This is a genomic window from Methylocystis heyeri (assembly GCF_004802635.2).
In the GTDB taxonomy this organism is placed as follows: domain Bacteria; phylum Pseudomonadota; class Alphaproteobacteria; order Rhizobiales; family Beijerinckiaceae; genus Methylocystis; species Methylocystis heyeri.
Genome location: NZ_CP046052.1, coordinates 2,097,060 through 2,326,100, shown reverse-complemented (window position 1 = coordinate 2,326,100; position 229,041 = coordinate 2,097,060). Strand labels below are relative to the sequence as shown.

General features: G+C 61.9%; 207 protein-coding genes and 6 pseudogenes (2 of these 213 running past the window's edge). 133 read left to right on the top strand and 80 right to left on the bottom strand.

What is annotated here, in order from left to right; translation table 11 throughout:
• Positions 1–806, top strand: partial view of a terminase gene (locus tag H2LOC_RS10610; protein WP_136496363.1) — the 3' portion only. It extends 580 nt beyond the left edge of the window; 806 of the gene's 1,386 nt are visible here — the last part of the coding sequence; the start codon falls outside the window, past its left edge; its stop codon occupies positions 804–806.
• On the opposite strand, the gene H2LOC_RS22090 is transcribed toward H2LOC_RS10610, so the two are convergent.
• The 4 genes from H2LOC_RS22090 to H2LOC_RS10590 form a co-directional block, all read right to left on the bottom strand.
• Positions 733–1,260 carry a deoxycytidylate deaminase gene (locus H2LOC_RS22090; protein WP_136496362.1) on the bottom strand — a complete coding sequence of 176 codons (528 nt, stop codon included), beginning with the start codon at positions 1,258–1,260 and terminating at the stop codon, positions 733–735. The two genes, H2LOC_RS10610 and H2LOC_RS22090, sit on opposite strands and share 74 nt — an antisense overlap.
• Positions 1,260–1,508, bottom strand: a complete 249-nt coding sequence (locus tag H2LOC_RS10600; protein ID WP_136496361.1) for a hypothetical protein — start codon at positions 1,506–1,508, stop codon at positions 1,260–1,262. Before H2LOC_RS10600 ends, H2LOC_RS22090 begins: the two co-directional genes overlap by 1 nt.
• Positions 1,498–1,692, bottom strand: a complete 195-nt coding sequence (locus tag H2LOC_RS10595) for a hypothetical protein (protein WP_136496360.1) — start codon at positions 1,690–1,692, stop codon at positions 1,498–1,500. The genes H2LOC_RS10600 and H2LOC_RS10595 overlap by 11 nt, the downstream gene beginning before the upstream one ends.
• A 77-nt stretch (positions 1,693–1,769) precedes the next feature.
• On the bottom strand, positions 1,770–2,984 hold the full coding sequence (locus H2LOC_RS10590; protein WP_136496359.1) for a tyrosine-type recombinase/integrase: 1,215 nt from the start codon (positions 2,982–2,984) through the stop codon (positions 1,770–1,772).
• 634 nt (positions 2,985–3,618) lie between these two features.
• Here H2LOC_RS10590 and H2LOC_RS10585 point away from each other — a divergent pair.
• From H2LOC_RS10585 to H2LOC_RS10575, 3 genes are all read left to right on the top strand, one after another.
• Positions 3,619–3,801, top strand: a complete 183-nt coding sequence (locus tag H2LOC_RS10585) for a hypothetical protein (protein WP_246206789.1) — start codon at positions 3,619–3,621, stop codon at positions 3,799–3,801.
• Positions 3,798–6,254, top strand: coding sequence for an ATP-binding protein (locus tag H2LOC_RS10580; RefSeq protein ID WP_154331623.1), 2,457 nt, complete (start codon positions 3,798–3,800; stop codon positions 6,252–6,254). The genes H2LOC_RS10585 and H2LOC_RS10580 overlap by 4 nt, the downstream gene beginning before the upstream one ends.
• Positions 6,255–6,636: 382 nt before the next feature.
• On the top strand, positions 6,637–7,833 hold the full coding sequence (locus H2LOC_RS10575; protein WP_136496357.1) for a DUF932 domain-containing protein: 1,197 nt from the start codon (positions 6,637–6,639) through the stop codon (positions 7,831–7,833).
• Positions 7,834–8,010: 177 nt separating this feature from the next.
• Here H2LOC_RS10575 and H2LOC_RS10570 read toward each other — a convergent pair whose 3' ends face one another.
• On the bottom strand, positions 8,011–8,502 hold the full coding sequence (locus H2LOC_RS10570; protein ID WP_136496356.1) for a hypothetical protein: 492 nt from the start codon (positions 8,500–8,502) through the stop codon (positions 8,011–8,013).
• Between the two features lie 285 nt (positions 8,503–8,787).
• Between H2LOC_RS10570 and H2LOC_RS10565 the strand changes: the two genes are divergently transcribed.
• The 6 genes from H2LOC_RS10565 (at position 8,788) to H2LOC_RS10540 (ending at position 15,549) form a co-directional block, all read left to right on the top strand.
• A complete protein-coding gene (locus tag H2LOC_RS10565; protein ID WP_136496355.1) occupies positions 8,788–10,905 on the top strand; it encodes a ParB/RepB/Spo0J family partition protein in 2,118 nt (705 codons plus the stop codon).
• A 63-nt stretch (positions 10,906–10,968) separates the two neighbouring features.
• Positions 10,969–12,027, top strand: a complete 1,059-nt coding sequence (locus H2LOC_RS10560) for a DUF7146 domain-containing protein (protein WP_246206788.1) — start codon at positions 10,969–10,971, stop codon at positions 12,025–12,027.
• A gap of 325 nt (positions 12,028–12,352) precedes the next feature.
• Positions 12,353–13,288, top strand: coding sequence for a DUF2493 domain-containing protein (locus tag H2LOC_RS10555; RefSeq protein ID WP_136496354.1), 936 nt, complete (start codon positions 12,353–12,355; stop codon positions 13,286–13,288).
• A 191-nt stretch (positions 13,289–13,479) separates the two neighbouring features.
• Complete coding sequence (locus tag H2LOC_RS10550; protein ID WP_136496353.1) at positions 13,480–14,076, top strand: histidine phosphatase family protein; 597 nt, start codon at positions 13,480–13,482, stop codon at positions 14,074–14,076.
• 19 nt (positions 14,077–14,095) lie between these two features.
• A complete protein-coding gene (locus tag H2LOC_RS10545; protein ID WP_136496352.1) occupies positions 14,096–14,725 on the top strand; it encodes a histidine phosphatase family protein in 630 nt (209 codons plus the stop codon).
• A gap of 314 nt (positions 14,726–15,039) precedes the next feature.
• Entirely contained in the window at positions 15,040–15,549 is a 510-nt protein-coding gene (locus H2LOC_RS10540) for an NUDIX hydrolase (protein ID WP_162009746.1), read from the top strand.
• Positions 15,550–15,556: 7 nt separating this feature from the next.
• On the opposite strand, the gene H2LOC_RS10535 is transcribed toward H2LOC_RS10540, so the two are convergent.
• Positions 15,557–15,730 (bottom strand): hypothetical protein, encoded by a 174-nt coding sequence (locus H2LOC_RS10535; protein WP_154331622.1) that lies wholly within the window; start codon positions 15,728–15,730, stop codon positions 15,557–15,559.
• Between H2LOC_RS10535 and H2LOC_RS21765 the strand changes: the two are divergent.
• From H2LOC_RS21765 to H2LOC_RS10515, 5 genes and pseudogenes are all read left to right on the top strand, one after another.
• Positions 15,654–16,009, top strand: a pseudogene (locus tag H2LOC_RS21765) (PIN domain-containing protein); the annotation flags it as partial. The gene H2LOC_RS10535 and the pseudogene H2LOC_RS21765 sit on opposite strands and share 77 nt — an antisense overlap.
• A gap of 132 nt (positions 16,010–16,141) precedes the next feature.
• Entirely contained in the window at positions 16,142–16,582 is a 441-nt protein-coding gene (locus tag H2LOC_RS10530; protein WP_136496351.1) for a hypothetical protein, read from the top strand.
• 592 nt (positions 16,583–17,174) lie between these two features.
• On the top strand, positions 17,175–17,504 hold the full coding sequence (locus H2LOC_RS10525; protein WP_136496350.1) for a DUF736 domain-containing protein: 330 nt from the start codon (positions 17,175–17,177) through the stop codon (positions 17,502–17,504).
• Between the two features lie 410 nt (positions 17,505–17,914).
• Complete coding sequence (locus tag H2LOC_RS10520) at positions 17,915–19,375, top strand: metallophosphoesterase family protein (RefSeq protein ID WP_136496349.1); 1,461 nt, start codon at positions 17,915–17,917, stop codon at positions 19,373–19,375.
• A complete protein-coding gene (locus tag H2LOC_RS10515) occupies positions 19,372–21,687 on the top strand; it encodes an ATP-binding protein (protein ID WP_136496348.1) in 2,316 nt (771 codons plus the stop codon). The genes H2LOC_RS10520 and H2LOC_RS10515 overlap by 4 nt, the downstream gene beginning before the upstream one ends.
• 302 nt (positions 21,688–21,989) lie before the next feature.
• Here the strand turns inward: H2LOC_RS10515 and H2LOC_RS10510 are convergent, their stop codons facing one another.
• On the bottom strand, positions 21,990–22,217 hold the full coding sequence (locus H2LOC_RS10510; RefSeq protein WP_136496347.1) for a helix-turn-helix domain-containing protein: 228 nt from the start codon (positions 22,215–22,217) through the stop codon (positions 21,990–21,992).
• A gap of 225 nt (positions 22,218–22,442) precedes the next feature.
• Here H2LOC_RS10510 and H2LOC_RS10505 point away from each other — a divergent pair, with 225 nt between their 5' ends.
• From H2LOC_RS10505 to H2LOC_RS10470, 9 genes are all read left to right on the top strand, one after another.
• On the top strand, positions 22,443–22,706 hold the full coding sequence (locus H2LOC_RS10505; protein ID WP_136496346.1) for a DNA -binding domain-containing protein: 264 nt from the start codon (positions 22,443–22,445) through the stop codon (positions 22,704–22,706).
• 145 nt (positions 22,707–22,851) lie between these two features.
• A complete protein-coding gene (locus H2LOC_RS21760; RefSeq protein ID WP_136496345.1) occupies positions 22,852–23,067 on the top strand; it encodes a transcriptional regulator domain-containing protein in 216 nt (71 codons plus the stop codon).
• Between the two features lie 52 nt (positions 23,068–23,119).
• Positions 23,120–23,635, top strand: coding sequence for a DUF2285 domain-containing protein (locus tag H2LOC_RS10500; protein WP_246206787.1), 516 nt, complete (start codon positions 23,120–23,122; stop codon positions 23,633–23,635).
• Between the two features lie 279 nt (positions 23,636–23,914).
• On the top strand, positions 23,915–24,304 hold the full coding sequence (locus H2LOC_RS10495) for a transposase (RefSeq protein ID WP_136495378.1): 390 nt from the start codon (positions 23,915–23,917) through the stop codon (positions 24,302–24,304).
• The gene (gene tnpB, locus H2LOC_RS10490) at positions 24,301–24,645 is read left to right on the top strand and encodes an IS66 family insertion sequence element accessory protein TnpB (RefSeq protein ID WP_136495377.1); all 345 of its coding nucleotides are present in this window, start codon (positions 24,301–24,303) and stop codon (positions 24,643–24,645) included. Before H2LOC_RS10495 ends, tnpB (H2LOC_RS10490) begins: the two co-directional genes overlap by 4 nt.
• Before the next feature lie 78 nt (positions 24,646–24,723).
• Entirely contained in the window at positions 24,724–26,310 is a 1,587-nt protein-coding gene (gene tnpC / locus H2LOC_RS10485; RefSeq protein ID WP_246206786.1) for an IS66 family transposase, read from the top strand.
• A 201-nt stretch (positions 26,311–26,511) separates the two neighbouring features.
• Positions 26,512–28,449 carry an ATP-binding protein gene (locus tag H2LOC_RS10480; protein WP_202620452.1) on the top strand — a complete coding sequence of 646 codons (1,938 nt, stop codon included), beginning with the start codon at positions 26,512–26,514 and terminating at the stop codon, positions 28,447–28,449.
• Positions 28,380–29,533 (top strand): IS3 family transposase gene (locus H2LOC_RS10475; RefSeq protein WP_136495120.1). Its coding sequence is split into 2 segments (ribosomal slippage): positions 28,380–28,629 and positions 28,629–29,533, totalling 1,155 coding nucleotides; the frame shifts between segments, so codons are not numbered across the junction. Before H2LOC_RS10480 ends, H2LOC_RS10475 begins: the two co-directional genes overlap by 70 nt.
• An 83-nt stretch (positions 29,534–29,616) precedes the next feature.
• Complete coding sequence (locus tag H2LOC_RS10470) at positions 29,617–34,200, top strand: hypothetical protein (protein WP_202620451.1); 4,584 nt, start codon at positions 29,617–29,619, stop codon at positions 34,198–34,200.
• Positions 34,201–34,348: 148 nt separating this feature from the next.
• On the opposite strand, the gene H2LOC_RS21930 is transcribed toward H2LOC_RS10470, so the two are convergent.
• Positions 34,349–34,477: a hypothetical protein gene (locus H2LOC_RS21930; RefSeq protein ID WP_281350571.1), complete on the bottom strand. Its 129-nt coding sequence runs from the start codon at positions 34,475–34,477 to the stop codon at positions 34,349–34,351.
• 346 nt (positions 34,478–34,823) lie between these two features.
• Between H2LOC_RS21930 and H2LOC_RS10465 the strand changes: the two genes are divergently transcribed.
• The 7 genes from H2LOC_RS10465 to H2LOC_RS10435 are packed head-to-tail and all read left to right on the top strand — an operon-like array spanning position 34,824 to position 38,518.
• Complete coding sequence (locus H2LOC_RS10465; protein ID WP_136496343.1) at positions 34,824–35,075, top strand: helix-turn-helix transcriptional regulator; 252 nt, start codon at positions 34,824–34,826, stop codon at positions 35,073–35,075.
• 14 nt (positions 35,076–35,089) lie between these two features.
• Positions 35,090–36,205 carry a replication initiator protein A gene (locus tag H2LOC_RS10460; RefSeq protein ID WP_136496342.1) on the top strand — a complete coding sequence of 372 codons (1,116 nt, stop codon included), beginning with the start codon at positions 35,090–35,092 and terminating at the stop codon, positions 36,203–36,205.
• Positions 36,202–36,840 (top strand): ParA family partition ATPase, encoded by a 639-nt coding sequence (gene parA / locus H2LOC_RS10455; RefSeq protein ID WP_136496341.1) that lies wholly within the window; start codon positions 36,202–36,204, stop codon positions 36,838–36,840. Before H2LOC_RS10460 ends, parA begins: the two co-directional genes overlap by 4 nt.
• On the top strand, positions 36,837–37,091 hold the full coding sequence (locus H2LOC_RS10450) for a hypothetical protein (RefSeq protein ID WP_136496340.1): 255 nt from the start codon (positions 36,837–36,839) through the stop codon (positions 37,089–37,091). Before parA ends, H2LOC_RS10450 begins: the two co-directional genes overlap by 4 nt.
• On the top strand, positions 37,088–37,606 hold the full coding sequence (locus tag H2LOC_RS10445) for a DUF2840 domain-containing protein (protein WP_136496339.1): 519 nt from the start codon (positions 37,088–37,090) through the stop codon (positions 37,604–37,606). Before H2LOC_RS10450 ends, H2LOC_RS10445 begins: the two co-directional genes overlap by 4 nt.
• On the top strand, positions 37,603–38,148 hold the full coding sequence (locus H2LOC_RS10440) for a S26 family signal peptidase (RefSeq protein ID WP_136496338.1): 546 nt from the start codon (positions 37,603–37,605) through the stop codon (positions 38,146–38,148). Before H2LOC_RS10445 ends, H2LOC_RS10440 begins: the two co-directional genes overlap by 4 nt.
• Positions 38,149–38,182: 34 nt before the next feature.
• Positions 38,183–38,518, top strand: coding sequence for a DUF736 domain-containing protein (locus H2LOC_RS10435; protein ID WP_136496337.1), 336 nt, complete (start codon positions 38,183–38,185; stop codon positions 38,516–38,518).
• A gap of 117 nt (positions 38,519–38,635) precedes the next feature.
• Here the strand turns inward: H2LOC_RS10435 and H2LOC_RS21925 are convergent, their stop codons facing one another.
• Positions 38,636–38,770 carry a hypothetical protein gene (locus H2LOC_RS21925; protein ID WP_281350497.1) on the bottom strand — a complete coding sequence of 45 codons (135 nt, stop codon included), beginning with the start codon at positions 38,768–38,770 and terminating at the stop codon, positions 38,636–38,638.
• Here H2LOC_RS21925 and H2LOC_RS10430 point away from each other — a divergent pair.
• The 20 genes and pseudogenes from H2LOC_RS10430 to H2LOC_RS10335 all read left to right on the top strand — a co-directional run.
• Positions 38,769–39,443, top strand: a complete 675-nt coding sequence (locus H2LOC_RS10430) for a lytic transglycosylase domain-containing protein (protein ID WP_246206785.1) — start codon at positions 38,769–38,771, stop codon at positions 39,441–39,443. The two genes, H2LOC_RS21925 and H2LOC_RS10430, sit on opposite strands and share 2 nt — an antisense overlap.
• A 288-nt stretch (positions 39,444–39,731) precedes the next feature.
• A complete protein-coding gene (locus H2LOC_RS10425; RefSeq protein WP_136496335.1) occupies positions 39,732–41,471 on the top strand; it encodes a relaxase/mobilization nuclease domain-containing protein in 1,740 nt (579 codons plus the stop codon).
• 270 nt (positions 41,472–41,741) lie between these two features.
• The gene (locus H2LOC_RS10420) at positions 41,742–43,175 is read left to right on the top strand and encodes a DUF1254 domain-containing protein (RefSeq protein ID WP_136496334.1); all 1,434 of its coding nucleotides are present in this window, start codon (positions 41,742–41,744) and stop codon (positions 43,173–43,175) included.
• Positions 43,176–43,650: 475 nt separating this feature from the next.
• Entirely contained in the window at positions 43,651–45,633 is a 1,983-nt protein-coding gene (locus H2LOC_RS10415) for a conjugal transfer protein TraG (RefSeq protein WP_136496333.1), read from the top strand.
• Between the two features lie 7 nt (positions 45,634–45,640).
• A complete protein-coding gene (locus H2LOC_RS10410) occupies positions 45,641–46,075 on the top strand; it encodes a CopG family transcriptional regulator (RefSeq protein ID WP_136497073.1) in 435 nt (144 codons plus the stop codon).
• Positions 46,076–46,202: 127 nt separating this feature from the next.
• Complete coding sequence (gene kaiC / locus H2LOC_RS10405; RefSeq protein WP_202620450.1) at positions 46,203–47,618, top strand: circadian clock protein KaiC; 1,416 nt, start codon at positions 46,203–46,205, stop codon at positions 47,616–47,618.
• Positions 47,619–47,632: 14 nt separating this feature from the next.
• Positions 47,633–47,956 carry a circadian clock KaiB family protein gene (locus tag H2LOC_RS10400; RefSeq protein WP_136496331.1) on the top strand — a complete coding sequence of 108 codons (324 nt, stop codon included), beginning with the start codon at positions 47,633–47,635 and terminating at the stop codon, positions 47,954–47,956.
• Between the two features lie 11 nt (positions 47,957–47,967).
• Positions 47,968–48,237 carry a circadian clock KaiB family protein gene (locus tag H2LOC_RS10395; protein WP_136496330.1) on the top strand — a complete coding sequence of 90 codons (270 nt, stop codon included), beginning with the start codon at positions 47,968–47,970 and terminating at the stop codon, positions 48,235–48,237.
• Between the two features lie 3 nt (positions 48,238–48,240).
• Positions 48,241–50,211: a PAS domain S-box protein gene (locus tag H2LOC_RS10390; RefSeq protein WP_136496329.1), complete on the top strand. Its 1,971-nt coding sequence runs from the start codon at positions 48,241–48,243 to the stop codon at positions 50,209–50,211.
• Positions 50,212–50,598: 387 nt separating this feature from the next.
• Positions 50,599–51,549, top strand: a complete 951-nt coding sequence (trbB, locus tag H2LOC_RS10385; RefSeq protein WP_136496328.1) for a P-type conjugative transfer ATPase TrbB — start codon at positions 50,599–50,601, stop codon at positions 51,547–51,549.
• Positions 51,546–51,887 (top strand): TrbC/VirB2 family type IV secretion system protein, encoded by a 342-nt coding sequence (locus H2LOC_RS10380; RefSeq protein WP_136496327.1) that lies wholly within the window; start codon positions 51,546–51,548, stop codon positions 51,885–51,887. The genes trbB and H2LOC_RS10380 overlap by 4 nt, the downstream gene beginning before the upstream one ends.
• Positions 51,887–52,162, top strand: a complete 276-nt coding sequence (locus H2LOC_RS10375; protein ID WP_162009745.1) for a VirB3 family type IV secretion system protein — start codon at positions 51,887–51,889, stop codon at positions 52,160–52,162. The genes H2LOC_RS10380 and H2LOC_RS10375 overlap by 1 nt, the downstream gene beginning before the upstream one ends.
• Before the next feature lie 7 nt (positions 52,163–52,169).
• Positions 52,170–54,608, top strand: coding sequence for a conjugal transfer protein TrbE (gene trbE, locus H2LOC_RS10370; RefSeq protein WP_136496326.1), 2,439 nt, complete (start codon positions 52,170–52,172; stop codon positions 54,606–54,608).
• Positions 54,605–55,342, top strand: coding sequence for a P-type conjugative transfer protein TrbJ (gene trbJ / locus H2LOC_RS10365; RefSeq protein WP_136496325.1), 738 nt, complete (start codon positions 54,605–54,607; stop codon positions 55,340–55,342). The genes trbE and trbJ overlap by 4 nt, the downstream gene beginning before the upstream one ends.
• An 11-nt stretch (positions 55,343–55,353) precedes the next feature.
• The gene (gene trbK-alt, locus H2LOC_RS10360) at positions 55,354–55,689 is read left to right on the top strand and encodes a putative entry exclusion protein TrbK-alt (RefSeq protein WP_136496324.1); all 336 of its coding nucleotides are present in this window, start codon (positions 55,354–55,356) and stop codon (positions 55,687–55,689) included.
• Positions 55,686–57,038 (top strand): P-type conjugative transfer protein TrbL, encoded by a 1,353-nt coding sequence (gene trbL / locus H2LOC_RS10355; protein WP_136496323.1) that lies wholly within the window; start codon positions 55,686–55,688, stop codon positions 57,036–57,038. The genes trbK-alt and trbL overlap by 4 nt, the downstream gene beginning before the upstream one ends.
• 3 nt (positions 57,039–57,041) lie before the next feature.
• Positions 57,042–57,731, top strand: a complete 690-nt coding sequence (gene trbF / locus H2LOC_RS10350) for a conjugal transfer protein TrbF (protein ID WP_136496322.1) — start codon at positions 57,042–57,044, stop codon at positions 57,729–57,731.
• Positions 57,728–58,777, top strand: a complete 1,050-nt coding sequence (gene trbG / locus H2LOC_RS10345; protein ID WP_154331621.1) for a P-type conjugative transfer protein TrbG — start codon at positions 57,728–57,730, stop codon at positions 58,775–58,777. Before trbF ends, trbG begins: the two co-directional genes overlap by 4 nt.
• Positions 58,774–59,970 (top strand): TraB/TrbI/VirB10 family type IV secretion system protein, encoded by a 1,197-nt coding sequence (locus H2LOC_RS10340; RefSeq protein WP_136496321.1) that lies wholly within the window; start codon positions 58,774–58,776, stop codon positions 59,968–59,970. Before trbG ends, H2LOC_RS10340 begins: the two co-directional genes overlap by 4 nt.
• Positions 59,967–60,176 (top strand): annotated as a pseudogene (locus H2LOC_RS10335) (DUF2274 domain-containing protein); the annotation flags it as partial. The gene H2LOC_RS10340 and the pseudogene H2LOC_RS10335, both read left to right, overlap by 4 nt.
• 517 nt (positions 60,177–60,693) lie before the next feature.
• On the opposite strand, the gene H2LOC_RS10330 reads toward H2LOC_RS10335, so the two are convergent.
• Entirely contained in the window at positions 60,694–61,611 is a 918-nt protein-coding gene (locus H2LOC_RS10330) for a LysR family transcriptional regulator (RefSeq protein ID WP_136496320.1), read from the bottom strand.
• 692 nt (positions 61,612–62,303) lie between these two features.
• Between H2LOC_RS10330 and H2LOC_RS22085 the strand changes: the two are divergent.
• Positions 62,304–62,534, top strand: a pseudogene (locus tag H2LOC_RS22085) (hypothetical protein); the annotation flags it as partial.
• Here the strand turns inward: H2LOC_RS22085 and H2LOC_RS10325 are convergent.
• The gene (locus tag H2LOC_RS10325; RefSeq protein WP_136496319.1) at positions 62,475–66,509 is read right to left on the bottom strand and encodes a chemotaxis protein CheB; all 4,035 of its coding nucleotides are present in this window, start codon (positions 66,507–66,509) and stop codon (positions 62,475–62,477) included. The pseudogene H2LOC_RS22085 and the gene H2LOC_RS10325 overlap by 60 nt on opposite strands.
• A 215-nt stretch (positions 66,510–66,724) precedes the next feature.
• Here H2LOC_RS10325 and H2LOC_RS10320 point away from each other — a divergent pair.
• The 3 genes and pseudogenes from H2LOC_RS10320 to H2LOC_RS10310 all read left to right on the top strand — a co-directional run.
• A pseudogene (locus tag H2LOC_RS10320) lies at positions 66,725–66,976 on the top strand (IS110 family transposase); the annotation flags it as partial.
• A gap of 380 nt (positions 66,977–67,356) precedes the next feature.
• Complete coding sequence (gene tnpB, locus H2LOC_RS22080) at positions 67,357–67,638, top strand: IS66 family insertion sequence element accessory protein TnpB (protein ID WP_136496318.1); 282 nt, start codon at positions 67,357–67,359, stop codon at positions 67,636–67,638.
• A gap of 417 nt (positions 67,639–68,055) precedes the next feature.
• The gene (locus tag H2LOC_RS10310; protein ID WP_343040090.1) at positions 68,056–69,177 is read left to right on the top strand and encodes an SbmA/BacA-like family transporter; all 1,122 of its coding nucleotides are present in this window, start codon (positions 68,056–68,058) and stop codon (positions 69,175–69,177) included.
• A 139-nt stretch (positions 69,178–69,316) separates the two neighbouring features.
• On the opposite strand, the gene H2LOC_RS10305 is transcribed toward H2LOC_RS10310, so the two are convergent.
• The 7 genes from H2LOC_RS10305 to H2LOC_RS10275 form a co-directional block, all read right to left on the bottom strand.
• The gene (locus tag H2LOC_RS10305; protein WP_202620567.1) at positions 69,317–69,874 is read right to left on the bottom strand and encodes a GNAT family acetyltransferase; all 558 of its coding nucleotides are present in this window, start codon (positions 69,872–69,874) and stop codon (positions 69,317–69,319) included.
• 929 nt (positions 69,875–70,803) lie between these two features.
• Positions 70,804–71,250, bottom strand: a complete 447-nt coding sequence (lysM, locus tag H2LOC_RS10300) for a peptidoglycan-binding protein LysM (RefSeq protein WP_136496316.1) — start codon at positions 71,248–71,250, stop codon at positions 70,804–70,806.
• Between the two features lie 267 nt (positions 71,251–71,517).
• Positions 71,518–72,480, bottom strand: a complete 963-nt coding sequence (locus H2LOC_RS10295) for an RNA polymerase factor sigma-32 (RefSeq protein WP_136496315.1) — start codon at positions 72,478–72,480, stop codon at positions 71,518–71,520.
• A 604-nt stretch (positions 72,481–73,084) separates the two neighbouring features.
• Positions 73,085–73,276, bottom strand: a complete 192-nt coding sequence (locus H2LOC_RS10290) for a CsbD family protein (protein WP_136496314.1) — start codon at positions 73,274–73,276, stop codon at positions 73,085–73,087.
• A 545-nt stretch (positions 73,277–73,821) separates the two neighbouring features.
• A complete protein-coding gene (locus H2LOC_RS10285) occupies positions 73,822–73,965 on the bottom strand; it encodes a DUF3096 domain-containing protein (RefSeq protein WP_136496313.1) in 144 nt (47 codons plus the stop codon).
• Positions 73,966–74,054: 89 nt separating this feature from the next.
• A complete protein-coding gene (locus H2LOC_RS10280; protein WP_136496312.1) occupies positions 74,055–74,210 on the bottom strand; it encodes a DUF3309 family protein in 156 nt (51 codons plus the stop codon).
• A gap of 235 nt (positions 74,211–74,445) precedes the next feature.
• A complete protein-coding gene (locus H2LOC_RS10275; RefSeq protein ID WP_246207118.1) occupies positions 74,446–74,769 on the bottom strand; it encodes a response regulator in 324 nt (107 codons plus the stop codon).
• An 809-nt stretch (positions 74,770–75,578) separates the two neighbouring features.
• Here H2LOC_RS10275 and H2LOC_RS10270 point away from each other — a divergent pair.
• Positions 75,579–79,967, top strand: coding sequence for a chemotaxis protein CheB (locus tag H2LOC_RS10270; protein WP_246207116.1), 4,389 nt, complete (start codon positions 75,579–75,581; stop codon positions 79,965–79,967).
• A 1,001-nt stretch (positions 79,968–80,968) separates the two neighbouring features.
• On the opposite strand, the gene mgtA is transcribed toward H2LOC_RS10270, so the two are convergent.
• Positions 80,969–83,680 (bottom strand): magnesium-translocating P-type ATPase, encoded by a 2,712-nt coding sequence (gene mgtA / locus H2LOC_RS10265; RefSeq protein ID WP_202620566.1) that lies wholly within the window; start codon positions 83,678–83,680, stop codon positions 80,969–80,971.
• A 440-nt stretch (positions 83,681–84,120) separates the two neighbouring features.
• Between mgtA and H2LOC_RS10260 the strand changes: the two genes are divergently transcribed.
• The gene (locus H2LOC_RS10260) at positions 84,121–84,519 is read left to right on the top strand and encodes a hypothetical protein (RefSeq protein WP_246207114.1); all 399 of its coding nucleotides are present in this window, start codon (positions 84,121–84,123) and stop codon (positions 84,517–84,519) included.
• 507 nt (positions 84,520–85,026) lie between these two features.
• Complete coding sequence (locus tag H2LOC_RS10255; RefSeq protein WP_136496309.1) at positions 85,027–86,229, top strand: NAD-dependent formate dehydrogenase; 1,203 nt, start codon at positions 85,027–85,029, stop codon at positions 86,227–86,229.
• Between the two features lie 376 nt (positions 86,230–86,605).
• Here the strand turns inward: H2LOC_RS10255 and H2LOC_RS21755 are convergent.
• The 7 genes and pseudogenes from H2LOC_RS21755 to H2LOC_RS10215 all read right to left on the bottom strand — a co-directional run.
• A pseudogene (locus H2LOC_RS21755) lies at positions 86,606–87,538 on the bottom strand (NADH-quinone oxidoreductase subunit N); the annotation flags it as partial.
• Positions 87,507–88,112 carry a proton-conducting transporter transmembrane domain-containing protein gene (locus H2LOC_RS10240; protein WP_136496307.1) on the bottom strand — a complete coding sequence of 202 codons (606 nt, stop codon included), beginning with the start codon at positions 88,110–88,112 and terminating at the stop codon, positions 87,507–87,509. The gene H2LOC_RS10240 and the pseudogene H2LOC_RS21755, both read right to left, overlap by 32 nt.
• Before the next feature lie 109 nt (positions 88,113–88,221).
• Complete coding sequence (locus tag H2LOC_RS10235; protein WP_136496306.1) at positions 88,222–88,683, bottom strand: hypothetical protein; 462 nt, start codon at positions 88,681–88,683, stop codon at positions 88,222–88,224.
• Positions 88,684–88,796: 113 nt separating this feature from the next.
• Entirely contained in the window at positions 88,797–90,383 is a 1,587-nt protein-coding gene (locus H2LOC_RS10230) for a cytochrome B6 (protein ID WP_136496305.1), read from the bottom strand.
• Positions 90,384–90,887: 504 nt separating this feature from the next.
• A complete protein-coding gene (locus H2LOC_RS10225) occupies positions 90,888–91,208 on the bottom strand; it encodes a hypothetical protein (protein WP_210251885.1) in 321 nt (106 codons plus the stop codon).
• A gap of 186 nt (positions 91,209–91,394) precedes the next feature.
• Complete coding sequence (locus tag H2LOC_RS10220; RefSeq protein WP_136496304.1) at positions 91,395–91,538, bottom strand: DUF3096 domain-containing protein; 144 nt, start codon at positions 91,536–91,538, stop codon at positions 91,395–91,397.
• A gap of 204 nt (positions 91,539–91,742) precedes the next feature.
• Positions 91,743–91,937 (bottom strand): CsbD family protein, encoded by a 195-nt coding sequence (locus H2LOC_RS10215; protein WP_136496303.1) that lies wholly within the window; start codon positions 91,935–91,937, stop codon positions 91,743–91,745.
• 256 nt (positions 91,938–92,193) lie between these two features.
• Here H2LOC_RS10215 and H2LOC_RS21570 point away from each other — a divergent pair, with 256 nt between their 5' ends.
• Entirely contained in the window at positions 92,194–92,595 is a 402-nt protein-coding gene (locus H2LOC_RS21570; protein ID WP_202620565.1) for a hypothetical protein, read from the top strand.
• A 42-nt stretch (positions 92,596–92,637) separates the two neighbouring features.
• Here H2LOC_RS21570 and H2LOC_RS10205 read toward each other — a convergent pair whose 3' ends face one another.
• Positions 92,638–96,972 carry a chemotaxis protein CheB gene (locus tag H2LOC_RS10205; RefSeq protein ID WP_136496302.1) on the bottom strand — a complete coding sequence of 1,445 codons (4,335 nt, stop codon included), beginning with the start codon at positions 96,970–96,972 and terminating at the stop codon, positions 92,638–92,640.
• 724 nt (positions 96,973–97,696) lie between these two features.
• On the opposite strand from H2LOC_RS10205, the gene H2LOC_RS10200 reads away from it, so the two are divergent.
• From H2LOC_RS10200 to H2LOC_RS10180, 5 genes are all read left to right on the top strand, one after another.
• A complete protein-coding gene (locus H2LOC_RS10200; RefSeq protein WP_136496301.1) occupies positions 97,697–97,855 on the top strand; it encodes a DUF3309 family protein in 159 nt (52 codons plus the stop codon).
• A gap of 137 nt (positions 97,856–97,992) precedes the next feature.
• Positions 97,993–98,223, top strand: coding sequence for a hypothetical protein (locus H2LOC_RS10195; RefSeq protein WP_136496300.1), 231 nt, complete (start codon positions 97,993–97,995; stop codon positions 98,221–98,223).
• Entirely contained in the window at positions 98,210–98,770 is a 561-nt protein-coding gene (locus H2LOC_RS10190; protein ID WP_136496299.1) for a general stress protein, read from the top strand. The genes H2LOC_RS10195 and H2LOC_RS10190 overlap by 14 nt, the downstream gene beginning before the upstream one ends.
• Before the next feature lie 86 nt (positions 98,771–98,856).
• Positions 98,857–99,336 carry a DNA starvation/stationary phase protection protein Dps gene (dps, locus tag H2LOC_RS10185; RefSeq protein ID WP_136496298.1) on the top strand — a complete coding sequence of 160 codons (480 nt, stop codon included), beginning with the start codon at positions 98,857–98,859 and terminating at the stop codon, positions 99,334–99,336.
• A gap of 180 nt (positions 99,337–99,516) precedes the next feature.
• A complete protein-coding gene (locus tag H2LOC_RS10180) occupies positions 99,517–100,041 on the top strand; it encodes a Spy/CpxP family protein refolding chaperone (protein ID WP_246207112.1) in 525 nt (174 codons plus the stop codon).
• 423 nt (positions 100,042–100,464) lie between these two features.
• Here H2LOC_RS10180 and trxC read toward each other — a convergent pair whose 3' ends face one another.
• From trxC to H2LOC_RS10165, 4 genes and pseudogenes are all read right to left on the bottom strand, one after another.
• Positions 100,465–100,968 carry a thioredoxin TrxC gene (trxC, locus tag H2LOC_RS10175; protein ID WP_425487331.1) on the bottom strand — a complete coding sequence of 168 codons (504 nt, stop codon included), beginning with the start codon at positions 100,966–100,968 and terminating at the stop codon, positions 100,465–100,467.
• Positions 100,969–101,250: 282 nt separating this feature from the next.
• A complete protein-coding gene (locus H2LOC_RS21750) occupies positions 101,251–101,886 on the bottom strand; it encodes a site-specific integrase (RefSeq protein ID WP_246207166.1) in 636 nt (211 codons plus the stop codon).
• 111 nt (positions 101,887–101,997) lie between these two features.
• A pseudogene (locus tag H2LOC_RS21745) lies at positions 101,998–102,453 on the bottom strand (Arm DNA-binding domain-containing protein); the annotation flags it as partial.
• A gap of 523 nt (positions 102,454–102,976) precedes the next feature.
• Positions 102,977–103,573, bottom strand: a complete 597-nt coding sequence (locus H2LOC_RS10165; RefSeq protein WP_136496296.1) for a helix-turn-helix domain-containing protein — start codon at positions 103,571–103,573, stop codon at positions 102,977–102,979.
• Between the two features lie 50 nt (positions 103,574–103,623).
• On the opposite strand from H2LOC_RS10165, the gene H2LOC_RS10160 reads away from it, so the two are divergent.
• Positions 103,624–104,190, top strand: coding sequence for a GNAT family N-acetyltransferase (locus H2LOC_RS10160; protein WP_136496295.1), 567 nt, complete (start codon positions 103,624–103,626; stop codon positions 104,188–104,190).
• A gap of 125 nt (positions 104,191–104,315) precedes the next feature.
• On the opposite strand, the gene H2LOC_RS10155 is transcribed toward H2LOC_RS10160, so the two are convergent.
• The gene (locus H2LOC_RS10155; protein ID WP_136496294.1) at positions 104,316–105,290 is read right to left on the bottom strand and encodes an alpha/beta fold hydrolase; all 975 of its coding nucleotides are present in this window, start codon (positions 105,288–105,290) and stop codon (positions 104,316–104,318) included.
• A 102-nt stretch (positions 105,291–105,392) separates the two neighbouring features.
• Here H2LOC_RS10155 and H2LOC_RS10150 point away from each other — a divergent pair, with 102 nt between their 5' ends.
• From H2LOC_RS10150 to H2LOC_RS10140, 3 genes are all read left to right on the top strand, one after another.
• On the top strand, positions 105,393–106,292 hold the full coding sequence (locus H2LOC_RS10150) for a LysR family transcriptional regulator (protein ID WP_136496293.1): 900 nt from the start codon (positions 105,393–105,395) through the stop codon (positions 106,290–106,292).
• A gap of 261 nt (positions 106,293–106,553) precedes the next feature.
• Positions 106,554–108,947, top strand: a complete 2,394-nt coding sequence (locus H2LOC_RS10145; protein WP_136496292.1) for a TonB-dependent receptor — start codon at positions 106,554–106,556, stop codon at positions 108,945–108,947.
• Between the two features lie 165 nt (positions 108,948–109,112).
• On the top strand, positions 109,113–109,646 hold the full coding sequence (locus H2LOC_RS10140) for an ABC transporter substrate-binding protein (RefSeq protein WP_136496291.1): 534 nt from the start codon (positions 109,113–109,115) through the stop codon (positions 109,644–109,646).
• A 13-nt stretch (positions 109,647–109,659) separates the two neighbouring features.
• Here the strand turns inward: H2LOC_RS10140 and H2LOC_RS10135 are convergent, their stop codons facing one another.
• Positions 109,660–110,001 (bottom strand): hypothetical protein, encoded by a 342-nt coding sequence (locus H2LOC_RS10135; RefSeq protein ID WP_136496290.1) that lies wholly within the window; start codon positions 109,999–110,001, stop codon positions 109,660–109,662.
• A gap of 114 nt (positions 110,002–110,115) precedes the next feature.
• Entirely contained in the window at positions 110,116–110,529 is a 414-nt protein-coding gene (gene lanM / locus H2LOC_RS10130; RefSeq protein WP_246207110.1) for a lanmodulin LanM, read from the bottom strand.
• Positions 110,530–110,716: 187 nt separating this feature from the next.
• Here lanM and H2LOC_RS10125 point away from each other — a divergent pair, with 187 nt between their 5' ends.
• The 13 genes from H2LOC_RS10125 (at position 110,717) to H2LOC_RS10065 (ending at position 122,870) form a co-directional block, all read left to right on the top strand.
• Entirely contained in the window at positions 110,717–111,622 is a 906-nt protein-coding gene (locus tag H2LOC_RS10125) for a cytochrome c (RefSeq protein WP_136496289.1), read from the top strand.
• 366 nt (positions 111,623–111,988) lie between these two features.
• The gene (locus H2LOC_RS10120) at positions 111,989–113,863 is read left to right on the top strand and encodes a methanol/ethanol family PQQ-dependent dehydrogenase (protein WP_136496288.1); all 1,875 of its coding nucleotides are present in this window, start codon (positions 111,989–111,991) and stop codon (positions 113,861–113,863) included.
• A gap of 140 nt (positions 113,864–114,003) precedes the next feature.
• Positions 114,004–114,915, top strand: a complete 912-nt coding sequence (gene moxJ / locus H2LOC_RS10115) for a methanol oxidation system protein MoxJ (protein ID WP_136496287.1) — start codon at positions 114,004–114,006, stop codon at positions 114,913–114,915.
• A gap of 51 nt (positions 114,916–114,966) precedes the next feature.
• Positions 114,967–115,533, top strand: coding sequence for a cytochrome c(L), periplasmic (gene moxG, locus H2LOC_RS10110; RefSeq protein ID WP_136496286.1), 567 nt, complete (start codon positions 114,967–114,969; stop codon positions 115,531–115,533).
• Positions 115,534–115,560: 27 nt separating this feature from the next.
• Positions 115,561–115,857, top strand: a complete 297-nt coding sequence (locus tag H2LOC_RS10105; RefSeq protein WP_136496285.1) for a methanol dehydrogenase [cytochrome c] subunit — start codon at positions 115,561–115,563, stop codon at positions 115,855–115,857.
• Positions 115,858–115,979: 122 nt separating this feature from the next.
• The gene (locus H2LOC_RS10100) at positions 115,980–117,011 is read left to right on the top strand and encodes an AAA family ATPase (protein ID WP_246207108.1); all 1,032 of its coding nucleotides are present in this window, start codon (positions 115,980–115,982) and stop codon (positions 117,009–117,011) included.
• Positions 117,008–117,853 (top strand): DUF58 domain-containing protein, encoded by an 846-nt coding sequence (locus tag H2LOC_RS10095; protein ID WP_136496284.1) that lies wholly within the window; start codon positions 117,008–117,010, stop codon positions 117,851–117,853. Before H2LOC_RS10100 ends, H2LOC_RS10095 begins: the two co-directional genes overlap by 4 nt.
• An 8-nt stretch (positions 117,854–117,861) precedes the next feature.
• A complete protein-coding gene (locus tag H2LOC_RS10090; protein WP_136496283.1) occupies positions 117,862–118,773 on the top strand; it encodes a nonribosomal peptide synthetase MxaA in 912 nt (303 codons plus the stop codon).
• Positions 118,770–119,765 (top strand): vWA domain-containing protein, encoded by a 996-nt coding sequence (locus H2LOC_RS10085; protein WP_136496282.1) that lies wholly within the window; start codon positions 118,770–118,772, stop codon positions 119,763–119,765. The genes H2LOC_RS10090 and H2LOC_RS10085 overlap by 4 nt, the downstream gene beginning before the upstream one ends.
• Complete coding sequence (locus H2LOC_RS10080) at positions 119,762–120,400, top strand: MxaK protein (protein WP_246207106.1); 639 nt, start codon at positions 119,762–119,764, stop codon at positions 120,398–120,400. Before H2LOC_RS10085 ends, H2LOC_RS10080 begins: the two co-directional genes overlap by 4 nt.
• Positions 120,400–121,389, top strand: coding sequence for a vWA domain-containing protein (locus tag H2LOC_RS10075; protein ID WP_425487341.1), 990 nt, complete (start codon positions 120,400–120,402; stop codon positions 121,387–121,389). Before H2LOC_RS10080 ends, H2LOC_RS10075 begins: the two co-directional genes overlap by 1 nt.
• A 3-nt stretch (positions 121,390–121,392) precedes the next feature.
• The gene (locus H2LOC_RS10070) at positions 121,393–121,917 is read left to right on the top strand and encodes an SRPBCC family protein (RefSeq protein WP_136496280.1); all 525 of its coding nucleotides are present in this window, start codon (positions 121,393–121,395) and stop codon (positions 121,915–121,917) included.
• A gap of 263 nt (positions 121,918–122,180) precedes the next feature.
• The gene (locus H2LOC_RS10065; RefSeq protein WP_162009743.1) at positions 122,181–122,870 is read left to right on the top strand and encodes a YncE family protein; all 690 of its coding nucleotides are present in this window, start codon (positions 122,181–122,183) and stop codon (positions 122,868–122,870) included.
• Positions 122,871–122,967: 97 nt separating this feature from the next.
• Here H2LOC_RS10065 and H2LOC_RS10060 read toward each other — a convergent pair whose 3' ends face one another.
• Entirely contained in the window at positions 122,968–123,600 is a 633-nt protein-coding gene (locus H2LOC_RS10060) for a response regulator transcription factor (protein WP_136496278.1), read from the bottom strand.
• 367 nt (positions 123,601–123,967) lie between these two features.
• Here H2LOC_RS10060 and H2LOC_RS10055 point away from each other — a divergent pair, with 367 nt between their 5' ends.
• From H2LOC_RS10055 to H2LOC_RS10030, 6 genes are all read left to right on the top strand, one after another.
• Positions 123,968–125,362: an ATP-binding protein gene (locus H2LOC_RS10055; RefSeq protein WP_136496277.1), complete on the top strand. Its 1,395-nt coding sequence runs from the start codon at positions 123,968–123,970 to the stop codon at positions 125,360–125,362.
• A 190-nt stretch (positions 125,363–125,552) separates the two neighbouring features.
• Positions 125,553–125,630, top strand: coding sequence for a pyrroloquinoline quinone precursor peptide PqqA (gene pqqA, locus H2LOC_RS22075; RefSeq protein ID WP_136497064.1), 78 nt, complete (start codon positions 125,553–125,555; stop codon positions 125,628–125,630).
• Positions 125,631–125,971: 341 nt separating this feature from the next.
• Positions 125,972–126,442 (top strand): DUF3617 domain-containing protein, encoded by a 471-nt coding sequence (locus H2LOC_RS10045; RefSeq protein WP_136496276.1) that lies wholly within the window; start codon positions 125,972–125,974, stop codon positions 126,440–126,442.
• A gap of 235 nt (positions 126,443–126,677) precedes the next feature.
• Positions 126,678–127,151 (top strand): hypothetical protein, encoded by a 474-nt coding sequence (locus H2LOC_RS10040; protein ID WP_136496275.1) that lies wholly within the window; start codon positions 126,678–126,680, stop codon positions 127,149–127,151.
• Positions 127,152–127,437: 286 nt separating this feature from the next.
• Positions 127,438–128,250: an amino acid kinase family protein gene (locus tag H2LOC_RS10035; protein WP_136496274.1), complete on the top strand. Its 813-nt coding sequence runs from the start codon at positions 127,438–127,440 to the stop codon at positions 128,248–128,250.
• Positions 128,251–128,342: 92 nt separating this feature from the next.
• Positions 128,343–129,176 (top strand): amino acid kinase family protein, encoded by an 834-nt coding sequence (locus H2LOC_RS10030; RefSeq protein WP_136496273.1) that lies wholly within the window; start codon positions 128,343–128,345, stop codon positions 129,174–129,176.
• 338 nt (positions 129,177–129,514) lie between these two features.
• Here the strand turns inward: H2LOC_RS10030 and H2LOC_RS10025 are convergent, their stop codons facing one another.
• Both H2LOC_RS10025 and H2LOC_RS10020 read right to left on the bottom strand, forming a co-directional pair.
• Positions 129,515–130,012 carry a DUF2892 domain-containing protein gene (locus H2LOC_RS10025; RefSeq protein WP_202620564.1) on the bottom strand — a complete coding sequence of 166 codons (498 nt, stop codon included), beginning with the start codon at positions 130,010–130,012 and terminating at the stop codon, positions 129,515–129,517.
• A 428-nt stretch (positions 130,013–130,440) separates the two neighbouring features.
• The gene (locus H2LOC_RS10020; protein ID WP_136497062.1) at positions 130,441–131,334 is read right to left on the bottom strand and encodes a LysR family transcriptional regulator; all 894 of its coding nucleotides are present in this window, start codon (positions 131,332–131,334) and stop codon (positions 130,441–130,443) included.
• Between the two features lie 237 nt (positions 131,335–131,571).
• On the opposite strand from H2LOC_RS10020, the gene H2LOC_RS10015 reads away from it, so the two are divergent.
• From H2LOC_RS10015 to H2LOC_RS09995, 5 genes are read left to right on the top strand one after another with little or no spacing between them, the layout of a single operon-like run.
• Entirely contained in the window at positions 131,572–134,793 is a 3,222-nt protein-coding gene (locus H2LOC_RS10015; protein WP_136496272.1) for an efflux RND transporter permease subunit, read from the top strand.
• Positions 134,780–135,979, top strand: a complete 1,200-nt coding sequence (locus tag H2LOC_RS10010) for an efflux RND transporter periplasmic adaptor subunit (RefSeq protein ID WP_136496271.1) — start codon at positions 134,780–134,782, stop codon at positions 135,977–135,979. The genes H2LOC_RS10015 and H2LOC_RS10010 overlap by 14 nt, the downstream gene beginning before the upstream one ends.
• Positions 135,976–137,583: an efflux transporter outer membrane subunit gene (locus tag H2LOC_RS10005; RefSeq protein ID WP_136496270.1), complete on the top strand. Its 1,608-nt coding sequence runs from the start codon at positions 135,976–135,978 to the stop codon at positions 137,581–137,583. The genes H2LOC_RS10010 and H2LOC_RS10005 overlap by 4 nt, the downstream gene beginning before the upstream one ends.
• Before the next feature lie 30 nt (positions 137,584–137,613).
• A complete protein-coding gene (locus H2LOC_RS10000) occupies positions 137,614–138,168 on the top strand; it encodes a DUF6980 family protein (RefSeq protein WP_136496269.1) in 555 nt (184 codons plus the stop codon).
• Between the two features lie 17 nt (positions 138,169–138,185).
• The gene (locus H2LOC_RS09995; RefSeq protein ID WP_136496268.1) at positions 138,186–138,620 is read left to right on the top strand and encodes a hypothetical protein; all 435 of its coding nucleotides are present in this window, start codon (positions 138,186–138,188) and stop codon (positions 138,618–138,620) included.
• A 24-nt stretch (positions 138,621–138,644) separates the two neighbouring features.
• Here the strand turns inward: H2LOC_RS09995 and H2LOC_RS09990 are convergent, their stop codons facing one another.
• Both H2LOC_RS09990 and H2LOC_RS09985 read right to left on the bottom strand, forming a co-directional pair.
• On the bottom strand, positions 138,645–141,110 hold the full coding sequence (locus H2LOC_RS09990) for an ATP-binding protein (RefSeq protein WP_136496267.1): 2,466 nt from the start codon (positions 141,108–141,110) through the stop codon (positions 138,645–138,647).
• A 389-nt stretch (positions 141,111–141,499) separates the two neighbouring features.
• The gene (locus H2LOC_RS09985) at positions 141,500–141,709 is read right to left on the bottom strand and encodes a hypothetical protein (RefSeq protein ID WP_136496266.1); all 210 of its coding nucleotides are present in this window, start codon (positions 141,707–141,709) and stop codon (positions 141,500–141,502) included.
• A 337-nt stretch (positions 141,710–142,046) separates the two neighbouring features.
• Here H2LOC_RS09985 and H2LOC_RS09980 point away from each other — a divergent pair, with 337 nt between their 5' ends.
• The gene (locus H2LOC_RS09980) at positions 142,047–143,102 is read left to right on the top strand and encodes a hypothetical protein (protein WP_136496265.1); all 1,056 of its coding nucleotides are present in this window, start codon (positions 142,047–142,049) and stop codon (positions 143,100–143,102) included.
• Positions 143,103–143,117: 15 nt separating this feature from the next.
• Here H2LOC_RS09980 and H2LOC_RS09975 read toward each other — a convergent pair whose 3' ends face one another.
• Entirely contained in the window at positions 143,118–143,387 is a 270-nt protein-coding gene (locus H2LOC_RS09975) for a hypothetical protein (protein WP_136496264.1), read from the bottom strand.
• A 156-nt stretch (positions 143,388–143,543) separates the two neighbouring features.
• Between H2LOC_RS09975 and H2LOC_RS09970 the strand changes: the two genes are divergently transcribed.
• The gene (locus H2LOC_RS09970; protein ID WP_136496263.1) at positions 143,544–143,885 is read left to right on the top strand and encodes a DUF5335 family protein; all 342 of its coding nucleotides are present in this window, start codon (positions 143,544–143,546) and stop codon (positions 143,883–143,885) included.
• A 97-nt stretch (positions 143,886–143,982) separates the two neighbouring features.
• Here H2LOC_RS09970 and H2LOC_RS09965 read toward each other — a convergent pair whose 3' ends face one another.
• Together H2LOC_RS09965 and H2LOC_RS09960 are read right to left on the bottom strand one after the other, a co-directional pair.
• Complete coding sequence (locus tag H2LOC_RS09965; RefSeq protein ID WP_202620563.1) at positions 143,983–144,546, bottom strand: hypothetical protein; 564 nt, start codon at positions 144,544–144,546, stop codon at positions 143,983–143,985.
• 403 nt (positions 144,547–144,949) lie between these two features.
• Positions 144,950–145,375: a hypothetical protein gene (locus H2LOC_RS09960; RefSeq protein WP_136496262.1), complete on the bottom strand. Its 426-nt coding sequence runs from the start codon at positions 145,373–145,375 to the stop codon at positions 144,950–144,952.
• Between the two features lie 358 nt (positions 145,376–145,733).
• On the opposite strand from H2LOC_RS09960, the gene H2LOC_RS09955 reads away from it, so the two are divergent.
• Positions 145,734–145,907 (top strand): hypothetical protein, encoded by a 174-nt coding sequence (locus H2LOC_RS09955; RefSeq protein ID WP_154331618.1) that lies wholly within the window; start codon positions 145,734–145,736, stop codon positions 145,905–145,907.
• Between the two features lie 194 nt (positions 145,908–146,101).
• Here the strand turns inward: H2LOC_RS09955 and dps (H2LOC_RS09950) are convergent, their stop codons facing one another.
• From dps (H2LOC_RS09950) to H2LOC_RS09930, 5 genes are all read right to left on the bottom strand, one after another.
• The gene (dps, locus tag H2LOC_RS09950; protein WP_136496261.1) at positions 146,102–146,611 is read right to left on the bottom strand and encodes a DNA starvation/stationary phase protection protein Dps; all 510 of its coding nucleotides are present in this window, start codon (positions 146,609–146,611) and stop codon (positions 146,102–146,104) included.
• 236 nt (positions 146,612–146,847) lie between these two features.
• Positions 146,848–147,141, bottom strand: a complete 294-nt coding sequence (locus H2LOC_RS09945; protein ID WP_136496260.1) for a phasin family protein — start codon at positions 147,139–147,141, stop codon at positions 146,848–146,850.
• Positions 147,142–147,210: 69 nt separating this feature from the next.
• A complete protein-coding gene (locus H2LOC_RS09940; protein ID WP_154331617.1) occupies positions 147,211–147,381 on the bottom strand; it encodes a hypothetical protein in 171 nt (56 codons plus the stop codon).
• A 92-nt stretch (positions 147,382–147,473) separates the two neighbouring features.
• Positions 147,474–149,675, bottom strand: a complete 2,202-nt coding sequence (locus tag H2LOC_RS09935; RefSeq protein WP_136496259.1) for an amylo-alpha-1,6-glucosidase — start codon at positions 149,673–149,675, stop codon at positions 147,474–147,476.
• A gap of 57 nt (positions 149,676–149,732) precedes the next feature.
• The gene (locus H2LOC_RS09930) at positions 149,733–150,851 is read right to left on the bottom strand and encodes a glycosyltransferase family 4 protein (RefSeq protein WP_136496258.1); all 1,119 of its coding nucleotides are present in this window, start codon (positions 150,849–150,851) and stop codon (positions 149,733–149,735) included.
• Between the two features lie 292 nt (positions 150,852–151,143).
• Between H2LOC_RS09930 and H2LOC_RS09925 the strand changes: the two genes are divergently transcribed.
• Positions 151,144–151,515 (top strand): VOC family protein, encoded by a 372-nt coding sequence (locus H2LOC_RS09925; RefSeq protein ID WP_246207104.1) that lies wholly within the window; start codon positions 151,144–151,146, stop codon positions 151,513–151,515.
• A gap of 48 nt (positions 151,516–151,563) precedes the next feature.
• The gene (locus tag H2LOC_RS09920) at positions 151,564–152,280 is read left to right on the top strand and encodes a glutathione S-transferase (RefSeq protein ID WP_136496257.1); all 717 of its coding nucleotides are present in this window, start codon (positions 151,564–151,566) and stop codon (positions 152,278–152,280) included.
• On the opposite strand, the gene H2LOC_RS09915 is transcribed toward H2LOC_RS09920, so the two are convergent.
• Complete coding sequence (locus H2LOC_RS09915) at positions 152,275–153,783, bottom strand: glycine betaine ABC transporter substrate-binding protein (protein WP_246207102.1); 1,509 nt, start codon at positions 153,781–153,783, stop codon at positions 152,275–152,277. The two genes, H2LOC_RS09920 and H2LOC_RS09915, sit on opposite strands and share 6 nt — an antisense overlap.
• Entirely contained in the window at positions 153,780–154,547 is a 768-nt protein-coding gene (locus tag H2LOC_RS09910) for an ATP-binding cassette domain-containing protein (protein ID WP_136496256.1), read from the bottom strand. The genes H2LOC_RS09915 and H2LOC_RS09910 overlap by 4 nt, the downstream gene beginning before the upstream one ends.
• Before the next feature lie 199 nt (positions 154,548–154,746).
• On the opposite strand from H2LOC_RS09910, the gene egtB reads away from it, so the two are divergent.
• The 3 genes from egtB to H2LOC_RS09895 all read left to right on the top strand — a co-directional run bounded on the left by egtB (position 154,747) and on the right by H2LOC_RS09895 (position 157,315).
• Positions 154,747–156,030 (top strand): ergothioneine biosynthesis protein EgtB, encoded by a 1,284-nt coding sequence (gene egtB / locus H2LOC_RS09905; protein WP_136496255.1) that lies wholly within the window; start codon positions 154,747–154,749, stop codon positions 156,028–156,030.
• Entirely contained in the window at positions 156,030–156,989 is a 960-nt protein-coding gene (gene egtD / locus H2LOC_RS09900) for an L-histidine N(alpha)-methyltransferase (RefSeq protein WP_136496254.1), read from the top strand. Before egtB ends, egtD begins: the two co-directional genes overlap by 1 nt.
• 131 nt (positions 156,990–157,120) lie before the next feature.
• Complete coding sequence (locus H2LOC_RS09895) at positions 157,121–157,315, top strand: DUF3008 family protein (RefSeq protein WP_136496253.1); 195 nt, start codon at positions 157,121–157,123, stop codon at positions 157,313–157,315.
• 36 nt (positions 157,316–157,351) lie between these two features.
• Here H2LOC_RS09895 and H2LOC_RS09890 read toward each other — a convergent pair whose 3' ends face one another.
• Together H2LOC_RS09890 and H2LOC_RS09885 are read right to left on the bottom strand one after the other, a co-directional pair.
• Positions 157,352–157,612 (bottom strand): hypothetical protein, encoded by a 261-nt coding sequence (locus H2LOC_RS09890; protein ID WP_136496252.1) that lies wholly within the window; start codon positions 157,610–157,612, stop codon positions 157,352–157,354.
• Between the two features lie 172 nt (positions 157,613–157,784).
• Entirely contained in the window at positions 157,785–158,090 is a 306-nt protein-coding gene (locus H2LOC_RS09885) for a hypothetical protein (RefSeq protein WP_136496251.1), read from the bottom strand.
• A gap of 204 nt (positions 158,091–158,294) precedes the next feature.
• Here H2LOC_RS09885 and H2LOC_RS09880 point away from each other — a divergent pair, with 204 nt between their 5' ends.
• Positions 158,295–158,741 carry a hypothetical protein gene (locus H2LOC_RS09880; RefSeq protein WP_136496250.1) on the top strand — a complete coding sequence of 149 codons (447 nt, stop codon included), beginning with the start codon at positions 158,295–158,297 and terminating at the stop codon, positions 158,739–158,741.
• Positions 158,742–158,842: 101 nt separating this feature from the next.
• Here H2LOC_RS09880 and H2LOC_RS09875 read toward each other — a convergent pair whose 3' ends face one another.
• The 8 genes from H2LOC_RS09875 to H2LOC_RS09840 form a co-directional block, all read right to left on the bottom strand.
• Positions 158,843–159,199, bottom strand: coding sequence for a hypothetical protein (locus tag H2LOC_RS09875; RefSeq protein WP_136496249.1), 357 nt, complete (start codon positions 159,197–159,199; stop codon positions 158,843–158,845).
• A 160-nt stretch (positions 159,200–159,359) separates the two neighbouring features.
• Entirely contained in the window at positions 159,360–159,803 is a 444-nt protein-coding gene (gene rnhA, locus H2LOC_RS09870; protein ID WP_136496248.1) for a ribonuclease HI, read from the bottom strand.
• The gene (thrB, locus tag H2LOC_RS09865) at positions 159,800–160,768 is read right to left on the bottom strand and encodes a homoserine kinase (protein WP_136496247.1); all 969 of its coding nucleotides are present in this window, start codon (positions 160,766–160,768) and stop codon (positions 159,800–159,802) included. Before thrB ends, rnhA begins: the two co-directional genes overlap by 4 nt.
• Before the next feature lie 179 nt (positions 160,769–160,947).
• Positions 160,948–161,910: a 4-hydroxy-3-methylbut-2-enyl diphosphate reductase gene (gene ispH / locus H2LOC_RS09860; RefSeq protein ID WP_136497060.1), complete on the bottom strand. Its 963-nt coding sequence runs from the start codon at positions 161,908–161,910 to the stop codon at positions 160,948–160,950.
• Between the two features lie 222 nt (positions 161,911–162,132).
• Positions 162,133–163,767 carry a DUF535 family protein gene (locus H2LOC_RS09855; RefSeq protein ID WP_154331615.1) on the bottom strand — a complete coding sequence of 545 codons (1,635 nt, stop codon included), beginning with the start codon at positions 163,765–163,767 and terminating at the stop codon, positions 162,133–162,135.
• 143 nt (positions 163,768–163,910) lie between these two features.
• Entirely contained in the window at positions 163,911–165,227 is a 1,317-nt protein-coding gene (locus H2LOC_RS09850; RefSeq protein WP_136496245.1) for a TadE/TadG family type IV pilus assembly protein, read from the bottom strand.
• 194 nt (positions 165,228–165,421) lie between these two features.
• Positions 165,422–166,378 carry an adenosylcobinamide-phosphate synthase CbiB gene (cbiB, locus tag H2LOC_RS09845; RefSeq protein WP_136496244.1) on the bottom strand — a complete coding sequence of 319 codons (957 nt, stop codon included), beginning with the start codon at positions 166,376–166,378 and terminating at the stop codon, positions 165,422–165,424.
• 16 nt (positions 166,379–166,394) lie between these two features.
• A complete protein-coding gene (locus H2LOC_RS09840; RefSeq protein WP_136496243.1) occupies positions 166,395–166,952 on the bottom strand; it encodes a YbhB/YbcL family Raf kinase inhibitor-like protein in 558 nt (185 codons plus the stop codon).
• A 615-nt stretch (positions 166,953–167,567) separates the two neighbouring features.
• Here H2LOC_RS09840 and H2LOC_RS09835 point away from each other — a divergent pair.
• Together H2LOC_RS09835 and cobU are read left to right on the top strand one after the other, a co-directional pair.
• A complete protein-coding gene (locus tag H2LOC_RS09835; protein WP_136496242.1) occupies positions 167,568–168,671 on the top strand; it encodes a cobalt-precorrin-5B (C(1))-methyltransferase in 1,104 nt (367 codons plus the stop codon).
• Positions 168,668–169,189: a bifunctional adenosylcobinamide kinase/adenosylcobinamide-phosphate guanylyltransferase gene (gene cobU, locus H2LOC_RS09830; protein ID WP_136496241.1), complete on the top strand. Its 522-nt coding sequence runs from the start codon at positions 168,668–168,670 to the stop codon at positions 169,187–169,189. The genes H2LOC_RS09835 and cobU overlap by 4 nt, the downstream gene beginning before the upstream one ends.
• Before the next feature lie 99 nt (positions 169,190–169,288).
• Here cobU and H2LOC_RS09825 read toward each other — a convergent pair.
• Both H2LOC_RS09825 and H2LOC_RS09820 read right to left on the bottom strand, forming a co-directional pair.
• Positions 169,289–170,046, bottom strand: a protein-coding gene (locus tag H2LOC_RS09825; protein ID WP_425487330.1) for an IS5 family transposase whose coding sequence is annotated in 2 segments (ribosomal slippage) — positions 169,289–169,701 and positions 169,701–170,046 — 759 coding nt in all. Because the reading frame shifts where the segments join, the coding sequence is not laid out codon by codon here.
• A gap of 203 nt (positions 170,047–170,249) precedes the next feature.
• A complete protein-coding gene (locus H2LOC_RS09820) occupies positions 170,250–170,714 on the bottom strand; it encodes a hypothetical protein (RefSeq protein WP_136496239.1) in 465 nt (154 codons plus the stop codon).
• Positions 170,715–171,087: 373 nt separating this feature from the next.
• Between H2LOC_RS09820 and H2LOC_RS09815 the strand changes: the two genes are divergently transcribed.
• On the top strand, positions 171,088–171,432 hold the full coding sequence (locus H2LOC_RS09815; protein ID WP_136496238.1) for a carboxymuconolactone decarboxylase family protein: 345 nt from the start codon (positions 171,088–171,090) through the stop codon (positions 171,430–171,432).
• 65 nt (positions 171,433–171,497) lie between these two features.
• On the opposite strand, the gene H2LOC_RS09810 is transcribed toward H2LOC_RS09815, so the two are convergent.
• Complete coding sequence (locus tag H2LOC_RS09810) at positions 171,498–172,025, bottom strand: DUF1993 domain-containing protein (RefSeq protein WP_136496237.1); 528 nt, start codon at positions 172,023–172,025, stop codon at positions 171,498–171,500.
• Positions 172,026–172,357: 332 nt separating this feature from the next.
• On the bottom strand, positions 172,358–173,107 hold the full coding sequence (locus H2LOC_RS09805; RefSeq protein ID WP_136496236.1) for a glucose 1-dehydrogenase: 750 nt from the start codon (positions 173,105–173,107) through the stop codon (positions 172,358–172,360).
• Positions 173,108–173,193: 86 nt separating this feature from the next.
• Here H2LOC_RS09805 and H2LOC_RS09800 point away from each other — a divergent pair, with 86 nt between their 5' ends.
• The 5 genes from H2LOC_RS09800 to H2LOC_RS09780 all read left to right on the top strand — a co-directional run bounded on the left by H2LOC_RS09800 (position 173,194) and on the right by H2LOC_RS09780 (position 177,645).
• Positions 173,194–173,553 (top strand): ArsR/SmtB family transcription factor, encoded by a 360-nt coding sequence (locus H2LOC_RS09800; RefSeq protein ID WP_136496235.1) that lies wholly within the window; start codon positions 173,194–173,196, stop codon positions 173,551–173,553.
• Between the two features lie 217 nt (positions 173,554–173,770).
• A complete protein-coding gene (gene pqqB / locus H2LOC_RS09795) occupies positions 173,771–174,700 on the top strand; it encodes a pyrroloquinoline quinone biosynthesis protein PqqB (protein WP_136496234.1) in 930 nt (309 codons plus the stop codon).
• On the top strand, positions 174,697–175,470 hold the full coding sequence (pqqC, locus tag H2LOC_RS09790; RefSeq protein WP_136496233.1) for a pyrroloquinoline-quinone synthase PqqC: 774 nt from the start codon (positions 174,697–174,699) through the stop codon (positions 175,468–175,470). Before pqqB ends, pqqC begins: the two co-directional genes overlap by 4 nt.
• 2 nt (positions 175,471–175,472) lie before the next feature.
• Entirely contained in the window at positions 175,473–176,915 is a 1,443-nt protein-coding gene (gene pqqE, locus H2LOC_RS09785; protein ID WP_136497059.1) for a pyrroloquinoline quinone biosynthesis protein PqqE, read from the top strand.
• A gap of 28 nt (positions 176,916–176,943) precedes the next feature.
• Positions 176,944–177,645 carry a hypothetical protein gene (locus H2LOC_RS09780; protein ID WP_136496232.1) on the top strand — a complete coding sequence of 234 codons (702 nt, stop codon included), beginning with the start codon at positions 176,944–176,946 and terminating at the stop codon, positions 177,643–177,645.
• A 4-nt stretch (positions 177,646–177,649) separates the two neighbouring features.
• Here the strand turns inward: H2LOC_RS09780 and H2LOC_RS09775 are convergent, their stop codons facing one another.
• From H2LOC_RS09775 to H2LOC_RS09765, 3 genes are all read right to left on the bottom strand, one after another.
• The gene (locus H2LOC_RS09775; RefSeq protein ID WP_136496231.1) at positions 177,650–178,219 is read right to left on the bottom strand and encodes a hypothetical protein; all 570 of its coding nucleotides are present in this window, start codon (positions 178,217–178,219) and stop codon (positions 177,650–177,652) included.
• A gap of 74 nt (positions 178,220–178,293) precedes the next feature.
• Complete coding sequence (locus H2LOC_RS09770; protein ID WP_136496230.1) at positions 178,294–178,896, bottom strand: hypothetical protein; 603 nt, start codon at positions 178,894–178,896, stop codon at positions 178,294–178,296.
• 434 nt (positions 178,897–179,330) lie between these two features.
• On the bottom strand, positions 179,331–180,122 hold the full coding sequence (locus H2LOC_RS09765; RefSeq protein ID WP_246207100.1) for an HAD-IIB family hydrolase: 792 nt from the start codon (positions 180,120–180,122) through the stop codon (positions 179,331–179,333).
• Positions 180,123–180,450: 328 nt separating this feature from the next.
• Between H2LOC_RS09765 and H2LOC_RS09760 the strand changes: the two genes are divergently transcribed.
• Positions 180,451–180,858, top strand: a complete 408-nt coding sequence (locus tag H2LOC_RS09760) for a flagellar export protein FliJ (RefSeq protein WP_136496229.1) — start codon at positions 180,451–180,453, stop codon at positions 180,856–180,858.
• A gap of 75 nt (positions 180,859–180,933) precedes the next feature.
• On the opposite strand, the gene H2LOC_RS09755 is transcribed toward H2LOC_RS09760, so the two are convergent.
• Together H2LOC_RS09755 and H2LOC_RS09750 are read right to left on the bottom strand one after the other, a co-directional pair.
• Complete coding sequence (locus H2LOC_RS09755; protein ID WP_136496228.1) at positions 180,934–181,536, bottom strand: GNAT family N-acetyltransferase; 603 nt, start codon at positions 181,534–181,536, stop codon at positions 180,934–180,936.
• Positions 181,537–181,637: 101 nt separating this feature from the next.
• Positions 181,638–182,780, bottom strand: a complete 1,143-nt coding sequence (locus tag H2LOC_RS09750; protein ID WP_136496227.1) for a type III PLP-dependent enzyme — start codon at positions 182,778–182,780, stop codon at positions 181,638–181,640.
• Positions 182,781–183,647: 867 nt separating this feature from the next.
• On the opposite strand from H2LOC_RS09750, the gene H2LOC_RS09745 reads away from it, so the two are divergent.
• On the top strand, positions 183,648–185,243 hold the full coding sequence (locus H2LOC_RS09745) for an OpgD/OpgG family glucan biosynthesis protein (protein WP_136496226.1): 1,596 nt from the start codon (positions 183,648–183,650) through the stop codon (positions 185,241–185,243).
• Positions 185,244–185,351: 108 nt separating this feature from the next.
• Here H2LOC_RS09745 and pgi read toward each other — a convergent pair whose 3' ends face one another.
• Both pgi and H2LOC_RS09735 read right to left on the bottom strand, forming a co-directional pair.
• Positions 185,352–186,995, bottom strand: coding sequence for a glucose-6-phosphate isomerase (pgi, locus tag H2LOC_RS09740; RefSeq protein WP_136496225.1), 1,644 nt, complete (start codon positions 186,993–186,995; stop codon positions 185,352–185,354).
• Between the two features lie 109 nt (positions 186,996–187,104).
• Positions 187,105–187,425 carry a DMT family transporter gene (locus H2LOC_RS09735; RefSeq protein WP_136496224.1) on the bottom strand — a complete coding sequence of 107 codons (321 nt, stop codon included), beginning with the start codon at positions 187,423–187,425 and terminating at the stop codon, positions 187,105–187,107.
• 215 nt (positions 187,426–187,640) lie between these two features.
• On the opposite strand from H2LOC_RS09735, the gene H2LOC_RS21565 reads away from it, so the two are divergent.
• The 11 genes from H2LOC_RS21565 (at position 187,641) to addA (ending at position 210,247) form a co-directional block, all read left to right on the top strand.
• Positions 187,641–191,450 carry an HAD-IC family P-type ATPase gene (locus H2LOC_RS21565; RefSeq protein ID WP_202620562.1) on the top strand — a complete coding sequence of 1,270 codons (3,810 nt, stop codon included), beginning with the start codon at positions 187,641–187,643 and terminating at the stop codon, positions 191,448–191,450.
• Positions 191,451–191,496: 46 nt separating this feature from the next.
• Positions 191,497–192,561, top strand: a complete 1,065-nt coding sequence (locus H2LOC_RS09725) for an AI-2E family transporter (RefSeq protein WP_136496223.1) — start codon at positions 191,497–191,499, stop codon at positions 192,559–192,561.
• Positions 192,558–192,992 carry a universal stress protein gene (locus tag H2LOC_RS09720; RefSeq protein ID WP_136496222.1) on the top strand — a complete coding sequence of 145 codons (435 nt, stop codon included), beginning with the start codon at positions 192,558–192,560 and terminating at the stop codon, positions 192,990–192,992. The genes H2LOC_RS09725 and H2LOC_RS09720 overlap by 4 nt, the downstream gene beginning before the upstream one ends.
• 321 nt (positions 192,993–193,313) lie before the next feature.
• Positions 193,314–195,116: a di-heme-cytochrome C peroxidase gene (locus tag H2LOC_RS09715; protein WP_202620561.1), complete on the top strand. Its 1,803-nt coding sequence runs from the start codon at positions 193,314–193,316 to the stop codon at positions 195,114–195,116.
• A gap of 189 nt (positions 195,117–195,305) precedes the next feature.
• Entirely contained in the window at positions 195,306–196,445 is a 1,140-nt protein-coding gene (locus tag H2LOC_RS09710) for a DUF3611 family protein (RefSeq protein ID WP_136496221.1), read from the top strand.
• A 218-nt stretch (positions 196,446–196,663) separates the two neighbouring features.
• Positions 196,664–198,070: an adenosylhomocysteinase gene (gene ahcY / locus H2LOC_RS09705; RefSeq protein WP_136496220.1), complete on the top strand. Its 1,407-nt coding sequence runs from the start codon at positions 196,664–196,666 to the stop codon at positions 198,068–198,070.
• A gap of 348 nt (positions 198,071–198,418) precedes the next feature.
• Positions 198,419–201,388: an ATP-binding protein gene (locus H2LOC_RS09700; protein WP_343040085.1), complete on the top strand. Its 2,970-nt coding sequence runs from the start codon at positions 198,419–198,421 to the stop codon at positions 201,386–201,388.
• Positions 201,389–201,393: 5 nt separating this feature from the next.
• On the top strand, positions 201,394–202,950 hold the full coding sequence (gene tsaE, locus H2LOC_RS09695) for a tRNA (adenosine(37)-N6)-threonylcarbamoyltransferase complex ATPase subunit type 1 TsaE (protein WP_136496219.1): 1,557 nt from the start codon (positions 201,394–201,396) through the stop codon (positions 202,948–202,950).
• A gap of 25 nt (positions 202,951–202,975) precedes the next feature.
• Positions 202,976–203,659 (top strand): nucleotidyltransferase family protein, encoded by a 684-nt coding sequence (locus H2LOC_RS09690; protein ID WP_136496218.1) that lies wholly within the window; start codon positions 202,976–202,978, stop codon positions 203,657–203,659.
• Positions 203,660–203,672: 13 nt separating this feature from the next.
• Complete coding sequence (addB, locus tag H2LOC_RS09685; RefSeq protein ID WP_136496217.1) at positions 203,673–206,795, top strand: double-strand break repair protein AddB; 3,123 nt, start codon at positions 203,673–203,675, stop codon at positions 206,793–206,795.
• Positions 206,792–210,247: a double-strand break repair helicase AddA gene (gene addA / locus H2LOC_RS09680; RefSeq protein WP_136496216.1), complete on the top strand. Its 3,456-nt coding sequence runs from the start codon at positions 206,792–206,794 to the stop codon at positions 210,245–210,247. The genes addB and addA overlap by 4 nt, the downstream gene beginning before the upstream one ends.
• A 173-nt stretch (positions 210,248–210,420) precedes the next feature.
• Here the strand turns inward: addA and H2LOC_RS09675 are convergent, their stop codons facing one another.
• On the bottom strand, positions 210,421–210,990 hold the full coding sequence (locus H2LOC_RS09675; protein ID WP_136496215.1) for a hypothetical protein: 570 nt from the start codon (positions 210,988–210,990) through the stop codon (positions 210,421–210,423).
• Between the two features lie 283 nt (positions 210,991–211,273).
• Here H2LOC_RS09675 and H2LOC_RS09670 point away from each other — a divergent pair, with 283 nt between their 5' ends.
• Both H2LOC_RS09670 and H2LOC_RS09665 read left to right on the top strand, forming a co-directional pair.
• Entirely contained in the window at positions 211,274–211,549 is a 276-nt protein-coding gene (locus tag H2LOC_RS09670; RefSeq protein WP_154331614.1) for a type II toxin-antitoxin system TacA family antitoxin, read from the top strand.
• Positions 211,546–212,070, top strand: a complete 525-nt coding sequence (locus H2LOC_RS09665; RefSeq protein ID WP_136496213.1) for a GNAT family N-acetyltransferase — start codon at positions 211,546–211,548, stop codon at positions 212,068–212,070. The genes H2LOC_RS09670 and H2LOC_RS09665 overlap by 4 nt, the downstream gene beginning before the upstream one ends.
• A 172-nt stretch (positions 212,071–212,242) precedes the next feature.
• Here H2LOC_RS09665 and pnp read toward each other — a convergent pair whose 3' ends face one another.
• The 3 genes from pnp to H2LOC_RS09650 form a co-directional block, all read right to left on the bottom strand.
• Positions 212,243–214,411 carry a polyribonucleotide nucleotidyltransferase gene (gene pnp, locus H2LOC_RS09660; RefSeq protein WP_136496212.1) on the bottom strand — a complete coding sequence of 723 codons (2,169 nt, stop codon included), beginning with the start codon at positions 214,409–214,411 and terminating at the stop codon, positions 212,243–212,245.
• A 263-nt stretch (positions 214,412–214,674) separates the two neighbouring features.
• Positions 214,675–214,944: a 30S ribosomal protein S15 gene (gene rpsO, locus H2LOC_RS09655; protein WP_136496211.1), complete on the bottom strand. Its 270-nt coding sequence runs from the start codon at positions 214,942–214,944 to the stop codon at positions 214,675–214,677.
• Between the two features lie 166 nt (positions 214,945–215,110).
• Entirely contained in the window at positions 215,111–216,880 is a 1,770-nt protein-coding gene (locus tag H2LOC_RS09650) for an SLC5/6 family protein (RefSeq protein WP_136496210.1), read from the bottom strand.
• A 92-nt stretch (positions 216,881–216,972) separates the two neighbouring features.
• Here H2LOC_RS09650 and cutA point away from each other — a divergent pair, with 92 nt between their 5' ends.
• The 7 genes from cutA to H2LOC_RS09615 all read left to right on the top strand — a co-directional run bounded on the left by cutA (position 216,973) and on the right by H2LOC_RS09615 (position 224,273).
• Positions 216,973–217,293 carry a divalent-cation tolerance protein CutA gene (gene cutA / locus H2LOC_RS09645; protein ID WP_202620560.1) on the top strand — a complete coding sequence of 107 codons (321 nt, stop codon included), beginning with the start codon at positions 216,973–216,975 and terminating at the stop codon, positions 217,291–217,293.
• A 139-nt stretch (positions 217,294–217,432) separates the two neighbouring features.
• Positions 217,433–218,119 carry a YggS family pyridoxal phosphate-dependent enzyme gene (locus H2LOC_RS09640; RefSeq protein ID WP_136496209.1) on the top strand — a complete coding sequence of 229 codons (687 nt, stop codon included), beginning with the start codon at positions 217,433–217,435 and terminating at the stop codon, positions 218,117–218,119.
• Positions 218,120–218,255: 136 nt separating this feature from the next.
• Positions 218,256–220,550, top strand: a complete 2,295-nt coding sequence (locus H2LOC_RS09635) for a Tad domain-containing protein (RefSeq protein WP_136496208.1) — start codon at positions 218,256–218,258, stop codon at positions 220,548–220,550.
• 37 nt (positions 220,551–220,587) lie between these two features.
• Complete coding sequence (locus H2LOC_RS09630) at positions 220,588–221,163, top strand: TadE/TadG family type IV pilus assembly protein (RefSeq protein WP_136496207.1); 576 nt, start codon at positions 220,588–220,590, stop codon at positions 221,161–221,163.
• Positions 221,160–221,618 (top strand): TadE/TadG family type IV pilus assembly protein, encoded by a 459-nt coding sequence (locus H2LOC_RS09625; RefSeq protein ID WP_136496206.1) that lies wholly within the window; start codon positions 221,160–221,162, stop codon positions 221,616–221,618. Before H2LOC_RS09630 ends, H2LOC_RS09625 begins: the two co-directional genes overlap by 4 nt.
• A gap of 530 nt (positions 221,619–222,148) precedes the next feature.
• Positions 222,149–223,975, top strand: a complete 1,827-nt coding sequence (locus H2LOC_RS09620) for a TadE/TadG family type IV pilus assembly protein (protein ID WP_136496205.1) — start codon at positions 222,149–222,151, stop codon at positions 223,973–223,975.
• A gap of 58 nt (positions 223,976–224,033) precedes the next feature.
• Positions 224,034–224,273 carry a hypothetical protein gene (locus H2LOC_RS09615; protein WP_136496204.1) on the top strand — a complete coding sequence of 80 codons (240 nt, stop codon included), beginning with the start codon at positions 224,034–224,036 and terminating at the stop codon, positions 224,271–224,273.
• A 3-nt stretch (positions 224,274–224,276) separates the two neighbouring features.
• On the opposite strand, the gene nth is transcribed toward H2LOC_RS09615, so the two are convergent.
• The gene (gene nth / locus H2LOC_RS09610) at positions 224,277–224,966 is read right to left on the bottom strand and encodes an endonuclease III (protein WP_136496203.1); all 690 of its coding nucleotides are present in this window, start codon (positions 224,964–224,966) and stop codon (positions 224,277–224,279) included.
• Positions 224,967–225,005: 39 nt separating this feature from the next.
• Between nth and H2LOC_RS09605 the strand changes: the two genes are divergently transcribed.
• Positions 225,006–225,515 (top strand): DUF2244 domain-containing protein, encoded by a 510-nt coding sequence (locus H2LOC_RS09605; RefSeq protein WP_136496202.1) that lies wholly within the window; start codon positions 225,006–225,008, stop codon positions 225,513–225,515.
• Positions 225,516–225,518: 3 nt separating this feature from the next.
• Here the strand turns inward: H2LOC_RS09605 and H2LOC_RS09600 are convergent, their stop codons facing one another.
• The 5 genes from H2LOC_RS09600 to H2LOC_RS09580 form a co-directional block, all read right to left on the bottom strand.
• Complete coding sequence (locus H2LOC_RS09600) at positions 225,519–226,175, bottom strand: DedA family protein (protein ID WP_136496201.1); 657 nt, start codon at positions 226,173–226,175, stop codon at positions 225,519–225,521.
• Between the two features lie 274 nt (positions 226,176–226,449).
• Positions 226,450–226,812 (bottom strand): hypothetical protein, encoded by a 363-nt coding sequence (locus tag H2LOC_RS09595; protein ID WP_136496200.1) that lies wholly within the window; start codon positions 226,810–226,812, stop codon positions 226,450–226,452.
• A 377-nt stretch (positions 226,813–227,189) separates the two neighbouring features.
• On the bottom strand, positions 227,190–227,630 hold the full coding sequence (locus H2LOC_RS09590; RefSeq protein ID WP_136496199.1) for a VOC family protein: 441 nt from the start codon (positions 227,628–227,630) through the stop codon (positions 227,190–227,192).
• A gap of 213 nt (positions 227,631–227,843) precedes the next feature.
• Positions 227,844–228,131, bottom strand: coding sequence for a hypothetical protein (locus tag H2LOC_RS21560; RefSeq protein WP_136496198.1), 288 nt, complete (start codon positions 228,129–228,131; stop codon positions 227,844–227,846).
• 219 nt (positions 228,132–228,350) lie between these two features.
• Positions 228,351–228,584 (bottom strand): FmdB family zinc ribbon protein, encoded by a 234-nt coding sequence (locus H2LOC_RS09580; RefSeq protein ID WP_136496197.1) that lies wholly within the window; start codon positions 228,582–228,584, stop codon positions 228,351–228,353.
• A gap of 321 nt (positions 228,585–228,905) precedes the next feature.
• On the opposite strand from H2LOC_RS09580, the gene H2LOC_RS09575 reads away from it, so the two are divergent.
• A protein-coding gene (locus tag H2LOC_RS09575) for a cation diffusion facilitator family transporter (RefSeq protein ID WP_246207097.1) crosses the window boundary here: on the top strand, positions 228,906–229,041 show its beginning. Its footprint extends 1,310 nt past the window's final position; 136 of the gene's 1,446 nt are visible here — the first part of the coding sequence; it begins with the start codon at positions 228,906–228,908; its stop codon lies beyond the right edge, outside the window.

The following is a 229,041-nucleotide window of genomic DNA, read 5'->3' as shown; positions in this document are numbered from 1 at the left end:
AAGAGAGCTTGAAGCTGCCAGAGGACGACGTAAAGCGACTCGCGCTAGGCCGCACCTACTACACCGATCTTATGGAGTCGGGTCGAAACCAAGACTGGCTCAACAGATACGTTCACGCGATCTACGGCAACGATCCGTCTGGAACCGCCGTATTCGCGCAGAGCTTCAACAAGGCGCTGCACGTCGTTCCGAAGATTGAAGTCCAGTCCGGCAGGCTAATCATTGTGGGGCAGGACTTCGGGCGCGACCCGTGGTCGATCATCATGCAAATGGACCATCTTGGAAATGTCAACATCCTCGAAGAAGTATCCGCGCTCGATATTGGTCTTGAACAGCATATCGCCCAGAGCTTGCGCCCGGCTATCTACAGCGCGCGCTATGCAGGATGCCCGGTTGCGGTTGTTGGCGATCCTGCGGGCGTCGCGAAAAACAACCTCTATGAATTGACCTCGTTCGACATGCTCACGAATATGGGGTTCGCGGCATTCGCTGCTCCAACAAATGACATTGCCCCAAGACTTGGCGCTGTGGAACATTTCCTGTTAAGCGCCAAATTCAGGGTGGACGCCTCGCGCTGCCCCATGCTCATACGAGGGCTCGCGGGCGAATATAAATTTGAACGCACAAAGGACGGCGTGAGAAAGCCCACACCGTCCAAGAAAGGCGACGCATCGCACCCGCAAGACGCCCTCCAGTATGGTTGCCTAGCCTACCACGGCGGCTTGCACGGCTTCATATCAGGGAAGCTAATGAGCAAGCGAAGTCATCCCAGACGCGAACGGATTTCTCCGAAGGCGTGGACATAGGCATTACCGCAGCGGGTAATCGGTGCATATACACGCCCGCGTGCCCGAACATGCTACGTGCTATCGTGAACTCGTCTCCCCATCGTTCTTCGACCTCCGGGCTCGGCTCGGGATATGCGACCTGTTCTATCCCTGCCTGTATTATCGTCCCTGCGCATCTGGCGCAGGGGCAGTGCGTGACGAACATCTTATACCCTCGCACCGGCTCATGTGACGAGAGTATGGCGTTTGCCTCGGCGTGTATTATGCGCGGGTATTTGTGCTCCCGCCGTTCGTAGTGGTCATAATAATCCGGCACGCCGCGCGGGAACCCGTTGAACCCGGTGCTTGCAATCGTCTTGTCGGGCCGCACGATCACAGCGCCGACTTGCGTTGACGGGTCTTTGCTCATGCGCGCCGTGCGCTGCGCAACGTCAAAGAAATACTCAATCCAGCGATCGGATAGCGCAAACATTAATGAGCGCTCCTGTTCTTCGTTACTCTATCGACCATTTCCAGTGCGTTCACTGCGATGTCGTGAAGTCCCAACGTGTTCTCCTTCACTACTTGAAATGTAGCAATCGCGTTCGCCAGCATGCTCTGTCCGGTCACGTCCGTCTCTGCGCTCAGTAGCGCAGTCAGCCTATACACGGCCTCGTCCATCATCTCGATATTTGCTTGCAGCTCTGCGGCCACTCGCGCTTTAAGAGCGTCACTCGCCATGATTGCCGCCTTGTAGCTGCGTCATAGCATCTACTATGTCTTCGACCGCAGCGAGCCCCTTCTTCGTTGCTTGCTTAGCCTCTCTGTCTTTCTCTGCATGCAGCCGATCGCGCAAAACGTCTTGTATCGTTGTCAAGATACCCATGGTCGCATCAAACGCCGCGTTGGGATCGTCACTCGCCATTGTTACCTCCTACGGTAAATCCAGTCTCATACTCGCGCGGGTCCACGGGCTTGTCCCGGCTCCAGCCCACTCCTGCGTTAGTTTTGGGCCTGCTCCAGACAGCTTTCTTTTGCTCCGGCGTTAACGGCTTGGCCCGTGGTTTCTTCCGTTTCACCATTACCTCCTCGGGTAAGTATCTCGTCCAACTTGTCGGCCACTCTCTGCAACGCCTCCCCTCGCTGCTTCCCATAGCGCGAACGGTTATACACGCTTGCCAGTGAGCTATGAGCGTCAACATGGTTGAGCATCAGCTCGATTATGTGGGGCTCAATCTCAAGCTCGCCTGCCATAGTGGCTGCTGTGCGCCTCAAATCGTGCCGCTGCCAGTCCTTCGTCCCAGACTTTTTGAAAATCTGTTTCTGCCACCGATCCCAATTGCTGCTCGTCCCTCCTATGCAGTTCCCATGGCTATTCTCGAACAGCGGCGCTCGCACGCTCTTACCCTCGCTCAGCCCCGCCACGATCATGCGAGCCTGCGTCGGCAGCGCCACTACATGCGCAACGCCATTTTTTGAGCGATCTGCGGGTATGGTCCACACCCCATCCTTGAAGTCACCCACGAGCGCGTTTGTGACTTCTTCGCGCCGCGCCATCGCATAGAACATGAGCCGGCACGCCAGCCCATACGCCCCGGTAAGGTGCGGCCATATCGCGCGAAGCTCCTCGTGAGTAATCACCCGGTCCCTGACGCGCTTGTGCCGCCCGCGGGGTATAGCCAGCTCGGCGACCTCGCGATGGCACTCTTTCCGTAGGATGGCGTCGTTTATTACCGCCAAGAGGTAACGCGTCGCGCTCGACGCCATGTGCGGCGCAGTCGCATATTTTTTGTCGATGCACTTTTGCAGCTTGGCGGATGTAAGCTCCGCGCTCCGCGTCCCCGTCTCAGAATTAAATACATTTTTTATAGCCCGCAGCGCGTCGTCCGACGAACGTAGACCGCGGGTTGCATAATACCGCTCGCACAACTGCAATAGCGTCTTCCCGAGCTTCGCACGAGACATCTTTTCCCCTGCGACCTCAGCCGCCAGCTTCCTACCCAATTCCCGCGCTTGTGCAAGCTCTACAAGCGGGTAATCGCCAAGGAAGCTACGGGGGTAGCCATCCCGTATAAACCACCACTTAGACCCGCCCGGATGCGAAATAAACGACAACCCCGGCAGAGACCCGTCCCGCGCTTCCACGCGCGAGGTCTTCCCAATCGCCGCAAGTTCCTTGCATCGTTTCACGGTCAAAGGGGGCGCTATGCGGGCCATATTTTTGAACTCCTGACAGACAAGTTACCGTGGCGGGTTTCAGAGAATTTTCAGAGAATTAGCGCTCCGGGCGTGTTTCGTAAGTGATTGATCCAGAGTCGCATTCGTCCGAGAAATCCCTTTCGTCACAACGATGTATGTGTTACCTTACACGGTAGTCAAACGTATGTCAACCATCTATGGTGTTCTTTGTAATCAGTAGGTCGGGGGTTCGAATCCCTCAACCGGCACCAATAAAATCAATGGGTTGTGGTGATCTTTCTAGCGCTTGAAGTGGCTCTCTTTTGAAATTAGAAGCCATTTAGAAGCCGAGAGCGGAGATCGCACTTACCCACAGATTTTTCGACAGCCAAAAAACATTTGTGGGGCCGATGGCAGCAATGAGACGCGGAGCTTAAAGGCGCAGCCCGTAAATCCCTCAACACCCCGGTCCGCGCCTAGCCGAAGTGCTGGCGCCTTGCGTCCGGCCTTGGGACTCGCCCGTCGCGAGGCCCTATGGCCGAGTCAGGGCGGTGAAGAACGAGCCATCGCCTCTCTTCGTCTAGCGGCGATTTGCTCCTGACGCAGGCAACGTCTCCTGTTATTTTTCTTGTAGCGGGGTAAGAACTTGGGCACCGCAGAAGATAAGGATAAGGTGGCCGAGCCGCCAGCGAAGGTGAAATCCGTCGCCGCCACCATCCTCGGCGAGTTCTTCGAAACCCTGGAAAAGGAAGAAGGCTTCGGCGAAATAGCGCCCAGGCTCCGCAAAGTCGTCCTTGAGGATGGCGTCTTCGCCGAATCCTCGGTCCGAGCCGCTCTGTTTCCGGACGCTTCATGATTCGGATCGACACGATACATATTAAGGAATTTCGCGGCATTCGCGAGTTGACCCTTGAGCTCAAGGGTCAGAATTTCGCCGCTTGCGGACCGAATGGGACCGGCAAGAGCGGTATCGTGGATGCGATCGAGTTCGCCCTGACGGGCAACATCTCGCGCCTGGCCGGCGCCGGGACCGGAGGTCTCTCGGTCAGGGCGCACGGTCCGCATGTCGACAGTCGTAACAAGCCCGAGGCGGCGTCGGTCACGATCGACGTCACCATCCCCTCCCTTGGCAGCAAGAAGGCCCGGATCCGCCGCACCGTGAAATCGACAAATGCGCCGGAGATCAAGCCCGCCGACAAGGACGTCATCGCCGCGTTCGAGAGCGTCAACCTTCACCCGGAGTTCGTCCTTTCGCGCCGCGAGCTGATCCGATACGTCCTCTCCGAGCCGGGCCAACGCTCAAAAGAGGTCCAATCGCTCCTGCGCCTCGACGACATCGAGAAGCTGCGGGGCGTACTGCAGAAGATCGCCAACGCCTGCACCAGGGACCTCCCGGGGTTGGAGCGCGCGGAGAAGGACGCCATCAACAACCTTCTCGCCGCGCTCGACGCCGCGCAGCTCAGCAAAAAATCAGTCCTCGACGCCGTCAATCCGCGCCGGACTTTGCTCGGCCTCACGCTGTTGACCGATCTCGATGCCAACACCTCAGTCAAGGACGGGCTGACCACCACGACAGCCAGCGTCCCCGGCCGCGTGCCAAAAGTGCAGGCTGCCGCCGATTTTGCGACATTACGAGAGGCGCTCCACGCGCTCAAGGCAGACTCATTCAAGCAAGCATGCTCAACCGCCGACACGAATGCCGCGGAGCTCGGTAAGGATGCCGAGAGCCTCAACGGACTATCGCGCGAGTCCCTCCTGAAGTCGGCGCTAGAACTGTATGACGGGGCCGCCTGCCCGGTGTGCGACACGCCTTTCGAGTCCGATGCCTTCACGGGGCACCTCGCCCGAAAGCTGGCGCACTTTGAAGACGTGAGCAAACGGCGCGCTGCGCTCGAAGCTGAACTGAAGCCGGTCCTCGACGCCCTCCACGCCGCCGGCACGGCCCTGAACACCGTGATCGATCACGCCGGCATGTTCTCCCCGAAGATCGACGCCAGCGCGCTCGCCGAGTTCAGGACTGTTCTTCGAGGGCGATACCAGCAGCTACAGAAGCTCCTGCCGCTCGACGACACGCGCGCGGTCCTATCCGCGGCTCACAGCGTCCCAGACATGGAGCCGCCGTTGGCCGCGCTCGCCGCTGCGATTGCCGCGATACCGGAGCCCACCAAGCAGGATGCGGCGCGCGACTTCCTCGTGCTCGCGCAGGAGCGACTGGAGACCTGCCGAGCCGCGCGGCTGAAGTTCACGGCCGGCAAGGTCCGCGCGGATCGCGCCACGAAGGTCTTCGCTACCTATGGCATCGTGACTACGACCGCGCTCGAAAAAATCTACAAAGACGTCGAGACCGCGTTCGCGAGCTACTATCGAAAGATCAATGAGGAGGACGAGAAGGCATTCACGGCGAAGCTGATGCCCTCGATTGGCAAACTCGGCTTCGACGTGGACTTCTATGGTCGCGGCCATTTTCCGCCGGGCGCGTATCACAGCGAGGGCCACCAGGACGGAATGGGTCTCTGCCTCTACCTCGCGCTCATGAACCATTTGCTCGGCGCTAATTTTACGTTCGCGGTCCTCGACGACGTCCTGATGTCCGTTGATGCCGGCCACCGTCGTCAGGTCTGCGCGCTCCTCAAGGAGATGTTCCCGAACACGCAATTCATCTTCACGACGCACGACGAGATCTGGCTGCGCCACATGAAATCGGAGGGCCTCATCAAAGGCCGTAACTTCGCCCATTTCCGGACATGGACCGTGGATTTTGGTCCGACCGAGTGGGACGATCGCGATGTCTGGGCCGAGCTGGAAGGCTATCTCATCAAAAACGACGTGCGCGCCGCAGCAGCTCTGCTTCGCCACTATCTGGAGCATTTCGCCAAGGAGGCCTGCGATCGCCTGCGCGCCAATGTTGAATTCCGGGGCGACGCCCAATTCATGCTCGGCGATCTGCTTCCGAACGCGACCAGCACGCTGGGCGATCTGCTGAAAAAGGCCAAGGTCGCCGCCAACTCCTGGAATCAAAAGGATGTCGTCGAGCGTATCGGCGCGATCGAGGTCGCCTTCGCGGAGGCCAAGGCCAAGACGGGCTACGAGAACTGGCAGATCAACACGGCCGTCCATTTCAACGAATGGGCGGACCTTAAGAAAGAAGACTTCACGCCCGTGGTGTCGGCGTTTCGGACGTTTACCGGTGCGTTCGGCTGCGGCACTTGCAATGAGATGTACTTCGTGGCCCCCGACCGCGGCAAGAAGGAGGCATTGCGCTGCGGGTGCGGAGATCTGAACCTAAATCTCCTGCAGAAGAAGGCCTAGCGGCGTGTGATAAAACGCCGACCCGATTCCTGTATCCCTTATCATTAATCACTGCGACGAACGCCACGGTGCCCGCTGGCGAACATAAGTCTCGTTTCAGCCGTCAGGAGTGATCTCTAAATCCAATGTCGCCGGATCCGTTGGTTGACAGCGTTATCCCTATATTCCGACAGTGGAGCAGAAGTTGTACAGCCTCTACGCATCCGAGGCTCTACGGGTTTGCGGGGAAAGCCTTCCCTGCGTCCGAGTTCTGCGGTTTCCGCTACTCCTTCTGGGGGATTGGCTGCCCCAAAAGGCCCCACCGAGTTAGAGGCGAGCAGGATTTCCGTGACGGGGTGAGGGCGAGAGGAGAGGCCTCCGCCGCCCGTCTTGGAGATGACCCATGACCCAGGAGCAAGTTCTGGACGCCGTTCACGATCGCGTCGGCGGCTACAAGGTGGATGTGAGCCGCGGGGAGCGAGTCGGCCGCGTGTCTTCGGAGTGGTTCTCGCGCCCGGCCGACGAGCGTTACTTATCCCTCTCGGATCTGTATGCCGCCGTGCGCGGCCGGTCCGAACGCAGCCGGACCCGCACGGTCGAGAGCGCGGCGATCCGGGTGGAAGCCAACCGTGACGACGCGGAGCGTCTCACCCTGATGCTGCCCGGCGCCGAGGCGCCGATTGCGCCGACTCATTGGAGTTTTGGACAGCTCGCCGGCCTGGTCGGCGCCCCGGCCGCCTATCTTCGCCAGCTTCCCGCGCCTCTGGCCGGCATCAATCTCCAATACGGATTGACCTCACACCGCGCCGAGCAGGTGAAGACGCTCGAGATCGAAGATGGCCGCATCGAACTGCGCGCGGTCACCGGACCCGATTATGGCCGCATCTTCGACCAGGAGCTGGTCGCTGCCGTCCGGCGTATCGCTGGCGACGGCACAGGGGATACGCGCTGGAAGGTGCCGGGCGTGCTCGATTGGTCCAGCGGCGTCTATAATCCGCACGTCGATATCACCCAGGACACTACGACCCTCTACGCCTCCGATCGCGACGTCTTCCTCTTCCTGGTCGACGACCTTAATCCGATTGAAGCCGGCCGGCTGCCAGACGGCTCTCCCGACCTATATTTTCGTGGCTTCTATTGCTGGAATTCCGAGGTTGGAGCGAAGACGCTCGGCATGGCCAGCTTCTATCTTCGCGCCGTCTGCCAGAACCGAAATCTTTGGGGCGTTGAGGATTTCGAAGAAATCACCATCCGCCACTCGAAATATGCCGCCTCGCGCTTCGCCCATGAGGCCGCGCCGGCGCTGACCCGCTTCGCTAATTCCTCACCCACGCCTTTCGTCAACGGCATCAAGGCTTCGCGGGAAAAGATCGTCGCCCGCACCGACGAGGACCGTAGCGAGTTCCTGCGCAAACGCGGCTTCTCAAAGACCGAGACGGCGAAGATCATCGAAACCGTGCTCGTCGAGGAAGGGCGCAAGCCTGAGAGCGTGTTCGACTTCGTCCAGGGGATCACCGCCGTTGCGCGCGAAAAGACCCAGCAGGACGCGCGGCTCGATCTCGAGGCGCGGGCTAAGAAGCTGCTCGATCGAGCGGCCTGAGTGGCGCTGGCCGCGGGGTTGGATCTATTCACTGCGCCGCCGCGGCCATCCATCGGGCAACGTGCGCCCAGCTTTCCGCTTTCCTAAACGGCAACTATCCGCCAGGAGCGGTCATCGGCCATCAATCAAAATGTCTCAGGGACGGGAAGCTGATTGAGGCAGTTCACGAGGCAACCTTTATTTCGCATCGGTCCAGCAAGCGGCATTTTTATCCAGTTTCGTATTGGCAATTTCGTCAAAGCGTTCGTTGCGCCACACGAATCGTTGTTCGGTGCATCCGTCGGTGAAGTCAGCGTTCCAGTGAGCGACTATGAGCGAACTCATCGAGGCGAATTTTAGCTCGAGGCGGCCGGTTTCTTCGCCGCCCAGAGGGAAAGTGTAAACCCTCCCGTTGGCGATATCGGTCATGTAAACCGCCGAGCACATGGTGCCGCATCCGAATTGGACGATTGCGTAGTGGCCGGCGAAATTGATGCCCTGTTGGGCTGCCTGCCGAATACGCGTCCGGAACATCGCGAATTTCCGTTCACGCCCGGCGAAATCCGGGTAATGGACCTTGCCGCTATAGATCCCGGATACCCGATAAAGATCGAAAGGGTATTCAATCGCCAGGGTTTGCCCTGCGCTCAATGTCAGGAGGGATAATGTCAGCCAAGTTCGCTTTGTCATTGTCGGAAACCCGCTAGAGAACGGCTTTTTGGTCTTAGCCCGATACTCGCTTCTTGTCGATGTTCTACAACGACGCAACGTGTGCATAGTCTCTGCTCGCGGGCATGGGGGCACAGTCGGCTCCTTCGCTGACGGTGCCGCAGAGGCGCAGGCGTTCGAGGCGCTACAGCTCTCCGATTTCGGTTCGGGAGCCTACGATCGAGAGGAAGAGGGCTGCGCCGGTTTTCGTGACGGCTTGGAGGTCGAGAGAAAGTCTTTCGGCCGGCCGTCGCGGAGTGAAGACCCATGGGGAAGACCGCTCAAAAAATCCAGTTGAGCGCCTCGCGCGACATTCCATTCAACAAACTCGTGTTATCCCAGGCGAATGTCCGACGCATCAAGGCTGGCGTCTCCATCGAGGAACTCGCCGAGGACATTGCACGCCGCACGTTGTTGCAGAGCATCACTGTGCGGCCCGTTCTCGACGAAAATGGCGCCGAAACGGGCATGTTCGAAATCCCGGCTGGCGGCAGACGTTATCGCGCGCTGGAACTGCTGGTGAAGCAGAAGCGTCTCGCGCGCAATGTGCCCATCCCTTGCGTAGTGCGCACCGAGGGGACAGCGGAGGAGGATAGCCTCGCCGAAAACGTCCAGCGCGCGCCGCTACACCCGCTCGACCAGTTCCGGGCGTTTCAGGCGCTTCGCGAGAAGGGGCAGAGCGAGGAGGAAATCGCGGCGGCCTTCTTTGTCAGCGTTGCGGTCGTCAAGCAGCGGCTGCGGCTCGCTTCCGTTTCATCGAAGCTTCTCGACGTCTATGCCGAGGACGGCATGACCTTGGACCAGTTGATGGCCTTCGCGGTAAGCCCCGATCATGAGCGCCAGGAGCAGATCTGGGAGGCGATCCAGCGCTCCTACAGCAAGGAGGCCTATCAAATCCGCCGTATGCTCACCGAGAGCGCGGTCCGCGCCTCCGACAAGCGTGCGCAATATGTAGGCGAGGACTACACTGCCGCCGGCGGCGCGGTCATGCGCGATCTCTTCCAGAACGATGATGGCGGCTGGTTGCAGGATGCAAGGCTGCTGGATCGACTCGTCGCCGAAAAGCTTGAACGCGACGCGCAAGACGTTCGCGCCGAGGGGTGGAAATGGGTCGAGATCGCGACCGATTTTCCTTACGGCCACACTTACGGGCTTCGCCATCTCCAGGGCGAACGCCAGCCTCTGAGCGAGGATGAAGTGGCGGCGCGCGAGTTGCTTCGCTGCGAAGCCGATGAGCTCGAGGCGGCCTATTCGGGAGCAGACGAGATCCCGGAGGAGGTCGACGCCCGGCTCGCTGAGATCGAGACGGCGTTGGAGGCTTTCGAGCAGCCCCCCGTCATCTATGCTCCCGAGGATGTCGCGCGGGCGGGCGCCTTCGTGAGCATCGATGGTTCGGGCCGCCTTCGCATCGAGCGCGGCTATGTCCGCCCTGAGGACGAGGCGCCGATCGAAGGCGCGGAGATCGTTTCGGACGAAGTTGTCGGCGAGGAGCCGTCGCAATTGGCGTCAGCTCCCAAGTCCGCTGCTCCCATCGACGCCGCAATTCATTCGTCGTTCGCCGAAGAGGAAGACGACGAAGGACTGCGGCCCTTGCCCGACAGGCTGGTGACCGAGTTAACCGCATACCGTACGCTGGCGCTGCGCGAGGCGCTCGGTAGAAATCCGAAGGTCGCCTTACTGGCGGCGCTGCACGTCCTCTGCCTGAAGCTGTTCTACCGCTACGGTTCCGACTCCTGTCTCGATGTCGAGCCAAAGACCGTGACCTTCGGCAGTCTCGCCCCCGGCCTCGGCGACACAAAGCTTGCCGCGACAGTCGACGCGCGGCATCGCGAATGGTCCGAGCGGCTTCCCAACGAGCCCGGCGATCTCTGGAATGCACTCGCAATGCTTGACGCGGAGCAGCAGCAGGCGCTGTTCGCACATTGCGTCTCGCTCACCGTCAACGCGGTCAACGAGGCCTATAATCGTCGCCCCAGGGCGGTCGCCCACGCCGATCGGCTTGCGGAGGCAATCTCGCTAGACATCGCCGCGACGGGCTGGGCGCCCAGCGTCGACAATTTCCTCGGCCGAGTGACCAAGGCTCGCATCCTTGACGCCGTTCGCGAAGCCCGCGGCGAGGATCATGCGCGACGCATCGAAATGTTCAAGAAAGGCGACATGGCCGCTCAGGCGGAACATCTGCTCGCAGGCTCGGGATGGCTGCCGGAGCCGCTGCGAATGCTGCGCCGCGCGCCGCATGCATCGGAGACGGGGACAGCGCCGGACAAAGCGCCTGTTGAAGAAGCGGCGACGATCGACAGCGAAACGCCGGCCGACGAAATCGCGGCCCGGAACGATACTGAGGATGCCTCTGCGGATGAACCTCAGGACGTCGCCGCCGAATAACCTCCCCGAACTTTTCCGCGGGACCCGTCAGCAATGGCGGGTCCCTTTGCTATGGAGGGCGCCGTGTCCGGTTCCGCATCCGAATTGGCGCATCGCCTTGCCAGCAATGCCGAGGCGGTGTGCCGCCATTACCTTTCGGCCGGGCGCCGCGAAGGCGCCTACTGGCGTGTGGGCGATGTCCGCAACACGCCGGGCCGGTCCATGTTCGTGCGGCTCAAGGAGACTGCCAGGGGGCCGGCCGGGAAATGGCTGGATGCAGCGACGGGCGAGCACGGGGATCTGCTTGATGTCATCCGCGAATGCCGGGGCCTCTCCGATTTCAAGGATGTCGCCGAAGAAGCACGCGCGTTTCTCAGCCTGCCGCGTGCGGCGCCAGAATCTCAAGAGCCGCGCCCTTCGTCGCGGAGGCCGGATGCTCCAACCGGTTCATCCGAAGCGGCGCGACGCCTGTTCGCCATGTCGCAGCCGATCGAGCGCACTCTCGTGGAAGCGTATCTGCGCCGACGCGGCATTACGGCTTTGCACGCAACCGGCAGTCTGCGTTTTCACCCGCGCTGCTACTACCGGCCCGACGAGCATAGCCCGACCGAGACCTGGCCGGCCATGATCGCCGCCGTCACCGATCTCTCGGGCCACATCACCGGAGCCCATCGCACCTGGCTTGATCCGGGCGGATTCAGCGAGGCGACGCTCGGCAAGGCGCCGATCGACACACCTAGACGGGCAATGGGCGATCTGCTCGGTCACGCCGTGCGCTTCGGCGTGGCAGGCGAGGCCATTGCGGCTGGCGAAGGCATCGAGACCATGCTCTCGCTTCGCTGCGTTCTGCCTGCCATGCCAATGATCGCAGCTCTTTCGGCGGCGCATCTCTTCGCCATCCTGTTCCCGGACACGCTGCGACGCCTCTACATCGCCCTCGACAACGATCCGGCCGGCTATGGCGCGATGGCGACACTCGTCGACCGGGCGCAATCGGTCGGGATCGAGGCGCTCGTGCTTTCGCCTCGGCTCGGTGACTTCAACGAGGACCTGAGACTGCTGGGCGTCGATGCGCTTCGAGCGGCAATCCGGGGGCAGATCGCGGCACAGGACGTCGCGCGATTCATGGGTCTCGCGGCATAGTCGGATCGGGGGCGGGGCGCCGCAGCTTCGTCGCGAAGAGGCCTGTGGCCATGCTTCCCCTCGGCGCCGGAGAGGACCGCGCCCACGGCCTTCTTAAAGGGCGATCGGGCGGCAAGCGGCGCGGACCGGCAATGGCTGCGGCCGACGATTTTCCGGCGCGGCCCAGAGGCCGCTTTCCATCGCGAAACAAAATCGCCGGCCTTCGCCATCCTCCGCCAAGGCTCCGGCCCTTCGCTTCGCTGCGGGTGCAGCTCCGCGCCGCCCGCCGCTTTCGTCGCCATGAAGGCCGCGATGGGCGCGGCCGATCCGGCGAAGGAAAGCCGCTATGACCACCGACTACAACGACGATTTCGAGCCCCCGCACAGCTCATCCCCGACCGGGCGGGTTCTCAACGAACTCCAGCTCTATGGCTACCGGCCTTTCCACGACGAGCCCGATCCTCGACCGCTTCCGGAAGCGCACGTGCTCGCCGGCAGCATTGCCGATATCTTCGACGCCCTCGTGGTCGCACTGTCCGACACGCGCCTCGAACCCGACCTCGAAAACCTGCTCTGGTCGTCGGTGAACGTCTTCCACCGCGCTGTCGAGCGGATCGAGCGCGAACTCGATGACAACGAGCTGGCGCAGCAGCGATTGCAGCGCGAACAGGATGGCAGCGAGGTCAAATCCGTCGAGCTGGAGCGCCTCACGGCACAAGGCCAGACGCTCATCGAGCGGCGCGACGCTTTCGAGCTGATGCGCGACCAGGCCGCCGACCAGTTCGAACGGCACACGCATTCAGCCTGGCGACCGCGCAGCGGATCGAAGGTCAACCATCGCCATCTCACCGCCGCGATGATCGACAGCCGCGACTTCCTCGCCGCGAAGAAGCGCGCGGACAAAGAGGTGCTTCTGCCCGCGGGGCCGAAAGTCGCCCTGACCGGCGGTCTCGACTTCAACGATCACCGGTTAATCTGGGCCAGGCTCGATCAGGTCCACGCCAAGCACCCCGACATGGTGTTGCTGCACGGCGGTTCGCCAAAAGGCGCCGAGCTGATCGCCGCCAAATGGGCCGAAAGCCGCAAGGTCCCGCAAATCGCCTTCAAGCCGGATTGGACCAAGCACGCCAAGGCGGCGCCCTTCAAGCGCAACGACGCGATGCTGGAAACGCTGCCGATCGGCGTCCTTCACTTCCCCGGCACCGGCATCCAGGACAACCTCGCCGACAAGGCCAGGAAGCTCGGCATTCCGGTTTGGAAATTCGGCACAGGCAGCGCGTGAGCGCCGCCGGCGGCCTTTTGCCATGGCGAACGCGGCTCGCGGGTGGCTTGCCTGAGCCGACCCTTTCGACAGCGCCGTAGGAAAACTGGATTCTCCTGGGGCTAGCCCATCTGCCTTTCGCCCAATTATAAGTTAGCGGGAAGGCCTTACGCCGGGAGACGGCACCCGGCTATTTGCTCGGACAAACTGGCATGTCTTTTCCAAGGTCACCTACAATTTATCTGGTGCGGCACGGGGAAACGATCTGGAACGCCGCTGGACGGTTTCAAGGACGGCTCGACTCTGAACTAACCGCGAAAGGGAGAGACCAGGCTCGGGCCTTGGGCATGGCGCTCGCCAATGAGCTCGGCGAGCGCCAAATGGAATACGTTCTGAAGGCCAGTCCGCTTGGGCGAGCGAAGACAACGGCAACGATTATCGCCGAGCAAATGCGAGACATTTTCATCGAAGAGGATCACCTTTTGGTCGAGGTATCCATTGGGTCTTGGGATGGGCTGACCCATTTCGAGATCGACATGGAGTGTCCCGACGCTCTCCGCGGAGCCTCGCCATTTAACTGGTTTTTTCGCGCGCCAGATGGAGAATGTCTTGATCGCGCTTATGGGCGGGCGCAGAAGTGGCTTGCCTGCGTCAACAGTCCGACGATCGCCGTGAGTCACGGACTCTTTGGACGTTTAGTCCGGGGCGCTTACCTCTCACTTTCGACCGCTGATATGCTTCAACTGCCGGTTCCGCAGGATGGTTTCTTCTGCCTTCAGAATGGCGAAGAACGGTTTCTACCTGCCTGACCGATCAACGAGCGCGGGTTTGGAAAGGACCGCCGCAAAATCGCGGTTATTTGAGCGGGACGAGTTAATGTTTCCGATTTTGATTTCACGTCATGGCCAGGTCGCGCTCGCGAAGCCAAAGTTTCCGACGCGGGCGGAATTCGAGACCTATGTCGAAGCCTACGAGCGCTCCGGTTTGAACATCAGTGTCCGTCCTTCAGCAGAACTCGTCCGGCACATTCGCGCGGCGACCAGCGTTTTCACGAGTCCTAGTTTACGGGCGCTAGAATCCTTGCGACTGTTGGACCCCGAGCGAACGCCAATTGTGGACGCCGTGTTTCGCGAAGAGCCCCAAATTATTCCCGAAATTGCAGGGCGACTGCCGCTACTCGCTTGGTTCTCGCTGACGCGAGGGATCGGCTCTTTCCACCCGAATGAATTCAATACTCGGTTAGCAATGCATCAGCGCGCCAAGGTTGCGGCGGAGCTTCTTACGGGAGGAGCGCGACAAGGGCCTGTGGCCCTCATCGGGCACGGATGGTTCAATCGTGCTATTGCTGGCGCGTTAGTTCAGAGTGGCTGGCGGCGCGCCAAAAATCACGGTGGTTCCGGCGTGTTCGGGCGAGTGTCCTCGGAGTGGGGATATTCTGTCTTCGAATCCGGTTCATAGAAGCATCAGGTAAAGCGTCATTTTAGCCCGTTCTATTTGCAAGCCTTTGCGAAGCCGCTTCGCTCATTTCGACAAAGCCAGAACCTCCAGGACCTTGCGTGATCCACGCAGGAGGCGCTGGAATTTCACAAGCCTCGGCAGCCTCGGCGAGAACTCGTAGCCGCCCAAGTCGCGGCATCCCGAACTGAGGTGTTAACCTCATTGTCGGAGTTTCATGCTCAGGCTACAGTTGGACGACAGCAAAAAGCCAGCAGGCCGTTATGCGGTTAGGCCCATGCTTCACAAACGAGCCGGGAAGGCGGGTTAATCCGGACATGTCGTCAAACGTCGGAAAAGGAACCGTTCCGCCGCGGAGCGCAAAGAAGCCCGCTGCTCGCACCGATAGAGCGATTCGAGTCCAATACGGCGTGTTGCCCTATAGGCTGACCGAGGCCGGCGAGGTGGAAATCCTCCTCGTCACGACGAGGCAGAGCAGGCGCTGGATCATCCCGAAGGGCTGGCCGATCAAGGGACTGAAGCCGTCGAAATCCGCGGCACGCGAAGGCTACGAAGAGGCAGGTATTCGAGGAAAGGTCGGAGGGAAATCCGTAGGCGCTTTTTGTTATGAGAAAAGGATCGAAGAGGACGGTGTCACCGTTCCATGCGAGGTGCGCGTGTTTCCTTTGCTTGTCATGCAGCAATTTGACTCCTGGCCGGAGGCCCACCAAAGGGAGGCTCGCTGGTTTGAGCCCAATAAGGCCGTATCCGCCATAAAAATTGCGGGGCTCCGCGAACTGGTCGAATCCTTCCTGCGAAAGAGGGCAGAGAGGAAATCACGGCGCTGATCCTTTCCTATCTATAGGTGGCGACGAAGACGACGTAGAGCAGCGCCGCGACCAGCATGGCGGCTATGCCAAGTAGAAGGACAATGCGATCTCCATGACTCTGCCCGGACCCGGCGGTCCGCCGATGGCTCGACGAACGGGCGGCGAGCGTTACGATCGCCGAGCTGGTGTTCAGCTTCAATTCGCCTCCCGAGGGCATGCGCAAGGAACGACTGGCCGCCGGGTGTGAGGGCGTGCTGGAGCTGTTCGCGGACCGTATCCTCTCCCTCGATACGAATGCGGCGCGCCGCTATTCCGATCTTGCTGTAAAGGCGCACGCTGCTGGAAGGGGGGCCCCACGCCCGACGGCTACATCGCCGCGCTCGCTGCGTCGCGTAATTTCTTCATCGCATCCCGCGACACGAGCGCATTCACAGCCGCCGGCCTCACTTTGATCGACCTCTGCACTGCTGGCGCCTGAGTGTCAGGGATAGCGGCGTTCCTTCGGGATTTCGGCTCCCGATCATGGCCGTTTGAGGCTATATTCGGCTCCGCGCCGTGGTGGTGGTGGAAGGCGCGACCGTTAGATCTTTTGCTCACGGGAGCCATCGCCATGTTCGTCTTTGGACCGCTGCTCGTCATCGCCAGCATTGGCTTCTTTTGCTGGTTGCTGTTCACCCTTGCTGTTTTCGCCCTGCCGTTCTTCGTCGGTCTGACAATTGGCATGTGGGCCTTCCATACCGGCGCCGGCGTCCTCGGCGGCATTTTAACTGGCGTCGCGGCGGGTGGCGCGACCTTCGGCATCGGCCAATTCGCACTCGCCTTTGCGCCCTGGGCCTGGCTCCGGCTGCTGATCATCCTGCTCTTCGTCGCGCCCGCAACCGTCGCCGGCTACAGCGCCACGCATGGGATCGCTCAGATCGCCATGCCATCCGCAGCCTGGCAGACGATCTTCTCGGTGATCGGCGCCATCGCCGTTAGCGTCACGACCTTTATCCGCTTCACCGGGATGGCAGCGCCCGGACCCGCCGGGCAGGGCAGGGTGCGCGGGTAACCCTATCGCAGGCCGGGGGCGGGCCGCATCATGCATTTCGCAACAGGGCATTCTCTCGTCGCTGGGGCGCGTTCTTGATCGGGTCGGCCGCGGATCATCGCTGCGTAGCAACCCATCAACAGGCCTCTCGGGAGCGACGCCAAGTCAAGCGGGGGATATCCTTCGTGGCGCAGACGACATCCGGGGCGCCTCGCCGAAGCGGCCTGGGGAGTGAAAGAACGTCGGGTCTGGCCGGTGGTGGTTTCATCGCCGCTGGCATTTGTCGCGGCGGTCTTGGCGGCAGCACGAGAGTCGCCACTCTCCTCGATTTGATCTCTGTTCGGATCGAGCGCACCGAACGCCCTCTTCGATGGGTTGATCTAGCCGGAGGTCGGCTGAAGCCTCGACCGCCTATGGCGCAACGGCGAATGCGCAACTTTCTTCCCCTGACGCCTGCGGCGTCATTCCGCGCGAAACAAGAAAGTCGCTTCTTCGTCATCCTCCGCTCCGCTTCGGCCCCAAGGGGTGCGCCGTCGGTCGCCTCCGGCTCTTCGATCACCATCGAGGCCGCAATGGTGCGGGCTCGGAAGCACAGAGATCAAGGAGAACTACAATGGCGACCATCGGCACCTTCAAGAAGACCGCCTCGAACGAGTTTGCCGGCGAAATCATCACCCTCTCGGTCCAGGCCAGAAACGTCCGCATCGTGCCTGAGACCAGCCGCTCCGGCGAGAACAGCCCCAGCCACCGGGTTTACTGCGGCCGAGTCGATATCGGAGCCGCTTGGTCGAAACGCTCCAACGAGGGCCGCGACTATCTGGGCCTCAAGCTCGATGATCCGAGCTTCAACGCACCCATCTTCGCCAACCTCTTCGACGACGAGGACGGCGAAGGCTACAGCCTGATCTGGTCCCGCCCGAACGGCCGCCGCAACGGCGACTGACCCGCTCACCATGCCCCGCCAGGCCAGTCCGGGCGGGGCAGTGCTCGTATGAGCTATGCGCGCAAGCTCCTACGTTCTTTGCGCTAGCTAGGCCTCTAACGCCATAGGGTGTTATAAGCTCGCCCGAAAGTTGCGTTAGCAGGCGGGCCTACTGTCTGGTTTGTGCGGATAGCGGCCGGTGAGCTGAGCGGCGGGAATAAGCCGGACGGCTGCCAAGGCGCGGGGACCCTTGGGTGGGCTAATGGACATGCGCAGTATCTCTCTGAAACCGACAAATAGGCAGAGTAAAGTCGGGGGTGCTTCACCTTCATAAGTTCCAATGATATGGGTCGGGGAGATTCTATCTGGTCCCCCATATTTTAAGCCAAGGGTCTTCGACGCTATCAACTCCGAATTGGGTACAAGAAAAAATGCGCTTTTCGATTCTGCATTTGTCCGATCTTCACCGCGACCTGACCGATGAAATACCAAATGCTTGGCTAATCGACTCGATAGAGCGGGATATTGAAACCCTTGCAAATGAACAAAGCTCGGTCGCGCGCCCCACGCTTTGTGTTGTAAGCGGGGACTTGGTTTATGGCGTGCGGCCCAATTCCCCCGACGCCGATGCAGAACTCAAGCGCCAGAACTCACAATCCCTTGAGTTTTTAGTCGAGCTGGCAGATCGCCTTTTTTGTAGCAACCGCGATCGTGTGGTGATAATTCCCGGAAACCATGACGTCGCGTTCAACCGTGTCACGTCCAGCAGCGCTTTAGTCCCTCTCCCATCGGACAAGGCTGCAAAGGCTGACCTAGTGCGCGAATATTTTTCGGCAAACACGCAATTGCGTTGGTCGTGGTCTGATTTGGCATTCTATAGAATTGAAGACCACGACGGGTATTTGCAGCGATTTTCCTACTTCCGCGACCTATATGAACAGTTTTACCAGGGTAGTCGAATCTATCCCGTCGCTCCGGACAGCCAGTTCGACTTTTTTGACTTTCAGGTTGAAAAGCTCAGCATTGTTGCTCTGAACAGTTGTCACAACAACGATCCTTGGCGTCGAGCTGGACAGATCAATTCGACTGCTTTGGCGAATGCTTGTCGCCAACTGCGATCACCTTCGCGTGCCGGTTGGCTGCTCGCCGCCACTTGGCATCACAATCTCGTCGGTGGGCCAAGTCAGGACGATTACCTGGACCCTGAGTTTCTTCAATTGCTGATAGAAAGCGGGGTGTCGCTTGGGCTTCATGGTCATCAACACCGTTCAGATTGGTTCGACGAGCGGTATCGGTTAGGGCCTAAAGCCCGGAAACTCACCATTGTCAGCGCGGCAACGCTATGCGCCGGACCAACAAATCTCAGTCCCGGAACTCCGCGAGGATATAACGTCCTGGAAATTGACAATGAGGCTTGGGTCGGGCGCCTTCACCAAAGGCAAATGGTCAACCTACAGTTCAGTATGCCAGCATGGGGGCCGGGCCGTTTTGTCGATACCAATGAGTCATTTGTCGACTTTGAGCTGGCTCCTCCCGTGGCCTCTCGGCCTGCTGGCCTAGACATGAAACTTGCGCTGGAAGCCGCTGATAGCTACTTGGGCCGCGGCGAGTGGGAGAAAGCGCTCGCGGCATTAAGCGAATACTGGAGCGAACCCCTAGCGCGTCGCATGGGGCTCAGGGCATTGGAGGAGTTGGATGACCCTGGGCGCACGATCAACATGCTGGATACTCCTTCTGACGTGGCAGAAGCCGTGATCTTAGGTTCTGCTTTGCTCATCGCGGGTGACACGATATCCCGCAAACGCTTCCTAGAAAGTCCGTTCATCGCGAGAAATACGGATGCAAGTGTAACAGAGATCGTCGAAAAGCTGACCTTGAGGATGACGAGATGACTGCGGGAATAGTTTTTCAAGTCGAAACATCTCGTGTTTTACAAATCCTCGCAAAGGAGATTTATGATTCTCCCCTGGCAATGCTGCGGGAAAACCTTCAAAATGCTTATGATGCAATTCGAGAACGCTTCGCAGCCACCGGCACACTGCAGCCTGGCGGCCGAATTGATATCGAGATCAATAGCAATCAGGTCGCCATTTCGGACAACGGGATTGGTATGACCGAGTCGGTCCTCAAGGAAAACTTTTGGAATGCGGGTTCAAGCGGAAAACACTCCGAGCGGGCGCGGAAGGCCGGCGTTGTTGGTACATTCGGTATCGGAGCAATGGCCAACTTTGGTGTTTGTACCAGACTAGAGATTATTACCCGCCCTTTAGAAAGCGACGTTGCACTTCTAAGCATTGCGGAGCGAGATACCCTCAAAATAGGGGAAGAATGTATTGTCTTCAAGACAGTTCCCCCGGACAGAGAAGCTGGCACGATTCTCACGGCCACACTTGATAGCAACAATTCGATCTTACCGCAGCAAGCACAGTCTTATCTCCTGCCGTACGTGAGCCTGCTTCCGGTTCCAGTATACCTAAACGGCGAGCTTATTAGCACTCGCACAATGAAAGAGGCGCTACCAAGCTCGGTCCGATCCTTCGCGCCATTGGGAAGCAAGAAGCTTGAGGAACGTGGCTTCGGAGCCCTGTTCTCGATCAGTGCTGATTCAAACGGGCAGATTTTCGCCAATGTTACCGATATTCACATCGGGGGCACATCGATAGATGGGGAAATGGGCCTACTCCAAGGCGGCGGTCAGTTGATGGGGTTGAGGTCATTTTTTGGTCTGGCACCTCTGCCTGTCGCCGGCAACTACCAGTTTGGCGGCTTTGCCAATCTCCCTTTCCTCCAGCCCACTGCAGGACGAGACGCATTGAGCCGCGAGAGCATTGATCAGGCGGCCATATTGATCGCTTTGGCGGAAAGAGCATCTTCAGAAATTCTGGCGGAGACGACACTTGCCGACAGAAGCAATGCTTTATTGGCGTGGATTGGAGCGAATGGCCGCTATGACCTCGCTAAGCGTATAACTATTCTTGTCCACCCGAGGGAGGAGAACATCCCGTTCGGAGATATCGCTGATTACATTGGGGAGCGGCGGAGGTATTACTACGCTGGCAACGATCGCTCTATTATCGGAACATTCGCCAGCGACGAGAGTTACATACTACAGATATCCCCAAACCAGCCTCGGAGAAGGGTGCAACAGCAATATGTTACATCAATTTTAAACGTTCCGGCTATTCCGGACTCTGCGCATGTTTTACGTGAGTATTCTGGAGTAGAATTAGAGTTAGGCGAGGCATCTATTTTGTTCAAAATTGCTGCGATTCTCCGTGATGACTACCTAATTCCGGAGGTAGAAATTGTCTTTGCCGATATATCCCATCAAGTCAGTATCCTGCCTGAGAAAAAAGGGAGTATCCTCAAGATCTTTTTGGGTCGTAAAGCCGCAGCGATAGCTCCTCTGTTGGAGGTGCAATCTAAGGCTTACGAGCTTTTCTCCCAGTTCATGAAAGACTACGTTCGCGTCAACATCTATCCACGTATCCAGGAGTTCGTGCCCTCTTCCACGAGGGGAGGGGTCGAGGCGTTGCGAAAAATTCTGCTTCGAAGCCGTGAACTGTACCGCGTCGAAGAAGCTGAGAGAGGTGATCTAGAAGGAATTCTTGGAGACTATTTATCGGGTGCTGCAAGTCTTTCTAAGGTATTGCAAACGGCTAGAGCCAAATCGCGCTCTCAGACGCAGCGAGTTTCCGCGTCGCAGGTAGGAGCGATTGAAAAGGAAGTGCCTGGACTAACCGATTCTCCGGTACGTCCTGAAATCGACGGTGGACAAGAATTCGTGGCCGCTCCGCCAATTATCCGAGACGACATATCGTCCAACATGAAAATTCTCACGACAGGAGGAAAGTATCCTCTCCTGAACCAGTTTACGATGTTGCTCGGACTTTCTGACCGACTCATGAAAACGGAAGCAGATTTTTTCCACGTCCCACATACCACGCGGATTCTCTGGGGCGGTCACCGAGTAGTCTACATTTTCACTGAGTCCACGGAACGGCTTAGTTTATATTATGACATCGAGCTCAAGAGCCCAATAGGCAGCAAAAAAACAGGAGGCGGGATGTTTCCGACAACTACGTTGATAACGAAGAGTCGAATTTTCGTTCCGGTACCTGACGTAATAGAAGAGGAATTTCATGTTGACGGCGGCGCGAAAGAATTTTTCGTTCGATTTGATCTGCTCGCTAGCCGTGTATGAGGCATTGGCGAGGCAATCGGCGATGCCCACACCTTTGGTCCATCGTGACGATAGTGCATCGCACTGAGCAAGCCTTCCACTCGGATTTCCGCTTCTCACAAAGAAGGCTTGCCGTAGCTCGTCAGGCGCGGGCGCCGCGCGATTATTCGTTTCGAAATCGGAAGGTCCGCTGATTATGCGGATGCGACGGGTGGACCTTCTTGTTGTAAGCCCGCAAGGGGGCGCGAAGGGAAGCTGGATTATGGCTCGGCGCCCGGCAATGCAATCGTGGGGTGAGTTCATAACACCCCCGACGCCGGCGTCTACTTTCTTCCCGTCGACGGAAGAGCGCGAACCAACTCTGTAGCATCCACTTCGAGCGCATCGGCGATTTGACCCAGAACTGTAATGCGCGCTGAGACATCGGCGCGCTCGATCGCGCCGATGTAGCGGGCGCTCAGGCCTGCCTTGTCGGCCAGCACCTCCTGCGTCAATCCCTTCTCATGACGCAACCGACGCAGATTGATCGCCACGACCTCCTTGAGATCCATGGCGATGATGGAGCCTGTGCCGGAATAATCGTTCCAGGAACGTTCGTTCCGATTCGTGCGAGGCTGCGCTGAAGTCAGCGACGCGCAACACCCTTGTTTGCGATATAGGAGACGCGCGTGATGCGCGGCTCGCATCACTCATCGGGCGCATCGCCAGCCCAACCCCCTGAAAATCTGCATTAAATGCGTGAGAAATCTTCCGCGCCGCAATTATGAGGTTTCGAAATGGGCATACAGGCTTTCGAGGATCGGCCACCCCTGACCGAGCGCGTGAACGCCTATGACGAGCAGCACCTCGTGACCTATCTGCGCCTGCTCGACGCCGAGGCGGAGGGCGCCGACTGGCGCGAAGTCGTGATGATTGTCTTCGGTCTCGATTCCGCGCGAGAGCCCGAGCGCGCGAAGATCGTTCATGACAGCCACCTGGCGCGCGCGCGTTGGATGGCCGAGAGCGGATATCGCCACTTGCTGGAACCGAGAATGCAGTAATTCTTGGCGGAGTCTCCGAATCGGCACCCAAAAGTTGCGCGTCACAGCGAAGGACGTGATGCAATCTCAAGGTCTAGCGGACAGCCAAGCTTTCTGGATCGTTAACGCTTCCTCCCAACAAGGGCCACATTGAACGGAGGCGCCCATGCCCAGATCCTTCTGGCGGTCGGCAGACGCTGTCGCGCAGCTGAACCACCTCGAACGCGCCGGTTTCGCTCTCGAATTCCTTCGCCGTAACCCTGCCTACCGTGACGACTACGCCCGCACACAACGGCGTATCGCGCGCCGCCGCGTCGATGCCGACGAGGCTAGCGCGGACCTTGCTCGGCGATGGGGGTTGCGCTTTCGCCTGCGACCCTGACATTCCGACTGGGCACAACGCCGTTTGCTGGCGATCCGAAGTTTCTCCGGGCGTGTTGCTCCTGACGGCAGCGCCGTCCGGCTTCGCCGTAGCGCCGTTTTCAGCGCTGTCTCTCGGATCGGTGGGTGACGACCGCACCGACACCGAAGGCCGCGAGGTCGCAATTTGCGACGCCTCGGGAGCGTTTTACGTTTCGCTCAGACATGCCGAAGCGGAGGACCGCCCGGCCATCCTTTTGCCGCTCGACGACATGATCGAGCCGCGCCTCGATGTCGCCGCGAGCCTCGTTCGCCGTCTCTGCGGAAAGCGCGTCGATTTGCTTCCCATACGCCTGCGCCTCACGCCGTTGCAGAAAGCGCGGCTGATCCAGCATTTGCATGCCTTCGACATTCTTCGCGACGGCGGGGGCAGGCGGGAAGTCGCCCACGAAGTTTTACACTCAGAGCAAGCAAGGCTTCCTTCCGTCGAGTGGAAGGATTCGGCGGCCCGCCGCAAAGCAACGCGCCTGATCCAGGACGCCACTGCGCTCGTCGAACGCGGCTATTTGAAGCTCCTTCGCGGCGATTAGTGGTGAAAATCTGACAGTTGGAGCCCTGTCTTGGGCTCTCACCCAGCGGGATGTTGAGGGCAGCAAAGCGCCAAAAGGGTCCCGCCTCAAGCAAAGGCGCCTTCGCACTTACGATTTTCGCTTACGTGAAGACGCAGCGGATTTGCGGACCGCTGACATTCCGCTTCTTCGTTCGCCTTCCACGCGGCTTCGCCGTAAGCGCCAAGGCAGCCCCGTGATGGCGGCGCATAGGTGGCCCAGCTATCAATAGCAGCACAATTTGTACTGCTGTGAGCATCTATGTCTGCGCCTATGCCTGGTGATAGAAGTTTCCAACTGATCGAAGCCGTGGTTGATCGTCTTGATGGCGCTCCGGTTTCTCGCCGTCGCCGGTGGTCTGACGAGTTCAAGGCACGAGCTGTTGCGGCGACACTGGATCCCGACGTGAATATTTCCGCGGCCGCGCGGGAGATGGGCATTTCGCCGTCTCAGCTTTTTGGCTGGCGCCGGCAAGCGATGCGCGAAGGTGCGGTGACGGCCTCGCCTACCGCTTGCGCGAATCCGCCGGATGTCGAGGGCAGGTCTGCGCCAACGGTGGAAATCTCCGTCGGCGCCACAGTGATCCGCGTCAGCGCCGACATTGGCGAAGCCGATCTGCGTCGCGTGATCCGCGCGGTGCGCTCGGCATGATCGCGTCGGGCGTGAAAATCTATCTGGCCAGCCAACCGGTCGATTTTCGCAAAGGCCCGGACGGTTTGCTGTCGCTGGTGCGCGATGTCGGCGCCGACCCGTTCAACGGCGCGCTTTATGTGTTCCGGGCCAAGAGAGCCGATAGAATCAAGATCGTTTGGTTTGATGGGACCGGCGTGTGCCTGTTCTCGAAGCGATTGGAGGAATCGCAATTTTGCTGGCCGCGGATCGGGCCAAACCAGGTTCAACTCAATCATGCCCAGTTGATGGCGCTGGTTGACGGATTGGATTGGAAACGGGTGCGTCCGGTCGACCTCAAACGCCCGGTCAGCGCCGGCTGAACGGTCGGAAAATCGGCATGATTACGTTGAAAACACGAGCGTTTCCACTGGATCTGTGCTTTAATCATCCTAATGAAAATGCTCGATTTTCCGCTTCCTGACGATGTTGACGCGCTGAAAGCGCTGGTCCGCGTCATGGCCGAAAAGGCGGCGCGCACAGAGGCGCTCGAAAGCGAAATCCGCGACCTCAAAGTCCTCAATGCGGCAGCTGACGAACGCATCGCCCGGCTGACTTCGATCCTCAAGGCGCTGGAGCGAAACCGCTTCGGCAAGCGCTCGGAAAAGCTGGGGGCTGCCGCGGCCGAACAGCAGGCCTTCGTGTTTGAGGAGATCCAGACCGGCATCGCCGAAATCAAGGCGGGGCTGGACAAAGCGGGCGGCTCGGCCAAACAAAAGCGGGCGCCGCGTCCGCGTAAGGCGTTCGCCTCTCATCTTGAACGGGTCGAGGTGGTGATCGAGCCCGAGGTACCCGCCGAACATCTGGGCAAGGAGAAGATCAAGATCGGCGAGGACGTTTGTGAACGCTTGGACGTCGAGCCGCCGCGCTTCCGGGTGATCGTCACCCGCCGCCCGAAATACGCCTTCAAAGACGTCGACGTCGATGGCGTCATCCAGGCGCCTGCTCCCGCGCGCATTATCGAGGGCGGCATTCCCACCGAGGCCCTGTTGGCGATGATCGCCGTCTCCAAATACGCCGACGGCCTGCCGCTTTATAGGCAGGAAGGCATTTACGCCCGCGACGGGGTCGAGCTTGATCGTTCGCTGATGGCGCAATGGATGGGGCGGCTTGGCTTCGAACTGGAGCCGCTTTCGGACCATGTGCTGTGGCGGATCAAGCAGAGCCCGCGCGTCTTTGCCGACGAGACGACGTTGCCGACGCTGGAGCCCGGCGCCGGCAAGGCGAAGAAAGCCTATTTATGGGCCTACGCGAGAGACGATCGGCCCTTTGGCGGCGGCGATCCGCCGATGGTCGCCTACCGCTTCGAGGACAGCCGTTCCGGCGATTGCGCCTTGCGGCATCTGAAGGGGTATTACGGCATTCTGCAAGTCGATGGCTACGCCGCCTATCAGCGGCTGGCCGGGGCAGATCGCGGCGAGAAGGCTTTGCTCCTGGCCTGCTGCTGGGCGCATCTGCGCCGAAGATTTTACGAACTGCATGTCGCCGGCAGCTCCAGCTTGGCCACCGCTACGGTCGAGCGGATGAAGGATCTCTGGTCGGTGGAAGACCAGGTTCGCGATCTGATGCCGGACGATAGGTTGGCGGCGCGCCGCCAATCCTCGGCTCCGATCGTCGCCGAATTGTTTGCGCGCTGGGAACGGGAGCTGGCGCTCATCTCGGGCAAATCCAAGCTCGCCGAACACATCCGCTACGCTTTGGGGCGCCGAGCCAGCTTGGAACTGTTCCTCGCCGACGGCCACGTCGAGATCGACTCCAATGTAGTCGAGCGGGCGATCCGGCCCCAGACCATTACAAGAAAGAATGCGCTCTTCGCCGGTTCCGACGGTGGTGGCCGGACGTGGGCAACTTTGGCGACCCTGCTGACCACCGCGAAAATGAACGGCGCCGATCCATTCGCCTGGCTCAAGCAAACCCTCGAGCGCATCGCCAACGGCTGGCCAAACCGCGACATCGAGGCTCTCATGCCCTGGAATTACGTCGCCTAAACGGCCTCGGCTTTGCGCTTACGCTTCGCCCTGGCACGCCTGGAGCGGGCTGGCGCTGCCTCGCCCGGACGACGGGACGGCTGGCGCTCTATCAACCCAAAACCGATGATTGTGGGCTGTGTTCTCAATGCTATTGCAGTCGTCTCCGTCAAGCCTACCATTGGTACGCCAAAAGTATTTTGATTCTAGAGTAAGTGGTTCATGCCGACAGTTGAGCACAGCGATGAAATTGACACCGTTCGGGCTTCGCGGGCCGGCCATACTTTTCACGAGCGCTGGGCGGCACGAAGGGCACTCCAACTCGTATTCCCCAAAGACAAGCTTTTCGCGATAGCCGTCGAGGGCCTTTCCTCGACCGAGACCGCGAAGCCCGGCGATAAGGCTGAGGAGGTTGCGGACCTCGTGCTATACTACGGTCGTGGCGACAACTTCGCCGCGAGCGATCGGCTTGAGACGGTGCAGTTCAAGTACAAGCTGCGTCCCGATGAGGTGACAGCCTCCTTCCTCCGCAAAACGATCGAGAAATTCTGCGCGACTATCGTCGGCTATGAGCAGGACTTTACGGCTGCGGACGTTGATGCCAAGGTTGCATTCATCTTCGTGACAAACGCCTCGTTTGACTCCGATCTGTGGGAGGCGCTCGCCGCTCTCCAGAGCGGTGTTCCTGCGACAAGCCGCAGCGCAGTTCGGCAGGCAAAATACCTCATTGCAATCTGTGAGAAGAGCGGCGTTCCCGATCCAAAGCGCCTGTTCTCCCGCGTGGAGTTCCGCGCGGCCGAGAAGAACCTTGTGGCTCAAAGCAACGCCCTGCGCCGAACGCTCACGGATTGGTCTGCCGGTGCGGACTCCCAGGCCAAACTGCGCCTCCACGATCTGCAAGACCTCGTCCTGAAGAAGGCCGGCCCCAGCGGTCAGGGAAAGAACCTGATCCGCCGCGAGGACGTTCTCGACGCGCTCGATTGCGAGCCGGAGGATTTGTTCCCCGCTGACACCCGCTTCATCGATGTAGGAGCGGTGGTCGAGCGGACTGAACTGGACACGGTCGGCGCGAAGGTCGCGCAGCTGTCCGTTCCAATCTTCGTGTATGCTGAAGGCGGGGTGGGGAAGACCGTCTTTGTCCAGAGCCTCGCCGCCCGCCTGAGCACAGAGTTCGAGGTCATTGTCTTTGATTGCTTTGGCGGAGGTGCCTACCGATCAGAAGAGAACTCTCGCCATCTGCCGAGCGTGGGGATCGTTCAGATCGTCAACGAGCTCGCATCAAGAGGACTTTGCGATCTCCTTCTTCCCTCGGAAAATAATAACCGCCCGATTCTGAAAGCAGCTCGAAAGAGGTTTACCCAGGCGGCCAGCGCCATTGTCGCTCAGTCCAAGAAGCTTGGACTGGTCATCATCATTGACGCTGCCGACAACGCCCAGCTTGAGGCTGACTATCGGCATGAGGACGCGTTTCCCAAGCTGCTCTTGTCGATGCTCGACCACGAGCCGATCGATGGGGTGAAGTTGGTGCTCACGGCGCGCACGCACCGCAAGGACACCGTGATCGACCGCGCGACGGTGGAGACGTTTGAGCTGGGTCCTTTCACTGAGCCCGAAGCGCGTGAGTTTCTGGAAGCACGACGATCGAACATCTCGGAGGTGGAGTTTGCGACTGCGCTCTCCCGGTCGGACCGTAACGCGCGCGTGCTCGACTATTTGCTGACGACTTGGGACACAAACGTCGCCGGAACGGCACCCTCCACGCCGATCACCGTTAGGGAGATTATCGCTCAGCAGTGCACGAAGATCGTCAACGACCTGCACATCGCCGGTTGGCGCGAGAACGAGGTTCGTGAGTTCTTTGTAGCGATGTCGCTTCTGCCACCGCCTATTCCTCTTGACGACCTAGCGGGAGCTTTGGGCTGGTCAGCATCTCAGGTGAACACCGCCGCATCGGATTTGGCACCGATGCTGGAGCTCACGCCTCATGGAGCCATATTCCGCGACGAGCCAACCGAGACCTACGTCCGCGTGAGCTGCTGCCGGTTTGGTGGACACCGAGATAAGGTGTTTTACGGAACCGGAGGTGGAGCATGGAACGGCGTCAGTTCAGCCGGGAGTTCAAGGTCGAAGCGGTCCGTTTGGTGCGCGAGCGCGGCGTAAGCGTTGCGCAGGCGGCGCGGGATCTGGAACTGCACGAGAACATGCTGCGGCGTTGGGTGAAGGAATTGGCGGCTGATCCGGCCGCCGCCTTTCCTGGTCAGGGGCAGATGAAGCCCGAGCAGCTTGAAATCGAGCGCCTGCGGCGCGAAGTCACCAAGCTGCGGGCGGAGCGCGACATCCTAAAAAAGGCCGCGGCCTTCTTTGCGAGGGAAGCGAAATGAGGTTCGCTTTTATCGCAAAGCACCGTTCGATCTGGCCGGTGGCGTGGCTCTGCAAAGCGCTGGATGTCTCCCGGTCGGGTTTTCACGCCTGGCTCAAGCGCGGACCGAGCGCTCGCGACAAGCTTGATGAGGAGATGACGGCCTCCATCCGGGCGAGCTTTGTCGCCAGCGCCAGAACCTATGGCGCACGCCGGGTCTGGCGGGATGTTCTGGCTGACGGCTTTTGCTGCGGACTGCATAAGATCGAGCGCTTGATGCAGGAAAACGCCTTGCGGGCGCGGCCTCGCCGGCGTGGCTTGCCCAAAGACGGCGGTCAGCGGCTCGCCGACGCCGTGGCGCCGAATGTTCTGGACCGCCAGTTCGTCGCCGAGCGGCCGAACCAGAGGTGGATCGCCGACTTCACCTACATCTGGACGGCAGAGGGCTGGCTGTATGTCGCCGCTGTCATCGACTTGTTCTCGCGGCGTGTTGTCGGCTGGTCCATGAAGGCCGAGATGACCGCGCAATTGGTGGCGGACGCCCTGATCATGGCGATCTGGCGACGCGGCAGGCCAGACGCCTTGCTGCACCACTCCGACCAGGGCAGCCAATACACCAGCGACCACTTCCAGCGCCTGATGGCCGACAACGGCGTCACCTGTTCGATGAGCCGATCCGGCAACGTCTGGGACAATGCGGCGATGGAGTCGTTCTTCTCGTCGATGAAAACCGAGCGCGTCGCCAGGAAAATCTACCGGACGCGCGACGAGGCCAGGGCAGATGTGTTTGATTATATCGAGCGCTTCTACAACACCGTCCGCCGTCACTCGACCATCGGCTATCTCAGCCCGGTTGAGTTCGAGCGGAAGGTCGCATTAGCTTAACCAGCTGTCCACCAAACCGGCAGCAGCTCAGCGAGACCTACTCAAGAGAAGCTGACGCGCAGCGGGCGATCGCCGACAGACTGATGGCGAGCCAGGCGTCATCGTCGTACGCCGCCGAGGCGCTCCCGTACTTTCTCGTCGTCATCAGTGACAGTGACCGTGCCTTCGCCCTGGCTGACTCTTCTAGCTTTCCCTCTGTTGTGCAATCAGAGTTCGGCAGGCGGCGATTGGCGCTCGCTCGGCTGCGGGCAGCCTTCCGCCTCGCCGTAGCAGGGGGCAACTTCGACCGTGTCCTCAACCTCACGATGCGCCTTGCACAAGTGGCGACCGCTAACATGCGCGGCGACGCGTTCATTCGCCGCTCTCCTGCCCTAGCGGTTAAGCTGGGTGATCCCGACGCGCAGCGCCGACTATTCGCCGATAGGTCCGGATGGCGGGGGGCGCGAAGTGCGCGCCTCACGGTGTCGTACAGCTTCGCGGGTGATGCTGAAGAAACAATCATCCAGCGTGAGAGTACGATCCGGTGGATCAACTGGCATTCGCAGCTCCCCAAAGAAGACCCGCCCCATGACCGTGCCGGGCCCGAGACATCCGACTTTGCAGCGGTATTGTTCGCCGGCGTCTTGCATGGCGACCTCGAAAGCATCGATCAAAACCTCAGCCGCTGGAACGTTCGTTTCTCGCTCTCCGCGAGCGATGAGCTTCTCACCCTGCTGGATCTGCTGAAGTTGACGGCGGGCGATGACGCACTCGCTGAGTTCGTAGAGTTCGCCGCGAGCGATCGGTGCAAGTGCGCGGCGCTGAAGATCCGCCTGCTGACTCGGCCCCAATTCATCACCCCGTCGCAGGCCAAATCTCTTTCCGCCTCGCTCAAGACCTTCTCGGCACCGGACGATCAAGAAGACCGTCAGGACTACTCCTTCGGAGAGGACAAAAGCTTCGCCGGAGACATCGTCGAAGCCGCACTCAGCGCGCTGTTGATGGGATCGCGTTCGGCTGCCGCCTCGCTGATACGCAGTGTCCGAAAGATGCGGCCCTCGGGCTACGACTACAGCGAGCGCTATGGATATCCGAAGGTCTGGCAGCCTCTCATTGGCGCTTGCGTGCGTGCCTGGTCTGCTGGAAGGCCGCTCGCTTACCACGATCTCCTTCCCAGCGAACTGAAGATTACGAAGCGCGCGAGCGCCATCAGCGATAAGAAGAAGCTGGCGAAGTTCATCTCGGAGCAGACCGTTGCCGGCGCACCGGCGCAAGGCGTCAAGAAGCGAAAGGCCGCCAAGGAGAAGGCTCGATACAACTCGATTGAACGTGACGAGATCGCTGATTCCATAGAGCTGGCATTGATGCTGACGCAGCCCATTCAAGACGCTATCCTTTCAATGCAGCCGATCAGCGCCGCGACGATCGACGCCTTCCTTAATGTCTGGAAGTCGAAGACCCGCAGCACCATTCATTGGCGAACAGAGAACTCGGTAGATTTGCAGTCCCGAACACTGGGCCTCGCGTATGTGGGTGTGCTCTTCTCCTACGCGGCTGATGTTACGCCGGAGCAGGCGCGCGCCGTTGTCGATCTTGTTTCTGCCGGGCGGTTCGCGCCCTACCAAAAGCTCAGAGTCTTGGCGCATCTAGCGCGCAGACCACCTTTGCACAGCCTCGCGGGCGAGTTTGCACGACACATCTCTGAGCAAATCCGAAAAGATGGAAACACAGGCTCCCGCGCCGAAGGATATGCCGACCTCGCCGAGGCGCTCGTTCCCATGAGCGTCGATGAGGCACGCGAGTATTACCGCCAAGGCCTCTCTCAGCTCGACCAGATGGGCGGCGAGGACTATCAGCAAATCTACTCGCTGCTTCACTATGGTGTGGTTCAGCCGGGCGGCGACCTCTCACCTGCGGCCGCGCAGCGTCTGATGAACCTTTGCCAGGCAATTGCCCATGACGAACCGAGTAAGTTCGGCTGGACATCGTTTGGCCGTTCGGCAGCGAACTCCATTGGCTTCGCCGCCATCGCCAAGCTTGTACGCTGGCAAGACCAGGACGTGGTCGAGCTGTCCTACGGCCTGCCCCAGCTGGTTTGCTACCTCGCGAAAAAGCGCAGGCTGTCACCCTTACGAGCCGCGCTACTTCTCACGCTGTGCAAAGATCATGGCTGGTGGGATTGGCAAGTCGGCGAAGGCATCTCCGATCTCCTGGGCGTGTGCGAGCCTACGGATCGCAAGAACATTATGGATGTAGTTCTTTGGAAGCTGCGTGCCGAGCATTCGGACGGTGCATGGCCGACGCTTTGGGAAAGCCTCCTCAAGGTGGAAGGTGAATATCCCGGGACGCTCAGCGAAGACGATAGGGCTGCAATCGAACAAACGAGAGCGTTTGCGAAACAGAAACAGGACGAGTTCAACGGCCGCAATCGGTCCTCAAACGACTTCCTCGCCCCCAAGCCAGAGCGCCCCACGAAAGAGCAGGTCGACGAAACCATCGCGGCACTGGTCCAGAGCTGCGATCCAACGTCGGCCGCGTCAATAGACGAGGCCATCAAGGCCATCGAGGAAAATAAGAGCCTTCCGTTCGGCGCGCGTCTTCAGTTCTTGGAGGGCGTGCGAAGCGCGTGCCTCTACGACAAGCGATTGCCATTCCTGTTCGCCATTTGCGAGGCAACCGAGTTCGAGTTTGATCGGGCAATCGACCTCATCCTTGAGTGCATCAAGGAGTGGTCGGGTGAGACGGCCCATTTGCAGTCGCACGCCAAAGAACTGATCGCATCGCTCTTCGAGCACAAGGGGGCCCAGCTGTTTGACGACCGGTACTCCAATGTCGCCCGGCCCATCTATCAGCTTTCGGAGCTTTGCGGCGACAAGCGCTTCGTGCTCGAGCAGATACTGAAGAAGGTTGCGGTAGACGAAGTCGAGCTCGATGGAGACGAATGGCTTCAGCTGGCAACTTCCCTTTGTGACATTGCGTCGGGTGCGGCCGCGCTCGAGGCCTTCGAGCTACTCCTATCAGGCACGGCCTCGCGTTTCGCCGACGAGATCGGTGAAGGCCCGTATCGAGCCGATCTCGCGTTTGCACCTCGGGAGTCCGATTTCTTGGCCGACTTGCTGTGGCATCTGTTGGGCGATGACGACGCCTATGTCCGGTGGTCGGTGGCGAGGTCGCTTTCCACTGCGGTCGAACTGGGCTTGCACGAGGAGCTGGAGCTGCTGCTCGACCGGTTTGACGTCCGCGGGGTGCCCGCTCTCACTTCAGCCGAAAGATCGCTACCGTTTCAGAATTCGCAGGAGTGGCTTCTCATCGGGCTCGCGCGGGCCGCAAAGCGGCACGGCAGTGCTCTGGCATTTTTGCGCCCTAAATTCCTGGCGCTCTCACAGCGGAGTGATGTCCATGTAATGCACAAAGTGCATATCGCACGCTGCCTCGCCGGCATTGGGAATGGCGGCGCTCCCGACAAGGAGCTCGCTCTACTGCACGCGCAAATCGACACGCCGCCAAAGGGCACCGTGAAGATAGATGAGTGGCCGGCATCCGTGGATTCGGCGTCCGGATTTATATTTGACTATGAGTTCAACAAATCCGCGCTAAGTGACCTGACCCAGCTCTTTGGAATGGCTCATGGCACGGTCACGGACCTGCTCGCGAGCGAGATTGTCGCGCGATGGCCAGAGGCCAAGGACATGAGCTATTTCGCCGGACATGATCGCTACCGCCGCGATCGCCATGACCGGTATGATTACTTCCGGGAGCATGTCCAAAAGCATGCGCTTTTTGGTGCTGCGACCCAGCTATTCGCTTCTCATCCTATCGTGGCGAGAACCTATGACGACGACGCGGACAAGTGGCGCGAGTGGCGTGACCGCTACGACATCACCTTCGATGACGGCACGTGGCTTTCCGATCGCAAGGACGGCATTCCACACGAGGCGTTTGAAGACTTTCTCGGTCCTCGCCAGAAGCAGCAGGAGTCGCTTCAGCCTCAGGACGTTGTTCTAAAGAAGCTCAGGATCACTGATCGCGATCCGGCCGAGCCTATTCCGCTCTATGGTCGTTGGACATCGCCGGACGGCGTTTCGGTGAACATCACGTCAGCACTCTCTGAACGAAAAGGGGCGGTGCAGCGGTGTACGACTTTGTCCAAGGAGCCCGGCCATGACGTCTGGCTGCCTGAGTTTTGGGATGGAGGCTACTATGATCGTCGCGATCGGCAGGCGAGCCCTTTCGAGCCACTGGTCTGGGCGCCCGAGCGTTATGGTCTCGGCATCGACCAAGGCGATGAGCTCGCCGCCCATGGTGCGGCGTCGAGGCCGCGGCTGGGGATTGAACTCACACACCAACTTTCTTTGACCGAAGGGCCGGTGTTCGGCGAGTGGCACGACGCCGGTGGCGGTCTCGCCCTGAAGAGCCAGGTGTGGGGGAAGTGGGAGCCCGACCCCGACCAGCACAAATATCGCCAGCAGTCCGGAGGCGAAATCTTAAGGGCAGCTCCAACGTGGCTGGAGGCAACTTTGTCGGGCTTGAAGCGCCGGCTAGTCACGACGATCAGGCTTTGGAAATGCCGCTCCTCAAAGTCCTACGACGAAACGTCTGGTGTCAAGCTCGTCATCGTGGCGCTACGTGCCGATGATGGCAGCATGCGTTTCTGGTACGCGAAGAAGGCGTCCAACGTCGACTACTAGCGGAGATTTCGCGGCTTCATCTTAAGCAGGTCGAAATCCTTGTCGGGGAATCTAGATACCGCGAGCCGGTGACGGCCATGCCGGACGTTCACATACGCACTTAGCAAGGTCTGCTTCTGGCGGACGACCGTCAGGGAGGCGAACGTGACTAGCATGGCGCGCGGATGCGCGCGAGATCGAGATGCCGGTCGATGCCTCGAAGCTGATTGTCGGCGGGCAAATGGTCGTCGAGGCAGAAGTCGTAGAACAACCGAGCCGCCGTCGCCTGCACGCCCATTGTCGTCGCTTCTCCGCAAATCTACAGAGGAAGTGAGTCACGCCATCCGCATCGCGGGAACGGTCGAATTTTTCAACACAATCGGCGTTCGCAACGGCATGCCGGAAGGCCGCTTCGCGGGAACCAAGCCTTAGATTTCGACCGCTAGCCCAACCCTTTCACCGCATCCATTCTCACAAACCTCATGGTGTTACAGGGGCCTGTCCACCCCCCTGAGGCCCCCCGAGGGGGGACACGCAAAGAACTCGAATCTTCGTCCACCCCCTGCGCCTGGCTTCTCCGCCACTCTGGTCCAGACACGCCGCGGCTTTGCCCGCGGCGCACGCGACCGACACGGAGATCGCTCATGTCCGCCAGAGTTGCCGAATTCGCGGCCCGCTTCCTTCGAACGCATGAAGCCGCGCGCATTCTCGGTCTCTCGCCGCGCACGCTGGAAAAATATCGCTGCCATGGAAGCGGCCCGACCTTCCGCAAGCTCGGCGGCCGCGTCGTCTATGCAATCGACGATCTAGAGGCCTGGGCCGATCAGGCGGCTTGCCGCTCGACCTCGGATCCTCGCTATGTCGAGGCCCGCGCCGTCGGCCACGCGTCTCGCTGAAGCGGCGCATCCCAATGTCGTCGCGCCGCCCCATCACCGTCAGCGAACGCAGCATGCTCGATCCGTTCGTCGTCGCCACGGGCGACGCCAGCCCGCGCGATCAACGAGACCTGATGGAGCGTCCGTTCTTCTCGCTCGCCAAGGCCAGGCGCACCGCGCCGATTCTCTATGAGGCCGGTGATGTCCGGGTCGAGGTCCACGCCGTGCCGGAGCACGGAATGGCGACCATTTGGGACGCCGACGTGCTCATCTGGGCCGCGAGTCAGCTGGTCGAAGCCGAAAACCTCGGGTTCAAGACTTCGCGCTTTCTGCGCTTCACGCCCTACCAGCTTTTGGCCTCTGTCGGCCGGCAGACCGGCGCCCGCGACTATAGGCTCCTGAAGGGCGCACTTTCCCGCCTGCAGGCGACCGTCATCCGCACCACCATCCGCAATGGCGAGCATTGGCGGCGCCACCAGTTCTCCTGGATCAACGAGTGGGAGGAATGCACGACGCGCGACGGCCGCGTCGAGGGCATGGAATTTGTTCTCCCCGATTGGTTCTACCGCGGCGTCATCGATCGCTCGCTCGTCCTCACCATCGACCCGGCCTATTTCCGCCTCACCGGCGGCATCGAGCGCTGGCTCTATCGGGTCGCCCGCAAGCACGCCGGCCGCCAGCCCACGGGCTGGCTGTTCGAGATCGCGCATCTTCACCAGAAATCTGGCAGCCTCGCCAAGCTCGCCGACTTCGCCTGCGACCTGCGCCGGATCGCCGCCCGTCAGCCCCTTCCGGGCTATCGGCTGCTCATCGAACGCGAGGGCCGGCGAGAGCAACTGCGCATCCTGCCTGCCGACTTATCCACAGGGCCTGTGGATAACCCTGTGGATAGCCTCGGGACTTCGGGCGTTCCGACTATCGGGACTTCGGGCGTGGGGGTATCGGGACTTCGGGCGTTAAAACCGCAATTAACACTCTGGCCTGAAACGGTAATCTCGCCGCATAACTTAGAATCTAACTTAGAATCTAACTTTTGTTGTCCGCCCGCGCGATCTGGGGACAAACGAACCAGAGCCAAGGCCCCGGTCTCGGGGCACCCAGAAAATCAGCCATCCTTGCCCTTCGGTCGTAAACCGGGAGCGAAGCGATGATCGTCGCTTTGCTCAATCAGAAGGGCGGCGTCGGCAAGACGACGCTCGCCTTGCATCTCGCCGCCGAATGGGCGCTGCAGGGCAAACATGTCACGCTGATCGACGCCGATCCGCAGGGCTCGGCGTTGGACTGGTCGCAGCAACGCGCGCGGGAAAAGCTTTCTCGGCTCTTCGGCGTCGTCGGCCTGGCGCGCGATACGCTCCATCGCGAGGCGCCGGAACTCGCCCGCGCCGCCGATCATGTCGTTATCGACGGACCGCCACGCGTCGCTGGCCTGATGCGTTCGGCGCTGCTCGCAGCTGACTTGGTGTTGATCCCCGTGCAGCCGTCGCCGTTCGACGGCTGGGCTTCGGCCGAGATGCTCGGCCTTCTCCGCGAGGCGCGCATCTATCGCCCACAGCTCGCCGCGCGCTTCGTCTTGAACCGCTGCGGCGCTCGCACTGTCATCGCTCGCGAGACGGCCCAGACCCTGGCCGATCATGATCCGCCGGTGCTGGCCAGCACAATCGGCCAGCGTGTCGCCTTCGCCGACGCCGCGCGATCCGGCCGCCTGGTGTTCGAGCTTGCCGAGCAGGGCGCCGCCGCCCGCGAGATCGCCGCGCTCGCCGCCGAGGTCGCGAGGATCGCGCCATGACCGAGCGCTCGACCAGACGTGGCTTCGCCTCCCGACCCGGCGACGCGGAGAGCTGGATCAAAGCTCCCGAGGCTCATGCGCGTCGCGCGGACGACGCTTCGGCCTTCACCGCACGGCTGACCATCGACGTCGCGCCGGCGCTGCGCGGCCGCATCAAGATCGCCGCCTTCCGGCGCGGCGTCACCGTCGCCGACATGCTGCGCGAGCTTCTCTCGCGCGAATTCCCCGTCGATCCCGGAGAACCCTCATGAACGACAATGAGCCTTTGCCCCAGCACGCCATACCGTCGGCATATCACAGCGCGGCGCCTCTCACCCATGTCCATCTGACCTGGATCGAGAAGAAGATCGAGCACTGGCTGCGGTTCGGCCGCCGCGCCGAGGAGAAGATCCTCGATCGCCGCCGCAGCATCGCCAGCTTCACACCCAACAACATTTTTGCATTCGTCCGTTGGGCCTCGAACGATTACGGCACGATCATCTCGCGGATGGACATCGTGCGCGCGGTCGAACCCGGCGCACGCTTTCAGACTTTGCCTTTCGTTCGTCCGGGCGGCGAGATCCTGCTGCGGGTCGATAGCTGGCCCAAGGTCGAGCGCGTGCTGCAGGCGATCGACGCGATCGAGGCGCTCAAAATCGATCCCGCTGATGTCGCGCCGGAATATTGGCGCCACCTCCAGAACCGTGTCGCAGCCGGCCATCAGCCGCGCGCCTATACACGCGAGCAGCACGCGGCGTGGCTTAAACGCCGGAACGTCTCGCCATGAGCCGCCTCAGTTACGTCATGTCGACGTGCGTTGGCTTGCTCGCGGCTGGCGGGGCAGCGTTGTTTGATCTCACGCCGCGGTTGATTTGGAACGGCACCGCCAGCACGCCCATCGGGTTCTATGTGCTGCGGCCGGTCGGACAGCTTCACAGCCTCGACTTGGTCGCAGTCCGTCCGCCCGAACCCATCGCGAGCTACCTCGCCGACGGCGGCTTCCTGCCGAAAGGCGTGCCTCTCCTGAAGCACGTGATGGCGTTGCCGGGGCAGATCGTGTGCCGGGCAGGGGGGGCCGTCACGATCGATCATGTCGGTGTCGGCGCGGCGCAGACGCGCGACCATCTCGCTCGTCCGCTGCCGCGCTGGAGCGGCTGCCGTACGCTTCAACCGGGCGAAGTCTTCCTCATGAACCCGACCGTGCCGGACAGCCTTGATGGCCGCTATTTCGGTCCGCTTCCCGTCACTTCGATCGTCGCACGCGCGGCGCCGCTGTGGACCGACGAGGCCGGCGACGGCCGCTTCGTATGGCGCGCCGCCACCGAGTGATCCGCTTTCCAACCGCCCACCACGGAGGCTTTCCATGACGCAGATTGGTCAGTTTACCCGGGACAAGTCCGGCTTCGCCGGGCGCATCCATACGCTCACCGTCGAGCGCCATCTCATTCTCGTTCCGGCCGAACCGTCGGACGCTGACAACGCGCCGGACTACCGCATCCATCTCGGCGACGCCGGCGGCCCGGAGATCGGCGCGGGCTGGAAGCGCATCGGCGAAAAGGCCGGAGATTACGTCTCGCTCATCATTGACGATCCGTCTTTGATGCAGCCGATCCGCGCCAATCTTTTTCAGTCAGGCGACGACAAATCCGCATGGGTCCTGAACTGGAACCGGCCGCCGAAGCGCAGCGAGCGGGACTGAACTCATGCGCTTCCAGCTCCCGATCGCGAGCCCTTGCTCCATCCCTCTGTTCGCGGAAAGACCGCCTCATCCCTCCGTCCCGCTCGACGAGCCTTCAGCCGGCGCGCGCAGACGCGGTCAAGGGCGGCCTTTGGCCGGCGCTTGCGCCTTGCCCTTGACGGCGGCGAGCACGATGGCTCGCTCGCTCCAGCTCGGAGACTGGGCGAGCATTCGTTTATCGTCGCCGGCTGTCGCCTGCGTGATCTTGCTCATGGCGATGATCACTCCAACACATGCGCATGTGGCGACGAAGCGCGCGCCGGCGGCGAGGGATCTCTTCAGCGCTTTCGTGAGCGAGGCGGCGCAGCGTTTCGGCATTCCGGCGGCCTGGATTCGGGCGGTCATGCATGTCGAAAGCCGCGGCGATCGGCGTGCGATCTCACCCAAGGGCGCGATGGGCCTGATGCAGCTTATGCCCGACACCTGGGCGGGTTTGCGGGTGCGCTACGGCCTCGGACGCGATCCCTATGATCCGCACGACAACATTTTGGCGGGCGCCGCATACTTACGCGAGTTGCATGATCGCTACGGATCGCCGGGCTTTCTCGCGGCCTATAATGCAGGACCCGGCCGCTATGAGGACTACCGTGATCGGGGCCGTCCGTTGCCGGGAGAAACCATCGCCTATGCCGCCGAATTGCTGCCGCTGATCGGCGAGGGCAATGCCGACCCCACCGTTCTCACCGCTTCCGTCGCTCGTCTCGTCTGGTTCAACGCGCCGCTCTTCGCCACGCGTTCGAATGGCGCGCAGGTCGCGGATCAAGCGGCTTCGGATCGATCCTCACGCGAAACACCCGCGGGCGCTGGAGTGCGCGACCTATCGGCAATCGCGCCGCAGTCCAAAGGCCTGTTCGTTGCGCTCTCGTCGCCGGGGCGGAAGCCATGAATGCGCGCCATCCAGCTCGTCTGAAGCCGAAAGGCGCATTCTCCCGTCTCGGCTCAGCGGAGCGCGCGTTGGCGCAGATGAGCGAACACAAGCGAGCGGGCAGGTGGGATGCCGGGCAGCCGACCGGAGGAGGGCGAGATAAAAGGCCGCAAGGTGCGGCTCGGTCGGGCGGTTGTTTTTGCAGGTCTTTTTCGCTGATCCGGAAATGTTCGATTCCGGCGCGCAATGCGCGCGCGATCCTCAACACCCTGTCCACTCTGTCTTTTCTGCACATTGCGGAGGTCGGCGATGGCCGATGAGAGCGATTTTCGGCCCCGGCCGGGCCGCATCCGTTCCTCGCGCAGCCAGCGCGCCAAACCCTTCATCGCTCAGGCGCTCGCCGCCGCCCAACGCGCCGGCGGCGGTGTCTCGCAACAAGGCACGCTGAAGACCGGGAGCCGTTCGACGTTTGGGCGGGGGCGCATCGCCAGCGTGCAGGCGAACCATCTGCTGACCGGACGATCTCGCTTGGTGACGGTGAAAGCCCGCGTCGTGCGGCATACCGCGCGATCGACGCCTCTCGGAGCCCATCTGACTTACCTCCGGCGCGAGGGCGTCACCCGGGACGGGGAGAAGGCCAGGCTGTTGGGCCCCGGGACGGAGGACGCGGACCCCAAGGCCTTCGCCGAGCGCTGCGAGAAGGACCGTCACCATTTCCGCTTCATCGTGTCGCCCGAGGACGCGCCGGAGATGGCCGACCTCAAGGGCTTCGCCCGCGAGCTGGTCGGCCAGATGGAGAAGGATCTCGGCGCCAAGCTTGATTGGGTCGCCGCCGATCACTGGAATACCCAGCATCCGCACGTCCACATCGTCGTGTGCGGCGTCGCCGACGACGGCCAGGATCTGGTCATATCGCGGGACTACATCAAGCAAGGGTTGCGGGCGCGCGCCCAGGATCTCGTCACGCAGGAGCTGGGGCCGCGCACTGACCGCGACATCCAGCTTGCCCTGGAGCGCCAGGTCGACGCCGAACGCTGGACCCAGCTCGACCGGCAGCTTGTTCGTGACGCAGATCGGCATGGCGTCATCGACCTTACGCCGGACCCGGAACGACAGCCCGACCAGTTTCACGCGCTCAAGGTCGGGCGATTACGGCGCCTGGAGAGCCTCGGCCTCGCCCACCAGGTCGGACCCGGCCAATGGACCACGGACGACGCCTCGGAAACGACGCTGCGCGAGCTCGGCGAACGCGGCGACATCATCAAGCGCATTCATCGCGGCCTCGCGGAACGTGGCATCGAGCGCGCGACCGCGAGCTACGTCCTCGCCGGCGAGAGCCTCGAGATCCCGATCATCGGCCGCTTGGTCGATCGCGGCCTCGACGACGAGCTGAAGGGGACGGCCTACGCCGTCATCGACGGCGTGGACGGCCGCACCCATCACATCAAACTTCCCGATTTCGGCGCCGCCGGCGACGGCGTGCCGGGGGCCATCGTCGAGCTGCGAAAGTTCGATGATGCGCAGGGGCGGCGGCGCGTTGCGCTGGCAGTGCGTTCGGACCTCGCTATCGAAGATCAGGTGACGGCCAGCGGCGCGACTTGGCTCGATCGGCAAGCTTTGACGCGCGATCCCGTGGCGCTCGCCCAGTCCGGCTTTGGCGCCGAAGTCCGCGAGGCGATGCAACGCCGGGCCGAGCAGCTCGTAGAGCAGGGGCTTGCCGAGCGCCGGGCGCAGGGCATCGTCTTTTCGCAAAATCTGATCGGCACGCTCCGGCGCAGAGAGGTCGAAGCCTTGGGCGAACGGCTTGCGGCAGAGACCGGCCAGCCGTTCAACGCCGCCGCTTCCGGGGAGTATGTCGCCGGAACCTACCGGCAGCGCTTCGCGCTCGCCTCCGGTCGCTACGCGATGATCGATGACGGCCTCGGCTTCCAGCTCGTGCCCTGGACGCCATCCCTTGAGAAGCAACTCGGCCGCCATGTCTCCGGCGTTGCACGCGACGACGGCGGCGTTGATTGGGGCTTCGGGCGCAGCCGGGGGCTGGGCATGTAGGGGGACGAACGATATGGATTGGCGAGGCGCTCTGCCGGCGGCGTCATCAAAGGCAGCGATGCGCCAGAAGCAGAAGTCCAGAAATCAGCGGTGTTGCGCCGTTCTTCGCTTGAGCTTACGGTTTTGGCGTCTCCGACGCGGATCGCGAGGATAGGGCGTAGACGATGCTTCTACGGTGACGACGGCAAAGGCTATGCTTGGTTACGGAAAAAGTGATCGGCGGTCTTGATCGGATCAACGGCCGCCAGGCCGACAACATAGGAATGAGCAATGTTTTCAAGGCGCAAATTGCTTCAATCCGCCGCTTGCATCGCCGCGAACGGCGTGGCCCGCAGTTCGCTCGCCTTCGCTGAATCTGCGCGCCCCGGTTTGATCAAGGCGGCCGAGATCGCGGAAGCGGGACTCATCTACGGCCTGCCGATGGTGATGAATTATGCCGTGATGTACGACTTCGTCATCAACAAGAAATCGGGTCAGTACAAGGGGCCATTCAATCAGATCGTAAATGAGGCGCGCGTCTTCACCTATAAGGATACAAGCGTCCCCACACCCAACAGCGACACGCCCTATTCGATGCTCTGGCTCGATCTGCGGGCCGAACCGATCGTCGTCTCCGTGCCGGCGATCGATCCGAAGCGCTACTACTCAGTTATGTTGTGCGACGGGAACACCTATAATTACGGCTATATTGGCAGCCGGGCGACCGGCAGCGACGCTGGCGATTACCTGGTCGCGGGACCGAACTGGAACGGACCGACGCCTCCAGGGATCAAAAAAGTTTTCCGCTCGGGCACACAATTCTCGTTGGCGCTCTTCCGCACCCAACTCTTCGATCCCGAGGACATGGAAAATGTGAAGAAGGTGCAGGCCGGCTATAAGGCGCAGCCGCTTTCGGCCTATCTGAAGCAGCCGGCGCCCGCCGGGACTGGGCCGATTGCGTTCCCTAAGATCGACAAGAAGTTGGCGAAGACAAATTTCTTCGAATATCTCGACTTCGCTCTGCAATTCGCGCCTGCCCAGCCCAATGAAATTGAAATCCGCGAAAATCTGGCGTCGATCGGCATAGGGCCGGGCAAAACCTTCGACTTCAAGGAACTGTCCCTCAAGGATAAACTCGAGTTGGCAGCCGGCATGAAGCTGGGCGAGCTTAAACTCGAAGAGGCGGTCAAGAAGGCGGGCGTGGACATCAACGGCTGGCGGGTGACTTCCGCCGGCGGCGACTCCGCCTTCTTCAATGGCGTCTGGCTGCAGCGCGCCGTCATTGCAAAGGCCGGCATCTACGCCAACGACGCCGAAGAGGCGATGTACCCGTTTACGCGAAACGATTCCGACGGCCAGCCGCTCGACGGATCGAAAAACAAATACACCATCACATTCCCCCCCGACCAGTTGCCGCCGGTCAACGCCTTCTGGTCGATCACCATGTATAACGGCAAGACGCAGCTGCTGATCAAAAACCCGATTGACCGGTATCTGATCAATTCCCCGATGCTGCCGAAAATGAAAAAGAACGCCGATGGTTCGTTGACGATCTATATCCAGCATGCGTCGCCGGGCGCGGACAAGGAGTCCAACTGGCTGCCCGCTCCGGCCGGACCGATCTACATGGTCCTGCGTCTCTACTGGCCAAAGGAGCCGCCGGCTTCATCGATCCTGCCCCCCGGCAAGGGCACGTGGCAGCCGCCGGGGATCAAGCGGGTTTAACGAAGACGCCAGCGTCGGACGCGCGTTCGTTTGGCCGCGCGCAACTCTGCTAAAAATCGACGTATCGAGCTTGATGGACACACTCCCCCAATTCCTTTGGAGGGGGGGGTTGCCTCTGAACGAGTTGGTGTCGAGATTCTTGGTCCGCTTGGGGTCAAAATGGTCTGCTCGCAAACGCATGTGCCCGTTCTGCGATGCGGGTACCGGCGGCGCCGATCCTCGATCAATGGCGGCAGTCGGGCTAATTCCTGTCGGTGATCCTCGTAAAGGCCGTAATGGAGAGAGCCGGCGAAGCCTGATCGAGCGCTGCTGCCCCGAGCCCGTCGCTGCACCTTCGTTGATTGATCCAGACCGCGCTTACGCTCTCTCCAATAGTTTTTCGCGCCAGTGCGATCTGTTGCGAACCGCCGCAAATCTTGCTTGCGATGCACGGAGTTGGATGCCGATCTCCTTTATCTGACAAGGAGAGCCGCCGGTGTCCGCAACCAAAATTCTATGGGGCCAGGTCATCACCGTCTTCGCCATCGTCCTGCTGACGATGTGGACCGCGACGGAGTGGACCGCCTGGCGCCTCGGATTTCAACCGGAACTGGGGCGCCCCTGGTTCGAGGTGCTGCATTTCCCTTTTTACCCGCCTCCTGCCTTGTTCTGGTGGTGGTTTGCCTATGACGCCTATGCGCCGTCGATCTTCGAGGAGGGGGCGTATATCGCGGCGTCGGGTGGCGTCATCGCCGCAGGCGTTGCGATCGGCATGTCCGTCTGGCGCGCCCGCGAGGCGAAGAACGTCGAGACCTATGGTTCCGCGCGCTGGGCGCAGCCAAAGGCAATCGAACAAGCGGGCCTGCTCGGCCCCGACGGAGTTGTGCTGGGCCGGTATCAGGGCGGCTACCTCCGCCACAACGGGCCAGAGCACGTCCTCTGTTTCGCGCCCACCCGGAGCGGGAAGGGCGTCGGCCTCGTCATCCCATCGCTCTTGACCTGGCCCGGTTCGGCGATCGTTCACGACATCAAGGGCGAGAATTGGCAGCTCACCGCCGGCTTCCGGGCGCGGCATGGCCGAGTGCTGCTGTTCGACCCGACCAACGCGAAGTCGTCGGCCTACAACCCGCTGCTGGAGGTCCGACGCGGCGAGTGGGAGGTGCGGGATGTGCAGAACATCGCCGACATCCTCGTCGACCCCGAAGGCAGCCTGGAGAAGCGCAATCACTGGGAGAAAACCAGTCACGCGCTACTCGTCGGCGCCATCCTTCATGTCCTTTACGCCGAAGAGGACAAGACGCTGGCGGGCGTCGCAGCCTTCTTGTCCGATCCCAAGCGGCCGATCGAGTCGACGCTCTCCGCCATGATGCGGACGGCGCATCTCGGCGAGGCCGGGGTCCATCCCGTCGTCGCCTCCGCCGCGCGTGAGCTGCTGAATAAGTCGGGCAACGAGCGATCCGGCGTCCTGAGCACGGCCATGTCCTTCCTCGGCCTCTACCGCGATCCCGTGGTCGCCGAGGTGACGCGGCGTTGCGACTGGCGGATCGGCGACATCGTCGCCGGCGATCGACCGACGACGCTGTATCTCGTCGTCCCGCCCTCGGACATCAATCGCACCAAGCCGCTGATCCGTCTGATCCTCAACCAGATCGGCCGGCGCTTGACCGAGGATCTGCAGGCCAAAACCGGCCGGCAGCGATTACTGCTGATGCTCGACGAGTTTCCCGCTCTCGGCAGGCTCGACTTCTTCGAATCCGCGCTCGCCTTCATGGCGGGCTATGGCATCAAGAGCTTCCTGATCGCCCAGTCACTGAACCAGATCGAGAAAGCCTATGGCCCCAACAACTCGATTCTCGACAACTGCCATGTGCGGGTGAGCTTCGCGACCAACGATGAACGCACCGCCAAGCGGGTCAGCGACGCGCTCGGCACCGCGACCGAGATGAAGGCGATGAAGAACTATGCCGGCAGCAGGCTCAGTCCTTGGCTGGGACATCTCATGGTTTCCCGCTCGGAGACCGCCCGTCCACTGTTGACGCCTGGCGAAGTGATGCAGCTTCCGCCGACCGACGAGATCGTCATGGTGTCGGGCGTCCATCCCATCCGCGCGAGGAAGGCCCGCTATTACGAAGATGGGCGGTTTCAGGAGCGCATCCTGCCGCCGCCGGCGCCGACGCGGCTCAAGGAAGCACGGCCCGACGACTGGACTTCCCGTCCATTGCCGCCGCGCCCCCAGGTTCCGGCCATACCGGAAGGCGAACAGATGGACGACGAAGATCCAAAGCACGCAGATCGCCGTCGACAGCCTGAACTGGATCAAAGCGCCACCGAGGAGAAAACATTGATCGAGAACGAATTTGCGCTCGATGAGATCGACGAGTCCGACGATGACGCCCCACGGATCGGACGGATGAAGGATCTCATGAGGGGCGTCGCCCAGCAAGCCGCGCTTGATCCAGACGACGATCTCGGAATGTGAGGCCCGCATGGCCGCGCCGAAGAAAAAGGTCCAAATATCCGTCTATGTCGATCCGGCGCTTATGCAGGCACTGTCGGTCTATGCGGCCCGGCGAGAGCAGTCGATGTCGCTCATCGCCGAAGCCGCCATCGCCTCCTTCCTGTCGCCGGACGCAGACGAGCGACGCGAGGCCGCCATTGCCAAGCGCCTTGACCAGCAAGACAGGCGCTTAGCGCGCCTGGAACGCGATGTCGGCATCAGCGTCGAGACGCTCGCCTTGTTCATCCGCTTCTGGCTCACCACCACGCCGCCGCTTCCCGAACCCGCCGCCAAGGCCGCACGAGCGCAGGCAGGGGCGCGATACGATAATTTCGTCGCGGCGCTTGGTCGACGCCTCAGCCAAGGGCCGAAGCTGAGGCAGGAAATCCCGGAGGAGGCGGGTGAGAATGCGGGTGAGAATTAAAGTGGAGACTGGAGCGGAGGCGGCGAATGGCCGCGTTCTGGCCAGCTTCACACCCTGGTGAAATATATGGACATTGATGGTTCGGAAAACTACAACGAGGCGAGGTAACCTGACTCCGAGCGCCCGAATGCCCGAGATACAGAAAGTACCTAGCGGAATTAGAGGTTTAGACGAATTGACCGGCGGCGGGTTGCCGGCCGGGCGGCCGACCTTGGTATGTGGCGGCCCCGGTTGCGGCAAGACCCTGCTGGCGATGACCTTTTTAGTCAAAGGCGCGCGCGATTACAGGGAACCGGGCGTGTTTGTGTCGTTCGACGAACGGATCGTCGATCTTGCCGCCAATGTCAGCTCGCTTGGCTTCGATTTGGTCGAATTGCAGGAGCAAAAGCTGATCGCCATGGATCACGTCGTCCTCGATCGACAGGCGTTCCAAGAAACCGGCGAATATGATCTCGAAGGTTTGTTCGTGCGGCTGGGGCACGCAATCAATCGCGTCGAAGCGAAGCGTGTCGTTCTCGACAGCATCGATTCCCTTTTTGCCGGCATCCCCAACGCCGCGGTTGTGCGTTCTGAGCTTGTCCGTCTGTTCAACTGGCTGAAAGAGCGTGGTCTTTCGACTATAGTGACTGCCGAGCGCGGCGAGACCGGTCTGACGCGTCATGGGGTTGAGGAATATGTCTCAGACTGTGTGATCGTTCTCGATCACCGCGTCATCGAGCAGTTGTCGACCCGGCGTCTGCGCGTCGTAAAATATCGCGGCTCGGCGCATGGGACCAACGAATACCCATTCTTGATTGGTCGTCGGGGAATTACGGTTTTCCCGGTAACCTCTCTGGGTCTCGCTCAGATCGCCTCGGCTGAGCGAGTATCGACGGGAATGGCCGATCTCGATAAGATGCTGGAGGGCAAAGGGTTTTACAAGGGATCTAGCGTCTTGCTGGGCGGCGGGGCCGGCACAGGCAAAACCAGTATTGCGGCGCATTTCGTCGAGGCCGCCTGCCGCCGCGGCGAACGGTGCGTGTTTTTCTCCTTCGAGGAAAGTCCAAGCCAACCGACGCGCAATATGCGCTCACTTGGAATTGACTTGCAGCCGTGGATCGAAAGCGGATTGCTGCGGTGCCACTCCACGCGTCCCAGCCTCCACGGCCTCGAACCGCATCTTGCGTCGATGCTGGAGGAGATCGACGATTATCGGCCACATGTGACAGTCGTCGATCCTCTTTCGGCCCTGCTGGCGAGCGGTACGCAACATCAAACCCAGGGCATGCTGTTGCGGCTGATCGACCATCTCAAAACAAACGGGGTCACAGCGCTCTTCACCACTCTGCAGACGGAAGACGACCTGACCCATCTAAGCATTTCGTCGATTATGGACACCTGGATTCGGGTGCTCAATGAGGATGTCGATGACGACGTAGTTCGCCAACTGCATGTCGTCAAATCGAGAGGGATGGCGCATTCAACAAAGCGGCGTGTCATGGAAATCACCGAGCATGGGGTCCGGCTGAAGGACGAAGCCCCTAAATCGCTTCGGTCGCAATAAAAAGGGCGCCGCTCATGACCCGGAACGCTGACGTTCTTCCCGATTTCAACTCAAACGAAAATTGGGACCTACGTCTCTATGTGGCCGGTCACACGGATAAGTCGCTACGAGCGATCAAGAACCTCAACCGCATCTGCACAGAGTATCTCGAGGGGCGTTATTCGATCGAAGTCATCGATCTCCTCGAGCGACCGCAACTCGCCCAAGGCGATCAGATTATTGCGATTCCGACTCTGGTCCGCCGGCTGCCAGAGCCCATAAAAAAAATTATCGGCGATCTCTCCAACGAACAGCGCGTGCTCATAGGTCTGGATATTCGTCCGCACGCATTGCACTAAAGGTTCGCTCAATGGATCAAGCTCGTTACGGCCTGACGCTCTTCATCACGGGGTTGACCCCCAGATCGGTGCGCGCCGTAGCGAATACGCGAGCCTTTTGCGAAAGCGAACTGGACTCCTACGATCTCGAAATCGTCGATCTCTACGAACATCCCGAACGAGCTCAGCCTGCCAACGTGGTCGTGTCGCCGACTCTCGTTCGTTACCGTCCCATTCCGGTCCGGTTGCTGTTTGGCGATATGTCAAATCAACAACAGCTTGCCTCGCTGATCGTGGAGTGAGTCTTGAAGGACGCAAAAGTTGTAGACGACGAACGGAGTGATCTCCGCCGACGACTGGCCGAGGCGGAGGAGACGCTGCGCGCCATTCGAAGCGGCGAGATTGACGCGATCGTGGTCGAGGGCGAAGCGAATCCGGCAGTTTACACGCTCAAGGGCGCGGCTGATCCGTACCGGCTGCTGGTCGAGCAGATGGCCGAAGGTGCGCTGACCGTTTCGTCGAAGGGCGTAATCCTGTATTGCAACGCCGCTTTTGCGCGAATGATCGGGCGGCCTCGCGAACGCTTGGTCGGTAGTGTGGTGAGCGATCTCATTGTCCCGCGATTGGATCGACCGCAGCTAACCGAGTTCTTGGAGAGCACGGCTCGCGGCCGGGAAATCGAGTTGCAGGCGGACAGTGGGGAAACGATCCACGCTTATGTCTCTTCGGCGTTCCTCACGATCGACAACGAACTTCTGCATTGTCTTGTAGTGACGAATCTGACCCACCAGGAGTTGCGTATCCTTCATGAAGCGATTGTCGGTTCGTCGCCGGATGGGATCTGCTCATTGAAGGCCGACGGAACGATTGCAAGTTGGAACGCAGCGGCCGTGGACCTTTTCGGCTACAGCTCTCGCGAGGCGATCGGCAACAGCGTTTGCATGCTGTTTCCCGCCGAACTGTGTCGGGAAGTCGGCGAAATACTAAGGCGCGTGTTGCAGGGGGAAGTCGTGCGCGACGACTTCAAATGCGTCACAAAAAGTGGCGCGGGAGTGGATGTTTCATTGGGTCTTTCGCCCATCATCGCGGATGACAAAAGTGCGATTGTTGTAATTGCGAGAGATATAACCGACCGAAAAACTCTCGAAGGTGAACTGCGAGACGCGGGGCGTCGCAAGGACGAGTTCATTGCGACGCTCGCGCACGAGCTGCGCAATCCGCTCGCGCCGCTTCGAAACGGGCTATATGTGCTGAGCAAATTGCACAAGACGGGCGACGCCACCCAGCCTGTTCACGAGATGATGGAGCGACAAGTCAATCATCTCGTTCGGCTTGTCGACGATCTCATGGATGTGTCCAGGATCAGCCGCGGCAAGATCAGTTTGAAGAAAGAGCCTTCCGATCTGGGAGCAGCGATCCGTCAGGCCGCTGAAATGACGCGGGAACTTGTCGAGGCGAACGAACTCGAGCTGAAACTCATGCTGGCCGAGGAGCCTCTCACTCTCGATGCCGACCCCGCGCGGATCGCGCAAGTGTTCAGTAATCTCCTCGACAATGCAGCCAAATATACTCATGCGGGCGGTCGCGTCGAGATTTTTTCGGAGAGTCGAGACGGCCAGGCGATCGTGACCGTCGCCGATACTGGAATCGGGATTCCCGCCGAGATGCTCCCGCGCGTGTTCGATCTTTTCACCCAGATGGGTGGCGCGTTTGAGCGGAGTCGCGGCGGCATCGGCATCGGCCTTGCGCTGGTGCGCGATATTGTTCGATTGCACGGCGGCGACGTCGAGGCGCACAGCGACGGAGTGGGACTAGGCAGCCGCTTTGTCGTTCGCCTCCCATTAGCAACTGCTCCGGCTGTACAAGCGAACTTCTCGAGCGGAATGCGGAAAGCGTTGAGTTCGCACCGAGTTCTCGTGATCGAGGACAATCTCGACGTCGCCGACAGTTTCGCTCTGCTTTTGAAAACCTTGGGAGCGACAGTTCAAGTCGCTAACGACGGCGCGCACGGCCTCGAAGCCTTCGCCGACCTACGACCTGACCTTGTTTTTGTTGATCTCGGCATGCCAGATATGAATGGCTATGAAACGGCGCGTCGCATTCGCGAGCGGCCCGGCGGCAAAGATGTGACGTTGATCGCGCTTTCCGGCTGGGGCGGAGCGGACGCCCGCAAGCGCACGGAGGAATGCGGGTGCGATCGCCATCTGGTCAAGCCGGTGGAGATACAGGAACTGGAAAAGATTTTGGAAAGCTCCCAGATCACGAACACGCATTGAGTTTGCTATTGTTTGGCAAGTTTGAGGAGCTTCGATCCTCGAGAAAGCTCTGGATTTTTTTTGAAATGAAGGACGGGATCTGGGTTGTCGAGACGACCGCAGCAGTTTTTGAATGAACGCTTTGGCACATCGACCATAGAAGTTCAATTGAGTCTGCAGAAAGCTGCCGCTGACGCCCGTCAACCAAAGCCTGCCATCGCACCCAGTAAGTATTTTTTCTCCTCTCTACGCCTCGGCCCTACGCCATCTAAAACCTTGTTGAAATATTGAAATTTCTGCCTTCTCTAATCATCCCCGTCGCCGATCGCGTTTCGTGGCCGGCATTCGGCGGGGACAATCGTGGCGGTCACTCTTGCTTCTTCGGAGGCTTTCTCTCGCGGCGCGCGCATGCTGCGCACCGCGCTCGGCCCGGCCATCGCGACCTTCCTCGAAGACCCCTCCATCATCGAGGTGATGCTCAACCCCGATGGCCGGCTCTGGATCGACCGGCTGTCCGGCGGGCTCGAAGATAGCGGGCGCACGCTGTCTGCCGCAGATGGCGAGCGGATTGTTCGTCTGGTCGCGCATCACGTCGGCGCCGAGGTTCATGCCGAGCGACCGCGCGTCTCCGCCGAGCTGCCCGAGACGGGGGAGCGGTTTGAGGGACTGCTCCCGCCCGTCGTCGCCGCGCCGGCTTTCGCGATCCGCAAGCCCGCGGTCGCGGTCTTCACGCTCGATGACTACGTCGCCGCAGGCATCATGGCGGCCGATCAGGCGGCGTTACTGCGCAAGGCCGTCGCTACCCGTAAGAACATCCTTGTCGCCGGCGGCACTTCGACCGGCAAGACCACCCTCACCAACGCGCTGCTCGCCGAGATCGCCGGCTCCACGGATCGCGTGGTACTGATCGAGGATACGCGTGAGCTGCAATGCCGCGCGCCGAACCTCGTGGCGCTGCGCACCAAGGACGGCGTCGCTTCGCTCTCCGATCTCGTTCGCTCCTCATTGCGCCTGAGGCCCGATCGCATCCCCATCGGCGAGGTGCGCGGCGCCGAGGCGCTCGATCTCCTGAAAGCCTGGGGCACGGGACATCCCGGCGGGATCGGGACCATTCACGCCGGCACGGCGCTCGGCGCTTTGCGCCGTCTCGAACAGCTCATCCAGGAAGCCGTCGTTACCGTGCCCAAGGCGCTGATCGCCGAGACCATCGACATGGTGGCGGTGCTGCGCGGCCGCGGCGCGGAACGCCGCCTTGCCGAGCTCGCCACCGTCGCCGGGCTCGATCCCGCCACCAGCGACTACCGCGTTATCCCCGCCACGGCGGGAGGAGACCTATCACTTCCGGGAGAACCGTCATGATCCGCTTGCTTTCCAAAGCCAGTCGCGCCCGTCGCCGACTCGGCGCCTTGATCACGCTCACCGCAATATCGCTGGCCTTCGCGCCGGCGGCCTATGCCTCCGGCTCTTCCATGCCCTGGGAGACCCCGCTCAATCAGATCCTGCAATCCGTGCAAGGTCCGGTCGCCAAGATCATCTCGGTCATCATCATCACCGTGACCGGCCTGACACTCGCCTTTGGCGACACTTCGGGGGGCTTCCGCCGGCTGATCCAGATCGTTTTCGGCCTCTCGATCGCTTTTGCCGCGTCGAGCTTTTTCCTCTCGTTTTTTTCGTTCTCCGGCGGGGCGCTGATCTGATGGCCGCGATCGTCGATCCGGACGTGCCCGGCTTCTTCGCGCCGGTCCATCGTGCGCTCACTGACCCGATCCTGATGGGCGGGGCGCCGCGAACTGTGGCCATCGCCAACGGCACGCTCGCGGCTGCCATCGCGCTGGGCCTCAGGCTGTGGATCCCTGGCGCGCTGATCTGGGTGGTGGGTCACGCCGCCGCCGTCTGGGCGGCCAAGCGCGACCCACAATTCGTCGACGTGGTGCGTCTGCATCTGCGCTATCCAGCTTTCTTCGGGGTGTGAGGCGGCCATGCTGAACCTCGCCGAATACCGCAAACATCCCGCGAGCCTTGCCGACTTCCTGCCCTGGGCGGCGCTGGTGGCCGAGGGCGTCGTCCTCAACAAGGACGGCTCGTTCCAGCGCACGGCGCGCTTTCGAGGGCCGGACCTCGATAGCGCGACGCCCGCCGAGCTGGTCGGCGTGACAGCCCGGCTCAACAACGCGCTTCGACGGCTGGGCTCGGGCTGGGCCATCTTCGTCGAAGCGCAGCGGATTGCGGCCCAGACCTATCCGCACATCAGCTTCCCTGATGCCGCCTCCGCCCTGGTCGATCTCGAACGACAAAACGCTTTCGAGGAGGCGGGCTCCCATTTCGAGAGCCGGTATTTCCTGACCTTCGTCTGGCTGCCGCCAGCCGAAGACGCCTCGCGCATCGAGGGCTTCCTCTATGAAGGCCGCGCGCAGACCGGCGTTGACCCTTACGAGCTGCTGCGCGGCTTCGTCGATCGGACCAACCGCGTCCTTCAGCTCGTCGAAGGCTTCATGCCCGAGGTGGGTTGGCTCGATGACGGCGAGACGCTGACTTACCTGCATTCCACCATTTCGACCCGGCAGCAGCGGGTGCGTGTCCCCGAGACGCCGATGCATCTCGACGTGCTGCTCGCGGATGAGTCGCTCGCCGGCGGCCTTGAGCCGCGGCTCGGCAACCGTCATTTGCGCACCCTGACCGTGATCGGTTTCCCGACCGCGACCCATCCCGGCATTCTCGACGAGCTCAACCGGCTCGCCTTTCCGTATCGCTGGTCCACCCGCGCTATCCTCATCGACAAGGCCGAGGCGGTGAAGCTGCTGACCAAAATCAGGCGCCAGTGGTTCGCCAAGCGCAAGTCGATCGCCGCCATCGTCAAGGAGGTGATGACCAACGAGGCGTCGACGCTGGTCGACTCCGATGCCGCCAATAAGGCGGCTGACTCCGACCTCGCTCTTCAGGAACTCGGCTCCGACGATGTCGGCGAGGCCTATGTCACAGCGACCGTCACCGTGTGGGACGAATTCGCGCCGATCGCCGCCGAAAAGCTCCGCCTCGTCGAGAAAGTGATCCAGGGCCGCGATTTCACCTGCATGCCGGAAGGGGTGAATGCAATCGAGGCCTGGCTCGGGAGCCTTCCGGGCCACGCCTACGCCAATGTCCGCCAGCCGCCGGTCTCGACCCTGAATTTGGCCCATATGATCCCGCTCTCGGCGGTCTGGGCCGGGCAGGGAAGGGACGAGCACTTTAAGGCGCCGCCGCTCTTCTTCGGCAAGACAGAGGGCTCGACGCCGTTCCGTTTCTCGCTCCATGTCGGCGATGTCGGCCACACCTTGATCGTGGGGCCGACCGGAGCTGGCAAGTCCGTGCTGCTCGCGCTGATGGCGATGCAGTTCCGCCGTTATCGGGACAACCAGATTTTCGCCTTCGATTTCGGCGGATCGATCCGCACGGCGGCGCTCGCCTGTGGCGGCGACTGGCACGACCTCGGCGGCAGCCTCTCGGCCGGATCGGAACATTCCGTGTCGCTCCAGCCGCTGGCTGGCATCGACGATCCGTTTGAGCGCGCCTGGGGGGCCGAATGGGTGATCGCCATCCTCGCCAAGGAAAGCGTCTCCATCGGCCCGGCTGAAAAAGAACATGTCTGGTCGGCGCTCACTTCGCTGGCGTCGTCGCCCGTTCAGGAACGAACGATCACCGGCCTCGCGGTCCTGCTGCAATCGACCGTGTTGAAACAGGCGTTGCAGCCCTATTGCGTCGGCGGGCCTTCCGGCCGGCTGCTCGACGCCGAGGCCGAGCATCTCGGGTTCGCCTCGTTCCAGGCCTTTGAGACCGAGGGACTGATCGGCGCCGCGGCGGCGCCAGCGGTCCTCACCTATCTGTTCCACCGCATCGAGGGGCGTCTCGACGGGAGGCCCACGCTGCTCATCATCGACGAGGGCTGGCTCGTCCTCGACGATCCCGCCTTCGCCCAGCAGCTTCGCGAATGGCTGAAGGCGCTTCGCAAGAAGAACGCCTCCGTCATCTTCGCCACCCAATCGCTCTCCGACATCGACGGAAGCAATATCGCGCCGGCCATCGTCGAGAGCTGCCCGACCCGCATCTTCTTGGCTAATGAGCGGGCGATCGAGCCGCAGATCGCCGCCATCTATCGCCGCTTCGGCCTCAACGATCGGCAGATCGAAATCATCGCCCGCGCGACGCCCAAGCGCGACTACTACTGCCAGTCCCGCCGCGGCAATCGCCTATTCGAGCTCGGCCTCGGCCCCGTCGCGCTCGCCTTCTGCGCCGCATCGTCGAAGAGCGACCACGCCGCGATCGAGCGCCTCCTCGCCGAGCACGGGCGCGAGGCCTTCACCGAAGCCTGGCTCACTGAGCGCGATCTCGCCTGGGCTGCCGATCTCATCCGCAACCTCCCAAACCTGGAAGTGCCGTCATGAATAAGCTTCGCATCTTCGCGATAGCGAGCGCCGTCACGATCTCGCTGGCCATCGCGACTCCGCCGGCGTCGGCGCAATTGCTCGTGTTCGATTCCAACAACTATACGCAGAGCGCGCTGACGGCCGCACGCGAATTGCAGCAGATCAACAACCAGATCCAGATGCTGAATAACCAGGCCCAGAGCCTGGTCAATCAAGCGCGCAATCTCGCAAACCTACCGCTCTCGAACCTGACCCAGCTTCAGTCGTCCATCGCGAAGACTCAGGCGCTGATCGGCCAGGCGCAGAACATCGCCTTCAACGTCCAGCGGATCGAGCAAGCCTATTCGGCGAACTACGGGGGCGCTGCGGGCACGGGCTCGACCAGCGCCATGCTGGCCTCCGCCCAGGCGCGCTGGCAGAACTCGGTCGGCGCCTTCGAGGACTCGCTCAAGATACAGGCCGGCGTCGTCGGCAATATCTCGAGCAATTCGAGCGCGATGTCCTCGCTCGTCTCGGCGAGCCAGTCCGCGACCGGCGCGCTTCAGGCCGCCCAGGCCGGCAATCAGCTCCTCGCCCTGCAATCCCAGCAGCTTTCCGATCTCATGGCGGTCGTTTCCGCCAAGAGCCGAGCCGATGCGTTGGAGCAGGCGCGAACCGCATCGGCGGAAGCCCAGGGGCAGCAACAGTACAAGGCCTTTTCGACGCGCACGGGCTATGTGCCCGGCGCCGTCACCATGTTCAGCGGCAACTGAGGGCTTAGATCATGGGGCGCACGGACAGCTTCCGCATTGCGGCGATCGGCGTCCTCGTCGCCGCGATCGTCGCTGCGCTGATCGCAACGCATGAGCATGCGCCGGCGCCTCCGGTGGCGGGTCCACCCTCCGCCGCAACCTCTGACGACCTTTCGTCCGAACTGCGCCATTGCAGCGCGCTCGGGCCTAGCGACGCCGAAGATCCGTATTGCCTGGCAGTCTGGGATGAGAACCGCCGGCGGTTCTTCGGCAGGCCGGCGCGGCCGCTGCGAAGTCCTCCCGCGCATGAAGCGACCGCGCCGGCCACCCCATCATCTGCTGTTCCTCAAGCCGGAGGGGCGCGATGAACAACGTCGGCGTCATCGACACATTCCTCAACACATTCACGACCTACATCAATTCCGGATTCGGCCTGATCAAAAGCGAGGTCGGCTACCTTTCCTCGACGCTGATCGTGATCGACATAACGCTCGCGGGCCTGTTCTGGGCCTGGGGCGTGGACGAAGACATTCTGCAACGGCTGGTGAAGAAGACCCTCTATATCGGCGTCTTCGCCTTCATCATCACCAATTTCAACAACCTCTCAGGCATCGTCTTCAACAGCTTCGCAGGGCTCGGATTAAAGGCCGGCGGTTCGTCGATCTCGACCGCGACTTTCCTGCAGCCCGGCCGTCTCGCCCAGGTCGGGCTCGACGCCGGTCAGCCGCTGCTCGACGCGGCGAGCCAGATGATGGGGTTCACGAGTTTCTTCGCCAACTTCGTCCAGATCGCCGTGCTGATGGTGTCGTGGCTCCTGGTGATGATCGCCTTCTTCATCCTGGCGATTCAGCTTTTCGTGACCCTGATCGAGTTCAAGCTCACGACGCTCGCGGGCTTCATCCTCGTTCCGTTCGCTCTCTTCAATAAGACCGCTTTCCTCGCCGAGAAGGTGCTCGGCAACATCGTGGCTTCCGGCGTCAAGGTGATGGCGCTGGCCGTCATCGTCGGCATCGGCACGGGCCTCTTCTCGCAATTTACGACGGGCTACGCCGGCGGCCAGCCGACGATCGAGCAAGCGCTTTCCGTCGTGCTCGCCGCCCTCGCAATGCTCGGCCTCGGCATCTTTGGTCCCGGCATCGCCACGGGCCTCGTTTCCGGCGCGCCGCAGCTCGGCGCCGGCGCTGTGGTCGGCACGGGCCTCGCTGTCGCCGGCACGACCATGGCCGGCGGCGCGGCGTTGGGTCTCGCCGGAAGGGGGGCGGGAGTCGCCGCATCCGGCGCGGCCGCCGCGGCGCGCGGTGGGGCGGCGATGGCAGGCGGTGCGGCCTCCGCCTACAACCTCGCTTCCTTTGGGCAGTCCGGCGCCGCGGGTGTGGCGTCAGGCCTCGGCGGGGTAGGGCGCTTGGCGGGCTCGGCCGCCGCCTCGCCCTTGCGCCGGGCCGCGTCCCGGGCCGTGAACTCACTCAAGGAGAACTTCGCCGCTGGCGCCCGTTCTGGATTCGCCGCGACCGGCGGCGGCTCGACCATGGGAACCGTGGGCGGGAACGCCGCCGACAGCAATGGCGAAACAGCAATCGATTCCGGCATGCCCGCCTGGGCCCAGCGCATGAAGCGCAATCAGACCTTGTTCCATGGCGCTCAAACCGCCGGCCACGCCCTTCGGTCGGGCGACAGCCATGGCGGCGGCCATTCCATCGATCTTTCGGGAGGAGAATAGGAGATGTCGATCTTCCGCCGATCGTCGGTGCGCTACGGGCGCACCCCCGAGCCGGAGACGCCCTACCAGCGCGCCGCCCAGGCCTGGGATGAGCGCATCGGCTCGGCGCGGGTGCAGGCGAAGAACTGGCGGCTGATGGCGTTCGGCTCGCTCTTTCTCTCCATGGGTCTCGCAGTCGGCCTCGTCTGGCAATCGACCCACGGCAGCGTGGTTCCCTGGGTTGTGCAGATCGATAAGCTCGGCCAGGCCCAGGCGGTGGCGCCGGCGACCGCGGATTACACGCCGTCCGATCCGGAGATCGCCTGGTATCTCGCCCATTTCATCGAAATTGTGCGCTCGCTGCCGGCGGATCCGATCATCGTGCGCCAGAACTGGCTCCAGGCTTATGATTTCACGACGACGGGAGGGGCGCAGGCGCTGAACGAATATGCGCGCGCCAATGATCCCTTCGCCAAGCTCGGCAAGCAGCAAGTGGCGATCGACGTCTCCAGCGTAATCCGCGCTTCGCCCTCGAGCTTCCGCGTCGCCTGGGTCGAGCATCGCTACCAGGACGGCGCGCTCGCGGAAACCACCCGCTGGACCGCGATCCTCTCGGTCGCAATCCAGACGCCTGCCGACGCCGATCATCTGCGCAAGAATCCACTCGGCATTTACGTAATCGCCATCAACTGGTCAAAGGAGCTGGGACAATGACCTCGCCGATTACCTCGGGCGCCGGCGAGCCGGCTTCACGTATCTCCGTTAATCTGTGTCGCAGTAAAGGCGCGATGGCGGCTTTGCTGATTGGCGCGACGGCGCTCGGCGGCTGCGCCAACAAGTTCATCCCGCCCGACATCGACTACGACGACGCCGCGCCGGCAAAACTCGCGGCCAACCCGCCGCTGCCGGTGAAGGTCGTCGAGCGGCCCAAACTCCTGCCGCTTCCCGGACAGTTGAAGCCGCTCGGGAGCGGCAAGGCGGTTGCCGAAGCGGCCGATCCGGCGGCGCGGGTCAATCAGGCCAACGCCGCCGCGCGCGTGCAGCCGGTGCGCAATGGCTTCATCAACGCCGTGCAGGTCTATCCTTTCGCAGCCGGCGCGCTCTACCAAGTCTACACGGCGCCTGGCGAAATCACCGACGTCGCGTTGCAGGAGGGCGAGCAGCTCGTCGGCTCTGGCCCCGTGGCCGCCGGCGACACGGTGCGCTGGATCATCGGCGACACCGAGAGTGGCGCGGGCGCCGCGAAGAAGATCCACATACTGGTGAAGCCGACCCGGCCCGACATCACCACCAACCTCGTCATCAACACCGACCGGCGAACCTATCTCCTCGAGATGCGATCCACCGAGAAGACCTACATGGCCTCGGTCTCCTGGCAATATCCGGAAGATCAACTCATCGCGCTTCGCCGCCAGAACCTGGAGGCGCAAGAAGCCGCGCCGATCGACAAGGGGGTCGATCTCGCCGCGATCAACTTCCGCTATGCGATCCAGGGCGACAATCCCGCCTGGCGGCCGCTTCGCGCCTTCGACGACGGCCAGAAGGTCTATATCGAGTTTCCACGCGGTATCCCTCAGGGTGAAATGCCTCCGCTGTTCGTCATCGGACCGGCAGGCGGGTCTGAGCTCGTGAATTACCGCGTCCGAGCTAACTACTACATCGTCGATCGCCTGTTCGCGGCCGCCGAACTCCGGCTCGGCGACAAGGACAGCGAGCGGCGCGTCCGCATCGTTCGCAGCGATGGAAGGCCGCGGTCATGACAGTGAATGGTGAAGAGAAGGATCGAACGGCCCCGTCGGTCCCGCCGCCCGATCTGCGATTACGCGGCGAGCGACCGCGCGTCACTCGTCTGTCCCGCAAGGTGCTGATCAGCCTCGGCGCGGCTTCCGCGCTCGCAATCGCCGGCGCGCTGGGTTACGCGCTTCAGCCCCACGATAAATCTCAGAACGGCGAGGAGCTGCTCAGCACTCAGAACCGGCCCTCGGCCGAGGGGCTGGCTGGGCTGCCGAAGGATTATGCCGGCCTGCCGCGCCAGGTTCCTCAACTCGGTCCGCCGCTGCCCGGCGATCTCGGCAAGCCGATCCTGAACGCCGGCGCGGCGCCGACGACGGTTGGAGCCGCGCCGGACGCGGAAGCGCAGCGCGTCGCCCAGGAGATGGAGGCGGCGCGGGTCAGCCGGCTGTTCGCGCAGACAAGCCAACCGACCGCGGTCGCTGCCGTCGCGCCGCCGGCTGCATCCGGAACCGCAACGGGCGCGCCGCCGACGCCGCCGATCGACGCCGGCGCAGCGCAGAATATGCAGGACCGCAAGATGGCCTTCCTCAACGCCTCGACCGACCGACGGACGGTGAGCCTGGATCGGCTCCAGACCAAGGCCTCGCCCTATGTCGTGCAAGCCGGCACGGTGATCCCCGCCGCGCTCATCACCGGCATTCGCTCGGACTTGCCGGGGCAGATCACCGCCCAGGTGACCGAAGCGGTCTATGACACTCCGACCGGAAAATATCTGCTGATCCCGCAGGGAGCGAAGCTGATCGGCCAATATGATAGCTCCGTCGCCTTCGGCCAATCGCGCTTACTGTTGGTCTGGACGCGGCTGATCATGCCGGACGGGACCTCGATCGTGCTGGAGCGCCAGCCGGGCGCCGATGCCGGCGGCTATGCCGGGCTTGAGGACGAGGTCGACAATCATTGGGACAAGCTGTTCGAAGCCGCCGTGCTGTCGACCCTGCTCAGCGTCGGCGCCGAGGCCGGCACGAGCCAGAATGAAAACAACCTGGTGCAGGCGATCCGCTCGGGCGCTTCCAACTCGGTCAGCCAGACAGGCCAGCAGATTATTCAACACCAGCTCAATGTCCAACCGACCCTGACCATCCGCCCGGGGTTTCCGGTCCGCGTCGTCGTCACGCGCGATCTCGTGTTGGCGCCCTACGGACAGGGAGCGAAACCATGACCAAATTAAAGCTCGGACCGCTTGCCGACGACAAGCCGGTCAAGGTGACTGTCGAACTGCCGGCGGCCGTCCATCGGGACCTCGTGGCTTACGCGGAAGTGCTCGGGCAGGCGAATGGTCAGCCTGCCGCGGAGCCCGCCAAGCTCATCGTGCCGATGATCGAGCGCTTCATGGCGACCGATCGAGCCTTTGCGAAAGCGCGCCGGGCAGGGGAGACGCGTCACAGCGCTACGAGCGGGCAGGCGGGGAAACCGCCGCCGGCGCCCGCAGAGGCCGCTTTATCGGGGCATCCGTCGCCAGATCAATCGCAACAGCCGCCCCCGGCCAATCCCGAGCAAAGCCCATCATCTCCGTTCTTTAAGCTGGCGACGAGCGAGCCTCTCAATGGCGCTGCATCTCTTGAACGCTCCAACGAGCGTGGATGAGGAATGCCGGCGGTCCGACTTATCGCGCCGGATAAGCCAGAGAGCCGGGCTTCCTCCCGCGCGGGGCGCGGTTTGAGACGGCCCGGCGCATTCGTGAATCGGCGGTGAGCCGCGAGGCGATCCTGGTCGCCGCCTTATCGAATGGGGACGAAAGGGCTCGGCGGCGAGTCATTGACGCCGCTTCAACCACCATCTGATAAAGCGCGCAGATATGGGTAAGCTCGAAACTTTGCTGGAGGCGGCGGCGAACAGGGCAGGAGAAGAAACGGCTCCCGCTCATCCGCCGCCGTAAACATGTTCAGTCCGCCGCGACAACTGGCGAAAGATCCGGATAGCGCTCGCGCAAAATGTCGAGAAAAGGGCCGAGCGTCGGGTTCTTATTGGCTTCGCGCCAATAGGCGGCGAAATTGATTCGGGTGGGGCCGTCATGATCGTGGATCTCCCGGTAGACGACGCCATCGTATCGTGCCCCGGTGGCGCCTTCGAGCATCAGACAAATGCCGATCCCGGCCCCAGCCAGGCCCATCAACCGATCGAAGCTGACATCTTGGTGCAGTAGCCGCGGCGCGCCGAACAAATCGAGCTTGGTGGCGATGAACCTTTGCATCTCGGGCCCTGAGCCGCGTTGCTTGATAAGCAGGGGCTGGCCGGCAAGGTCCGCCCACCGGATTGCTGGCTTCAGGCAGAGCGGATGACCATCCGGCAGAGCTGCGATCACGCGTTCGCCCCAAAGCGGCAACCTTCGATCGCCCCAGCCCGGGCACCAGGTGGTCATGATTGCAACGTCGACGATGCTGGCGGTCAGATCTAAAAGCAGGCGATCTTGAGCGCCGTCTATGGTGTGTATGTCCACCTCCGGGAACCGCTTATGGTATTCGGCCAGAGTGGCTCGCAGGTTTCCTGCGGCAAGCGACACATAGACGCCGATTGTCAGTCGTCCTGCTTGCCCGTGCGACATGGCCCTCAGCCTTGCGAAAGCGGCGTCGGTTTCTGCAATGATGTTCCGGGCCGCTTCTAGGAATTCCCGGCCGATGGGGGTGGGGCGGGTGCCGCCGTTGGTTCGTTCGAACAGTTCCGCTCCCACGCGAACTTCGAGGCTGCGGAGCGTGCGGCTTAATGTCGATTGTCGCACGCTCAAGCTTTCGGCGGCCTTGCGAAGGCTACGATGCTGAGCTGAAATGACCGCCCATCTCAAATCTCGCAGACCGACATCCATTCCGCTACCTTTTCAAGGGGGAACCCAAGTCGATACCCGTCAAAGCCTGATCAACGTGACCATTTCGGCCTGAAATCCGTGTTCGGACCCGGAGGCGATTTCACCCAGAGCGGCGATCTCTTGATGAGAGCGAAGGGCGGCCGGCACCAGGTTTTCGTGGAGGTGTTTTACTGACGAAGGTTCTTGCAATTTGAAATCGAGCGCCGACGATCTCAGTGGTTAAATCCGATGGAAAGAAAATGAAGGCTGTCGCCAGCCATGCGAGGTCACAGTGAACGCGTCATTATGACAAAATTTGGGTAAAATTGTTTCTGCGAAGGGCGCCCACCCGATTTTCAGATGATCCGGAGAGTTTTTCGCCGCTTTTATGGGGAGAGTTTCGTGAAATCGCATCGTTAAGCGCATAAAAGCCCGCGGCGGAGTGGTGTTCGACAATCGAGCCGGTTTTAATTGTTGGTGCACATTGAAACGGGGGACGGCGTATTCTGGACACCCGCTAACAGGGTGGCGTCCAACGAGCCTGCCCCCCGCGAGCCCGTACTTTCCGCATCGTGAGGCTGGGATTTTGTCATTTAGAGTCGAACTGTTGCGGTTTCGGAGCGTCTCCCGCCAGCGCCGCAGCAATTGAAGTCGAAATGGCGTTGGCCGCGTGACGCAGTGGGTCGGCGTCGAGATGCGCGTATCGATTCGTGAACAAAACGGCGATCGTCGATTACGGAGTCAGATACCGATCGGGACGGCGTACTGCAACGTCACTCGCAGAGTCTGCAGTTAATTCGTTGACGGCTCGCCGTATGGTCAAGAAGTAACAAATGCGATGGACCAAGCGGGGCGCAGTCATCCATTTCGATGCCTTTGGCTTCTCACCACCTATCTTCACCTTCAGTAACGCGCTGCGTTTTCCTGAGAGTGCGCCGCAATGAATTCATGTCTAGGGGCTTGACGAGATGATAATCGATGCCAGCTGCAGCAGAGCGGGCGCGATCTTGCTGTTGGCCGAATCCCGTCGCGGCGACGAGGACAGCTTTTGAGGTCGCCTCCAGCTGCCGCAGCCGCCGCGCCAATTCGTAGCCGTCCATATCCGGCAGACCAATGTCGAGGACCACGATTTCTGGCGCTTCCTTCGCAGCCGTCTCCAGGGCGCTTTTCCCGTCGAGCGCCTTGAACACGGTGTGGCCCTCCATCTCCAGCAGCAGCTTCAGGCTATACAGCGCATCGCGGTTATCATCGACCAACAGGACGCGTCTCGGCGCGATGGGGCCACTATCGGGCGCGCCGCCGTCAGAGGCGGGGCCGGGCGTGTCGGCCGATACCGTGAGCGGGAGCCTCACGACAAATTCGGCGCCCTTTCCCGGCCCTTCGCTATGCGCCTCGACGGCACCGCCATGAAGTTCAACAAGCCGCCGAACCAGCGTAAGACCCAGCCCCAGGCCACTGACCGGATTTCCGCCGGGCGGGTCCACTCGGGCAAAGACGTCGAACACGCTGGTCAGCGCCTCTGGAGCGAGGCCGACGCCATTATCCGCGACCGAAAGAACTGCGGCGTGACCCTCCTGTCGCAAGGTGATTCGAATACGCCCATGCTCGGGGGTGTATTTGGCGGCGTTGTCGAGAAGGTTTGAGACGATCTGCACAAGGCGCACCTCATCGCCCTCGACTTCCACTGGTCGGGGGCTGAGCATGAGGGCGAGCTCATGACGTCGCTCCTTTATTGCGGTGTCCCGGTTGGTCACCGCCGCGTTGACGATGTCTCGAAGATCGACCCGTTTGGTCTTCAGCTCCAGACGCCCGGAACTGATCCGGGCGACATCCAGCAATTCATCGACGAGCCGGGCCAAGTGCAGCACCTGCCGTTCGGAGATGTCCCGGATCCGTCGCAGCTCTGGGTCAGGAGGGAGCCGCTTCTCGAAAATCGTCATTGCGTTGCGCAGGGGCGCGAGCGGATTGCGAAGCTCGTGGCCGAGCATGGCCAGAAACTCGTCCTTGCGCCTGCTGGCTTCGCGCAACGCCGCCTCCGCCTCGCGCTGGGCGAGTTCCGTCGCCTTTCGCTCCGTCACATCGGCGTTCATGCCCACCCAGCCGCGCAGCTTCCCGGAGTCGTCACGCAAGGGCACGGCCCGCGCATGGGTCCAGCGCCAGCCGCCGCTCGCATGTTGGACGCGAAACTCGGCGTCGAGCGGCGTTTGGGTGGAGACGCTGTGGCGCCATTTCTTCGTGGTCGGTTCGCGATCGTCCGGGTGCACGGCTTCGGCCCAGCCAGAGCCCCGAAGCTGCTCGAACGACTGGCCCGTGAACGCACGCCAGGTCGGGGAATCCTCAACGACATTGCCGTCGGCGTCCGTTGTCCAGACCATCTGCGCCGAGGCGGTGACGAGCGCGCGGAAATTCTCCTCGCTGTTGCGCGTCGCGAGTTCGGCGTTCTTCAGCTTGGTGATCTCCACGAAGGTAATCACCACGCCCCGGATCTGATCCGCGGATGAACGGTAGGGGTTTATCCGCGTGAGATACCAGTCGCCCGCTTCGCTCTGGATTTCCCGTTCGATCGGCGCCAACTTTTCGAGCACGCGCAACGCGTCCTGTTCGAGCTGGTCATAGCCGAGGCGATGCCTCAATTCCGTGAAGGGGCGGCCCTGGTCGCTGGCGCGGATGTTGAAAAGTTCGCGGGTGCGCGGCGTCACGCGGAGAATTCGAAGCTCGCGGTCGAGGAATAGCGTCGCGATTTCCGTCGCCGCCATCAGGTTCTGGAGATCGCTGGTGAGCTGGCTCAGCTCCCCGACCTTGTGCCGGTTCTCCTGATTGACGGTCTGCAGTTCCTCATTCATGGACTGCAATTCTTCCTTGCTGGTCTCCAACTCTTCCAGTGTCGAGCGCAACTCCTCATTGACGGATTGCAGCTCCTCATTGGCCGCGCGCATCTCCTCCTGTGAGGTTTCATATTGCTCAACGACCGCGCGCAGCCGCTCCCTGGTCGCCTCCAGTTCGGCATGCGCCTCGGCGGTGTCGGGACCGACGGGCGGGCATGGCGCCGTCTCGGGCGCTTCATATTCATCAAAAATCACGAGCTGGAGATTGCCCAGGTCGGGATCCGTCGAAGGCCGCACATGCAGGACGACTTGCTTTTTCTTCCCATCCAGCTCGATGAGGATCGGACGGGAGTGGCTGCTCACGTTATGCTCGATCGCCGCGTGCAGCGCCGCCCGCAGCTCGATGCGCAGCTCTTCGCGCGCGAGACGAAAGACGCTGGCTGAGAGTTCTCCGCCGGGAATCTGCAAATATCGTCCGGCGTGCTCCGAGGCGTGAACAATCCGGAAATCCTGATCGACGAGCAGGCTCGGCAGTGCGTAGCGTTCCACCATCTTCTGGTGAAGGGCGCCATAGCTCCCCGTGGTCTGAGCGCGCAGGCCTGTCGTCTCGAACGGCGCGGTGCGGCGAAATGTCTGGGGAAACACCGGCAAGCGGGGTTCCGCCGCTGGCACGTTGTGCCGGCGATACAAGCAAACCTGCTTGTTTTCGACCTGAAACAAAGCCGCCCGGTCGATCGACTCCGACGGGCCAAGCAACAGCAGGCCGCCTGGATTCAGCGCGTAATGGAAAAGTTCAATTACGTCACTTTGTAGTTCGCGCTGAAGATAAATCAGGAGATTGCGGCAGATGATCAAATCAATTCGCGAGAAGGGCGGATCACGTAGGAGATTATGGCTCGCGAACACTACGTGCTCACGTAGCTCCTGGCGGATTCGGTAGCTGTTGTCCTCCTTCACGAAAAATCGTCTGAGGCGCTCCGCCGACACATTGGCTTCGATCGTATCCGGGAAAACGCCCTCTCGCGCCCGGCGTAACGACGGTTCATGCAGGTCGCTGGCGAAGATCTCGATGTGCGGCGACTCTGCCAGGCGCCCGGCCTGTTCAAGCAACAGCATGGCGACGCTATAGGCCTCCTCGCCGGTCGCACAGCCGACCGACCAGACGCGGATGCTGTCGGATGCGGTCTTGTCCTTGAACAGTTCGGAAATGATTTCCTTCTGCAGATAGTCGAAAACCTCTGCGTCGCGGAAGAACTGGGTTACGGTGATGAGAAACTCGTCTGCGAGCGCATTGGCTTCCTTGGGATCGCAGCGCAGGAACTCCAAATAATCGGCAATAAATTCCTTCTGGTTAAGCTGCATGCGCCGCCGGATACGGCGCAGCACCGTTGAATGCTTGTATTTGGAAAAATCCATAGTGGTCCGCGCCCGGACCTGCGACATTATGTTCTGCAAAACCTCCCGATCGCCCGCTGGGGCCTGTTCGAGAGGCTCGGCGATCTCGAGGCGGGGTTGCGTGGTGGCGAAGCGCAGCATGTGCCAGGGCATATCCCGGACCGGCAGCACAAAATCGACCTGACCGGTTGCGATCGCGTTCTGGGGCATGGAATCGAACTGGGCTTCCTTCGGGTCCTGCGCGATCGTGAGCCCGCCCTGCTCCTTGAGCTTCCTGAGGCCGGAGCTGCCGTCCGCGCCAGTGCCCGACAAAATCACGCCAATGCTGCGGTGGCCGTGCGTGTTGGCCAGGGTCTCGAAGAAATGATCGATCGCCGCAGGCCTCTCGTGGCTTTCCTCGATTTTTGTCAGGCGCAGATGGCTGTCGATGGTCGAGAGATTGCAGCCCGGCGGAATCACGTAGATATGGTTGGCCTCGACCTCCTGATCTTCGGTCACCTGAGTGACCGGCATGGAGGAAAAAGGCTGCAGCACCTCGGCCATGACGCTCGGCTGGCCTGGGCGGAGATGGACGACAATCACGAAAGCCAGGCCGTCGTCGCTTGGCAGGGTTGGCAGTAAAGCCTTGAGCGCTTCAAGCCCCCCGGCAGAGGCGCCAATGCCCACCAGCATTAAGGGCGAAGACTCAGGTTGCGACATCTATGCACTCTTCTCGGAGGCCGATAGCATCCATGACATACTTAGCGGCGTATGAAATGTCGGCGAATAAGGGTCAACAGCGAATCTTCCTAAAATCCTACGCTTCCGTAGTGACCCCCTGGGCCTCCGGCCAAGGCAGTGGCTATCCCCCGTATGACGGCGAAACGGGGGCCTGGTTGCGCACCGGCCCGAAGCATCAGGGGCGGAGGATAGCCGTGGACCATTATGCGGGGATTGACGTGTCTTTGGAATTCTCGAGCGTTTGCATTGTGCATGCGAAAGGAAAGATCTTGAGGGAAGCGAAAATTGCGAGCGATCCCGATGCGCTCGACGCCTTTTTCAAGCGCCTGGGCTTTCCGGTGGCTTGGATCGGGCTCGAAGCCGGGCCGCTGTCGCAATGGCTTTACGCCGGGCTGGCGCAGGCCGGCTTCGAGGCGGTTCTCTTGGAGACCCGACACGTCAAGGCACCAACACGCTTATTCCCCCTGTCACGTCGGTTTCGCCCGATCGGTATTTCTTTCGACGTCAGTCCGAACAACGGTCCAACCGCTTTTGATTTCGAAATGCGTGTCGGGTCATCCACTGCCGTCTTGAACGTGATCGCCACGAAAGGACAGACGCACGGAACGCTCATCAAACGCCGGCAAATCTTGTCGTCGTGCACGATCTCCAGAATGGTTTTGCGCAGCTTGCTGTATTCCGTTTTCAGAGCCGCGCGCGCGACAAGCATCGCTCCGACGACAGTTTCGAGCATCGCTTGACCGCGGATAGCTCCCGCGCTCGTTCTTCGAAGCTCCTGCGCGTCACGACGCCCATCTTCAACCCGACCCCGCGCAAAATTCCACGAATGCTGAGCTCGACGTCGCGCAGCTTCCCGAGCAGTCGCTTTCGCGCCAACGCCGGGGCCGACCCTTTCGGCGGCGCGCTGTTCGCGGGTGAAGATCGCTTGGTGGGATGGCACGGGCCTTGCGTGTTCGCCAAGCGGCTTGAGCAAGACCGGTTCCATTGGCCGAAGCTTGTGACGGGGATGGTCCCCCTGTCTGCGCCGCGACTCATGGCGTTGGTTGAGGGCATGGACTGGACCCGCGTGCGCGCCGCGCCGCAAACACGGCGGACAAGCGTGGGATAAAGCGCTTCCCGCCAAAGTGGGCGCCGGTTTGGCGAAAGAAGCGCCGAAGAGAAAGCTGCGGCATTTCGAATCGGACGCGAGATAGGGGCGCCACAAGCCGCCGATTTTGTGCCGATCGACAGCCCCGCGTACGGCCGTCAGGGAAAAACCATCACAGCGTCAAACCGATCGCATCGTCGAATGGAGATCAGAAGCAGTTTCATACGGGTATCCTTAATGCTATCCGACTTCGAACTCATATTCGGCGGGCGCAAACTGCACGACAGGCTCGGATTCTACCCGACTTCCCTACGTGAGAGGGTCCGCGAGCAGCCGCTTGCAAATCCACTTGCCTGATTAGTTTCCGAACCTTCCATAGCGAGGCCTCTGCCCCGACTATGGCGATAGCACATCGGCTCGCGTTCGGAGGGCGTCGTTTTGATCCATCGGTTCATTTTGCTCGCATTCGGTTTTTGGCGTGGCCGCCTCCGCGCGAAGGCGTGGACGCTCTCAATCGGTTTTCTGGCTTGCTTGATCTTCAATACGTTGGTGGCGCTTGCCGTGAACCGATGGAGTAAAAGCTTCTTCGATGCGCTGCAAACGCGCGAGCCCGACGGCATCATTCAATGCATTGTCCAACTCGCGGTCCTCGGCGCGGTGACCGCTGTCGCCGCTATTGCGACTTTACAATGCCGTATGCGACTTCAAATCGGCTGGCGCCTCTGGCTGACGGCAAATCTCGTTGAACGTTGGCTGCAAAGAGGTCCGAGCCGTGAACAGGCGATTTCGCATTCGCTCGACAATCCGGAGGCGCGCATTGCCGATGACGGCCGCCAGGCGGTAGAATTGTTCGTCGATCTCGCAGGCGGCGTGATCAATATCTTTCTCGTATCGATCTCTTTCATCGTCGTGCTTTGGCAAGTAGGCGGATCGTTCGAAATATTCGGCGTCACCGTGCCGGGCTTCCTCGTTATCGCCGTCGTGCTCTATACCGTCATGACGTCGCTGGGCATGTGGATACTGGGACGCCCGCTCGTCATGAGCGTCGAAGACAAGGCTGCCGCCGAAGGCCACTTCCGTTATGCGCTGACCAAGGTGAGAGACGATCTCGAAAAAAGCGACGATTCCCGCGACCAACTCGGCCCGCCCCCGGATTTTCGTGGACGTCTCGCTTGTCTCGCAAAGCAATGGGCCTTCGTCATCAAGGGACAGACGCGAATTGTCTTCCTGACGAGCGCGAACGGTCTCTTCGCGCCGGCCGTTCCGCTCCTGCTCGGCGCGCCGAAATATCTGGCGGGTGATCTGACGCTCGGCGACCTGATGCAAGCGGCGGCCGCTTTTGTTCAGGTACAGCTTTCGTTGAACTGGCTGGCCGACAACGCCTTGAGCATCGCCAATTGGTCGGCTTCGGCGCGGCGGGTCGCCGCGCTCGATCTGGCGATAGAAAATCGGGAGGCTGTTGCGCAGGACGAGGCGATCATCGCGTTTCCGAAAGATATGATGGCGACAGCGTCGGATCGGATGAGAGACGCCCCCTCAGCTAGGTCTAGGACTGCGTGACGGATGCAGCGGCGACGGTGCGGGTGGAGCCCGAGCGGCTTCTTTTCTCGGTCATGGATAGCCCGGCTTTCCGATGTTCATCGGCAGGCGAGAGAACGTTCTCTGACAGGCTGGTTCCGCCCTGGATCCCCGACGCGAATTATATTCCTTCGCTCTCAATCCGACATGAGTGATGTACCGAATTGTCGCTGGTGCTCTCTGCTGCGGCGCCGAGCTTCGCAGTGAATTGTTCGGCGTCGTCTTTGCGGTCGACCTGACGCTCGACCTCGACGTTTAGCCGTTGGTAGGCTCCCAGCCCGAGAACGATGAGTATCGCAGTCGCGAGAAGTCCGGTCGGATATAGCATCTTTTCTACGTCGTGCTTGCTGACCTGAAACACTATGACCAATCCCTCAATGAACACCGCGATGGCGATTGTGGAGATGAATTTCGTGAGACTGCGACGCACATCTGACGTCGTGACGAGCGAGCGACTGCGGATAACCTCTTCCTCGACAAAATATTTGGCGACGTCGAAGACAGCCAGGGCAATAACGACGTAGCCGATCGCCCTGAGTAGCGCATCGCCGCCTTCGTGCCAGTTTTGGCTCAGCGCTGAGACGAGTTCGAACGCTCCAAAGCCAACGAGCGCCAAAGCCAAGAGCATCAGGGTCACGCTCGCCACTGCAAAAGTCGCTCGCGATAGTGTTTCCATCATTGTCGTAATCCATGTCCATTGACGATTGATCTGCCGCCACGGTGACGCGAGGGGGGGCGCGTGACGTTCGGTTTGACGAAGGCGCTCCTTGGAAATCCTAGCCGCTTGCCCATAGACTCTAACGTGATGAGGCTTTCACCCAAGCGACGTTCGCGCACAATCCGCAATTTGCGCTCCTTGAGAACCGCGAGAGCGTCATTCGGCCACCGCGCACGTCTGTCGGTGTCGATCGCTTCCTCCGCTACATTGGCCCGTCGTGGTCGATCATCGACCAGACAATCTATCCGTTGCAATAATGCGCCAGAGTCGTGGTCAAGGAGAGGCGTGTTCGACGAATGGTCGCCGCCGGATAGCCAAGCATTTCGATCCTGCTGGTAAAGTTCGGTTTTCCACTTATGCGACGTGGTATTCTTCAAACCATGGCGTCTGCGCGCGAGGCTGGACTATGATCCACAACCGGAGGGCATTGGTGATGGGTTCGAGACGGTAGTCAAAGATCTGAGGGCTAAACGTCGCGAAGTGGATAACATGAGTTCGCGGCTAGGGAGGTCAGTAGATCTTCCGCCCAACAGAGCGGGGCCGTTACTGAGACTGCAAGCTTCCGCCCGATGGGGACTGCCGGTTACGCTCGGCACGCATCCGCAGCGCGATTGCGGGGCGGCAAGAGGCCGTCTCGATCGGGGCAATGAGAACCCCACGCCTTGTCGATAAGCCTCTTGACGGCGTCCTTGGCCATGCCGACCATCTCTTGGGCTTCGACCTTGAGCTCCTGCCCGACGCCTTCGACCTAAAGGCTCGGATTGCCTACCGCGCGGCCAACGCCCCGCTGATTGCTCCCGTGACTTCGTTAGCCGGGCCTTTGATATTATCGGTTCTGCCGCTCATGATTGGCTCCTCGGTGATTGGCCGCGATGTAAAATCGCCAACGCCTAGAGCTTTGGGATGCGAAGTCTTTGACCGGGGGAAATTTTATCGGGGTCCTTCAGTAATGGTTTATTCGCATCAAAGATCTCTTTATACTTCGACCCTTTGCCGTGGCCATAATGCGATTCAGCTATCTTCCAGAGCGTGTCCCCTCGTTGCACGGTATAGAACTTAGATTCGGCGTCGGCGTTTACAGCGACAATGCTGTTCTCAACCTTAGCAACCCCCTTAGCGGTATCGACGGCGAGAACAATCTTATCCACATCTGCCGCCGTTAGTGCGCTGCCGCTGAGTGACACCCTGTCCCCGTCGACCTTAATGTCGATCTTGGATGCGTCGAGGCCCAGCTTGGCGATTTCTTTCTTAAGATCTTCGGCAGTAACCGTGGTGACGCGGCCTGTTGCGGCGGGCGGAGCTTTACTCTTCCCGGTTATAAAATCCAAAAGGCCCATTTTACTCTCCTCTGACAAGCACAGGCAATTGGCCGTGCGCAGTGCGGATATCACCGGCTTTCAGCCACGGACATCAACTCTATGGATTGCGAAGTCGTTCCTGGAGACTCAGGCCAGAGGCCGTTGGGCTGGTCTTGCAGCGTTGCCTTGCGCTGAGGAACAGCAATCGTAACGCTCGGGGAAACGACGATAGCTTCGGCCCAGGGTAGCGTTCAGTGCCTCAAATCGAGGGATACCTATCCGAATTGCTACGTTTTCGCCAGACCGCTAATGGCGAAGCCGCCTTTGAGTCCTCGTGTGCTCACCCTGTGCGTCTTCGATGATGACAAACCACATTGCGTGCGCTTCGGCGGCCCGCTCATCGATGTGTGCCACGCCCGCGCGAACCTCCCGCTGAACCTTTCCGAGGGCGTGCACCTCGATCTGTCGGATGCGCTCGCGCGACACACCAAATTCGGCGGCTAGAGCTGTGAGCGTCACGGGATTATCAGTAAGTCTGCGGGCTTCGAGAATTCGACGTTCTCGCGGATTCAAAACCTCAAGCGCGGTCCGCAGCGTCATTTGTCGATTGCCACCCTCTTCGTGGTCGACAAGCACCGTCTCTTGATCATCACAGGCGTCGACCGGCCAGTCTTGCCATTCAACACCTCCCTCGTCTTCCTTGGCGATCAGGGCATTGAGCGTGTTGTCGCCTCCGATACGCCGGTTCATCTCTATGACGTCCTTCTGACGAACCCCAAGGCGGATGGCAATCATTGCGACATCTTCCAGTCTGAGGTCGCCTTCCTCATAAGCTGAAAGGCGGCTCTTCGCGTAACGGAGGTTTAAAAGCAGCTTCTTCATGTTTGAGCTGGAACCCGTCCTCACCAGAGACCAGGACCTCAGGACGTATTCTTGAATCGACGCCCGAATCCAACCCGGCGCGTAGGTTGAGAGGCGAACGTCGCGCTCGGGCTCGAATCGTTTGACCGCTTGCATGAGTCCGAAATTGCCTTCCGAAATGAGTTCGCTGACCGGGAGGCCATAGCCGCGATAGCCGAAGGCGATTTTGACGACGAGGCGCAGATGCGAGGCAATGAGTTCGTTCGCGGCCCGCGAATCCTCGTGCTCACGCCACCGCCGCGCCAATATCTGTTCCTCGAGAAACTCCAACATAGGGAGCTGGCGGATTCGAAGTAGATAGCGGGTGAGACCGTTTTCGGGACGAAGCATGGGTAGGGTCATCGACATATCGGTTCCTCCTAACGGATGCTCGCGCAGCGATACCGAAGCAAAAATGACTTGTGCCGTTCCAACGCGTTCCAAAGGCGAACAAACAACTTAGTTCTGGCGCCTTCATGCGCTAGCCCCGGAAACTACCCATTCGCCGTGCTACCACTTCGCGTCGACCGCCTATCCCACTACTTGAGCATGATGAATTAGAATGGCGAGCGGCAGCAGTGCGTCACTCCGAGTTTGACTTCGATGAGCGGCCGCTCGGGGGCCGCCAAACGCCTGGGCGCGCACCCCTTGCGGGGTTGACAAGCCGCTCCCTTCGAGTTTGCAGGAAATATCGATTGGGCCAAGCTTCTTCTCAGCGGCCGCAGGTAGATTCCAAGGCTGAAATCGTTACTTTGTCGTCGACTATGTTGAAGCCGACCCCCTATGTCCGGACCGATGGCGAAGCTGTCATTCTAGCAGTGGAGGATGTCGATTCCTCACAAGACCGACACTCGGGCTTTCTCCGCTGCCGAGTTGAAGCACGGCGGTGAGAACTGTTTCGTTAGCGCCCTTCAAAGCCGACCTGCTCGGTCCACTTTGAAAGACGACTTCTTATTTGAGCCGAAAAGGCGAATCAGACCTTATCGATAACCTTCTTGACGGCTTCCTTGGCGTTGCCAGCGGCCCCTTGAGCCTCGCCCTTGAGCTTTTGGCCAGCGCCCTCGACCTCGAGGTTTGGATTGCCCACAGCCTTGCCGACAGCCTCTTTGACCGCGCCAGCCGCTTCATTCACTGCGCCCTTGATCTTGTCTGTTGTACCGCTCATGGGTCGTCTCCTAATGGAAAAGATGACAATGCATTGATCGGCACTGGACCGGCATTGTCTCGGTCGATTTCTTATTCGACCACAAATTTATATGCGGGAAGAAGAGGCATCGGATAGCGTCGGAAAACACCTACGAAGCAATCAGGCGCATTCTAAAGAAGCGAACTTTCACTGACGGACTTTCGATAAGTATCCGCTATACAGAGGTCACACGGTCTCGGACTATGCGGATGCGCGCCATTGAAGACACCGCGTTTTTGGCCTTGACGTTGGCGGTACGCCTTGACCTGGATACTTTGGCCCTTCTACGCGGCGATACTCTAGGGAACCGTGATAGCAGTCGTGTTTGCGCCAATGTATCGGCGCCTCTCGAATGCATTGCAGCAAAGACGAAATCTTGCCGAGGGTGATGATCCTTGTCTTGGTCGTGATGCGCGTCTCGGCCAGTCCGATTGTGAACCGGACGTTTGTAGTGATTTGACAGCCCCTGGGGAGTCGCCTGACGGCAAACGCGGCCCCCTCTTTCCGGCAACGTTAAATTTTGATCATTTGATCAGCCCGAGACCCAGTATGCCCGAGACGATCAAAAAGATCGCCACGATGTAATTGAGCAATTGCGGCATGATCAGGATGAAAATGCCGGCGATCAAGGATACGATCGGTTGAAGGTGTGCTAAGCCTACAGTCATAATCTCTCTCCCCAGATTGGAAGCTTCTATTTTGTGGACGTAACAGAATGAGGATTCGACGCAATCGCCTTTCAAGTGAATAGGCGCTCCTAGATTTTGCCGAGAAGAACGAGGATCAGGACGACTATCAGAACGGTTCCCAATGTCCCCGAAGGGGCATAGCCCCAACTCGCACTGTGCGGCCAATTCGGAAGTGCGCCGAAGAGCAACAGGATGAGGAGCACAAGGAGGATTGTTCCAAGCATGAGAATGCCTTTCTATTTGTAACCTGTCGTAAATGGGTGGCAAATCTGACGGCGTTCAGCCTGACCGCCAAATTGAACACCGCAAAGAATGTGGGCAACAGGTTTTTGTGCCGGCATGATCGATCTCTGATGTGCGGACCGACAAGATTCGGAAATTACTCATTGAACCGGCGCCGCGACCTTATGTTCCTCCCGACGTCACAAGTCTTGGGGAAAGTGGTCGTATTCGTCTAGCTCATGTTGCTGAGCGTTCGAGCACACGCTGAATGGCGTATATGAGGTCGACTTCGCAGAACGGCTTTTGAACCGCAACGGCGGCTGGCCTGGACGCCTTGATTCTTGAAATATCCCCGCTGACAAAGAAGTGAGGGATAAATCCGACGTCGCATATTTGATCCACTGCCGAGATGCCGCTTCCGACGCGAAGCGATGAATCAACAATCATCAGTTCTGGTTTGCAGTGAAAGGCGGCAGCCACTGCGTCCGCTTCGGTCCTTTCAATGCCGCACACCTCGTGGCCCATCGTTTCGAGCATCTCAGCAAGCAGTTCGCCGAGCATGTGGTTATCCTCGACGAGGAGGATACGGAGTCCTTTCATAGGTCGCCTCGCCTCCCGCTCCGCCTTCGTTGACCATTACTGCAATCGCTTATCTTCAACGGTGGGCCGCCGGACACAATTAATGGAAAAACAGGAGCGGCAACGTGCATTTCAAGAGATTCCTGCATTGAGCCGGTCGAGCCGCTTACGGGTGACGTTCGAGGCCAGGGGTGATCCTTCATTTGTTTCGGCGCCAAATGAGATTCGACGAACCAAAGCTGCGGGTCGACGCGACGGGAGATTTCGGTAAAGACGTCCGTCGTGTCCGCATCTCCAAAGGTGCTTGCCAGATTGATGGGATTCGGTAGCGATTGGCCGAATCCCGCGAGGGTTCGAGAAACAGCGAATGCGCCTGCTTCACCTGAGCGTGCAGATCCATTGCCGCCGCCAGATGCCTATTGAGGAGTTCAACGGATTGGCCCGAATGTTTTCGGATAATGTGTTATGGGTCTGGTGCATAGCTGAAGTTCCACGGGTGTGCGATGGAGAAGACTCGGCTTGGCGTCGTAGCCGCTCGATGGTGCGAGCACAGGGCTTCAGTGGCGAGATCGCAATGTACTAAGTCTCTACGATAGCCAGAGATCTTGGGCCAAAAGAAGGAACGGAAGCTACTCAGACTATCGCCCGGCAGTCCGGCCACTTGGAGCCAACGACGATTTCAGCGATCGCCAACCTGCTTCAATGGACGCGCCAGACGTGCAAAGTCGACCCGAAGGATGAGGCATGATAGGCATACGCAGCTATTTCGTGGGGTAAAGTCAGAGGGGCGAATGCCGGAAGGCCATCCGCAGGAAACCATGAAGCCTCTACCACAACCGAAGACACACATCTTTTCGGCGCCAGGGTCCGACCGCGAACGCGATGAAATTCTGGTCGTCGGGATCGGTGCGTCGGCGGGGGGCCTTGACGCCTGCAAGAAGCTTCTAGGCAGCCTCCCCGCCACCGATCGCATGGCGTTCATCCTGATTCAGCATCTCGATCCCACCCACGAAAGCATGATGGTCGAACTGCTCTCGGGGCACACGTCGATGACCGTCGTGCAGGCGATGGACGGCATGCCGATTGAGCCCGATCACTTCTATGTGATCCCTCCAGGGACGTATCTGTCTGTGGACGAGGGTGCGCTGCGGCTCTCGCAGCCGCTTGCGCGTCACGGCGCGCGCCTTCCCTTCGACTTTCTATTGCATACACTGGCCACGAACTTCGGTCCACGCGCCGTCTGCGTGATCCTCTCGGGAACTGGAACCGACGGCAGCCTGGGGCTGAAAACCATCAAGGAAAATCGTGGCCTGGTCATCGTGCAAGATCCGGACGAGGCGGCATTTGACGGGATGCCGCGCAGTGCGATCATGACCGGCGCCGTGGACTTTGTACTGCCAGTGGCAAAAATCGGAGCGGCGCTCGTCACCTATGACCAACAGATGGTTGGTTCAGACAAGCATTCCGGAGATCCGCGAGCGGGACCGGAAGATTGTCTTCCACAGATCGTCGACCTTCTGCGCACAAAGACCTCCCACGATTTCACGCTTTACAAGCCAGGCACGCTGAAGCGCCGAATCGAGCGGCGGATGGGGATGGGTGGGGCTCCCGACATGAGCCGCTACCTTGACTTACTCCGTAGCGACGCCAGGGAGCTTGACCTTCTCGCAAAGGACTTGCTCATCCATGTGACCAGTTTCTTTCGCGACCCTCGGACCTTCGCGTTGGTGGCCGAGAAGATCATCCCCGATATTGTCAGGAATCACGCGCCCGATCGAAACATTCGCATATGGGTTGCAGGTTGTAGCACGGGCGAAGAAACCTATTCCCTCGCCATGCTGTTCCTCGAGCAGATCGCTGCAGAAAACCGTAGCCTCAAGCTTCAGATCTTCGCCTCGGATATCGACCCCGATGCCGTCGCCCGCGCGCGCGAAGGCGTCTACCCGGAATCCATCGAAAAAGACGTGTCGGCGGAGCGCCTCGCCCGCTTCTTCACCAAAGAGGATCATTGTTACCGGGTGACGCCTGAGCTGCGCTCAACGGTGGTTTTCACGGTTCAGGATTTAGTCACCGATCCCCCCTTTTCCCGTCTCGATCTCGTTTCATGCCGCAATCTTCTGATCTATTTGCGCCCCGAGGCGCAGGATAAGGTGATCGCCCTGCTCCATTTCGCCTTGCGGGATGGGGGCGTCGTTCTCCTCGGCGGCGCCGAGACGATTGGTAATGTCGACGGTCGCTTCGAGCCGATCTCCAAAGTGGACCGCATCTATCGGCGTGTAGGTCGGAGCAGACCGGGCGAGCTCAGCGCTTTGATAAGCCCCGCCTATGCAGCCGGGCCGCCCCGGCGTCAGGATCAGGAACAGAAAGGGTTGCGCCCGGCGGCCCTAGCCGACCTTTGCCGACGGTTAGTCATGGAGACCTACGCGCCGGCGGCTGTGCTGATCAATCGCAAGTATGAGTGTCTCTATTTTCTGGGGCCGACGGATAGCTATCTGAAAGTCGCGCCCGGTCATCCCGTTCAAAACCTGGTCATGATGGCGCGCGAGGGCTTGCGGACCAAGCTCAGGGCGGCGCTTCAACGGGCAGGTCAGGAGAATAGACGCATCGTCGTCGCCGGCGTGAACATGAAACGAAACGGCGACGCAATTTCATTCAGTATCGCCGTGCAGCCGGTTGTGAACGAAGGGGAAGAGCTGCTGCTGGTTTGCTTCATCGACCACCCGGAGCCCGCTCGTAGGCGAGGTCAGCAAGCGCTTTCCGGAGAAGTTTCACGGGTCGCCGAACTCGAGCAAGAACTCGAGGCTACGAAAATCGAGCTTCAGGGCGCGATTCACAATCTGGAGATTTCCAGCGACGAGCAGAAGACAACCAACGAGGAGGCGTTATCCGTCAATGAGGAATTGCAATCTACGAACGAGGAGCTGCTGACCTCGAAAGAGGAATTGCAATCGCTTAACGAGGAGTTGACCGCCCTCAACGCTCAGCTGCAAGAAACATTGGAGCGGCAGCGCATATTATCCAACGATCTGCAAAACGTTCTCTACAGCACCGATGTCGCGACGCTCTTCCTCGACGCCAATCTCAATATCCGCTTCTTCACGCCGACCACCAAGCTGCTGTTCAGCGTCATCCCCAGCGACGTTGGGCGGCCGTTGGCGGACCTGCGCTCTCTGGCGGTGGATGATACGCTTCTTGAGGACGCACGATCGGTGATGCAAAACCACGTGCCGATTGAGCGAGAAATCAAAGCTCAGACCGGCTCCTGGTATAGCCGCCGGATCATGCTTTATCGCGCCCAGGATGAACTTGTCGAAGGCGTGGTTGTCACCTTTACCGATGTAAGCGCGACACACCACGCCCAGCAAGCGCTGGAAGCTGCAAAGTTTCAGGCGCAACAGGCCAATATGGCGAAATCGCGCTTTCTCGCCGCTGCAAGCCATGATCTTCGTCAGCCGCTACAATCACTCGTATTGCTTCATGGCCTATTGGCTAAGGCCGTCGAGGGAGAGAAAGCAATGAAGCTAGTCGGGCGCTTCGGCGAAACGTTGGACGCCATGTCCGGTATGTTGAACGCGTTGCTCGACATCAACCAAATCGAGGCCGGCACGGTGCGGCCTGAAATCGTTTGCTTTTCGATCGGCGATCTTCTCGAACGGTTGAAGGGAGAGTTCAGCTATCACGCGCATGCGCAGGGGCTCTCCTTCCGGGTGGTGGCCTGCGGACTTTCGATATGCAGCGATCCGAAACTGCTCGAGCAGATGATCCGAAACCTGTTGTCCAACGCTCTAAAATACACCCGGGAGGGCAAAATATTGCTCGGTTGCCGTCGGCGGAAGGGAATGCTGAGCATCGAGATCTGGGACACTGGGATCGGAATCCCCGACGGCGAGCTTCACGCCATCTTCGACGAGTATCATCAGATCGACAATGCCGCCCGCGAGCGCAAACGGGGACTTGGGCTGGGTCTTTCCATCGTGCAGCGACTGGCTAGCCTACTGGGCCATCCAGTCCACGTCACCTCTAAACTCGGGAAGGGCTCAGTCTTCGCTATTGAGGTTGCAGTCCCAAAAAGTGAATCCGCACCGCTCCCGAAACCGGATATTCCAGGCAAGATTTTCGAAGTAGATCAGGGCACTCCTTGCACAGGTGGGGTACTGGTAATCGAGGACGATCCGGAAGTTTGCAGCCTCCTCAAGCTTCTCCTCGAAGAGGAGGGCTATCGCACAATAACGGCGCCAGATGGAATAGTGGCGCTCGACCTCGTTGTGCACGAAGACTTCAGGCCTGATCTCATTCTCGCGGACTACAATCTTCCGGGCGGCATGGACGGGCTGGAGGCCGCCAGAACACTTCGAAATCAAATGAAACGCCAGACTCCGATCATTATTCTAACCGGCGATATATCAACCAACGCTTTGAGAAAGATCGCACCTCAGGATTGTGTTCTGCTTACAAAGCCTGTGAACTCAGCCGAGTTGACGAAAGTCGTTCAGCAGCTCCTCGCACATGCCGCCTTCCCGGAGCCGGCCCCCGTGCTCCGGCCGGACGCAAGCGAAGCGACCAAGGACCGAGAGCCGCCCGTCATCTTCGTCGTTGACGACAACGCGCACCTTCGAGAGACGCTGCGGGACGTGCTCGAGGATAATGGATGGGTGGTCGAGGATTTCGAATCCTGCGAGGGCTTTCTCGGAGAGTATCGAGCGGGACGAGATGGTTGTCTGCTCCTCGACGCCTATCTTCCTGGAATGAATGGTCTCGACTTGTTGCAACGGCTAAAGCAAGGCGGAGTACATTTGCCAGTCATTGTGATCACCGGCACGGCCGACGTGACGACGGCTGTCGAGGCAATGAAAGCGGGTGCGTTAGATTTCATCGAGAAGCCGATCAGCCGCGACGACCTCATCGCCTGCATCACGCGCGCGGTCGAACACGCACGAGATGCGAACAAGTTGACGGAATGGCAAGAGAATGCAGCCGCTCACGTGGCTGGTCTGACTGCGCGACAGCGTCAGATCATGGATTTGGTTCTCGCTGGGCACCCGAGCAAGAATATCGCCGTCGATCTTGGCATTAGCCAACGCACCGTAGAAAATCATCGTGCTACCATCATGAAGAGGATGGGGGCGAAATCGATTCCGGAGCTAGCGAGATTAGCGCTCGCGGCCGCCTCGAAAGCTTGAGAGCTCATTCGTGGAGCTGGGGCTCGCGGAGATCTGCGAGACGACCGCCCCTCAGGCGACGCTGGGCCGCCGATCGTCGTCTACGTTTCGAGGAACGTGGCAGCGTGGAACGCCTCGAACGGCATCCCGGGTCGTTGCAGCAAAGGCCGGGGCGTACCCTTGCCCGCCCCCCAATCCAGAGCTCCGCCCAGGGGGCAGGCGGTGCAAGGCCCCGCACGCAAGTCGGATTGAATTTGCGATAGGGACGGCCACCATGGCGTGTACGGGTCACGACATTCCTTCAAATTTCAGGGATTGCCTGAAGGCGCACTTTTGATCTTCGCTTTCTTCGCGGGCCGCTTTGAATGATCTCCCGGCGCTACATGCGCGTTCTCGCTCCCTGCGTTGGGCGACAAAGACGGGAGACTTCGGGGCTCCTTTTCCGGAATTGGAACTTGCTGGGTCCCACGCTTTTCACTTGGCGAACTATCGTGGGTGGCGCCATCGCGGTCAGGAATGTCATTTGGGGTAGCTGTCTCGGCGGGAGACCCGCCCCCGCAGTTCGCGTTGTTCGCATTACAATTTGATTTTGCATCTCCCCGTCCTCGGGAGAATGATTCGAATTCGGTCGACTGCTTCGACGGCTGTGCTGTCGGATGTTCAACCTCGGTATTGCCCTTATCTGGGTGATTGGTCGTAGAGCTGCCGCCGAGCCCGGCGTTAACGAGAGCTCGGAATTGGGCGATCTCGTCGAGCGGTACCGCATATATGGCTATTCCAAATCCGATCGCCCCCGCAATCATTGCCGAGATGATGATTAGAAAGGTTCCTCGCGACATTCGATGCATCCTCTCTCGATTGCCGGCGGTTACAGCCGTGCGCATTCCGCTTTGATCCATGTTCGTATTCTTTCAAGCCACACGAAGCTCTATACGGAGCTAATCGCGTGCCTCGTTTTAGCTCTTTACGTATAGGTTTTCCCGCGACGGCTCAGTGGAAGCGAGCGTTGAAGTCGGACCAACTCAATGCGCTTTCGAAGCGCTGCTTCCTCCAACCCAGCGGTAAAAGCCTTTCTTTGCAATCTCGACAATTAGCAGATAGGCGATGACCATCGCTGCCAGGATGAAATAAAATCGACTGGGTAGCGGGACAAAACCGAAATACGGACCCAGAGGCGTAAACGGCATAACCGCACCGATCGTCGCTATGGCTAGGGATGTCGCGACCAGGACTGGATGCGCACGGCTTTTGAAAGGATTGCCGCGCGTGCGAATAATGAAGATCACTAAAACCTGAGTGGACAGCGATTCGACGAACCAGCCGGTCTGAAACAGCGCCTCATCGGCCTTCAGCACGACCAGCATGACATAGAAGGTCAAAAAGTCGAACACGGAACTGATCGGCCCAATGACGAGCATGAAATTTCGGATAAAGCTCATGTCCAAGACCTGCGGAATACGTACATCCTCGGGATCCACTTCGTCCAGAGGGATCGGAACTTCGGAAATGTCATAGAGGATATTGTTGAGCAGGATCTGTGTTGGCAGCATGGGCAGGAAGGGGAGGAACAAGGCAGCTCCGGCCATGCTGAACATATTGCCGAAGTTGGAGCTGGTCCCCATCATGATGTATTTCATAATATTCGCGAAGGTGCGGCGACCTTCCAGCACACCGTCGTGGAGGACATGCAGATCCTGATCCATGAGGATCATATCAGCAGCCTCCTTGGCGACGTCGACAGCTGAGTCGACTGATAGGCCTACGTCGGCCGAGTGTAAGGACGGCGCATCGTTGATTCCGTCGCCCAGATACCCAACGACATGACCCCGAGCCTTAAGCGCGAGGATCACCCGATCTTTCTGCGATGGGTTAACTCGGCAAAACAGATTGGCTTGTTCCACCCTGACTCGCAAGGCGGAGTCGTCCATCTCACCGATTTCTTTCCCCGTCAGAACTCCGCTCACGGGAATATTCAAAATTGCGCAGACGTGTTGGGTGACCAACTCGCTATCGCCGGTGACAATCTTTACCGCTACGCCGCTTTCGGCGAGCGCTGCAAGCGCCGCTCCAGCGCTTTCCTTAGGCGGATCGAGAAACCCCGCGAAACCCGCGAAAACTAATTCCGCCTCGTCGCCGACGACGGCATGGGGATGATCCTTTGGAACTCGGCGCCACGCGATGCCCAACAGGCGAAAGCCTTCTCTTTCGAGTGCGATGCGCTGTCCCTGTATCCGTTCACGTGCGCCAGCATCGAGAGGAGGCTGGCTCTTGTTGCCCTGTTCTTCATACCGGTTACAAAGAGCCACGATTTCCTCGGACGCGCCCTTGACTACCAATAAACGGTCGTCACCCTTCTCAATTAGAACGGACACGCGCCGCCGTTCGAAGTCGAAGGGAACTTCGTCGATTTTCTTCCAGGCGCTCACGTCGATGTTTTGGTGCGCGAGGATTGCGTCGTCGAGCGGGCTTTTCAGGCCGGTCTCGAAAAAGCTGTTGAGATAGACGAGCTCGAGAACGCGGTCGCTCGGCTTCCCTTCCGCGTCCACATGCTGTTCGAGCTTTATCTTCGCCTCGGTCAACGTGCCGGTCTTGTCCGTACAAAGGACGTCCATCGATCCAAGGTTTTGGATGGAGGCCAAGCGTTTGACGATGACACGTTTCCTCGCCATGTGCAGCGCGCCCCGCGACAAGGTGACGGACACCACCATTGGCAATAGTTCCGGGGTAAGCCCTACCGCGAGCGCGACGGCAAATAGAAACGATTCAAGCCAAGGCTTATGCAGGAGAGCATTAACCAGCAGCACGAACAGAACCAACAAGATCGTGAGGCGCATGATGAGCAGGCCGAAGCGGTGCGTGCCGATTTCGAAGGCGGTTGGCGGCGGTCGGCGGCTAATGCTGTCCGCAATCGCCCCGATCGCCGTACCGGCGCCGGTTTTCACCACGCGCATTTTGGCGCAGCCGCTGATGACGCTTGTACCCATGAACACTGCGTTGGCGGCGTCCTGGAGATCGGTCGCATTAGCCGATAGCGCCCCGGGACGCTTTTCGACAGGATAGGGCTCACCGGTCAAGAGCGCCTGCTTGACGAACAAATCGCGCGCTTCCAGCACCAAACCATCCGCGGGGATCATATCGCCGGCGGAGAGCACGGCGATGTCGCCTGGAACCACATCGGTGACCTGCGTTTCCAATGGTTTGCCATCGCGGATCACCGTGGCCCGCAGCGATACCGACTGACTTAGGCTCTCTGCTGCTTTTCCGGCGCGATACTCCTGGACGAAATCTAGCGTCACGCTAAGCAACACCATCGTCGAGATAATCAGAAAGTTGGTGATTTCGCCGGTGAGGGCTGAAATCGCACTGGCGACCAGCAGCAGAATGACCAGAGGATTTTTGAAGCGGGAGAGAAATTGCAGAAGCAATGGCTGCTGTTGGCGATCGTGAAACTGGTTGGGGCCAAATTTGGCAAGACGCGAATGCGCCTCGGCGCTCGTCAAGCCGGCTGCGTCGATCGCTAATTCCGCCTCGTGGTTCGAAGGGGGCCTCAGCCACCAAGCAGCTTCGTCAGGCGTGGATGTAGACTTCGCACTGGATTTTTTCGAGAGCAGAAATCGATGCGTGAGCCACAGCGTTAAAAAGGCGGCGAAATATACGGCGATGAAATAATACAGGAACCGAGGCACAACCAGACCTGCGGGGATCTGGTCGATGGCGGCGTTGGCGAGAGTCATTAGAGGCCCACTTTCTGGAGAGGTCGCTCACTCATCGAGCGACACGGTAAAGCCTTTGCCCGCCAAAATCTGCGACGGGCGAACCGCCGTCTTTGCAAAGACAACAGTTGAGACTTTGGTGTGCCCGAATCTGGTCGTCGCTCGCCGCCGATGCCCTGCCGGCGCAGCGACAGTTGATGGCGTAGCCCGCAAGGCTGATCGGCTTGGAGGAGTGTAGGCTTCGGGATGAAGTGTCCAATCTCGAAATCTTCTACACGATAAAGGAGCATGGAAGCTTTGGCCAGCTCCTCGCCATTATTGCCGGCCATGCGCCCTCGCGTAGATTCCGATCCTCGACGAATTCTTAAGTGCACATAGTTGATCCGTGTTGGACCCAACTAGCAGCGAACGGCTCGCTCGCGTGGAGGCAATAAGGCCTGTGTGTCCAAGAGGAGATTCGAATGCGCAAGAGAATGCATTTGACCTTGGCCGCCACATTATGCGGCGTAACCGGGCTCGCAGTCCTGCCAACCGGCGTGTTGGCTGGTCCCATGAACACCGCGAGGCCAACAAGCGTCGAAGGAGCAGCCGCGTCGGTCGAACAGGTTTACTATCGCGGTCATAGCCGCAGCTATTACCCACGTTACGGCGGCTATTATCGCCGAGGCTACGGCTACGGCGTTCCCGGCGCCGCGATTGGAGCTGCGGCTGGCGTCGCCGGCGCGACGGCTGGCCTTCTGGGTGCGGGAGTCGCCGGTGCTACGGGTTCCGGCTATCCCGCCTACGGCTATGGGGGCGGATATGGCGGCGGTTCATGCTGGCAATGGGATAGCTTTTCCGGTTGGGTGTGGCGCTGCTGATAACGCACCCGTCAGTCCACCTAGACAATCGGGTGCGAGGCCGCCATAGATAGCGACCTCGCAGCCGGGCAATTCGGGCTTTAGAGACTATGGGCTTGGCTCTCCTGCCGCACCTCGAGCGGACATCGGGTCGGCTCCAGCTGCATGTCGATCGAAGCCTAAAGCCTTTCGAGATCATGTCTTAGTTGCCACGCGATCATCAAGGTGATCGCATGCAAGGCTTTAGCAGTTCGGTCGAGAAAATCAAACGGCGCAGGCGTTGAGCTCCAGACTTGATCGGATTGGATCTCGTAGAGAGGCCCGGACAAGCGATCGACCTGGTGGTCGCCGATGGCGACCCACCGTCGCCGCTCGCCGCCGCGCTCGTGAAATCAAGCTCGAGAATTGCCTCGATACCGGTTGCATCAATCATTGATAGAGGACGTCAATCGCTTATTTGACATTATTCGTTTGATGCGCAGCCGCCAGCCGAGGAGCCGGCCGCGCAGGAAAGGAAGGAACGCGCTCATGGCAAAGATTGTTTGTGTGCTCTATGACGATCCGGTCGGCGGCTATCCGAAAAGCTATGCGCGCGACGACTGTCCGCAGCCTAAGGTCTATCCCGATGGTCAGACTCTGCCGACGCCGAAGGCGATCGACTTCAGGCCGGGGACCTTGCTCGGCAGCGTGTCGGGCGAGCTGGGCCTGCGCAAATATCTCGAGTCGAACGGTCACCAGCTCGTGGTCACCTCCAGCAAGGACGGCGTCGACAGCGTGCTCGATCGTGAGCTGCCCGATGCCGAGATCGTCATCTCCCAGCCGTTCTGGCCGGCCTATATGACCGCCGAGCGGATCGCCAAGGCGAAGAAGCTCAAGATGATCGTGACCGCCGGCATCGGCTCCGACCACACGGATCTCGAAGCGGCGATGAAGCATGGCGTCACCGTCACCGAGGTGACCTACTGCAACAGCCACGCGGTGGCCGAGCATGTGGTGATGTCGATCCTGGCGCTCGTGCGCAATTTCATCCCCTCCCACAACATCATCGTCAACGGCGGTTGGAACATCGCCGACGCTGTGTCTCGATCCTACGACCTTGAAGCCATGCAGGTCGGCACGGTGGCGGCGGGCCGCATCGGCTTGCGCGTTCTTCGCCTGTTGAAGCCCTTCGATGTCGGGCTGCACTACATGGACCGGCATCGTCTGCCGGAGGCGGTGGAGAAGGAGCTTAACCTCACTTACCACGCGAACCTCGAGAGCCTCGCCAAGGTCTGCGACGTCGTGACGTTGAACTGCCCGCTTCACCCCGAAACCGAGCATATGATCAACGAGAAGACGCTGAAGTGTTTCAAGCGCGGCGCTTACATCGTGAATACGGCGCGCGGGAAGCTCGTCGAAACCAATGCGATCGTCCGGGCGCTGGAAAGCGGTCACATTGCGGGCTATGCGGGCGACGTGTGGTTCCCGCAGCCGGCGCCGAAGGACCATCCGTGGCGCAAGATGCCGCATCAGGCGATGACGCCGCACATTTCCGGCACGAGCCTCTCCGCACAAACACGCTATGCAGCGGGCGTGCGCGAAATACTCGAGTGTTATTTCGACGGTCGGCCGATCCGTAACGAGTACATCGTCGTGCAGGGCGGCAAGCTCGCCGGCGTCGGCGCGTATTCGTATAGCGAAGGAAACGCCACCAAGGGCTCGGAAGAGGCGGCAAGGTTCGGCAAGGCGTGATCCCTGTGTCGGCCAAGATCGTGGAGGGCGGAGAGCGCCTGCGCTCACAAATGTTCGCGGAACTCCAGAGCCGATTACCTGGTTGCTGATCGCTTTGGCAGACCAGGCAAGGGTAACGACAAGGGCAAGGCACGGTTACGGTTACCTGGATAAGATGGATCAGCGGCGGCGGATAAACGCCGAGCCAGATCAGGACCAAGGTGAGCACCGCGAGCGTTGCGCCGCCAGCCTGTGGGACTGCACCGCCATAAGCGGTCGCACCTTCGGGAGTAGGCGTACATATCGCTACGATGACTCGCAGATAGTAGAACAAGCCGAGGATACTGCCGACGATGAGAGCGAAGACCGCCGGCCACATCGCGGAGCTGACTCCGGCGGCAATCGCGTAGATCTTGCCGATGAACCCCATCGTCAGCGGGATTCCCGCGAGCGACAGCAGCATCGCGGCGAAGGCGCCGCCGAGCCACGGGCGCCGCCAGATCAGGCCGCGATACTCATCGAGCTCCTCGATCTCGGCTGTGGCGCTCGACGCGGACAACCCGGTGATGATGCCGAAGGCCCCCAAGGTCATCACCACGTAAGCGACGAGATAATAGGTCACGGCCTCGCCCTGCAGCGCGCCGCCGGCAAGAGAGGCGACCAGCAGATAGCCAATGTGCGCAATCGACGAATAGGCTAGGATCCGCTTGATGTTGGTCTGCAGCAGCGCGAGCAAGATTGCCGACCAGTATCGAGGCAATGGCGACGATCTCGATCATCATCGGCACCTGACCGAAGCCGTAGGCGTTGGCGGTAAAAAACAGCGCAGCAGAAGGGCGAACATCGCACTTTTGGAGACGACGGCAACAAAGGCTGCCGCCGGGGCTGGCGCTCCCTGATAGACATCAGGCGCCCACATGTGGAATGGCACGACCGACAGTTTGAAGCCTATACCCGTGAAGGTGAGGGCGAGACCGGTTAGCCAGTAAAGGTCGGGTGAAGCCGAATCGGTCGTGCTTAGCAACGCCGCGATCCGGTCGAATTCCAGGGTTCCCAGCCGAGCATAGACCAGGGCCATGCCGAATAGCAGAAGTGCCGAGGAAACTCCGGCCAAAATCACGTATTTGACGCCGGCCTCTATGGGGTTTTCATGGCCGCACGGATCGGCGATCAAGCCGAGTAGCGAGATGCTGAGCGTCTTGAGGCCGAGAAAGAACGACGCGAAGTGATCACTGGCCACCAGCGCGGCTGCGCCGAGTGTCGCCACCAGCACGAGCAGATTGAATTCCTCCGGTTGCTCACGGCGTACCGCGAGATAGCCGTAGGACATGGCGGTAATTGAAGATTGTGAGTGCTACAATAGCGGCGAACATCAGCAAACCACTTCCCTGGGTGAATAAGAAGAATTTGATTGGTGCGTAGATCCGGCGTTCGTGGCCCCAGACGGCGATCAGGAAGTAAATCGGAACCAGCATCAATTCCCAGAAAAAGAAGAACAGGAAGAGGTCGAGCGCCAGAATGACGCTGATGACGCCGGCCAAGGTCAATATCAGATTGAAGTGGAAGAAGCCCACACGTTCGGTGATCTCGCTCCAGGAAGCGATCACCGACATGATGCCGAGTCCGAGGGTAAGTAGGATCAGTAACAGGCTCAGACCGTCGAGGCCAAGATGAAGCCGGATGCCGGGTTGCGGAATCCAAGGCCAATCGATCTGAGCGAGCCATGTCCCATTAGGTGTGATTGCAGCGCTGTCTTGCGTCGTCCACAGCACCATGACCAGCACGAGATAGATCGCCAAACAGGCAAGCGACAGCCAGCGCGACAAAGCATTGTTGCGACGCCCGCTGAACCCCGCGAGCGCGTCGTCGACAATTGGCGTGAGAATGAGGCCGCGCAGGATCATGCGAACACCAGGATCGCGACGAGGACAATGGAGCCCGCCGTGATCCCCGCCGCGTACCGGCGTAACTGGCCGGTCTCCGATTCGCTGAGTTGCCGATAGGCGGCCCGGGTCAGCGATGCCAGGCCGCTGTAGAAGCGGTCGATGACATCGGACTGGTCTTATCGGGCCACCCAGAGAAATGGCCGGACCAGGGTCCGATCATACAGCCAATCGAATCCCCAGTCGGTTTCCCAGAAGTGTTGCAAGGAAAGCCTCGCCGGCGACTGAACCAGCGCTTCCAGGAAGGGGGCCGTCGGCAGAACGCGATATAGGCGATGCCCACGCCCAGTACGGCGACCACGGCCGCGATCGCCGACAGTATGATCTCAAGGCTTGATCCCGCCGAGACCGTCGCTGGCGGGGCCGGCAGCGCAGATTGCATGAGGCGGGAAAAGGCCGGCGCGTTGCCGAGATAGGGCGGGATCCCGACGAAGCCGGCGACCAGCGCGAGGATCGAGATTACGACCAACGGGATGGCGATGCGCCAGCCGGTCTGGCCGGTGGGTTCGAGCTTGGCGGAACCGAAGAACACGACAAAGACGGCGCGGAAGATATAGATCGCCGTGCGCTAAATCAGCATCTTGTGGGCGATACCGATCGGAGCGGCGGCACGCCCCGCTTCCGCTCTTTGCACCAGAGCCGACCCTACAGCTGTCGCAGGAAGTCAACCAGATCTTGCTTTTCGTCGGGAGTGAGTTTGAGTTCAAGGACGAGGTTGAAGAACTCCACTGTGTCTTCCAGTGTCAAAAGCCGGCCGTCGTGGAAATACGGCGGGCTGTCCTTGATGCCCCGTAGCGTGAACGCCTTAATTGGTCCATCTCCAGCTTCGTTTTTCACGAATCGCTCGACGTGGAGGTCGTGCATCTGGTTGTCGAGGTAAAACGGCGCCGGATGACAGGAGGAGCACTGCGCTTTGCCAAAAAACAGTTTCTCGCCCGCGATTTCGCTGACGGTGGCCTTCGCTGGGTCGAGCCTGCCCGTGACAGCTAGTTTCGGAGCCGGCGGAAAATCGAACATGTTCTGCATCTGGGCCATGTGCGACACCTGGATCCGGTCCAGAATGTTCATGCCCTTCTTGATGGCGTGAATCTCGTCGCCATTAAAGTACGCGGTTCGCTGCTCAAACTCGGTAAAGTCTTCGACCGAACGTAAGCTCCGCTTCGACCCGTGAATTTGCTGATTGAACAGGCCCCGCAGACTGACGGTGTCAAGCCGCAAGCGCCGCTGCTCAGGCCGTATGTCTGGATTGATGTGGAACTGACCGCTCGTGTGGCCGTTCACATGGCAATCAAGGCACGCAACTCCCAAGCTGGGCTGAGCAGTCTTCCGATCGTCGGTTGGGTTGAACTCTTCTTGAGGGAACGGCGTCAGCAATAGACGCAAGCCATCCAGCTGCACAGGCGTCAAGATGTCTTTGAATAAGCTGTAGTAATTGTTGATCGAGACCACTTCACCTCTTGAGACGTCGCCGAGCTCCGGCCGGTTCTGCAGAAACATCGCCGGGGGAAACTCGGGCAGAAAGGCCTCGGGAAGATCGAACTCGACGTCGTATCGCTCCAACCGCGGAAACATCTTGATTTGCATTTGGGGAAAGACTTGGCCGCCCAGCCCACCTCCTTGCGCTACGTGAGGCAGCGCCCTGTAAGGGAAGATGTCCCGCTCGCGAATCTCGGCCGGGCTCAACTCGGCCAGCGCTTCCCATTTCATTCCCGCCGGCAGTTTCGCCGTAGGACCCACCGCGACGGGTTTGCCGCGCGACATTTTGACAGCCGGGTCGAGCTTCGGTTCAAGGTTGTAACGGCTTTCGAGAAGCTTGCGTTGGGCGGCCATGACCTTTGGCTTGGTCGCGACGCCCGCCTTATAAATGTCCTCAAACGTCACCCCGGGCTTCATCGCGCCAAGGGGGTCGCGGTAGAAGTCGAAACCGTGCATTTGTCCGCGATCTTGCTGATCAACCAATGCCTCCGATGAAGGCGACGCATTGCTCGGTTTGAAGACATCGGAGAGGTCGTGGGCCGTTTTCTTCTGTTCCGGCCGCTCCACTGGAGTTTCCTTGGGAGTCTGCGCCACTGCGACTGCATCTGCTGCGCGCGCTGCGTCAGCGGGCGGTTGAGATCTCGCGCTCTCGGAAGCGGTAAGCGGCGCCACGCTGCCGGCAAGAGCGCCGAGCGCGACAGCAGGAGTGACCCCCGCCAGGGTTTTCCAGTATATCCTTCTTAAATCGAGTGACATTGAAGGCCCCGTAACTCGAGATTCCTCACAGGAACGCTCCACCTGCGCCGGGGTTCCGGATTTCAGCCGAAGCGGAGTCCACGATACCTTGGGAAACAGAGTTGTGGGGCCTTCGGTGGATCGACAGAGCTGGCCCCGGTTAATTGGACAGGTCCCCGCGGATTTTGAGTGGATCTCTGCCGGGTGTTGCTGAACGCGGGGCGTTTCGAATTTGCCGCGGCGTCGGGAGGGCGTAGCCCGACCAGGTGTGCCTGGCATGGGCATTGGATTGGAGGTGGAAGTCCTCTGCGGGGCCTGACGGCGGCAACCGCGAGTCTGTGAATTTGCACCGAACCGAGCCCCCGGCTTCAGTCGGGCTGTACCTATTAGTTTGTATAGATTAATTGCTCCGAGTGGGCGATCACGCTTGCATCGAACCGGGCCCCCTTAGGCTTGCCCGTTTCTGAAGCAATTTCACAGCCGAGTTCCCACCAGTCCCATCGCCCCACTAGACATGGCGCGCCTTCACTCCGTCATGCATGTATAAAGAAATGACCAACTCTTTCGTCCAGATAGCTTCTGGGCCTCCGACTTTTCCTTGCAGCTCGCCCATTTCGCTTCGTCCTTGGACCATTCCTTCACCGCTTCACTCCATTCCTTTTCTGTCCAAGTTTCAATCCTCTTTGCAACGGCAGGCTCCGCAGGCGCTGGCGTAGTAGAAGGCGTCGCGGGATTTCTCGCGGGGGGCGCCGGCGTTTCCGCAAATGCGAGTTGGGAAGAGATAACGCCCGCAAGAGTGACGGTGGCGAAGGATGCGCGCATAAGTTTCATTGTTTCTTCCTCCATGACGACGCTGCGTAACGACGCCGCTTGTTTTGGATAGGCGGTTGTTTTGGATAGGCGCCTGACGCTGGTGAACCGACACCGACGCGTCGATCGCAACGTGACACGTTGCTCCCGAATCACACTGTGTTCGAAGCGCTCGAACTGAAAAAATCTACCACTCTTCAGAAGCTCGACGGCAAGGCGGCTTCAGCGAAACAGCCCAAGCCCAAGCACTCCCGACACGATCAAGAAGATCGCCACGATATAATTGAGAAGCCCGGGCATGATCAAAATGAGAATGCCTGCGAGGAGGGAGACGATCGGCTGCAAATGCGCAACGGTGAGGGTCATGGTCTGTCGCTCCAAAAGCAATATCTTGAAAAGCCGGAGGCTATTCGGGTTGGATTCTGCCTTGCCGAAGCGAAATCCAGATCGAAGGACTTCGCTCCGGTTTAGGCGCCGATGACTCGGACCTCTCGACCGGCTCAACAATCGATACGAACGCCGAGCAGGATACACGTCAACGAGCATGATTGCCGCGCCGATTTCTGCCGATTAGGGCTTGGCGGTTTCGTTGATCGCATCCTTCACAGTGTCTTTCGCGGTTCCTACCGCATCGCGCACCGCACCGCCGAGCTGGTCGGCTTTCCCATGAAGCTCAAGATCCTTGTCGCCGAGAGCTTTGCCCACGACTTCCTCAACCTTGCCTTTGATCTTTTGGGCGGCGCCCTTAATGTTTTCTTTGTCCATGTCACAATCTCCGTTCGGTTCAATTGCCGATCAAATGGGTAATAGAGATCGGCGGATGTTTGCAGCGTCGGAAACTACTTAGCGCGTCGCGCTGCCGGCTCGACCGCCCTTCGCTGAAGAAGCCGCAGCGGTCCGTTAGAAGTGGAATCGGCTGAGTAGTTTCCGAGGTTGGGATGCTTCCGACCCGAGTTCTACGGTGGAACGAGGTTGTAATCCTTCATCATGACGCCGCGGCTGTGCGCCGCCTACGAATGGAGTGATCCGCAGAAAGGTCATTCAACCCTGCGAAGAGAGATCCGCAATGACATCCCAACAAATTACGGTTTCACAATGCGCTGCGCTCTCCGGTCTTGGCTCGCAGGAAATTGTGCTGGGCGTGACGCCAAGCGCCAGACATAATTCTCTTCGCGCCGCCTATTTGCTTCACCATGAAAGAGGCTGGGAGGGCGTGCGCGACATGATCGTCGCGGACATCCGCGTTTATGTCGATCTAGGCGCGTCACAGAAAGCGGCGGATCTACTCATTGTGTTGCGACGGCTTTTTGAAGAAGGCTTCGGAGGGACATGCGTCCCTTGCGTGAACGCACTCGCGCCGATCGTATCCTTGCCGTCGTCCACAGGGGGCGCTTTTAGCCGCCAACTTCGCGTTCGAGAGTAAGCGGGCGGCCTTCGCGCGTCCGTTCAGTTGCTCCAGTCGATCTCAGTCCGCCGCGATCGCCAAGCGGATCAGCGCAGGAATGGAGCGCGATTTGGTCTTCCGCATTATGGCGGCGCGATGGTTCTCGATCGTGCGCTGGCTGACGCCGAGATCCGCGGCGATGTTCTTGCTGGGATGCCCCGCGAGCACGAGCTTCAGAATTTCTCGTTGACGCTTGGTCAAACCGTCGAGTTGCGCGGCGGCGGCCGTGCGCCGTTCGTACGATGGACCGGATTGCGCATTTTGCTCCAGCGCATGCGCGATGCTGGCGATGAGCTCCTCATGTCCGAACGGCTTCTCGATAAAATCCGAGGCTCCGGCTCGCATAGCCTTTACAGCCGTCGATACGTCGCCATTTGCAGTGATCATGATCGACGGCAGCGTCAGCTTATCCGCTTTGAGCCGCGCCAGCAGCTCGAAGCCGTTCATTCCCGGCAGAACCGCGTCGATCACCAGGCATCCTTCCTTCTCTGGACGCCGCGTTTGGAGGAACGCTTCGCAACTCGAGAAAGTCGCGACCGACCAACCGTGCGCTTCGAGCATCTCTCTGACAGCATCTCGCACACCAGCGTCGTCGTCGACGACAAATATGGTCGCGGACGAATGTCCGTTCGACGGCTTCGTCTCCGTGTCGGGCGTGGCAATTGGCGTCGGCGCAGGAAGAAAATGTGCGATGGCTCGCAAAAGCTCCGCCGTCTCCACCGGCTTGTCGAGATGCGTGCAACCGAGATTGGCGATGGCCCGCAGGGTTTGCGTGGAAATGTCCCCCGTCAAAACAATAGCGGGAATTTCCCGTTGGAATTTCTCTCGTAGCTTTACGACGACCTCGACGCCGCTCGGCCCGTTCGGAAGCTTGAAATCGGCGACGACGATGTCCGGCTGCTCTGTCGAAGCTAGCGCCGCGACGCCATCGGCGGCGGCGATCGGACGATGGCCAGCACCGCGAAGAAGCATATCGAGAAGCTCGCGAATGGATGGATCATCTTCAATGACTAGGATCGAAGCGCTCCCTTTCGCGTGTTCGCTCGTCGAGCCTCGTCGGGTGAAGTTCAAGGGGGTGTTTGCGCGGGCCGCGATCGGCACGCAGATGCTGAACATCGAGCCGCACCCCGGGAGCGATTTCAGATCGATCGGATGGCTGAGCAGACTGGACAATCGCTGCACGATCGCAAGACCAAGGCCTAACCCCTTGCTGCGCTCTCTTGCCGGATTGTTGATCTGATGGAACTCCTCGAAAATCGTCAGACGATCTTCCTCGGCAATTCCCGGGCCCGTGTCCCAGACTTCGATTCGCATCGTGTCGCCGCGTCGACGGCAACCAAGCAGGACTTTTCCGCTCGTCGTAAATTTCAAGGCGTTGGAGAGCAGGTTGCGTAGAATCTGCTCCAGCAGCCTCGGATCGCTTCGGACGACGCATTTGCTCGACACGACGCGCCAGTCGAGTCCCTGCGCCTGCATGTGGTAGCTGAAGTCCGTGTTAAGATGTTCAAACAGCTCGTTCAGGGCAAAGTTCTCGATATCCGTGTGGATGACGCCCGCCTCAAGCTGATTGATGTCGAGGAGCGTGTTCAGCATTCCCGACATGACGCCGACCATTGCGTCGAGACGTTTCAGTAGTGTTTGCGTTTCGACCCCCTTGGACTTTTCAGCCAGCAGTCCTTGCAGGAGTCGGATCGTTTGCAACGGCTGTCGTAAATCGTGGCTGGCCGCGGCGAGGAAGCGTGATTTGGCGACATTAGCCTGGTCGGCGGCTTGCTTGGCGGCGGCGAGCGCTTCCGCAGTGCGCTTCTTTTCGGTGATGTTCGTGAATGTGATCACGACGCCTTCGACCAGACCGTCGTGGGTCCGGTACGGCAATATAAGTCGATTGTACCATACCCCATGCTGGGTCGAGATTTCGCGTTCGATGACCTTCTGCTCATCGAGAACAATCGAGGCGTCGCAGATCAGATTGCTATCGTTCGCGAGCGACGTGAAATCGGCCAGAGGTCGGCCAATATCTGTAGCAATCACACTGAACAGCGACATGGCCGCCGGCGTGAAGAACCGGATTTTGAGCTGTTCATCCAGGAAGATCGTGGCGATGCCGGAGCTCTCCAAAATATTCTGGAGATCATTGGACGTATTGCGCTGACGTTCAAGGGTCTCATGGAGCTGGCTGTTTAGCGCCGTGAGTTCCTCGTTGACCGATTGCAACTCTTCCTTTGACGTAACCAGTTCTTCATTAGTCGATTGCGCCTCCTCGTTCAGAGACATCGCCTGTTGACTGATGCGCTTTTGTTCTTCCTTCGCGTTGTCGAGATCGTGGATTGCGTTTTCGAGATCTGTTGTGATAACTTCGAGTTCCCGTTCCAGCTCGGCCACGCGCGACTGATCCGTCGGTTGCGTGGTAGATCGAACGGCTCGCGACTCCGCCAAGGAGTCGTCGAGAAAGCTGATAAGATATCGTTGTTCCTCGCCTGTCATGAGCGGTTGGACTATGACGCAGACGGCGGTCTCGTCGCCATCCTTTTCCAGATGCGCACCCTTGACAACGACCCGTGTATGCTCGCGGCTGGCCCGCTCGATTGCGGCGCGCAGCTTGGGGCGCAGGCCGTCACGGGCCATCGCTAAAACATCGTTGCTCGCAGCGCCCAAAGCGATTCCAAGGTATTTCTCGATGGCGCCCGAAAAATGGACGCACTCGTGGCGAGCGTCGATAACCACCGAGCCGAGAGCGAAGGTTTCGATCAAGGCGCTGCGCGTCAAATGGTCGAAATCGGATGGTGGTTCCGGCTGCGGTTTGGCCATGGCCGAGACAAGCATACGGCTGCTGGTGCGCGTCGGAAATGCGACCTCGCCAGGCCGGCTGCGGCCGAGATGACGATAGATCCGATATTTCTTCGAGACGGCCTCGAAATGTTCGTCTGAACCAACTACCTCGGATCCGCCAAGGAAGAGCACGCCGCCATCGCGAAGGGCGAAATGAAAAAATGACAGGATTTTGTGCTGCGCCTCCGGCTGCAGATAGATAAGAAGATTGCGGCAGCAAACGAGATCTATGTTAGAAAAGGGCGCGTCAGCCAAGATATCGTGAACCGTGAAGACCACGCAGTCGCGCAATTCGTTTGCAACCCTGTAATGATGATCTTCCCTGGAGAAGAATCGCGTCAATCTGTCCGGCGTCACATCCGCCTCTATCGTGCTGGGATAGAGCCCCTCGCGCGCGAAAGCCACGGCGTCCCCGTTGATGTCGGAGGCGAAAATCTGAAGCCTCGCCGGCCGTTTCAACTCCTCGAAAGCCTCCAGGAACAGCATGGCTATAGAATAGGGCTCTTCACCTGTGCTGCAGCCCGGACACCAGACGCGGATAGATCGCTGGTCTTTTTGCTGGTTGACGAGATCCGGGACGATTTCTTTGGACAGGAATTCGAAAGCCGGGCCAACACGAAACATTTGCGTGACGCCGATCAGTAAATCCTTGCGCAGCAACTCGATCTCTCCAGGCTTCTGACATAGAAATTTCAGATATGAAGGGCGATCTTCGATGCGGACTGCGCTCATGCGATGTTCGAGACGGCGCTCCAGCGTGCCTTTCTTATAGACACTGAAATCATGAGAGGTCTTGTCTCGAAGAAGTGCGATGATCTGAGCGAATTCATCGGATGTGGCGTCGGTGAGGCATTTCGGCGCATTCACGCCGCAGGACGAGGCCGGGTGAAGCTGTCTGAAAATGAGGTCGGGGATGTCAGCGACCGAGGCGACGAAATCGACAGCGCCGGTTGCGATCGCACTGCGTGGCATTCCGTCGAATTCGGCCTCCTCGGGATCTTGAACGATCACGAGGCCGCCTTTCTCCTTGATCGCGAGAAGTCCAACGCTGCCATCGCCGCCGCTCCCTGAGAGGACGACGCAGATAGCCAGTTCACCGAGGGCCTCGGCAAGGGAACCAAGAAAAAAGTCGAATGGTAAGCGAGCGCCGTGCCGTTCTGTTGGTTTCGATAGGCGTAGCAGCCCGGCCCGAATTGCAAGCGAGACGCCCGGAGGAATGAGATAGACATGGTCAGGCTCGAGCGGCGCGCCATCCGTCGCTTGCACGACGGCCATGCTCGTGTGGCTGGAAAGCAATTCCACCATGAGACTGGGATGCGTGGGATCCAGATGCTGGATCATCACGAGAGCCATCCCACTCTTGGGCGTCTGAGCGTCGAGAAAGCTGCGGAACGCCTCCAGCCCGCCGGCCGAGGCGCCGACAGCGACAACCGGAAATGCACCGCTTTCGGCTGATTTTCCTGCAGCGAGAGCGCCAGCGCTCTTCCGACCGACTCTCTTGCTTCTCGCGGCGGCGGGGCTCGTCATAATTTACACCTAACCTTCTCGGCCCTGTCATTCGGGCAAGCATCGTCAGGGCGCGAGTTGTCACATTAGCAAATTCTCGCCTGTTCAGCTTCGCCAACCCGACTCGTCGAAGGCGTCTGTCACGCTTGCGCTGCGGCGCGTTCTTCTGAGTAGTTTCCGAGCCTACCTACGATTATTCTTATAAATCATAATCCAAAGATCAATTTCGCGACACGAAGCAGAGGTCGGAGCTATCGAGCCTCCCTGCCGTCACCTCCAGATGCCAGTGCGGGCACAGCCATGGACAGCCATTATCACGCGATTGTCTGGATTGATCATCGAGAAGCAAAGGTCTTCCATTTCAACGGGAAAGAGATCGATCGCATAATCGCCCAGCCGCACAATCCGACGCGCTACATCCAACACAAGGCCAACGCGATCGGCATTTGGCGATGCGCCCCCGGATCACGAGTTCTTCGAGCAGGTCACGGAGGGGATCGCCGATGCAAAGGCGATCCTGATCACTGGTCCGGCCGGCGCCAAATCGGAGCTGGTCGCGCATTTGGCGCGCCACCATCCCGACATTGCCCATTGCGTTGCCCGAGTCGAGACGATCAATCATCCGAGCGAGGGGGCGTTGATCGCCGTCGCCCGACTTTACTTTAATTCCCAGGACCGTTTGCAGCCGTAAATTTGGTGAACGATTCTTGGCCCTTACGCCTGCTAGACTAGATAAGGAAATCCCATGTCTCTTGGAACAATCATCATCATCCTTCTCATCCTGATGCTCGTCGGCGCCATCCCCACTTGGCCCCACAGCGCCAGTTGGGGCTATTTTCCGTCCGGCGCGTTGGGAACGATCCTGATCGTGGTGCTCATCCTTGTTTTGCTGGGTCGGATCTAGCCATGCCCACAAAATCCCGCAGTCGGCATAAAGCGCGATGCTCCGGCGCCATTTGGCATGGGTAGTTTCCGGGCCTCCCGACATCGGGAGCGGGAGCTTACCATGATCAGTCTGCTGCGAGACCAAAGGAGACCGAAATGCGCGGATTTCATGAAGCGAGAGCGAGTGAATCTCGTTTGCTAATCGTCTTCGAAGACGACCAAGTTGCGTTCGGCTTTCCAGCTATCGCGACCCTCGCCGACGTCGCCGACTTGGTGGCCGGCGTCGCACGCTTCCATGACAGTTCCGTCGTAGCCATCGAGGTCACGATGCCTGCGCGCGAAAGCTCATCCATCGCTTCAAAAGGAGTCACCCATGGAACGCACTGACATTTCGGTCGCCCGCTTCTCCGATCATACAAAAGCGGAGGAGGCCGTTAAGGCGTTGGCGCAAGCCGGTATCGACATGAAGCAGTTGAGCATCGTGGGTCGTGGATATCACACCGAGGACAATGTCGTCGGCTTTTACAACTCCGGCGAGCGCATTCGCTTCTGGGGAAAATACGGCGCCTTTTGGGGTAGTCTATGGGGGCTGTTTGGGGCAGGCATTTTTCTCTCTTCGCCCGTAACAGGGCCCGTCATGGCGCTTGGCGGTCTTGCTGTGGTCCTCCTCTCCGCTGTCGAGGGCGCACTCGCATTCGGCGCGTCCAGCGCCATCGGCGCCGCGATCTACAGCATGGGCATTCCCGAGAATAGCGTTCTCGAATACGAGCACGCTTTGAAAACCGATTCATTTCTGGTCTTCGTGCATGGAACGGCGGGAGACGTGGCTCGCGCGAAATCGATCCTCGCCACTCTTAAGCCGACGCATCTTGATGTGCACGAGGGCGTAACGGCGGGGGCGATCCCGGCGCCTGTCGCTCATGCCGCGAAGTGAAGATTCTCGACAATGACTCTTGAGCAGGATCGCTTCAGATGATCGATGCTTTCATCGAACGCTGAAAAACCAAGAGAGAAGGCGCTATGCAGCCCACACACAACACACTATCCGAGAACATTCGGGGGCAGTCCGTCGATCTGCTGAACAAGCATCTGGCGGCGGCGATTGATCTGCACGCTCAGGTCAAGCAGGCGCATTGGAATGTTCGTGGACCCGGATTCATCGCAGTGCACGAACTCTTCGACAAGGTAGCGGTCGCGGTCGAAGATTACTCGGACATTATGGCGGAACGCGCTGGCGCGCTGGGCGGCGGCGCGCAAGGAACCGTGCAGGTCGCTGCCGAAAACTCCTTCCTCATTCCCTATCCCCTTCGCGTCGCCGACTGCAACGAGCATGTTTTCGCCGTTTCGAGCGCTTTTGCCGCTTTTGGTCAATCCGCGCGCGAGGCGATCGGTCTCGCCACGCACTACGGCGACGCGGTTACGGCGGATTTATTCACCGAGGTGTCGCGCGGGATTGATCGGCAGCTCTGGTTCGTCGAGTCGCACCGGGCTCCAAAATGAGCGTGAGAATGCGCAGTCTATGCGCACCTGGACAACGTAGGTAGTTTCCGGGTCTACCGGCGTCGTTTTGTGACCGGCTAGGCTGCGATTTATCAGCGTCATTCGAGGACCGACGTCGGTCGGCGGTGAGCCACGTGATGGAGGACCTATCCTCCTCAACTTTAGGGGAATCTGATGAAAATGCGTTTTCTGATAGTCGCGACAGCTGCGGCGCTCGCTCTGCCTGGCCTTTCCTCCGGCGTCCGGGCTGCGCCGCCCCAACAGGCAAGCGAACACCAGCAACTTTCAGCGGAGCAAATCGCCGCCTTTACCGATGCGCGCATCGCCGCCCTGAAGGCCGGATTGAAACTGACGCCGACGCAGGAAAAGAATTGGCCTGTGCTCGAGGCCGCGCTGCGCGAGATCGCCAAAGACCGATCCGCCCGCGCCGTCGAATGGCGCGAGAAAGCCAAAGAACATCACGAGAAACGCGACTTGATCGAGGGCTTCCGGCTCCGTGCGAAACACCTCGCGGCTCGCGGCGCCGAATTGGAAAAAATCGCCGATGCGGCCAAGCCCCTCTATGACGGTCTAGATGACGCACAAAAACATCGCTTTGGCGTTCTTCTCCACGAGGTCTTCAAGCATCACGAACACCACATGCATTGGGGCGTGCACCCCGATGAGCAATCGGACGAAGATAGTTATAACGAACCCCAGGAATGAGTTCTCGTCGGGTAGTGTGAGTCGAAAGTCTCTAGGCCGTGTGGACGAATTTGAGCAAGGAGAGGTCGGCTGGGAAGCTGACGATAGCGGCATAGGCCGGGTTCGACGTCGACGAGGCGACCCGACCAGGACCCCACGCCTGCTTCGTTGAGGAAGGCCCGGATGCCGACGGAGTTCAGGTCGTAGGCGAGAGGCGGATCGCTCCCGGCGATGACGACTCCGCCGCCCTCGACTCCGAACTCTAAGCGGGCCGTATGGAGCCGGCGGAGGGCATCGGTTACGTCGTCGAAGGCGAGCATCTCGCGCGGGAATTCGCCGGGGCCGCCGCGCCGGAATGCCGCCAGTGTCGCGTCGAGGGCGCTTTGCAAGGACACGAACTCGGTTGGGATGATGACGCAGGCCAGCCAAACATTTCCGCCCCGATCAGCCGGCGCTTCGCGCGAGCGCGACGATAGCCGATCTGCCAACGGCGCCGCTCAGCCTTTTGACCTCACGACCACGGGAGAAGAGGATCAAGGTCGGGATGCTCCTTATGCCGAAGTGGGCGGCGATCTCGGGGACCCGCTCGGTGTCGAGCTTGGCGAGGCGCGTCGTCGGCTCGAGGTCGCGCGCGGCTGCCTCGAATTCCGGCGCCATGGCGCGACATGGCCCGCACCACGCCGCCCAGAAATCGACCAAGATCGGCAGGTCCGTCTTGCCGACCATTCGATCGAAATCTTCGGCATTCCCGAGTTCGACTGGATGGCCGCTGAACAGCGGCGCATGACAACGCCCGCAGTCTGGGAGGGCGCCTTCCATCAGTCGGGACTCCGGGGCCCGGTTCAGTCCGCCGCAGTTCGGGCAGACGATCACGACGCTTCTTTCCAAGATTCCCTCCACCGCAGGGGCCGGGTTGGAGCACCCGCCGACGAGGCCGCTGCGACTCATCTAATCATCCGCATGAGCAAAGAACAGAAGCCGTAGCGCAGCCGACTCCACGTCACCGCTCCTATCCGGCCCCGTCATCGGTGTCGGTTGTCGGCCATACATCGTCCAGCGACTCGCCTTCGGCGATTGAGCGAGCGATGTTCCGCTTCACGTAAAGTGGATAAGCGTGCGACCGCTCTGAGATAGGGATGATGGTCGTTCTGGACACCCGCTAACAGGGTGGCGTCCAACGAGCCTGCCCCCGCGAGCCCGCACTTTCCGCATCGTGAGGCTGGGATTTTGTCATTTAGAGTCGAACTGTTGCGGTTTCGGAGCGTCTCCCGCCAGCGCCGCAGCAATTGAAGTCGAAATGGCGTTGGCGGCGTGACGCAGTGGGTCGGCGTCGAGATGCGCGTATCGGTTCGTGGTTGCTGGTTGCGAGTGACCGAGGAGCTTCCCGACGATCGGCAGCCCCAACGAGGCGCCTGCTCCCACGCTGGCGAAGGAATGGCGTAGATCGTAAAGACGCACACCTTCGAGCTTGGCGTAACGGCGGACTGCCACCCAAGGCCGGTTCAGATCTGCGCGCGGCTTTTCGAGGTTGCGACCAGCGATCACAAAAGGACACTTTTCGATGCGGGGAAGTTCGCTGAGCACTTGGAGTGCTGGTCCGCCGAGGATGACCGTCTTACGCCCCGTCTTGCTGTCGGGAAGAAACAGTGCGCTGCGTTCGAAGTCGACGTGACCCCACTCCAGGTTCAAAACCTCGCGCGGGCGCATGCCCGTAAGGATGAGAAGGCGGATAGCCGCCACGGCGAACGGATCGAAAATGCTGCGACGGTTTTCGGGCTTTGCCCCGTGTTTCGATTGGGGTTCCTCGTCTATCCAGGGAATGCCTTCGGTTTCGGCGCGCTCTAGCGCTTTGCCGAGTCGCCCCATTTCCTCGCTCGAGAGGTAGCGTTCCCATCGCCTTTCCGGGAATCGCTCCAGCCGGGTCGCGGGGTTCTTGCCGAACTCTGTTTCCTCTCGCCGCGCGGCCCAGCCCCAAATCGCGGAAATGACGGAGACGGCCGCATTCGCCTGGCGCGGCGTGGCGCCGAGTTTCGAATGAAGACGTGCGACATCGGCGCGGCTGATTTCGACGATCCGCTTGGCGCCGAGTTCTGGCAAGACGTATTTGTCGAGCAGGCAACGATAGGATTCCGCCGTTCTCGGCTTTCGCTTGGTGAGGACATGTTGGGCCATGAAGTCTTCGGCGACCTGACGAAAGGTACGAACGGCACGCGCCGTACGCCGCTCGGCGACCGGATCGGCGCCGGCCTCGATCGCGCCGAGAAGATTCAGCGCCTGAGTGCGCGCCTGTTCGGCCGTCGTTGGACCGAAAACCCCGACCTTGACTTTCTGCGAGCGGCCGTTTCGCTTGCACTGCACGATAAAGGTTTTGCGTCCCGACGGAAGGACGACGACGCCGAAGCCTCGCAGGGCGTCGTCCCAGAGGACATCCATCGACTTGCCGACGGGGCAAACGAGCCGGTCGACGTTCGTCTTGTTGATTCTGCCTTTGGCCATGGGCTCCTCCAACAGGCCGGGAAGAGGCGATTTCGAAGCCGGATTTTAGAAGCCAATTAGAAGCCGATCAAACCCTAGCCGAGGGTATTCCAGCGAACGGCGGAGTATCACAAGTTCCGTAACTATTTGAAATATCGCGTGTAGTACGGTGGTGGCGAAATCGGGCGTAATCGATTTTCGCTCTTTGTAATCAGTAGGTCGGGGGTTCGAATCCCTCAACCGGCACCAATAAAATCAAGGGGTTGCGAAGTAGGAACCGTCGTTCTTGGCTTTGTTGCGCTGGCATGTCGCCGCGACGCGCGATTTCACCACAGAGCCGACGTCTATTGGAGCGCTGACGCCGCGCATAGCGGAGCCGGACTCATCTGTGACTGAGGGCGAGGGCGCGAACAACGCCGCCATCGGCTTTTGCGAGCATCTTGGCATGCAGAGCCGGCGATCATCATCCTTGGCGCGCGCCTCAACGGGAGCGCCTAACCAACCTCGGCGCTTCTCTTGGCGCTAAAGCGACGAGGTAGCGGCAGGGCTTGCCGGAAACATTGCTATAAGTCACGTCAGCCGGTTCGCCGAGCTGCAGACGATCGCCTGGCTGAACGACATGCTTCTCATGTCCCTCGGTCACCTCGAGGCGGCCGGCGACAACCCAAATCACATGGCTCCAGCTCGAATAGGCGCTGGCGGGGAAGGCTACGCTCCGCCCCGCGGGCAGAATGATCTCGGCAAGCTCGAGCCGGCGCGGATCGGCGAATATTTGTTTGCGGATATAGCCGGTTTCCGGATCCTGCCAAACCGGCTGCGCTTCGGCCCGCGACAGGCGCTTCGGCGCTTCTCCCGATTCGAAGGTGAGGAGATTCGCGAGCGTGAGACCATACGCCGTTGCGATGCGGGCGAGCGTGTTTGCGGTCGGACTCGCTTCTGCGCGCTCGACCTTGCTGAGCATGGCCTTCGAGACGCCAGAGCGCTCCGCAAGCTCGGCGAGCGACCATCCGCGGGCCTCTCGCTCACGACCGAGGCGTGCTGCGAGGGCTTGATCGGTGTCGTCTATTATATTAGTCATTCCGTCTTATATATCGAACATTTTCCTCGGTTCAAGCCGGACCTCTTGCGATGCCGAAGATCAGACCTGCGCTCATCGACGACGCTCCGGCGATCGCGTCCATCTATGGCCCCTATGTCGTCGAAACGGCGATTTCATTCGAGATTGAACCGCCCGACGCCGAAGAGATCGCTCGGCGCATTGCGAACTGCATGACCGCCTATCCCTGGCTCGTCGCAGAATGTGATGGAAAGGTCGCGGGTTACGCATACGCCGGTCGTCACGGCGCGCGCGCGGCCTATGATTGGTCGGCGGAAGTGTCGATCTATCTGCACCCCGACCACTGCCGGAAAGGCGTCGGCCGAGCGCTCTACCGAACGCTCTTCCGCCTTCTCCAGCGTCAGGGCGTCCACGCCGTGTTCGCCGTGATCACCTTGCCGAACGACCCCAGCGTGGCGCTCCACCACGCTTTGGGCATGGAGGAAATCGGGGTCTATGCGCAAGCCGGCTTCAAATTCGGCGAATGGCGCGACGTGTTGACGATGGGCGTGACGATTTCGGGCGGAGAGGCGCCCCTGGGACCGGTGACGCCTTTCCCCCGGCTCGATCTGCTCTCTGAAGATTTCGAACGAGCGTGATCCGTTGTTACGCCAACCGCCACTGAGCTCGCGCGACGTCGGCGCCCGTGGACAAGGCGGCTGACCACGAAGTTCCGCGAGCGCCGCCGCGATTGGTGTGATTAAACCTCTACTGCGGCGAGAGATCACGCCGCCAAAAATCGCTGGAGCTGCTCGCAAAAGAAATCGGGCGTTTCTTCAGCGACGAAGTGGCCGCTGTCCTCGGCGATCACGGCGGTGAGGTTGCGCGCCTGTCTTGCGATCGCCTCGGCGAGCTTCGCCCCGACGCCATAGCGCCCCCCGATCGCCAGAACGGGCATGTTCATCACCCGCTCTTTGAAGGACGCCGCCAGCGCCGCGTCTTCACGAAGCGCCCTGTAATAGGCGAAGCCCGCCGCCATGCCTCCAGGAGATGCATAATGCCGGGCGAATTCAGCGATTTCGGCTTCGCCGATGGCGCCCTTCCGGTGGGACCAGGCGCGAATCTGAGCCGCGATGTAATCGCGCTCTCGTCCCTTGGTCAGCATCTCCGGAATATCAGGGGCCATGTGAAAGCCGTAGTGCCAGGCGCCTCCGCGAAGAGCGTCCATATTTTCCGTGCCGGGAAGCAGGCAGTCGACGAGAACCAGCTTCTCGATGCTTTCGGGGTGGAGATTGGCGAGCATATAGGCCGCCTTGCCGCCCATATCATGTCCCACGACGTGAGCCCGCCCTCCTGCGACATGATCGACGAGAGCGGCGATGTCGGCGGCGATGGTTCGTTTGTCGTAGCCGCTCGGAGGCCGCTCGGATAGCCCGACGCCCCGGAGGTCGGGCGCGATCAGCCTGAATTGCGACGCGAGCCGCTCCATCGTCCCGCGCCAAGCGAGCCAGGTTTGCGGCCAGCCATGGAGCAGGATCACGACAGGTCCGGAACCCACGCTGACATAATGCAGCCGAACGCCGTTCACCTCGGCGAATTGGCTTGCTCCGCCCTTGGGCAGGGCGGGCGCTTCAAGGGTTTGCCCTATGGCTGCCGGCAGAGCGATCGCGCCCGGCGCCGACATCGTCGCCAGCATCGGCTCCATGACGACGCCTGAAGCTCCGATCAGGAAGGCGCGGCGCCCAGTTCTCACAGCCATGGGTTCGACCCTCGATTTGCTGGTGCAGGCGCGAGGGTTGCCGATCTCGGAGACCAGGTCTATCTGTTATGGCGTCATACTTTCCATAACCATAGGTTATGTATGGATCTCACAGCGGCCCTCCGCGCCTTCGTCCGCATCGTGGAGAGAGGCTCGATGACCGAGGCCGCGTCGGACCTCGGCGTTTCGCAGCCGGCGGTCAGCAAGCTTCTGCGTAATCTCGAGGCGCATATCGGAACGAGGCTGATCGAAAGAAACCCGCGCGCCATGCGTCCGACTGCGCAAGGGGTGGCGCTCTATGAGGCCGCGGGAGGGGCGCTCGCCGTCATCGACGCGGCGATAGAGGGCGCCCGCGGCGGCGCCAGCGCGATTTGCGGACATTTGCGCCTGCACGGGCCGACCTGCATCGGCGAACGCCATCTGCACCGCGTGGTCGCAAATTTCCAGGAACGCTATCCGGCTGTCACCGTAGAATTGACGCTCGAGAACCGGGCGGTCGATCTGATCCATGAGAACATGGATCTGGCGCTGCGCATGGGGCGACCGTCGGATCAAAGCCTGATCCTGCGCCGCATCGGATTCAGCCGAAGAATCCTGGTCGCATCTCCTCGATATCTCGAAGGGCGGCCGCCGATAGAGATTTGTGAAGATCTCGCCGGCCACGACATGGTCGTGACCAACGCCTCTCTTTCCGGCTCGGCGCTCCCCTTGCGCAGAGGGCTCCAGCGCGCTGAAATTCCGGTCCGACCCAAGCTGACGACGAATAATGCGCAGGTTCTGGTCGACGCCTTGATGGCGGGCGGGGGCGTCGGGACCGCACAGGTCCTGCTCGTCGCCGAGCAGTTGAAGAACGGGTCGCTGGTCCGGGTTCTGCCCGAATATGAAATCGAGCCGAGGGAGTTCTTCCTGGTCTATCCTTCCTCGAAATTTCTTCGGCCGACGGTCCGCGCCTTTGTCGATTTTGCGGCGCCGGCGTTGCAACAAGTCGAGGGAATCTACTGATGCGCGTCCTTGCGACCGCGCGCCGGTCTCGATAAATACGGCGTCTCTTCGGCTTTGCTCGACCGGGTCGCCCGCGCCCAGCGCTTTCTCTGTGGCGCGGGAAATATTCCCGTCAAAAAAGGGAATAATTCCCGAGCGGCAGTAAAAAATATCCTGTGGCTCGGGTGCATTTTACCAAAGCCGCTCGGCAAATTCCATGCGAATTAGGGAGAAGGACGATTCAACTCTCCCGTCGGCCGGGAGAAGCCGTTGGAACAAGAAATGAGAAACCCTATTGCATTCAGGGCGGGCGTCAGCCTTCTCGCGATCCTCGCCGGCGGCGCAGCCGGCGCCCAGGAGGCTTTGCCGGATATCGATGTCGGCGCTGCAGCGCCCCTGCGGGCGCCCGCTCCTCGTCCGCTCGCGCCCGCGCCCTCGACTTCCGCGCCGGGGGGGACCGCTGTTTCCGCCGCCCCGGCTCCCGCGCTGAGCAAGACCCCGGCGATGGTCAACGTCACCACGGCCAGGGAAATCGCCGAGACGCATGAATTCGACGTGGCGCGGGCGCTGGAGCGCGTCGCGCCGGGCGTCCTGATCGAGGATGTCACTGGAAATCCCTTCCAGCCTCAGGTGGATTTCCGGGGGTTCGTCGCCTCGCCGGTCGCCGGCACGCCGATCGGCCTCGCCGTCTACCAGAATGGCATCCGCATCAACGAGGCCTGGGGCGACACCGTCAACTGGGATTTGATCCCGAGCGTCGCCATCGACCGCACCTCCATCGTCACCGGCAATCCGCTGTTCGGCCTCAACGCCATCGGCGGCGCCGTCGTGCTCGATATGAAGAACGGCTTCACCTACCACGGTTTTGAGGCCGACGCCCGCGGCGGCAGCTTCGGCCGGCGCCAGGGCGCGATGCAACTGGGCGTCGAAAAGGACGGCTTCGCGACTTACGTCGCCCTGGAGGCGGCCGGCGACAACGGCTATCGCAAATTCTCGGGCTCGCAGATCGAACGCATGTATGGCGATCTGGGCTGGCGCGGCGACAGCGCCGAGATCCATGCGACCATGCAGCTCGCTCAGAATCGTTTCGGCGTCTCGGGCCCGGCGCCGCTGGACCTCGTGAGCATCGACCCCAGCTCCGTCTACACGACGCCACAGACGACGAAGAACACGTTGTCGCAGTTCAGCGTGAATGGAGCTTTCACGCCTGCGCCGAACTGGAGGATCCTCGCCGACCTGCACTATCGCGCCTTTGATCAGGTCCATCAGGACGGCAACACCACCAACTTCGCCTCCTGCGGCGGCGCCACGCTGTGCGATCAGAACGGCGATCCGACGGTCATGCCCGATTTCTTCGGGGGCAGCGTCCCGCTCGCCGTAATCGACCGCACCTGGACCAGCTCGCGCACCGTCGGCGGCACGGCGCAGATCGAGAACAGCGAGAAAATCTTCGGCCGGCCCAACACCGCGACCCTCGGCGTCAGCTACGATCACGGCTGGACTCTGTTCAACGCCAGCGAGGAACTGGGCGTGCTGAACCCCTACGACCTGTCGGTCGCAGGGCTCGGCATCATCAATACGGCGCCCTCGGCCGACGTGTCTCCGGTCAAGCTCAATGCCGAGAACAGCTATCTCGGGGTCTACGCCCGCGATCAGTTGGAGCTGACCGACCAGCTCACCGCGACCGCAGGCGTGCGTTTCAATTACGCGCTGATCAACCTCTACGACCATTTCAGCAACCAGCTGAACGGCGACAGCATCTATACGCATGTCAATCCGATGGTCGGCGCGACCTATAAGATCACCCCTGATCTTGCGGCCTATGCGAGCTATTCGGAGTCGAACCGCGCGCCGACGCCGCTGGAGCTCGGTTGCGCCAACCCCAATCAGCCCTGCCTGATCGATAATTTTCTCGTCTCCGATCCGCCGTTGCAACAGGTGGTGGCGCATACGATCGAAAGCGGCTTGCGCGGTGATTTCAAGCCGTCGTCATATCTTCCCGCCGCCGCCTGGCTGCCGGGACGCGTGGACTGGTCGGCCGGCGTGTTTCGCACGACGAGTTTCAACGACATATTGAGCGTGCCCTCGGTCGTCACGGGGCAGGGCTATTTCACCAACGCCGGCACGACGCAGCGTCAGGGCATAGAGACGCAATGGCGTTACACCGACGAGAAGCTCTCGGCCTATATCAACTACACGCTGACCGACGCGACCTTCCGTTCGATGGTGGAACTGGGTTCGCCCAACAATCCCCTGGTGGTGGGGCTCAACGCCTTCGCTGGGATTCCAGCCTCGTCGCTCCTCGTCATGCCGGGCTCGCACATGGCCTCTGTGCCGAAGCATCGCCTGAAGGCGGGCGTCGATTATGCGCTCACCAACGAGTGGAAGATCGGCGGCGACCTCGTGTTCGTCGCCAACAGCTATCTGCGCGGCGACGAGATCAATGCCTTCGGTGTGCTCCCCTCTTACGCCACGCTCAATCTGCGCAGCTCCTATCAGGTGACGAAAAACTTCCAGGTCTATGGCCTCATAGACAATGTCACCAACACGCGCCCGCAATCCTTCGGAACCTTCTTCGGCACTACGGACATTCCTTTCCTGTCCTTCGCCAATCCCCGGACGGTTTCCATCGGCCCGCCGATCGGCTTCTACGCCGGTGCAAAGGTCACATTTTAGAGTGTCTTCACGTTTCGTGGAGACGTGAAGACACTCTGGTGTTTCCTTTGACGCGTTTCCTGCGCCGAACCGGTGTCCGCTTCGGCTGGAAACGCTCTAGCCGAGCAGAGTGGGAGAGGTTGGAGTCCTCTGATACGGGTCCTCTTTGCGGCCGTCGCTTCGGCCTTGTGCGGCGGCTCCGCTTCGGCGGAGCTCGCCGTCAGGACCGAGGTTCTTCGAGAGGTTCACAGTCGGGAGACGATCTCCATCCTCGACATTCCAGCGAACGACGACACGATCGCCGGCGCCCGGCTTGGAGCATTCGACACCACCACCACCGGTAAATTTTTCGGTCAGTCATTCGAAGTATTGGACCAGATTCTCTTGGACGGAGAGGATATCGACAGCGCCATTCAATTTCTCGCGTATAATGGAGTTGCGCTGATTGTCGCAGATCCGTCCGCTCACCATCTGCTGTCGGCTGCAGGGATCGCAAAGCCGAAGAACCTCCCGCTGTTCAACGTCTCCGCCACGGACGACCGTCTGCGCGAAGAGGATTGTAGAAGCAATATCCTGCATGTCGTTCCGACGCGATCGATATTGGCCGTCATTCACCAATTCTTCCGAACTCGACACTTTGGGCGTCGATCGTCCGGAATCGAAATGCAGGCTCAAATAGACAAAAGAATTTTTTCGGCCGAAGCGCCGCCACCGGGTTGAACGCTACGGTTTCCTATTTGCCGCAAGACGCAAGATCTTTTTCTTCGATCGAAAAAACCGAGGCAGCCTCGATATGTACGCCACTGACCGCACATGAGCGCCCGCTCTTGAAGCCGATCGAAACATCGTAAAGTCCCGGCGATAGGTATTTGATCGCGAGACGCTCGTCGTGATCGACGGAGCCGTCGGAATCGCCTTTCGTTAAATCAGCGCCGAAATCCCTGGTTCCCGCGGGCGCGAGGCGCAAGGAGGTCACGGTCTCGCTCGTCAAATTCCAAAAACGCACGGGCTTTTCCGCGGCAAAGGCGGCGCCGGCGCCGAGCGACAAGATCAATCCGATAGCCGAGAACCTCATGAGCGCCGCTCCAGCTGGCAAACCAGGTTTCGCGCCGGTAAAGGCTCCGGAACGGGAGCCTCGTTCGCTGTTCGATAGCGCCCGGCGCGCGGGAGGCTACCGTAAGCGCATCGCTCACCGGATCAAGCGCAAAAGCGCGCGGCCTGCCTTCGAACGAAGCTCCCTGGCGTCGAGCGTGCCGTCGCCTTCGACGTCGGCTTGCTTGAACAGCTTGGCGGCGAGCGCGACATATTCCTCTTTGGTCAATGTCGTGTCCTTATCCGGGTCCGCTGCGGAGAACTCCTTCGCATTCAGGCGGGAGCCGATTTCTTTGCGGTCGAGCGTCGCATCCTGATCCTTTTCGAGACGATCAAATACGATCTGCGCCGCTTTGGTCACCTCACCCAGATCCAGAGTGCCGTCATTGTCGGCATCGAGCGCCTTTATCGCGGCCTGCTGCGCGAAGGACGGGGTAGGGAAGAAGAACGCCCCGCTCAACGACAAGCCTCCGCCGATCAATCCGATCACGAACATCTTTGCGAGCGTCATCTCTTCTCTCCTTGATTTTTGTGTGGGCAGCGGGCGCGCGGTGGAATGCGAAGTTCAGCGAATTTGCAGGAATTTCCTGCCGACGCCGAGATATTTTGAAGGCGACCATGGTTTGGCGTTCTGTAATATTGTCCTCTTGGCCGCCGCCCGCTCGTCATTGGAAACGCTTATGAGTGAACTACGGGGAATGATCCCCAGTTATAAGCGCTCGCCGCGCTCCATCCCGTTCGTGTCGAGGCCGCATTGGTCGCGTTGCCTCATTGCAATTTGTGCGACACTCTGCATCACCGGGGCACAGGCGACGCCTTCCGATCCTGAGCGCGGCAGATATCTCGTCGAAGCGCTCATGGCGTGCGACAATTGCCATACGCCCCGCACATCGGACGGCTACGTTCACGCGAAAAGGTTCTCCGGCGGAACGCAGCTGTTCTCCGACAAGGACTACTCGGTCAGAGGCTCGAATATTTCGCCGGACCTCGAGACCGGCGTCGGCGCGTGGTCGGACGCGGAGCTCGGCGCCGCGATCATCTCCGGCGTGAATCCAAAGGGGCGTTTGGCGCCCGTTATGCCCTCGGAATCATACCGGGCGCTGACGCCGAGCGATTTAGACGCCGTTGTCGCTTTCCTGCGCAGCATCCCCGCGGTCAAATCCACTCTCCCGCCGCAAGAGCGCCATGGAGCGCTGGAGCCGCGCCGCGCGACGCCCGGCGCCGAGCGGCCGTTCTCGGAAAAAGATCTCGCCGATCCGATAAAGCGCGGCCTCTACGTCGCTTCACTCTCCCGATGCATGAGCTGTCACAGCAGCGACGTCGACGGCGCGCCGGACCCGGTTGGTCATTTGGGGCAGGGAGGCCGGATATTCCGAACGCCCGCGGGCGTCGCCGTGGCCTCGAACATAACATCTCACCCGACGAAGGGCGTCGGCGCCTGGTCGGTCGACCAGCTCAAGCGCGCGATAACGCAAGGAACAGATCGCGACGGCCGACCGCTTGCGCCCACCATGGCCAATCTCTCGAAGGCGCATTTCTCAAGGATGACGGAAGAGGACCTCGATGCGTTGATCGCATGGCTGCGAACGGTCCCGCCCGAATAATACACGGCTTTCTGATCGCTGGAGAGGAGCGTCGCGTGCGAGAACGCGTCCTGCATCGGGCGCCTCATCCAGACAAGAAGTGTTGGACAAGCATGGACGCAGGGAAGCATTTCGAACCGAATTGCACATGTTTCCCGATAGATGTTGCCAATAAATCATGAAGACAGCGCCTGAGCGATAAATTTATATGGGCGCGCATCGTATCTCCGCTGACATGCGCAATGCGCAAGGCGAGAAGAAACCGATCACCGAAAAGAACAAGACGGCTTCCGCTGAACATAGGTTGGAACGCCGTCGCAGGGAAGTCGACGCAGCGCTTCAAACGCGGCATTTGCGTGCAAGCGGTCGTCGCAGGAGGACTCGTTCATGAGGAAACTGGTGAATTCTGTTTCGCTGTTGTGCATCTGTCTCGCAACGCCGCTTCTTCTGGCGCCGGCTGCTCTCGCGGAGGACAGGCTCGAAGCCCTGTCCAAGAGCGAAGACAATTGGGCGATGCAGGGCAAAAACTACAGCGCCAATCACTACAGCACGCTCACGCAGATCAACGCCGATAACGTCAAAAATCTGAAGGTCGCGTGGTCGTTCTCGACCGGCCTTCTCAGCGGCCACGAGGGTTCCCCGCTCGTCGCCGACGGCAAGATGTATATTCATACCTCCTTCCCCAACAACACTTTCGCGTTGAATCTCGACGACCCGACCCGGATTCTCTGGCAGGACAAGCCCAAGCAAAACGCGGCCGCGCGCGCCGTCGCCTGCTGCGATATCGTCAATCGCGGCCTGGCCTATTGGCCCGGGGACGGCAAGACCCCCTCGCTCATCGTGAAGACGCTTCTCGACGGCAATGTCGTCGCCTTGAACGCCGACACCGGCGCGACCGTTTGGAAGATCGAGAACTCGGATTACAAGGTCGGTTCTACGCTCACGGTCGCTCCTCACGTGTTCAAGGACATCGTGCTCATCGGCAGCTCGGGGGCCGAACTCGGCGTCCGCGGCTATATGACCGCGTACGATGTCCGGACCGGCGAACAAAAATGGCGCGCCTATGCGACCGGCCCGGATTCCGACGTCCTGATCGGGGACGACTTCAACAAGGCCAATCCGCACTACGGCCAGAAGGGCCTCGGCACTTCGACATGGGAAGGCGACGCCTGGAAGATCGGCGGCGGCACCAACTGGGGCTGGTTCGCTTATGACCCGGGCACGAACCTCGTCTATTACGGCAGCGGAAATCCGGCGCCCTGGAATGAGACCATGCGTCCCGGCGACAACAAATGGACGATGACCATCTGGGGCCGCGATCTCGATACCGGCATGGCCAAGTTCGGCTATCAGAAAACCCCGCACGACGAGTGGGATTTCGCAGGCATCAACTTCATGATGCTCTCGGAGCAGAAGGACAAGGACGGCAAGCCGCGCAAGCTCCTGACCCATCCCGATCGCAACGGCATCGTCTATACGCTCGACCGCACCGACGGCACGCTGATTTCGGCCGACAAGATCGACGACACGGTGAACGTGTTCAAGAGGGTCGACATAAAGACCGGCCTGCCGGTGCGCGATCCAGAATATGGCACGCGTATGGATCATCTGGGCAAAGACATCTGCCCGTCGGCCATGGGCTATCACAACCAGGGCCTGGATTCCTACGATCCCGCCAAGGAGGTGTTCTTCCTCGGCGTGAACCATATCTGCATGGACTGGGAGCCCTTCATGCTTCCCTACCGCGCGGGTCAGTTCTTCGTCGGCGCGACGCTCAACATGTTCCCGGGCCCGAAGGGCGATCGCCAAAAGGGTGAAGGCCTCGGCCAGATCAAGGCTTACAACGCCATCACCGGCAAGTTCAAATGGGAGAAGATGGAGCGCTTCGCCGTTTGGGGCGGAACCGCCGCCACTGCCGGCAATGTGGTGTTCTACGGAACGCTCGACGGCTTCATGAAGGCCCGTAACAGCGACACCGGCGAGTTGTTGTGGAAGTTCAAGCTTCCCTCCGGCGTGATCGGCCATCCGATCGTCTATCAGCACAAGGGCGTCGAATATCTGGCGATCCTGTATGGAGTCGGCGGGTGGCCGGGAGTGGGTCTCGTGTTCGACCTGCAGGATCCGACTGCGGGCCTCGGCGCGGTGGGCGCCTTCAAGCAACTCGCCAATTACACTCAGATGGGCGGCGGCGTGATGGTGTTCTCGCTGAACGGTCAGGGACCGTACGACGACATCAATCTCGGTGAATATAAGCCGAACTGAGGCCGCGCAGAAACGTAGTGCGGAATCGCCGTCGACACCCCTCGAGACGGTGGTTCCCTGCGTATCCGGATGCGCCAGGAGCGCATCCGGACTGTGCGGAGATCGTAGGGGCTCGCCGAGCGAACTTCGGAAGGTCAGCCATGGGTTATCTTTTACTTGCGCCGAAACGGCTTGCCGTCGCCGCGGTCCTCGCGTGTTCGGGAGCGAGCGCGTTCGCCGCATCTCTCGGCTTGCCGTCGGAAACGGCGGCGGTGGCCTCCCGGCCGGCGGCGGAGATCCAGCCTCCCCAGGACTCAAAATCGCTGCGGATATGCGCCGCCAAAAAACAGCCGCCTCTGTCCCTGGAGGACGGCTCCGGTCTCGAAAACAGAATCGCCGTCGAACTGGCCGAGGCGATGGATCTCAAGCCGCAATTCGTCTGGAGCGATCGTCCGGCGATCTATCTCGTGCGGGACTATCTCGACAAGAAACTGTGCGATGTGGTGATCGGCCTGGATGCCGGGGACCCTCGCGTCGGGACCTCCGATCCGTACTATCGAACCGGCTATGTCTTCATAACCCGCGCCGATCGCAATCTCGACATCAAGTCCTGGTCCGACCCGAGGCTTGGCGGGCTCGGGCGCATAGCGGTTCCTTTCGGCTCTCCGGCAGAGGCGCTCCTGAAGGAAAGGGGACTCTATGAAGAGGACATGGCCTATCTCTATTCGCTGGTGAATTTCCGATCGGCGCGCAACGAATACACGCAGATCGATCCCGCGCGGATGACCGCGGAAGTCGCCTCTGGCGCAGCGGGCGCGGCCGTGGCCTTCGCGCCCGATATAGCGCGCTACGTGAAAGAGTCTTCGACGCAGCTGCGCATGACCATGCTCGACGACGACGCCGTAAAGGCGAATGGGGAAAAAATTCCGCAGCGTTTCAATCAGTCGGTCGGCGTGAGGCGTGACGACGCGGCCCTGCTGCAACGGGTGAATTCCGCCCTCGTCAGAGCAAAGCCGAAAATCGATGCGATCCTGCAGGCGGAAGGCGTTCCGCTCTTGCCGATCGTGAAATAATCACAACCACAAACCAGCTCGAAGCAGAAAGAAACTCTCGTGAAGAAGAGGATGAGAAATCTGATTTGCGGACTTATGCTCGGGGTCGGCGCTTTTGCTTGCGCCGCCTACGCGCAGACCTCCGGTCTTGCCTTCAACAACACCGTGACCGGCGAAAAACTGAATTTCGACGACGCGCTCCCTGAGGGCCGCGACACCGACGGCGTGAAGAAATTCATGCAGACGGGCGTGAACCCTTACACCGAAGACAAGAGCTGTCTCAAGAAAGGCGAGCAGATATTCCTTTCCGCCTGCTCGGGCTGCCATGGGCATATCGGCGAAGGAAAGATCGGTCCGGGCCTCAACGACGCCTATTGGACCTATCCCGAAAACGAGACCGACGTCGGCCTGTTTTCCACGATATTCGGCGGCGCCAAGGCGTCGATGGGGCCGCAGTATCAGAACCTCAAGCTCGACGAGATGCTGCTGGTGATGGCCTGGGTTCGTCATCTCTATAAGGACGACGTGAAGCAAGCCCCGTGGTTCTCCGATGTTCAAAAGAAGAATTACAAGCCCTACCAGCATGGCGAGACCTTCGGCGACGATCCGCCAGGATCGTGCAAGACTGTTGCTAAGTGATCTGCGGATCAAAGAGAGGAAACGAAGATGAGGAAAGCGAATTTCGGTTTAGCGTTGGCTTCGGCTCTTTTCGTGGGTTCTGTCGCCCCGGCGCTCGCCTATGACGGCACGAACTGCAAGGCGCCGGGCAATTGCTGGGAGCCCAAGCCGGGCTTTCCGGAGAAGATCGAGGGATCAAAATACGATCCCAAGCACGACCCCAAGGAACTCGCAAAGCAGCAGGCCTCCATCCAGGCCATGGAAGAGCGCAACAAGAAGCGCGTCGCTTATTTCAAGAAGACCGGCAAATGGATCTATGAGGTCGACAAGATCCCCCAGGAATGAGTTTTCCGGTCGCCGGGAAGGCGACGGAAAGACGCGGCTGCGGTCTAGGGCGATGTTCCGAGGCATGAGCTCATCGTCCGTTTCCCGAGATCGCGGCCGCGTCCGGCTTTTTCAGGTGTGAATTGACAGAGGCGCAGAAACTGAACGATATCCTGGAAGAATGGCGCGAGCGAGCGCTTGAATTCGAGCGTGAGGTCGGCAAGGCGATCCTGGGGCAAGCCCACGCCGTCCGTCTCCTGACCATCTCGATTTTCGCGCGTGGACATGTGCTGCTGGAAGGCGACGTCGGGGTCGGAAAAACGACGCTTCTGCGTGCGGCGTCGCGCGCGCTGGGGGGCGACTTCAGTCGCGTGGAAGGCACGGTCGACATGATGCCGACCGATATCGTCTACAACACCTATTTGGCCGATGACGGCCGCCCCCGCATCGAGCCGACCGCGATGCTGGAGCGTTCGGATCGGCTCTCCGTATTCTTTTTCAACGAGATCAATCGAGCGAGGCCTCAAGTGCATTCGCTCTTGCTGCGGCTGATGGCGGAGCGCACGATCTCTGCATTCAACAGGGAATATCGTTTCCCCTATCTTCAGGTTTTCGCCGACCGAAACATGATCGAGCGGGAGGAAACCTTCGAATTGCCCGCCGCTGCGCGCGATCGCTTTCTGATGGAAATCGCGATTGCGGCTCCCGAGGACGACGTGGTTCGCAAGCAGCTTATCTTCGATCCGAAGTTTCAGGACGCCGATGCGCTGATCGCCGAGGTCCGTCCGGGAGTGTTTGATTATCGCGCGATACCGGCGCTCTCGCAAATGGTGCAGGACAATGTGTCGGCCAGCGATGCGCTTCAGGACTATGTGATAAGGCTTTGGGGGGCGCTTATCGATCCCGGCCACGCGGGCGTTTCGCTTCCCGACATCGACGTGAGCAATGTGGTCAAAGGCGGCGCAAGCCCGCGCGGGCTCGCGGCTCTGACCCGCGCGGCGCGGGTGCGGGCGTGGCTGGAGGGGCGCAGCTATCTCGTCCCGGAGGACGTGCGTTCGATCTTCGTCGAGGTTCTCGCGCATCGGGTTTTCGTCGACCCGATCTACGCCATGAGGGGAGACGAACCGGTCAAGCGCCTCTGCCGCGCCGTGTTTGAAGCGATACCCACGCCATGACGCCTCCCGAAGAATTGCGCTATCGACCACGAGGATGCTTTCGGTCCAATCACGTCGGTTCGCATCCATCGACGGAGGTGGGAGGTTTCGGCGTATTTCGCGATCAGGCCCCGTTCCTGAAATATCCTGACGCCAGACGCATCGATCTAAAGGCGAGCCTGCGCGATCCCTACGGCCAAATCTATGTGCGCCGCTTCGAACGGCGTCAGTCGATCGATGTGGTGGCGATCGTCGACCTTTCGGCGTCGATGGGATGCGGAAGGGCCTGCGACAAGGTCGCCCTTTCCTGCAAAATCGTCGAGGCGCTCGCCTATTCCGCAACGAAAATCGGAGATCGGTTCTGTCTGATCGGATGCGACGAAGGGATGCGGGGAAATATGCTCTTGCCGCCGACCCGTTCCAGAAGCCTGGCTCTTGGCGTCGGATCGCGTCTGCGACAGGAAGCCTTCGACGGAAGAAGCGCGAAAGGGTTTCTGAAGGCGGCGCAGGCGCTCGGCGTGACGCGGAAGCTCGTCTGTTTGATATCGGACTTTCGATGGCCGCACGATGTCGTGTTGCGGGTGATCGACGCCTTTTCGGCGCATGACGCCATACCGATCGTGGTTCTGGATTCCTCGGAAGAGACGCCGCCGCCCTGGGGACTCATGGAATTGATCGATTCGGAGAGCGGGGACCGCAGAGTGCTGGCGATGCGCCCGGGTCTGCGCCGGCGGTGGATCGAAAGAGAGAGAGAGCGAAAATTCCGGCTATCGAGAATCGCCGCGGATCGCTGCCGTCCCCCGGTTTTCGTGCGTGACGTTTTCGACTCCGGCGCGATTAGTCTTCAGTTGATGGCGGCGTGAGGCGATCGATGCGCTGGAAGCTCAGTCTGCTCGCCTGGATCGTTTTCAGCAATGCTGCGTGCGCCGAGGAGTTCAGCGTCGAGATCAAGCGGGAGCGCGCCTTTGGATATTTCGTGGGCGACCTCGTGCGGGCCGTGGTGGAAATTCGGGGACCGGTAGAGGGCGAACTGCTGCGTTCGTCTCTTCCTCAGCCGGCGTCCTTGAGTCTCTCTCTCGATCTTCGCGAGGTTTCCCCAACGGAGGAGTTTGTCGAAGGCGCCACGCGAGTTTGGAGATTGCGCCTCACCTACCAGAATTTCTATGCCGCGCTCGACGTGAGAAGTATCGAAGTCCCCGCCTTCGAGCTCTCTTTCGAAGTCTCCGGCGCGCGCAGGTTGGTGTCGGCGCCTGCGTGGCGCTTCAGCGTCGCTCCGCTGCGTGAAATCGTTCTCGAGCGGAAGGAGAGTGGGCAGGAATATCTGCGCCCGGATCCTGGCGTGGATTTCGTCGACGGCTCCCCGACGTTTTGGCTCGCGTTTTCGTCTGCTGCGCTGAGCGCTTTGCTCTGCATCATGGTCGCTTGGGACCGTGGCTGGGCGCCTTTCCATCGTCGATCCTCGCGCGTCTTCGCCGGCGCGGCGCGTAAGCTCGAAGCTTTGAGGCGCCGGCGGGATGCGATCGAAGCGACGCCCCAGGCCATGCGCGAATTGCATCGCGCCTTTGACGCCGCGGCGGGCAAACGCATCCTGGCTGGGGATCTGGAAGAGTTCTTTCTCAGTCGGCCGGAGTTCGACCGCCAGCGATGTACGACAGAACGTTTCTACTCGGTCTCGGAAAAGATGTTTTTTGGGGGAGAGAAAGGCCCCCGCTGCGCGGAGGTTTCTCTGTCGGAACTCATTGCTTTCGCCAAAGCGCTCGCCCAAAGGGAGAGAGCTGGATGATCGTTTTCGAAAATCCCATGACCCTGTGGTTCGCGCCTCTGGCGCTTGCGCCTCTCTTTCGATCGCCCATGCGTGGCTCGCTTATCTCCTCGATCGCCGTCGGTCCGCAGGACCGACTCTCCGAATTCATTGCCCTCGCACTCGAGATCTGCGGCGTGGTCTCTATCCTCGCGCTGATCATCGCTTGTGCCGCGCCTAAGCTCGTCGGCGGCGTCAGGGAACGCACGGGTGAGGGAGCAGAGCTGGTTTTTTTGATCGACCGCAGCGGCAGCATGAACGAGACCTTCGCCGGACGTACGCCAGCCGAGGGAGATGAATCCAAGGCGCTCGCAGCGAAGAGAATCCTGAAGAGCTTCATCGCTGGAGACCGGCATGATCTCATCGGCGTTGCAGCCTTCTCAACCGCGCCGATGCTGGTCATGCCGCTGACCGATCATCGAGCCGCAATCGAGGCTGCGTTCGACGCAGTGGACCGGCCCGGCCTGGACTATACCAATATCGGGCGAGGTCTCGCGATGGGGCTCTCAATGTTCCCCCCAGGCGTTTCGGAGCGATCGCGCGCGATTGTTCTGGTTTCAGACGGAGCCGGGGTCATAGATCCCCGGATTCAAGACGATCTGCGCGCAGATTTCAGAAAGGCGAACATCCACCTCTATTGGCTGTTTCTGCGCACGGCCGGAAGCCCCGGAATCTATCAGACGCCGGAGGCCGATTCCGACACGCCGCAGGCTGCCCCGGAAAGACACCTGGATCTTTTCTTCAAATCTCTCGGCGTCTCCTATCGCGCTTACGAGGCCGAGGGCGCTTCAGAGGTAGAGGCGGCGATAGGCCAAATCGGCCGGCTCGAGCGCCAAGCCATAAGTTTCGTCGAGCCTGAACCAAGGCGCGATCTGTCCGCGGTCGCCTTTGTCGCAGCGTCTTTCTCCCTGTTCCTGCTGCTCCTCGCCAAGCTCGCGGAAATCGGGCCGGCCCGCGGGAGAGGAATCCGATGAAGGCCGACGTTGCTTTAGAGGCGCTGGGCATCGCATTGTCCGCGGCGATAAGTTCCTTCTGGCGAAGCGCAGTCGCGCTGTGGCGGGAAGTTCGATCCGCGCTGCTACTGCTGGCGTTGAGCGTCTTTGCGGCGATCTCCGTTTTCGGCGCCCTGCGTTGGCGCGAGGTCGACGCGGAGAATGTCGAGATCGCTGCGCTGCGTGTCGGTCGAGACATATCCGTCGCCGGGGACGAAGGGCCGGAACTGGTTTTGGCTCGGATCGAATTTCTGGGAACAAGAGGGGAAATCGATTCTGCAAGAATTCTCGTCGACGCGCTGGATCGGCCAGGGAGAGAGGCGCTCGCCGCCAAAGGCCGTTACGCGCTCGGCAACGCGCTCCTGCGTCGCGCCTTCGAGCTTATTGAGCGCGCCGAACTCGACGGCGCCGGACCATTTGTCAATCTGTCCAAGCGTGAGTATCGGCGCGCCATGCAGCTTGCGCCGTATTATTGGGACGCGAAATTCAATTTCGACGTCGCGACGCGCCTCATTCGCGACTATCCGGGTTTCGAACAGAAGCATGGCGACGAGCTCGAAGTCGAGCCGAAGAAACTGTGGACGGACGTGCCCGGCGTTCCCAAAGGTCTGCCGTGATAAGCCCCGATCGTCGCGATTTTCGCCTGTCGCTCCTGGTCGGCGCTTTCGGCCTGACGTTGCTCGCGCTTGCAGGGCCATCCGTATCTTTCCATCGGCCGAGTTTCGACACGCTTGCCGTCGTTGACATCACGGGCAGCATGAACACACGTGATTACCTGGATGGCGGACGGCCTGTTTCTCGCCTGGAACATATCAAATCCACGCTGCGCGATCTTGTCGGCGGCTTGCCTTGTGGTTCCCGCGTGGCGCTCGGCGTGTTTTCGGAGCGGCGTTCCTTCCTGCTGTTTGAACCCCTCGAGGTTTGCGACGACTATGCGCCGCTGGCTGGCGCCATCGAAGCGCTGGACTGGCGGATGGCCTGGGAAGGCGACAGCCGAATCTCCTCCGGTCTTTTTCGTGCGATCGGCGACGCGCGAGAATTAGGCGTCAATCTGATGTTCTTCACCGATGGTCAGGAGGCGCCGCCATTGCCGATTTCCGGTTCGCCGCCGTTCGAGGGGCGGATAGGGGGGGTGCGGGGACTCATCGTCGGAGTAGGGGGGTATGAACTCTCACCAATCCCCAAATTCGACGACAACGGACGCGAGATCGGCTTTTACGGGGCCGAAGACGTGCCGCACGAAAATCACTTCGGTCTTCCCCCGCCAGGCGCAGAGGAACGCGAAGGTTATAACGCGCGCAATGCTCCATTCGGCGCCGCAGTCGCCGTCGGTCTCGAACATCTTTCGTCCGTGCGAGAGCCATATCTGCTTTCTTTAAGCGAGAGGACCGGGCTGTCCTACGCCCATCTCACCGATGCGCATCGCCTTCTCGGCGCCTTCAAAGCTGCGGCCGCGCCACAATATCGGTCTTTCCCGCAAAGTCTTCGCCCGGCGCTCGGAGGGGCCGCGGCCGCCCTGCTGATTGGGCTTTACATCCTCTTGCCCGCTTTTGAATCACTCGAGCGGAAACGGCGCGCTGGATCAACGAGAACACAACGGAGATAAATCATGAAAATGCTGTTCGCGGTAGCCGCAATTCTGATCGCATCGCCGGCGCTCGCGCATGGCCCGACGCCCATCAAGGTGGAGGAATCGATCGTGATCGCCGCCGAACCGAAGGCGGTCTGGGCGGTCGGCGGAAAATTCGACGGTATCGCGAATTGGCATCCCTATGTCGCAAGCGTGAAGGCCAAGGGCGGCGACAAGGTGGGGGCGGAGCGCGAGATCGCCTTGCGCAAGGGCGGAGTGCTGAAGGAGGGCCTGGACGAATACGAGCCGGCTTCCTTCAAATATTCCTACCGGATGTCGGATCCCGATCTCGACGCTTTGCCGATCAGCTCCTATTCGACGACTTTTGTGATCACGCCGGCGGCTGGCGGCGGCAGCGAAGTTCACTGGTACGGGCGCCTCTACCGCGGCGACACCGGCAATGAGCCCCCGGAGAATTTGAACGACGACGCAGCGCGCGCGGCCATGTCGGACTTTCTGCGCGCCGGCCTCCAGGGTCTCAAGAAGAAGGTCGAGGGCAAGTAACCGTGCGGCTCGGCTCGGCGTGTGCAGCGATCCTCGCCCTATCCGCCCTGGCGCCGGCGTGGGCAAGCGCCGCCGACCTTTTTGTCGTGTGCCAGGACGACAACGCTCTTATTCGCTTCGATACCAGGTCCGGCAGGGCGACGGCGCAGCTCGGCCTTTCGCCCAGGCCTGCGATGATCGCTTCGGCTGGAGAGAGCGGATCGCTTTTTATCACACATCCCGAGTTGGGGTTGGTGACGAGGTTGGAGACGGCTGATCTGCGAGTGTCCGCAACTCTGGCGGTCGGCGGAACGCCTTTCGGGATCGCAGTCTCCAAAGACGGCCGGTTCCTGTATGTCGGCGACTGGAACGCGAATGTCCTGCGAAAGCTCGACGCGAACACGGGACACACGCTGGCTGAAACGACGGTCGGGCGCGAACCGACCGCCGTCGCCCTCGATGCGGGACGGGGGCGCCTGTATGTCGCTAATCGTGAGAGTGGTTCCGTCTCGTCGGTCGACGCGACCTCGATGCGGCGGGAGAATGACATCAAGGTCGGCGAAGGCCCCTTTGCTCTCGCGCTGGATCGCGAGAAAGACCGGCTTTTTGTCGCCAATGTCAGGAGCGGAGATGTGACGGTCATCGACGCAGAGAAGGGCCGCGTCGTCGCTGACATCCCGATCGGCGGCGCGCCCTACGGCCTCGCGGTCGATTCCCACGTCATCCTGGTGACGAGCCAGCACGGCGATCGAGTTTCCTTCATCGATGCGGCTGAACTTCGCGTAAGCGCGACCTCTCCGGTAGGACGTTATCCCGAGGCTGTCGCAGTGTCCGAAGGCAAGGCGTATGTCGCCAACTGGTTCTCCGGCGATCTGTCCATTCTGGACTCCGGGAGAGGCCGGGCGATCACAATAAAGCTCTGCGAGGGGCCGCGCTCCATGGCGGTCGCAGGCGCGAAAGACGCGCAGGAATAGAGCGTTCTTTTCCTGCATGACGCGCCTTGCCGCGTGCGACGATCGATAGCCGGACCTGTCCTGGCTCGGAAATCGATATGGCGGCGCCCGGACGCATTCAGGCGAGCCGGCCCGAGGCCCGGTTTTCGACTGCAATTCGTATGAGATCCGCTTTGGAACGGGCGCCGAGTTTGGCCTTCATCAGCGTGCAATTATTGGCTACCGTCTTGTACGAGACATTCAGCAGATGCGCGACCTCCATCATGTCTTTTCCATCAGCGAGATTGCGCAAGATTTCGATCTCTCGGCCGCTCAAGCTGTCGACGGGATTGGCTCCCAGTTTCTGTTCCGAGAAAGCGAGCTTGAGCGCCAGTCCGCTGGAGAGATAGCGCTCTCCGCGCGCGACAGCCCGAATGGCTTTGACGAAAGCCATCGGGTCCTCGTTCTTGGCGAGGTATCCCTGGGCGCCCTGTTCTATGGAGCGGGCTGCGAATACCGGATCGTCGTTCATCGTGAATATGATGATCTTGGAGCTTGGAATGCGTTTCAGCATTCTTCGCAGCAATTCAAATCCCGAGACGCCGGGCAGGTTCAGGTCGAGCACGACGACATCGGGCGCTTTGGAGACTTGAGTCTCCAAAGCCTCATCCGCGTTGTGGGCCTCGAAAATCTCGATATCGGGCTGGCCGGACAACATTCCGCGACAGCCCTCGATCACCATGGGATGGTCGTCGACGATCAGAATTCGCATGCGCTGTTTTCTTCGTTCCGTGTTTTGACGGCCAGTATGAGAAGTCACAGGCGGCGCTGTCAATCTTTAGAATATTTCCCTGTGACGTCGGGAATTGGTGGCATATCGACGACTCTCCCGACCCCCGCCTGCGCTGCGACGCGAACGCCGAGTGCAGTCGTTTCCAGGGCGGACGCCATGTCGGCCGCGGCCAGCCGGCGGGTTGTGCGATCGTCCTTCCGCTCCAGAAGTAAATTCTGCGTAAGCTTGCCAATTCACGCAAGGAGTGGAACTTTCCGGCTAACGAGGCGACGCCTGAAGCCGCCGCTCCGTCCGCGCCGCGATGAAATCCCAGGGTCACACAGTCATAGTTCCGAGGTCCGCCAAAATGCGTTGTCTGTCGTTGAAAACCGAGTTGAGCTGGTTGATCGGAACGCTGATGCTGTTGACCCTGCTGATAAATCTCTCAATCCTCATCGTCCATGCGGGGCCACGCATCCGGGCGGAGGACGACACCAGCATTCATCTCGCTCGCGAACTCGTCGTTACCGCCATCGGCAGCCTTCAGGAGACGGACGATCCTCTCCCCGCGCTCAACCGTTTTTACGAGAGCCTGGGGAAGCTCCGGCACGTCGACGTGAAAGTGCTGAGCGGCAACGAAGAGGCGGCGGCGCTCCCTGTGGAAGCGAGCTCGAAAAGTCAGAGTTCAGTGCCAGGCTGGTTCGTCGATCTCGTCCATGCGGCGCCCAGAAAGCTCATCGTTCCGGTCGTTATCCGGGGCGTCAGATATGGGCGCATCGCCATTGTTTCAAATCCGGTTGATGAGCTCGAGGAAATCTGGTCCGACGTATCCTGGCTTGCGCTGGTCAGTCTTCTCGTGACTTCGATGATCCTCGGGGTGGTTCTTTTATTGGTGCGGAAGTCGCTCAAACCGTTCGAAGGACTGAAGCGCGGCCTCGCGGATCTGGAGTCGGGCAAAAGCAACGTTCGGATCGAACAGCGTGGCGCCGCCGAATTCAGGGCGATCTCCGCCGCCTTGAATTCTCTTTCGGAGACTCTGGATCGCATCAAAACGGAGAATCGTTCGCTGGTTGATCGGCTCATTCGGGTTCAGGACAATGAACGCAAGGAAATCGCGCGAGATCTTCACGACGAAGCGGGTCCTTGCCTTTTTTCTATTCGCGCAGGCGTCGTTGCGCTCTCCGAACTCACAAACGGTCCGAGGCCGGATTTCGAGAAAATTCGTCAGAACTGCGCGAGCGTCAATCGGGCGAGCGAGGTCTTGCAGAGCCTGTTTCGAGCTCTCCTGGGGCGGTTGGCGCCGCGGGGCTTGAGCGAATTCGGATTGCGCGAAGTGCTGAAGGGCCTCATCAATTCCTGGCAGGTCAGCCGCTCCGACGTGACGCTCGCGCTCGCCTGTCCTCATGATTTATCGACTCTGGACGAACTGACCGCGCTCACCGCTTTTCGGGTGGTGCAGGAATCTCTGACGAATATCTTCCGGCACGCCGAGGCGGACTCCGCGCAAGTTCGCGTGGAGTTCGGCGTGCTGCCCTCTTCCTCCACGGAGCAGGACTTCGAGGGCGCGCCGGCGCTGCTGATAGAAATCGAAGACAATGGCGTCGGCATTCCCGATCATCCGAGTTTGGGGCTCGGATTGCTGGGCATGAAGGAACGCGTCCAGGCCTTGGGCGGCGCGATTTCAATCGGCAGGCGCGCCGGCTGCGGCACGCGCGTCGCGGCCTCTCTGCCGCTTCCAAAGGACGAAGACGACGACGAATGAAAGCGCGTCCGGCAAGGATGCTTTCGGAATGAGCTTACGCTTTTTTCACAATCGGCTGCGGCCCGCTTTCGGGAATTGTCGGCAGCGACGCTGAGAAATAATCGCGATGCGCGTCCGTCGGGGCCTATGTTAGATTTTCTTTTGAAGCGCTGCGTCATTCTGCGCGGCCGCTATCGAAAGGAGCACGAGTATGAACTGGACTTGCCCAGAGATCACCGAAATCTGCGTCGGGATGGAGATCACCGCCTACGAATCCGCGGAGATCTGACCTTTTAGCGAGGGCCTGTTCGCGGTGCGGATCTGGGCGGCATGCCGCCGAATTCCGCCGCGAACAGAGCGACGTCCGCTCTGTCGCCGAACGCCCTTCAGAGCATGTTCCCAAAAAGTGCGAAGCGGTTTTTGGAAAAGAACATGCTTCGTCAATGAGATTTGGAGCGCGTTCGGCTGCGCTGAAAGCGAACGCGCCCTGGAGCAAAATCCGAAAAAGTTGATAGACTTTTTCGATAAGATTTTGCTTCAGCTTTTTTGAATCTGGAGCGATTTCATATCGACCAGACGATTCCGTCCAGTCGGAAAGCGCTCTAAAGCTTTTGGAGTTGCAAGGTTCGGATGAGAGAATTCATTACCCGTTTTCTTCTCCCGGTTGCCGCTTACCTGTGTTTTTGCATCCCAGGCGAGGACGCCTTCGCCGAAGCAGAAGTTGCGTCCAGGGGAGCATTGCCGGCGCGTCGTCCGGGCTTGTGGCGCATATCGACTGTTTCCGCTGTAGGCGGTCTGCAGGTGGGCGAGACCTGTGTCGGGTTGCAGGACAGCATCATCGGTCCTCAGGGTTCGGATTGCGCGAAACCCGAGATTACGCGAGCCGACGATCAGATAGTGGTGACGGTCGCCTGTGGCTCCGGGGCGGAGCGTATTGCCAGCAGCCTGTTGTTCACTGGAGATTTTGCGACTTGGTACCGAGCGCAAGGCAAGATCGCCACGGGAGACCGGACCGCTAACGACGCGGATTTACGCACGGGCTTCACCATCGACGCCATGTTCCTTCGACCGGACTGTAATGAGACGGCCCCTCGCAACTGAAGTTCGGGCGCGGAAGAAAGGCGATGCGATAATCCGAACCCGCGTTCTGGAGGCGCTGTCGGCGTGAGAGCACGGCTGAGTACAACTGAAACGGGTAGTATCGGCCGGTCCTCTATTCACGGCTGCGTCGAAATTAAGGCATGCTTGAAAAATATGCGTTCCGGGGATTGCGGTTTTTCAAATAGCAAGTGAAATAAAGGAGTTAACCAGCATCTTGGGTTGGAGGCCTCTCCCCATGACGAACTCTCTAAAAGAACTTCCGGCCGGAGATGTCCTGCCGACCGCTTCGACGACCGCACCCTTTCGCCATGGCGCGCTTTGCGCGTTGTGGACGCTGCTTCTCCTGGCGACCCTCGTCCCTGTTGTCGTGGCGAAGCCAAACGAGGCGCGCCTCATAGCGCTTCTCGCCGCGATTTATGTCGGGCAGGCGTTGCTCGCCGAAATACTGGGCGTCCGCGTCGGCCATGAAACCATTGTGGCGCCGCGCCGTTGGGGGCCGTTCTCGTCGTTGTGGAGAAGGCGTTTGGAGATCCAGAGCGTAAAATCCATTCTGGCCAAGCCCAAGTCCGCATGGGGCGAGCAAGTTTTGCTTCAGCCTCTCTCCGGGAGCAGGCTGTTGCTGCTTTTCCAAAGTCGCGATCAGAAACTGGCGTTCTTGAAAGTTGTTTCGACCCGCGATCGCCGCGTTTCGATCTACCGGGCGGATTAGCGGTCGCCATGCGCACGGCGCGAAGGCCGGTCAAGGCTGAGGCCGCCGACCGCTCATTCGCCGCCTGCGTCGCTTCGCCATAGTCGACGCTCCCGCGTTCGTCTTGGGTTCGATCATCTCGAATTCATTTGCAACTCCAATTGGATGGCGTCTTAGCGCCGCTCGAACCCCCGCATTTTGAACGGGCTCGAAACAAACTGCTGAATTTTTGCATATTGCGGCCTGCAGTTGTGGGCTGTAGCGTCCAACTCCTGAAACGCTACCAAAGAAATGGAAGGGAGCCCCCATGGCCAACACGACGGCGGAGCTGGAAGCGCTCCTCATGCAGCGGTCGCTGAGCGACGCCCGGCTTCTGGCGGCTGCGGCGGAAGCGGCGGATTTCCGCATCCTGCCGGATGCGACGGTGATCAAGATCGGCGGGCAGAGCCTGATCGACCGGGGCCGCGCGGCGGTCTATCCGCTGGTGGACGAGATCGTCTCGGTCCGCAAGGATCATAAGCTGCTGATCGGCACCGGCGCAGGCACCAGGGCGCGGCATCTCTATTCGATCGCGGCGGGGTTGGGTCTTCCGGCGGGCGTGCTTTCGCAGCTCGGCGCGTCGGTCGCCGATCAGAACGCCGCCATGCTGGGGCAGCTTCTCGCCAAATACGGAATATCGGCCGTCGACGGCGCGGCGCTCTCGGCTGTTCCGCTATATCTCGCCGAAGTGAACGCGGTCATCTTCAGCGGCATGCCGCCCTACAATCTCTGGATGCGGCCCGCTCCCGAGGGCGTCATCCCCCCCTATCGCACCGACGCGGGATGCTTCCTCGTCGCCGAGCAGTTCGGCTGCAAGGCGATGATCTATGTGAAGGACGAGGACGGCCTCTACACCGCCAACCCCAAGACCTCGAAGGACGCCGTGTTCATCCCGAAGATTTCGGTCGACGAGATGAAGGCGAGAGGCCTGCATGATTCGATCCTCGAGTTCCCGGTGCTCGACCTTCTCAAATCGGCGCGCCATATCCGCGAGGTTCAGGTCGTGAACGGCCTCGTCCCCGGCAATCTGACCCGCGCGCTCGCCGGCGAGCATGTCGGCACCATCATCACCGCGAACTAGCGCACCTTCCGTTCACACCGGAAACCTTCATTCGCTTTTTTTCGCACGCGCACTGGCTGCGCTTCGCGCGGAAACGCAAAGAGATCACCGCCATGTCCGACAACGCCAAAAGCATCAAGCACGTCGCTTCGCCGCTCGCGCGCCAGACCCTTCTCGACGGCGAGCTTACCCGCCCGGTCGCCGGCGGTCGCCCGATCCGGCTCCTTCCCTGGTTGCAGGTGGTCAAGATCGGCGGCAGGTCCATCATGGACCGGGGCGCCGACGCCGTCCTGCCTCTGGTGGAGGAAATCCGTAAGCTCCTCCCGGAGCACCGCCTGCTGATCCTGACCGGCGCCGGCATCCGCGCCCGCCATCTCTATGGCGTCGGCCTGGACCTCGGGCTGCCGGTGGGTTCGCTTGCCCCGCTCGCGGCCAGCGAGGCCGGCCAGAACGGCCACATTCTCGGCGCGCTGCTGGCGCCGGAAGGGGTCTCCTATGTCGAGCGCCCCACCATCGCGAACCAGCTCGCGATCCATCTGCAGGCGGCCCGCGCCGTGGTGGGGAGCGCCTTTCCGCCCTACCACCATCATGAGTTTCCGGCCTCCCGCATTCCGACCCATCGGGCGGACGTCGGAGCTTTTCTGCTCGCCGACGCGCTCGGCGCGGCCGGGCTCACCATCGTCGAGGACGTGGATGGCGTTTACACCGCAGACCCCAAGGGACCGGACGGAGAAAAGGCGCAGCTGCTCAGCGAGACGAGCGCCGCTGAACTCGCCAAGTTCCAGGGCACGCTGCCCTTCGACCCCGCGCTTATCGAGGTCATGGCGACCGCCAGGCATATCAGCCATGTTCAGATCGTAAACGGTCTCACGCCGGGCCGGCTCACGGCGGCCCTGCGCGGCGAGCATGTCGGAACCATCGTCCGCACCGGCGCGCCTTCGGCGTAGTTCGCTCCGGGGGCGACGAAGGCATTGATCCTGTAATTTCCCGTTGATCGGGAGCGGCGGCGCCCCGCCCTTCGAGACGCCCGCTACGCGGGCTCTTCAGGACGGGGCGCCGCCGCCTTTTAAAGCATCCTTCGAGGGCTTGTCGCGTTTCGCAAAAGCGCCTCAGGATGATACCGGCTCGGACCGATCGGTTCGCATTGCGAGCGAAGGGGAGCGATCCAGCCGCGCCAATCTCTCTGGATCGCCGAGGTGCTCACGCTCCGCGCAATGACGGCGCGAAGCGGATTCATTCAGACGGAAACCGTATGAGGCCGCGGGTCGGCCTCTTCCGCTTTCCCTCAGTGAGGCCGCTCGGCGGCTTCCAGCGCCTTGCGGGCGCGTTCCTCGGGCGGGCCGACCAACGCCAGCACCTCGTCGAAATCGCCCCGCACCGCCTTCAGCGCATAGCGCTCGCGCTCGATCTCCTGGGTCGTGCGGAATCCGAGCCTGCGCAGCAGCGGAAGCGGCGGACACCAGCCCTGGACCGCGTGCTGGAACAGGAAAGCCGAGACCAGGGCGGGGAGGGCCAGCCAGCGCCGCCGACCGGTCACGCCCAGAACAATTCCGGCGAAGGCAAGGGCGGAGGCGTTGGCTTCCAGCGATCTCTCGACGTCCCATTCCCGATCCAGCTCGGACAGGCGCTCGTCGATCTTGTCCGGGCGCGTCGCGAGGAAATGGACGCGGGCTATGATGTCGTCGTCGATTCGCCGGTTGAATTCCTCGGCGGTGTGGACAGGCACGCGCTCGGCGCTGCCCGGGATCGTGAAGGTTTCCTGTGTCATGCTGCGGGAACGCATGATCGGCGCGGTCTGTTCCCGGCCATTTGTTTTTGAAACGGAATAAGCCGGGTCCCCGATGCGTCTCTCTCGAAGCTGTCGGCGCCGCTCCCAAATGCCACAGGCATTGGAACCCGCACCGCCACACCTGGACGCTCTGCGAGAAGCATCATTCGGCTTCTCCACCGAAAGCGGTTCAAGTTCCCGGTGCGGAGCCGGCCAGACCGCAGGCGGGGGCGGGAGCGACGCCCGAAAATTCCCAGTCGGCGCCGGGAGATTTCGATTTCGGCGACTGACGGCTTCCGCGCGACCGTATCGATTTTTGCGGCGAACGAATAAGAAATGCCGCCCCAATCGAGCGGATTTCGTATGAACGGCTAATTTGATCGCCGCCGCCTTCATGTTGCGGCGACCAAGGTTCGTGTAAATCGGAACTGAGATGGGTCCGTCTATTTCAGCCGCTTCGCCCGTTCCTTGCAGCGAACGCCGAGCTCCGCGAAGACGCTCTCGATCCACTCGATGACGACCCTGATCCGCGCGAGATGCTTGATGTCGGAGTGGACCAGCAGCCAAAGCTCCCGCATGAGCACGGGCTCGGGGCCGCTCAGCCGCGCCAGCCCGTCGTCGTTGTCGCCGACGCAGAAGGGCATGAGCGAACGGCCGAGGCCGGCTCGAACCGCGTGAAGGGCCACGTCGGAGTCGTTCACCACAAGCGCCGGAGGCAGATCCGGCTCCTGCTTTACGGCGTCGGCCAGCCAGCGCGCGAGCGGCAGACGGCAGAGACTTTCCTCATAGGCGACCCAGGGCAGCTTCTGCGATTGCGATCCAGCCGATGCGAAGACGCCATAGGGCAGTTCGCAGAGACGGTGGGCGAGCACGCGATAATTCTGCTCGGGCCGTTCGAAGCGCAAGGCGATGTCCGCTTCCCGGTTGCTGATGCTCACATTGCGCGGATCCGCCATCATATGCAGCTGCAGCTGCGGATGAAGTTGCAGCAGACCGGGCAGTCCAGGCGTAAGGATCCGGTTCATGACCAGGGCTGCGGCAGTTAGCCGCACGCTGCCCGCGGCCCTGTCGTCGACGCCGGTCGCGACCGTCTTGATGCCGCAGACGCCGATCTCGATCTGCTCGGCATGCCGCAGGATCTCGCGCCCGATCTCGGTCAGCAGCAGCTGCCCATTGGAGCGCTCGAACAGGCGCGAGCCCAAGGCGTGCTCCACGCGGGCCACGCGCCGCGCGATCGTGGTCTCGTCGACGCGCAGCTGCCGCGCCGCCTTGGCGAGGCGGCCGCTCCTCGACAAAACGATTACATAGCGCAGGTCGTCCCAGTTCAGGTTCTGCATATTTGCAGGCATATCCTGCAAACTCGCTTCTGGCGAGGCAAATTTGTTGGTGCTAGCTTGCCGCAGGTCGAGGCGGCGCGCGAGCTCCCCCTGAAGATTCATCGGGATGACGCGCGATCCCGGTCATTCGCCCGGGCGCGGCGCCAGCCGATCGCTCGCGCATGGGCTGGCCGCGCAAGCCGGTTTCACGTCGGGAAAAGCGCGTCCCCGAAAGTCTATCCGACGAAGGACATTGAGATGCTCCAGCTCGTCCTGATCGCCTTGCGGCGCCCCTACACCTTCGTGGTCGCGGCGATTCTCATCGTCATACTCGGCGTGCTGGCTATCGTGAGGACGCCGGTCGATATCTTCCCGAGCGTCAGCATTCCGGTCATCTCGGTGATCTGGACCTATGTCGGGCTTTCGCCGGACGACATGTCCACGCGCATTCTCTATCCCTATGAGCTCGCGCTGACGGCGCTCGTCAACGATATCGACCATGTGGAGTCGCAGAGCTACAACGGCATAGGCGTCAACAAGATCTATTTTCAGCCGAAGGTCAAAGTCGATCTCGCCCTGGCTCAGGTCGGCGCGGCGGGCCAGACGGTGCTGCGCCTGTTGCCGCCGGGCGTGCAGCCGCCGCAGGTCATCGTGTTCAACGCCTCGACCGTGCCGGTGATCCAGATCGCCTTCTCGAGCGCGACGCGGACCGAGGCGGAGGTCGCCGACGCCGTCTATACGCTCATCCGCCCGCCGCTGACGACGGTGACGGGCGCGGCGGTGCCTTTTCCCTATGGCGGCAAATCGCGCCAGGTGCGCATCGATCTCAGCCAGGAGAAGCTGCTCGGCCTCGGCCTCACGGCGCAGGATGTCGTGAGCGCAGTCGAGCGACAGAACCTCATCATTCCCGCTGGAACCCAGAAGATCGGCGATTACGAATACGCCGTCCTCATCAATGACGCGCCGGCCGACGTCGCGGCGCTGAACGATTTTCCGATCAAGCGCGCGGATGGCGCAATCGTCTATCTGCGCGACGTGGCCTATGTCCACAACGGCAGCGCGCCGCAAACCAATCTCGTGCGCGTGAACGGCGAGCCCGCCGTGCTGCTGCCCGTGTTGACCTCGGGCTCCGCCTCGTCCCTGGACGTCATCAACGGCGTCAAGGCGATGCTGCCGCGGTTGAAGCTCGCGCTGCCGGACGGGATCGACATGACCGTGATCGGCGATCAGTCCGACTTCATCACCGATGCGGTGTTCAGCGTCGTGCGCGAGGCGACGATCGCCGCCGCGCTCACCGGCCTCATGATTCTGCTGTTTCTCGGCAGCTGGCGCTCGACGATCATCATCACGATCTCGATCCCGCTATCCATCCTCGCCGCGCTTTTCGCGCTGTCGGCGCTCGGCGAGACGGTGAATGTGATGACCCTCGGCGGCCTTGCGCTGGCGGTCGGTCTGCTCGTCGACGACGCGACGGTCACGATCGAGAACGTCAACCGCCACATGGAGGAGGGGGAGGCGATCGACGACGCGATCGTCAAGGCGGCGAAGGAGATCATCACGCCCGCCACCGTGTCGCTGTTTTGCATCTGCATCGTGTTCGCGCCGCTGCTGCTGCTCGGCGGCGTCGCGGGCTATCTGTTCCGGCCGCTCGCCGAAGCGGTGGTCTTCGCGATGATCGCCTCCTATCTCCTCACCTACACGCTGGTCGAGACGATGGCGCGCTATTTCCTCAGCGCGCAGCAGAAAGAGAAGCTGCGCGAGGCGAGGTTCGGACCGGCGCGGCGCGGCTTCGTTTTCGCGGCGCTGACGCGCGTGCAGACGGCGTTCGAGAGAGGTTTCGACAAGCTGCTCGACGCTTACGCGCGCCTGCTGCAGCTCGCGCTGGCGCGGCCCAGGTCTTTTGTCGCGATCTTCTTTGCGGGCGTCGCGCTCTCCTTCGCGCTGACCCCTTATCTCGGGCGCAATTTCTTTCCCGAGACCGAAAGCAGCTCCCTGCGCCTGCACGTCCGCCTTCCCACCGGAACGCGCCTCGAGCAGGCGGGCGTGCTCTGCGACCGGATCGAAGCCGAGATTCGCGAGGTACTGCCGAAAGAAGCGCTGACGAGCATCGTCGACAACATCGGCCTGCCGATCTCGGGCATCAATCTGAGCTACAATAATTCCGGCACCATCGGCACGAACGACGCGGACCTCACCCTGAGCTTCGATCCCGAGAAGGTCGCCGACGCCAGTTCTTTCGCCGAGATCCTGCGCGACCGGCTGCCGCGCGCGTTTCCGGGCGTCGTCTTTTCCTTCCTGCCGGCGGACATCGTGACGCAGATCCTCAACTTCGGTCTGCCGGCTTCGCTCGATGTCCAGATCTCGGGAAGCATGCGCGAGGAGAACCTCGCCTATCTGCAAAAGACGCTGGAGCGGGTCGCGCGCGTTCCTGGGGTCGCCGACCCGCGCCTGCAGCAGCCGGGCGATCTGCCGACGCTCTATGTCGACGTCGACCGCACGCTGGCGCAGGAGGTCGGCCTCTCGGAGCGCGACGTCACGCTCTCTCTGCAGACCATGCTCACGGGCTCGTTCCAGACCTCGCCGGCCTTCTGGCTAAACGTCAAGAGCGGCGTCTCCTATCCGATCGTCGCGATGGAGCCGCAGTTCTGGAACACCAGCCTCGACGCGCTCGGGAGCAAGCCGGTGGCCGCGGGCGAGGCGCAGCAGATCTTGAACGGCGTCGCCTCGATCCGGCGCGGCTGGAGCTCCGGCGTCGTCACGCATTTCAACACCCAGTCGTCGTTCGATCTCTATGCCGGGGTGCGCGGCCGCGACCTCGGCGCGGTGGCCGACGACGTCCAGAAAATATTGGACGACACGCGCAAGGAGGCGCCGGGAGCTTCGAATCTCGTGCTGCGCGGCCAGATCGCCACGATGCGCAGCGCCTATGCCGATCTCATGCTCGGCCTCGTCCTGGCGATCGTGTTCGTCTATCTCGTCATCGTCATCAATTTCCAATCCTGGCTCGATCCCTTCCTCATCGTCTGCGGCCTGCCGACCGCGCTCGCGGGCATCGCCTGGATGCTGTTCCTGAGCCGGACGACGATTTCCGTGCCCGCGCTGACGGGCGCGATCATGTGCATGGGGGTCGCGACGGCCAACAGCAACCTCGTCATCGCCTTCGCGCGCGAGCGGCTCGACCACGGCGACAATCCGCTGCACGCGGCGGCGGCGGCGGGCGTGACGCGGTTTCGGCCCGTGATCATGACGGCGCTGGCGATGATCATCGGCATGGCCCCGATGGCGCTCTCCGCGGAGCAGAACGCGCCGCTGGGGCGCGCGGTGATCGGCGGGCTGACCTTCGCGACCGCTGGAACGCTGTTGCTGCTGCCGGTCATGTTCAGTCTTGCGCATGATTTCTTTGGAAGACGCAAAGCGGAGCGCGCGCGTCGCGACGAACTGGACAGAGCGGAATTGGAGCAAGCGAATGCCGCATCATGAGTCTCCTCATCTCGGCGCGCCGGATCCGGCGGCGCAGGCGGAGTTTCTGCGCAAGCTGCGGCCCAGGGCTCTGATCGCCCTCGGCGTCGTCCTCACGCTCGCCGCTTTCGGCGTGTTTTCCCGGCGCGCGCGCGAGGCCGAGCTTGCGCGCGTGACGCAGGAGGCCGCGATTCCGACGGTCGAGCTCTACACGCCGACGCTCTCGACCGCCACGCAGGATCTCGTTCTGCCGGCCAATGTCGAGGCTTTCGTCGACGCGCCGATCTACGCCCGCGTCAACGGCTATCTGAAGAGCTGGAGCTATGACATAGGCGCGCGGGTCAAGGCCGGCGATGTCCTGGGCGTGATCGAGGCGCCGGATCTCAACCAGCAGGCGGAGCAGGCCAAGGGGCTGCTCGCACGCAGCAAGGCCGAGCAGAATCTCGCGCGCGCGACGGCGAAGCGTTGGACCACGCTGCGCAACGAGGCGGCCGTCTCGGCGCAAAGCGCGGACGAGAAAACCGGCAATCTCGAGGCCGCGACGGCCTCGCAGAACGCGGCCCAGGCCAATCTCGACCAGATCAACGCGCTCAAGGGCTACCTCAATCTGACTGCGCCTTTCGACGGCGTCGTCACGGCGCGCAATGTGGACGTCGGCGCCCTCATCGACGCGGGGGCAGGACGGCGCGAATTGTTTCGCGTCGCCGACATCCACAAGATGCGCATCTATGTTCGCGCGCCGCAGGCCTATGCGGCGAAGATCGCGGCAGGCCTGACCGCTCGGCTGACGCTGCCGCAATATCCAAGCCGCGAATTTTCGGCGAAAATCGTGACGACCTCCAACGCCATCGCCGCCGGCTCGCGAACCCTGCTGGTGCAGTTTCAGGCCGACAATCCCGACGGCGCCTTGTTGCCCGGGGCTTTCGGCCAGATCAGGATCGCTCTTCCGCCGGAAGGCGCGCCCCTGCTGGTGCCGGCGAGCGCGCTGGTCTTCGTCAATGCGTCGCCTCAGGTCGCGACCGTCGACGACAACGGAATCGTGCGCATGAAGTCGGTGACGATCGCGCGCGATCTCGGCGCCTCGCTCGAAATATCCGCCGGCCTTTCCTTGAAGGACCGGGTGATCCGGACGCCCTGGCAATCGGTGCATGACGGGATCGTCGTCAAGATCAAGGACGCCAAGACCAAGGAAGCAGACGCGAGATGAGGATTTTGCCGCGTTTTCTGCTCATGTCCCTGGGCGTGTCGCTCGGCGGCTGCAATCTCGCGCCCGAATACGTCCCTCCGCCCGTGGAGGTTCCGGAGAGCTTCAAGGAGGCGAAGGGGACGGCGCCTGTCGTCGTCAAGGGGTCGTCCCGCCACGAGGGCGGAACGACGACCGACGGCGGTCCGCAGTGGCTTTCCGCCGATCCCGCGGATCTGCGCCCGCGGGGACCCTGGTGGGGGCCGTTCAAGGACAAGCAGCTCGACGCGCTGGAGCGCGAGCTCGATGCGCGCAATCCAGATGTCGAAGCCGCCGTGGCGGCGATGGACCGGGCCCATGCTTTGGCCGGGAAGGCCGCCGCCGGCCTCTCGCCGACGCTCACGGCCGGCGGCCAGCTCACCGAGAACAAGGAATCGCTGCACCGCCCGCTTCGTCTCTCCGGGACCTTTCCGAGCGCCGGCGATTACGCCCGAGCGGCGCTTTCACAGGGCCTGCCCATGAACTCGCCGACCTTCTTCGGCGACAACCAGCTCACGGCGCAGTCGAGCTATGAGATCGATCTCTGGGGGCGCGTCCGCAATCTCGCGGGCGCGGGAGCGACGCAGGCGCAGGCGTCGGAAGCCGATCTCGCAGCGATCTCCTTGAGCCTACAGGCGGAGCTTGCGCGTAATTACATCGGCCTCCAGGGCCTCGACAATGAGGTCGCGCTGCAGAAGCGCATCATTGCGGCCTATGCGGGTTCGCTCGAGCTGGTGCAGAAACGCGTCCGCGGCGGCATCGCCTCGCCTGCCGACGTGACGCGGGCCCAGACGCAGCTCGACTTCGCCAAGGCGCAGCTTTCCGACATCGAGGCCCGGCGCGCGCTGCTGGAACATGCGGTCGCCATTCTCGCAGGCCGCCCGCCCGAAGGCTTCTCGCTGCCGTCGTCGCAAAGGCGGGTCGCCTCGCCGACCATTCCGCTCGGCGCGCCCTCGCAGCTTCTGGAGCGTCGTCCCGACATCGCGGCCGCCGAGCGGCGCGTCCACAGCGCCAATCTGTCGATCGGCGTCGCGCGCGCGGCTTTTTTCCCGCGCTTCACGATCAATCTTTCCGGCGGAACCCAGGACACGGGCCTGAGCCTCTTCAACGCCCGCAACAGCCTGTGGTCGGTCGGGCCGGCCGTCACCTTGCCGATTTTCGACGGCGGCGCGCATGCGGCCGATCTTCATGACGCCGAGGCCGCCTATCTCGAGGCCGTGGCGCGCTACCGCGGCGTGGTGCTGCGCGCCTATGGCGAAGTCGAGGACGCGCTTGCGCAGATCCGATATCTCGATCGTCAGGAGAAGGATATCGCCGCCGCCGTCGTCGCGGGCGGGAAGACGCTCGACGTCTCGCTCAAGCTCTACGAGGAGGGGGTCGTAACCTATGTCGAGGTGGTGACGGCGCAGTCGGACGCTTTCGCCGCCCAGCGCCAGGCGATCGCGCTGCGCACGGCGCGCCTTCAGGCGGCATTGTCGCTGATGGCGGCGCTCGGAGGCGGCTGGACCGCCCCGGTCTTTACGCCCCCCGCATCGGAGCCGCCCTGCGCGGTCTGCGAAATGGCGGCGCAAGTAGCGGAGAAATCATAGAGGTTTGCCATGAAATAGATAATTGTCGGTTTGAGCGACGACGCGGAAAAGGAGCTCATGCTGAGGGCGGCGAACCGCGGGCGCAGCCTTGAGGAAACTGCCTCCGAGATTCTGTCGGCGCCGACCAAGTGGTGGGCCTGCAATTGCGGAGGGTTGGAGCGCAGCGCCGCCGATCCGGGGAGCCCGGTCCAGTTCGACGAGGAAACGAACGAATACCACCTCGTAATGAAAGCGGATTCTTTCGAATCGAGAACGTTGATCCGTTATTGTTGTTTTTGTGGAGGCAGAGCGCCCGCATCAAAGCGGCGACAATTGTTTGAACCCGTCTCGGGCGAGGAGATTGCCCGGCTGCAGGGTATATTCAACGGAATACACACTTTTGAAGAGGCCGCTTTGTCGCTCGGCCCGCCGGATCGGGATGTTCCGGGAGGCGTGGCGCAGGCCGAAATTGACGGAAGCCGTGCGATATCCTCACGCTATGTCGTGTACAGCAAAATATCGGATAAAACAGACGTGGCGCTGACCGATAGCGGCGATGGAGAGGTTGCTATCAGCTATATCGGGAAGCCAAAAAGATCGGCCTAAATTCCGAGGAATACTGTTTGACGAAAGACCGGTTGACATTCCGCCTGACGACCGACGGGGATCAGGGCGAACTCTTCATCGAAGCAATCGTCGGCAGGTTTTCGGGCGCCGGAAGCGCTTGGTTCAATCTGGAGGCGATCGAGGACCAGCTCGCCGGCTTCGAGGCCTGTCCGATCAGCCGTCTTGTTCCGCCAAGGATCCAGGGCGGCTATTATGACTCCGGGGAGCTCGAGGAGGAGCATCTTTTCTGCTCGATCGTTCCCACAAATTCTACCGGCTCCCTGGCGTTTATGATCAGGCTCGCGACGCCCGGCCGGGTTTCCTCCGCCTGTCGCTTTTCTTTTTCGGGGGAATTCGCGACCGATTACGAACAAGCCAGACGATTTGCGAGAGAATTGAGAGCGCTTATTTCACAGGGAGGCGGCTCCTTCGTGCTTTATTCAGAGAGTTGACGGCGCAGACGCCGCGCCGTCGCATCAGATGAGCGCGTGGTCGGCCAGCTCCAGGGCGCGCCTCAGATCGTCGGTCTCGGCCGGCTTTATCAGGTGGCGGTCGAAACCCGCGGCTTCCACGGATCTTCGGGTTTCATTCTCGCCCCATCCGGTGAGCGCCACCAGCACGACGTCGCGCCCCTGTGGATGTCGCCGCATCCGCCGCGCGGTTTCGAACCCGTCCATGCCGGGCATGCCGATGTCCAGAAAAACGACTTCGGGCTTGAACTCGGCGAGAAGTTCAAGCCCCTCCAAGCCGCTGTAAGCGACCCTGACGTCGGCGTTCAGGCTTTCCACCTGCAAAGCCAGGCTGTCGGCGACGTCGCGCATGTCGTCCACGATCAGCGCACGACGCCGCGGCGCATCGGCCATGACGGCGGTGTCCTGCCGAGCCGTCTTCTCCTCCGCGACCTCGGCCGCGAGCGGCAGGCGGACCAGGAACCGGCTCCCCTGACCCTCTCCCTTGCTTTCCGCCGTGACCTCGCCGCCATGCAGGCGCACCAGGTCCCGCACCAGAGCGAGGCCTATGCCCAGCCCGCCCTGAGCGCGGCCGATGGTGCGATCGATCTGCGCGAAGAGGTCGAAGACATGGGTGAGCATGTCCGCGGGGATTCCGATGCCGGTGTCGGCGACTGTCATGACCGCCTCACAGCCCCGGCGTTCCACCCCGAGCTCGATGCGGCCTCCGGGATCGGTGTATTTGGCGGCGTTGTTGAGCAGATTGGAGACGACCTGGGCGATACGGACCGGGTCCGCTTCGATCCACAGCGGTTCGGCGGGCAGAGCGAGCCGGAACTCGAGCTTGCGCGCTTCGATGAGCTGGCGGCAGGCTTCGGCGGCGTTGGAGACGACGTTATTCAAATCCAGCCGCTCATATTTCAGCTCTATAACGCCGCGGCTGATGCGCGAGACTTCAAGCAGATCGTCGACCAGACGCACGAGATGCTCGACCTGCCGCTCCATTATGCCTTGTATTTTTTCCACCCCAGGCCCCTGGCGCCCGGTCCTGCGCAGCACGTCCAGCCCTGCGCGCAGCGGCGCCAGCGGGTTGCGCAGCTCATGCGCGAGCATGGCCAGGAACTCGTCCTTGCGGCGGTCGGCTTCCTTGAGCCTTGCGGTGGCTTCCTGAAGCCTTTCCTCGGCCTGCACGCGCTGGGTGTCGTCTATGGCGATGCCGCCGACATATGTTTCGTCGTCGTAGCCCGTGATTATCGGGAATTTGCTCACCAGGAAGTGACGCCTCGCCCCGGAATGATCGACGAGATATTCCCTGGTCGTAAGTCCGACGGCGTCTTCGAGCGCGAGACGATCGTTTTTTGCGTAGAGGGCCGCAGCTTCCGCGCCAAAAAGTTCTTCGTCGGTCCTGCCGAGGATCTGGTCCAGGCTCTTGCCCGCGATTTTCGAGAGCGCTTCATTTGCAAAAATAAAGCGGCCTTGCTCATCCTTGATCCAGGCGTTGCCGCTCAAATGACTCATGAAGCTGGAGAAGCGTTCTTCGCTCTGGCGCAGCGCGGTTTCCATGCGCAGGCGGCTGATGGCCAGGGAGATCAGATTGCCGGCCGCATCCATCACTTCCATTGCGGCGGGTTCGAATTTGGCTTGCTTGCGATCGGCGAAAGTCAGCGTTCCGAGGATGCGCCCCTGTTCGAGCAAAGGACGGCAGTAGCAGCAATTGACTCCAAAGGATTGCAGCAGCTGGTCCTGCGGGCAATTCAAGGGGTTGGGGTTTCGGCCGGCGTCGCCGCCGAATTCGGTGAGACGGCTGCAGGCGGCCCTGGCGCAATCGAGCGCCCGCATGGCTGAGACTTCCTGTTCGGAAAGTCCTCCGCAAGCGTTGAGATATTGCCGCTCCGATTGCTCGTCGAACAGGAAGTTGAAAAACACGTCACATCCCACGAAGCCGATGATGTCCCGGCACATTTCGCCGACGACGATGGAAGGATCGTGGCCTTGGAGCAGGCGCATCGCCGTCCTCGAGAGCAGCTGGTCGCGCGCTGCGCTCCATTCGAGCGCCTTCCTGGCCGCTACGGCTTTGATCGCGCGGATCTGGGCGCGGTAGAGCAATTCGACGATGCCGACGGTCAAGACATTGCTGCCCAGGAAAAACGCGAGGTTGATCCAGTCGCTCGAACCGACGAGAGGCACGAAAAATCCGTGCAGGGCGAAGGCGCTGAAGAGCGTCGCAGCTATGCCGCTCGGCCAGCCGCCGAAAACGGCGGCGAAAGCGATGAACGGAAAAAAGGTCACATAGGGGACCTTGACCGTTCCGTATCCAACCAGCGCGACGCGAACCAGCACGCCAATGGCGGCGAACAGCGCGCCCATCGCAACGCTGAGCCCTATCGCGGACCGCGTGCGCTTCATGAGCCGGACAAAGAAGCTCTCGAAGGCCCTCATTTGCGGCGCCGCCTGCCGCTCCAACCCGAAAAAGCCGTGGTAAAGCTTGATCAACTCCAATTCCTTACGCGCGTGGCGTTCAATCAATTCTTATTGCCCAAACGGTCTGCAATGCAATCTTTGTATGGCGCCTCGCCTGCGTCCAAATGCGCAGGCGAACGCAGGCTGTGCAGCGTTCGAAGCGGCGACAGCGCGCCGAAACGGCGCCGCCGCGTCGCGGTGGACCAACAAAGTGCGAGCCAAATCAACGCCGGCCGTGGCTTTTCGCTGCGAGCCTCGCCTCGGCGGCTTCGCCGCAAAAGGCGGGCGCCGTTCTTCATCCGATGGCGGAGCGTTTACGCAGATCGACTCGCCCTGGGGGCGGGCCAGGCAATATCAATGGCTTGAAACGGGACAGCGCTGGCCGCGCCGTCAATCGCGAAAAGCGTTTTCGGAAGTCGCCTTCAGGCTTCCTGTCTGCGGGCGATTGCGCCGGCGCGTTCCAGAATTTCGTCCGGCGTCTCGGTGACGTAAAGCGTCACGTCCTTGTCGCCGGACACCAGCCATATCAGCGCGCCCTTCTTGTGGGATTCTATCGCGCTGGTGTTCACGAGATTCACGAATACGGCTTTGCCGGTGTCCTGGGAGGTCAATTTTATCCATTCGCAACTCATGAGCGATTCCTCCGGTCCAAAATTGGAACGGGGGAATATGAACGCAGGCGTGTGACAATTTTAAGCTCTGGCGGCGCCGGACGGCCGAGCGGCCCTGGCCGCTGTCGTTCGTTCCTCCGGGCCGCTGAAAATCGCGGGGTTTCCGTTGCGCCGCGCGAGTTCCCGGGGCTTGTATGAAAGCGCGAGGCAAGGCATTTAGAGCGCTTGGGCGAGGGCCGACACGCTCTTGCGATGAGAATGCGCTTCAATTCCGTGGCGCGGCGCGATCTTTCGAGCCATTCGGTTCGAGCGGGCGCGCCGGCGCCTCTCCGCCGCCGCGGCGGTCAGGGCTCGGCAAATGAAATTCTTCGTTGACGCGGACACAGGCGATTCGATTTCCGGGTGGGTTGTCCTCGACAACCCCTCCGCGACGCCGTCTTTCATCGTCCAGATCCCCGGCCGCGCCGAAACCCGGTTCGACGCCAATGTCGTGCGCCCGGACATCCGGGACGTCGGCATGAGCGCGACGGATCGGGTCGGTTTCAACCTGAATGTCGAGCATGTGGCCGATTTGCCCGAGCTCGCCGACGTCACGATATTGGAAGCCGGGAGAGGCCTTCCGATTTACAGGCGGTTTACGAGCGAAGACAAGATCGAGAAGAGATTCTACCTGTTCGACGCGGCGGTCATACCACAGCAGCATATTTATGAAGCGATAGAGAAGAGATTTGCTCTCGCCTATCGAAGCTGCGAGCGTTACGGTCTCGAGACGATCATTTCGCTGCTGACCAATCCGACCAGCGAATCCATGTTTGCGGCGGGCAAGCTGGGCCACAGATATGATTATTTCCTCACGCAGAAGAATTTCATTCGCGCCGCGTTGCTGCGCGAGCCTCACGAGGATTTGGCGGAAAGGCTGCTTCTGCTGAGCCTCGCCGTCAAAACCAGGAAAGAGTCGGTCATCCAGCAATATTTTCCCCAAGGGGAGCAGCTTCTCGATTTCGTGCGGGATCTCTCGCTGGATAATCCCAGGCAGTTGAGAGCGGCCTTCGGCGATCTTCCCGAGCGGCAGCGCGACGCCCTTTTGAGTCCGGTGACAAGGACGCTCGCCTGCGATTTCGGCGAGCCGCCGCGCGAAATGCATATTGCGACCGCGCTCGACAATCTCGCCACGCTCGACCTTGTGGGGACGCGCGAACATTTCGGGCTCTTCAAGGATTTGCTGAGCGAAATCGCGGGAGTCGATCTGCTCGGCGATTGCGAGATTTCGGCGTTCGGACAGGTCAGGGAACTCGCCGAGACGCTCAAGAAGATAAGCGCCGTCGCCGATTTGATCCATGAGGATCTCGCACTCTACGCCTTGGTGACCAACGCGATCGAGGAAGGCCGGCAGAACGTCGAGCAAAACCAGTAGAGGCGGCGACGAAATTCACGAGGTGGAGATCGAACCGCCCTGGGCCGACTCGAAAATCACCAGATCCGCAACGCCGAAATCATTGGCGCAACCGCAATTCGGGCATTGAACATGGAAGGCCGCGCTTCCGCCGAGGCTGATCGCGCCGGAGTTCGTCGGCTCGTCCAAAATCGCGAAATGCCGGCGGCAGGCGCTGCAGGCGAAGCCCAGATACCAGCCGCCAGGGCGAAGGCTCTCCTTGGCGACGACGTCGAAGTCCCCTTTGAATTCGATGGCTCTCTGCATCCCGCGCCCTGACGGATAAAACGCCGCGACAGGCTTCTGTCGATTATCAATTCGTTTGCGGGGCTCGCCGTTCCCATGTCCACGGCAGGGAACGTCGCGAGAAAACGCGGGTTTTCCATTTGGGCGAGCGGTCTCGTCCGATCGGAGGGAAGCGCCGTGACGCTCAGAAAGCTCGACAAAGCCGAATGGGGCGCGTTTTTCCAAAATCTCACGCGGGCGCTTCAAGGAGCGCAAGCCGAAATCGACGTCATGTCCTTGTCGATCGGCGCTCAGGCGCAGACGGGCTGGCGGCCTCTTTTCGGATTGGCTTACGATGAGAAGGACGATGTGCTGGAGGTGGCTCTCGAAGGCCTCGACCACCTCATCCCGAAGCCGGTCGAAATTTTCTTCGACGACCAGGCGGGCATGATCGGCAGCCTGGAGGTCACGGACCGCGCCGAGGTCAAGCAGATCGTCAAGTTCAGACAGCCTCTCGCGCTGGCGGGCGAGTCCCGATAGCGGCGCCTGCGGCTTGAACTTCCGGCTGGATCGGAGAGCCTCGGCGACGCTTTCGCCCGCGCATTACAGATGCGCGAGCGAAGCGAAGGCCTCGGGCTCAGTAGCCCCACCAGGGGCCGAAGGGATATTGCGGGCTCTCGGCGAGCGCGGCCGGGTTGATCCGCCGCGAGGCGTAACGCGCCGGTCGGCTCCTGTTGGCGGTTATCGTCCGTGTTTCGCCCTCGCCGCACAAGCGATAGCCCATGCTCGCGAGCTGCATGCCCGAGAGCTTCATCAGCGGACCGGGAACCCTGCCGCCCGAGGACATCACATGGGCGATAAACAGGCGGCGCAGCGCCGGCTTGTAGGATCTCGCGAACAGATCGGTCAGTTCCGGGCTGACCACTCCCGCGTTCGGCGCGCCGACCCAGGGAGCATGGAATCCAAAGACGGCCTGCGGCGAAACGCAAGCCCGGCGCGCGGCCAGGAACAGAGTGCAAGAGGAATCGCACTCCACCGCCCCGATCCGGATCGGCTCCCCGCGCGCTTCAGCCACGGCGAGCCTGTGCGTGTAGCTCGCAATCTGTCCGCCCGGATCATTGTTGACGACATCGAGGGCGCTCGCCGGCGATGAGGCCAGTACAAACGCTATCACTCCTGCAAGACCTATTGATCGCAGCATTCTCGTTTCCTTAAGGAGGTGTGGCGCAGGCCTTCGCTCGGCGCCGCTTCGCCAATTATGTCTTCGGCCGGAATGTCGCTGGAGCGCATCCCGCGAGCGCACTGCGATGCAAATGCCCGCCAGCTTTCGCCACGATGCGCTCACAGCGCACGTCGTGCCTCCCGCGGCCGAGGGAGCGTTTCAAACGCGGCTCCTTCCGGCCAGCTTAAGTCTGTTTGTGCGGGTCTATTTTGGCGACAAAAAGGCGCCGCTGCGCATAAACTATTGCTGTAGAACAATATTTCTTGACCTGAGCAATGACGGCCAAGGCTTCGCGGGGCTTGCCTCGGAAAGGCTCGAGCCCCGGAAGGGCTCGAATACCAGTATGTCGGCGCTTCGCTCTGAAGAGGCGCCGAGAGCCCTGCTATTCGATTATGCTGCTCGAATAGCGGAGGGATCGTTCCATGTCGGGATGGCGGCGCTTCAGACTTTCGAGGCCCTCGTCGCCGATCAGCGCGTCGGCGTGGGAGAAGACCTCGGTCATCAACTCGTCGATCTGGCTCCTGCTCAGGCCGAGGTTCTTCAACTTGCCTTCGAGGGCGAGCGTATCCAGGCGGCCTTCGCCCTGGAAGCTGTGCGAAGCCGCCATGAAGGTGGTCAGCCCGCCGTCGGAAGCGGCCAGAGCGGACATGACCGCTTCATGCGCGGCGGAGGAGTCGTCGATCAATTTCCCGATCCGGCTTTGGGGCGCCTGATCGCGCAGGAACAGCAGCACGGACCCGACGGCGCGTCGCGCCACTGCAAGGTCCGTGGACGTCAGCTCTGCAACTCGCTCGATGAGCTTATGCATCTCGTCTCTCCCAGGTTTTGCGTGCCCTCAGAAATGCGTTGATTTCAGACGCGGACAAGAGGCTGCATCCAGTTTGAATCCGGCGTTCGCCGAAGTGGCGCCAAACAGCTCTGCTCGGCTCTTTGCCGGAAAGACGCCTGCGCTGCTGCATGGCGTGCGTACTTCCCCCGACTGTCTGAAATCAAAGCGCTTACTAAATCGAATCTCCTCAACGGCGATATCCGGCAGTCGCTGGAGCGCTTTCCGGAAAGATAAAACGTTCTAGCGACAAGAAAGCGCAAGATAAGACGAGTGAAGCGCATTCTGCTCACGAAGACCTGCCTGGCTTTGCAAAATGCGCTTTGAAGGAGAGCAAAAAATGAACAATCCCTTCGATTACCCCGGTTGGCCAAAAAACTTCGGCCAGTTCGCAGCGGCCCCCACCATCATCAGCGCGGCGATAGGCCTTATAGGCATAGGCTTGTTCTCAGCCACGGAAGGCGCCGCGTTGAAAGCAATCCGCTTCATGCTGTTCGACGAGCCTTTCGCTTGAGTTTCCTCGACGACGAATCCCCTGTTTCATTTGGGTAGCCGGCCTGTTCCGGCGCGTGCGTTCCCAGGGCGAAGCCGATCGCCCCGGGATCGTCCCTGATCGGTCCTGCGCTTTACCCCCCTCCCGCTACGAGCCCATGGCCCATTGACGGAAAGCTTCAGGAGCAGCGCGAGCGCGCCCGCGCGGCCCTTGCGTCAAGGAACGATATGGGCTTCCAGGAACCACAGATCCTTGTCGAGAACCCGCGAGAAGCCGACGAGTATGTCGGAGGTGTCGTCGTCTCCGGCTTCGTCCGAGGTCTCGATCCCTGCGCGCACGGAATTGGCGACCTGTCCATAGCGTTCGGCGAGCGCCTGGAGATGATCCTCGATCGTCGATATATCGAGCGGGTAGGGTTTGAGCGTCGTCGCCTTTGCGACCGATTGCGGCGTTCCGAGCGCGACGCCGCCGAGCTGCACGACGCGTTCGGCTATCGTATCGACATGCTCGTCGATCTGGCTGCGGAACCCGTCGATCATCTCATGGATCGCGATGAATTCCCTGCCGCGCAAATTCCAGTGAGCCTGCTTGGTGATCAAGGCGAGGTCTATCGCCTCGGCCAGCCGGGCGTTGAGTAGCTCGATGACCGTGGCTTTGGAGTTCGACGGCAGATCGTTCCGCGTTTGATGCAGCTTCGTCGCGGCATTCTCCCGACCTTTGTTCATAGCGAGAGCTCCGTTTGGATTTGAGGCTCGAATATAAGGAAGCAGGAAGAAAACAGCGCCCTGCCGTCACAGGATTTAGAGCGCATTCCGCAAAAGTCGGCAGGCTCGCACGACGGGAACGCATTCGACCGAACGATTGCGTCACATCCGAATACGCGCGTTTCGGAGGCCGTCGCCGCGCGCGGGTCGTCCGCTGCGTCGAACCGGGCCGGCTTTGTGGTCATGCGGGCGGAAACTCAGTCTCCCAGATTGGGAACCACCTCATCCTCGCCGGGTGGGCCGCCCTGGGCCGCTTCGGATAGTTCCTCGATCTGTTCGGTCAAGGTCTCGAACTGGTCGCGCGTCTTGTTGACGACGACCTCCGGGATGCTCGACGGTGAAGTCGAAGCCCGGGCGAGATCGCTGAAGAAATTCACGCTCGCCAGGAAATTGTCCGCCGAGAACTGGAGCAGCTTGGCGTTCAGCGCCTGAGCGTGCAGCAGCAGGGCCCAGTAGGGGTTTCGCTCGAGATTGAAAGCGTCGGTGTTCATCGTGGTCGCCTCTCCGCCACCCACCCCTTTACAGATGGCATTGTAAACCTGTTTTCATCGTGCGGGAGTCTATTTTAGCGGCAGCACGTCCTTGCCGACTTCCGGCGAGCTGAGGCCGCCGGAGTAGGGGCCGAGCCAATCCACGAATTTGAAGAACATGAACACAGCAAAAAGGATCGCGCAGGCCACTGCGGCAAGCTGGATAAATACCGTGTCGTCACGATGAGTGTGTTCCTTCATGGCTTCGATTCCGTTGCAACGGCTGCGCAGCTCCGCCTTCTTCGAATTTTTCTAGCTAGGCCTCGCTCTTCCCGGGTCAAGAACGCCGGCGGTCACAACCTGACTTCCACCCGAGCCGGTCCGGTGGCCTTCGTGACGCTTACCGATACTTCGCCGTCATACCGTCTGAGCAATATGTCCAGTCTCGCATCCCCGACCGCGAGGGAGCGGATGGCGAGCTGATCCAGAAAGGCCGGAAGCTTGGGCTTGCGGAAGCGAATGCACTCGGCCGCGTAATCGATCTCGACGCCGAGGCTCGCCTGGATGAATGCAAAGGGCGCCGCCGAAGACCATGCCTGCGGCGCGCAGGCGACGGGATAAAGTGTCGGCGCTTTTCCCCTCGTGCGCTGGAAGCCGCAGAAAAGCTCGGGAAGGCGACGCAGATCCATGTAGCATGCGGCGTCGAACTGCGCGGTGAAAAGCTGCTGGAGCTCCTGCTTCAGTCCATAGCGGGCAAGACCGAGGCCGATCATCGCGTTGTCGTGAGGCCAGATCGAACCGTTGTGGTAGGACATGGGATTGTAACGGGATTCCCCCGCAGCTATCGTTCTGACGCCCCAGCCGGAAAAGAACGGTCTGCTCAAGAGCTGCTCGCCGACTCTTTTGCCGCGCGCGTCCGAAGCGATGCCGGAGAACAGCAGATGCCCCGCATTGGACGAGCGAACTTCGCAGCGCCTCTTTTCGCCGTCGAGAGCTATGGCGTAGAATCCGAGCGCATCCGACCAGAAGCTTTCGTCGAATCGCGCCTTGAGCTCCTCCGCCTCCCGCATCAGACGAGCCGATTGCGCGGTGAAGCCGATTACGGCCGCCAGCCTCGCCGCATGGCGCTTCGCCGCATACACATAGCCCTGTACCTCGCAAAGCGCGATCGGCCCATGCGCGAGCGAACCGTCGGCGTGGAAGATGGAGTCGGACGAATCCTTCCACCCCTGATTGACCAGCCCGCTTTCATCCTGCCGGAAATATTCGACGAATCCGTCGCCGTCGCGATCGCCATATTTGTCGATCCATCTGAGCGCGTCCTCCACGCGAGGCCATAAATCGGCGATCGTCTTGAGGTCGCCGGTGCGCTCGAAGTAAAGACCGGCCAGAATGACGAACAAGGCCGTGCCGTCGACGGAGCCGTAGTAGCGTGCGAAAGGAACCTCTCCCAGCCGCGCCATTTCTCCGCGCCTGATTTCGTGCACGATCTTGCCCGGCTCGGCTTCCGCCTCCGGCCTCACCGAGGTCGCCTGCGTTGCGGCGAGATATTTGAGAACCCCCCTGGCGATCGAGGGGTCGATCCACAGAATCTGCATCGCCGTTATGAGCGCGTCGCGCCCGAAGATGGTGCTGAACCAGGGAACGCCCGCGTAAGGAAACGGCCCGTGTTGCGTATGCGTGACCAGCATGAAGAGATCGGCCGCCGATTGACGCAGAACCTCGTTGAAGACCTGGTTCGAGGTTTCGATCTCCGCCGCTCCGGCGGCGAGCGACCTGAGTTCGCGCCTCGCGCGCTTCATGTTGAAGAAAAAACTGCGCGCAGCTTCGCGGGGATGCTCTTTTCCCTCGGCGCAATTGATCGAGAAAAACACCGAGTCGCGGCCGCCTTTGGCGAGGTCGAGTTGATACAGCGCGCTGCCGTTGGTCAATTTCACTGGAGCGGGATCGAAGATCGCCGTCGTTCTCCTGACCACGCCGTCGAGCCCGTGATAGGAGATGACGATGCGATCGCTTTCGGCGGCGAACTCCTTGTGGCCGCGGCGCGGACGACTGTTCCCGCGCACTTCAAAAATATCGGAGAAATCGGCGCCGAAGAGAATCTCGAGGTCTATTCTGGGATTGGTCGCGTCGTAATTCCTGAGCCCCAGACGCTCGAAACAGGCGCCGCCCCACAGGAACTTCGACCTGACGATATGCACCATGTCGCGCTGCAGGACCAGAAGATCATTGTCTATGATGTCGGGGTTGGTGAGATCGACGCTGAGCGCAGCGTTATTGTCCTCGACCTTGGAGCTCAAGAACAGCGGGCGCTGGCCATTGACCAGGATCGTGAGGCTGGAGAGGTAGCGCGTGTCGTTGTGGTAGAGGCCTTCCGGGCTGCTTTCGCCGGGTATGATGTCTCCGTAACGGTCGAAAACGCCGAAGGTGTCCCCGTGCTTGAGGACGCGCGTTCTCCGCTCCAGAAGCGACGCCGTCGCAGCGATGTAGAACTGCACCGGGAGGGCGTCGGGCGCCGGTTTGACGCCCAGATGTTTGGCCGAGGGCTCATTCATCGGACATCCGCCTTTTTGAACAAGGCCGCGCCGCCGAACAGGGCAGAGCTGCGCCGGCTATTCCGCGCCGGGGCGCGAGGGCTGCCTATAGCGGTCGAACGGTTCGATCAGGCTTAGATTGGGCGCCGGCTTGGCCTTGCCAAGGGATGAGTTAGGCCTTTTGAGCAGGCGTTCGTAGACCTTGATATAATTGCGCGCCATGAGTTCCGACGTGAATTTATGCTCGAAGGTCTTGCGCACGAGACGGCGGTCGAGATTGTCCACCTTCGCCACGGCGGCCGCCGCCTCGTCGACGCTTTCGACGATAAAGCCGCTGACGCCGTCGTCGATCACCTCTCTCACCGACCCGTGCGGGAAGGCGATCACCGGCGTGCCGCAGGCCATGGCTTCGATCATGACGAGACCGAAGGGTTCGGGCCATTCGATCGGGAATATGAGCGCTTTGGCGCCATTCAGAAACGCCTCTTTTTCGTTTTCGCCGATCTCGCCGATGAATTCCACATTGGGCGCAGCCAGAAGCGGCGACACCGTCTCGTCGAAATAGCATTGATCGACCTTGTCTACCTTGGCGGCGATCTTGAGCCTTTGACCCGTGCGGCGCGCGATCTCTATGGCGCGCACTATGCCTTTGTCGGGGCAGATCCTCCCGAGAAAAGCAAGATAGTCGCCCTCGTCCTGATTTTTGATCGAATAGAGATTGCGCGGAAGCCCGTGATAGACCGTGGCCACCCAGTTTGCGGCGAGAGGCCGCCGTTGATCCGACGAAATCGACACGACCGGCATCTTGTTGAACTGCTTGAACAGGGGCGCGAGATCGGGCAGATCGAGACGTCCGTGAAGCGTGGTCACGCTCTTATGCGCGAAGTTCCGCATCAAGGGAAAATGCAGGCAATCATTATGGAAGTGAAGAACGTCGAACTCATGCGCTCTTCTGAACACAAGGTCGAGCTGCAGAAGACTGTAGGGCAGCGGATCTTTCACGTTTGAAAGTCTCAAGGCCCTCGCGCAGCAAGGAACGAGTTCCGCCGAAGTGTACGAGTCGCCGCTCGCGAACAAGGTCACCTCATGCCCCTGATTGATCAACTCTTCCGTGAGATACGAGACTATCCGCTCCGTTCCTCCATACAGCATCGGGGGAACGCTCTCCATGAGCGGCGGAATCTGCGCGATTTTCATTGCTGAAGGACCTCGCCATTTGCCTGTGACGCCTGTGACCGGACTAGCGCTCCTACGCCCGAATGCAGGTCGTTCGAACGACACGTCGCGCCGGAGCAGAACGGAGCGCATTCTTGGCGCAAAAGCCTGTCGACCTTTGCAGCGGATGCGATCTGTGACGCTCGACATCAACTAGCGCAGGCAGGCGCAAGAGCGATAAAAAATAGAAGTCGGCGGAGTCCGCGAGGCTCGTGCTCCCCGGGCGATCTTCTCCAGATGATAGCGCAGGACTTCGCCGCGCGCCGGGAGCCGCATGATGACCATAGTCCTCAATCACACAATAGCGCCCGCGCATGACAAGGCGGCGGCGGCGGAGTGGTTCGCGAAGATATTTGGATTGCGGGCCGAGTATGACGACGGCCATTTTGCGTCCGTGAGGATAAACGAGGCGCTGACTTTGCTGTTCGCCGAAGAGAACTCCTTCAGCCCCAACCATTACGCATTTCACGTCGGCGACGCCGAATTCGACGCTATACTGGCGCGCGTGAAGGCGGCGCGTCTCGCCTTCGGCAGCGCTCCCTGGAGCGAAGCCGACGGAAAGCTCAACGACTGGAACGGCGGACGCGGGGTGTATTTTCGCAGCCCTGACGGCCATCTCCTTGAACTCATGACCGCCGCCCATTGAGAACGGTTCCGAATGCGCCGTTTTCTGACAGCGTGAGGAGAATGTGCGATGGCCTATCGACTGTATTACTGGCCGGGGATCCAGGGCAGGGGAGAATTTGTCAGGCTGGCGCTGGAGGAGGCCGGCGCGGAATATGTCGACGTGGCGCGCGAGGCCGATGGCGAAGCCGAGCTGGAGGCGTTCCTGGAGCAGACCGGAATTCGCCATCCTCCTTTCGCGCCGCCCTTTCTCGCCGATGGCGATCTGGTGATCGGCCAGACCGCGGCCATTCTATGGCATCTGGGAGAACGCCATGGCCTCGCACCGCGCGACGAGAGCGAAAAGCTCTGGGTGCATCAGCTGCAGCTCACCATCGCAGATCTCGTTTCGGAGGCGCATGACGCGCATCATCCGCTCGGCGCCCATCTCTACTACGAGGAGCAGCAGGCTGAAGCCAGGAAGCGGGCCAAGGCTTTCCGCAGCCAGCGCATTCCCAGGTTCCTGAACTGGTTCGAGCGGATTCTCTCAGTCGGACGCAATGGCTGGCTCGCGGGAGACAATCTAACCTACGCCGATCTGTCTCTGTTCCAGGCGTTCGAAGGGCTTCGCTACGCCTTTCCAAAGGCAATGAGAGCAGCGAGCGCCGGAACGCCGCGCGTCGACGCGCTTGCGCGCAAGGTCGCGGCGAGATCGAGGATTCGCGCCTATCTCGAAAGCGAGCGTCGCCTGCCTTTCAGCACGGAGGGCATATTCAGGCATTATCCCGAGCTCGACCTGCAATCATAGGGGTCGCCGCAATCCACGGGGAAAGAGTCGTCGCTCCACGAAGTCGAAAAAGGCCTCGACGGCGAGGGCGAGCAGGGCGGCGGGGACGGCTCCTTCCAGGATCATGCCGAAGTCGTCGAGGCGTACGCCGCTGAAGATGGGTTGCCCAAATCCCCCTGCGCCGATCAGCGCCCCGAGGGTGGCCGTGCCGATATTGAGGACGGCGGCGGTCTTGATCCCGGCGAGGATCGAAGGCGAAGCGAGCGGAAGTTCGACGAGAAGCAGGCGCCTTGCCGGAGAGAGACCCAGCGCGATGGCGGAATTGCGCAGCGGCCTGGGTATGTTGGCGACGCCGGTCGCGGTGTTTCTCACGATCGGCAGCAGGCTGTAGAGGAACAGGGCGGCGATCGCCGGGGCGGCCCCGACGCCGAGCAGCGGTATCATGAATACGAGTAGCGCCAGCGAAGGTATGGTTTGCAGTATCGCCGTCATCGCCAGAGCGACACGCCCGAGCCCCGGATAGAATGCGGCGCTTACGCCGAGCGGAAGGCCGACGGCGATCGCAGCCGCGAGAGAGACGGCGGTCAGGCGCAGATGTTCGGCGCCGCGCCGAAGCACTCTATGCCACAGGCCTTCCTCGCGATTCACGAAGGGCAGGCCGAAACGGGCCGCGACGAAGCGCGCTGCAACCTCGCTTTCGGCGCGCTTCTCGAACTTCACCGATTTGTTCATCGCGATCATGGCCGCGGCGTCTATGGTCCCGGCCATTCTCAGAATTGAAGAAAGCGCGGCCGGCGCATTGCGCTCGAGTTCCACGCGATACAGCAGAACGGCCTGGTTCTCTCGTAGCCGGGCCAGATCGTCCTCCAGCACGGTTATGCGCGGATCGGCCGCTTCGGGGTCGGTGGCGTAGAGATCGACGACGTCTATCGACCCGTCGAGCAGGGCCTTGTAGGCGATATCGTGATCGAATCCGCGCGCCGTCTCACCCTCGAGCCCGTAGGCCGCCGAGAGCGCCGGCCAGCCGTCGCGCCGCCGCAGGAATTCGTCGCTCAAGCCGAAGCGCAGCGAGGAATGCCGGGCGAGATCGGAAATCCGATGGATCGCAAGGCGTTGCGCGGCCTCTCGCCTCATGCCGAGGACATAGGCGTCTCCGAAGCCGAGAGGCGGGCTTTTTTTCAAGCCCAGCAGAGCGAGCGCGCGATCGAGATCCCGGTCGCTCTCGCCGGATTCTCCCGCAAGAATCTCATATTCCAGGGTCCCCGAATATTCCGGATAGAGGTCGATCTCCCCGGCCTTCAGTGCGTCCCACAACATTCGCGTCCCGCCGAGTTCCTGCCGCTGCGCAACTGCAGCGCCGGTCGATCGGGCGAGTTCGCCCGCGATGTCTGCGAGAATGACGGACTCGGTGAACTTCTTCGAACCGATGCGCATCTCCTCGCGGCCAGTCGCGCCGAGCGCGACGAAAGGCGCAAGGAACGCCAGCACAGCCATGACGAGCCGCGGGTTCCGCGCCGGCCTCATCGTCGGAGCATCCCTTCGGCGCGGGCGCCTATCGCTTCGAGACGCGACAATTGTGCCTGAAGGAAGCGGGTGACGATCGGCGCTTCTGGACGCTGTTGAAGATCGATGAAGGAACCTTGCTGCGCGATCCGGCCGTCGACGAGAAGAATTATCCGGTCGGCGAAAAAGGCGGCTTCGGCGATGTCATGCGTGACCAGCACGACGGTCTTCGCGAGGTCGCGGAAAATTCCTTCGAGTTCGTCCTGGAGTTCGTAGCGGATCATGGGGTCGAGCGCCCCGAACGGCTCGTCCATAAGCAATATCTTCGGGTTCAGCATGAGGGCGCGCATGAGGGAAACCCGCTGGCGCTGGCCGCCCGAAAGCTCCAGCGGAGACTTGTCCAGGCTCTCGCGAGGCAGGCGGGTGAGTTCGCATAATTCATCGAGCCGCGCCTTGCGAGCCTGCTCGCCCCAGCCGCATTCCCTGGCCATGAGCTCGACATTGCCGCGCGCGGAAAGATGAGGAAACAGACCGCCGTCCTGGATCACATAGCCGATCTTGCGCCTCGCATTCATGGCCGTTGCGGCGGTCAGGAGCTCGCCGTCGAGCCAAATGCGGCCTTGGTCCGCCTGCTCGATTCCCATGATCAGGGACAGCAGGGTGGACTTTCCGCTGCCCGACGGCCCGATCAGAACGGTTGTCCGCGACTCTTCGAACGACGCAGATAAATCGTCGATGACGGTAGCGCCCTCGTAATGTTTCACGAGTCGTTCCAATCGAATCATGATCCGTCTCTCCTGCTTGCGCTTCCATCATCAATGTAGCGCCCGCGACGGGATCGCGACTCTGCGTGGCGCATCTGCTGAAAAAATCGCGGGATCGAAACCGGCGCCTCGTGAGTTACCCAGTTGCAACGGCCTCGAAGCCGAGACTGCGCGTTATTGGTTTTTCGCCTTGTGGAACAACGATCGACCGGGATGACGAATGATAAGCTTCACTCTTGCCGGAACGGATTGCGATTGGGCTCAGGGCCTTTGCTCCAGGCTGCGCGAAACCCGGAATCTTTCGATGAGGCTGGCGTCAGAGCTCGGACCTGAGGACATGGCCGTGCAGGCGATGGAGGATGCGAGCCCGACCAAATGGCATCTTGCGCATACGAGCTGGTTTTTCGAAAAGTTCGTGCTGGAGCGCTATATTGAGTCCTATGCGCCCTTCGACGCGCGTTTCAACTATTGCTTCAACTCCTACTACGAGTCTCTTGGCGCTCGCCATCCGAGGCCCAAGCGTGAAATTCTGACACGCCCCTCGCTCGATCGCGTTCTGGCCTACCGTAGGCATGTCGACCTCGCGCTCGAGGAATTTTTCGACGGCGGTCTCGCCTACGCGCCCGAATCCTATGGCTTGATCGAAACCGGCGCCAATCACGAGCAGCAGCATCAGGAGCTGATGCTGACCGACATACTCGCGCTTTTCGCCGCCAATCCTCTGCGGCCATGCTATCGCTCGCCGCGATCCCACAACCCGGGGCCGGAGCCTCGGGCGCAAAAATGGATCGCATTCGAAGGCGGCGTTCGCCGCATGGGCATGGATGGCGAGGGCTTCTGCTGGGACAATGAAAGGCCGGGTCACGAGGCCTTGCTGGCGCCCTTTCGTCTCGCCGACAGGCCAGTCGTCAACCTCGAGTGGCTGCAGTTCATGGAGGATGGCGGCTATGACGCGCCGTCTCTGTGGCTTTCCGACGGTTGGGCGCTGGCGAACCGCGAACGATGGCGCGCGCCGCTCTATTGGGAGCATTGCGACGGCCAGTGGTTCTGCATGACGCTGGAAGGGCTCCAGCCGGTCGATCCGGCGGCTCCGGTCGCACATGTCAGCTATTTCGAAGCGCAGGCCTTCGCGCAATGGGCGGGTAGTCGCCTTCCCACCGAGTTCGAATGGGAGGCCGCGGCGCAAACGGCCGGCCGCGAAGCCAATGATCTCGGCAGCGACGCCCTGCGGCCGCTTCCGGCCGGCGCCGGAGCCGGAATGAAGCAGATGTTCGGCGATGTCTGGGAGTGGACCGGAAGCGCCTACCTTCCCTATCCGGGCTATCGCCCGCCCGCCGGGCCGCTCGGGGAATACAACGGCAAATTTATGGTGGGCCAGCATGTGCTTCGCGGCGGCTCCTGCGCAACGCCGAGCGGCCATGTCCGGGCCAGTTACCGGAACTACTTCTATCCTCATCAGCGCTGGCAGTTCTCCGGCCTGCGCCTCGCGTCGGATGCGTCGTGATGATCGGCTCGGCTCAACCCGCCCGGCGGCGGGAAGAAGAAGTTTCCGATTTTGCCGCCTGCGTCGTCCGAGGATTGTCCAAAGCGCGTAAAAGCCTTCCCTGCCGCTTCCTTTACGATGCGCGCGGAAGCGAACTGTTCGAGGAGATCACGGCGCTTCCGGAATATTATCCGACGAGATGCGAATTCGAGATATTGACGGACCGCGCGGAGGAAATTTCGAGCGGGCATGATTCCGTAGCGGCGCTGGTGGAATTCGGTTCTGGCTCGTGCCGCAAGACCGAGATCCTGATCGAGCGGCTGCGCGCGCTCTCGCTTTACATACCGATAGATATTTCACGCGACGCGCTTCGGCAGGCGAAGACGAGATTGGAGAGCAGATTTCCGCAATTGCGGGTCAGTCCCATCGTTGCGGATTTCACCCGCCCCGCGCTCCTCCCGGAGGAAATTACTCGCGCCGTCAAGCTCGGCTTCTTTCCCGGTTCGACGATAGGCAATTTCACGCCGGCCCAGGCGGCGGCGCTCCTTGCGATGATGAGGCGCTTGCTCTCCCCGCAGGGCGCCCTGATCATCGGCGTCGATCTCAAGAAAGACTCGAAACTGCTGACGCGAGCCTATGACGACGCCGAAGGCGTAACCGCAGCTTTCAACCTCAATCTTCTGGCGCGCATCAATCGTGAACTCGATGGAAGCTTCGATCTGCGGGGTTTCCGCCATGAGGCTGTCTACGACTGCGCCAAAGGTTGCATCGAGATGCGGCTCGTCAGCATGAAAGATCAGACGGCGATGGCGGCGGGGCGACGCTTTCATTTCGTCGCAGACGAGAGGATTCATACCGAAAGCTCGTACAAATACACGATCCCGGAATTCAGGCGCATCGCCGCTCTCGCCGGCTGGAAAGCCGGCCGGGTCTGGAAGGATATGGCGGGCTGTTTCAGTCTGCATGAACTCGTGGCGTGAGAGCGGCGCTAAAATTTCACGCCCGTTGAAACATCCGGCCTTGATCGGCTTCTTCGCTTATCCAGTTGAGCGTTGAAGCGGACTGTCGCGATCTTCTCGACAGAACGCAATCAGCCGAAGGCGTGAGTTCGATGCCCGCGAAATCGAAAGCTCAACAAATGGCGGCTGGAGCGGCTCTCGCCGCCAAGCGCGGAAAGCGCAAGAAGAGCGAGTTGAAAGGAGCCGCTAAGTCGATGGTCGAGTCTATGGACGAGAAGCAGCTTCACGATCTGGCGTCGACTCCTCAAAAAGGAAAGCCGAACCATGTGACGGAGCCCTCGCGATAGAGCGCGTCCCGCCGCCCGATGCTGGTTCCCGACCCTTTAAGTTAAGCCGCGTGAAAAATTCCTGGTCGCGACCAGCACGCGCAGGGCCTCGACCTCGTCGCGCCTGATGGGGGAGGGGACCCCGTAACGCCGGGAATAATCTGTCGCCTCTTTCCATAGGCTGTCGAGATAATCCGGCAGAAGATTGAGAATCATTTCCGGTCTCCCGCGCACATGTTCGAGATAATCTCTCACGATGGGAGGAAGGCTGTTCTCTTTGGGGGCCGCTGTTGCAGCGGCCTGATTGGCGGTCGGCATGGCCCAAGTCCTTTTTGCCCTTTTGCGTGCGCGACGAGGCGATTCAGGGCGCGACTCGAATATTGCCTTCAGCTTGCACGAACGAGGCGGCGTAAGCGCGGCTTTTGCGAGTCCTTCCAGTGAAAAATCCGTCCTCTTGCCCGAGGCGCCGGCGCTCGGCGCCCGCAACGCGTCAATTGGATTCCGTTTCCCCGATTTCGTCGAGTGTGGTCTGTACTGACCGGCGCGCGCGTCTTCGATCGCAGATCGATAGCGCGGCGTCGAGGAGGAATCCGCCTGCCGCGAAAAGCAGCGCGCCCAGCACGGGAACGAGAACCATGAATGCAATGAGATAGATGATCGTCGACGGCGCTATCGTGAAGGCGATCAGGGTGGATAGAGTTTTGTTTAATCGTGTTTTCTTCACGCGAACCGGTATCCACTTCGCTCGAAAACACTCTGGCGCGCCGACCAGGAGAATCGCCTCGAGGTCGGTCATGATTACAGCTCCGTTTGGGGTGGACGTCCTTTCTCGCATCGATTTTCGTAAACTGTTTTGCGGCGCCGCACGATCCGTCGCTCGCGCACAAATTGATGTCCTGCGGGGGCGCTGCGCCCTCATGAACGAATTCTCCCTTGCGCCGCTTGAAACGCGATCTCGACGCGACATTTGCCGGTTTCAATCTCGCAGTGGAATCAAGTCATGGAAAAGCTGACCACGGACGTAATGGACGCCACCGGCCTCGATCCGTCGATCGCGAAGGCCGCGATCGGGCATGTTCTGCTCTTCCTGCGTAACGAAGCGCCGCAGGGCCGCGTAGCGGAGTTCATCGACAAGACGCCCAAAGCGCAAGAAGCGATCGAAGCCGCTGCCGCGCACGGCGACGGCGGCGTCACCGTCGCCATCGAAGGAATGACGAGCTTCATGGGGCGCGGCCGGGCCGACACCAATATTCTCGCGGGAAGGCTGGCGAATCTCGGCCTCGATGAACGCCAGATCATGGCCCTCGTGAGCCGGATCGTTTCCAGAGCGGAAATCTTGCTCGGCCCCGAGGACGCAGCGAGAATTAAAAGTCTTCTTCCCATGCTCGACGAGCGATTGGGAATTGCGCCCGCGCATGAAGCCCGGCCGGACCCCGGAATGGCGTAGCGCGGCGCCCTCGTTTCGAATTCGGCAAAGCGACAAAAACCCATCAACTCGCGGCGATGCGGCGGGCCCTGAAAAGGAAGACCGGGTTTTTGGAGGCGGCTTTACGCCGCCTCTTCGTGCGCGGGGGCTCGATTTTCGGCTTTGGTTCCTTTTACGATCTCGATCACTTCATATTTGGCCGCGTTAACCGCGTCGTCGACGACCTCATGAATCCAGTGGCAGGAGTTATCCTGCAGAATGCTGACCCTCGAAGGGAAGGCGTGTCGCCGAATGGCCCTCAGGACCCGGGATTTATATTCGGATTCCGCCTCTCGTTCGATGGCGGCTTCGACCAGGGACCGGATATCCGGGGGAAGCGCCGAGATGACCGCATCTTCAAAGCGGGAAAGGAAAATCGCCTTGAGGTCCAACAATTCGGTCACAGTCCGTTGGAGAGCGCGAAGTTCGACTGTGTCCATATTTTTCACTCCCGCTTGGGCGAGCGCAAGATTCACTCACTTGCTCGCCCAGTTTGTCTTATTTATCGCGGAGATGACAACATATGTGCGTCTGGCGGCGGTTAATCGCGCGCTGAAAGTTTTACGCGCATTAATCGGGTTCGCGCATGGGTCTAAATCGTTATTTCGCCAGGAAAGGAGCCATTCCTGCCCGCGCCAGCGCGTCTGCGCGCTCGTTCATTTCGTCGCCGGCGTGGCCCCTGACCCAGTGCCACGCGACATCGTGACGCGCTCCCGCGTCCTCCAGCCGACGCCAGAGTTCGACGTTCTTTACCGGCTTGTTGTCGGCGGTCTTCCAGCCGCGGGCCTTCCATGCGCGCAACCATTGGGTGACGCCATTGCGCACATATTGCGAATCCGTGTGCAGATCGACCGCGCAAGGCCGGGTCAGGGTTTCCAGCGCGACGATGGCCGCCATCAGTTCCATGCGGTTGTTGGTGGTCTGCGCCTCGCCGCCGCTGATCTCCTTTTCGCGCCCATTGAATTGCAGTATCGCGCCGTAACCGCCCGGTCCCGGATTGCCCGAGCAGGCGCCGTCGGTCCAGATGCTCACCCTGCGGGTCATGGCGAGGTAAAGCCGTAGTCGCGCGCATCGGCGACTTTCTGGTGAAAGGCGAGCTTGGCGATATATTCGCGCGGGTCCTTGGGGCGAACGAGGGCGCCGGGGGGAACATTCAGCGCGTCGACGAAGCGTGTGAGCAGGAAGCGCATGGCGGCGCCGCGCGCGAGCAGCGGAAAGGCGGCCCATTCCGTGGGGTCGAGCGGCCTCACGCGCCGATAGGCCTCGAACATCGCCCGGCCCTTGGCGGGATTGTAGGTCCAGGAGGAATCGAAACACCACGCGTTCAGGCAGACGGCGAGATCATAGGCGAAAGCGTCGTTGCAGGCGAAATAGAAATCGATCAGGCCCGACACCCGCTCGCCCAGAAACAGCACATTGTCAGGAAAGAGATCGGCATGGATGACGCCGGAGGGCAGATTCTTCGGCCATGATTCTTCGAGACGGTCGAGCTCGTCCGAAATCAGCGCGCGCAATCCCGGCGCAACCTCGTCCGCCCTTTCGCTATAAGGCTGGAACAGGGGACGCCAGCCGCTCACCGAAAGGGCGTTCGGCCGGCGAAGCGTAAAACCGCCCCCGCCGAGATGCAGTTGCGCCAGCTTCTCGCCCAGCGCGGCGCAATGGGCTTCTTCCGGATGATTGACTGCGAGCCCGTCGAGAAAAGTGACTATGGCCGCCGGGCGCCCCGCGAGCCGGCCCAGCGCCGAACCCGCGCGGTTGCGCACCGGCTGGGGACAAACGAGTCCGGCCGCCGCAAGATGCTCCATGAGCCCCAGAAAGAAGGGCAGGTCGGCCTCGGCCACGCGTTTTTCGTAAAGCGTGAGGATGAAGCTGCCTGCGCCGGCGTGGAGGTAGAAATTCGAGTTCTCGACTCCTTCGGCTATGCCCTTGCAGGACAAGAGTTCGCCTAAATCATAGGTGGCGAGGAAGGCGCTCAGCTCCTCATCGTCGACTTGCGTATATACGGCCATGGCCCCCGCCGTTTTGCGGCCGGCGAAGCCGGCCATGGTAAACGAACCGGCTCCGCCGTCCGCGGTTCGCGCCGGGAGGCCGGCGCGATTAGCCCGCCATCCGGTCGGAAAACGGTCCAGGTTCCAGATTTATCGCATCTTCCTGGTCGTCAGGCGTTTCCACCCGAGCTGAAAATGCTCTACGCGATCGCCCGGAGTTCTCGCGGCAAGGGAAAGGACACGTTCTCGTCGGCTGCGGAGACCGTCTCGACGCTGATCTCGTAGCGCTCGGCGAAGGCGTCCATGATCTCCTCCACCAGCACCTCCGGCGCCGAAGCCCCCGCGGTGATGCCGAGCGCTCCGATCTTGTGGAATATCTCCCAGTCGATCTCGCTGCGGCCCTGCACCAGCTGCGCCGGCGCCCCGGAGCGTTCCGCGACCTCGCGCAGCCTCTGCGAATTGGAGGAGTTCGGCGAACCCACCACGATCATCGCGTCCACTTTGGGCGCGACCAGCCGCACGGCGGCCTGGCGATTGGTCGTCGCGTAGCAGATATCCTCCTTGTGCGGGCCGACGATGGAGGGGAAACGCGCGGTCAGCGCCTCGATCACCTCACGCGAATCATCGAGCGAGAGCGTCGTCTGGGTGACATAGGAGAGGTTGCTCTCGTCTTCGAGTTGGAGTTTTGCGACGTCCTCGACCGACTCGACCAGAACCACCGCGCCTTCGGGAAGCTGGCCCATCGTGCCGACGACCTCGGGATGGCCCGCATGGCCGACGAGCAGGACCCGCCTGCCGCGCTTGTGATGGATTTCCGCCTCGCGGTGCACCTTGGTCACGAGAGGACAAGTCGCGTCTATGGCGAGCAGCGTGCGCTCGGCGGCGGCGGCGGACACGGACTTCGCCACGCCATGAGCCGAAAAGATCACGGGCGCTTCGGTATCTGGGATTTCCTCGAGCTCCTCGACGAAAACCGCCCCCTTGGCCTTGAGCGCCTCGACCACATAGCGGTTGTGGACGATTTCGTGGCGAACGAAGACCGGCGCGCCATATTTGGCGAGAGCCCGTTCGACCGCGTCGATGGCGCGCACCACGCCCGCGCAAAAGCCGCGGGGCGAGCAAAGCAGGATCTTGAGCGGCGGCTTCGTCGGCTGGATGTTCATTTCCTGGTCTTTATCCATTGCAGTCGCCGGAAGGTCTCTGGTTCGCAAGCTGCAGAAAAAGCGCGAGACGCGCGGGATTGGCCGAAGCAATGTAGCGCCGGAGCGAAGGTGTCAAGCCGCCGGGAGCGCGGCGTGAAAGCCGGCCGGTCGGCTCTTTGCCCGGCAGGGGCGAGCAGCGGAGGGTTTCCGGGAGCGGTTCAGCTCAAAAAGAGCCGCAACCGGTCAAACCTCGCAGAATGCGCTCCAGGCGTTCTGGCCGCGCGGACTGAAACGCGCGATCCGTCCTTCGCGGCGGCCGTGACGCACATAGTGCCGGGCCGGAAGGTCTCCGGCCGCTTTCACGTCCGGATAGTGTCGCAGGTAGAAATCATCGTCGAAGCCTGCCTGGATCAGTCGATTGATCTCCGCTTTTTCTCCAATATGCTTCAGCAGAGGGATGTTGCAGTCGGCGATTATTTTTCGAAAACCCGATGGTCTGGCCCGCATCTTGTCGAGATCGGCTTCGAGCAGATTTGCGGTCGCCCTGAGGTTCTGGTTTTCTTCCTCGAAGCGGCGAAGCTTTTGCGCAAGGTCGCCGTTGCATTCGGCAAATCGGCGCTGCTCCTCGGCCAGACGGTTGCGGCTCTGCAACAATTCCTCGTCCGCCAGCCTTTTTTGGAACGACAATTCCTCCGCCTGCCGCTCCCTGGACGCGAGCTCCTCCGCCAGCCGCCCGTTGGAAAGCAGCAGATCGAAGAACATGATCTGCGCCGCTCTTTCCTGCATCGCCGCCGCGTCTTCCATGCGCAGGGTCGCCTGAACCGAGGCCCGGACCGCCTCCGCAATGCCGTGTTTGAGCTTGTGCTTGGCTTTCGTGCGGAGCCGATGGCCCTGCTTCACGAGATTCAGCCGTTTCTGGGGTATCGGCGCGTCGAGATGGAAGAAACCGTCGACAGGGCCGCGGGCCCCGAGAGACGCAAAAAACCGATCGTAACCGTGGTGCAAGGATTCGCTGCGTTCCTCGCGGTAGCAAAAGAGATTGGTCGCCGACGCTCCCGCGATGTGCTCCAGTCCCAGAGATTGAGCGAAGCCGTCGAGGGCGGCGACGAGCGCCGCCTGCGGCGAGACTTCCTTGAAGTCCTTGGTCGCCTGCCGGATCTGCGGGAACATTCCTTTCATGCCCTGCATTCGCGACAGCAAAATGGCCCTCTCCGCTTGTAAGCCGAGGGCATGGCCGGGAACTATATTGAACGAGACGAGATATAGGGGGTCGTTGTCGCGCTTGAACAGCAGTGCGATTTCGCCTTCGTGCCTGGCGGAAGGCGCCAGCGCCAGAACTATTCTGTAAACATGATCGCCATGGCTATGTTCGAATAGTGGAACTTCTCCGTTCGCCATTCTCGCAAAGTTTGAGGGAGAAAAAACCGTCAATAAAAATGCATAGTTGCGATAGAAACAGTCGACCCTGACGGGTCTGCTTCCTCTGCTGAGCGTGCTGCAGAGATACGCCATTTCGTCAAAGTTGTGCCGGTGAACCCTATGCGCCGTCAAAAGGGAGTCTATCAGATCATGACGCTGCGCCAATTGGCGTTCGACGTTTCTGAGAGTGGGGCTGCCGATAAAATATTCAGTTAATATGTCTTTGAGCGCCGTGGAATCGGAATGAGCCCCGAATATATGGGGATAGAGCTGAGCCGGCTCACGCGCTACGAACTCCGACATTACCACTCCTGACAGGGAAGCGCGCTTCTCGGCGAAGCTCCCGACCCCACGCAAACCAGCTATATAATCAAGAAATTTAAGCAGGACCCGCGAAGAAATTATTAAGCGTGTCCCGATGCTTGCGCCGATCAAACGCGTTTTGGCGCCGGGAGGCAAGCGGCATTTCCATGTCGGCCGTATCGAGCGATCGTCGGTTCGATTTGGCACTCGCCGCGGGAAAATCGAACCGGCTGTCCCATAAAAGGCGGCGGCGCAGCCGAGATGCCGGCCGCGCCGCCAGGAAAGCCGGTGGATGAGACTCAGCGGATCAGATGCGAGGGCGAGGGAATACTGACGCTCGTGGTCGTCGTCACGGTCGAGGAAGCCGAGGGGAGGTTGAAGGCGGACGGCTTCAGGTTCCAGGTCACCCCGTCCATGATCAACGTATTCGTCACCATTGTGATCGAAGCGGAATTGACGTTCGCGCCGCTGTTGAACGTGATGTCGCGGCTGGGGAGGTGGATCAGGCCGGTGAGGCAATCCGCCGAGGTCGCGGCTCCGTTGATCGTGAAGGCGGAGGTCGCCAATCCCGGAGCCTCGAACATCAGGATATTGGCGTAGGTTCCCGTCGTCGGCGCGGAGAGGACCACTCCCGCGGTTCCGTTGAATTGCAGATATGACGAGTCGGCGAAATAGAAAGTGACGCCTGAGCCTGTCATGGTCCAGCCGCTGTTGAGGTTCCAGGAGACGTTCTTGAATATATAGAGACCCGGCGAAAGCGTGATCGTTCCCGAACCGTTGAAGTTGAAGCCGCCGCAGTAGACGCCCGGCTGCAAAGTGACCGAGCCGCTGTAATTCTGATTGGACACGGTGCAGGGACCGACATTGACCGACGGCATCTGCGCGGCGAAAGGATCCTGCGCGCTATTGCATCCCAGCTTGAGGACCGAGGCCCCGTTGGTGAAAGTCGCGCCGTTGTTGATGATGTTGGTTCCCGCGATGCACATGCTGCTCAGCGTGAAGGAGGCGCCGCTGTTGAGAATGGCGGCGGGAGTCGCAGTCGAGGCGACGTCCACCTCGCAGGTCGGGGCGTTGATGGTCGCGCCGCTGTTGGCGAGGAAGGCCTGGGGCCGTGTCGCTCCCACCGCCAGGATGCAGACGTTGGCCGGCGTGGTGGTGGTCTGCGTCGAGGTGATCCCCGGGCCGTTGTTGGTCGCGGTCGAGGTCGCCGAGACAGGCACCGAGCTGATCCGGACGAGTTGCATGAAGGTCGTCGGCATCGCGCCCGTTATCGTGACCTGATAATTCCCCGCGGACTCTGTTTCCGTGACGGTCGGCGTGACGCGAAGACCCATGATGGCGAGGTTGGAGAGCGCCACGTTTTGCGCCGCAGCCTGCCTTGCCGTTTGAGTGCCGCTCGGCAAACGGGCGGCCGCGATGGCCGCGGAATCCGCGGCCTCCTGGAGCGCGGATCTCGCCCTGGCGGCGCGCCCGTAATCGAGGGCCACGCCCAGCGTCAGCATTACGGGGATCATCGCCAAAGCGAAGGTGACGAGGACGCCGCCGGAGGATTCCAAACCAAACGCGCGCAATTTCGCTCTCGCGGCGGCGACGCCGCGAAGGAAGAACATGGACATCGATATTTACCTGCCTGTTTGCGGCGGACGTTGTCAGCCGCGAGCTATCACCCGGAATATCGAACTGATTTCATTTAACAAATCGTTTTTCTTAACTTTGCTTTCCTGCGTATCTCAGGATTTTCTCCCTTTTCGTTCGGCGCGGTTAAAGACCGGGTCGGAGCGGATCGCCGTGGCCGGAATGCGAGGGGATTTCACCAACCCGCGGCGGCCCCGACCGCGGCAGCCGCCCAAAGCCCCGCAAGGGCGCGGCGGTAGAGCGCAAGGGCGTCGTGAATGTCGTCTGCGCAGGCGGCGGCGCGCCCGTCGCCGAGCGTCGCGCCGAGCACTTCCTGTTCGCCGTATTTGCGGGGGCCTCCGAGCCGCAGGCCGAGTGCGCCGGCCATGGCGGCTTCGGGCCAGCCCGCGTTGGGCGAAGCGTGTTTGCGCGCGTCGCGCCGCACGGCCGTCAGCGCCTCGCCGGCTCTGCGTCCCGCCGCGAAGGTCAAAAGCAGGGCCGAAAGCCGCGAAGCGGGGAGGTTGAGAAGATCGTCCAGCCGCGCCGAGGCCCAACCGAAATCCACGTAGCGTTCCGAGCGATGGCCGATCATGCTGTCGGCGGTGTTGATGGCTTTATAGGCCAATGCGCCAGGCAGGCCGAGCAGCGCCATCCACAGGACCGGGGCGACGATCCCGTCCGAGAAATTCTCGGCGAGGCTCTCTATGGCGGCTCGGGAGACGCCGGCCTCGTCGAGCCGCGAAACGTCGCGGCCGACGATTTTGGACACCGCCGCGCGGCCGTCTTCGAGCGAAACCTCGAGGCCTCGCGCCACTTCCGCCACGTGAGCGTAAAGGCTCCGCTGCGCCAGCAGGCTGCAGGAGACCAGAGCCAGAGCGGCAAAACCAAAGGGAAGCGCGAGCAGGGCAGCCTGTAGCGCCGCGCCGAGAGCGAGGCTTCCCGAAAGCAGCAGCGCCGTCGTCACGACCCCGCACAGCCGACGGCGCAGGGGCGGGCCGCGATTGAGGCCCGTCTCCAGCTTCTCGATGGCCGCGCCGATCCAGACGACGGGATGGCCGATCCGCGCGAACAGCGCCGGGGGATAGCCGAGCGCCGCCTCAGCAGCGAGCGCGGCCAGTGCGAGGCCGAAATGCGCCGAAAACGCCGTCGCCAACTCTAAATCCGGGCTCTCAGCGGCCGTAGGTCGCGGTCAGGGTCGCTTTCGCCAGCGCGGCCTTGTTGATGCTGAAGCCGATCAGCGCAGTTCTGGCGTTGGCGGGAAGGTCGAGCTTTTCGACCGGCAGGGCGTAGACCGTGAAGTTGTAATGATGGACGCCATGGCCGGGCGGAGGGCAGGGGCCGCCGTAGCCGGGTTCGCCGAAATCGGTTTCGAGCTGCCGCGCGCCGGCGGGCAGTTTCTTGCCGTCGGCCGAGCCGGCGCCCTCGGGGAGGCTGCGCGTCGAGGCGGGAATGTCGACCAGAAGCCAATGCCAGAAGCCGGCGCCGCCGGTCGGCGCGTCGGGGTCATGGACGAGGACGGCGAAGCTCTTGGCGCCCGCGGGCGGATCGGTCCATTCCAGAGCCGGCGAGACGTTCTCGCCCTTGCAGCCGAAGGAATTGTACACAAACTTCTCCGCGATCGGCTTTTGCGCGGCGAGGTCCGGGCTTTTGAGCTCAAAGGCCTGCGCAGCGCCGGCCGAAAAGGCGAAAAGGGAAGCGAATGCAACAGAAATAACACCGCGTTTCATGCTCTGCTCCTGCCCTCTAAAAAGTGAAGCCGGCAAGGCATAGCCGATTGCGGCAGGGATGTCGCGGGCGAGGACGCGAAGAGGACCAGCCGCCTCGCGTCCTCGGCAAGATCAGCCGCCGTGCGAGATGATGGGCGCGAAGTGGATCAGCGCGAAGATGCATCCGATTCCGGCAACGACCCAGCCGAGCTGCTTCATGATGGCGGTGGTGTCTCTTTTCATTTTTTTACCTTTTATTTCGCCCGGAAAATTTCATCAGGACCGAGCGCCGGGATTCGCTCGGTTCCGAAATGACGCGCATTCCAGGAGATCGCGCAAGGACATCAGGAACGATGTCAGCGCCATCAACATGTAAATTTGACCCTGGTCAATATACAAAACGTTGAAACATTCCGCTTTGGCGGGAGACGGCGCGTTTGGGGCGCGCCTGCACGCAGGAAAGTGACGCCCGTCAGGGCTCGGATGCGGCAAGATCGGGGTGCGGGATCTCGCCGCGCCCGAGCCCCTCGTGGCCGGAGCAGTTCCCGCGGCAGCGGAAACGCACGCATTGTTATATCGTAATACGATGCAAATCAACCCCGGCGACGAGTGGGAAAACCGCTTATAAGAATCCCCATGACCCACCCACCAGAAAAACCCTTGCGCCGGGGCTGGACCACCGGCGCCTGCGCCACGGCGGCGGCGCGAGCGGCCTTCGTCGCGCTGCACCGCGGCTGCCCGCCCGATCCGGTCGAGATCGCCTTGCCGGGCGGACGCCGGGTTTCTTTTGCGCTGGCGCGTCACACGCAGGGCGATGGCTTCGCGGAGGCGGGCGTGGTCAAGGACGCCGGCGACGACCCGGACGTGACTCATGGCGCCCTCATCCTCGCCAAGGTAACTCGCAGCCCCGCAGGGACAGGCGTGACTTTCCGGGCCGGGGAGGGGGTCGGAACGGTGACGCGCCCCGGCCTGCCGCTGCCTGTTGGCGAGCCCGCGATCAACCCCGTTCCCCGCGCCATGATGCGCGAAAACCTCGCCGAGGCGGCGATGTCCCTCGGCGTCGCGCCCGACGCTGAAATTGAAATCTCGATTCCGGGCGGCGAGGAGATCGCGAAACATACGCTCAACGGCCGGCTCGGCATTGTCGGCGGGCTTTCAGTGCTGGGCACGACCGGAATCGTCGTGCCTTTTTCCTGCGCGGCATGGATCGACAGCATTCACCGCGGCGTGGACGTCGCCAGAGCCAGCGGCCTGATCCATATCGCCGGAACCACCGGCTCGACCTCCGAGGCCGCTGTGCGCGCGCTCCACGCTTTGCCCGAGGAGGCGATGGTGGAGATGGGCGACTTCGCCGGGGGATTGCTGAAATATTTGCACCGGAACCCCGTGCCGCGGGTCACCATCGGCGGCGGTTTCGCCAAATTGACCAAGCTCGCACAAGGGCGGCTCGATCTTCATTCCAGCCGCTCCAGCCTCGATATGACGCAGATGGCGCGGATGGCGCGCGAGGCCGGCGCCCATGAGGGGCTCGCCCTGCGCATCGAAATCGCCAACAGCGCGCTGGAGGCGCTGCATCTTTCTCAGGAGGCGGGCGTCGACTTGCCCGGTCTGGTCGCGCTCAGAGCCTGGCAGACCGCGGCGCGCGCGCTGGATAACCCGGGCGTCGAGCTCGAAACCATGGTGTTCGACCGCGATGGGGCCCTTCTGGCGCGCGCGGATTTTCGCAAGGCGACGGCATGAAGGAAAACCCGTTTCTGACCCTCGTCCTCGGCGGCGCCCGCTCAGGAAAAAGCGCCTATGCCGAAGGGCTGATCGTCGCCAACCCTGCGCCATGGACCTATGTCGCCACTGCGGAAATCTTCGACGAAGAAATGCGCGCGCGCATCGACAAGCACCGGGCGCGAAGGGGTGAGGATTGGCGCACGGTGGAGGCGCCGCATGAACTGCCCCGCATCGTGGCGGACGCCGAAGCCGGGCGGCCCATGCTGATCGATTGCCTCACTCTGTGGCTTTCCAACCGGCTGCTGGCGGGGGCTGATCTCGAAGCCGATCGGGCGGCTCTGGTTGCGGCGTTGGCCGCCCGCGGGGCGCCGACCGTCGCAGTCGCCTCGGAAGTCGGACTTTCGATCGTGCCTGAAAATGCGCTCGCCCGCGCCTTCCGCGATGCGGCGGGCGAACTGCATCAGGCCGTCGCGCGGGTGTCGAGCCGCGTCGCGCTCACCGTCGCGGGCTATCCGCTGATGGCCAAGGGCGGGTAGGGGCCAGGGTTTGATTGAGACGCTCAGGGCCTTGGCGGCGGCTCCACCAAGGCCCGGCTGCAAAAATTCGAGGCTTGTTCCCGTCCCTAGGGCCCAGACTCATAACCAATAGCTGACAGTGGCAGCGAGGCAAACGGCGGCGAGGAAATTGACGGCGTTTCTGTCGTAGCGCGTCGCCACGCGTCTAAAATCCTTTAAACGGCAGAACATGCGCTCGATGGCGTTGCGGTTTCGATAGAGGAGCGGCGAAAAGCAGTTCTTCCATTTGCGGTTGGCCTTGGGCGGAATATTCGGCAGTGCGCCGCCGTCCTCGATCCTACGGCGGATGGCGTTGCTGTCGTATCCCTTGTCGCCGTGGAGGACTTCGCAAGGCGGAAGATGGGCAAGAAGTTCCGCGCCCGCTGTGCAATCGGCGACGTTTCCGGCTGTGAGCATGAAAGCTATGGGTCGACATTGCGCGTCGGTCAGCGCGTGGATTTTCGTTGTGCGTCCACCGCGCGAGCGGCCGATGGCCTGATTTTTCTCCCCCCTTTGCCGCCGCTGGCCGAGCGATGCGCTTTCACCGCCGAGGAGTCGATGAGAACTTCCGTCGGCGGCCCGCCGGCTTGAGCGAGTGCATGGAACAAGTCGACCCAGACGCCCTTGGCGGCCCAACGGACATAGCGATTATAAAGTGTCTTTTTGGGCCCGTATTCCGGCGGTGCGTCGACCCAGCGCCCGCCGGATTTGAGCACTTGGACGATGCCGCTGATGACCCTGCGGTCGTCGACCCGCGCCTTGCCGCGCGTGTCAGTGGGAAGATGTGGCGCAATCTTCGAAAACTGCGCATCTGTCAGCCAGAATTGATCGGGAATCATCGGCGCTTCCTTTCGGAAGCCCTGAATCACAACCCGCTCTTTACGCCAAGCACTTTATGGGTCTGGACCCTAATACGGCGCCGTCGGCGTGCACTCGGGGTTTGAGCATCGGGGTTTATAGGCATAGGGAATCATCGCGGCGACAAACAACCCGATCCCCAAAGCGACGATTGCCAGGCGGTAATTCACGGCGACCTCTCTTCTCAATCGAACATCAGTTGAGTCGTCGTCACCGCGCGATCGAACCAGGCCACGGGTTCGTAGCAATATCCGTTCGTCGCGACCGGCGCGTCCTGGCATTGCGCCGTTCTTTCGCTCCAATTGTAGCCGGCGGTCCGCATGCAGGCGACAATCTGCCGCGAAATCACGCCGCTGCCGGCGCCGCGGGCTTCAGGATGCGCCGATTCGCTTGTGAGTTCGCATTGCGAGGCGCGCTGCATTTGCCCTTTGAGAAAGGATGTGTTGCTCGAGCCGGTGAAATGCACGCCGATGCCTGCGACGAACATGAAGCCTGCCGCGGCGAACACGACGCCGAGAGAAAGCCGGTGCCGACTCTCCATCAGCACGGGGTTGCTGCGCATGAAGCCGACGCCGCCTGCGACGACCATGACAAAGCCGAGCGCAAAGAGGGCGATCATCTCTATGACAGTAAGGTCAGGTATATTCATGTTTTTCTCCACGACAGAGCCGCACCCCTAAGTCAAACAAATGACGGGCGGTGTGCTATACGCTGGGTCTGTTTGCTATCGGCCGGAATGAACCGATGGGGCTGTGTCGTAAAATCACATTCTCATATTAAAGTGTCTGTGACTTTGTATCCTTCATCGGGCAATTTTAATTTCTGCGAGCGCTGCCTTAAGTATTGCTGAGCTGAAGCCTCTCGACGCTTTTCGCCACTCTCGTCCAGAGGGCCCGCGCGTAGCGGGCGTCTCGAAGGGCGAGGGCAAGAGTTGTGAACCGGACTGCCTACGCCCTTCGAGGCGGCCTCTGCGGGGCCTTCTCAGGGTGAGAAAGTCCTTTATCGACCCGGAGAACAGGATAATGGCCGAAGAACCCAAGAACGCGCGCAAATCTTTCGGCGACATTGCGCCTCATCTTGCGGACATCACCGATGAGGTGCTGTTCGGAGATGTCTGGCGAGATGCGGCCCTGAGCCCGCGCGATCGCAGCCTGGTGACGGTCGCCAGCCTGATCTCGCTCTATCGCGTCAATGAAATGCCCTTCCATTTCAGGAAAGCGGTGGAGAATGGTCTCACCCGCGACGAGATCATCGGCGCGATCACGCATCTTGCTTTCTACGCCGGCTGGCCGCCCGCGATGACCGCGCTCAAGATCGCGCGGAAAGTCTTCGAGGAAATGGATCATACGGCTTCCCCCTCGTCCTGAGGGCCCGCGCAGCGGGCGTCTCGAAGGACGAGGGCGCGACTTGGGGCCGAAGGCGTCAGTTGAAGTTACGAGACAGGCTCCAGCGGGATAGCTCCAAGAAAGTCCCGCTTTCCGATCTCGACGCCGTTGTGACGCAGAATCGCATAGGCCGCCGTAAGGTGGAAATAGAAGTTCGGCAGCAGATATTGAGCGAGATAGGCGTCGCCCTTCATCCGCCCCTTCGCGTTCGGGCCCATCGCAAAGACGATCTCTCGATCTTCCGATGCGTCGATCGCTTTGGGGTCGAGCGTTTCGAGATAGTTTATCGTCGCGTCGACGCGGGTCTTCAACTGCGCGAGGCTTGTCTCGGTGTCGTCGTAACGCGGAGGTTCCACGCCAGCGAGGCGAGAGGCGCCGTTCTTGGCGTGATCGGTCGCGATCTGCACCTGACGGACGAAGGCGAACATGTCGGGAGCGAGGCGCAGCTGAAGGAGAGTTGCGTCTTCTATTTTCTTCGTTGCGCAGAACGCCGCCGCCTTGTCGAGCAGTGACGACAAGACGCCGAGGCTGGTTTTCAGCGCGGGCAGCGAAGCGCGGGACATCGAATATGACATTGAATTATCCTTATTATCGTGACTAAGGGAGTTGCACATTTATCCCGAGAGCCGTCATGGCCGGGCTTGTCCCGGCCATCCACTCCGGGACATTGGAGTTTCTTGCGAAGTTGCGCGTCGCTCCGCAGTTGTAGCGATCGCCTGGCCAAAGATCAGGCGAGAGCGCCGTTGCGCAAAACACGAAAGCTTGCAGGCGCACTCCCAAGATTTCTCGGCTGCTTGGCGTGGATGACCGGGACAAGCCCGGTCATGACGAGTCTGGCGCCTTTCGAGAAGTGTGCATTTGGGAGATTATTGGGCAGAGGCGTTCAAAGGGTCCGAAGGGCGCGGCACTAAACGGCGACCATGCCGCCATCGACGAAAATCTCTGCGCCGGCGATATAGCTTGAATCCTCAGACGCCAGGAATAGAGCCACTTTGGCGATTTCTTCCGGCTTGCCGAAGCGGCCGAGCGGAACCTGTTCGGAAATGCTCGCGCCAAACTCGTCGATCTGGCTTTCCGACAAGCCCATCTTTCCGAATATCGGCGTTTCGATAGGGCCTGGACTAATGACATTCACGCGAATTTTGCGGTTCTTCAACTCCGTCGTCCATGTCCGGGCGAATGAACGAACAGCCGCCTTCGTCGCCGAATAGACACCGAACCCGGCCATCCCCTTGGTGTTCGCGATCGACGAATTGATGATGATCGCGCCGCCGGCGCTGAGTAGCGGCAAAGCCTTTTGGACCGTGAACAGCAGCCCCTTCACATTGATGTCGAACTGTTTGTCGAAATGCGCTTCGGTAACGCCTTCGAGCGGCGCGAGTTCCACAAGGCCCGCGTTTGCGAACAGGACGTCGACCCGGCCGAATTTCTGTTTCACCTCGGCATAGAGTCGGTCGAGATCGTCGAGCTGCGATACGTCGCCCTGAATCGCCAGGGCTCCATGACCAATCTCCGTGCGAGCCGCATCCAATTCGGCTTTGCGGCGGCCCGTGATTACGACCTGCGCCCCTTCGGCGGCGAAGAGCTTGGCCGCGGCGAGGCCGATGCCGCTGTTGCCGCCTGTCACGATTGCAATTCTTCCAGATAGCTTGCCCATCTCGATGTCCTCGGTGTGCGGTTATTCCGTAGTTCAATACTAATGAACTAATGCGCGAAATGTCAATCTGTGCGATATTCGGCAAAATGAGACCCATGCCCCACCCCAAGCTGGATGAAATTACCGTCGAAGGCATTCTCCACGCCCTGTCGGACCCGATCCGCCTCGAGATTTACGCGCAGCTCGCCGCCGCCGAATGCGGCAAGAACTGTTCGGCCTTCGCTCACGTCAGAAATGGGGCGCTGCCAAAATCCACGCTTTCCCAGCATTTCCGCATTCTGCGGGAAGCCGGCTTGATCCGTAGCGAGCGCAAGGGCGTCGAGCTCATCAGTTCGACCCGTTGCGCCGAGCTGAAAGACCGCTTCGGCCCCATGATCCGGGCGATCATCGACGCCTATGAGATGCAGCGCGTCCCCGACAAGGCTTGCGGCGGGGCCGGTTCCTGATCGAGGAAAAGCCCGGCTAGCGGGCGCAGCGCTCGTCAAGGCGATCGCAAGGGGCTACGACCCGGATCAGCATGGCGCGCCCTCACCAATCTCACCATATCTTCCGGCGCGGAAATGACGCACTTGCGCCGGGGCGCCGCGCCTGTGCATATTGCCCGCCAACCAAAACAAATCGAGGGAGGCCGGCGGGGCTTACGCCTCAAGCCGCGCTAACAGGATGCGCATCAGAATCTTAGGCTCGGGCGCCGGCGGCGGCTTCCCGCAATGGAACTGCAACTGCGCCAATTGCCGCGCCGTGCGCGCGGGCGCCGCGAACTTTTCGCGCCGCACACAATCCTCTTTGGCGGTGAGCGCCAACGGGCGCGATTGGGTTCTCCTCAACGCTTCGCCGGACCTGCGCGAACAGATCGCCCACGCCCCCGAGCTTTCGCCATCGAGCGACGATCCCGTGCGCGCCAGCCCGATCAAGGCCGCCGTGCTCACCAACGGCGACGTCGACCATGTCGCCGGCCTGCTCAATCTGCGCGAGGCCCAACCGCTCTCGGTCTATGGCGCAAGGCGGGTGCTGGACGTGCTGGCGGGCAACCGGATCTTCGACGTGCTGGCGAAATCCGTGGTCGAACGCGAGGAACTGCCGCTACGCGCGCCGGTGGCGCTCAAAGGGGCGGGCGTCGATCTCGGCCTCAGCGTCGAGGCTTTTCCGGTTCCGGGCAAGATCGCGCTCTGGCTCGAGGACGCGATGGCCGCCGATTACGGCAGCAAGGAAGGCGACACGCTCGGCGTCAAGATCACCGAGACCGCCAGCGGCAAGTCCTTCTTCTATGTGCCGGGCTGCGCCAATATCGACGAGGACCTCGCAGGCCGCCTGCGCGACGCGGAGCTGGTCTTCTTCGACGGCACGCTGTGGCACGAATATGAGATGATCGAGCAGGGCCTGCTCGGCAAAACCGGCTCGCGCATGGGCCATGTCAACATGAGCGGCGAAGACGGCTCGATCAAGGCGTTCTCAAAGCTGAACGTCGCCCGCAAGATCTACGTTCACATCAATAATTCGAACCCGGTGCTCGACGCCGACTCCAAAGAGCGGGGCGAGGCCAACGCCGCCGGCTGGGAGATCGGCGAAGACGGAATGGAGGTCGCCCTATGAACGACGTCATCGAATCGCACGCCTTTCTCAACGAAGCTCCGCTGTCCAAGCAAGATTTCGAGGCCGCGATCCGCGCCGTCGGCGCCGAGCGTTATCACGACAAGCATCCGTTCCATAAGCTGCTGCACGGCGGCAAGCTGAACAAGGACCAGGTGCGCGCCTGGGCGTTGAACCGCTACTGCTATCAGGAGGCTGTGCCGCGCAAGGACGCGGCCTTCATGAGCCGGGCCCATGACCGCGAATTGCGGCGCGAATGGATCCACCGCATCCACGACCACGACGGCCTCGGCGACGAGGCGGGAGGCATCGAGCGCTGGCTGGTGCTCACCGACGGGCTCGGCCTGCCGCGCGATTATGTGATCTCGCGTCGCGGCGCGCTGCCCGCCACCAAATTCGCGGTCGAGGCCTATGTGCGCTATGTCGTCGAGCAGCCGCTGGTGGTCGCGGTGGCGTCCTCGCTCACCGAGCTGTTCGCGCCCGCCATCCATCGCGAGCGCATCGCCGGAATGCTGGAGAATTACGATTTCGTCGACGATCATGTGATGGCCTATTTCAAGCGGCGTCTTTCGCAGGCCCCGCGCGACGCCGACTTCGCGCTGGAATATATCAAGCAGAATGCGCTGAGCCGTCCCGAGCAGGAGGCCTGCATCGAGGCGGTGCGCTTCAAATGCGACGTGCTGTGGGCGCAACTCGACGCGCTGCATCACGCCTATGTGACGCCGGGCGTCATTCCGCCGGGCGCCTATCAGCCGGGACAGAGTTTTCCGTGAGCATGGCTGAGGTTCGGACGCGTTTCGTCGTCGGGCCGCAGTCGCGGCCGGCCTTCACGCGCTATTCGCGTCTGCATCAGGACCGCGTGCGCGATCGCTTCGTCGTTCTCGCGCCGGAGCGCGCCTATGAGATCGACGCCATTTCGCTCGCGGTGCTGAGCCTGATCGACGGCGAAAAAAGCGTCGCGCAGATCGCCGCCCAGCTCGCCGCGCAATATGGCGCGCCGCAGGACGTGGTCTTGCGCGACGTCACCGCGCTGCTGCAGGGGCTTGCGGACAAATGCCTGCTGCGCGACGGGACGGACGCCTTCTCGCCGCCGCCACTTTCCTCGGTCGCGCAGTCCTATGCGCCTTTTTCCGGCGGTCCGGCGGGACTGCTGGCTGAACTCACCCATCGCTGCCCGCTGCAATGTCCCTATTGCTCCAATCCGTTGGAGCTGGAACGCCCCAATGTGGAGCTGACAGCGCAGGAATGGGGCGAGACCTTCCGCCGCTCCGCCGCCGCCGGCGCATTGCAGCTGCATCTTTCCGGCGGAGAGCCGACGCTGCGGCGGGATCTGGAGGAAATCCTCCAATATGCGGTGGAGGCGGGGCTCTACAGCAATCTCGTGACCTCCGCTGTCATGCTCACGCGCGAGCGGCTCGAAACGCTGGCGAATATCGGCCTCGACCATGTGCAGGTCTCGATCCAGGACGTCGTTCCCGAGAGCGCCGATTACATCAGCGCCTTCGAGGGCGGGGTGGCGAAGAAGCGCGACGTGGCGGGGTGGACGCGGGAGCTCGGCATGGGCCTCACCATCAATGCGCCCATGCACCGCCAGAACATCGACCATCTGCCGCAGATCATCGATTTTGCGGTCGAAGTCGGCGCCCAGCGCATCGAGGTGGCGCATATCCAATATTACGCCTGGGCCGAAAAAAACCGGGCGGCGCTGATTCCGACGCGCGAAAAATTCATGGAGAGCGTGAAGGTCGTCGAGGAGGCGAAGGCGCGGCTGAAGGGCGTGCTGAATTTCGATTTCGTCATTCATGATCATTACGCCACAAGGCCGAAAACATGCACCGGCGGCTGGGGCCGCTCCATCGTCGTGGTGACGCCCTCGGGCAGGGCGCTGCCCTGCCACGCCGCGCAGACGCTGCCCGGCCTCGTCTTCGACGACGTGCGCAAGCGCGACCTCGCCGACATCTGGCGCAATGGGGCGGCCTTCAACGCCTTCCGCGGAACCGAATGGATGAAGGAGCCCTGCGTCTCCTGCGACCGCCGCGAGATTGACCTCGGCGGATGCCGTTGCCAAGCCATGGCGGTTGCGGGCGATCCCGCGGCGACCGATCCCGCCTGTCATCTCTCGCCCGATCACGCGCGCTTTGCGGCCCTCGCCGAAACCGAGGCCCATGTCGCTCCGCCGGCTTTCATCTTCCGGCGCATGGGCGGGGCGGGAGCCTGAGCGGGTATTTTAGTCGGCGGAGAAGGATTTGTCTCGAAGCGGAAAGCGCATCGCCGCCGCCTGTCTTTTTCTTGTCGGGGGCGTATTTGCGTGGCTGGCCTGTAACGGCGGCGCGTATTTGGTCGACATCACGCAGCAGGAGGCTCAGGAGCGCATCGATGCGGCTCTGAGACAAAGAGCGGCGGAATCGAAGAACATCGACGTCGAGTCGGTAAAGGTGCGCTTCGCGGACAATCAGATCGGGATCGACGCCAGAGTTGCGGCGCGTTTCAAAGGCCGGACCATTACGGCCGAGTTTGAGGGATGGGGCGCGCCGATCTATCGCGACGGCGCATTTTATTTTCATCCCACCTCGCCGGTCCGCCTCCTGGACGTGGGGATCGAAAAACCCGACGGCGCGAAATCCTCTGGGCTGAAGCAAAGAATAGAAAAATTCGCCGCCGAGCACGGCCTCGATGAAGTGGCCGAGTCCGTCAAGGCGGAGTTCCGGCAGTGGGCGAGCGCGGCGGCGCAAAAAACCGTGGAGAAAGCCTTCTCCCTGAAGCCGATTTATGTCCTCAAGGACAATGCCAAAGGCGTCGTGATTAAAGCGGCGCTGGAGAAGGTCGATGTCGTCGGCGACAGGCTGGAGATTACGCTGTCGCTCGTTCAGTTCGGCTATGCGATGGGTATTTCAGCCGCCTGCCTGCTGGCGGCGGTCGCTTTGGGTTTCTTGTCGTTCGGCCGCTGATGGCTCACCGCGCCGGCTGCGGCCAGCCACGGACGAGGCGGGCGCGCACGATGAGGTCGGACCATTCCGGGGCGGTGTAGCCATGGCCGGCCTGCGGCGTGGGCTCCGCCTGCTTTTTGGCGCAGATGTCCGGATCGGCGCCGGGCTTTGGCCCATCCACATAGAAATAGATCACGTTCATCTTCAGCACCGAGCGCTGCTGGTTCAGCACGGTCCCGCGCTTATGGACGTAAACGCCCCATTGGGTCGGATTGGCGGCCCCGAGCTGCGGGGGCTTGAAGCCATAGGCGAAGTCGCCCTCGCCCTGGATGAGATCGAAGCGGATGTAGCAGAGCTTGCCGGTCGGGGCCGGCTGCGCCACCAGCTCGCGGGTGGTGACGACATCCTGATTATTGTAGCCGACATTGTAATCCACCGGAAAATGCCACACGTCGATCTTTTCGAACGACTGCAGCAATTGGGCTTCGTCGGGGTCTCGAGCCTCTTCGGCGCGCGCGCCGGTCGCGGCAGTCGCGATGAGGCCGGCTAGAGCGGCTGATTTCAACGCGGAAGAAAAAATAGACTGAATGTTCATGGAGATCGGCCCGTTCAAAATCGATCCGGCTGAGCGCCGGATCGAAGCTAACAGTCTTGGCTTTCGGGCGGCGTTCAGGCCGCGCTCGGCGCGTCGAGATGGCTCGGTTTGGCTTTGCCGCGTCCGAGCATATACCATAGGAACCCGCACAGCGCCGTAAAGCCCACGCCGTACAAAATGTAATCTATGTAAGCCATGAAGGTGAACACGCCCACCGTAAAGGGAAAGCGTGAAACCCACTGGTTTCCGAGATCATCCGCCACCGTCACGATGCCGACGTAACGCCCCGCGTCCTTGAAGTTGTGTTCGAATGTCATGATCCCATTGGGATAGACCTTCGGCGGGTAGTAGGCGACCGTCGCGGCGTCGAGGTTCTGTTTCTCCTTTTCTTCTCCGACATCCTTCACTACGCGGACGCCGATCGCCATGTCGCGCAGGTCGGGCGAGATGGCCGAAAGCGCAATCACGGTCGGACCCGTGCGCGCAATGTCTTCGCAGAACTCTTCCTCTTCGCCTTCGCGTTGATAACCGATAAAATGCATGGTGCTCGGCCCGATCTTGAGGACGCATGTGTCCTGCTCGAGCTTGACGCCGCCATGCGCGGAGGCATTTGTCGCAGCGAGCGGCGCGAACAGCGCCGCTGCAAGCATAGCCGCTAGAAATCTACTGAGCTTCATTTAGCCCTCCTGCGCGTGAATTCGCCCTATGAAAGGTTTCGCGCGTTCCTGATCTTCAGGTGGGCGGCAGCTTGTCTCTTTTTAAGATGGCGTTATGCCGCTCTTGAATCTTTTATTTTGATGACGGCGCCGGTTGCAGGGCTTGAAAATCGCGATTGCGTGACAAAAGGGGGGTGTAAACTTCCTGTCGTCAAGAGCGTCGGGGCGGGGGACGCTTTCTCTCTCCGCGAGGCTCGATCAAAAAATCGTGAACGGGCTGATCTGCCCCGGCAGGGACCGCACGGGGCCGTTCGCGCCATATTGGAGCCGCCATTTGCCAAAGCTGTTGCAATCTCATTGCTTGCATTACTCAGAATGGACGATCGCCGTCTGGTTCGTAATCAAATGCGAACGCTGATCCGGACGACATCATTCGCGGCGCAGCGGGTTCACGTTCAAAAGGCCCGCGAAGCGATGACGGCGTCCGCGATCTCGACGAATCCCGCCCCGCCCGGACCGCGCGTGATCCACCGCGGCGGCGCCGGGAGCTGGTCGAGATATTGGACCACCGTGCTGACGCCCACGCTGTGCTCGAAAAAGGAGAACATGGGCGCGTCGTTCGTCGAATCGCCCGAGTACAGGACAGCCCCAGGATCGGTCTCGATATCGAGACCATAGTGGTCGCGCAGAACCCGCCGGCTCATCGCGAGCTTGTCGTAACCGCCGAGCCAGCCGAGCACCCAAAGGTTGTTGACCGTCGTATCCGCCGGGGCCTCGCGCAATGCGCCGAGGATCGCCTCCTGCTCGGCTTGATTTTGCGGGCGGGCGAAGGCGAGGCTTGTCAGGCGGAATGGCTGATCTTGCGCAAAGGAGGCCGAAGGCGCGGCTTTGCGCACTTGTTCGCCGATCTTCGTCAGGCGCTCCCAAACGACCGCACGATCCTGGTCGTCATCATGCCAGAAATGCCTCTCGACGCCGTGGCCGTCGCCGCTTCTTTGAAAAAAGAGGCCGCCATTCTCGCCGATCACGCCGTCCACGGGCCACATGCGCGCCATCTGATCGCACCAGCCCGCCGGTGCGCCGGTGACGGGGATGACCTTCACGCCGGCGGTCTGCAATCGCTCGAGCGCCGCATAGGCGTTCGCCGCCAGCCTTCCCTGGTGGGTCAGCGTCTCGTCCATGTCGGTGAGGACAAAACGCACATCGCGGAAAGTGGAAAGCTCGGCGTTCTCCAGCGGCTTCATCATACATATCCTCCGATGGGCTGAATTTTTCGCGTCTGGAGCTTCGCGCCGAGACGTTCGGAAAACCCTCTAAAAATCGACCCTTTACCCTCTCCCTCCGCCAAAAACCATCTCTACAAATTTCCCGGTCGCGGAACGCTGTACAGCGCCGAAAACCCCGTGTCTTCAGGGCTCGCCGGTCCATCATGGTTAAGGCGCGCGGCGATCGTCGTGAATTTTTCGAAACCGGGTAACCAACGAGCAACCTCCTTTCGCCATAATCGCAACCGTCTCGCGAATTGGAGGAACGGTCCTATTGGGCGCCTGCGCCCGGCGTATTGGAGTGTATGGAATGAAGTCGCGGGATACATTGATGCGTCTGAAAAAGTTCCAGGCGGAGGAAAAACGGCGACGCGTCGCGCAACTGCAGACGATGATAGCCGAGTTCGCTCGAATGACGGGCGATCTCGACCGCGAGATCGAGCTGGAGGAAAAACGCGCGAACATCACCGATCCGGCGCATTTCGCCTATCCGACCTATGCCCGCGCCGCTCGCGTGCGGCGCGACAACCTCCAGCTTTCGCTGAACGAATTGCGCGGCAAGCTCGAAGCCGCGCAGGAGGAGGCCAAGGAGGCCGGCGACGAACTCGCCAAGGCGCAGAATCAGGAAGCGCGCGACCATGCCGCCGAGCGCATGGTCGATGTCGTGGCGGAGCGCCGCAGCGCCACCTTTGCGGGCGAAGCTTTCCGTCGCGCCTGAAGTCGAGCGCATGATCAGATCAAGCCCGGTCTTTTTGTAAAAAAGGGCCGGGCTTTCCGCGTGCGAACGCCCCTGTCACGCGGCGCGGGGCAGGGCGCATTCCGGCGCAGCCGGGGCCGCCGCGCTGACGCGGCCATGAGCGTCTTTCAGCGCTCCAGGCGCAAGCTCGAGCCCGAGGAAACGCGCGGGATCGACCCAGCCCGGCATGGTCAGGCCTTCGGCGAGGCGCCGCTCGAAGCCGAAGCGGGCGTAATAAGGCTCGTCGCCCACCAGCAATATGGCGCGGTGGTTGCGCGCCTTCGCCCGCGACAGCGCGCTCCGGATCATGGCGGCGCCGAGCCCGAGCGACTGGCGATCCTGCGCCACCGCGAGGGGCCCCAGCAGCAGCGCGGGGCGGCCCGCACCGGCCCGCACCGGCCACAGCCGCAGCGTGGCGATCAGCCGCTCGCCCTCATGCGCCGAAAGCGCCAATCCGCGGGCGGGCAGGCGTCCCGCGCGCAGCCGCTCGCAGGTCTTGAGAAAACGCGCCGGCCCGAAAGCCGCGTCGAGCAGGGCTTCCCTTGCCTCGACGTCCGCTGGCGTTTCTTCCCCGATGACGAAGCCGGGATGGCGCGCGAATGCGGCGCCGAAAGGGACCGCTACGGCGTCGTCGAATGCGATGGCGGAAACAAAGGTCATGGCTGCCTCCAGGAGAAGACGAGCAGACCCTCGCGCCGACGCTCCAGCGACGAAGAATCGCGTGGAGCGCGGCCGGACGGGACTATTCTGGTCGAGCGTTTTTAGATGACGAAGGATTCGAGCGGCGCGAAGCCGTTGAAGCAGATCGAGGAATAGGTCGTCGTATAGGCGCCTGTTCCCTCGATCAGCACCTTGGAGCCGATCTCCAGACTGATCGGAAGGTGATAGGGGGCTTTCTCGTAGAGCACGTCGATGGAGTCGCAGCTCGGTCCGGCGATGACGCAGGGACCGGTGGCGTCGCCGTCGGCCCTGGTGCGGATCGGATAACGGATCATCTCGTCGGTGGTCTCGGCCAGTCCGTTGAACTTGCCGATGTCGAGATAGACCCAGCGCACGGAATCGTCCTGCGACTTCTTCGAGATCAGCACCACTTCGGCCTCGATCAACCCGGCGTTGCCGACCATGCCGCGACCCGGCTCGATGATGGTCTCCGGAATGCGGTTGCCGAAATGTTTGGAGAGGGCGCTGAAGATCGCCGCGCCATAGGTTTTCACCGCGGGCACGTCGTTCAGATATTTGGTCGGGAAGCCGCCGCCCAGATTGACCATCTGAAGCTGGATTCCGCGCTCCGACAGCTCGCGGAAGATGGCCGCCGCCGATTTCAGCGCGCCGTCCCACATGCGCGGATTGCGCTGCTGCGAGCCGACATGGAACGAGACGCCGTAGGCGACGAGGCCGAGGCGATGCGCATGCTCCAGCACGCCCGCCGCCATTTCCGGAGCGCAGCCGAATTTGCGCGAGAGGGGCCATTCGGCGCCTTCGCCGTCGCAAAGGATGCGGCAGAAGACTTTGGCTCCCGGCGCGGCGCGGGCTATTTTTTCGACTTCCGCCTCGCAGTCGACCGCAAAGAGACGCACGCCGAGCTCGAACGCGCGCTGGATGTCGCGCTCTTTCTTGATCGTATTGCCGAAGCTGATGCGATCTGAGCTTGCGCCCGCGGCCAGCGACATCTCGATTTCGGGAACCGAAGCCGTATCGAAGCAGGAGCCGAGCTTCGCCAGCAGGGACAGCACCTGCGGCGCCGGATTTGCTTTCACGGCGTAGAAGACGCGCGTGTCCGGCAGCGCCTTGGCGAAGGCGCGGTAATTGTCCCGCACCACGTCGAGGTCGACGACGAGGCAGGGGCCGTTGTCGCGGCCCTCGAGGCGTCGGGCGCGCAGAAATTCCTGGATACGATCGGTCATCGCGGCATCCCCTACGAAGGGCGCGGTTCGGCGCGCCGAATTAAGGACTTCGACGGACAGCCGACCGCCTTCGCCCGCGCGCGATGGAGACGCGACGAGCGTTGGTCAATCAGCGATCCTGAGATCGCCGCCGCGCAGCCAAGCGCGTCAGGCGATCCGGTGATGCGCCGTTGGCGTTCCTGTGACGACGAACATGCGCGCAACGCGCATGGCGGTCGCTTGGGAAAGCCTCGTTTGGAAGGGGAAAGACCCGATCCGCACGCCCGGCAAGAAAGACAAGCCTCTTCGGTAAGCCAGCCTTTGGAGGGCTGACAGAGACGAAAAAGCCCGGTCCGTCGTTGCTTTAAGTCGCGATCCTCCGCAGAGACGGAGTTCGCCGGTTCGCCTCCGGCTGCCGGTTCTTCACCGATGGTTTACCGGCCTCTTGTCCGGATCCCCACCGACCGACACACGACCACAGGCACGTGCGATTTGGGCAAAACGTAGATACGCGCTTTTCGATTTATGACAAGCGCTTTTTTGGAACTTCGCGTAATTTTTCGGCGCCCCGGCGCCTATGCCGCGTGCTGGATCGGGGCGGGCCGGTTTCGGCGGCGGCGCCCGGCGGCGGGGCTGCTTCTCGGCGGCGCCCAAAATTCTCCTTGAAAATACTGTCTCTGCCCCTGTGCTGGCGGCGCTTTCGTCTTGCCACTTAGGGCGAAGCCGGCTAGGCAGGTTCGCGAGTTTCCGGGCGGCGCCTCGGTCGCCCCGGATCTTCGTTGAAAACCGCCGCATCAGCATCTTCCCCGCCGCTGGGCGCGCATCCGGCGCGAATCGCCGCTTGCGCTGAGGCGCTGCGGGTTTGCTCGGGTTTCCGGAATAAGAAGAATGACGCACATCACCCGCCGCAAGCTGCTCGGCGCCATGGCGGCGATAGGCGCGCCTCAAGCCGCGCTGCAATTGGGCTCGGCGAATCAGGCCTTGGCCCAGAACGGGCGTCCCTCGCTCGCCGTAGCGATGAAGCCGCCGCGATTCGGTTTCGACAATGTGCTCGGCCGGGCGCGCGAACTCGCCGGCGCGCCCTTCGAGGACGCGCCGCAGCGCCTGCCCGACGCTTTCGACAATCTCGAATACGACAGCTGGCGCGACATCAGATTCAGGCCGGACCGCGCTCTGCTCGTGGGCGGCGGCGGCGCTTTCCGGCTGGAGACCTTCCATCTCGGCTTCCTCTACCGGCGCCCCGTGACGGTCAATCTGATCCGCGACGGGCTGCCCGCGCCGATCCCCTATTCGCCGAACCTGTTCGACTACGGCAGGGTGAAGCCGGAGAAAGACCCTCCGGTCAATCTGGGTTTCGCGGGCTTCCGCCTGCATTATCCGCTCAACGATCCCCATGTGAGCGACGAGCTGATCTCCTTCCTCGGGGCGAGCTACTTCCGCTTCCTCGGACGGGAGCAGAAATACGGGCTTTCCGCTCGCGCCCTTTGCGTCGAGGCCGGCACGGAAAAGGAGAGCTTTCCCTTCTTCCGCGAGTTCTGGGTCGAGACCCCCACGCCGGGCTCCAACCGCGCGACGATCTACGCCCTGCTCGACAGCGAGGCGGTCACCGGCGCTTTCCGCTTCGACGTCACGCCGGGACAGGACAGCACGGTGGACGTCCAGGCGACCCTGTTCCCGCGGCGCGAGGGCGTGAAATTGGGCTTCGCTCCCCTGACCTCGATGTTCCTCACCGGCGAGAACGACCAGCGCATCAGGGATAATTTCCGAGCCGAGCTGCATGATTCCGACGGCCTGCTGATCGAAACCGGCGCCGGCGAATGGTTGTGGCGCCCGCTCAGCAATCCGACCGCGCCGCGCATCACATCCTTCCTCGACAAGGACAACAAGGGCTTCGGCCTGATGCAGCGCGACCGCACCTGGGAGTCCTATCAGGATCTGGAGCTCGGTTATGAATCGCGCCCCAGCTATTTCGTCGAGCCGCTGGGCCCCTGGGGAGAGGGCCGCGTCGAGCTGATCGAGCTTGCGACCCGGGACGAGACCAACGACAATATCGTCGCGAGCTGGACGCCCACGACTCCCCCCGAGCCGCAGAAGCCTTTCTCCTACGCCTATCGGATAACAGCCTGTCTCGATCAGTCGCGGCTGTCGCCCAACGGCCGGGTGGTGAACACCTTCCGCGCGCCGCCCCAGGCGCTGGGCTCGTCCGAGAAAGTGGTGCAGAATTCGCGGCGTTTCCTGGTCGATTTCGCCGGCGGCGACATGGCCTATTATGTCGGCGATCCGAGTCAAGTCGAGGTGGTGGCCACAGCCAGCAACGGCAAGGTGCTGCGCACCAGCGTCGCCGCCAATCCGCATATCGACGGATTGCGCGCGCTGTTCGACGTTTCTGTGGTGTCGGGCCAGACCGCCGACCTGCGGCTGTTTTTGCGCGCGGGAAGCCGGACGCTGACCGAGACCTGGACCTATCCCTGGACCTCGCCCTGAGGCGAGGGCCGTCACTGCGAGGAGCGCAGCGACGAAGCAGTCCAAGGGGATTGATGTGGCCCTGATCGCTTCGCCTTCGGCTCGCGATGACGGCGGAAGCTGCAAAGCTTACCCCTGATGACTCCGCCGCCAGTCGATCAGGCCTGCGGTCGAGCCGTCGAGCGCCGCGGTCGAGGCCTTGTCGTCCTCGACGATGGGGGCGAGGCGGCTCGCCAGCTCCTTGCCGAGCTCGACGCCCCACTGGTCGAAGGGGTTGATGTCCCAGATCACCGATTGGACGAAGACCTTGTGCTCATAGAGCGCCACGAGCCGGCCCAGCGTGCGCGGATCGAGCCGCCGGTACAATAGCGTGCTCGAGGGGCGGTCGCCCGAAAACACCTTATGCGGCGCAAGGCGCTCGACATCGGCTTCGCTGCGTCCCTCCTTGCGCAACAGCGTTTTGGCCTCCTCCAGAGTCCGCCCGCGCATAAAAGCTTCGCTTTGCGCGAGGCAGTTGGAAAAAAGCAGGGCGTGATGATGCGCGTCGGCGTCGATCGGCTCGGCCGCGAGCAGGAAGTCGATCGGCGTGACGTCGGTGCCCTGATGCAGGAGCTGGAAAAACGCGTGCTGGCCGTTGGTGCCGGGCTCGCCGAACACGATCGGTCCGGTCGCGCCGGCGACCAGAGCGCCGTCGCGGGTGACGGATTTGCCGTTCGATTCCATGTCGAGCTGCTGCAGATAGGCCGGGAAACGCGCGAGCCTCTGGTCGTAGGGGATGACCGCGTGGGCGGCGCGGCCGAGCATGTTGCGATGCCAGACCCCGAGCAGGCCCATCAGCGCCGGGATGTTCTTATCCAGCGGCGCTTCCTGGAAGTGAATGTCGACGTCATGGCCGCCGCGCAGGAAGTCGGTGAAATTCTCCGGCCCAACGGCGATGGCGAGCGCAAGGCCGATCGCCGACCACAGCGAATAACGGCCGCCCACCCAATCCCAGAAGCCGAAAACGCGCGACGGCTCGATGCCGAATTGCGCCACCTTGTCGAGCCGGGTGGAGACCGCGGCGAAGTGAAGCCCGACGGCGGCTTCGCCCAAAGCCGCGACCACCCGGGCGCGCGCGCTCGCGGCGTTGGCCATGGTTTCCTGGGTGGTGAAGGTCTTCGACGACACGATGAAGAGCGTGCGCGAAAGATCGAGCCTCGCCAGCGTGTCGGACAGATCGGCGCCGTCGACATTGGCGACGAAATGCGCGCGCGGCCCGCCTTTGGCGTAAGGCGAAAGCGCCCGCGCCGCCATCGCCGGGCCGAGGTCGGACCCGCCGATGCCGATATTCACCACATCGGTGAAAGGCAGGCCCCCGGCGCCGGTCAGCTTTCCCTCGCGGACGGCGCGGGCAAAGGCGAAAACTTTCTCGCGTTCGGCTTCGATTTCGCGCCGCATGTCGACCCCCTGCACCGGCAGGGGGCGGCCGGAGAGGTCGCGCAGCGCCATGTGCATGGCCGCGCGCCCTTCGGTGTTGTTGACGGCTTCGCCGGCAAAGAGCGCCGCCCGGCGCGAGGGGAGGTCGCGCGCCTCCGCCAGCGCCGCAAGAAGTCTCAGAGTTTCCCCGGTGATCTTGTGTTTCGAGAAATCGAACAGAAAATCGTCCAGCGAGACCGAAAAATTTTGAAAGCGATCAGGGTCCTGCGCAAAAAAATTCCGCACATGCGCCGGCGCCAGAGTGCTGGCGTGGACGTCGAGAGCTTTGAGGGCGGAGGCGACGGCGGTCTGCGGCATGGATGCGCCTTTTGCTGCTGTGAAAACTGGTAGCGGCGCGCGATTCGCGCGCGCCATAATAACAAATGGCGCTTTGCGGCTTATTGACAGCGCGCGTGTCGGATCGGCCTCAGTGGCTCGAGCCGAAGCGCAAGCCGGTAACGCCGACGAAGATGAAGAAGATGCAGGCCAAACGCCATGTGGTCGCCGGCTCGCCGAATACGTAAACGCCCACGATCGTGACGGCGGCGACGCTTCCTCCCGTCCACACGGCATAGGCGGTGCCGGCGGGAATGGTCTTCACCGCAAGCGCGAGGCAGCCGATGCTCGCGACCATGAAAAACCCCATCGCCGCCAGGGGCCAGATGCGGGAAAAGCCGTCGGCATATTTCATCGCGACCAGCCAGCCGACTTCGCACAGGCTGCCGATGATCAAAATCACCCAATCCATGGACCGCCCTTCGCCCGCGCTGAATGTTGTTTTTCGAATGAGGATGGCCCGCGGGGAGCTTCTAGGCAAGGCCAAATGGCGAAGCTCGACCTGTTACTCTGGAGGGTCGGGCGGGATGCTCCAATTCGATACGGCGCCTGGAGCCTTGAAGCTCGGGAAGAAAAATGCCTTGCTGCAGGTCTTCCTGCGATCGTTCGATCGGGAGCGGAACGCCAATGGATCGGGGAGCGGCCGAACAGCCCATCGAGGCGCGCTGGCATTGCTTGTCGGCCGAGGAAAGCCTGCGGCGCCAGGGTTCTTCCCCGGAAGGCCTCACGTCGATGCAGGCCGAAGAGGCGCTTGCCCGATATGGACCGAACCGGATTTCTGTTTCCGAAGCGTTCAGTCCCCTGACGATCTTTCTGGCTCAATTCAAAAGCGTTTTGGTATGGGTCCTCGTCGCCGCCAGCGTCGTTTCCGGCGCGCTCGGCGACGCCGAGGATTCGGCCGCCATTCTCGCGATCGTGCTTCTGAACGCCCTGGTTGGTTTTTATCAGGAATATAGCGCCGAAAAGTCGATTGCGGCGCTAAAGCGAATGACGGCGCCGAGGGCCAGAGTTTGGCGGGACGGCGCGGCGACGACCATCTCCGCGACGAGAATCGCGCCCGGGGATGTCATCGAATTCGAAGCGGGCGATCTCATCGCCGCCGACGCCCGGCTGCTCGGCGCCTCTTTGCTCGCCTGCGCCGAGTCCGCCCTCACCGGCGAAGCGGAAGCCGTTCGCAAACAAGTCGGGGCTCTGGAAAATCCGGATCTCCCCGTGGGAGACCGGATCAACATGGTCTTCATGGGAACGAGCGTCGTCGCCGGCTCGGGGCGCGCGGTCGTGGTCGCCACCGGAATGCGCACCGAGCTCGGGCGCATCGCCGCGCTGATCCGGGAGGCCGGCGAAGACCAGGAAACCCCGCTCCAACAGAAGCTCGATCGGTTCGGCAGGACTTTGCTCTGGGCGACGCTCGGAATCGTGGCGCTGCTCTTTGGATTGGGACTGCTGCGCGGAGAACCCATCGTCGATTTGTTCATGACCTCGGTCAGCCTCGCCGTCGCAGCATTGCCCGAGAGCTTACCCGCGGTCGCCACCGCGGCGCTGTCTCTCGGCGTGATGCGCATGTCGCGCCGGCGCGCGCTGGTGCGCCGCCTCGCTTCGGTGGAGACGCTCGGCTCCACCAATGTCATCTGCACCGACAAGACCGGCACGCTGACCTTGGGCGCCATGTCGGCCAGGACCCTGTTCCTCGCCAATCGAAGCTATGAGATGGAGGACGACGGCCGCCGACCCAGCGGCGCGATCCGTTCCAACGGCGTTGTTGTCGATCCGGAGCGCGACCCGCCCCTGAGGCGGATGGCGGAGATCCTGGTCGGCTGCAACAATGCGCATCTCGAGGTCACGGCGGATGGTTGCACGGTCGTCGGCGATCCGACCGAGGGCGCCTTGTTGCGCGCAGGCCTGAAGGCGGGCGCCGATCGCCGCGCGCTGGACCAGGCCTGTCCGCAGATCCAGGAAATCCCGTTCGATTCCGATCGCAAGCTTCATTCGGTCCTGCGCAGGCTGCAGGACGGGCGCGTGCGAGCGCTAGCCAAGGGCGCCCCGGAAGCGCTGCTGGCGCGGTGCTCGCAAATTCTGACGGGCGACGGCGTCGTAAAGCTGACGGAAGAGGAGCGGGAATATCTCCTTGATCGCAACGCCGCCTCGGCCGGCGAGGGGTTCCGAGTCCTCGCTTGCGCCTTTCGCGACCTGGAGGACGCGCCTGCGCAGACAGGCGCCGAAGAGATCGAGCGCGATTTGGTTTTCGTTGGCTTTTGCGGGCTGCGCGATCCGCCGCGGCCGGAGGTGAAAGGGGCGATCGCCAAATGCCGCAGCGCGGGCATTCGCATCGTCATGATCACCGGAGACCATCCGCGCACGGCCGTCGCCATCGGCGCGGAGCTCGGACTCGGCGACGAAGGCGGCGTCTTGACCGGCGCCGAGCTCGACTCTTTTGGCGACGACGCGCTCGCCGCGCGCGTGGTCGACATCTCGGTTTATGCGCGGGTGAGCGCTGCGCATAAATTGCGCGTTGTCCGAGCTTGGCAGGCGAATGGCGCGGTTGTGGCCATGACCGGCGACGGCGTGAACGACGCGCCGGCGATCAAGGGCGCGGATATCGGCCTCGCCATGGGAATGACCGGGAGCGAGGTCACGAAGCAGGCCTCGGACATGGTCATCGCCGACGATAATTTCGCGACCATCGTGGACGCCGTCGAAGAGGGCCGCGGCATTTTCGAGAATATCAGGAACACATTGCAATATTTGCTCGCCTGCAACGCCAGCGAGCTGATGCTTATGACGATCTGCATCGTCGGCGGTCTGCCGTCGCCCCTGCTTCCAATTCATCTGTTGTGGATCAATCTCATCACCGACGGCCCTCCCGCGCTCTGTCTCGCCGCCGACCGCGCCGATCCGGGCGCCATGAACCGGCCCCCACGACATCGCAGCGAGTCGCTGACCGACAGGAGCTTTCTCGAAACGATGCTGTTCACCGCCGTGCTTTTGTCGGCGGTTTCCTTCTTGCTCTTTCTCTATGGGTTGGAAACGGGAGGCCTGGAGCAGGGACGCTCTTACGCCTTCACGTCGATGGTGTTCTCGCAATTGCTTCTCGCGCTCGGCGCCCGCAACGGAACGACGCCGATCTGGCGGCGCAATCCGCTGTCGAACCCCTATCTGCTCGCCGTTGTAGGCGGCTCGATCCTGCTGCAAATGGCCAGCCATCAGAATGCTTCCTTCGCCCATATCCTCCAGGCGAAAGAACTCTCCCTTGGCGAGGAGATCCGCCTTCTTGCCGCTGCAGCTTCGCCGTTGGTTTTGTTGGAGCTGATCAAGTCGGCGTCGCGCGCCTTCGCGCCCAAGGGCCCCCGAGCTGGGGGGGCCGAAAGATTCTGGATGAGCTTTGGCACGGCGTTGGTTGTTGCGGCGGCGGCCGCCGGCGCATGGCTGCAATGGCCGCAAGGGCAAGGGTCGTCTGCGCGCTTTGTGACTGGGGCGGTTGAGCGCAGCTCGCTCAGCCGCATGATCGTCGGGTCTGGCGCGGCGCTCCAGCCTCGAAAGATGGAGACGTTCGCCCCCGCGCCCGGCATGGCGCGCTTCAAGGGTTGCGAAATCGGAAGCAAGGTCGCCGAAGGCCAGCTCTGCGGTTCCGTCGGGCGACGCCCCTATAGCGCCGCGGTAGTGCGGCTCGAGGCTTCGCTGGCGAAAACGCGCGCCGAGGAGGCCAGAGCCGAGGCCCGGCAGGCCCGCGCGCAAAAGGCGCTCGAGCGGGCTCGCGCCGCCGGCGTTCGCCAAAAGACGCTTCTGGCGGAAAGAACCTATCAATCCGCTCTCGCCGCGTCGCGCCGCATTGCGGCGGCGATGGCGCGCCAGGAGAAGGCTTTGAACGAAGCCGAGGGCGATCTCGCGCGGGCGGAGATTCGGGCGCCCATGGCCGGAATCGTATCGGGAAGGGCCGCACAAGGAGCGGCGGTCGAGAGGGACGGTCCTCCGCTGCTTGTCGTAGAGCGCGAGGGACCGCCCGAAATCGGGGTTGCGGTCGGGCTGGACGACATCCAGGCGGTAAAAATCGGCGATCGCGCTTTCGTCGACGTCGGGGGTGAAACATTGGCTGCGCAAGTAACGTCGGTTCTCAGGACACAAAGCCGCATTGTGGTCGCTGTAAGAGATCCCGAGAGGCGCCTGGCGCCTGGCGTGGCGCCCACTGTTCGGATCGAAGTCGAACATCGAGACAATGTGCTTGTCGCGCCGAACGAGGCCGTTCGCTACGCGCAAGAGAAATGCCGGCGCAGGGGCATGGAGGGATGCGCGTCGCGGCTTTGGGTGTTGCGCGATGGCTATGCCTCCGCCGCATCCGTCCAACTGGGTTTGAGCGACGACAAGCGCACCGAGATAGTCGGCGGCGATCTGAAGGCGGCAGACGTTCTCATTCTCGGAGAACGAGACCGGCCGAGGCCTTAACCACTCGGAAGCCTCCAATGGCCTTGCTTGCAGGGAAAATGAGCTGATGCAAAATCGTTCACTTTTAGGCGTGGTTCTCCTCGCGGCCTTGCTCGCCCTCGGCTATCTGGTGGTCAGGCCCTTTTGGGCGCCCCTGGCCTGGGCCGCGATCCTCGCCTATTTGACCACTCCGATCTATCGGCGCATCCTGCGGCTGCTCGAAGGCCGGCCGTCCCTCGCGGCGAGCGTCGCGACGACCCTCGTGCTCACGCTCCTGCTGGTGCCGTTCCTGTCTCTCCTGCTGCGTCTGCCCCGGGAGCTCAGCGAGAGCTATCGTGAAATCTCTTCCGCCTTCGACGAGCCGCTCGTCCTGCCCGAGGCGCTCACGCACATTCCCGTTCTGGGGCCGGTTCTCGACGAGACGCTGACCGGCTTCTGGAACGATCCCGAAGTGCGAAAGCAGCAGGTGAAGGAGTGGCTGGAGCCCTGGAGCCGCGAAATCGCCTCGCTCGTCGGCGGATTGGGCCGCAGCGTCGCGCAACTCGCCGTCGCCGTCGTCGCGCTGTTCTTTCTCTACCGCGACGGCGAGTCGGCGCTGGGGCAGATTCGCCGGGCCCTGCACAAGATCGTGGGCGAGATGGCCGATAAATATTTTCAGGCGATCGGCGCCACCACCCGCGCCGTCGTTTTCGGCCTCCTCGTCAGCGCTCTCGCTCAAGGTTTCCTGGCCGGCGTCGGTTATCAGATTTTCGGGATCGGAGCCCCCATTCTACTGGGGGCGGCGACGGCCGTGGCTGCGGTGATTCCTTTCGTGGGCGCGGTGTCGATCTGGGCCCCCGTGGCGCTCTGGATGCTGCTCTCCGGACGGACCGGCGCCGGCCTCGCCCTGCTGGCGTGGGGCGCCGTCATCGTCAATCCGACCGATAATATATTGAAGCCGCTGCTGATCAGCGGCGCGACCGACATTCCGCTCGCTCTCGTCTTCATCGGGGTGATGGGCGGCTTGATGGCCTTCGGCCTCGTCGGCCTGTTTTTGGGGCCTCTCGTCCTGGCGGTGCTCCTCGCGATCTGGCGGGAGTGGCTGGAGGAAGATCGCGGGGCCGACATGGGAGTCGACCTGGAGGGAAAATGAAACCGCAATTGATTCTGGTCGCGGCGGATGGTTCCGCGGGCGCAAGCCGCGCGGTCGATACGGCCGCCGCATTCGCAAGGAAACTCGACGCCGATCTTCTGATCGTGACGATCGCCGGAAGCGCCTGGGACCGCGAAATCGACGAAGCCGCCCGTTCCGAGAGGGACGCTGGAGAAGCTGTCGAATTGCTGGCGAACGCCGCCTTGCGTGAGGCGAGGGAACGAGCCGAGCGAGCGGGCGCGCCGAGGGTTCGGACCTGGTTCGGCTGGGGCGACGCCGCCGAGGAGATAATGGGACTCATCGACCGCGAGAAACCCGAAATGGCGATATTGGGCCGGCGAGGCCGCGGCAGGCTCACAGGTCTCTTGCTTGGAAGCGTTTCCCAAAAACTGGCGTCGCTGGCGCCGTGCCTCGTGACCATCGTGCCGTAAAGGCGCGGGCGAGATGGGTGCGCGAATCCAGGCTTTCGCAATTTGCCGGCGCGACAGAAGCGAATGGCCGGAGCGCACTCCTGTCGCAATGAGATCTAAGCCGGTGAATTGTTGTGCGGAAAAAATTTTCCGTCATAATCGCGCCGGGCGGGGGATTTGACGCCGGCGCCGGCCGGCGCTTTTCGATTTGGAATGCGTCGGGGCGCCGCAAAACTTTTCGTCCGAAAATCGGGTTCGTTCATTTCGTTCTGAAATCACCTTAGCGATTGTGCAGACCGTTCGATGGCGGCCCGGATCAAAAAGCCGAATTTGGAGGAAAGAGTGTATAATAAGCCATACTCTTCGCGGCGCCGTGTCGCCGCCGCGATCCTGTCGATCTGTTGCGCGGCCGGCTTTTCGCCCCGCGCTTTTGCAGAGCCGGTGAAATTCGCCGATCAGGGCCCGCATTGGAATTCCATCAGCCGCAAGGAGTTCTACAGCCGCGACCAGGGCGCGAGGCTGATGCCCTTCTCCTGGTTCAAGGCCTTGAAGCGCGCCGACGGGACCGGCTTCCTCGACGATGGCCTGTCCCGCTACGGCTATCTGCCCAATCCGGACAGCCCGATACCGGGCCTGCCGGTCGGCTTTCTCGCCGCGCTGGACAATGAGGGCGGCGCGACGCTCTCCATCACATGCGCCGCCTGCCATACGAGGCAGATCGAAATCGACGGCGCGCCGCTGCGCGTCGACGGCGGTCCCGGCATCGTCGATCTCGGCAGTCTCTTCAACGATCTCGACGGCGCCTATGACGCCCTCCTGAAGGACGACGCCGCCTTCAAGCCTTTCGCCGTTTCGGTGCTGGGCGGCTCGCCCTCCGAGGAGGCGGTGAAGAAGCTGAAAGGGGAAGTCCAGGCCTGGTATTTCCCTTTCCATAAAATCATGTTCGCCGGCGTGCCCAAGCCTCCCGCGACGATCTGGGGGCCGGCGCGGCTCGACGCCGTCGGCATGATCTTCAACCGGGTCGCCGGCCTCGACATCGGTCCGGCGCCCAACCGCGTCATCGAGGGCAATCTCGCTGCGGCCGATGCGCCGGTGCGCTACCCCTTCCTTTGGAACGCCGCCATTCAGGATATGACCCAATGGCCGGGATTCGCCCAGAACGGCGACGACATCACGGGCCTCGGGCGCAATGTCGGCGAGGTCTACGGGGTATTCGGCATTTTCCATCCGACCCCCACCGGCGATCCGCTCGTTCCTCTCGATTACCTCAAGGATTCATCGCTCAACTTCCCGGGCCTGCTGCGGCTCGAGACCTTGATCAAACAGATGGAGGCGCCGAAGTTCCCGGGGCCGATCGACCGCAAGCTCGCCGATAAGGGCAAGGAGATTTTCGACCGCCCCGCCAAGGAAGGCGGCTGCGGGCCGGGATGCCATCAGGAAATCAAAGGCGAACCGCGTCTTTGCAACCAGAACACCTGGAAGACTCCGGTCCAGAACGTCGAGACCGACGCGCGGGAGAATCTGCGCCTCGGCCGCTCCGGCGACACCGGGGTTCTCAAGGGACAGATCGTCCCGCAGCCGCCGTTCAACGAGCTGCAGGCGACCGACAGCATGGCCAATATCCTCAGCGTCGCCGTCGTGGGCTCGATCGCGCAGGGGCCGCTTCACTTCGGCCCGATGCAGTTCCTGCCGCTGGTGGAGGAATGCCTGCGCAACGAACCCATCAGCCCGCCCGAGAAGCTCGAATTCTTCAAACAGTTCCTCGGCTCCCAGCTCAAGGGCGCCCTGAACGCCATATTCAGGTTCGAGGAAGTCGCGCGCCCCGCCTATGAGGCGCGGGTCATGCGCGGGATCTGGGCGACCGCGCCCTATCTCCACAACGGCTCGGTTCCGTCTCTCGCCGAACTGCTCAAGCCTCCGGCGCAGCGGGTCGCGAGCTTCAAGATCGGTCCCGCCTATGATCTCGCCAATGTCGGCCTCGCCAGAGAGCAGACCAAATTCGACTCTTACGTCTATGAGACGACGGCCGACTGCGGCGGCGAAAAGCCCGACGCCTCGGGCAACAGCCGCTGCGGACACAATTTCGGCACGGCCCTTCCGGACGAAGAGAAGAAAGCGCTGCTCGAATATCTGAAGTCGCTCTGACGACTGCGAGAGAACGGCTTCGGGAGGCGGGGACGCCTCACCGAGGCCGATTTTCTTCAAACGGCTTTGTTTTTGTGGTTTCACTTACTCTTTTCGGCGCGATCTTGCGCCGCAGCAATTTCTACCAGGCGCTGCGCAATTTCCGGCTTATAGTCTCGCTCATCGATCGCGAGCGATAAAGGCGGCCTCATGTCCTCGACCGAACCCAAGCATGGATTAGCCTTCACTTTGTCCCACTGGCTGCTGGCGCTCCTCACGCTCGCCCTGCTGGGGCTGGGCTGGCGCGCCCAGTTTCTGCCGATGAGCGGCGACGAACGCGGCTTTGTCGACGATCTGCATGTCTCGCTCGGCCTCACCGCGGCGGCCGTTCTCGTCGTGGTCGTCGTTCTGCTAATCCGCTCCCATGACCGCATGGCGCCGAGCGGCAAGCCGCATTGGAGCGACGCTGCGGGCGCGTGGCTGGTTATCCTCGCCGTCGCGCTGTTCGCTGCGTTGACCGTCAGCGGCTGTCTGCGTCTCGGCTACGCCGGCGAGACGGTGCAGTTCTGGGGCGCGCCCTTGCCGGCCTTCGGGGAGCCCGACGACCGTCTCGCCGCGCTGAGCGGGCATATTCACAATATCTCGGCGATCGCCCTCGCCGCCGTCCTCTTCGCCCATGGCGGCCTTGCGGTGGCCAAGGCCTTGCGGCCCGCCCCGTCGACGTCGGTCGCCGGATTTCCTTCGCCCCTTTCGGCGGACAGCTACGGCGACCGCATAGCGCGCGAGTTTTCCAGAAAAATGTCCTTGTACGGCTGGATCGGCTTCTGGCTCCAGTTCATCTTCGCGTTTCTATGCGCGCTGCTGCTGCAGATCGCCACGGCCGGGCGAATGCTCAGCGCCGTGAACGCCAGCGCCGGCGACGCCCTCTACTGGAGCGGCTGCTCCCTGTTTCTCCTGCTGCTGACCTGCGGACTTTGCTTCTACTACACGCGGCAGGCGCATCCGGTGGCGGCGCATCCGCATTATTATTTCGGCCAGGTCCCCGGTCCGACGCTGTGGTATTTTTCCGCAGGGATATTCCTCGGCGTGCTCGGGGTGCTCTCGTCCTTCGGCGGCGTCGCGCTGAGCATCGTGCTGCTGATCGCCAAGACGGTGTCCCAGCCTCCCGGAATCGCCATTACCGACCCCAGCAAGATCATCAGGGCCCTGGACGTCTTCATATTGCTGATGAGCTTCCTGCTGCTGATGGCGCATTTCATCGGCTTCGGCGTCAGCCTGTGGCTGCGGGTGTCTGTGGCCAACGCCCGCCTCAAATATCGCAGGGCGCATGGGCGGAGCGGGGCCATATAAAGACTTGCACATATCTTTATTGCGCGGGAGTGCTCACTTTGCTATAGCGGCGTGAGAGGGGGCGGCGTGAGCCGGCCTGGAGAATTTTTGCTTCGGATTGGACCGGAAATTCTCCAGGCTTCCTTGTTCGGTCGGGTTTTCTTGACGCGAAGCGGCGGCCGCTTCGCTCGAAAACCCTCTGGCTTCATGCGGCGGCGCGCCGCGATCAGAGGAAGAAGATGACAGCTCACTTCAACGATTACGTCGTCCACGACATCGGTCTCGCCGAATGGGGCCGCAAGGAACTCAACATCGCCGAGACCGAAATGCCGGGCCTGATGGCGACCCGCGCCGAATATGGTCCGAGCCAGCCGCTCAAGGGCGCCCGCATCGCCGGCTCGCTCCACATGACCATCCAGACCGCCGTCCTGATCGAGACTCTCAAGGCGCTGGGCGCCGACGTCCGCTGGGCTTCCTGCAACATCTATTCGACCCAGGATCACGCCGCCGCCGCCATCGCCGCGGCCGGCACGCCTGTCTTCGCCATCAAGGGCGAGAGCCTCGAAGACTATTGGGACTACACCCATCGCATCTTCGAGTGGGGCGACGGCGGAACCCCCAACATGATCCTCGACGACGGCGGCGACGCCACGCTGCTGATCCATCTCGGCCTGCGCGCCGAGAACGGCGACACCGCCTTCCTCGACAAGGCGACCAATGAAGAGGAAGAGGTTCTGTTCGCCTCGATCAAGAAGCGCCTCAAGTCCAATCCGGGCTTCTACAAGCGCAACGCCGAGGCCATCAAAGGCGTGACCGAGGAAACCACCACCGGCGTGCATCGTCTCTATGTGATGCACAAGGAAGGCAAGCTCCTGTGGCCGGCGATCAACGTCAACGACTCGGTGACGAAGTCGAAATTCGACAATCTCTACGGCTGCCGCGAGTCTCTCGTCGACGGCATCCGCCGCGCCACCGACGTCATGATGGCCGGCAAGGTCGCCTGCATCGCCGGCTACGGCGACGTGGGCAAGGGCTCGGCTGCCTCGCTGCGCAACGCCGGCTGCCGCGTGCTGGTCACCGAAATCGATCCGATCTGCGCCCTGCAGGCGGCGATGGAAGGCTATGAAGTCACGACGATGGAAGACGCCGCTGCGCGCGCCGACATCTTCTGCACCGCGACCGGCAATGTCGACGTCATCACCGTCGAGCATATGCGCGTCATGAAGGATCGCGCCATCGTTTGCAACATCGGCCACTTCGACTCCGAGATCCAGGTCGCCGGCCTGCGCAATCTCAAGTGGCATAATGTGAAGCCGCAGGTCGACGAGATCGAGTTCCAGGACGGCAAGCGCATCATTCTGCTGGCGGAAGGCCGCCTCGTGAACCTCGGCTGCGCGACGGGCCATCCGTCCTTCGTGATGTCGGCGTCCTTCACCAACCAGACTCTGGCCCAGATCGAGCTGTGGACCAAGAAGGGCCAGTATCCGACCGGCGTCTACACCCTGCCGAAGCACCTCGACGAAAAGGTCGCGGCGCTTCATCTCGACAAGATCGGCGTGAAGCTGACGGAAATGACCGACCAGCAGGCCGCTTATCTGAACCTGCCGAAGAACGGTCCCTTCAAGCCGGATCACTACCGCTACTGATCCGACGAGTCTTTAAGCGTCTTGCGGCCCGCCCTTTTCCGGGGGCGGGCCGCTCTTTTTTCGTCGGGCGACATTTTGTTCCTAAAACATGGATTCCACTTTGGCCGGCGTCGTTTTAGATTGAGGTGATTCGAACGCCTGCCGCGGGCTCGCGGCGCTTCAGCCCTGGCCCGCTTATCTTCGAGCGTTCGGCGCGCCTCTCGCGCCGCGGCCATTTGGTTGCGAGCGCGCAAGGCTTTGTATGTAGACGGCTTACGGCGTTTGTAGAGATTAACCCCGCAATCGACCGTGGAGACCGGTTCGCATGACGCCAAAAGAGATGCGCCAACTCCCCGGAGGCGCGCGCTCATGACGCAATTCCGGCGAAAGCTTTTGCGCGGAACCGTCGCCGCCCTGGCGAAGGTTCGCCGCCAAATCTCCTGTATCGACGGCATGGCGATCCTCGGCGCGCCCTGCGCGGCGAGCCTGAGCTTCAGCTCGGACGCCCGCGCGCAATCCCTGGAGTGGCTGCCCGAGCTGGGCCGCGAGCTCGAGGTCTACGGCATCGCCCTGAGCGGCGGTCTTGCTTTGTTCTCGACTTTCGTCGCCCTCGCCTATATGGCGGAGCGCAAGGCTTGGCGCCGCGCAGAGGCGGACCTGACGGCGCGGCTCGAGCAGACCCGCGCCCAACGCGACCGCGCCGAGATTTTCCTGTCCAGCGAGCAGCAGCTCTTCATCGCCTGGGACAGCCCGACGAGCGAGCCGGACATCGAAGGTTCGCCGCAGCTCGTCATCGACAAGCCCGCGCCGCGCCGGGTATTGGCCTTCGGGTCGTGGCTCGCGCCTCAATCGGCCCAGGATCTGGAGCACAAGGTCGACCGCCTGCGGGAGCTGGGGGAGGCTTTTCATCTTCCCCTGCAGGGAATATCGGGCAGGCATTTCGACGCGGAGGGCCGAGCGGTCGGCGGACGCGCGGTGCTGCGCCTGCGCGAGGTCTCCGGAGACAGGCTCGAGCTGATCAGCCTGCGCGAAAATTATGAGGCCATCAAGGCCGACGCTCAGGGGCTGCGCGCCCTTCTGGAAGCAGCGCCCGCGCCCGTCTGGCTGCGCGACGCCGACGGCCGCCTGACCTTCGTCAACAGCGCCTATGCCCAGGCGGTCGAGGCGCGCGATCCGGCGGACGCCGTCGAGCGTCAGATCGAATTGCTGGACCAGTCCGTGCGCGCCGTCGCGAAGGACGCGCAATCGAGGTTGCAGGTCTGGCGCGAGCGTGTCACCGCGATCGTGGCCGGCGCGCGGCATCAGCTCGACGTGATTCAGGCGCCTTGGGAGAAATCTTCCGCCAGCATCGCTCTCGATCGCCAGGAAATCGAAAATCTATGCGCCGAGTTCGAGCAGCAGATGCAGTCGCACACGCGGACGCTCGACGAGCTTCCGAGCGCCATCGCCATTTTCGACGGCGCCCAGCGGCTGGTGTACCGCAACGCCGCCTATGAAAAGCTTTGGCGTCTCGATCCCGCCTTTCTCGACCAGCATCCGACCGACGGACAGATTCTCGACCGCTTGCGTCTGGCGCAGCGGCTCCCGGTCGAAGGCGATTTTCGCGCCTGGAAGTCACGGCTGTTCGAAGCCTATCGCTCGACCGAGGAGCTTCCGCCGCATGTCTGGCACATGCCCGACGGCCGCTCCATCTGCGTGAAGGTGACGCCCAATCCCAAGGGTGGCGTCACCTATCTCTATGATGACATCAGCGAGCGCTACGAGCTCGAATCGCGCTTCAACGCGCTCTATCGCATGCAGAACGAGACCCTGCAGACCCTGCATGAGGGCGTCGCCGTTTTCGGAGCCGATGGGCGCCTGCGTTTCAGCAATCCGGCCTTCGCCGCGCTTTGGCGCTTCGACGGCGCCGTCCTGGAGCAGAAGCCCCGGTTCGAAACCATCGCAGAACTGTGTCATTCGCTGCACCCCAATGAGGACACCTGGCGCGATCTTCGCAGTTTCGTGACGGGGCTCAACGAAATGCGCGTCGGATTCACGCGCAGGCTGGAGCGTAGCGACGGGCTGGTGCTGGATCTCACCGCGCAGCCGCTGCCGGAGGGCGCGGCGCTGCTGACCTTCGTGGACGTGACCAATGACGTCAACGTCGAGCGCGCGCTCACCGAACGCAACAAGGCGCTGATGGCGGCGGAGAAGCTGCGCAACGACTTCATCCACCACGTCAGTTACGAGCTGCGTTCGCCGCTCAACAACATCAACGGCTTCGTCCATCTGCTCGGCGACGAGACCACCGGGCCGCTGAACCCGCGCCAGCTCGAATATCTCGGCTATGTGGGCAAGTCCTCCGCGGCCCTGCTCGCCATCGTCGACGACATCCTGGATCTCGCCACGATAGACGAGGGCGCCATGACGCTCGATATCGGAGATGTCGACGCCAGGAGCGCCATGCAGGGCGCCATAGAAGGCGTGCAGGATCGGCTGGCGGAATACAACATCGAATTGCAGATCGTCGCGCCGGAGGATGTCGGATGCTTCCGCGGCGACGCCAAGCGCGTGCGACAGATTCTGTTCAACCTGCTGTCCAACGCCATCGGCTTCTCGCATTCCGGCCAGATCGTCACCCTCGCGGCCTACAGGCGCGCGGGCGAAGTGGTGTTCAAGGTGGTGGACCGCGGACGCGGAATTCCTCCCGAGGTGCTGGAGCGCGTGTTCGATCCTTTCGAATCAAATACTTCCGGGTCGCGTCACCGCGGCGTGGGGCTCGGGCTTTCGATCGTTCGCGCCTTCATGGAGCTGCATGGCGGCAAGATCCTGATCGATTCCTTGCCGGGCGAGGGCACGACGGTGACCTGCGTCTTCCCGAGTCCCGAGCAGCAGGCGCCGCATCCCGCGCCGCAGCAGGAGGCGGAGGAGCCGCCGCCCGTCGCGCGGCCGGTCGAAATAGACGCGGGCGAACTCATGCGCGCCGCCGCCTATAGGGTGCAGGCGCAGCTCGACCACAGAAACGTGCGGCTTCGCTTGTTGCCCACCAGCGAATTCGACGGTTTTTACGGCGACGAAAGCCAATTGCTCCAGGCGCTCGGCGGTCTGTTGTGCGATGCGATAGAATCCACCGGCTCGGATCAGGCGATAACCCTCGCCGGGTTCCAGCGCCAGGCCGAGGTGGTGTTCAAGGTCGCCGACCGCGGCGGCGGCGTTGACAAAAATCGCGCCCATGCGCGACAACTCATCGAGGCCAACGGCGGCGTGATGCATGTCGACGCCGTTCCCGGCGAAGGCGCAGTCGTGACCTGCGCCTTTCCATCGATGGCCCGCGAGGAGTTGGCGCGGGATAAAGGTTGAGGGCGATGAGCGCGGACGCAACAAGCAAGACCGCTCCGAGAACCGTATGGCGGCTGGACGTTGCGACCGAGGAGGCGACGGCGGCCCTCGCGCAGGATCTGGCGACGTTTCTCAAAAAGGGGGATGTCGTGGCGCTGGCCGGCGATCTCGGCGCCGGCAAGACCACTTTCGCCCGCGCCCTCATCCGGACCCTTTCGGGCGATCCCGCTCTGGAGGCGCCGAGCCCGACCTTCACCCTCATGCAGGTCTACGAGGGCGATTTCGGCAGAATCGTCCACGCCGATTTCTACCGGATCGACGCAGCCGCCGACGTCGCCGAGCTGGGCTGGGAGGAGGTCTGCGAGGATGCGATACTCCTCGTCGAATGGGCTGAGCGCGCACGCGAGCTGCTGCCTCCGGACCACCTCGAAATCCGCTTCAGTTTCGCCGAACCCGAACGCCGCGACGCCCGCATCGTGACCGTTTCCGGCCATGGAGCCTTCGCGCAGCGGCTGGGCTCCTTCAAGGCGCTGCGGGAGTTCCTACGCAACTCCGGATGGGCCGACGCCAGGAGGGCGCACCTCCTGGGAGACGCCTCCAGCCGGGCTTACGAGACCCTCGAAAAGCCCAATGGCGAGCGGGCCATTCTGATGATCTCGCCGGCGCGGCCGGACGGCCCTCCGATAAGATACGGCAAATCCTACAGCGCGATCGCGCGCCTCGCCGAGAATATCAGGGCCTTTGTGGCGGTGGGCGAGGGGCTCAGCGCGCAGGGTCTCTCCGCGCCGAAAATTCTCGCTCGCGACCTCGACGAGGGCCTGGCGATCGTCGAGGATCTCGGCCGAGAAGGCGTGGTCGACGAAAACGGCCCGATCCCGGAGCGCTATCAGGAAGCCGTCTCGGCGCTGGCGCATCTGCATTCGCGCAAGCTTTCCGACGTTCTGCCGATCGCGGGCGACGGCTCCTATCGCATTCCGCCTTACGACCTCGACGCGCTGCTGATCGAGGTCGAGCTTCTGATCGATTGGTATATCAGCCATATCGCCCGCTCGATGGTCGCCTCGGGCGCGCGGGCGGTTTTCGTCAATCTGTGGCGGCAGGCTCTGATCGAGCTGGCTTCCGCGCCTCCGACCTGGACGCTGCGCGACTATCATTCGCCGAACCTCATCTGGCTGCCGCAGCGCGAGGGTCTTCGCCGGGTCGGAATCATCGACTTTCAGGATTGCGTGCTCGGGCATCCGGCCTATGACGTCGTCTCGCTCGCGCAGGACGCCCGCGTCACCGTGCCCGACGAACTCGAGATGAAACTCATCGCGCATTACGCGCTGGCGCGGCGCGAGGCCGACCCCGATTTCGACATGGCGGGTTTCGCAAAGGCTTACGCCATTCTCGGGGCGCAGCGCGCCACCAAGATCATGGGGATTTTCGCCCGGCTCGACCTGCGCGACGGCAAGCCGCATTATCTCACCCATCTGCCGAGAGTGGAAATCTACCTGAAGAAGAGCCTGCGTCATCCCGCGCTCACTGAAATCAAGGCCTGGTATGAATCCAACCTCCCCGCTCTCTTCGAAGCCGCCCCTTAACGAAACCGTATTTCCATCCGCAGCCATGATCTTTGCGGCCGGGCTCGGCACGAGGATGCGTCCCTTCACCGATACGACGCCCAAGCCTTTGGCGCGCGTCTCGGGCAAGGCGCTGATCGACTATGCGCTCGACGATTTCGCAAGGGCCGGAGTGGCCACGGCCGTCGTCAACGTGCATCATCTCGCCGATCAGATCGAGGCGCATCTTGCGGGCCGCGAAGCGCCGCGGATCGTGATCTCGGACGAGCGCGGCCTGCTGCTCGATCAGGGCGGAGGCATCAAGAAGGTTCTTCCCGAATTTGCGGGCCGGCCGTTCTTCATCTGCAACACGGACGCTTTTTGGTGCGAGGGCGGCGCGGAGAATCTTCGCGCGCTCGCCTCCCGTTGGGACAGCGAGCAAATGGACGTCGCGCTGCTGCTGGCGCCGACGCGGGGCAGCGTCGGCGTCGATTGGGACGGCGACTTCGAACTCGATTCCGACGGCCGCATCTTCCAGCCCGAGGGGCCCCGCCGCTATGTCTATTCCGGCGTCGGCATCATGAAGCCGGAACTCTTCGAGGGGGTCGCCGAGGACGTCTTCAAGCTCGCGCCTTTCTTCTTCGAGGCGGCGAAGCGCGGCCGGCTTTACGGCGTCCCGGCGCAGGGTCTGTGGCTGCATGTCGGCACGGTCGCGGCCATCGCCGAGGCCGAGCGGGCCATGGCCGCCTGAGCGCGTCGCGAGCATGCCGCGGAATGTCTTCACCATCGCGCCGGGCGCGCCCTATCTCGCGACTTTCGTGCGCGCTCTGCTCGCCGGCAGGATAATTCCCGGCTTTTCGCGGGCGAGCGCGCCGCTCGATCTCGCCCGCCTCTCGATCTATGTTCCGACCCAGCGCGCCGGCCGCGCGCTCAGCGTCGAATTTGCGCGCGCGCTGGATCGCCCGGCGGCGCTTTTGCCCCGCATCCTGCCGCTCGGCGCGCTCGACGAGCATGAGAACGCCATGCTGTTCTCGGGCGATTTCGAAGCCTTCGACGACAGCCTCGCGCCCGCCGTCGACGAACTCGACCGGCGTCTCATCCTGGCGCGGCTGGTGATGCAATGGGCGCGCGCGCTGGGACACGCCGTCGTCTCCATCGGGCCGGACGGAGAACCCGCGCTCGACCGGCGCGAGCCCATGCTGGTTTCGCCGTCCCCCGCCAACGCCTGCGCGCTGGCCAAGGAGCTGGGCGCGCTCATCGACGAATTCATCATAGAGAATGTCGACCCCGCCGGGATAGGATCTCTCGCCGACGAAGCTTTCGATCGCTACTGGGCCATCACCACGCGGTTCCTGGGCATCGCCCTGCAGGACTGGCCGCAGATACTCCGCGAACTGAATTTGACCGACGCCGCCCGGCGCCAGAAGGCGTTGCTGGAGGCGCAGATCGAAAGCCTGAAAGCCGGGTCTGCCGGCGACGGCGTGATCGCGCTCGGCTCCACGGGCTCCAACCCGACCACCGCGCGCCTGCTCGATATGATCTCGCGGCAGGAGAGGGGAGCGGTAGTTCTGCCGGGGCTGGATTGCATCCTCGACGAAACGGCCTGGACCCATATCGGCGACGCCGTGGGGGAGCATGGCGAACCGGCCTTCACCCATCCGCAATCGATGATGAAGCGGCTTCTGCGCATCATGAAGATCGACCGCGAGGAGGTGGGCGAGCTCGCCGTTCTGGCGCCGGCGCTCGCGGCTCGCCGGGCTCTCGTCGCGCAGGCCCTGCGGCCGGCGGACAGCACCGAGCATTGGCGCGAGTTCCGCGAGCGCGCGGGCGCGGGCTTTTGCGAAGCGCTTCAGGGCGTCGATATGGTGGAGGCGCCGGACGAGCGGCTGGAGGCCCTGACCATCGCTCTTTATATGCGGCGAGCCCTGGAAACGCCGCATCGCACTGCGGCGCTCGTGACGCCCGATCGCGGCATGGCCCGCCGCGTCGCCGCCGAACTCGCGCGTTTTGGCCTGGAGATCGACGACTCGGGCGGCGAGCCCTTGAGCGCGACGCCGATCGGCGATCTCGCGCGGCAGCTTTGCGCGCTGGCCCGCGACGGCGCCGGCGCGGTCGAGACCGCGGCCCTGCTGGCGCATCCCCTCGCTTCATTTGGGTTTTCGCGCGACGAGATCGCGCGGCTCGCGCCGCTGGCGGAGGTCGCGGTTCTGCGCGTAGTCGCCGGCGAGGGACGCGGTTGGGCGCCCCATGTCGCGCAGGCGCGAAAAGCGGCGCGGGAAATAAGCGCCCATCCGGCTGCGGCGCGGGTGAGCGCCGAGGACTGGCGCGGCATAGAGGAGCTGTTCGCGCGGCTGGACGCAGCGCTCACGCCGCTCCTCGGTCTGGCGCGGGAGGAAAAGCTCGCCGCGCGCGCCGCCGCCTTGCGCGCGAGCCTCGAAGCCGCGGCCGCAGCGGAACCGCAAGGCTTTGCCGCCGACATGGGCGTGGAGGAGCTTCTCGCACTGCTCGACAAGCTCGAGGATGCAGGAGCGCCGCTCGATTTCGACGCGGCCGGCTTCGCCGCCTTCTTCGACGCGCTGCTGTTCGAGACCATCGTTCGCGGGCCGCGCCGCGCCCATCCCCGGCTCAAGATCATGGGGCCGCTGGAGGCGCGCCTCGTCGACGCCGATCTCGTGCTGCTCGCCGGGCTCGACGAGTCGGTCTGGCCGCCGCAGGCGGATACGGGGGCCTTTCTCAATCGCTCCATGCGCCGGCAGCTCGGGCTGTCGCCGCCGGAACGCCGGATCGGCCAGAGCGCCCATGACTTCACCATGGCGCTGGGCGCCGGCGAAGTGGCGATGACCCGCGCGCGGAAGCGCGCCGGCTCCCCGACCGTGGCCTCGCGCTTCGTCACCCGGCTTTCCGCTCTCGCGGGCGAAGCCTTCGAGCAGTGCAGGCGGCGCGGCGACGCGATGCTGGCCATCGCCAACGCGCTGGATCAGCCGGCTTCGATCGCGAGCTGCAAGCCGCCCGAGCCGCGCCCTCCGCTGGAACTACGACCTTCCCGGCTCAGCGTCACCCGCATCGAGACTCTGCGCCGCGATCCCTATTCGATCTACGCCGAACGGATATTGAAACTCGCGCCTTTGCCCAAGCTCGGCGTCGAACTCGGGCCGCGCGAAAGAGGTACCGCCGTCCACGATGTTCTGGATAAATTCGTCCGCGCGCATCCGCACGGACCTTTGCCGGACGACGCGCGCGAAAAGCTTCACGCGCTGGCGCGCGAAAAACTTTCGCTCTTCTTCGAGGACCCGGAGTTCTGCGCGTTCAAATGGCCGCGCGTTCTCGACGGCCTCGATCACGCGCTCGCCTTCGACCGCGCGCGGCGCGAACTCGGCGTCCAGATCTTCCTCGAGGAATCGGGCGAGCTCAATCTCACGCTCGACGACGGATCGAAGTTCCGCCTGACCGCCTGCGCCGACCGTATCGAAGTCGACGCGAGCGGCGCGGCTTTCGTCTTCGACTACAAGACCGGAACGCCTCCCACCAACAGGCAGGTGCTGGTCGGGTTTCAGCCCCAGCTCACGCTGGAGGCGGCGATGATCGCGGCCGGCGCATTCGAGAAAGTCAGCGCGCAGAAAGTCGAAGGCGCCGCCTATGTGGCCATCGGCGGCGCCGGGGACGGAGAGGCGCAATGGATCAAGCCCAAGGACGAAACTTTCGCCGATCTCGTCGCCGAGCATAAGTCGCAGCTCGTCTCGCTGCTGAGCCAGTTTCGCAAGCGCGAGCGCTCCTATCCTTCGCGTCCCAATATCATGCTTCAGCGCCACGAAGGCGATTACGACCATCTCGCGCGGGTGAAGGAATGGTCGCGCAGCGGCGGCGCCGCGGAGGGGACGAGCGAATGAGCGCGATCCGGCGACCGGTTCCCGAACTCACCAAAAAGCACCAGTGGACCGCTTCCGATCCCGCGCTCTCGGTCTGGGTCTCGGCGCATGCCGGTTCGGGCAAGACCCATGTCCTGTCCCAGCGCGTGGTGAGGCTCCTGCTGGCGCGGGTGCCGCCGTCGCGGATTCTTTGCCTCACCTACACCAAGGCCGCCGCAGCCAATATGGCCGCGCGCGTCTTCAAGATCCTCGCCGAATGGACGCTGCTCGACGACGCCGCGCTCGACAGGGCCGTGGCGGAAGCGAGCGGCGAGAGGCTCGATCCTTCGCGGCGCGCCTTCGCGCGGCGGCTGTTCGCGCGCACCGTGGAAACGCCCGGCGGGCTCAAGATCCAGACCATTCACGCCTTTTGCGAAAGGATACTTCATCTTTTTCCTTTCGAGGCCAATGTCGCCGCGGGCTTCACCGTGCTCGACGACATCGAGCGCGCCGAACTGCTGGATCGGGCGCGGCGGCAGACGCTCGCGCGCGCGCTTCAAGAGAACGGCCCCCTGTCCGATGCGCTGGAACTCGTCGCGCGCGAGGCCAGCGACGCCTCGTTCGACGGTCTCCTGGGGGAGCTGCTGCGCCATCGCGGCGCCCTGGGCAAGGCGTGTGGCTCCGACTATGAGAACAAGCTGCGCTTCGATCTGGGCCTGAGCGAAGCGGACGCTCTCGCCTCCGTCGAAGCGGAAATCATCCATGCCGGCATTGGATGCGGCGGCTGGCGCGCGCTCGCCGAGAGGCTGAGGCAGGGCAGCGCGAACGACAAAAAGCTCGGCGATCAACTGGCCCGCGCCGCCGCTCTGGCGCCGGACCCCGCCTGCATCGAGGAGTATGAGCTTCTCTTTTTTACGCAGAAGGGGACTCCGCGCGGCGGCGACAAAAGCATGATCACGCAAGGGCTGTGCAAGAGCGATCCCTTGCTGCTTCCCTTGCTCGAAGAGGAGCGGGACCGCCTTGCGGGGCTGCTGGAAAAGCGCAAAGCGGCGAAGACCTTCGAACGCTCGCGCGCGCTTTCGCTGATCGGCCAGGCCATCATAACGGAATATGAGCGCGCCAAGAATCTGCGCGGCCTGTTCGATTTCGACGACCTCATCGAGCGCACGCGCGAATTGCTGCGGCGCTCCAGCCCTTCCTGGGTGCTCTACAAGCTCGATCAGCAGATCGACCACATTCTCCTGGACGAGGCCCAGGACACCAGCGCGCCGCAATGGGAGATATTGCAGGCCATCGCCGGCGAATTCGCGGAATCGCGCGACGGCGCGCGGCGGCGCAGTTTCTTCGCCGTCGGCGACGAGAAACAGTCGATCTTCTCCTTTCAGGGCGCCGCGCCGGAAAAGTTCGACGCCATGCGGCGCAATTTCCAAAATCGTTTTGCGGAGGCCGGACTCGATTTCCGCCTCGTTCCGCTCACCATGTCCTTCCGCTCGGCCCCGACGACGCTCAAAGCCGTCGACGCCATTTTCGCGGCCGGGGACAACAGGCATGGGCTTTCCTTCGATAAGGAGGAGCCTGCGCCGGAGCATCACGCATGGAAGAGCGATCTCCCCGGCCTCGTCGAGATATGGGACCCCATCGGCGCGGAAAAGTTGGAGCCTCCCCGGGAGTGGAGCCTGCCGCTCGATCGTGTTTCGGAGCAGGCGCCCTCGCTGCGCCTCGCGGGCAAGGTGGCCGCCAAGATAAAGGCGCTGATGGCGGCCGGCGGCGGCGAATGGGTCGAGGGCGACCGCGGCCCGCGTCCGGTGGAGGCGGGCGACATTCTCATCCTCGTGCGCAAGCGCGACGCTTTTTTCGAGGCGATGATCCGAGCCCTGAAGGAACAGGGAATAGCCGTGGCCGGCGCCGACCGGCTGGACCTCCTCGATCATATCGCGGTGATGGATCTTTGCGCGCTGGCCCGCGCCGCGCTTTTGCAGGGCGACGATCTTTCGCTGGCCGAGCTTTTGAAATCGCCGTTGGCGGGGCTTTCCGACGACGATCTCCTGGCGCTGGCGCCGGGGCGTTCCGGCCCGCTCGCCGATGCGCTCGCCGTCGCAACCGACCCGCGTCTGCGGGAGGCGGCCGAATCATGCGAGCAATGGCGGCGCGACGCGCGGCGATTGCGCCCTTTCGATTTCTTCACCCGCGCGCTGGGCGCGGGACGCGGCCGCGAGAGGTTGATTGCGCGGCTAGGGCCAGAGGCCAATGACGCGATAGACGAGTTTTTGCGGCTCGCGCTCGATTTCGAAAGCGACGAACCCGGCGGACTCACCGCTTTTCTGGCGAGCGTCGAAAAACTCGACGTGTCGATCAAACGCGACATGGAGGCCGCGGGCGGCGCCGTTCGCGTCATGACGGTTCACGCCTCGAAAGGGCTCGAAGCGAAGATCGTGTTCATGCCCGACACCTGCGGCGCGCCGACCGGACGTCACGACCCCAAGATCTTCGCGCTCGGGCAGGGCGGAGAGGCGGGCGACGCCAGTCTCGCCTGGTCGCCGAAAACCGACGCCGATTGCGCCGCCGTCGCGCGCGAGCGGGAGAGGCTGCGCGAGGCTGCGCGCGGGGAATATCAGCGCCTGCTCTATGTGGCGCTGACCCGCGCCGAAGAGCGGCTTTATGTCGCCGCCTATCACGGCGAGAAAGCGCCTGCGGAAGGATGCTGGTATCTGAGCATACGCAACGCGCTAGAGCCCTCGTTTGAGTCTCTTCCCGATCCTCATGACGGCGAGAGGCGGATTTTGCGCAGCCCCGCGGCGCCGGAGCCGCTTTCGCTTCCGCGCGGGGCCGCGGAGGAAAGGCGCATTGAAATTCCGGCCTTCGCCCGCACGCCGGCGCCGCCGGAAGGCTCGCCCATGCCGCCGCTGCGCCCTTCGAGCGCGCTCGCCGGCGCCGATGTTTTCACCCCTTACGCCGCCGGGGCGGCGACGAAACGGGACGCAGACCGGCTGCTGATCGGGCGGCTCACCCATGCGCTGCTTCAGCATCTGCCCAAATGCGCGCCGCAGAAACGCAGCGGCGCAGCGCAGCGCTTCCTTCAGTTGCGCGCGCCGGGTCTCTCCGGGCCATTGCGCGAAGAAGTCGCACGCGCAGCGATCCGGGTGATCGAGGATTCGCTTTGCGCCCCGCTGTTCGGCCCGGGTTCCGCGGCGGAGGTCGATATCGTCGCGCGCCTGGAGACGCCGCGCGGCGCGCTCGACATCGCCGGCCGCATCGATCGCCTCGCGGTGACGGAAAGCGAAGTCTTCGTCGCCGATTTCAAAACGGGGCGCCCGCGCGAGGCGACCAGTCCCGCGCAATTGCGGCAGCTCGCGCTCTACCGCGCTGCGGCGGCGCGGCTCTACCCCGAGAAGACGGTGCGCTGCGTTCTGATCTTCACGCAGGACGCCTCGCTGCTGGAGCCTCCGGCCGAAGCGCTGGACGAGGCGCTGAAAGAGATTTTGGAGCGGGGGTAGCAGTCATTCCGCCAGATGGCGCGTCATCGCGAGCCGGAGGCGAAGCGATCCAGGGGCGCGCCAATCCCCCTGGATTGCCGCGTCGCTGCGCTCCTCGCAATGAACCACCCGCTGAGTTTTTGACCTCGTTACGACTTGGGAATTGCTCCTCGCAGCGACGGCGCCGGACAGTATTAGAACTGGCACTCTTTCGGCAATTTGTCGTCGGTCCAGTCGATCAGCTTGACGGCGTTGAATTTGGCCTCGATGGGCTTGCCGTTGCGGGTTCCCTTGCCGGCCAGATAATTGATGTCGCATTGACCGTTGGCCTTGGGGTCGAGCGTGTCATAGGTCACATAGGTCAGCCCCGCGACCAGATATTCGCGATTGCGATAGACGACCGTCATGGTCTGGGTCCAGCGGTTGCGGCCGACCGCGTCGTTCTGGGATTTGACGACCAGCGAACCCTTGGCGTTGGTTTCGAGCGAGGGCCGCGAGCCCCACATGCCGCCGTCGAAGGCGATGGCTTTCTTCACCAGCGCCGGCTTCATGGGCTTGTCCGCCTTGGCCTCGGACACGTCGCGATAGACATAGAGATCGGCGCTGGAGTCGAGATCGCTGACCAGCACGGCGCGATCGGCCGCGCCGTCGTCGCCAAAGCTCAAAGTCACGGCGGAGATCACCCGTTCATAGGCGGCGGTTTCGGCGAGGGCGCAATTTGCGCCAATGGAAAAAGCGATGGCCAAAGCTGAGCGAAAAAGCATTTTGCGGGCTCCGTTGCGGATGGAACCCGTCGCTTAAACGAGAATTGCTTTTTTTCAAATCTGCGCTCTCCTGATCGCGGAGCTGCGTCGCCAAGAGCGCTTGCGGTTTTGATTGAATCAAAACCGGCGCTCTAACTTCTTAGATTATCGCATTTTCCGAGTCGTCAGGCGTTTCCGCCTGACTTGAAAATGCTCTAGGCGGCAGGTCATGGCTAGGCCAGCGAATATTCTTGGATTGTACGGATAAGATCCGTATTGTGGCAAAAATTTAGGGAGGTGCATCTTGCCACGCGAGCATGTCGAGAATGGGCGAGTCGAACTCCGCCTGAAGCCTGAAGACAAGGCAGTGCTCGCCCGCGCCGCTGCGATTGAGCGGCTCGACCTGACCAGCTTTATTTTGCGATCCGTCCTGCCGCGCGCGAAGGAAGTGATTTCCGACTACGAAACGCTCCAATTGTCGGAACGCGACTCCTTGCTCATCCTCGATCTTTTGGAAAATCCCCCCAAGGCGAACGAGCGTCTCATTCGCGCGGCGAAGGCCGGTTTTGTTCTTAAATGACGGAAATATCTTGGGAGGAAAGCCCGCTTGGCAAACAGCATGACCGCAACGCCTTCAATTGCGGAGATGACGATCTCAATACCTATCTGAAACGCTATGCGCGACAGAACCACGAAAGCGGCGGCGCAAAATGCTTCGTGGCGACGCCGCGCGGTGAGCCCGCTCATATTCTTGGTTTCTACACCCTATGTCCGGCCTCGATAAAATTCGACCGGGCTCCCGCGGTGATGACGCGTGGTGGTCTCGGTCGATATGAAGTGCCGGTATTTCGGCTTGGCCGCCTTGCTGTTGATCAAAGCCTGCACGGGCGCGGTCTGGGCGGAAGCCTGCTGCTGCGCGCCGGCGAACGCTGCATGATGGTGGCGGAACAGGTTGGCGGCGTGGCGGTTCTGATCGACGCCAAAGATGATCGAGCAGCGCAATGGTATGAAAGCTATGGCGCTGTGCGCTTCAATGACGCGCCTCGCTCCCTGATGCTGCTTTTTGCCGCTGTCCTGGACGCGCTCAAGCAGAGCCCTTGAGTCATTTCTAGTCCCTCGCATGGGGCGTAATATCGCCGGCTTCGAGCCGATGGGCGTGCAGCTTCTCAATCCCTGGAATTAAGACCTCTCGACCGCTGCCGCGGGGCGAAAAACAAAAAAAGCCCCCTCGCCGTAAGGCGAGAGGGCCATTGATCGAGAAAATGCTTCCCGCTTATTCGGTCGCGGGCTGCTCGGCGCCTTCGGCGGCAGCCTTGGCTTCGGTCTTGGCCTTGGCTTCGAGGTCTTCGCCCGTCGTCTGATCCACCACGCGCATCGAGAGGCGGACCTTGCCGCGATCGTCGAAGCCGAGCAGCTTCACCTTCACCTTGTCGCCCTCTTTCACCACATCGGTGGTCTTGGCGACGCGCTGGCTGGAGAGCTGCGAGATGTGGACGAGGCCGTCCTTGGCGCCGAAGAAATTGACGAAGGCGCCGAAGTCGGCGGTCTTCACCACGGTGCCGTCATAGATTGCGCCGACCTCCGGATCGGAGGCGATGGACTTGATCCAGTTGATCGCGGCCTTGATCGAATTGGCGTCGGAGGAGGCGACCTTCACGGTGCCGTCGTCCTCGATATTGATCTTGGCGCCGGTCTTTTCCACGATCTCGCGGATGACCTTGCCGCCGGTGCCGATCACTTCGCGGATCTTGTCGGTGGCGATCTTCAGGGTCTCGATGCGGGGGGCGAATTCGCCGAGCTCCGCGCGCGAGCTGGAGATGGCCTTGGCCATCTCGCCGAGGATGTGCATGCGGCCGTCGCGGGCCTGGGCCAGCGCGACCTTCATGATTTCCTCGGTGATGCCGGCGATCTTGATGTCCATCTGCAGCGAGGTCACGCCTTCCGCCGTGCCGGCCACCTTGAAGTCCATGTCGCCGAGATGATCCTCGTCGCCGAGAATGTCGGAGAGCACCGCGAAGCGCTCGCCTTCGAGGATGAGGCCCATGGCGATGCCGGCGGTCGGACGCTTCATCGGCACGCCGGCGTCCATCAGGGCGAGCGACGAGCCGCAGACCGTCGCCATCGAGGACGAGCCGTTGGATTCGGTGATCTCGGAGACGACGCGCAGCGTGTAGGGGAACTCGGCCGGCGCCGGCAGCACCGGATGGATGGCGCGCCAGGCCAGCTTGCCATGGCCGATTTCGCGGCGGCCGGGCGAGCCCATGCGGCCGGTCTCGCCGACGGAATAGGGAGGGAAGTTGTAGTGGAGCAGGAAGCGCTCCTTGTAGGTGCCTTCCAGCGAGTCGATGAACTGCTCGTCCTCGCCGGTGCCGAGCGTCGCGACCACCAGGGCCTGGGTCTCGCCGCGCGTGAACAGCGCGGAGCCATGGGTGCGCGGCAGCACGCCGACTTCGGCGACGATCGGACGGACGGTCTTGAGGTCGCGGCCGTCGATGCGCACGCCGTCGTCGAGGATGTTCCAGCGGACGACCTTGGCCTGCAGCTCGTGGAAGGCTTCGTCCACCTGCTCCTTGGTGAATTTGGCCTCTCCCTCGGCGGGGCAGAGGGTCGCGAGAACCTTGGACCGGACCGCGTCCACCGCGGCGTAGCGCTGCTGCTTGACCGTGATCTTATAGGCGTCGCGCAGTTCTTTTTCGCCGATCTCGGAGATGGCGGCGATGACCGCCGAGTGATCGGGCGGGGTGAAGTCGCGCGGGTCCTTGGCGGCGCGCTCGGCGAGCCGGATGATGGCGTCGATCACCGGCTGGAAGCCGCGATGGCCGGTCATCACCGCCTCGAGCATGGTTTCTTCGGAAAGCTCCTTGGCTTCCGATTCCACCATCAGAACGGCGTCGGCCGTGCCGGCGACCACGACATCGAGGGTGGAGTTCTTCATCTCCTCGATCGAAGGATTGACCTTCAGCGCGCCATTGATCTGGCCGACGCGCGCCGCGCCGACCGGGCCCATGAAGGGCACGCCGGAGAGGGTCAGGGCCGCGGAAGCGGCGACCAGGGAGAGGATGTCGGTGTCGTTTTCGAGATCATGCGAAAGCACGGTGACGACGACCTGGGTGTCGTTGCGATAGCCTTCGACGAACAAGGGGCGGATCGGACGGTCGATCAGGCGGGAGATCAGGGTCTCGCGCTCACTGGGGCGTCCCTCGCGCTTGAAATAGCCGCCCGGAATGCGGCCGGCCGCGAAGGCCTTCTCCTGATAATTGACGGTCAGGGGGAAGAAGTCCTGGCCTGGCTTGGCCGCCTTGGCCGAGACGATGGTGGCGAGCACGGTGGTCTCGCCGAGGGTGGCGAGCACGGCGCCGTCGGCCTGGCGGGCGATCTTGCCCGTCTCCAGAACGAGCTTCTGGCCCGCCCATTCGATTTCTTCGCGGTGAATCTGGAACATGCGTGGTCTTTCTTTCATGAACCGAGCCGGTGGTCGTCATGAGCAAGACGGCGAGAAGCTGCGTGGCGATAAACGCAGCTGCCGGCGATCCTGCCCTGACGGGGCGGGGCTCGTGATCGGCCGGAAGCCCTATGCCGCCGGCCAGAAGCGGAAGGTTTTTCGGGCGGTCTTCCTCCCCGCCAAATGCGAATCGCGAGCCTTTGCGGGGCTCGCGATCGCAGAACGAACCCTTTAGGGTTCGAAAGCAGTCGACTGCTTCGCCATCAGCGGCGGATGCCGAGACGCTCGATCAGGGCCCGGTAACGGGGTTCGTCGCGCTTCTTGACGTAATCCAGCAGCTGGCGGCGCTGCGAGACGAGCTTCAACAGACCGCGGCGCGAGTGATTGTCCTTCGCATGCGACTTGAAGTGCCCGGTGAGATTGACGATGCGCTCGGTCAGGATGGCGACCTGCACCTCGGGCGAGCCCGTATCGTTGGGCTTGGTGGCGTATTCCTGGATGAGCGCCTGCTTGCGCTCCGCAGTGATCGACATCGGTAGGGTCCTTTTCCTTGAAGGGATCTGCCGCGTCCGGCGGCCGCAGGCCGGGATGTCGTCCAGCGAGGTCGCGAAGGCGCGGGCGCTCAGCCGTTGCTGGCGCTGGCGGCTTATAACATAAAAGCGGGGGTTGAACAGAGGCGGCGTAGGCTCACGATGCGCCTCACGCCCCTTTGTCGGGGCTCATGACGTCGCCCTCGCCGCGCAGCAGGCGCGAGACGAAGGCCTTGCTCTCCTGCGGGCCGGCGGGACGCGAGAGCGCCGACAGCGCTCCTGCGGCGAGGCCGAGCAGCGCGCCGACGGCTGCGGCCGCCGAGACCAGCTCGATGTCGGCAGGGCCTCCCGCCGCTCCGACGACGAGAATCGTCCCGACGAGTCCCGAGCCGAGCGCGATCATCGCGTCGCGGCCGTCGGCGCGGGTCCAGAAGGCGAGAATGGCGAGCGGCGCGACCGCCGCAGCCGACAGGCCGAGCGCGAGCTCGAGCAATTGCCGGGGGTCGAACAGGCCATAAGCGCTCGCCGCAGAGCCCAGCGCCGCGATGGAGACGAGCGCGAGCCGCGTGGTGGCGAGGCGCCGGCTGGTGAGGTCGGTCTCGCCGCGCATGCGATACAGCGCCTCATGCCCGAGCGCCGTCCCGAAGGCCTGCAGGCCGGCGGCGCCGAGCGCCAGGGCCAGGGCGATCTGGGCCGCGGCGAGCAGGCCGGAGGCCGCCGCGCCGAGTTTTTCGAGATCGGCGAGGCCGGTGAGCAGAAAACTCCGGGTCAGGGAAAAATCCTGCGTGCGCAGCCCGGCTCCGGGCGCGAGGCCTCGCGCGGCGCAGGCGCGCCGGGCGCTCTGCGGATCCGGCGCTTTGTCGCCGCAGACGGCGACGAGGCCGCGACTGCTCGCGGCGTAGACCGCCCCCGGCAGGCGCTCGGGCGCCTGTCCGACGCTTTTTGCGGTCATGGACAGGGCGGTTCCGGCCACGATGGCCGCGAGAAGCCAAGCGAAAACGAAGGTCCAGCCGAGCGCGAAAAGGCCGGAGACGCGCGCCTGCGCCGGCCGGGCCGTGGTTATCGCCGGCGCGAGCAGGGGGGCGAGAACGGCGGCGCCGAGCGCCGCGCCCACGACGGCCATGAATTCCAGCCCGTAGCCGGGAAAGGGAGCGACCGCGCCCCATGCCTCGAGCTGCGCGGCGGCCTCCCGCGCCAGGGAGCCGCTGGAGCGGCCGAAGGGAGCGACGCCGCGCAGCGCCAGGGTCAACGCGGGCCAGCACAGGCTCGCCAAAGCCACGGCGCCGGCCGCGCAGGCGGTCCAGATCGAGCCGAACATTCCGCCGGGGCCGGCGATGAACAACATGCCGGCCCCCACGATCACGGCGGCGAGACCGGGGCCCGCCCCGGAGGCGCCGACGAGCGCATCGACGGCCGATTGCTGAGCGGCGAGGGCGACGAGAGCGGACGTCGCGCATTCGAGCGCGATGACCGCCACCCTGGGCCACAGGCCGGGAAAGCGGACCGCGAGCAGGCCCGAAAGCGAAAAAGCGCCGCTTTTCCGCAGCATCGGCCCGAGCTGCCAGCCGGCGAGGGCGACCCCTGCGAACAGGCCTCCGCAAAGTCCGATCAGCCAGGAGCGCGAGGCCAGCCAGGCGGCGAAGGGCGCCATGAAGCCTGCGACCAGAGCGGCCTTGGCGAAACCGGCGTATTCCGGCGGCGCCCCGCGCCCCGCGGTGTAATAGAAAGACACCCGCATGGAATGGAGAGCGGCGCCGAGCGCCGCGAGGGAGACGATGGCGAGGCAGGGCGCCAGCGCCTCGACGAAAGCGCTCGGCGCTCCGACGCGGTCGAGAAGAAGAACGAAGGAAAAAGCGAGGATGAAAGCCGCCGCCACGAAAGCGATGCGGGCGTCGAGCTTCTCGCGCTCGGCGCCGTCGTCGTCAGGGGCGTCCGTCATGCTTTGTCCCTCGCTTCGCGCCTGTCATATATACCGAAACTTATCCAAGCCCGCCGCTCATTCCAAGACGGGCGTTCGAGGGAGAGAGATGGATGCCGGCGCCTTTCAGCATGGTCGTCACGACGGTCGCGAACGACGAGAAGGCGCGGGAAATCGCGCGGGCGGCTCTGGAGGCGCGTCTCGCCGCCTGCGTGCAGCTTTATTCCATCGATAGCCATTACATCTGGGAAGGCGAGGCTCATGAGGACTCCGAGATCGCCATCCATCTGAAAATCAGCACCGCCGACTTCGAACCCTTGCGCGAACTGATCAGGCGCCACCACGATTACGAAATCCCCGAGATCCTGCGCTTCGACATCGCGGACGGCGATCCCGCCTATCTCGCCTGGCTCGGCGACACCGTAAGGAAATAGGATGCGTAGCCGTCTCGATTCGCGTCTTGCGCTCGCGCTTCGGCGGCCTTAGAGCGAATTCCGAAAAAGTCGACATTGGCGCGATTTCCTATCGATCGGACGTTTCCGTCCGATCGGAAAACGCGCTGACGGGAGCGTCATGACCATAACCGACCGGCTGAACGCCACCAGAGCGGACATCGAGCGGGCTGCGCGCGACTGCGGGCGCAACCCGGCGGAAATCGCCCTCGTCTGCGTGACGAAGACCTTCCCGGCCGAAGACGCCGTTCCGCTGCTGGAAGCGGGCCAGCGCGTCTTTGGAGAAAACCGGGTGCAGGAAGCGTGCGCGAAATGGCCCGCGCTGCGCGCGCGCTACCCCGATATCGAACTGCATCTGATCGGGCCGTTGCAGTCGAACAAGGTCAAGGAGGCGGTGGAGACCTTCGATGTCATCGAAAGCGTCGACCGAGAGAAAATCGCCCGCGCCCTGGCGCAGGAATGCGAGCGCCAGGGAAAGCGCCCGCGCCTCCTGATACAGGTCAACATCGGGGAGGAGCCGCAAAAGGCCGGCGTCCCGCCGAAAAAGGCCGACGCCCTGATCGGCTTCTGCCGCGACGAATGCGGCCTTGCGATCGAGGGCCTGATGTGCGTGCCGCCGGCCAACGAGCAGGCTTCCCCTTATTTCGCGCTTCTCGCGGACATAGCGCGCCGCAACGGCCTGCCGATTCTCTCCATGGGCATGAGCTCGGACTTCGAGCTCGCGATCCAGCTGGGCGCCACGCATGTTCGCGTGGGGTCGGCGATCATGGGCCATCGGGATTATGCGGCCGGCGAGGGGCAAAAATAATCGCGCCGGCGCGCGCAGGTGCCGCATGACGCAGGCAGTAAAATAAGTGATATTTATCAGATTGTTAGGAGAAAATTTACCGATGTGCGCGAAGATGTCACAAAGATGATATGAGCCGAAATAGCGCCGCACGCCAATGATTTGTACCGAACGAAAGTCTTTTTGGTCCGACGTCCGTGGGACTGTCACGATCCTCGGGGCCGTAGCGATTCCCCTGCTGATGGGATTCGCCGCGCTCGCCGTGGAATATGGCGCGGGGTTGCTACATCAGGAGCAAAACCAGCGGACCGCCGATCTCGCTTCCTATATCGCCGCCACCTATTGCATCGCCAACGGCAACTGCGGCACGACGACCACGCTCGCCACCGCGCGCTCGATGGCGAACAACATTGCGGCGTTGAACGGCGTTCCCGCTGCGAGCGTTACGGTGAGCCTTGGAAATTCGCCGGCGAGCACGACCAGCCAGGCGGTCGCAGTCACGATACAGACGTCGCAGTATTTGTTTCTGGCTCCGATTCTGGGCTCGGGCAGGACCCTTTCGCCGACGGCGCGTTCCTATGCCCAGCTCAACGCCTCCGCCGTTGCGGCTCCTTGCGTTCTCGGGCTCAGCGCCAGCGCGGCGCTGTCCCTGAGCGGCGGCGTTTCGCTGACCGCGCCGTCTTGCGGCGTCGCCACCAACAACACTGTCGTCGTGCCGTGCGGGACAACGCTGACCGCCAGCAGCGTCAGCTACAATACGGTTGCGCCGACGGTCGGCTGCTCCAACATGACGCCGGCGACGGCGACAAAAATGGCGTCGACGGATCCGCTTGCGACCACGAGCCCGGTGACGACGGCGGAAGGCCGCATGTCCACCGTGACGGCGATAACGTCGCCCTCGGCGCCGAGCGTGACAGTTAGCGCGGCTGCGGGGGGCAGGGCCTGGCCGAGCAGCCTCACCAATCTCGGCTGGTACCCCACGACGACGGTGACGGACTCCTCGACGGGATGCACAGCGACCTGGAACAGCGGCTCCAGCGCCTGGACCATCAGCGGCTGCGCGTCGAACACATACAATATCAACAGCGCCATCGTGAGCGGCCCGGGCATGGTCTTCATGCCTTCGGGATCCTCTTCGGCGGTTTACAACTTCAATTACGCCGTCAGCACCAACTACACGACATCGTCTTTCGGGCCCGGAACCTACAACTTCCTTCAGCCCGTGTCCGCCGCCGGCGCGACGACTTTCGGAGCCGTGTCCAGCAGCGGCGGGACCACGACCTATGGCGTCGGGAACTTCAACTTCGCCCAGACCCTCAGCACGGCGGGCACGACCGTCTTCGGCGCAGGGAATTTCAATTTCGTCGGCTCCATCAGCCTTTCCGGCGTCACCATTTTCGGGGCTTCGACCGCTCCCTCGTCGAATGCGAGCCCCTCCACGACCACCTTCGCCTCGGGAAGCTACACCTATAATCTCAACCAGGGCCTGAGCGCGGGAGGCGGGAGCACCACGGCTTTCGGTCCCGGAACCTTCAACATCGGCGCGCCGTCCTCCACGACTTGCACGAACGGCTACGCCTATTCGATCTGCAACACTTCGACTTTGCTGTCCTTCGCGGGTCCCAGCACCTTCACGACATCGAAGGGCGTGTATTCGGGCGGCGGCACGGTCCTGACCATGGGCTCCGGCTCGACCGGCAACAGCTATCAGATCGGACGTTCCGGGGACGGCAATGCGCTCAACCTGACGGGCGGAGCCGTTGTGACTCTCGGCGACGCCACTTGCGCCGGCTGCGTCTTCCAGCTCAACGGCAATCTCGTCGACGGCGGCGGCCGCTGCACTTTGATCAGCGCCTCGGCCCAACACGACATCAACGGCTCGATGAACCTCCAGGGCGGCACCGTGCTCGGCACGGGCGTCTATACCGTGGCCGGCTATTTCGGCGCCGGCATCAGCAGCGGCGGCGCCGTCACCTGCACCATACCGAACTACAATGGCGGAGGTTCGTCTTCTTCCCAGTCGGTGGGCGTCTACGGATACGGCGTCACGGTCGCCTACGGCGCCAACGCCATAGCCTATACCGACAGCAGCAGAAACGCTTACGGCTTCTATGTCGGCGCCGGATTCACGAACTTCACGCTCGTCGCGCCGACGAGCTCGACCGCCGGGACCCAAAATCTCGCGGTTGCGGGACCCATGGCGGGCGGGACGGCCGCCGGCATATTCCTCGGAGCGGGCGCATCGAACACCACCATTTCGGGAGCGCTCTACACTCCGACCGGACCGTTCAGCATGTCCGGCGGCGCCTCGGTCGTAAACGGCGCCGGCGCATGTCTCGAGATCGTCGCCCAGACGATCTCGCTCTCGGGCGGCGCGGCGGCAGCCTCCACCTGCATCACCGGAACAGGCGGGACCAATTCGAGCGGGACGACGGTCTCGATCGTCAAGTAGCCGCTAAGGTCAAGTTTGATAACCGAGGTAGAATAATATGACCAAGATTCGCGCATGCTCAATGCGGCTGAGCATATGGCTGAAGGAGCAGCGCGGAACTGCCGGAGCCGAATTCGCACTTCTGGCGCCCATATATCTTTTGCTTATGGTCGGTACGGTCGACGTCGCCAATGCGCTGTATACCGATTTCAATCTTTCCTCGGCGCTCACCTCCGCCGCAAATTACGCCTTGACCAATGCCTCGCAGGTCAATTCCTCAGGCGGTGCGACTCTTGCGGCCAATCTCGCGGCTATCGTCGCCTCCAGCCATTCGACCAACTGGGCCAACGCCACCGTCACCGTGAACAATGGGCCTGCAGCGGCCATTACGGGCGGTGTGTCGAGCACCAGCGGAACGGCGTCCAGGGCCGACAGCTATTATTGTCCTACCGGCAAATTGGGCAGCCTAGTCTGGAACAGCGCCTATTCCAGCGCGGGCTCAGTCTGCCCTTCGGGAGGGCTCTCGGGGAAGTTCGTCGTCATCAGCGCATCCCGCTCATTCACGCCGCTTCTCCTGCCAAGCAGCTTCTTCAATGCCTCCGGAAGCGTCTGGAGCGTGGTGCAGGTCCAATGATCCATAATCGTTTTGTCAGCTTCCGGCGCGATGTGCGGGGGGCCACGTCGGTCGAATTCGGCTTCGTGGCCGTGCCGATGCTCATGTTCATTTTCGGCGCCATCGAATTCTCGCGCGCTTACTGGACCCAATCGTCGCTGGAGCAGACCGCCGCCACGGTCGCCCGCTGCATGGGCCTCGAACTATCCAACTGCGCCGTGAACAATGTCTACAACGCTGCTTTGACTCAAAGCTATGCGCAGACCGTTGCAGGAAAATGGGGCCTGACATTGCCCGCGAGCGACCTCACGCTCAATTCCACCGCCAGTTGCGGCGGCGTTTCCGGATTCTCCCAGGTAACGATAAACCATACATTCAACTCGATGGTCCCGGGCGTCGTAACCGTGCTGGGACATAACTTCGTCCTGACCGCCTCGGCCTGTTTCCCGAACGGCGGCGCCAGCGGAGGCGTTTGACCCCAGGCTCGTCGCGGCGCGTCCAGCGCCAGACCCTGTCGGCATGCTACCTGAGCACGGACCGAGGCCTCGGCGATCGAGGGGGCCGTCCCGGCGGGTTCCTCGATAAATCAAAGAAAACCCGAAGCTCTCGCCCTGGCGCGCTCTCAAACGCGCCTGTCCGCGGAGGCGCGGCCGCGCTGGAAATTCCGTGAAAGTTAATTCGACGCAAGCATTTGAACGGGTTTTGGGCGACGAGCCGGAAACTATGTCACAAATGCCTCCAACCCATTTTAGAGCCTACGTTATATAACAATACTCGTTCCACAGACATATAAAACATGGACTTGCCCGGAATTCGCGTAATCGAGGCTTTCTCCTGCGCCGCCGGCTTATTTGATCATCTTTATGTCTGAGTAGTGATTGCCCGCCTATGGTCGCCATGGTCCCCATTCGCCCGAGCGAATCGTCTCATCCCCTTGAAGGTGCGGCGTAAGCTTGTCCTGGAAAGTATTGCGCCGTTTGGCGACGAGAATTGATGGAGTAGGACAGTGTCCCGTCGAGCATCGCATAATCCGGAGCCTAACGCCGACCTGCCGCGTTCAGGTAAGAGCTTCCTCAGGGCGCGCTCGGGCGCCGTCACCCTCATGTTCGCTCTCGCAGCGATTCCCCTCATGCTCATTCTGGGCGTGGCGGTGGATTACGGCCGCGCGGTCAGCATGCGCACGCGGCTCCAGAGCGCCGTCGACGCCGCGGTTCTCCAGGTCGGGGCGCAGCCCGGTCTTTCCGCTTCTCAGCATCAGCTGCTCGCGAGCAACATCGTCAAGGCCGACCTCGGAACGGCTTCAGGCCTCAGTGTTCAGGTCACCGAAACCGACCTCGGCAGCGGCGTCTGGAAGGTGAGCGCCACCGGCACTCTCCAGACCGCGATCATGAACTTGGCCAATATTTCCGGGGTGACGCTCGGCGCCTCGGCCCAGGCGACCTCTCAGCTTACGACGCCGGGCGGAAATCCGATAACCAACATCAACATGCATTTTCTGGTCGACACGTCGCAGTCGATGGGCGTCGGCGCCGATCCGGCCGACCGCACCAAGATGTCGTCGAGCTCGCTGCAGTGCTCCTTCGCCTGCCACTCCGGCGTCGCGGCCTACACCACCTCGACAGACGCCTGCCGCGGACCTTCTTCGAGCGTCTCGATCGTCGACGGCGTGACCTACGCTCATCAGCAGAACATCAACCTGCGCATCGACGCGGTCAAAACCGCCCTCACCAACGCCATAACCCAGGCGAAGCAGATTTCGACGGCGAACGGCATCACCCTTCAGGCGGCGGTCTACAGCTTCGACAACAGTTTCCGCACGGTTCAGTCGCTGACCAGCAACTGGAGCTCGCTGACCACCGCCGTCGGTAAGCTCGACATCGCCGGCGCCAATAGTGCGGGAGGCGGCGGCACCAATCTGCAATCGGCGCTCTCCCAGGTCCAGAGCCTCGTCGGCACGAACGGCGACGGCTCGTCGTCCGGCAAACCGTTGAATTATGTCGTGGTGATTTCCGACGGTCTCTACGACAACGCCAATCCTCTCGCCACCACCTACACGGCTCCGCCGGCGCCCGTCTGCAAAAACTCGTACACATGCCAGGACAGGTGGGGCAACCAGTGCGGCACGCCCTATCAGAGCAGAAACGGGAATTATCAGTGCTATAATCAGGACTGGAACTACTGCAATCTCGTGACTCAAACCACCTGCACCAGCACCTATACCGGCACGAGCCTCGCCGGTAATTCCTCGCCGGGCTATTCCAACAGCCTCTACAACGGCAATGTCGGCAATGCCTCCAACGCCAAGAACGCCTATAACTATTCTCTCGACGCCAATTACAATGTGATGACCGGCGATCAGAAGAACGCCGATCACTGGGCGGTCGGCGCGGCGCAGACCGGCACGCTGTGCTATCCCAACGCTTCGAAATCGAACCCGCTCGGCGCGTCGCCCTATATCACGCCGACCGGCACGCCCAATGCGCCCCCGTGCATTCCGGACCCGGTCAATGGCGGCAATTTCGAGCTTGCTCCGGTCAGCCCGAGCTGGTGCCAGCCGCTGAGCAACGCCGGAGCGAAAGTGGTGACTCTCTACACCACCTTCGTTCTCGACAATCCGAGCCCGACCAATCCGACGGATTCCCAGTATTTCGACTGGCGCGTCTACTACATGCAGAACTACCCGGGGTTCATGACCTCGCTGAAGACCAATATGGCCGCCTGCGCCACTTCCTCCAACCTCGCCTATCAAGCCACCACTTCGAGCGACATCAACGCGGCGGTTGCGTCGATCATGGGGTCGCTGACCACTTCGCCGCTGCATCTCATAAAATAACGCCAGAGACCGGCGCCGTTCGCGGCGCCGGTTTCTCTCTTTCCAGAGGAGTTTCACGATGATGAAAAAACTGGCGGCGCTCTTGTTCGCCCTGCCGCTGACCGCCACTTTCGTCCACGCCGCCCCTTCGGACGCCGGCGATCATCCGCCCGGCATCGCGGCGCAGACCGCGAATCAGGCGGCCCCTTCGGCCGGCGGCTGCGCGCATTGCGCGGGGCGCGACTGCGCCGATTGTCCGTTCCATGTCGCCATGCAAGGGAATGTCGCCATGCCCGACGGCGACCACTGCGCGGACTGAGGTTCAGACCGTCTTGCCGGGATAGCGGCAAAGATCCGACAGGATGCAGGCCTCGCACAAAGGGCGCCGCGCCTTGCAGACGTAACGTCCGTGCAGAATCAGCCAGTGATGGGCGTGAAGCTTGAAACGGCCGGGCACGATTTTTTCGAGCCCGGCTTCGACCGTTTCGACGTTTTTCCCCGCCGCCAGCGGCAGCCGGTTGGAAACCCGGAAAATATGCGTGTCTACGGCGATCACCGGTTCGCCGAAGGCGATGTTGAGCACGACATTCGCCGTCTTGCGGCCGACGCCGGGCAGCGATTCCAGCGCCGCCCGGTCGCGGGGAACCTCGCCGCCGTAACGCTCGACCAAAATTCTGGACAGCGCGACGACATTTTTGGCCTTGGTGCGATAGAGGCCGATGGTCTTGACATATTCCTGCACCCGCTCTTCGCCCAGCGCAGCCATTTTTTCGGGAGTGTCGGCCACGGCGAACAAGCCGGCCGTCGCCTTGTTGACGCCGGCGTCGGTCGCCTGGGCGCTCAGCACTACCGCGACGAGCAGGGTGAAAACATTGGTGTGGATAAGTTCGCCGCGGGGGTGCGGCTCGGCCGCTTCGAAACGTTCGAAAATGGCGGATATGCGCGCCATTTCCACGCCCTTGCCCGGCCGCCCCGGCTTCTTGGGGCTTCTCCCTATCTGTTCCTCGGTCATGGGAGCGTTATAATCCCGTGAAGAAAGGGGCGAAAGCCAATGGCGACCAGCGTCCGGCCGGAGGAGCAGTGCATTTTTGCGACGCGCCTGACGCCATATCGCTCGCTCTCGCCTCGCGCCTTCAAGCGGTTCATCTTCATATTCTGCGGCGTCACTTTCGGCCTTTCGCTGCCGTTTTTCCTGATGGGAGCCTGGCCGGTGGCGGGTTTCATGGGCCTGGACGTACTGCTGCTCTACATTGCATTCAAGGCCAGTTTCCGCTCGGCCGGCGCCTATGAGACGGTGGGCGTCACGCCGCTCGAACTCGTGTTCGAGAAGGTTTCGGCTCACGGGCAGCGCAGGGTGTGGCGATTCAATCCTTACTGGGTGCGGCTCGAACAGGAAGTGCACGAGGAATTCGGCACCGAGCGAATTGCGCTGGTGTCGCGCGGCGAGACCGTGGAAATCGGCGCCTTCCTCGGTCCCGAGCAAAAGGCGGCGCTAGCGAGAGACCTGGACAAAGCGCTTTCGACCGCCCGACGCGGTCCCCGCTTCGAGACGTTCTCGTAGAACCTATAAAGGCAGCTCCGCGCTCTTTTCCGCAAGCGCGGCTTCCGCTTCGTCGATGAGGCGTTCCTCATGGAGGCGGAAATAGCGCCACAGCCACACGAGGCCGACAAAGACGATCATGAACATGATGAAGGCGAGTCTTCCCTCGACCAGCTGGAAGGCCGAGGTGAGATAATAGCCCCCGAGCCCGAAAATATGAGCCCATATCACGCCGCCGGCGGCGTTGAAGATGAAGAACTGCGCGGGCGGCAGCCGGTTGGCGCCGGCGAGAGGGGCCGCGAGCATGCGCAGCAGGGTGACGAAACGACCGATGAAGACGATCCATCCGCCCCAGCGCAGGAACAGATATTGTCCGAGCCTGAGCTTTTTGGGCGTCACTCCGATCCAGGGGCCGTAGCGCTCGAGCAGCGAGCTTCCATATTCGCGCCCCAGCCAATAGCCGATGTTGTCGCCGGCGATGGCTCCGCCGCCCGCCGCGAAAATAATGTCCTCGATCGAAAGCGCCCCGGTTTGTCCGGCATAGATCGCGGCTCCGACCAGCATGGTCTCGCCGGGCAGAGGCAGGCCTGCGCTTTCCAGCGACACCACGACGAAAATCGCCCAATAGCCGTACGCCGAGATGAGCTCGATGATTTGAGCCTGATCGAGGAAATGGTCCATGGTCCGGTTTCGCGTTGATCCGTCTCAGGGAGATACTACTCCAATATTTTCCGGTAAAGCCTGCTCCCATATTTTCGGGCAACGCCCGCCGAGCGCGCAGGTCGACGCGGCAAAGCGGCGGAGGCTCCCGCCCTTCGCCGGAGCGACCTGAATCCTGCGAGATCATGGGGTTGAGGTCCCGCGAGCCCCGGATTTTCGCAAGGCCGCGGCAGGGCGAATAAAAAAGCCTCTCCCTGGCGTGGGAGAGGCGGCCCGATTACGGGTTGGCTCATTTTTACTGCAGGCAGATGCGGCCGGCATACCAGGGGGAGCCACGTAGCGCCGACACCGGGGCGCCCAGCGTCTCGTCGTCGTAAAAACTGACGCCCTCATGCAGCACCGGCTCCAGCACATGGACGAGACCATGGAGCAGCGGCTGGTCCGTCCCGCTGATCTGGCGGCGGAGCGCGTCGATCGCCTCGTCGTTGGCGCGCCGTCCGAAATCCCGGACGATGGCGGCCACGAATCGACCTACATTCATCCCGTTCTTGACCGCCACGGCGGCGACCCGCTCGGCGAAGCTGCCCCCGATGCAGCAAACGGCGGCCTCCGCGACATTGGCGTTCGAACAGGAATGGATCAGGTCAGCGATCAACATAACGTCCTCCTTCTCCGTTTCTCGTCATGCGGGCTTGTCCGGCTTTCTCCGCTGGTTCCCCTTAACATTTCGCACGCGATGCAGCGGCGGGGACGCCGTCGCAAGCCCGACGCATTTTCTTCGTGGCGCTCGTTCGCCCGGCTTCATAAGGCGTCGACCGCGCATTGGCGTTAAGCAAAATTTGCGCCTTTGCCGCGACGCCGCCATACGGCGGACATTGTCGCGAGGGCGCCCCATAGGAGCGCCGCGAGGCCGGCCTGGCTGGCGGCGCATTCCGGCCCAGGTCGCTTAAAGGATCCAACGCGCAAAGGGCGCAGTGGTTCCAGAGCTTCAGCGTAATTATGTGCTGCGCCGCGGCGCGCCAAGCTCGAGGCTCGTCACCAAACCCCGATATTTTGCATGGACGTCCACGGCTCCCGCGGCGGGAGCGGCGCGTCGCACTGCAACAGCTCTATCGAAATATTATCCGGCGAACGGATGAAGGCCATGTGACCGTCGCGCGGCGGGCGATTGATGGTCACGCCGGCGGCCAGGAGACGCGAGCAGGTCTGGTAGATATCGTCGACGGCGAAGGCGACATGACCGAAATTGCGCCCGCCCGAATATATCTCGGGGTCCCAGTTGAAGGTCAGTTCGAGCAGAGGCGCATCTTCGTCCCGGGCCGCGGCCGCGTCGCCGGGGGCGGCGAGATAAACCAGGGTGTAGCGCCCCTTGTCGTTCTCACTGCGGCGGATTTCGACCATCCCGAGAGCGCCGCAGTAAAAGTCGAGCGAGCGCTGCAGATCGGCGACCCGCACCATGGTGTGGAGATAGCGCATGAAGCGTCCTTTTGAATTCGACAAGGCCTATCTAGCGCTCGCGGCGCGAGAACGCAGCCGGAAGCAAACGCGATTTTCCGGCCCGTCGAGCGATGCGAGCCGGAAACCGCGCAGGCTTTTTAAATCACGACCGTTAATGCGGAGCATATCGCGGCGGAAAAACTCCGCCGGCTTTCCTGTGCGGTTCCCTCGCGGGTCGAAGCCCGCGGGACCTCAGGCGGCGGCCCGGCGCTGCTGGCACATTTCCTTCAGATCGTCGAGAACCAGCCGCAGCCCGGCGGTCGCGGCGGTCTCCGCCGGACGGCGGTAGCGGCTTTCCGCATCGATCAGGGGAATGATTCGCTTCTCGTTCCACCACCAGAGGAAAGCGCAGGCGGCGGCGATCGCGGCCAGCGCCGTGTAGGGCTCATGGGGAGCCAGGAAGGAGAGGTCCGGCGCGCATTCTTTGGCGTATTCGCAGGCGTCAGACCAGTCTTGCAACCAGGTTCTGAAGGATTCCATACCAGTTCCTCACTTCCGGTTTTGCATCGCAGCACGCATCGCCACACAAAACATATCGTATCACGACATATACTACATTGCTATTGGTAAAATATAGCTGAATCCGACGCGAATGGGCAGCGACCTATTGGCGCAGTCTTGCGGTTGTGCGATGCGACAGAATCGAGTTTGAGGCGAGCGGAGCGCCGGCTCCGACCGCCCGAGCGCCGCCCCGCCGCGCTATTTCTTCAGTCCCTGTTCCGACTTGTTGAAATTGGAGAGGTCTCCCTCGCGCGCGGCCCGCTGCCGCCATGATTTGGCGATGGCCGGATATTTGATTTCAGAGCAGATCCTGGCCACCTGCTGCTGCAGCTTTTCGCTGCCGCAGGCAGGGCAGGCGGGAGTGTCCGACGCGCGCACCAAAAGTTCGAACTCGGCGGCGCAATCCTGGCAGTGATAGGCGTAAAGCGGCATCGATCCTCGCGGGCCCTTGTCTGAAAGGGAACAAAGTCTTCGACGACACCACGCAAGCAAATATTGCGCCAAACTACTGGGGCGGATTCGGCGCCGATAGCGCCGCTATTACGCCGGGCCTCTCGCCGAGGCGACGCTGGAGCGCCTTCGGTTTTGACGAAATCAAGGCCGGCCTCGCCCAGCCCCGGGGACCGGGGCCGGCCGCAAAGCGGCTTTCCAGCGCGCCGGCGCCGCTTTCGCCCGCTCGGGGCGCAAGCGCGTCCGCCGGGGCCCGCATCCGAAACGGGTGCGGCGTTTGCGCGCGCCGGCGCGAATTGCTACTTGTCCGGCTCGGCCGAAGAGCCGGCCTCCCTCTCAACCAGCCTCACGCTCATGACCGACGAACTCGAGTTTGCAGAGCCTTCCGAGAAGCTGGGCGCCGCCAAGGCGTCCATCGCCGCGAGCGCCGTTCTCGCCC

Coding starts and splice junctions, on each gene's coding strand:
- H2LOC_RS22090 (WP_136496362.1), bottom strand. CDS start 1,260: ATGTTTGCGCTATCCGATCGCTGGATTGAGTATTTCTTTGACGTTGCG.
- H2LOC_RS10600 (WP_136496361.1), bottom strand. CDS start 1,508: ATGGCGAGTGACGCTCTTAAAGCGCGAGTGGCCGCAGAGCTGCAAGCA.
- H2LOC_RS10595 (WP_136496360.1), bottom strand. CDS start 1,692: ATGGCGAGTGACGATCCCAACGCGGCGTTTGATGCGACCATGGGTATC.
- H2LOC_RS10590 (WP_136496359.1), bottom strand. CDS start 2,984: ATGGCCCGCATAGCGCCCCCTTTGACCGTGAAACGATGCAAGGAACTT.
- H2LOC_RS10580 (WP_154331623.1), top strand. CDS start 3,798: ATGATTCGGATCGACACGATACATATTAAGGAATTTCGCGGCATTCGC.
- H2LOC_RS10575 (WP_136496357.1), top strand. CDS start 6,637: ATGACCCAGGAGCAAGTTCTGGACGCCGTTCACGATCGCGTCGGCGGC.
- H2LOC_RS10570 (WP_136496356.1), bottom strand. CDS start 8,502: ATGACAAAGCGAACTTGGCTGACATTATCCCTCCTGACATTGAGCGCA.
- H2LOC_RS10565 (WP_136496355.1), top strand. CDS start 8,788: ATGGGGAAGACCGCTCAAAAAATCCAGTTGAGCGCCTCGCGCGACATT.
- H2LOC_RS10555 (WP_136496354.1), top strand. CDS start 12,353: ATGACCACCGACTACAACGACGATTTCGAGCCCCCGCACAGCTCATCC.
- H2LOC_RS10550 (WP_136496353.1), top strand. CDS start 13,480: ATGTCTTTTCCAAGGTCACCTACAATTTATCTGGTGCGGCACGGGGAA.
- H2LOC_RS10540 (WP_162009746.1), top strand. CDS start 15,040: ATGTCGTCAAACGTCGGAAAAGGAACCGTTCCGCCGCGGAGCGCAAAG.
- H2LOC_RS10530 (WP_136496351.1), top strand. CDS start 16,142: ATGTTCGTCTTTGGACCGCTGCTCGTCATCGCCAGCATTGGCTTCTTT.
- H2LOC_RS10525 (WP_136496350.1), top strand. CDS start 17,175: ATGGCGACCATCGGCACCTTCAAGAAGACCGCCTCGAACGAGTTTGCC.
- H2LOC_RS10520 (WP_136496349.1), top strand. CDS start 17,915: ATGCGCTTTTCGATTCTGCATTTGTCCGATCTTCACCGCGACCTGACC.
- H2LOC_RS10515 (WP_136496348.1), top strand. CDS start 19,372: ATGACTGCGGGAATAGTTTTTCAAGTCGAAACATCTCGTGTTTTACAA.
- H2LOC_RS10510 (WP_136496347.1), bottom strand. CDS start 22,217: ATGGATCTCAAGGAGGTCGTGGCGATCAATCTGCGTCGGTTGCGTCAT.
- H2LOC_RS10505 (WP_136496346.1), top strand. CDS start 22,443: ATGGGCATACAGGCTTTCGAGGATCGGCCACCCCTGACCGAGCGCGTG.
- H2LOC_RS21760 (WP_136496345.1), top strand. CDS start 22,852: ATGCCCAGATCCTTCTGGCGGTCGGCAGACGCTGTCGCGCAGCTGAAC.
- H2LOC_RS10495 (WP_136495378.1), top strand. CDS start 23,915: ATGTCTGCGCCTATGCCTGGTGATAGAAGTTTCCAACTGATCGAAGCC.
- tnpB (WP_136495377.1), top strand. CDS start 24,301: ATGATCGCGTCGGGCGTGAAAATCTATCTGGCCAGCCAACCGGTCGAT.
- tnpC (WP_246206786.1), top strand. CDS start 24,724: ATGCTCGATTTTCCGCTTCCTGACGATGTTGACGCGCTGAAAGCGCTG.
- H2LOC_RS10480 (WP_202620452.1), top strand. CDS start 26,512: ATGCCGACAGTTGAGCACAGCGATGAAATTGACACCGTTCGGGCTTCG.
- H2LOC_RS10470 (WP_202620451.1), top strand. CDS start 29,617: ATGGCGAGCCAGGCGTCATCGTCGTACGCCGCCGAGGCGCTCCCGTAC.
- H2LOC_RS21930 (WP_281350571.1), bottom strand. CDS start 34,477: ATGGGCGTGCAGGCGACGGCGGCTCGGTTGTTCTACGACTTCTGCCTC.
- H2LOC_RS10465 (WP_136496343.1), top strand. CDS start 34,824: ATGTCCGCCAGAGTTGCCGAATTCGCGGCCCGCTTCCTTCGAACGCAT.
- H2LOC_RS10460 (WP_136496342.1), top strand. CDS start 35,090: ATGTCGTCGCGCCGCCCCATCACCGTCAGCGAACGCAGCATGCTCGAT.
- parA (WP_136496341.1), top strand. CDS start 36,202: ATGATCGTCGCTTTGCTCAATCAGAAGGGCGGCGTCGGCAAGACGACG.
- H2LOC_RS10450 (WP_136496340.1), top strand. CDS start 36,837: ATGACCGAGCGCTCGACCAGACGTGGCTTCGCCTCCCGACCCGGCGAC.
- H2LOC_RS10445 (WP_136496339.1), top strand. CDS start 37,088: ATGAACGACAATGAGCCTTTGCCCCAGCACGCCATACCGTCGGCATAT.
- H2LOC_RS10440 (WP_136496338.1), top strand. CDS start 37,603: ATGAGCCGCCTCAGTTACGTCATGTCGACGTGCGTTGGCTTGCTCGCG.
- H2LOC_RS10435 (WP_136496337.1), top strand. CDS start 38,183: ATGACGCAGATTGGTCAGTTTACCCGGGACAAGTCCGGCTTCGCCGGG.
- H2LOC_RS10430 (WP_246206785.1), top strand. CDS start 38,769: ATGGCGATGATCACTCCAACACATGCGCATGTGGCGACGAAGCGCGCG.
- H2LOC_RS21925 (WP_281350497.1), bottom strand. CDS start 38,770: ATGAGCAAGATCACGCAGGCGACAGCCGGCGACGATAAACGAATGCTC.
- H2LOC_RS10425 (WP_136496335.1), top strand. CDS start 39,732: ATGGCCGATGAGAGCGATTTTCGGCCCCGGCCGGGCCGCATCCGTTCC.
- H2LOC_RS10420 (WP_136496334.1), top strand. CDS start 41,742: ATGTTTTCAAGGCGCAAATTGCTTCAATCCGCCGCTTGCATCGCCGCG.
- H2LOC_RS10410 (WP_136497073.1), top strand. CDS start 45,641: ATGGCCGCGCCGAAGAAAAAGGTCCAAATATCCGTCTATGTCGATCCG.
- kaiC (WP_202620450.1), top strand. CDS start 46,203: ATGCCCGAGATACAGAAAGTACCTAGCGGAATTAGAGGTTTAGACGAA.
- H2LOC_RS10400 (WP_136496331.1), top strand. CDS start 47,633: ATGACCCGGAACGCTGACGTTCTTCCCGATTTCAACTCAAACGAAAAT.
- H2LOC_RS10395 (WP_136496330.1), top strand. CDS start 47,968: ATGGATCAAGCTCGTTACGGCCTGACGCTCTTCATCACGGGGTTGACC.
- trbB (WP_136496328.1), top strand. CDS start 50,599: ATGCTGCGCACCGCGCTCGGCCCGGCCATCGCGACCTTCCTCGAAGAC.
- H2LOC_RS10380 (WP_136496327.1), top strand. CDS start 51,546: ATGATCCGCTTGCTTTCCAAAGCCAGTCGCGCCCGTCGCCGACTCGGC.
- H2LOC_RS10375 (WP_162009745.1), top strand. CDS start 51,887: ATGGCCGCGATCGTCGATCCGGACGTGCCCGGCTTCTTCGCGCCGGTC.
- trbE (WP_136496326.1), top strand. CDS start 52,170: ATGCTGAACCTCGCCGAATACCGCAAACATCCCGCGAGCCTTGCCGAC.
- trbJ (WP_136496325.1), top strand. CDS start 54,605: ATGAATAAGCTTCGCATCTTCGCGATAGCGAGCGCCGTCACGATCTCG.
- trbK-alt (WP_136496324.1), top strand. CDS start 55,354: ATGGGGCGCACGGACAGCTTCCGCATTGCGGCGATCGGCGTCCTCGTC.
- trbL (WP_136496323.1), top strand. CDS start 55,686: ATGAACAACGTCGGCGTCATCGACACATTCCTCAACACATTCACGACC.
- trbF (WP_136496322.1), top strand. CDS start 57,042: ATGTCGATCTTCCGCCGATCGTCGGTGCGCTACGGGCGCACCCCCGAG.
- trbG (WP_154331621.1), top strand. CDS start 57,728: ATGACCTCGCCGATTACCTCGGGCGCCGGCGAGCCGGCTTCACGTATC.
- H2LOC_RS10340 (WP_136496321.1), top strand. CDS start 58,774: ATGACAGTGAATGGTGAAGAGAAGGATCGAACGGCCCCGTCGGTCCCG.
- H2LOC_RS10330 (WP_136496320.1), bottom strand. CDS start 61,611: ATGGATGTCGGTCTGCGAGATTTGAGATGGGCGGTCATTTCAGCTCAG.
- H2LOC_RS10325 (WP_136496319.1), bottom strand. CDS start 66,509: ATGTCGCAACCTGAGTCTTCGCCCTTAATGCTGGTGGGCATTGGCGCC.
- tnpB (WP_136496318.1), top strand. CDS start 67,357: ATGCTGAGCTCGACGTCGCGCAGCTTCCCGAGCAGTCGCTTTCGCGCC.
- H2LOC_RS10305 (WP_202620567.1), bottom strand. CDS start 69,874: ATGATGGAAACACTATCGCGAGCGACTTTTGCAGTGGCGAGCGTGACC.
- lysM (WP_136496316.1), bottom strand. CDS start 71,250: ATGGGCCTTTTGGATTTTATAACCGGGAAGAGTAAAGCTCCGCCCGCC.
- H2LOC_RS10295 (WP_136496315.1), bottom strand. CDS start 72,480: ATGTCGATGACCCTACCCATGCTTCGTCCCGAAAACGGTCTCACCCGC.
- H2LOC_RS10290 (WP_136496314.1), bottom strand. CDS start 73,276: ATGAGCGGTACAACAGACAAGATCAAGGGCGCAGTGAATGAAGCGGCT.
- H2LOC_RS10285 (WP_136496313.1), bottom strand. CDS start 73,965: ATGACTGTAGGCTTAGCACACCTTCAACCGATCGTATCCTTGATCGCC.
- H2LOC_RS10280 (WP_136496312.1), bottom strand. CDS start 74,210: ATGCTTGGAACAATCCTCCTTGTGCTCCTCATCCTGTTGCTCTTCGGC.
- H2LOC_RS10275 (WP_246207118.1), bottom strand. CDS start 74,769: ATGCTCGGCGAACTGCTTGCTGAGATGCTCGAAACGATGGGCCACGAG.
- H2LOC_RS10270 (WP_246207116.1), top strand. CDS start 75,579: ATGCCGGAAGGCCATCCGCAGGAAACCATGAAGCCTCTACCACAACCG.
- mgtA (WP_202620566.1), bottom strand. CDS start 83,680: ATGACTCTCGCCAACGCCGCCATCGACCAGATCCCCGCAGGTCTGGTT.
- H2LOC_RS10260 (WP_246207114.1), top strand. CDS start 84,121: ATGCGCAAGAGAATGCATTTGACCTTGGCCGCCACATTATGCGGCGTA.
- H2LOC_RS10255 (WP_136496309.1), top strand. CDS start 85,027: ATGGCAAAGATTGTTTGTGTGCTCTATGACGATCCGGTCGGCGGCTAT.
- H2LOC_RS10240 (WP_136496307.1), bottom strand. CDS start 88,112: ATGATCCTGCGCGGCCTCATTCTCACGCCAATTGTCGACGACGCGCTC.
- H2LOC_RS10230 (WP_136496305.1), bottom strand. CDS start 90,383: ATGTCACTCGATTTAAGAAGGATATACTGGAAAACCCTGGCGGGGGTC.
- H2LOC_RS10225 (WP_210251885.1), bottom strand. CDS start 91,208: ATGGAGGAAGAAACAATGAAACTTATGCGCGCATCCTTCGCCACCGTC.
- H2LOC_RS10220 (WP_136496304.1), bottom strand. CDS start 91,538: ATGACCCTCACCGTTGCGCATTTGCAGCCGATCGTCTCCCTCCTCGCA.
- H2LOC_RS10215 (WP_136496303.1), bottom strand. CDS start 91,937: ATGGACAAAGAAAACATTAAGGGCGCCGCCCAAAAGATCAAAGGCAAG.
- H2LOC_RS10205 (WP_136496302.1), bottom strand. CDS start 96,972: ATGACGAGCCCCGCCGCCGCGAGAAGCAAGAGAGTCGGTCGGAAGAGC.
- H2LOC_RS10200 (WP_136496301.1), top strand. CDS start 97,697: ATGTCTCTTGGAACAATCATCATCATCCTTCTCATCCTGATGCTCGTC.
- H2LOC_RS10195 (WP_136496300.1), top strand. CDS start 97,993: ATGCGCGGATTTCATGAAGCGAGAGCGAGTGAATCTCGTTTGCTAATC.
- H2LOC_RS10190 (WP_136496299.1), top strand. CDS start 98,210: ATGGAACGCACTGACATTTCGGTCGCCCGCTTCTCCGATCATACAAAA.
- dps (WP_136496298.1), top strand. CDS start 98,857: ATGCAGCCCACACACAACACACTATCCGAGAACATTCGGGGGCAGTCC.
- H2LOC_RS10180 (WP_246207112.1), top strand. CDS start 99,517: ATGCGTTTTCTGATAGTCGCGACAGCTGCGGCGCTCGCTCTGCCTGGC.
- trxC (WP_425487331.1), bottom strand. CDS start 100,968: ATGAGTCGCAGCGGCCTCGTCGGCGGGTGCTCCAACCCGGCCCCTGCG.
- H2LOC_RS21750 (WP_246207166.1), bottom strand. CDS start 101,886: ATGGGGCGACTCGGCAAAGCGCTAGAGCGCGCCGAAACCGAAGGCATT.
- H2LOC_RS10165 (WP_136496296.1), bottom strand. CDS start 103,573: ATGACTAATATAATAGACGACACCGATCAAGCCCTCGCAGCACGCCTC.
- H2LOC_RS10160 (WP_136496295.1), top strand. CDS start 103,624: ATGCCGAAGATCAGACCTGCGCTCATCGACGACGCTCCGGCGATCGCG.
- H2LOC_RS10155 (WP_136496294.1), bottom strand. CDS start 105,290: ATGGCTGTGAGAACTGGGCGCCGCGCCTTCCTGATCGGAGCTTCAGGC.
- H2LOC_RS10150 (WP_136496293.1), top strand. CDS start 105,393: ATGGATCTCACAGCGGCCCTCCGCGCCTTCGTCCGCATCGTGGAGAGA.
- H2LOC_RS10145 (WP_136496292.1), top strand. CDS start 106,554: ATGAGAAACCCTATTGCATTCAGGGCGGGCGTCAGCCTTCTCGCGATC.
- H2LOC_RS10135 (WP_136496290.1), bottom strand. CDS start 110,001: ATGAGGTTCTCGGCTATCGGATTGATCTTGTCGCTCGGCGCCGGCGCC.
- lanM (WP_246207110.1), bottom strand. CDS start 110,529: ATGACGCTCGCAAAGATGTTCGTGATCGGATTGATCGGCGGAGGCTTG.
- H2LOC_RS10125 (WP_136496289.1), top strand. CDS start 110,717: ATGATCCCCAGTTATAAGCGCTCGCCGCGCTCCATCCCGTTCGTGTCG.
- H2LOC_RS10120 (WP_136496288.1), top strand. CDS start 111,989: ATGAGGAAACTGGTGAATTCTGTTTCGCTGTTGTGCATCTGTCTCGCA.
- moxJ (WP_136496287.1), top strand. CDS start 114,004: ATGGGTTATCTTTTACTTGCGCCGAAACGGCTTGCCGTCGCCGCGGTC.
- moxG (WP_136496286.1), top strand. CDS start 114,967: ATGAGAAATCTGATTTGCGGACTTATGCTCGGGGTCGGCGCTTTTGCT.
- H2LOC_RS10105 (WP_136496285.1), top strand. CDS start 115,561: ATGAGGAAAGCGAATTTCGGTTTAGCGTTGGCTTCGGCTCTTTTCGTG.
- H2LOC_RS10095 (WP_136496284.1), top strand. CDS start 117,008: ATGACGCCTCCCGAAGAATTGCGCTATCGACCACGAGGATGCTTTCGG.
- H2LOC_RS10090 (WP_136496283.1), top strand. CDS start 117,862: ATGCGCTGGAAGCTCAGTCTGCTCGCCTGGATCGTTTTCAGCAATGCT.
- H2LOC_RS10085 (WP_136496282.1), top strand. CDS start 118,770: ATGATCGTTTTCGAAAATCCCATGACCCTGTGGTTCGCGCCTCTGGCG.
- H2LOC_RS10080 (WP_246207106.1), top strand. CDS start 119,762: ATGAAGGCCGACGTTGCTTTAGAGGCGCTGGGCATCGCATTGTCCGCG.
- H2LOC_RS10070 (WP_136496280.1), top strand. CDS start 121,393: ATGAAAATGCTGTTCGCGGTAGCCGCAATTCTGATCGCATCGCCGGCG.
- H2LOC_RS10060 (WP_136496278.1), bottom strand. CDS start 123,600: ATGCGAATTCTGATCGTCGACGACCATCCCATGGTGATCGAGGGCTGT.
- H2LOC_RS10055 (WP_136496277.1), top strand. CDS start 123,968: ATGCGTTGTCTGTCGTTGAAAACCGAGTTGAGCTGGTTGATCGGAACG.
- pqqA (WP_136497064.1), top strand. CDS start 125,553: ATGAACTGGACTTGCCCAGAGATCACCGAAATCTGCGTCGGGATGGAG.
- H2LOC_RS10045 (WP_136496276.1), top strand. CDS start 125,972: ATGAGAGAATTCATTACCCGTTTTCTTCTCCCGGTTGCCGCTTACCTG.
- H2LOC_RS10040 (WP_136496275.1), top strand. CDS start 126,678: ATGACGAACTCTCTAAAAGAACTTCCGGCCGGAGATGTCCTGCCGACC.
- H2LOC_RS10035 (WP_136496274.1), top strand. CDS start 127,438: ATGGCCAACACGACGGCGGAGCTGGAAGCGCTCCTCATGCAGCGGTCG.
- H2LOC_RS10030 (WP_136496273.1), top strand. CDS start 128,343: ATGTCCGACAACGCCAAAAGCATCAAGCACGTCGCTTCGCCGCTCGCG.
- H2LOC_RS10025 (WP_202620564.1), bottom strand. CDS start 130,012: ATGCGTTCCCGCAGCATGACACAGGAAACCTTCACGATCCCGGGCAGC.
- H2LOC_RS10020 (WP_136497062.1), bottom strand. CDS start 131,334: ATGCAGAACCTGAACTGGGACGACCTGCGCTATGTAATCGTTTTGTCG.
- H2LOC_RS10015 (WP_136496272.1), top strand. CDS start 131,572: ATGCTCCAGCTCGTCCTGATCGCCTTGCGGCGCCCCTACACCTTCGTG.
- H2LOC_RS10010 (WP_136496271.1), top strand. CDS start 134,780: ATGCCGCATCATGAGTCTCCTCATCTCGGCGCGCCGGATCCGGCGGCG.
- H2LOC_RS10005 (WP_136496270.1), top strand. CDS start 135,976: ATGAGGATTTTGCCGCGTTTTCTGCTCATGTCCCTGGGCGTGTCGCTC.
- H2LOC_RS09985 (WP_136496266.1), bottom strand. CDS start 141,709: ATGAGTTGCGAATGGATAAAATTGACCTCCCAGGACACCGGCAAAGCC.
- H2LOC_RS09980 (WP_136496265.1), top strand. CDS start 142,047: ATGAAATTCTTCGTTGACGCGGACACAGGCGATTCGATTTCCGGGTGG.
- H2LOC_RS09975 (WP_136496264.1), bottom strand. CDS start 143,387: ATGCAGAGAGCCATCGAATTCAAAGGGGACTTCGACGTCGTCGCCAAG.
- H2LOC_RS09965 (WP_202620563.1), bottom strand. CDS start 144,546: ATGCTGCGATCAATAGGTCTTGCAGGAGTGATAGCGTTTGTACTGGCC.
- H2LOC_RS09960 (WP_136496262.1), bottom strand. CDS start 145,375: ATGCATAAGCTCATCGAGCGAGTTGCAGAGCTGACGTCCACGGACCTT.
- H2LOC_RS09955 (WP_154331618.1), top strand. CDS start 145,734: ATGAACAATCCCTTCGATTACCCCGGTTGGCCAAAAAACTTCGGCCAG.
- dps (WP_136496261.1), bottom strand. CDS start 146,611: ATGAACAAAGGTCGGGAGAATGCCGCGACGAAGCTGCATCAAACGCGG.
- H2LOC_RS09945 (WP_136496260.1), bottom strand. CDS start 147,141: ATGAACACCGACGCTTTCAATCTCGAGCGAAACCCCTACTGGGCCCTG.
- H2LOC_RS09940 (WP_154331617.1), bottom strand. CDS start 147,381: ATGAAGGAACACACTCATCGTGACGACACGGTATTTATCCAGCTTGCC.
- H2LOC_RS09935 (WP_136496259.1), bottom strand. CDS start 149,675: ATGAATGAGCCCTCGGCCAAACATCTGGGCGTCAAACCGGCGCCCGAC.
- H2LOC_RS09930 (WP_136496258.1), bottom strand. CDS start 150,851: ATGAAAATCGCGCAGATTCCGCCGCTCATGGAGAGCGTTCCCCCGATG.
- H2LOC_RS09925 (WP_246207104.1), top strand. CDS start 151,144: ATGATGACCATAGTCCTCAATCACACAATAGCGCCCGCGCATGACAAG.
- H2LOC_RS09920 (WP_136496257.1), top strand. CDS start 151,564: ATGGCCTATCGACTGTATTACTGGCCGGGGATCCAGGGCAGGGGAGAA.
- H2LOC_RS09915 (WP_246207102.1), bottom strand. CDS start 153,783: ATGAGGCCGGCGCGGAACCCGCGGCTCGTCATGGCTGTGCTGGCGTTC.
- H2LOC_RS09910 (WP_136496256.1), bottom strand. CDS start 154,547: ATGATTCGATTGGAACGACTCGTGAAACATTACGAGGGCGCTACCGTC.
- egtB (WP_136496255.1), top strand. CDS start 154,747: ATGATAAGCTTCACTCTTGCCGGAACGGATTGCGATTGGGCTCAGGGC.
- egtD (WP_136496254.1), top strand. CDS start 156,030: ATGATCGGCTCGGCTCAACCCGCCCGGCGGCGGGAAGAAGAAGTTTCC.
- H2LOC_RS09895 (WP_136496253.1), top strand. CDS start 157,121: ATGCCCGCGAAATCGAAAGCTCAACAAATGGCGGCTGGAGCGGCTCTC.
- H2LOC_RS09890 (WP_136496252.1), bottom strand. CDS start 157,612: ATGCCGACCGCCAATCAGGCCGCTGCAACAGCGGCCCCCAAAGAGAAC.
- H2LOC_RS09885 (WP_136496251.1), bottom strand. CDS start 158,090: ATGACCGACCTCGAGGCGATTCTCCTGGTCGGCGCGCCAGAGTGTTTT.
- H2LOC_RS09880 (WP_136496250.1), top strand. CDS start 158,295: ATGGAAAAGCTGACCACGGACGTAATGGACGCCACCGGCCTCGATCCG.
- H2LOC_RS09875 (WP_136496249.1), bottom strand. CDS start 159,199: ATGGACACAGTCGAACTTCGCGCTCTCCAACGGACTGTGACCGAATTG.
- rnhA (WP_136496248.1), bottom strand. CDS start 159,803: ATGACCCGCAGGGTGAGCATCTGGACCGACGGCGCCTGCTCGGGCAAT.
- thrB (WP_136496247.1), bottom strand. CDS start 160,768: ATGGCCGTATATACGCAAGTCGACGATGAGGAGCTGAGCGCCTTCCTC.
- ispH (WP_136497060.1), bottom strand. CDS start 161,910: ATGAACATCCAGCCGACGAAGCCGCCGCTCAAGATCCTGCTTTGCTCG.
- H2LOC_RS09850 (WP_136496245.1), bottom strand. CDS start 165,227: ATGTCCATGTTCTTCCTTCGCGGCGTCGCCGCCGCGAGAGCGAAATTG.
- H2LOC_RS09840 (WP_136496243.1), bottom strand. CDS start 166,952: ATGAAACGCGGTGTTATTTCTGTTGCATTCGCTTCCCTTTTCGCCTTT.
- H2LOC_RS09835 (WP_136496242.1), top strand. CDS start 167,568: ATGACCCACCCACCAGAAAAACCCTTGCGCCGGGGCTGGACCACCGGC.
- cobU (WP_136496241.1), top strand. CDS start 168,668: ATGAAGGAAAACCCGTTTCTGACCCTCGTCCTCGGCGGCGCCCGCTCA.
- H2LOC_RS09820 (WP_136496239.1), bottom strand. CDS start 170,714: ATGAATATACCTGACCTTACTGTCATAGAGATGATCGCCCTCTTTGCG.
- H2LOC_RS09815 (WP_136496238.1), top strand. CDS start 171,088: ATGGCCGAAGAACCCAAGAACGCGCGCAAATCTTTCGGCGACATTGCG.
- H2LOC_RS09810 (WP_136496237.1), bottom strand. CDS start 172,025: ATGTCATATTCGATGTCCCGCGCTTCGCTGCCCGCGCTGAAAACCAGC.
- H2LOC_RS09805 (WP_136496236.1), bottom strand. CDS start 173,107: ATGGGCAAGCTATCTGGAAGAATTGCAATCGTGACAGGCGGCAACAGC.
- H2LOC_RS09800 (WP_136496235.1), top strand. CDS start 173,194: ATGAGACCCATGCCCCACCCCAAGCTGGATGAAATTACCGTCGAAGGC.
- pqqB (WP_136496234.1), top strand. CDS start 173,771: ATGCGCATCAGAATCTTAGGCTCGGGCGCCGGCGGCGGCTTCCCGCAA.
- pqqC (WP_136496233.1), top strand. CDS start 174,697: ATGAACGACGTCATCGAATCGCACGCCTTTCTCAACGAAGCTCCGCTG.
- pqqE (WP_136497059.1), top strand. CDS start 175,473: ATGGCTGAGGTTCGGACGCGTTTCGTCGTCGGGCCGCAGTCGCGGCCG.
- H2LOC_RS09775 (WP_136496231.1), bottom strand. CDS start 178,219: ATGAACATTCAGTCTATTTTTTCTTCCGCGTTGAAATCAGCCGCTCTA.
- H2LOC_RS09770 (WP_136496230.1), bottom strand. CDS start 178,896: ATGAAGCTCAGTAGATTTCTAGCGGCTATGCTTGCAGCGGCGCTGTTC.
- H2LOC_RS09765 (WP_246207100.1), bottom strand. CDS start 180,122: ATGATGAAGCCGCTGGAGAACGCCGAGCTTTCCACTTTCCGCGATGTG.
- H2LOC_RS09760 (WP_136496229.1), top strand. CDS start 180,451: ATGAAGTCGCGGGATACATTGATGCGTCTGAAAAAGTTCCAGGCGGAG.
- H2LOC_RS09755 (WP_136496228.1), bottom strand. CDS start 181,536: ATGACCTTTGTTTCCGCCATCGCATTCGACGACGCCGTAGCGGTCCCT.
- H2LOC_RS09750 (WP_136496227.1), bottom strand. CDS start 182,780: ATGACCGATCGTATCCAGGAATTTCTGCGCGCCCGACGCCTCGAGGGC.
- H2LOC_RS09745 (WP_136496226.1), top strand. CDS start 183,648: ATGACGCACATCACCCGCCGCAAGCTGCTCGGCGCCATGGCGGCGATA.
- pgi (WP_136496225.1), bottom strand. CDS start 186,995: ATGCCGCAGACCGCCGTCGCCTCCGCCCTCAAAGCTCTCGACGTCCAC.
- H2LOC_RS09735 (WP_136496224.1), bottom strand. CDS start 187,425: ATGGATTGGGTGATTTTGATCATCGGCAGCCTGTGCGAAGTCGGCTGG.
- H2LOC_RS21565 (WP_202620562.1), top strand. CDS start 187,641: ATGGATCGGGGAGCGGCCGAACAGCCCATCGAGGCGCGCTGGCATTGC.
- H2LOC_RS09725 (WP_136496223.1), top strand. CDS start 191,497: ATGCAAAATCGTTCACTTTTAGGCGTGGTTCTCCTCGCGGCCTTGCTC.
- H2LOC_RS09720 (WP_136496222.1), top strand. CDS start 192,558: ATGAAACCGCAATTGATTCTGGTCGCGGCGGATGGTTCCGCGGGCGCA.
- H2LOC_RS09710 (WP_136496221.1), top strand. CDS start 195,306: ATGTCCTCGACCGAACCCAAGCATGGATTAGCCTTCACTTTGTCCCAC.
- ahcY (WP_136496220.1), top strand. CDS start 196,664: ATGACAGCTCACTTCAACGATTACGTCGTCCACGACATCGGTCTCGCC.
- H2LOC_RS09700 (WP_343040085.1), top strand. CDS start 198,419: ATGACGCAATTCCGGCGAAAGCTTTTGCGCGGAACCGTCGCCGCCCTG.
- tsaE (WP_136496219.1), top strand. CDS start 201,394: ATGAGCGCGGACGCAACAAGCAAGACCGCTCCGAGAACCGTATGGCGG.
- H2LOC_RS09690 (WP_136496218.1), top strand. CDS start 202,976: ATGATCTTTGCGGCCGGGCTCGGCACGAGGATGCGTCCCTTCACCGAT.
- addB (WP_136496217.1), top strand. CDS start 203,673: ATGCCGCGGAATGTCTTCACCATCGCGCCGGGCGCGCCCTATCTCGCG.
- addA (WP_136496216.1), top strand. CDS start 206,792: ATGAGCGCGATCCGGCGACCGGTTCCCGAACTCACCAAAAAGCACCAG.
- H2LOC_RS09675 (WP_136496215.1), bottom strand. CDS start 210,990: ATGCTTTTTCGCTCAGCTTTGGCCATCGCTTTTTCCATTGGCGCAAAT.
- H2LOC_RS09665 (WP_136496213.1), top strand. CDS start 211,546: ATGACGGAAATATCTTGGGAGGAAAGCCCGCTTGGCAAACAGCATGAC.
- pnp (WP_136496212.1), bottom strand. CDS start 214,411: ATGTTCCAGATTCACCGCGAAGAAATCGAATGGGCGGGCCAGAAGCTC.
- rpsO (WP_136496211.1), bottom strand. CDS start 214,944: ATGTCGATCACTGCGGAGCGCAAGCAGGCGCTCATCCAGGAATACGCC.
- H2LOC_RS09650 (WP_136496210.1), bottom strand. CDS start 216,880: ATGACGGACGCCCCTGACGACGACGGCGCCGAGCGCGAGAAGCTCGAC.
- cutA (WP_202620560.1), top strand. CDS start 216,973: ATGCCGGCGCCTTTCAGCATGGTCGTCACGACGGTCGCGAACGACGAG.
- H2LOC_RS09640 (WP_136496209.1), top strand. CDS start 217,433: ATGACCATAACCGACCGGCTGAACGCCACCAGAGCGGACATCGAGCGG.
- H2LOC_RS09635 (WP_136496208.1), top strand. CDS start 218,256: ATGATTTGTACCGAACGAAAGTCTTTTTGGTCCGACGTCCGTGGGACT.
- H2LOC_RS09630 (WP_136496207.1), top strand. CDS start 220,588: ATGACCAAGATTCGCGCATGCTCAATGCGGCTGAGCATATGGCTGAAG.
- H2LOC_RS09625 (WP_136496206.1), top strand. CDS start 221,160: ATGATCCATAATCGTTTTGTCAGCTTCCGGCGCGATGTGCGGGGGGCC.
- H2LOC_RS09615 (WP_136496204.1), top strand. CDS start 224,034: ATGATGAAAAAACTGGCGGCGCTCTTGTTCGCCCTGCCGCTGACCGCC.
- nth (WP_136496203.1), bottom strand. CDS start 224,966: ATGACCGAGGAACAGATAGGGAGAAGCCCCAAGAAGCCGGGGCGGCCG.
- H2LOC_RS09605 (WP_136496202.1), top strand. CDS start 225,006: ATGGCGACCAGCGTCCGGCCGGAGGAGCAGTGCATTTTTGCGACGCGC.
- H2LOC_RS09600 (WP_136496201.1), bottom strand. CDS start 226,175: ATGGACCATTTCCTCGATCAGGCTCAAATCATCGAGCTCATCTCGGCG.
- H2LOC_RS09595 (WP_136496200.1), bottom strand. CDS start 226,812: ATGTTGATCGCTGACCTGATCCATTCCTGTTCGAACGCCAATGTCGCG.
- H2LOC_RS09590 (WP_136496199.1), bottom strand. CDS start 227,630: ATGCGCTATCTCCACACCATGGTGCGGGTCGCCGATCTGCAGCGCTCG.
- H2LOC_RS21560 (WP_136496198.1), bottom strand. CDS start 228,131: ATGGAATCCTTCAGAACCTGGTTGCAAGACTGGTCTGACGCCTGCGAA.
- H2LOC_RS09580 (WP_136496197.1), bottom strand. CDS start 228,584: ATGCCGCTTTACGCCTATCACTGCCAGGATTGCGCCGCCGAGTTCGAA.